The sequence below is a fragment of the Leptospira abararensis genome, assembly GCF_016918735.1.
Lineage (GTDB): Bacteria > Spirochaetota > Leptospiria > Leptospirales > Leptospiraceae > Leptospira_A > Leptospira_A abararensis.
The window spans coordinates 1-230,686 of the sequence record NZ_JAFFPR010000007.1; the positions used below are offsets into that span (position 1 = coordinate 1).

General features: G+C 40.2%; 217 protein-coding genes, 6 tRNA genes and 2 pseudogenes (1 of these 225 cut by a window edge). 75 read left to right on the forward strand and 150 right to left on the reverse strand.

All coding sequences use genetic code 11. The annotated features are described in order from the left end of the window. Positions 1–204: 204 nt before the first annotated feature. From JWG40_RS01235 to JWG40_RS01250, 4 genes are all read right to left on the reverse strand, one after another. Positions 205–1,506 carry an NHL repeat-containing protein gene (locus JWG40_RS01235; protein ID WP_332470256.1) on the reverse strand — a complete coding sequence of 434 codons (1,302 nt, stop codon included), beginning with the start codon at positions 1,504–1,506 and terminating at the stop codon, positions 205–207. A 461-nt stretch (positions 1,507–1,967) separates the two neighbouring features. Then, a complete protein-coding gene (locus JWG40_RS01240; RefSeq protein ID WP_205284075.1) occupies positions 1,968–2,990 on the reverse strand; it encodes a hypothetical protein in 1,023 nt (340 codons plus the stop codon). 328 nt (positions 2,991–3,318) lie between these two features. Further along, entirely contained in the window at positions 3,319–3,810 is a 492-nt protein-coding gene (locus JWG40_RS01245; protein WP_205284076.1) for an SRPBCC domain-containing protein, read from the reverse strand. Continuing rightward, positions 3,797–4,126: an ArsR/SmtB family transcription factor gene (locus tag JWG40_RS01250; RefSeq protein WP_205284294.1), complete on the reverse strand. Its 330-nt coding sequence runs from the start codon at positions 4,124–4,126 to the stop codon at positions 3,797–3,799. Before JWG40_RS01250 ends, JWG40_RS01245 begins: the two co-directional genes overlap by 14 nt. Before the next feature lie 170 nt (positions 4,127–4,296). Here JWG40_RS01250 and JWG40_RS20000 point away from each other — a divergent pair, with 170 nt between their 5' ends. After that, positions 4,297–4,425, forward strand: coding sequence for a hypothetical protein (locus tag JWG40_RS20000; protein ID WP_269751575.1), 129 nt, complete (start codon positions 4,297–4,299; stop codon positions 4,423–4,425). Between the two features lie 419 nt (positions 4,426–4,844). Further along, positions 4,845–6,311, forward strand: a complete 1,467-nt coding sequence (locus JWG40_RS01255) for a flavin-containing monooxygenase (protein WP_205284077.1) — start codon at positions 4,845–4,847, stop codon at positions 6,309–6,311. A 67-nt stretch (positions 6,312–6,378) separates the two neighbouring features. Here JWG40_RS01255 and JWG40_RS01260 read toward each other — a convergent pair whose 3' ends face one another. The 3 genes from JWG40_RS01260 to JWG40_RS01270 all read right to left on the reverse strand — a co-directional run bounded on the left by JWG40_RS01260 (position 6,379) and on the right by JWG40_RS01270 (position 7,923). After that, positions 6,379–6,975 (reverse strand): LBF_2127 family putative lipoprotein, encoded by a 597-nt coding sequence (locus tag JWG40_RS01260; protein ID WP_205284078.1) that lies wholly within the window; start codon positions 6,973–6,975, stop codon positions 6,379–6,381. Positions 6,976–7,091: 116 nt separating this feature from the next. After that, a complete protein-coding gene (locus JWG40_RS01265; protein ID WP_205284079.1) occupies positions 7,092–7,670 on the reverse strand; it encodes a L,D-transpeptidase family protein in 579 nt (192 codons plus the stop codon). A 180-nt stretch (positions 7,671–7,850) separates the two neighbouring features. After that, positions 7,851–7,923 (reverse strand) — tRNA-Asn (locus JWG40_RS01270). Between the two features lie 220 nt (positions 7,924–8,143). Between JWG40_RS01270 and JWG40_RS01275 the strand changes: the two genes are divergently transcribed. Then, positions 8,144–11,764 carry a vitamin B12-dependent ribonucleotide reductase gene (locus JWG40_RS01275; protein ID WP_205284080.1) on the forward strand — a complete coding sequence of 1,207 codons (3,621 nt, stop codon included), beginning with the start codon at positions 8,144–8,146 and terminating at the stop codon, positions 11,762–11,764. A gap of 296 nt (positions 11,765–12,060) precedes the next feature. On the opposite strand, the gene gspN is transcribed toward JWG40_RS01275, so the two are convergent. Genes gspN through JWG40_RS01345 form a run of 14 tightly spaced genes read right to left on the reverse strand, consistent with a single transcriptional unit; the run spans position 12,061 to position 25,504 of the window. Further along, the gene (gene gspN / locus JWG40_RS01280; RefSeq protein ID WP_205284081.1) at positions 12,061–13,023 is read right to left on the reverse strand and encodes a type II secretion system protein GspN; all 963 of its coding nucleotides are present in this window, start codon (positions 13,021–13,023) and stop codon (positions 12,061–12,063) included. 1 nt (position 13,024) lies between these two features. Continuing rightward, positions 13,025–13,549: a hypothetical protein gene (locus tag JWG40_RS01285; RefSeq protein WP_100720138.1), complete on the reverse strand. Its 525-nt coding sequence runs from the start codon at positions 13,547–13,549 to the stop codon at positions 13,025–13,027. Continuing rightward, a complete protein-coding gene (gene pilM, locus JWG40_RS01290; protein WP_205284082.1) occupies positions 13,549–15,171 on the reverse strand; it encodes a cell division protein FtsA in 1,623 nt (540 codons plus the stop codon). Before pilM ends, JWG40_RS01285 begins: the two co-directional genes overlap by 1 nt. A 2-nt stretch (positions 15,172–15,173) precedes the next feature. Continuing rightward, the gene (locus tag JWG40_RS01295) at positions 15,174–16,274 is read right to left on the reverse strand and encodes a type II secretion system minor pseudopilin (protein ID WP_232369096.1); all 1,101 of its coding nucleotides are present in this window, start codon (positions 16,272–16,274) and stop codon (positions 15,174–15,176) included. Further along, a complete protein-coding gene (locus JWG40_RS01300; RefSeq protein WP_205284084.1) occupies positions 16,237–16,881 on the reverse strand; it encodes a type II secretion system protein GspJ in 645 nt (214 codons plus the stop codon). The genes JWG40_RS01295 and JWG40_RS01300 overlap by 38 nt, the downstream gene beginning before the upstream one ends. Then, positions 16,881–17,408, reverse strand: a complete 528-nt coding sequence (locus JWG40_RS01305) for a prepilin-type cleavage/methylation domain-containing protein (protein ID WP_205284085.1) — start codon at positions 17,406–17,408, stop codon at positions 16,881–16,883. Before JWG40_RS01305 ends, JWG40_RS01300 begins: the two co-directional genes overlap by 1 nt. Further along, on the reverse strand, positions 17,386–18,018 hold the full coding sequence (locus JWG40_RS01310) for a type II secretion system protein (RefSeq protein WP_205284086.1): 633 nt from the start codon (positions 18,016–18,018) through the stop codon (positions 17,386–17,388). Before JWG40_RS01310 ends, JWG40_RS01305 begins: the two co-directional genes overlap by 23 nt. Then, entirely contained in the window at positions 17,993–18,454 is a 462-nt protein-coding gene (locus JWG40_RS01315; RefSeq protein ID WP_205284087.1) for a type II secretion system protein GspG, read from the reverse strand. Before JWG40_RS01315 ends, JWG40_RS01310 begins: the two co-directional genes overlap by 26 nt. 5 nt (positions 18,455–18,459) lie before the next feature. After that, positions 18,460–19,686, reverse strand: a complete 1,227-nt coding sequence (locus tag JWG40_RS01320) for a type II secretion system F family protein (protein WP_205284088.1) — start codon at positions 19,684–19,686, stop codon at positions 18,460–18,462. Positions 19,687–19,691: 5 nt separating this feature from the next. Next, positions 19,692–21,368 carry a type II secretion system ATPase GspE gene (gspE, locus tag JWG40_RS01325; protein ID WP_205284089.1) on the reverse strand — a complete coding sequence of 559 codons (1,677 nt, stop codon included), beginning with the start codon at positions 21,366–21,368 and terminating at the stop codon, positions 19,692–19,694. After that, a complete protein-coding gene (gspD, locus tag JWG40_RS01330; protein WP_205284090.1) occupies positions 21,365–23,128 on the reverse strand; it encodes a type II secretion system secretin GspD in 1,764 nt (587 codons plus the stop codon). The genes gspE and gspD overlap by 4 nt, the downstream gene beginning before the upstream one ends. 1 nt (position 23,129) lies before the next feature. Then, positions 23,130–24,041, reverse strand: coding sequence for a general secretion pathway protein GspC (locus JWG40_RS01335; RefSeq protein WP_205284091.1), 912 nt, complete (start codon positions 24,039–24,041; stop codon positions 23,130–23,132). Between the two features lie 29 nt (positions 24,042–24,070). Further along, positions 24,071–25,069 (reverse strand): peptidoglycan DD-metalloendopeptidase family protein, encoded by a 999-nt coding sequence (locus JWG40_RS01340; protein ID WP_205284092.1) that lies wholly within the window; start codon positions 25,067–25,069, stop codon positions 24,071–24,073. 9 nt (positions 25,070–25,078) lie between these two features. After that, complete coding sequence (locus JWG40_RS01345; protein WP_232369098.1) at positions 25,079–25,504, reverse strand: type II secretion system-associated lipoprotein; 426 nt, start codon at positions 25,502–25,504, stop codon at positions 25,079–25,081. Between the two features lie 60 nt (positions 25,505–25,564). On the opposite strand from JWG40_RS01345, the gene JWG40_RS01350 reads away from it, so the two are divergent. After that, entirely contained in the window at positions 25,565–27,010 is a 1,446-nt protein-coding gene (locus tag JWG40_RS01350; RefSeq protein ID WP_205284093.1) for an ATP-binding protein, read from the forward strand. Here the strand turns inward: JWG40_RS01350 and JWG40_RS01355 are convergent, their stop codons facing one another. The 28 genes from JWG40_RS01355 to rfaE1 all read right to left on the reverse strand — a co-directional run bounded on the left by JWG40_RS01355 (position 27,011) and on the right by rfaE1 (position 50,575). Beyond that, on the reverse strand, positions 27,011–27,211 hold the full coding sequence (locus JWG40_RS01355; protein ID WP_039937918.1) for a hypothetical protein: 201 nt from the start codon (positions 27,209–27,211) through the stop codon (positions 27,011–27,013). Positions 27,212–27,314: 103 nt separating this feature from the next. Next, complete coding sequence (locus tag JWG40_RS01360; protein ID WP_205284296.1) at positions 27,315–27,662, reverse strand: YraN family protein; 348 nt, start codon at positions 27,660–27,662, stop codon at positions 27,315–27,317. A 42-nt stretch (positions 27,663–27,704) separates the two neighbouring features. Next, positions 27,705–28,892 (reverse strand): HD-GYP domain-containing protein, encoded by a 1,188-nt coding sequence (locus JWG40_RS01365; protein ID WP_205284094.1) that lies wholly within the window; start codon positions 28,890–28,892, stop codon positions 27,705–27,707. Between the two features lie 34 nt (positions 28,893–28,926). Then, positions 28,927–29,187, reverse strand: coding sequence for an EscU/YscU/HrcU family type III secretion system export apparatus switch protein (locus JWG40_RS01370; RefSeq protein ID WP_205284095.1), 261 nt, complete (start codon positions 29,185–29,187; stop codon positions 28,927–28,929). Then, the gene (locus JWG40_RS01375) at positions 29,184–29,630 is read right to left on the reverse strand and encodes a hypothetical protein (protein ID WP_232369100.1); all 447 of its coding nucleotides are present in this window, start codon (positions 29,628–29,630) and stop codon (positions 29,184–29,186) included. The genes JWG40_RS01370 and JWG40_RS01375 overlap by 4 nt, the downstream gene beginning before the upstream one ends. A 181-nt stretch (positions 29,631–29,811) precedes the next feature. Beyond that, the gene (locus JWG40_RS01380; protein WP_332470262.1) at positions 29,812–30,495 is read right to left on the reverse strand and encodes a ribonuclease HII; all 684 of its coding nucleotides are present in this window, start codon (positions 30,493–30,495) and stop codon (positions 29,812–29,814) included. Next, entirely contained in the window at positions 30,492–30,929 is a 438-nt protein-coding gene (rplS, locus tag JWG40_RS01385) for a 50S ribosomal protein L19 (RefSeq protein ID WP_205284298.1), read from the reverse strand. The genes JWG40_RS01380 and rplS overlap by 4 nt, the downstream gene beginning before the upstream one ends. Positions 30,930–30,937: 8 nt before the next feature. Further along, a complete protein-coding gene (gene trmD, locus JWG40_RS01390; RefSeq protein WP_205284097.1) occupies positions 30,938–31,591 on the reverse strand; it encodes a tRNA (guanosine(37)-N1)-methyltransferase TrmD in 654 nt (217 codons plus the stop codon). Continuing rightward, entirely contained in the window at positions 31,581–32,117 is a 537-nt protein-coding gene (gene rimM, locus JWG40_RS01395; protein WP_232369101.1) for a ribosome maturation factor RimM, read from the reverse strand. The genes trmD and rimM overlap by 11 nt, the downstream gene beginning before the upstream one ends. Next, complete coding sequence (locus tag JWG40_RS01400; RefSeq protein ID WP_002974362.1) at positions 32,107–32,337, reverse strand: KH domain-containing protein; 231 nt, start codon at positions 32,335–32,337, stop codon at positions 32,107–32,109. Before JWG40_RS01400 ends, rimM begins: the two co-directional genes overlap by 11 nt. 7 nt (positions 32,338–32,344) lie before the next feature. Next, entirely contained in the window at positions 32,345–32,602 is a 258-nt protein-coding gene (gene rpsP, locus JWG40_RS01405; protein WP_002987273.1) for a 30S ribosomal protein S16, read from the reverse strand. Between the two features lie 47 nt (positions 32,603–32,649). Continuing rightward, positions 32,650–33,312, reverse strand: coding sequence for a ribulose-phosphate 3-epimerase (gene rpe / locus JWG40_RS01410; protein ID WP_205284098.1), 663 nt, complete (start codon positions 33,310–33,312; stop codon positions 32,650–32,652). Position 33,313: 1 nt separating this feature from the next. Then, positions 33,314–34,333 carry a PASTA domain-containing protein gene (locus JWG40_RS01415; protein ID WP_205284099.1) on the reverse strand — a complete coding sequence of 340 codons (1,020 nt, stop codon included), beginning with the start codon at positions 34,331–34,333 and terminating at the stop codon, positions 33,314–33,316. Beyond that, positions 34,330–35,298, reverse strand: coding sequence for a methionyl-tRNA formyltransferase (gene fmt / locus JWG40_RS01420; protein ID WP_205284100.1), 969 nt, complete (start codon positions 35,296–35,298; stop codon positions 34,330–34,332). The genes JWG40_RS01415 and fmt overlap by 4 nt, the downstream gene beginning before the upstream one ends. A 12-nt stretch (positions 35,299–35,310) precedes the next feature. Beyond that, positions 35,311–37,263: a replication restart helicase PriA gene (priA, locus tag JWG40_RS01425; RefSeq protein WP_205284101.1), complete on the reverse strand. Its 1,953-nt coding sequence runs from the start codon at positions 37,261–37,263 to the stop codon at positions 35,311–35,313. A 1-nt stretch (position 37,264) separates the two neighbouring features. Next, complete coding sequence (locus JWG40_RS01430) at positions 37,265–38,083, reverse strand: hypothetical protein (RefSeq protein WP_205284102.1); 819 nt, start codon at positions 38,081–38,083, stop codon at positions 37,265–37,267. Between the two features lies 1 nt (position 38,084). Further along, positions 38,085–39,437, reverse strand: coding sequence for a sigma-54-dependent transcriptional regulator (locus JWG40_RS01435; protein ID WP_205284103.1), 1,353 nt, complete (start codon positions 39,435–39,437; stop codon positions 38,085–38,087). Continuing rightward, on the reverse strand, positions 39,437–41,260 hold the full coding sequence (locus JWG40_RS01440; RefSeq protein ID WP_205284104.1) for an LIC_11548 family sensor histidine kinase: 1,824 nt from the start codon (positions 41,258–41,260) through the stop codon (positions 39,437–39,439). The genes JWG40_RS01435 and JWG40_RS01440 overlap by 1 nt, the downstream gene beginning before the upstream one ends. Continuing rightward, positions 41,250–41,525: an HPr family phosphocarrier protein gene (locus JWG40_RS01445; protein ID WP_205284105.1), complete on the reverse strand. Its 276-nt coding sequence runs from the start codon at positions 41,523–41,525 to the stop codon at positions 41,250–41,252. Before JWG40_RS01445 ends, JWG40_RS01440 begins: the two co-directional genes overlap by 11 nt. After that, positions 41,500–42,468, reverse strand: coding sequence for an HPr(Ser) kinase/phosphatase (gene hprK, locus JWG40_RS01450; protein WP_205284106.1), 969 nt, complete (start codon positions 42,466–42,468; stop codon positions 41,500–41,502). Before hprK ends, JWG40_RS01445 begins: the two co-directional genes overlap by 26 nt. A 4-nt stretch (positions 42,469–42,472) precedes the next feature. Next, positions 42,473–43,894: an RNA polymerase factor sigma-54 gene (rpoN, locus tag JWG40_RS01455; protein ID WP_205284107.1), complete on the reverse strand. Its 1,422-nt coding sequence runs from the start codon at positions 43,892–43,894 to the stop codon at positions 42,473–42,475. Beyond that, positions 43,895–44,602: an LPS export ABC transporter ATP-binding protein gene (lptB, locus tag JWG40_RS01460; protein ID WP_205284300.1), complete on the reverse strand. Its 708-nt coding sequence runs from the start codon at positions 44,600–44,602 to the stop codon at positions 43,895–43,897. A gap of 49 nt (positions 44,603–44,651) precedes the next feature. Then, on the reverse strand, positions 44,652–45,989 hold the full coding sequence (locus tag JWG40_RS01465; protein WP_205284108.1) for an LptA/OstA family protein: 1,338 nt from the start codon (positions 45,987–45,989) through the stop codon (positions 44,652–44,654). Then, positions 45,986–46,531, reverse strand: coding sequence for an LPS export ABC transporter periplasmic protein LptC (lptC, locus tag JWG40_RS01470; RefSeq protein ID WP_205284109.1), 546 nt, complete (start codon positions 46,529–46,531; stop codon positions 45,986–45,988). Before lptC ends, JWG40_RS01465 begins: the two co-directional genes overlap by 4 nt. Before the next feature lie 9 nt (positions 46,532–46,540). Further along, positions 46,541–47,386: a 3-deoxy-8-phosphooctulonate synthase gene (gene kdsA, locus JWG40_RS01475; protein ID WP_135580382.1), complete on the reverse strand. Its 846-nt coding sequence runs from the start codon at positions 47,384–47,386 to the stop codon at positions 46,541–46,543. A gap of 1 nt (position 47,387) precedes the next feature. After that, positions 47,388–49,010, reverse strand: a complete 1,623-nt coding sequence (locus JWG40_RS01480) for a CTP synthase (protein ID WP_205284110.1) — start codon at positions 49,008–49,010, stop codon at positions 47,388–47,390. 63 nt (positions 49,011–49,073) lie between these two features. Next, complete coding sequence (gene rfaE2, locus JWG40_RS01485; protein WP_205284111.1) at positions 49,074–49,562, reverse strand: D-glycero-beta-D-manno-heptose 1-phosphate adenylyltransferase; 489 nt, start codon at positions 49,560–49,562, stop codon at positions 49,074–49,076. Continuing rightward, complete coding sequence (rfaE1, locus tag JWG40_RS01490; protein WP_205284112.1) at positions 49,559–50,575, reverse strand: D-glycero-beta-D-manno-heptose-7-phosphate kinase; 1,017 nt, start codon at positions 50,573–50,575, stop codon at positions 49,559–49,561. The genes rfaE2 and rfaE1 overlap by 4 nt, the downstream gene beginning before the upstream one ends. Positions 50,576–50,689: 114 nt before the next feature. Between rfaE1 and JWG40_RS01495 the strand changes: the two genes are divergently transcribed. Further along, complete coding sequence (locus JWG40_RS01495) at positions 50,690–51,241, forward strand: LON peptidase substrate-binding domain-containing protein (protein WP_232369114.1); 552 nt, start codon at positions 50,690–50,692, stop codon at positions 51,239–51,241. Here the strand turns inward: JWG40_RS01495 and JWG40_RS01500 are convergent. From JWG40_RS01500 to JWG40_RS01510, 3 genes are all read right to left on the reverse strand, one after another. Then, positions 51,225–51,896, reverse strand: a complete 672-nt coding sequence (locus JWG40_RS01500) for an LIC11631 family protein (RefSeq protein ID WP_205284114.1) — start codon at positions 51,894–51,896, stop codon at positions 51,225–51,227. The genes JWG40_RS01495 and JWG40_RS01500 overlap by 17 nt on opposite strands. Positions 51,897–51,978: 82 nt before the next feature. Further along, entirely contained in the window at positions 51,979–53,913 is a 1,935-nt protein-coding gene (locus JWG40_RS01505; protein ID WP_205284115.1) for an AMP-dependent synthetase/ligase, read from the reverse strand. A 136-nt stretch (positions 53,914–54,049) separates the two neighbouring features. Continuing rightward, entirely contained in the window at positions 54,050–54,571 is a 522-nt protein-coding gene (locus JWG40_RS01510; RefSeq protein ID WP_205284116.1) for a TlpA family protein disulfide reductase, read from the reverse strand. A gap of 2 nt (positions 54,572–54,573) precedes the next feature. Here JWG40_RS01510 and JWG40_RS01515 point away from each other — a divergent pair, with 2 nt between their 5' ends. Beyond that, positions 54,574–54,969: a hypothetical protein gene (locus JWG40_RS01515; protein WP_232369102.1), complete on the forward strand. Its 396-nt coding sequence runs from the start codon at positions 54,574–54,576 to the stop codon at positions 54,967–54,969. On the opposite strand, the gene JWG40_RS01520 is transcribed toward JWG40_RS01515, so the two are convergent. From JWG40_RS01520 to recN, 8 genes are all read right to left on the reverse strand, one after another. Beyond that, positions 54,952–56,091 (reverse strand): glycosyltransferase family 4 protein, encoded by a 1,140-nt coding sequence (locus JWG40_RS01520; protein WP_205284117.1) that lies wholly within the window; start codon positions 56,089–56,091, stop codon positions 54,952–54,954. The genes JWG40_RS01515 and JWG40_RS01520 overlap by 18 nt on opposite strands. Then, positions 56,085–56,954: a 3'(2'),5'-bisphosphate nucleotidase CysQ gene (locus JWG40_RS01525; protein WP_205284118.1), complete on the reverse strand. Its 870-nt coding sequence runs from the start codon at positions 56,952–56,954 to the stop codon at positions 56,085–56,087. The genes JWG40_RS01520 and JWG40_RS01525 overlap by 7 nt, the downstream gene beginning before the upstream one ends. Positions 56,955–56,973: 19 nt before the next feature. Further along, positions 56,974–57,402, reverse strand: coding sequence for an LIC11625 family surface-exposed protein (locus JWG40_RS01530; RefSeq protein ID WP_205284119.1), 429 nt, complete (start codon positions 57,400–57,402; stop codon positions 56,974–56,976). A gap of 18 nt (positions 57,403–57,420) precedes the next feature. Further along, a complete protein-coding gene (locus JWG40_RS01535) occupies positions 57,421–59,604 on the reverse strand; it encodes an ATP-dependent helicase (RefSeq protein WP_205284120.1) in 2,184 nt (727 codons plus the stop codon). Next, positions 59,605–62,481: a BamA/OMP85 family outer membrane protein gene (locus JWG40_RS01540; protein ID WP_205284121.1), complete on the reverse strand. Its 2,877-nt coding sequence runs from the start codon at positions 62,479–62,481 to the stop codon at positions 59,605–59,607. 4 nt (positions 62,482–62,485) lie between these two features. Then, positions 62,486–62,917: an ExbD/TolR family protein gene (locus tag JWG40_RS01545; protein ID WP_205284122.1), complete on the reverse strand. Its 432-nt coding sequence runs from the start codon at positions 62,915–62,917 to the stop codon at positions 62,486–62,488. Between the two features lie 9 nt (positions 62,918–62,926). Further along, a complete protein-coding gene (locus tag JWG40_RS01550) occupies positions 62,927–63,541 on the reverse strand; it encodes a MotA/TolQ/ExbB proton channel family protein (protein ID WP_205284123.1) in 615 nt (204 codons plus the stop codon). Between the two features lie 75 nt (positions 63,542–63,616). Then, the gene (recN, locus tag JWG40_RS01555; protein WP_205284124.1) at positions 63,617–65,326 is read right to left on the reverse strand and encodes a DNA repair protein RecN; all 1,710 of its coding nucleotides are present in this window, start codon (positions 65,324–65,326) and stop codon (positions 63,617–63,619) included. Between the two features lie 129 nt (positions 65,327–65,455). Between recN and JWG40_RS01560 the strand changes: the two genes are divergently transcribed. Continuing rightward, positions 65,456–67,162, forward strand: a complete 1,707-nt coding sequence (locus tag JWG40_RS01560; protein WP_205284125.1) for a cyclic nucleotide-binding and patatin-like phospholipase domain-containing protein — start codon at positions 65,456–65,458, stop codon at positions 67,160–67,162. Here the strand turns inward: JWG40_RS01560 and JWG40_RS01565 are convergent. From JWG40_RS01565 to JWG40_RS01610, 10 genes are all read right to left on the reverse strand, one after another. Then, entirely contained in the window at positions 67,159–68,160 is a 1,002-nt protein-coding gene (locus JWG40_RS01565) for a PLP-dependent cysteine synthase family protein (RefSeq protein WP_205284126.1), read from the reverse strand. The genes JWG40_RS01560 and JWG40_RS01565 overlap by 4 nt on opposite strands. After that, positions 68,160–68,537 (reverse strand): FKBP-type peptidyl-prolyl cis-trans isomerase, encoded by a 378-nt coding sequence (locus JWG40_RS01570; RefSeq protein WP_205284127.1) that lies wholly within the window; start codon positions 68,535–68,537, stop codon positions 68,160–68,162. Before JWG40_RS01570 ends, JWG40_RS01565 begins: the two co-directional genes overlap by 1 nt. A 7-nt stretch (positions 68,538–68,544) precedes the next feature. Continuing rightward, positions 68,545–69,171: a 3-isopropylmalate dehydratase small subunit gene (gene leuD / locus JWG40_RS01575; RefSeq protein WP_205284128.1), complete on the reverse strand. Its 627-nt coding sequence runs from the start codon at positions 69,169–69,171 to the stop codon at positions 68,545–68,547. Position 69,172: 1 nt separating this feature from the next. Next, positions 69,173–70,567: a 3-isopropylmalate dehydratase large subunit gene (gene leuC / locus JWG40_RS01580; protein WP_205284129.1), complete on the reverse strand. Its 1,395-nt coding sequence runs from the start codon at positions 70,565–70,567 to the stop codon at positions 69,173–69,175. Positions 70,568–70,644: 77 nt separating this feature from the next. Continuing rightward, positions 70,645–71,466, reverse strand: coding sequence for a hypothetical protein (locus JWG40_RS01585; RefSeq protein ID WP_205284130.1), 822 nt, complete (start codon positions 71,464–71,466; stop codon positions 70,645–70,647). A 4-nt stretch (positions 71,467–71,470) separates the two neighbouring features. Further along, the gene (locus JWG40_RS01590; protein ID WP_205284131.1) at positions 71,471–72,931 is read right to left on the reverse strand and encodes an FHA domain-containing protein; all 1,461 of its coding nucleotides are present in this window, start codon (positions 72,929–72,931) and stop codon (positions 71,471–71,473) included. After that, positions 72,891–73,646 carry an ATP-binding cassette domain-containing protein gene (locus tag JWG40_RS01595; protein WP_205284132.1) on the reverse strand — a complete coding sequence of 252 codons (756 nt, stop codon included), beginning with the start codon at positions 73,644–73,646 and terminating at the stop codon, positions 72,891–72,893. The genes JWG40_RS01590 and JWG40_RS01595 overlap by 41 nt, the downstream gene beginning before the upstream one ends. Further along, complete coding sequence (locus JWG40_RS01600) at positions 73,633–74,220, reverse strand: D-sedoheptulose 7-phosphate isomerase (protein WP_205284133.1); 588 nt, start codon at positions 74,218–74,220, stop codon at positions 73,633–73,635. The genes JWG40_RS01595 and JWG40_RS01600 overlap by 14 nt, the downstream gene beginning before the upstream one ends. Then, positions 74,210–74,983, reverse strand: a complete 774-nt coding sequence (locus tag JWG40_RS01605) for an LBBP_01157 family protein (RefSeq protein WP_205284134.1) — start codon at positions 74,981–74,983, stop codon at positions 74,210–74,212. Before JWG40_RS01605 ends, JWG40_RS01600 begins: the two co-directional genes overlap by 11 nt. After that, entirely contained in the window at positions 74,967–75,791 is an 825-nt protein-coding gene (locus tag JWG40_RS01610; protein WP_205284135.1) for a glycosyltransferase family 2 protein, read from the reverse strand. The genes JWG40_RS01605 and JWG40_RS01610 overlap by 17 nt, the downstream gene beginning before the upstream one ends. 30 nt (positions 75,792–75,821) lie before the next feature. On the opposite strand from JWG40_RS01610, the gene JWG40_RS01615 reads away from it, so the two are divergent. Then, positions 75,822–77,705 (forward strand): O-antigen ligase family protein, encoded by a 1,884-nt coding sequence (locus JWG40_RS01615; RefSeq protein WP_205284136.1) that lies wholly within the window; start codon positions 75,822–75,824, stop codon positions 77,703–77,705. Positions 77,706–78,270: 565 nt separating this feature from the next. Here the strand turns inward: JWG40_RS01615 and JWG40_RS01620 are convergent. Both JWG40_RS01620 and JWG40_RS01625 read right to left on the reverse strand, forming a co-directional pair. Then, positions 78,271–78,354, reverse strand: a tRNA-Leu gene (locus JWG40_RS01620). 15 nt (positions 78,355–78,369) lie between these two features. Then, positions 78,370–78,440 (reverse strand) — tRNA-Cys (locus JWG40_RS01625). Positions 78,441–78,572: 132 nt separating this feature from the next. On the opposite strand from JWG40_RS01625, the gene JWG40_RS01630 reads away from it, so the two are divergent. Beyond that, positions 78,573–78,932: an LIMLP_04285 family protein gene (locus JWG40_RS01630; protein ID WP_205284137.1), complete on the forward strand. Its 360-nt coding sequence runs from the start codon at positions 78,573–78,575 to the stop codon at positions 78,930–78,932. Between the two features lie 28 nt (positions 78,933–78,960). Here the strand turns inward: JWG40_RS01630 and guaA are convergent, their stop codons facing one another. Beyond that, on the reverse strand, positions 78,961–80,760 hold the full coding sequence (guaA, locus tag JWG40_RS01635) for a glutamine-hydrolyzing GMP synthase (protein WP_205284138.1): 1,800 nt from the start codon (positions 80,758–80,760) through the stop codon (positions 78,961–78,963). Positions 80,761–80,802: 42 nt separating this feature from the next. On the opposite strand from guaA, the gene queF reads away from it, so the two are divergent. The 3 genes from queF to JWG40_RS01650 are packed head-to-tail and all read left to right on the forward strand — an operon-like array spanning position 80,803 to position 81,677. Next, complete coding sequence (queF, locus tag JWG40_RS01640) at positions 80,803–81,204, forward strand: preQ(1) synthase (protein ID WP_205284139.1); 402 nt, start codon at positions 80,803–80,805, stop codon at positions 81,202–81,204. Then, positions 81,205–81,462, forward strand: coding sequence for a SemiSWEET transporter (locus JWG40_RS01645; protein ID WP_205284140.1), 258 nt, complete (start codon positions 81,205–81,207; stop codon positions 81,460–81,462). After that, complete coding sequence (locus JWG40_RS01650; protein ID WP_205284141.1) at positions 81,459–81,677, forward strand: ferredoxin; 219 nt, start codon at positions 81,459–81,461, stop codon at positions 81,675–81,677. Before JWG40_RS01645 ends, JWG40_RS01650 begins: the two co-directional genes overlap by 4 nt. Before the next feature lie 7 nt (positions 81,678–81,684). Here JWG40_RS01650 and JWG40_RS01655 read toward each other — a convergent pair whose 3' ends face one another. Further along, on the reverse strand, positions 81,685–82,563 hold the full coding sequence (locus JWG40_RS01655; protein WP_205284142.1) for a LysR family transcriptional regulator: 879 nt from the start codon (positions 82,561–82,563) through the stop codon (positions 81,685–81,687). Positions 82,564–82,691: 128 nt separating this feature from the next. Between JWG40_RS01655 and JWG40_RS01660 the strand changes: the two genes are divergently transcribed. Next, complete coding sequence (locus JWG40_RS01660) at positions 82,692–83,360, forward strand: type 1 glutamine amidotransferase domain-containing protein (protein ID WP_205284143.1); 669 nt, start codon at positions 82,692–82,694, stop codon at positions 83,358–83,360. Positions 83,361–83,396: 36 nt separating this feature from the next. Here the strand turns inward: JWG40_RS01660 and JWG40_RS01665 are convergent, their stop codons facing one another. From JWG40_RS01665 to JWG40_RS01695, 7 genes are all read right to left on the reverse strand, one after another. After that, on the reverse strand, positions 83,397–84,737 hold the full coding sequence (locus JWG40_RS01665; protein ID WP_205284302.1) for an alkaline phosphatase family protein: 1,341 nt from the start codon (positions 84,735–84,737) through the stop codon (positions 83,397–83,399). A gap of 261 nt (positions 84,738–84,998) precedes the next feature. Next, a complete protein-coding gene (gene fliM / locus JWG40_RS01670) occupies positions 84,999–86,024 on the reverse strand; it encodes a flagellar motor switch protein FliM (protein ID WP_002974265.1) in 1,026 nt (341 codons plus the stop codon). Then, entirely contained in the window at positions 86,021–87,007 is a 987-nt protein-coding gene (locus JWG40_RS01675) for a hypothetical protein (RefSeq protein ID WP_205284144.1), read from the reverse strand. The genes fliM and JWG40_RS01675 overlap by 4 nt, the downstream gene beginning before the upstream one ends. Positions 87,008–87,067: 60 nt before the next feature. After that, entirely contained in the window at positions 87,068–87,667 is a 600-nt protein-coding gene (locus JWG40_RS01680) for a hypothetical protein (RefSeq protein ID WP_205284145.1), read from the reverse strand. Next, the gene (locus JWG40_RS01685; protein ID WP_205284146.1) at positions 87,664–88,545 is read right to left on the reverse strand and encodes a peptidylprolyl isomerase; all 882 of its coding nucleotides are present in this window, start codon (positions 88,543–88,545) and stop codon (positions 87,664–87,666) included. Before JWG40_RS01685 ends, JWG40_RS01680 begins: the two co-directional genes overlap by 4 nt. Positions 88,546–88,547: 2 nt before the next feature. Further along, the gene (gene argH, locus JWG40_RS01690) at positions 88,548–89,978 is read right to left on the reverse strand and encodes an argininosuccinate lyase (protein WP_205284147.1); all 1,431 of its coding nucleotides are present in this window, start codon (positions 89,976–89,978) and stop codon (positions 88,548–88,550) included. After that, the gene (locus JWG40_RS01695) at positions 89,975–90,403 is read right to left on the reverse strand and encodes a heme-binding domain-containing protein (RefSeq protein ID WP_205284148.1); all 429 of its coding nucleotides are present in this window, start codon (positions 90,401–90,403) and stop codon (positions 89,975–89,977) included. The genes argH and JWG40_RS01695 overlap by 4 nt, the downstream gene beginning before the upstream one ends. Positions 90,404–90,496: 93 nt before the next feature. On the opposite strand from JWG40_RS01695, the gene JWG40_RS01700 reads away from it, so the two are divergent. The 3 genes from JWG40_RS01700 (at position 90,497) to JWG40_RS01710 (ending at position 92,887) form a co-directional block, all read left to right on the forward strand. After that, positions 90,497–90,952 (forward strand): NfeD family protein, encoded by a 456-nt coding sequence (locus tag JWG40_RS01700; protein WP_205284149.1) that lies wholly within the window; start codon positions 90,497–90,499, stop codon positions 90,950–90,952. A gap of 92 nt (positions 90,953–91,044) precedes the next feature. After that, complete coding sequence (locus JWG40_RS01705) at positions 91,045–91,965, forward strand: SPFH domain-containing protein (protein ID WP_205284150.1); 921 nt, start codon at positions 91,045–91,047, stop codon at positions 91,963–91,965. Between the two features lies 1 nt (position 91,966). After that, positions 91,967–92,887, forward strand: coding sequence for an SPFH domain-containing protein (locus JWG40_RS01710; RefSeq protein ID WP_205284151.1), 921 nt, complete (start codon positions 91,967–91,969; stop codon positions 92,885–92,887). A gap of 6 nt (positions 92,888–92,893) precedes the next feature. Here JWG40_RS01710 and JWG40_RS01715 read toward each other — a convergent pair whose 3' ends face one another. The 3 genes from JWG40_RS01715 to fliN form a co-directional block, all read right to left on the reverse strand. Then, a complete protein-coding gene (locus JWG40_RS01715) occupies positions 92,894–93,361 on the reverse strand; it encodes an RNHCP domain-containing protein (protein WP_205284152.1) in 468 nt (155 codons plus the stop codon). Between the two features lie 201 nt (positions 93,362–93,562). Next, positions 93,563–94,006: a GNAT family N-acetyltransferase gene (locus JWG40_RS01720; RefSeq protein WP_205284153.1), complete on the reverse strand. Its 444-nt coding sequence runs from the start codon at positions 94,004–94,006 to the stop codon at positions 93,563–93,565. 32 nt (positions 94,007–94,038) lie between these two features. After that, positions 94,039–94,557, reverse strand: a complete 519-nt coding sequence (gene fliN / locus JWG40_RS01725) for a flagellar motor switch protein FliN (protein ID WP_205284303.1) — start codon at positions 94,555–94,557, stop codon at positions 94,039–94,041. An 87-nt stretch (positions 94,558–94,644) separates the two neighbouring features. Here fliN and JWG40_RS01730 point away from each other — a divergent pair, with 87 nt between their 5' ends. From JWG40_RS01730 to JWG40_RS01745, 4 genes are all read left to right on the forward strand, one after another. Then, positions 94,645–95,895, forward strand: coding sequence for an AAA family ATPase (locus JWG40_RS01730; RefSeq protein ID WP_205284304.1), 1,251 nt, complete (start codon positions 94,645–94,647; stop codon positions 95,893–95,895). A 121-nt stretch (positions 95,896–96,016) separates the two neighbouring features. Continuing rightward, a complete protein-coding gene (gene fcpB / locus JWG40_RS01735; RefSeq protein ID WP_205284154.1) occupies positions 96,017–96,850 on the forward strand; it encodes a flagellar-coiling protein FcpB in 834 nt (277 codons plus the stop codon). 52 nt (positions 96,851–96,902) lie between these two features. Continuing rightward, complete coding sequence (locus JWG40_RS01740; RefSeq protein ID WP_205284155.1) at positions 96,903–97,331, forward strand: hypothetical protein; 429 nt, start codon at positions 96,903–96,905, stop codon at positions 97,329–97,331. Positions 97,332–97,334: 3 nt separating this feature from the next. Next, the gene (locus JWG40_RS01745) at positions 97,335–98,051 is read left to right on the forward strand and encodes an RsmE family RNA methyltransferase (protein WP_205284156.1); all 717 of its coding nucleotides are present in this window, start codon (positions 97,335–97,337) and stop codon (positions 98,049–98,051) included. Here the strand turns inward: JWG40_RS01745 and JWG40_RS01750 are convergent. After that, positions 98,041–99,639 (reverse strand): hypothetical protein, encoded by a 1,599-nt coding sequence (locus JWG40_RS01750; RefSeq protein ID WP_205284157.1) that lies wholly within the window; start codon positions 99,637–99,639, stop codon positions 98,041–98,043. The two genes, JWG40_RS01745 and JWG40_RS01750, sit on opposite strands and share 11 nt — an antisense overlap. Before the next feature lie 153 nt (positions 99,640–99,792). Between JWG40_RS01750 and JWG40_RS01755 the strand changes: the two genes are divergently transcribed. Genes JWG40_RS01755 through metW form a run of 3 tightly spaced genes read left to right on the forward strand, consistent with a single transcriptional unit; the run spans position 99,793 to position 102,856 of the window. Beyond that, a complete protein-coding gene (locus JWG40_RS01755) occupies positions 99,793–101,097 on the forward strand; it encodes an O-acetylhomoserine aminocarboxypropyltransferase/cysteine synthase family protein (RefSeq protein ID WP_205284158.1) in 1,305 nt (434 codons plus the stop codon). An 8-nt stretch (positions 101,098–101,105) separates the two neighbouring features. Continuing rightward, positions 101,106–102,242, forward strand: a complete 1,137-nt coding sequence (gene metX, locus JWG40_RS01760; protein ID WP_205284159.1) for a homoserine O-acetyltransferase MetX — start codon at positions 101,106–101,108, stop codon at positions 102,240–102,242. Then, entirely contained in the window at positions 102,239–102,856 is a 618-nt protein-coding gene (gene metW, locus JWG40_RS01765) for a methionine biosynthesis protein MetW (RefSeq protein ID WP_205284160.1), read from the forward strand. Before metX ends, metW begins: the two co-directional genes overlap by 4 nt. Before the next feature lie 78 nt (positions 102,857–102,934). On the opposite strand, the gene JWG40_RS01770 is transcribed toward metW, so the two are convergent. The 3 genes from JWG40_RS01770 to JWG40_RS01780 all read right to left on the reverse strand — a co-directional run bounded on the left by JWG40_RS01770 (position 102,935) and on the right by JWG40_RS01780 (position 106,563). Continuing rightward, positions 102,935–103,912 carry an Lcl C-terminal domain-containing protein gene (locus JWG40_RS01770; protein ID WP_205284161.1) on the reverse strand — a complete coding sequence of 326 codons (978 nt, stop codon included), beginning with the start codon at positions 103,910–103,912 and terminating at the stop codon, positions 102,935–102,937. Positions 103,913–104,382: 470 nt separating this feature from the next. Continuing rightward, positions 104,383–105,615, reverse strand: a complete 1,233-nt coding sequence (ilvA, locus tag JWG40_RS01775; RefSeq protein ID WP_205284162.1) for a threonine ammonia-lyase IlvA — start codon at positions 105,613–105,615, stop codon at positions 104,383–104,385. 99 nt (positions 105,616–105,714) lie between these two features. After that, positions 105,715–106,563, reverse strand: coding sequence for a flagellin N-terminal helical domain-containing protein (locus JWG40_RS01780; RefSeq protein WP_002974229.1), 849 nt, complete (start codon positions 106,561–106,563; stop codon positions 105,715–105,717). 237 nt (positions 106,564–106,800) lie between these two features. On the opposite strand from JWG40_RS01780, the gene ispH reads away from it, so the two are divergent. The 11 genes and pseudogenes from ispH (at position 106,801) to JWG40_RS01830 (ending at position 118,421) form a co-directional block, all read left to right on the forward strand. Next, positions 106,801–107,748, forward strand: a complete 948-nt coding sequence (gene ispH, locus JWG40_RS01785) for a 4-hydroxy-3-methylbut-2-enyl diphosphate reductase (RefSeq protein ID WP_205284163.1) — start codon at positions 106,801–106,803, stop codon at positions 107,746–107,748. A 1-nt stretch (position 107,749) separates the two neighbouring features. Next, positions 107,750–109,372, forward strand: a complete 1,623-nt coding sequence (locus JWG40_RS01790; RefSeq protein ID WP_205284164.1) for a sensor histidine kinase — start codon at positions 107,750–107,752, stop codon at positions 109,370–109,372. Positions 109,373–109,420: 48 nt separating this feature from the next. Further along, the gene (locus JWG40_RS01795) at positions 109,421–110,728 is read left to right on the forward strand and encodes an ATP-binding response regulator (protein WP_205284165.1); all 1,308 of its coding nucleotides are present in this window, start codon (positions 109,421–109,423) and stop codon (positions 110,726–110,728) included. Beyond that, positions 110,721–111,086, forward strand: a complete 366-nt coding sequence (locus JWG40_RS01800; protein ID WP_205284166.1) for a response regulator — start codon at positions 110,721–110,723, stop codon at positions 111,084–111,086. Before JWG40_RS01795 ends, JWG40_RS01800 begins: the two co-directional genes overlap by 8 nt. Before the next feature lie 2 nt (positions 111,087–111,088). Continuing rightward, on the forward strand, positions 111,089–111,460 hold the full coding sequence (locus tag JWG40_RS01805) for an STAS domain-containing protein (RefSeq protein WP_205284167.1): 372 nt from the start codon (positions 111,089–111,091) through the stop codon (positions 111,458–111,460). Next, positions 111,460–113,661 (forward strand): chemotaxis protein CheA, encoded by a 2,202-nt coding sequence (locus JWG40_RS01810; protein WP_205284168.1) that lies wholly within the window; start codon positions 111,460–111,462, stop codon positions 113,659–113,661. The genes JWG40_RS01805 and JWG40_RS01810 overlap by 1 nt, the downstream gene beginning before the upstream one ends. 1,051 nt (positions 113,662–114,712) lie before the next feature. Beyond that, a pseudogene (locus tag JWG40_RS20125) lies at positions 114,713–115,321 on the forward strand (PAS domain-containing protein); the annotation flags it as partial. A 27-nt stretch (positions 115,322–115,348) separates the two neighbouring features. Then, a pseudogene (locus JWG40_RS20130) lies at positions 115,349–116,386 on the forward strand (methyl-accepting chemotaxis protein); the annotation flags it as partial. Positions 116,387–116,399: 13 nt separating this feature from the next. After that, entirely contained in the window at positions 116,400–116,876 is a 477-nt protein-coding gene (locus tag JWG40_RS01820; protein ID WP_205284170.1) for a chemotaxis protein CheW, read from the forward strand. Continuing rightward, entirely contained in the window at positions 116,876–117,364 is a 489-nt protein-coding gene (locus JWG40_RS01825) for a chemotaxis protein CheD (RefSeq protein ID WP_205284171.1), read from the forward strand. Before JWG40_RS01820 ends, JWG40_RS01825 begins: the two co-directional genes overlap by 1 nt. Before the next feature lie 4 nt (positions 117,365–117,368). Then, positions 117,369–118,421, forward strand: a complete 1,053-nt coding sequence (locus tag JWG40_RS01830) for a protein-glutamate methylesterase/protein-glutamine glutaminase (RefSeq protein ID WP_205284172.1) — start codon at positions 117,369–117,371, stop codon at positions 118,419–118,421. Here JWG40_RS01830 and JWG40_RS01835 read toward each other — a convergent pair whose 3' ends face one another. Genes JWG40_RS01835 through JWG40_RS01855 form a run of 5 tightly spaced genes read right to left on the reverse strand, consistent with a single transcriptional unit; the run spans position 118,422 to position 126,276 of the window. After that, positions 118,422–121,175: an ATP-binding protein gene (locus tag JWG40_RS01835; protein WP_205284173.1), complete on the reverse strand. Its 2,754-nt coding sequence runs from the start codon at positions 121,173–121,175 to the stop codon at positions 118,422–118,424. Positions 121,176–121,180: 5 nt separating this feature from the next. Continuing rightward, positions 121,181–122,827, reverse strand: a complete 1,647-nt coding sequence (locus JWG40_RS01840) for an acyl-CoA carboxylase subunit beta (RefSeq protein ID WP_205284174.1) — start codon at positions 122,825–122,827, stop codon at positions 121,181–121,183. Positions 122,828–122,874: 47 nt separating this feature from the next. After that, on the reverse strand, positions 122,875–123,216 hold the full coding sequence (locus JWG40_RS01845) for an STAS domain-containing protein (protein WP_205284175.1): 342 nt from the start codon (positions 123,214–123,216) through the stop codon (positions 122,875–122,877). Beyond that, a complete protein-coding gene (locus tag JWG40_RS01850; protein WP_205284176.1) occupies positions 123,213–125,960 on the reverse strand; it encodes a SpoIIE family protein phosphatase in 2,748 nt (915 codons plus the stop codon). The genes JWG40_RS01845 and JWG40_RS01850 overlap by 4 nt, the downstream gene beginning before the upstream one ends. Positions 125,961–125,964: 4 nt before the next feature. After that, complete coding sequence (locus JWG40_RS01855) at positions 125,965–126,276, reverse strand: hypothetical protein (protein WP_135658528.1); 312 nt, start codon at positions 126,274–126,276, stop codon at positions 125,965–125,967. Positions 126,277–126,351: 75 nt separating this feature from the next. On the opposite strand from JWG40_RS01855, the gene JWG40_RS01860 reads away from it, so the two are divergent. From JWG40_RS01860 to JWG40_RS01870, 3 genes are all read left to right on the forward strand, one after another. Beyond that, a tRNA-Ala gene (locus JWG40_RS01860) sits at positions 126,352–126,424 on the forward strand. Positions 126,425–126,538: 114 nt separating this feature from the next. After that, positions 126,539–127,078, forward strand: coding sequence for a peptide deformylase (gene def, locus JWG40_RS01865; RefSeq protein WP_205284177.1), 540 nt, complete (start codon positions 126,539–126,541; stop codon positions 127,076–127,078). A 26-nt stretch (positions 127,079–127,104) separates the two neighbouring features. Beyond that, positions 127,105–130,359: an efflux RND transporter permease subunit gene (locus JWG40_RS01870; RefSeq protein WP_205284178.1), complete on the forward strand. Its 3,255-nt coding sequence runs from the start codon at positions 127,105–127,107 to the stop codon at positions 130,357–130,359. 151 nt (positions 130,360–130,510) lie between these two features. Here JWG40_RS01870 and JWG40_RS01875 read toward each other — a convergent pair whose 3' ends face one another. Both JWG40_RS01875 and tyrS read right to left on the reverse strand, forming a co-directional pair. Then, a complete protein-coding gene (locus JWG40_RS01875) occupies positions 130,511–131,701 on the reverse strand; it encodes a polysaccharide deacetylase family protein (protein ID WP_205284179.1) in 1,191 nt (396 codons plus the stop codon). A 71-nt stretch (positions 131,702–131,772) separates the two neighbouring features. After that, on the reverse strand, positions 131,773–132,999 hold the full coding sequence (tyrS, locus tag JWG40_RS01880; protein WP_205284180.1) for a tyrosine--tRNA ligase: 1,227 nt from the start codon (positions 132,997–132,999) through the stop codon (positions 131,773–131,775). A 97-nt stretch (positions 133,000–133,096) separates the two neighbouring features. Here tyrS and JWG40_RS01885 point away from each other — a divergent pair, with 97 nt between their 5' ends. After that, on the forward strand, positions 133,097–134,704 hold the full coding sequence (locus JWG40_RS01885) for a glycerol-3-phosphate dehydrogenase/oxidase (RefSeq protein ID WP_205284181.1): 1,608 nt from the start codon (positions 133,097–133,099) through the stop codon (positions 134,702–134,704). A 23-nt stretch (positions 134,705–134,727) separates the two neighbouring features. Here the strand turns inward: JWG40_RS01885 and JWG40_RS01890 are convergent, their stop codons facing one another. The 6 genes from JWG40_RS01890 to JWG40_RS01915 form a co-directional block, all read right to left on the reverse strand. Continuing rightward, positions 134,728–135,837, reverse strand: coding sequence for an NADase-type glycan-binding domain-containing protein (locus tag JWG40_RS01890; protein ID WP_205284182.1), 1,110 nt, complete (start codon positions 135,835–135,837; stop codon positions 134,728–134,730). A 56-nt stretch (positions 135,838–135,893) separates the two neighbouring features. Beyond that, positions 135,894–137,666, reverse strand: a complete 1,773-nt coding sequence (gene rpoD, locus JWG40_RS01895) for an RNA polymerase sigma factor RpoD (protein ID WP_002973883.1) — start codon at positions 137,664–137,666, stop codon at positions 135,894–135,896. A gap of 16 nt (positions 137,667–137,682) precedes the next feature. Beyond that, on the reverse strand, positions 137,683–139,494 hold the full coding sequence (gene dnaG / locus JWG40_RS01900) for a DNA primase (RefSeq protein ID WP_205284183.1): 1,812 nt from the start codon (positions 139,492–139,494) through the stop codon (positions 137,683–137,685). A 12-nt stretch (positions 139,495–139,506) separates the two neighbouring features. Next, the gene (locus tag JWG40_RS01905; RefSeq protein WP_002987263.1) at positions 139,507–139,962 is read right to left on the reverse strand and encodes a GatB/YqeY domain-containing protein; all 456 of its coding nucleotides are present in this window, start codon (positions 139,960–139,962) and stop codon (positions 139,507–139,509) included. A 19-nt stretch (positions 139,963–139,981) separates the two neighbouring features. Beyond that, positions 139,982–140,200 carry a 30S ribosomal protein S21 gene (gene rpsU / locus JWG40_RS01910; protein ID WP_002973784.1) on the reverse strand — a complete coding sequence of 73 codons (219 nt, stop codon included), beginning with the start codon at positions 140,198–140,200 and terminating at the stop codon, positions 139,982–139,984. Between the two features lie 87 nt (positions 140,201–140,287). Further along, complete coding sequence (locus JWG40_RS01915; RefSeq protein WP_232369104.1) at positions 140,288–141,112, reverse strand: hypothetical protein; 825 nt, start codon at positions 141,110–141,112, stop codon at positions 140,288–140,290. A 105-nt stretch (positions 141,113–141,217) separates the two neighbouring features. Here JWG40_RS01915 and fbp point away from each other — a divergent pair, with 105 nt between their 5' ends. Both fbp and JWG40_RS01925 read left to right on the forward strand, forming a co-directional pair. Beyond that, complete coding sequence (gene fbp / locus JWG40_RS01920; protein ID WP_205284184.1) at positions 141,218–142,252, forward strand: class 1 fructose-bisphosphatase; 1,035 nt, start codon at positions 141,218–141,220, stop codon at positions 142,250–142,252. 53 nt (positions 142,253–142,305) lie between these two features. Then, positions 142,306–142,590 (forward strand): hypothetical protein, encoded by a 285-nt coding sequence (locus JWG40_RS01925; protein ID WP_232369105.1) that lies wholly within the window; start codon positions 142,306–142,308, stop codon positions 142,588–142,590. A gap of 126 nt (positions 142,591–142,716) precedes the next feature. Here the strand turns inward: JWG40_RS01925 and JWG40_RS01930 are convergent, their stop codons facing one another. Further along, the gene (locus JWG40_RS01930; RefSeq protein ID WP_205284185.1) at positions 142,717–144,000 is read right to left on the reverse strand and encodes a hypothetical protein; all 1,284 of its coding nucleotides are present in this window, start codon (positions 143,998–144,000) and stop codon (positions 142,717–142,719) included. Between the two features lie 105 nt (positions 144,001–144,105). On the opposite strand from JWG40_RS01930, the gene pdhA reads away from it, so the two are divergent. Genes pdhA through JWG40_RS01945 form a run of 3 tightly spaced genes read left to right on the forward strand, consistent with a single transcriptional unit; the run spans position 144,106 to position 147,439 of the window. Next, positions 144,106–145,092: a pyruvate dehydrogenase (acetyl-transferring) E1 component subunit alpha gene (gene pdhA / locus JWG40_RS01935; RefSeq protein WP_205284186.1), complete on the forward strand. Its 987-nt coding sequence runs from the start codon at positions 144,106–144,108 to the stop codon at positions 145,090–145,092. Then, positions 145,093–146,067: a pyruvate dehydrogenase complex E1 component subunit beta gene (locus JWG40_RS01940; protein ID WP_205284187.1), complete on the forward strand. Its 975-nt coding sequence runs from the start codon at positions 145,093–145,095 to the stop codon at positions 146,065–146,067. It abuts the gene before it with no gap. A 10-nt stretch (positions 146,068–146,077) separates the two neighbouring features. After that, complete coding sequence (locus JWG40_RS01945) at positions 146,078–147,439, forward strand: pyruvate dehydrogenase complex dihydrolipoamide acetyltransferase (protein WP_205284188.1); 1,362 nt, start codon at positions 146,078–146,080, stop codon at positions 147,437–147,439. A gap of 18 nt (positions 147,440–147,457) precedes the next feature. Here JWG40_RS01945 and JWG40_RS01950 read toward each other — a convergent pair whose 3' ends face one another. Beyond that, positions 147,458–147,667 carry a hypothetical protein gene (locus JWG40_RS01950; protein WP_205284189.1) on the reverse strand — a complete coding sequence of 70 codons (210 nt, stop codon included), beginning with the start codon at positions 147,665–147,667 and terminating at the stop codon, positions 147,458–147,460. 129 nt (positions 147,668–147,796) lie between these two features. On the opposite strand from JWG40_RS01950, the gene fliG reads away from it, so the two are divergent. Beyond that, positions 147,797–148,816, forward strand: a complete 1,020-nt coding sequence (gene fliG / locus JWG40_RS01955; protein WP_205284190.1) for a flagellar motor switch protein FliG — start codon at positions 147,797–147,799, stop codon at positions 148,814–148,816. A 14-nt stretch (positions 148,817–148,830) separates the two neighbouring features. Here the strand turns inward: fliG and JWG40_RS01960 are convergent. Then, a tRNA-Asp gene (locus tag JWG40_RS01960) sits at positions 148,831–148,907 on the reverse strand. Positions 148,908–149,010: 103 nt separating this feature from the next. Between JWG40_RS01960 and JWG40_RS01965 the strand changes: the two genes are divergently transcribed. Next, a complete protein-coding gene (locus JWG40_RS01965) occupies positions 149,011–149,685 on the forward strand; it encodes a CDP-alcohol phosphatidyltransferase family protein (RefSeq protein ID WP_205284191.1) in 675 nt (224 codons plus the stop codon). Positions 149,686–149,990: 305 nt separating this feature from the next. On the opposite strand, the gene JWG40_RS01970 is transcribed toward JWG40_RS01965, so the two are convergent. Beyond that, positions 149,991–150,635 carry a TetR/AcrR family transcriptional regulator gene (locus JWG40_RS01970; protein ID WP_205284192.1) on the reverse strand — a complete coding sequence of 215 codons (645 nt, stop codon included), beginning with the start codon at positions 150,633–150,635 and terminating at the stop codon, positions 149,991–149,993. A gap of 136 nt (positions 150,636–150,771) precedes the next feature. Here JWG40_RS01970 and JWG40_RS01975 point away from each other — a divergent pair, with 136 nt between their 5' ends. Then, positions 150,772–152,160, forward strand: a complete 1,389-nt coding sequence (locus JWG40_RS01975; RefSeq protein WP_205284193.1) for a flavin-containing monooxygenase — start codon at positions 150,772–150,774, stop codon at positions 152,158–152,160. 88 nt (positions 152,161–152,248) lie between these two features. Here JWG40_RS01975 and JWG40_RS01980 read toward each other — a convergent pair whose 3' ends face one another. The 3 genes from JWG40_RS01980 to JWG40_RS01990 form a co-directional block, all read right to left on the reverse strand. After that, positions 152,249–152,554 carry a hypothetical protein gene (locus JWG40_RS01980; RefSeq protein ID WP_205284194.1) on the reverse strand — a complete coding sequence of 102 codons (306 nt, stop codon included), beginning with the start codon at positions 152,552–152,554 and terminating at the stop codon, positions 152,249–152,251. 237 nt (positions 152,555–152,791) lie between these two features. Beyond that, entirely contained in the window at positions 152,792–154,654 is a 1,863-nt protein-coding gene (locus JWG40_RS01985; RefSeq protein WP_205284195.1) for a PP2C family protein-serine/threonine phosphatase, read from the reverse strand. 174 nt (positions 154,655–154,828) lie between these two features. After that, complete coding sequence (locus tag JWG40_RS01990) at positions 154,829–155,461, reverse strand: TetR/AcrR family transcriptional regulator (protein WP_408611479.1); 633 nt, start codon at positions 155,459–155,461, stop codon at positions 154,829–154,831. 187 nt (positions 155,462–155,648) lie between these two features. Here JWG40_RS01990 and JWG40_RS01995 point away from each other — a divergent pair, with 187 nt between their 5' ends. Both JWG40_RS01995 and JWG40_RS02000 read left to right on the forward strand, forming a co-directional pair. Then, positions 155,649–156,299, forward strand: coding sequence for a class II aldolase/adducin family protein (locus tag JWG40_RS01995; protein WP_205284196.1), 651 nt, complete (start codon positions 155,649–155,651; stop codon positions 156,297–156,299). Between the two features lie 64 nt (positions 156,300–156,363). Next, a complete protein-coding gene (locus JWG40_RS02000; RefSeq protein WP_205284197.1) occupies positions 156,364–157,095 on the forward strand; it encodes a class II aldolase/adducin family protein in 732 nt (243 codons plus the stop codon). A gap of 37 nt (positions 157,096–157,132) precedes the next feature. On the opposite strand, the gene JWG40_RS02005 is transcribed toward JWG40_RS02000, so the two are convergent. The 6 genes from JWG40_RS02005 to JWG40_RS02030 all read right to left on the reverse strand — a co-directional run bounded on the left by JWG40_RS02005 (position 157,133) and on the right by JWG40_RS02030 (position 164,793). Next, on the reverse strand, positions 157,133–157,621 hold the full coding sequence (locus tag JWG40_RS02005; RefSeq protein WP_205284198.1) for a GyrI-like domain-containing protein: 489 nt from the start codon (positions 157,619–157,621) through the stop codon (positions 157,133–157,135). A gap of 138 nt (positions 157,622–157,759) precedes the next feature. Continuing rightward, complete coding sequence (locus tag JWG40_RS02010; RefSeq protein ID WP_205284199.1) at positions 157,760–158,620, reverse strand: AraC family transcriptional regulator; 861 nt, start codon at positions 158,618–158,620, stop codon at positions 157,760–157,762. Between the two features lie 39 nt (positions 158,621–158,659). Beyond that, positions 158,660–159,658 (reverse strand): HD domain-containing phosphohydrolase, encoded by a 999-nt coding sequence (locus tag JWG40_RS02015; RefSeq protein WP_205284200.1) that lies wholly within the window; start codon positions 159,656–159,658, stop codon positions 158,660–158,662. Continuing rightward, the gene (locus JWG40_RS02020; protein WP_205284201.1) at positions 159,648–162,995 is read right to left on the reverse strand and encodes an MHYT domain-containing protein; all 3,348 of its coding nucleotides are present in this window, start codon (positions 162,993–162,995) and stop codon (positions 159,648–159,650) included. Before JWG40_RS02020 ends, JWG40_RS02015 begins: the two co-directional genes overlap by 11 nt. Positions 162,996–163,179: 184 nt before the next feature. After that, positions 163,180–164,112 carry a formylglycine-generating enzyme family protein gene (locus JWG40_RS02025; RefSeq protein WP_205284307.1) on the reverse strand — a complete coding sequence of 311 codons (933 nt, stop codon included), beginning with the start codon at positions 164,110–164,112 and terminating at the stop codon, positions 163,180–163,182. Between the two features lie 6 nt (positions 164,113–164,118). Continuing rightward, entirely contained in the window at positions 164,119–164,793 is a 675-nt protein-coding gene (locus JWG40_RS02030; RefSeq protein ID WP_205284202.1) for an SH3 domain-containing protein, read from the reverse strand. A 270-nt stretch (positions 164,794–165,063) separates the two neighbouring features. Between JWG40_RS02030 and JWG40_RS02035 the strand changes: the two genes are divergently transcribed. Continuing rightward, the gene (locus tag JWG40_RS02035; protein WP_205284203.1) at positions 165,064–165,816 is read left to right on the forward strand and encodes an SDR family NAD(P)-dependent oxidoreductase; all 753 of its coding nucleotides are present in this window, start codon (positions 165,064–165,066) and stop codon (positions 165,814–165,816) included. Between the two features lie 351 nt (positions 165,817–166,167). Here JWG40_RS02035 and JWG40_RS02040 read toward each other — a convergent pair whose 3' ends face one another. Then, positions 166,168–167,028: a flagellar hook-basal body protein gene (locus JWG40_RS02040; protein WP_002987198.1), complete on the reverse strand. Its 861-nt coding sequence runs from the start codon at positions 167,026–167,028 to the stop codon at positions 166,168–166,170. A gap of 112 nt (positions 167,029–167,140) precedes the next feature. Here JWG40_RS02040 and JWG40_RS02045 point away from each other — a divergent pair, with 112 nt between their 5' ends. The 5 genes from JWG40_RS02045 to JWG40_RS02065 are packed head-to-tail and all read left to right on the forward strand — an operon-like array spanning position 167,141 to position 172,560. Continuing rightward, positions 167,141–167,509, forward strand: coding sequence for an RNA recognition motif domain-containing protein (locus JWG40_RS02045; RefSeq protein ID WP_205284204.1), 369 nt, complete (start codon positions 167,141–167,143; stop codon positions 167,507–167,509). Then, on the forward strand, positions 167,510–168,712 hold the full coding sequence (locus JWG40_RS02050; RefSeq protein WP_205284205.1) for an ATP-grasp domain-containing protein: 1,203 nt from the start codon (positions 167,510–167,512) through the stop codon (positions 168,710–168,712). Next, complete coding sequence (locus JWG40_RS02055) at positions 168,709–169,317, forward strand: class I SAM-dependent methyltransferase (protein ID WP_205284206.1); 609 nt, start codon at positions 168,709–168,711, stop codon at positions 169,315–169,317. The genes JWG40_RS02050 and JWG40_RS02055 overlap by 4 nt, the downstream gene beginning before the upstream one ends. Further along, the gene (locus JWG40_RS02060; protein WP_205284207.1) at positions 169,317–170,198 is read left to right on the forward strand and encodes a class I SAM-dependent methyltransferase; all 882 of its coding nucleotides are present in this window, start codon (positions 169,317–169,319) and stop codon (positions 170,196–170,198) included. Before JWG40_RS02055 ends, JWG40_RS02060 begins: the two co-directional genes overlap by 1 nt. A gap of 10 nt (positions 170,199–170,208) precedes the next feature. After that, positions 170,209–172,560, forward strand: coding sequence for a YhjD/YihY/BrkB family envelope integrity protein (locus JWG40_RS02065; protein WP_205284208.1), 2,352 nt, complete (start codon positions 170,209–170,211; stop codon positions 172,558–172,560). A 108-nt stretch (positions 172,561–172,668) separates the two neighbouring features. Here the strand turns inward: JWG40_RS02065 and JWG40_RS02070 are convergent, their stop codons facing one another. From JWG40_RS02070 to rimP, 14 genes are all read right to left on the reverse strand, one after another. Continuing rightward, a complete protein-coding gene (locus tag JWG40_RS02070) occupies positions 172,669–173,151 on the reverse strand; it encodes a rod-binding protein (RefSeq protein WP_205284209.1) in 483 nt (160 codons plus the stop codon). A gap of 35 nt (positions 173,152–173,186) precedes the next feature. Then, the gene (locus JWG40_RS02075; RefSeq protein ID WP_205284210.1) at positions 173,187–174,344 is read right to left on the reverse strand and encodes a flagellar basal body P-ring protein FlgI; all 1,158 of its coding nucleotides are present in this window, start codon (positions 174,342–174,344) and stop codon (positions 173,187–173,189) included. Between the two features lie 4 nt (positions 174,345–174,348). Continuing rightward, positions 174,349–175,149: a flagellar basal body L-ring protein FlgH gene (locus JWG40_RS02080; protein WP_205284211.1), complete on the reverse strand. Its 801-nt coding sequence runs from the start codon at positions 175,147–175,149 to the stop codon at positions 174,349–174,351. Positions 175,150–175,156: 7 nt separating this feature from the next. After that, complete coding sequence (gene flgA, locus JWG40_RS02085) at positions 175,157–176,098, reverse strand: flagellar basal body P-ring formation chaperone FlgA (protein WP_205284212.1); 942 nt, start codon at positions 176,096–176,098, stop codon at positions 175,157–175,159. Beyond that, positions 176,098–176,895, reverse strand: coding sequence for a flagellar basal-body rod protein FlgG (gene flgG / locus JWG40_RS02090; protein ID WP_002974360.1), 798 nt, complete (start codon positions 176,893–176,895; stop codon positions 176,098–176,100). Before flgG ends, flgA begins: the two co-directional genes overlap by 1 nt. Before the next feature lie 73 nt (positions 176,896–176,968). After that, positions 176,969–177,412, reverse strand: a complete 444-nt coding sequence (gene dut / locus JWG40_RS02095; RefSeq protein WP_205284213.1) for a dUTP diphosphatase — start codon at positions 177,410–177,412, stop codon at positions 176,969–176,971. A gap of 84 nt (positions 177,413–177,496) precedes the next feature. Beyond that, positions 177,497–178,783, reverse strand: coding sequence for a M16 family metallopeptidase (locus tag JWG40_RS02100; protein WP_205284214.1), 1,287 nt, complete (start codon positions 178,781–178,783; stop codon positions 177,497–177,499). 36 nt (positions 178,784–178,819) lie between these two features. Then, positions 178,820–180,910: a polyribonucleotide nucleotidyltransferase gene (pnp, locus tag JWG40_RS02105; RefSeq protein ID WP_205284215.1), complete on the reverse strand. Its 2,091-nt coding sequence runs from the start codon at positions 180,908–180,910 to the stop codon at positions 178,820–178,822. A 5-nt stretch (positions 180,911–180,915) separates the two neighbouring features. Next, on the reverse strand, positions 180,916–181,182 hold the full coding sequence (gene rpsO / locus JWG40_RS02110) for a 30S ribosomal protein S15 (protein ID WP_002973902.1): 267 nt from the start codon (positions 181,180–181,182) through the stop codon (positions 180,916–180,918). 26 nt (positions 181,183–181,208) lie between these two features. Beyond that, positions 181,209–182,138, reverse strand: a complete 930-nt coding sequence (gene truB, locus JWG40_RS02115) for a tRNA pseudouridine(55) synthase TruB (RefSeq protein WP_205284216.1) — start codon at positions 182,136–182,138, stop codon at positions 181,209–181,211. Positions 182,139–182,174: 36 nt separating this feature from the next. Beyond that, positions 182,175–182,717 carry a 30S ribosome-binding factor RbfA gene (rbfA, locus tag JWG40_RS02120; protein ID WP_205284217.1) on the reverse strand — a complete coding sequence of 181 codons (543 nt, stop codon included), beginning with the start codon at positions 182,715–182,717 and terminating at the stop codon, positions 182,175–182,177. A gap of 10 nt (positions 182,718–182,727) precedes the next feature. Continuing rightward, on the reverse strand, positions 182,728–185,475 hold the full coding sequence (infB, locus tag JWG40_RS02125; RefSeq protein ID WP_205284218.1) for a translation initiation factor IF-2: 2,748 nt from the start codon (positions 185,473–185,475) through the stop codon (positions 182,728–182,730). Between the two features lie 15 nt (positions 185,476–185,490). Further along, a complete protein-coding gene (gene nusA / locus JWG40_RS02130) occupies positions 185,491–186,888 on the reverse strand; it encodes a transcription termination factor NusA (RefSeq protein WP_205284219.1) in 1,398 nt (465 codons plus the stop codon). Between the two features lie 4 nt (positions 186,889–186,892). Next, positions 186,893–187,381: a ribosome maturation factor RimP gene (rimP, locus tag JWG40_RS02135; RefSeq protein WP_232225873.1), complete on the reverse strand. Its 489-nt coding sequence runs from the start codon at positions 187,379–187,381 to the stop codon at positions 186,893–186,895. 132 nt (positions 187,382–187,513) lie between these two features. Here rimP and JWG40_RS02140 point away from each other — a divergent pair, with 132 nt between their 5' ends. The 5 genes from JWG40_RS02140 to vapC all read left to right on the forward strand — a co-directional run bounded on the left by JWG40_RS02140 (position 187,514) and on the right by vapC (position 191,482). Then, complete coding sequence (locus JWG40_RS02140; RefSeq protein WP_205284220.1) at positions 187,514–188,620, forward strand: LIC_12708 family protein; 1,107 nt, start codon at positions 187,514–187,516, stop codon at positions 188,618–188,620. Further along, a complete protein-coding gene (locus JWG40_RS02145) occupies positions 188,621–190,114 on the forward strand; it encodes an NAD(P)H-hydrate epimerase (RefSeq protein WP_205284221.1) in 1,494 nt (497 codons plus the stop codon). Then, positions 190,115–190,726, forward strand: a complete 612-nt coding sequence (locus tag JWG40_RS02150; protein ID WP_205284222.1) for a hypothetical protein — start codon at positions 190,115–190,117, stop codon at positions 190,724–190,726. A 130-nt stretch (positions 190,727–190,856) separates the two neighbouring features. Then, the gene (locus JWG40_RS02155) at positions 190,857–191,087 is read left to right on the forward strand and encodes a ribbon-helix-helix domain-containing protein (protein ID WP_002987196.1); all 231 of its coding nucleotides are present in this window, start codon (positions 190,857–190,859) and stop codon (positions 191,085–191,087) included. Continuing rightward, positions 191,084–191,482, forward strand: a complete 399-nt coding sequence (vapC, locus tag JWG40_RS02160; protein ID WP_205284308.1) for a type II toxin-antitoxin system tRNA(fMet)-specific endonuclease VapC — start codon at positions 191,084–191,086, stop codon at positions 191,480–191,482. The genes JWG40_RS02155 and vapC overlap by 4 nt, the downstream gene beginning before the upstream one ends. Positions 191,483–191,543: 61 nt before the next feature. On the opposite strand, the gene JWG40_RS02165 is transcribed toward vapC, so the two are convergent. The 3 genes from JWG40_RS02165 to JWG40_RS02175 are packed head-to-tail and all read right to left on the reverse strand — an operon-like array spanning position 191,544 to position 192,900. Next, positions 191,544–191,978, reverse strand: coding sequence for a hypothetical protein (locus JWG40_RS02165; protein ID WP_205284223.1), 435 nt, complete (start codon positions 191,976–191,978; stop codon positions 191,544–191,546). Between the two features lie 20 nt (positions 191,979–191,998). Continuing rightward, complete coding sequence (locus JWG40_RS02170; protein ID WP_205284224.1) at positions 191,999–192,418, reverse strand: DUF1398 domain-containing protein; 420 nt, start codon at positions 192,416–192,418, stop codon at positions 191,999–192,001. 11 nt (positions 192,419–192,429) lie between these two features. Then, a complete protein-coding gene (locus tag JWG40_RS02175; RefSeq protein WP_205284225.1) occupies positions 192,430–192,900 on the reverse strand; it encodes a MarR family winged helix-turn-helix transcriptional regulator in 471 nt (156 codons plus the stop codon). A 315-nt stretch (positions 192,901–193,215) separates the two neighbouring features. Between JWG40_RS02175 and JWG40_RS02180 the strand changes: the two genes are divergently transcribed. Then, the gene (locus tag JWG40_RS02180; RefSeq protein ID WP_205284226.1) at positions 193,216–193,650 is read left to right on the forward strand and encodes a hypothetical protein; all 435 of its coding nucleotides are present in this window, start codon (positions 193,216–193,218) and stop codon (positions 193,648–193,650) included. Positions 193,651–193,656: 6 nt separating this feature from the next. Here the strand turns inward: JWG40_RS02180 and JWG40_RS02185 are convergent, their stop codons facing one another. The 4 genes from JWG40_RS02185 to JWG40_RS02200 all read right to left on the reverse strand — a co-directional run bounded on the left by JWG40_RS02185 (position 193,657) and on the right by JWG40_RS02200 (position 195,604). After that, the gene (locus JWG40_RS02185) at positions 193,657–193,929 is read right to left on the reverse strand and encodes an antitoxin (RefSeq protein ID WP_205284227.1); all 273 of its coding nucleotides are present in this window, start codon (positions 193,927–193,929) and stop codon (positions 193,657–193,659) included. Beyond that, entirely contained in the window at positions 193,930–194,253 is a 324-nt protein-coding gene (locus JWG40_RS02190; RefSeq protein WP_232369106.1) for a toxin, read from the reverse strand. Between the two features lie 415 nt (positions 194,254–194,668). Next, positions 194,669–194,743: transfer RNA gene (locus tag JWG40_RS02195), tRNA-Arg, on the reverse strand. Positions 194,744–194,761: 18 nt separating this feature from the next. Next, the gene (locus JWG40_RS02200; protein WP_205284228.1) at positions 194,762–195,604 is read right to left on the reverse strand and encodes a hypothetical protein; all 843 of its coding nucleotides are present in this window, start codon (positions 195,602–195,604) and stop codon (positions 194,762–194,764) included. A 32-nt stretch (positions 195,605–195,636) separates the two neighbouring features. Between JWG40_RS02200 and JWG40_RS02205 the strand changes: the two genes are divergently transcribed. The 3 genes from JWG40_RS02205 to JWG40_RS02215 are packed head-to-tail and all read left to right on the forward strand — an operon-like array spanning position 195,637 to position 197,544. Beyond that, positions 195,637–195,993 carry an HIT family protein gene (locus JWG40_RS02205; RefSeq protein WP_205284229.1) on the forward strand — a complete coding sequence of 119 codons (357 nt, stop codon included), beginning with the start codon at positions 195,637–195,639 and terminating at the stop codon, positions 195,991–195,993. 58 nt (positions 195,994–196,051) lie between these two features. Beyond that, positions 196,052–196,807, forward strand: coding sequence for a polyphosphate kinase 2 family protein (locus JWG40_RS02210; RefSeq protein WP_205284230.1), 756 nt, complete (start codon positions 196,052–196,054; stop codon positions 196,805–196,807). After that, the gene (locus JWG40_RS02215; protein ID WP_205284231.1) at positions 196,804–197,544 is read left to right on the forward strand and encodes a UDP-galactose-lipid carrier transferase; all 741 of its coding nucleotides are present in this window, start codon (positions 196,804–196,806) and stop codon (positions 197,542–197,544) included. The genes JWG40_RS02210 and JWG40_RS02215 overlap by 4 nt, the downstream gene beginning before the upstream one ends. Before the next feature lie 792 nt (positions 197,545–198,336). Here JWG40_RS02215 and JWG40_RS02220 read toward each other — a convergent pair. Next, entirely contained in the window at positions 198,337–198,993 is a 657-nt protein-coding gene (locus JWG40_RS02220; RefSeq protein WP_205284232.1) for a hypothetical protein, read from the reverse strand. 95 nt (positions 198,994–199,088) lie between these two features. On the opposite strand from JWG40_RS02220, the gene JWG40_RS02225 reads away from it, so the two are divergent. Together JWG40_RS02225 and JWG40_RS02230 are read left to right on the forward strand one after the other, a co-directional pair. Next, a complete protein-coding gene (locus JWG40_RS02225; protein ID WP_205284233.1) occupies positions 199,089–200,078 on the forward strand; it encodes a PAS domain S-box protein in 990 nt (329 codons plus the stop codon). A gap of 138 nt (positions 200,079–200,216) precedes the next feature. After that, positions 200,217–201,026 carry a PhzF family phenazine biosynthesis protein gene (locus JWG40_RS02230; protein WP_205284234.1) on the forward strand — a complete coding sequence of 270 codons (810 nt, stop codon included), beginning with the start codon at positions 200,217–200,219 and terminating at the stop codon, positions 201,024–201,026. Between the two features lie 101 nt (positions 201,027–201,127). Here JWG40_RS02230 and JWG40_RS02235 read toward each other — a convergent pair whose 3' ends face one another. The 3 genes from JWG40_RS02235 to JWG40_RS02245 all read right to left on the reverse strand — a co-directional run bounded on the left by JWG40_RS02235 (position 201,128) and on the right by JWG40_RS02245 (position 206,388). Next, on the reverse strand, positions 201,128–202,930 hold the full coding sequence (locus tag JWG40_RS02235) for a methyl-accepting chemotaxis protein (protein WP_205284235.1): 1,803 nt from the start codon (positions 202,928–202,930) through the stop codon (positions 201,128–201,130). Positions 202,931–202,999: 69 nt separating this feature from the next. Further along, a complete protein-coding gene (locus JWG40_RS02240; protein WP_205284236.1) occupies positions 203,000–205,168 on the reverse strand; it encodes a CHASE2 domain-containing protein in 2,169 nt (722 codons plus the stop codon). Next, positions 205,165–206,388 carry a M48 family metalloprotease gene (locus JWG40_RS02245; RefSeq protein WP_205284237.1) on the reverse strand — a complete coding sequence of 408 codons (1,224 nt, stop codon included), beginning with the start codon at positions 206,386–206,388 and terminating at the stop codon, positions 205,165–205,167. Before JWG40_RS02245 ends, JWG40_RS02240 begins: the two co-directional genes overlap by 4 nt. A 99-nt stretch (positions 206,389–206,487) precedes the next feature. Between JWG40_RS02245 and JWG40_RS02250 the strand changes: the two genes are divergently transcribed. From JWG40_RS02250 to JWG40_RS02260, 3 genes are all read left to right on the forward strand, one after another. After that, entirely contained in the window at positions 206,488–208,023 is a 1,536-nt protein-coding gene (locus tag JWG40_RS02250; protein WP_205284238.1) for a hypothetical protein, read from the forward strand. 12 nt (positions 208,024–208,035) lie between these two features. After that, positions 208,036–209,499, forward strand: coding sequence for an OmpP1/FadL family transporter (locus JWG40_RS02255; protein ID WP_205284239.1), 1,464 nt, complete (start codon positions 208,036–208,038; stop codon positions 209,497–209,499). A gap of 76 nt (positions 209,500–209,575) precedes the next feature. Continuing rightward, positions 209,576–212,158 (forward strand): PAS domain-containing sensor histidine kinase, encoded by a 2,583-nt coding sequence (locus tag JWG40_RS02260; protein ID WP_232369107.1) that lies wholly within the window; start codon positions 209,576–209,578, stop codon positions 212,156–212,158. Here the strand turns inward: JWG40_RS02260 and JWG40_RS02265 are convergent. From JWG40_RS02265 to JWG40_RS02275, 3 genes are read right to left on the reverse strand one after another with little or no spacing between them, the layout of a single operon-like run. Then, positions 212,150–213,049, reverse strand: a complete 900-nt coding sequence (locus tag JWG40_RS02265; protein ID WP_205284241.1) for a patatin-like phospholipase family protein — start codon at positions 213,047–213,049, stop codon at positions 212,150–212,152. The genes JWG40_RS02260 and JWG40_RS02265 overlap by 9 nt on opposite strands. A gap of 1 nt (position 213,050) precedes the next feature. Continuing rightward, the gene (locus JWG40_RS02270; RefSeq protein WP_205284242.1) at positions 213,051–214,283 is read right to left on the reverse strand and encodes a C40 family peptidase; all 1,233 of its coding nucleotides are present in this window, start codon (positions 214,281–214,283) and stop codon (positions 213,051–213,053) included. A 39-nt stretch (positions 214,284–214,322) separates the two neighbouring features. After that, positions 214,323–216,197, reverse strand: coding sequence for a patatin-like phospholipase family protein (locus JWG40_RS02275; protein ID WP_332470258.1), 1,875 nt, complete (start codon positions 216,195–216,197; stop codon positions 214,323–214,325). Positions 216,198–216,353: 156 nt separating this feature from the next. Here JWG40_RS02275 and ruvA point away from each other — a divergent pair, with 156 nt between their 5' ends. Further along, positions 216,354–216,953, forward strand: coding sequence for a Holliday junction branch migration protein RuvA (gene ruvA, locus JWG40_RS02280; RefSeq protein WP_205284243.1), 600 nt, complete (start codon positions 216,354–216,356; stop codon positions 216,951–216,953). 1 nt (position 216,954) lies between these two features. On the opposite strand, the gene JWG40_RS02285 is transcribed toward ruvA, so the two are convergent. Together JWG40_RS02285 and JWG40_RS02290 are read right to left on the reverse strand one after the other, a co-directional pair. After that, positions 216,955–217,560, reverse strand: coding sequence for a hypothetical protein (locus tag JWG40_RS02285; protein ID WP_205284244.1), 606 nt, complete (start codon positions 217,558–217,560; stop codon positions 216,955–216,957). Next, positions 217,560–219,104: a restriction endonuclease gene (locus tag JWG40_RS02290; RefSeq protein WP_205284245.1), complete on the reverse strand. Its 1,545-nt coding sequence runs from the start codon at positions 219,102–219,104 to the stop codon at positions 217,560–217,562. Before JWG40_RS02290 ends, JWG40_RS02285 begins: the two co-directional genes overlap by 1 nt. On the opposite strand from JWG40_RS02290, the gene JWG40_RS02295 reads away from it, so the two are divergent. The 5 genes from JWG40_RS02295 to JWG40_RS02315 are packed head-to-tail and all read left to right on the forward strand — an operon-like array spanning position 219,098 to position 222,582. Further along, positions 219,098–219,706, forward strand: coding sequence for an ABC transporter permease (locus JWG40_RS02295; protein ID WP_205284246.1), 609 nt, complete (start codon positions 219,098–219,100; stop codon positions 219,704–219,706). The genes JWG40_RS02290 and JWG40_RS02295 overlap by 7 nt on opposite strands. Beyond that, the gene (locus JWG40_RS02300; RefSeq protein ID WP_205284247.1) at positions 219,706–220,377 is read left to right on the forward strand and encodes an ABC transporter ATP-binding protein; all 672 of its coding nucleotides are present in this window, start codon (positions 219,706–219,708) and stop codon (positions 220,375–220,377) included. The genes JWG40_RS02295 and JWG40_RS02300 overlap by 1 nt, the downstream gene beginning before the upstream one ends. A 2-nt stretch (positions 220,378–220,379) precedes the next feature. After that, complete coding sequence (locus tag JWG40_RS02305) at positions 220,380–221,276, forward strand: ROK family protein (protein ID WP_205284311.1); 897 nt, start codon at positions 220,380–220,382, stop codon at positions 221,274–221,276. Between the two features lies 1 nt (position 221,277). After that, positions 221,278–221,622 (forward strand): histidine triad nucleotide-binding protein, encoded by a 345-nt coding sequence (locus JWG40_RS02310; protein WP_205284248.1) that lies wholly within the window; start codon positions 221,278–221,280, stop codon positions 221,620–221,622. A 9-nt stretch (positions 221,623–221,631) separates the two neighbouring features. Continuing rightward, positions 221,632–222,582: a lysylphosphatidylglycerol synthase transmembrane domain-containing protein gene (locus JWG40_RS02315; RefSeq protein WP_205284249.1), complete on the forward strand. Its 951-nt coding sequence runs from the start codon at positions 221,632–221,634 to the stop codon at positions 222,580–222,582. 122 nt (positions 222,583–222,704) lie between these two features. Here JWG40_RS02315 and JWG40_RS02320 read toward each other — a convergent pair whose 3' ends face one another. Further along, positions 222,705–223,166: a VOC family protein gene (locus JWG40_RS02320; RefSeq protein WP_205284250.1), complete on the reverse strand. Its 462-nt coding sequence runs from the start codon at positions 223,164–223,166 to the stop codon at positions 222,705–222,707. Positions 223,167–223,426: 260 nt separating this feature from the next. Further along, positions 223,427–224,866 carry an adenylate/guanylate cyclase domain-containing protein gene (locus JWG40_RS02325; protein ID WP_205284251.1) on the reverse strand — a complete coding sequence of 480 codons (1,440 nt, stop codon included), beginning with the start codon at positions 224,864–224,866 and terminating at the stop codon, positions 223,427–223,429. A gap of 84 nt (positions 224,867–224,950) precedes the next feature. Between JWG40_RS02325 and JWG40_RS02330 the strand changes: the two genes are divergently transcribed. Beyond that, positions 224,951–225,277, forward strand: a complete 327-nt coding sequence (locus JWG40_RS02330; RefSeq protein ID WP_205284252.1) for a YkvA family protein — start codon at positions 224,951–224,953, stop codon at positions 225,275–225,277. On the opposite strand, the gene JWG40_RS02335 is transcribed toward JWG40_RS02330, so the two are convergent. From JWG40_RS02335 to JWG40_RS02345, 3 genes are all read right to left on the reverse strand, one after another. After that, positions 225,261–226,721, reverse strand: coding sequence for an ArnT family glycosyltransferase (locus tag JWG40_RS02335; protein ID WP_205284253.1), 1,461 nt, complete (start codon positions 226,719–226,721; stop codon positions 225,261–225,263). The two genes, JWG40_RS02330 and JWG40_RS02335, sit on opposite strands and share 17 nt — an antisense overlap. 160 nt (positions 226,722–226,881) lie before the next feature. After that, positions 226,882–230,043 carry an efflux RND transporter permease subunit gene (locus JWG40_RS02340; protein WP_205284254.1) on the reverse strand — a complete coding sequence of 1,054 codons (3,162 nt, stop codon included), beginning with the start codon at positions 230,041–230,043 and terminating at the stop codon, positions 226,882–226,884. A gap of 283 nt (positions 230,044–230,326) precedes the next feature. Then, positions 230,327–230,686 carry the 3' end of a PAS domain S-box protein gene (locus JWG40_RS02345; protein WP_205284255.1) on the reverse strand. It continues 2,358 nt past the right edge of the window, so the window shows 360 of its 2,718 coding nt (coding positions 2,359–2,718); the start codon falls outside the window, past its right edge; its stop codon occupies positions 230,327–230,329.

The window sequence follows — 230,686 nt, forward strand, 5'->3', positions numbered from 1 at the left end:
TTCAATACGAGTGCCATATTGCCTCATAATTAATAGTATTCCAAATCAAAATAATGCTTCAAAAGTAAAAGTATTCGAAGTAACATTCTACCTCTCTTCAGGTTTTTTGAAGAGCTTTTCCCAAAGCTGCGAATCCTATAGAAATAGCTTCTCGAGTTTGGCTTTCCCGAAAAATACGGAGAGAAATGACTTTGAAAATAGAATTTATTTTCCCTTGAATATGAGAATACGGTTATTATCAAAATCACTTACAAACAATAGTTTGCCGACCATATAGACTCCAAATGGATTTGAAAGGGTTCTTGCTGTTGGGTTAACTCCTGCAACTCCGGTCTGCCCGTCGTCGTTTGCGGAATTGTTCGTAAAATTATTTTGACCCAAAACTTTGTCTGCAGCCTGTCCGTTTCCAGTAGGAATTGAATCCCAGATTAAAACCCGATGGTTGTATGCGTCACCTATGACCAACTGCACTCCGTTAGAATAAACATTATAAACACCACCTACCTGGAAACCACCACCCGTTGTGGTGGAGACCGCACTCTCCATAGAGGACTGGCCCAAAACCAGATCCGCAGGTTGGCCGTTAGTCGTAGGAATCGTATTCCAGACCAACACTCTTCCGTTAAATGAATCCGCAACAAATAATCTGGTACCATCTGACCAAACCCCACCGGGAGTTGAAAGAGAGCTTGCGGTTGGTGTAGGTCCTCCTCGGTTGGGACTGCAGGAAGTGAAATCAGCCTGGCCAAGTACAACGTCGGCCGGAGAATGATTAGAAGTGGGTATTGTATTCCAAATCAAAACGCGATGATGTCCTTCATCAGCGACAAATAATTTACCATTGGCTGTGGAAACTCCCTCACTTCCTAACAAATCTGTGTTCGAACAGGTTCCACCGCCGATCGTTGTAAAATCAGGAACACCTAACGCAACATCAGCGGCTACGTTTGCGGTTGGTAACGAGTTATAGATCAAATGACGGTTATTAGTAGTGTCAGCGACAAATAACTTGTCATTGGAGGACGCAACGTTCCAAAGGTATCTAAAAGATGTAGCCGATGGAGGAATTGCAACAAGGGTAGAAATAAAATCCGTTTGGCCGATCACAAAATCTGCTGTAGCGCCATTCAAACTAGGAATCTGATGATAACCCAAAATACGATGGTTTCTGGAATCGGATATATACAATTTATTACCACTAACTGTAACTGGTCCCGGTTGGTTCAAACTTGCTCCCGACAAAATAGAGTTTTTAGTCTCAAAATCGGGCTGGCCAATGACAATGTCAGCACTCTGGAAATTAGTGAATATAACAGCAGTTTTAGCGGATACACCTACGCAATGCGGCGTAATGTCTCGTAGAGTTTCTTTTAAAAATAAGGTTTCCCAATATGTATTGTTTGCGGGATCACAAGGATTTCCCCATTCGAAAGTAGAGCAATCGTACAAACTGAGGAAAATCAGCAAAGCACTTAGAGATAAGCTAGTCTTAGATTTCAGAAACACTTTTAGTTTATGATTCTCCATTGGTGCCAAAAGCAGTGAGAGAGTATTGGGAAAATCTCAGAACCTTTCCCTTTTAGGCTTTTCCCTAGTGTTTTCGACATTTTTGGTAGTACTAAACACTAACCAACTATTGTCGATCAAATATATTTCCAAGAATGGAAAAATAACCAAAATCTTTTTTTCGAAGTTTGCGGAAATCACCTCCATGCAAAATTTCCAATGCTTGAGTAAGTGCAAATTGTATTCATTAGGGGAAAGGTGGGAAAAGACAAAGAGAGGATAATCCTCCCCTATCCTCGGTGCGAAAAATCATCCTAGCTGTTGTACTCAACTTTCAGTGACACCATACTTTTGATTCCATCCTTCCTGCTCTGTTTTCCTTGAGATTGGGTTTACCAATGATTTGGAAAAACGAAGGCTGCTTTAGATACATTTTTTAATTTAGGTCGAGTGCTTCATCCTCAATTGCAATTGGAAGTGATAATATTCCCAGGCGCCACAGCAACAAAAAGACCATTTCCATAGGCCACCTGACTCCATGAAAGCGATCCTCCCGTGTTTCTAGCCGTCCAGGTTATACCATCCGTTGAGGTCATGATTTGTTGACTCGTACCATCTAATGATACCGCTACAAAAAGCCCATCACCATAAGTTACATTAAGCCAAGTATATGCATGTGTGGCGGAACGTCCCGTCCAGTTGATACCGTTAGTTGAAGTCATGACTTGATTTGTGCCATCACCCGCTACTGCTACAAATAAACCATTCCCATATGTTACGGAATACCAACTGTTCTGTTCAGAGGCAGATCGCGCCGTCCAAGTAATCCCGTTTGTTGAAGTCATGACCCTATCTGAGCCAGTACTCGCTACAGCCACAAATAAACCATTCCCGTACGTTACGGAATACCAATTGTTAGCTGGTGCGCCCGTACGCTCTGTCCAGGTGATCCCATCTGGTGAGGTCATGACACGATTCGTATCGGAAGTGGATGTAGCCACAAAAAGGCCATTTCCATAGGTCACTCCTTTCCAACTATACGTTGGTACACCAGTTCGCGCGGTCCATGTTACCCCATCCGGTGAAGTCATAACTCGATTTGAACCATTTGAAGATACAGCTACAAAAAGACCATTTCCATAGGTTACCGAACTCCAATCGTTCGCAGCAGCTCCGTTTCGTGCAGTCCAGGTAATCCCATCGGAAGAGGTCATAACTCGATTCGTACCACGGCTTACAGCAACAAATAGTCCATTTCCATAGGTTATGGTATTCCAATTGCTCGCTTCTACTGCAGAACGCGTCGTCCAGGTAGTGCCATCATCGGCGCAGTTATAAGTTCTAGTGGTAGTTGCTGTCGTTCCTGCGGAATTAGTGGCAAGAAAGGCTAATATTGCGGAGAAATCGTTATCTTTTTCTGGAGAACAGGAGAAGATAAAAAGGACTAGCATAAGAAGGGTATTTTGTCGGGTCGAATTCATCATGATTGAATATTTTTCTCACTCTTTTTGCAAAAAACAGCGGACCAACCTAGTAGTATCCCCAGAACCAGAGTTCTGCTCTCTAGGGTTTTCCCTGTCTTTTGCACATTTTTGGCATTTCAGAACGTTGGTCAACCAATGTCGACTAATAAATATTTCACTGAATATAAATAAAAAGACAGAATCCTCTAACTAAGAAATTACCTCGGTTCATCAGAGAGCAGGTTTAGGGAAACAAATATGGTTTAAAAAATTTCAGGAATCTTTTCTCCTATTTCCTAGGAAAGATTGTTACCAAGTATAAGAAACAAAATCCTACTTTTTTACAGATTCAGTTTGTTTTGGAAATTCTTTCTAAGTACTTAGCCAAGTTTCCGATATGTTCTTTCCCACCTTCAATAGCTCCGTATTTCGCATTCACTCGTTCCAGCTCTGCCTTACTAGAGAAAATCTGTTCCATGATGAGATTAGTTCCTTCCCCTGCTCCTTCAAATACGATTCGCGATTGGAAGTCCACATCCTCGTCGCCCTCTCCATCTCCAATATGTTTATAGGTAATGGAAAAAGGTTTTTTGATCTCTATAAATTGAATTTTGTTTTTGTAGTTATGCCCATCGGGACCATGCATTACAAAATCCCAAATACCACCGTTTGAAAAATCCAAACTATTGATGGTTAATGTAAAGCCATCGGGACCCCACCATTCCGTAAGGTGTTCTCCTTGCGACCAGACTTCAAAAAGTAAATCAGCTGATACGTCAAAATATCTTTTATAAGTCACCTTATTGTTCTCTATGATTGTCTCTGTATTATTTTTTATCATGGGATCTCTCCATTTTTAGTTTCATTACATATCGATCCAATTTGTCTAAACGTTTGGTCCATAGATTCCTGATTTCAATCATCCAATCTTCCATCTCTTTCATTCCCGATTGATTCAGACTATAAATACGTTTCTGCGCATCCTTTTTCATCTGAAGGATATTTGCTGCTTTTAGCACTTTCAGGTGTTGCGAAATTGCGGGAGGACTCATTTGAAAATTTTGGCTGATTTCTGTGGAGGTCAGTTCCCCGTTTTTTGCCACAAGTCTTACAATATCCCTTCTCGTATCATCTGCTAAAGCAGCAAAAGCATTCATGAAATTCATTATATATAGTTTACTTAATTAAGTCAATGCTTAAATAATTCAATTACCTGAGTCCCAATTTGCTAACATTTAATTTTCTCTATGTAGAGTATTGACAAATTCGGATCAAACATATATACTCATGTATAGTTAGCATAATTTAAGTGAAGAGGTGATTTGATATGGGATTAAAACCAGGTCCAAAACCAATTGCAAAATCCACTGGGAAACCAGACCAAAGACGACGCGATAACAAAGACACACAAGGGAATACTCCAGGCTTAAAACCGTCAAAGAATTCCAAAAAGTGAAATGCCAATCTATGAAAATGATATGTAGATATTCACTATAATACTTACATATCATTGAGTGTAGAATTGAATATTAAACTGGAAAAAACCAAGTTTTAGATAATTTGGAAGTCATTAAATATTATATTCTCTGAGATTATAAAAAACCAAAATATCTTCATTTTGAATTAAGTTTTCTAAAACCAACCACATAACACACTAAAGCCGGCCCATATCTGAACAAAATCGCACCCTGTTCAACGAATCAAATTTTAGAATCACTATGATTCTAATTTAAAAATTCAAATTTCCTTTTTTATCACACATATGTTTTTTTTATTGCAAACAAATCCCAAACCTATGTCATTCTCTGTCAGTGGCGAATTACGGAACAATGTTCTCATAACAAAGTTCGGAAAAAATACTAAACGAGGAAACAGATGACAACATCACTTCTTAGAAATCCTTCTGTTGTGGTCATAGGTGCTGGGATGACTGGCATCCTACTTGCGATTGAATTAGAAAAAGCAGGTATCACGGACATTACCATTTTAGAGAAAAAAAGTGACTTAGGCGGAACTTGGAGAGAAAACACCTATCCCGGGGTTGCTTGCGACATTCCTGCCCATATGTATACTTATAGTTTTGAGCCAAATCCAGAGTGGAGCCACCGTTTTGCCCATGGGGATGAAATCCAAGCCTACTTCAAAAGAGTAAGCGATAAATACAAAGTCACTCCGAAAATTCATTTCAATGAAGCGGTTACGGAAGCATCGTATAACAATGGAAAGTGGACGACTAAAACCAATCAAGGGGAAACCTATAACTCCGATTTTTTGATTTCGGCAACAGGAATTTTACACCACCCTGCCAGGCCAGAAATCCAGGGATTAAATTCCTTCCAAGGCAAATGTTTTCATACAGCCGAATGGGATCATTCAGTAGATTTAAAAGGAAAACGAATCGGGGTCATTGGAACCGGGTCTACAGCAGCACAAGTGATTCCTGAAATGATCAAAGTAGGGAAAAAAGTTTCAGTGTTTCAGAGAACCCCCCAATGGATTGTAAAAGTTCCCGATACCAACTATACCGAAGAAGACAAAAAAAAATGGAGAAAGGAACCTAATATTTTAAAACGATTCCACAAATGGTATACCTTTGCCGTAGAACAGACTTTTTCGAAGGCAGTAATCGGTAAAAAAATCCCACATATGCTGATGAGCTTTCTTTGCAAAAGAAATCTCCGAATTTCTGTTAAAGATCCATTACTTCGCGCAAAGCTAACACCTAACTACCGAGTGGGTTGTAAACGAGTCATCGTGAACTCAACTTTCTACGAGGCCATCCAAAAACCCAATGCAGATTTAGTGACAGAAGGGATTGAAAAAATTACAGAAAAGGGAGTTCTTACTAAAGATGGAACACTTCACGAACTAGATGTTTTAATTCTTGCGACTGGGTTCCATCCCTTTAACTTTATGAGGCCAATGAATCTAACAGGGAAAGATGGAATTAGCATTGAATCCGTTTGGAAAAAGAAAGTTCAGGCCTATCGTTCCCTATTCATTCCCCACTTTCCGAACTTTATTCTCATGCTCGGGCCAAATACACCTATCGGAAACTTTTCTGTCATTGCTATGAGTGAAGTGCAAACTAAGTATGTAATGAAAATTATCCAAGATTGGAGAAAAAAGAAATTTGATGAAATTGAAACCACAGAAGAGGCATTAAAACAATTTGCAGCTTATCTCAAGGCAGGAATGGGAAATACGGTTTGGCTCGGTGGTTGCCAAAGTTGGTATTTAGACCCAGACGGAGATCCGGCTATGTGGCCTTATACATGGAGTCGTTGGGAAAAAGAGATGAAAACCCCTGATTATAAGGACTTTGCGATAAAATCCTTGTGATTCGAATTTACAGCCCATACAACATCACTTCGGTCTCTATTTATAGAGACCGTTTTTTTATCTGATATTATTTCTGTGAATTCTGTAATTTAGATTCAATGTCTTTTAAGGTTTTGTCTAGAACCAGTAAGTTAGTGGTTTCAATCATCTTCTCAATATTCGCAGTCCGATAAAAACCATAAATCTCCACTGTCATTTCTGCCTCTTCGGCGATTGTATTGGAAGCATACACTTGTGTACCTTTATACAAACTATATTCGATTTGAACCTTATAATTGGTTTCTCTGATTTGGATTGGCCAATAACCAACTAACGGATATATTGCAGGCCAAGTCCACCAATAGTTATAACTATCAGAGTATTTCGGAAGAATGGTCACATCCAAAATAAAATCGTCCGTTGCCATTTTAGTAGATTCATTAGGGGCAGATACTTTACTAAATAATCGAGTGGATTTGAGATAATCTATAAATACAGATTTCCAACCAGCAACAAAGGACAATCGATCCGGGGTGATGATATCAAATTTTCCTATAAAAACTTGATTTGGAAATTTCGAAATGAGAATTTGAGAATCTTGTTTTGCAGGAGGAATTTGTTTTATATCTACTTGGCAAGACAGAAAACTAGCGAAAAGGCACAGAACCAATATTAGGGAACGCATTTGTAGATTAAAACGAAAAGACCTAACAGTTGTCAAGTGTATCATGACGTATTTAAGACATATTTTGATTAGAAAAATTAAAGATCTCAGTCATTTTTAATTCAAGAAAAACTGAATTAATCGAGAAATTCCAAGATAATCATTGGTTTTTTACCACCATCTAACAAAGAAACAATTTTTTCCAATATCTCCTTTGATACCCCAACACAACCAGAGGTAGATTTGTCTTCGTTCCAAGGATGAATAAAAATCATACTTCCTAAACCTGGGAAAGACGGTTTAGTATTGTGTTCGATCACTATGAATAAGTCATAAATATAGGGACTCCACAGGGAAACGGCTCCTTTTTCGAAACGGTTGATCAGTTGATTGTAATTTTTAGAAATAGGCGAGTCACTCCAGTGGTGGTTTTTTCTAATTTGAGTATATTCTAAGTTTCGAATTTCCCTTTTTTGTTTGCCTACGATTCTTTTTATAGGAAAAACACCTGCGGGAGTATGTCCATCCCCTTCTCTTTTTTCATTACTGAGGATCAGGCCATTTCGCCCCAAACGAACAGGGATTTTTTCGAGAACAGGAGTCCAATCCCCTTGGTGAACTGTATAAAAATCCAAATAACCGAGATTTTCTTTGGAAGAAGCAGTAATGAAAAGAATTTGTTCTGAATTCCAATGGGGGTTCAGTGCTTCCTTCATGTCCTCACTTCGCAAAGGAAAAAATGAAATAAGGAAGAAAAAACAAGTCAGAACGGGAAAAAAGTGAGTAGAGAGCGCGGGAAATAACTTGAATTTAAGGGAGAATCCTAAAAAACTGAGAGAAAGTGTGGAGATTTTTGTAGAGTTCAGGTGTTTCAAAACTCATTGAGTCAAGACCTGCTCCCCCTGCTGGGCTCGAACCAGCGACCCAATGATTAACAGTCATTTGCTCTACCGACTGAGCTAAAGGGGAATCTCGAATCTGTGACCATGCTACGTAGGAAGGTCGCTAGGTCAACGAAAAAAAACATTCAGAGCCTACAGAAATATTGAAAAAATTCTAATAAATCAGGGAAGGTAAGCTGAAAAAATAGATGTTTCCAACTAAAGATTCCCTCATTGTGACATAATCCTCTCCGCTCCTGGTAGGGGAAAAAATAGAAATTGTATATGTTGTTGTAGATGGGGTCTGCATGAAAATTGAGAGGCATTTTACCAAAGGGAATAAGGGTTTATACCCGAATTTAACTTGGGTCCGTAAGGATTCTAAAATTACGAATACGGACGGATCCGTTGTATTTGAGGCTAACGGAGTCGAAGTTCCGGATTTTTGGTCGCAAGTAGCAACAGATATCCTCGCGCAGAAATACTTTCGCAGGAAAGGTGTTCCCAAATATCTTAAGAAAGTTGCTGAAAAAGGAATTCCTGAATGGTTACAACGTTCCGTTCCCGATGAGGAAAAGCTCTCCGCTCTCAATCCAGAAGACCGATTTGTGGGAGAATCTGATTCTAAACAAGTTTTCCACCGCCTTGCGGGATGTTGGACTTATTGGGGTTATAAACACGGTTATTTTACCGATGAAGACAGTGCTCGTGTCTTCTATGAAGAAGTTATTTTTATGCTCGCAAGCCAAATGGCTGCGCCCAATTCCCCGCAGTGGTTCAATACAGGACTCCACTGGGCTTACGGAATTGATGGAAAGTCACAAGGACATTATTATGTGGATCCAAAATCGGGAAAACTAGTAAGATCTGCCTCTTCTTACGAACACCCGCAACCTCATGCCTGTTTCATCCAATCCGTGGATGACGATTTAGTGAATGAAGGAGGAATCATGGACCTTTGGGTTCGGGAAGCTCGCCTTTTCAAATACGGATCGGGAACAGGAACCAATTTCTCGAATTTACGTTCTGCCAATGAACCTCTCTCTGGCGGTGGTAAAAGTTCTGGTCTTATGTCTTTCTTAAAGATCGGTGATAGAGCGGCAGGTGCGATTAAATCAGGGGGAACCACTCGTCGTGCAGCGAAGATGGTTTGTCTTGACATGGACCATCCAGACATCGAAGAGTTCATCGATTGGAAAGTCCAAGAAGAGAAAAAAGTGGCATCCCTTGTTACGGGATCTATCCTTAACAACCGCCTCTTAAACGATATTATGACGGCCTGTTCTTCCGCCAAACAAACTCTTGGTGAAGAAGCATACGACCCTACTGCCAATGTGGACCTTAAAAAAGCGATCCAAAAAGCTAGGAAAGCATTTGTTCCAGACAACTACATCAAACGAGTGATTGACCTTTCTAGACAAGGTTACAAAGACCTACTTTTTGAAGAGTTGACAACCGATTGGCAATCGGAAGCTTACAATACGGTTTCTGGACAAAATTCAAATAACTCTGTGCGAATCACCAATGAGTTTATGGAAGCAGTCGAAAAAGATCTTCCTTTTAACCTCTATTTCCGAACAGAAAAAGAGAGAGCTCGTGCTGCGGGTCGTGAAGCAAAACCTTCTAAAACTTTACGTGCCCGTGACCTTTGGGAAAAAATTGCGAATGCTGCTTGGAATTCTGCAGATCCAGGAACGCAGTATCATAGCACGATCAATGAATGGCATACTTGCCCTGAAGACGGTGCCATCAATGCTTCGAACCCATGTTCCGAGTATATGTTCCTCGACAACACGGCTTGTAACTTAGCATCCGCGAACCTTGTTAAATTCTTAAAAGAAGATGGAAGTTTTGATGTAGAAGGATACCGCTACTTAAACAAAGTTTGGACCATTATCTTAGAAGTTTCTGTGCTTATGGCTCAGTTCCCTTCCAAAGAAATTGCGGAACTATCTTATAAGTTCCGAACTTTAGGACTCGGTTATGCTAACCTTGGTTCCCTTCTTATGATCATGGGAATTCCTTATGATTCACAAGAAGCTATGGCTGTCACTGGTGCGATCTCTTCCATCATGCATATGTCCTCGTATGCAACTTCTGCTGAAATGGCAAAGGAACTTGGACCATTCGCGGGATACGAAAAAAACAAGGACCATATGCTCCGAGTGATTCGTAACCATAGACGTGCTGCTTACAATGCACCGAAAGAAGAATACGAAGGCCTTACCATCACTCCAGTAGGAATCAATCCATCGTTTCTTCCATCTTACTTACTCGAAGCAGCAAAAGAAGATTCTGACAGAGCTTTAGAGCTTGGTGAATTGTATGGATACCGCAACGCTCAAGTAACAGTGATTGCACCTACGGGAACCATTGGCCTTGTTATGGACTGCGATACAACAGGAATTGAACCGGACTTTGCTCTTGTGAAATACAAAAAATTGGCTGGTGGTGGTTATTTCAAAATCATCAACCAATCAGTGCCTGCTGCATTGAAAAAACTTGGTTATAGCCAAGCTGAACAAGATGCAATAGTCAACTACTGTAAAGGCCATGCTACTTTCAACGGCGCACCAGGTGTGAATACGGCTCGTTTGAAAGAAAAAGGTTTTACAGAAGATGTATTGGAAAAACTCGAAAAACAACTTCCGTTTGTTTTCGATATCCAATTCGCATTCAATAAATTCACGCTAGGTGAAGATTTCCTTTCAAAAACATTAGGAATTGAATCAAATGTTTACAACTCCATGAGTTTTAATCTTTTGGAAACATTGGGATTTTCGGCAGATGAAATCGCTCAGGCAAACGATTATGTTTGCGGAACGATGACTATCGAAAATGCACCTTTTATTAAAGAGAAAGACTTAGCAGTTTTTGATTGTGCAAACAAATGTGGAAAATACGGAAAACGATTTTTATCCTATCAATCACATATCCGAATTATGGCTGCGGCTCAGCCATTCATTTCGGGTGCTATCTCCAAAACGATCAACCTTCCTGAGGAGGCAACCATCGAGGATGTGAAAAACGCATACCTCATGTCTTGGAAAGTGATGATCAAAGCAAACGCTCTTTACCGCGATGGATCTAAACTTTCACAACCACTTAACTCAGTATTCCAGTTGTTAAGTGCTGTGGGTGAAGAAGAGGAAGAACTCCAAACTTCTTCTGCTCCAAAAACGGTGACTGAAGTGGCAGAAAAACTTGTGTATAAATACATTTCGGAAAGGAGAAAACTCCCACACCGTCGTGCGGGTTATACACAAAAAGCTATGGTTGGGGGACACAAAGTATACCTTCGCACGGGTGAATACGAAGATGGCCAACTTGGTGAGATCTTTATCGATATGCATAAAGAAGGAGCGGCTTTCCGTTCTTTAATGAACGCATTTGCGATAGCAGTTTCTCTTGGCCTACAACACGGAGTTCCCCTAGAAGAATTTGTAGAAGCGTTTACATTCTTCAAATTTGAACCAAACGGAATGGTTTCTGGCAACCCTCATATTAAGATGTCAACCTCTGTGATCGATTACATCTTTAGAGAACTTGCCATCACTTACCTTGGTAGATACGACTTGGCGCAAGTATCTCCCGAAGACCTAAGAACGGATGAAGTAGGAAGAAAAGCAGAACCGGCAAAGGATCTGGTGGGAAAGCAGGAAAGTAGCGGGCTTCGTGCTCCGCTACAAGTTGCCCCTATTTCTATGAAGTCTGTATTGGAAGAAAAACCGGAACCGGTGGCAGTGGCTAGTGGAACAACACAACCAACGGCTGCACAGTCTGCTGCGGCAACTCTCAAAATCATTGCCGAAGCAAGGACCAAAGGTTATACGGGAGATTCCTGTACAGAATGTGGATCCTTCCAAATGGTACGTAACGGAGCTTGCCTCAAGTGTATCTCTTGTGGATCCACAACTGGTTGTTCCTAAAACCAAAAACAATTATCGCCAAACTCTGATTTTACATTAGGGGTTTGGCTCTTGGAAATTGAAAAGAGATCTCATGTTGAGGTCTCTTTTTTTGTCTAAAGTATATCTAACGAATTGGATAATCAAGAAACATTAACTTACTAAAACGCGTTAAAAACTGAACTATAAAATATTGGTTGATGTTTTATTCATCATTAGGTTAAAAGCTACCCAATAATCGAGAAAGCAAAAACAAAGAGGGTTATCTCCCTTCTTCTATTATGCATTCACTTATAAAAATAGAAATTTAGGGAGTTTTAAGGCACAGGAGCAGGTTCAATCGATGTTTCTTCTGATTTAGCTGGTGCACCACCTAATTGGTTTAAGTTGGGTAGGTCCACTTTAGGAGAAGAAAAAGTTCCTCGAATCGGGATACAAGTTTTTCCCCCTTCTTGCGGAAGGAGGGCGACCATTCCTACTAAATCTTGGCGTTCCTGAGCAAACTTTTCAGTAAGAGAAAAACAAACCTTTAAGTCCAATTGTGAATAAGCCAATGTATCTGAAAGACGAACCACTCCCTGGAATTGGAATTTGGCAAGAGACGACTCCAAACTTCCTCGTTCCAAAAGTAGTTTCCCGGATCGAATTTTAAAAAGAATATTCGCCTTACGAATGTCAGTTCCTTTCAAACTTCCTAAAAAAGGAATCTCTGGCGATTCTTTGATTTTTCCACCGGATAAGTCAATCTCCCCTTCCCCATTCCATTTAGTGATTTTATCATCCAATGGTGAAAGGCGGAGTGGAATGTCTAAAGTTTGGATACTTGCAGCCCATTCACTACCTTCGAAACTAAAATACCCAATATTTGCATCCCCGTCCAAACGGGACTGAAGAAGTCCAAAGAGAGAAACACCTAAACTAATTTCTTCTGCTTTAATCGAAGTACCGGATGGAAAACTAGCAACAAAACTATCAAAAGATTTTCTTCCAATCATCGGGAACCGGATTTCCTTTGCATCCATAAAGATCCCTGTTTCTTTACCCGTTTTTATAAGAACAGAACGAACAATTTCATTAAGCGGAAATATAAATAAAGTAAATACTAAAAAAGAAACAAAGGCAATGGTCACAAGAGTAATAACTTCTTTACGGTTTACCTTTGTATGTTCCTCGTCACCATCTTCATCATACAAATTACCATCATCGTCCAAAAGACTTTCTTGGACCGCTTGGTCTTCTTCATTAAGGAAATCCTCTTCCAATTCACTTTCTTTTGGCATATTATTTCCCTTTGGACAAACGACTATAGGATGAAACTTTTAAGTTTACATCATATATTTCTTTTTCGGCAAATGGCTTTCTAAAACTGAGTAAGTCTACCTTTGCTTGAATTTGTTTATTCTTCTCTATATCATAGACAAGTTTGATGATGTCTTGCAAAAGAACGGAACGAAAAGACACATCAATAGTAATTTTATTATAGTCCTTTTGGATGACATTACTCGTATCCTTCATGGTTTGGACTTTGTCTTTTAAGTTATATCTAACTAGAATCTGATCCAGTTTCGAATACATGACACTGACATCTTCTTCACTTCCACCAGACTGCAAACCGCGCAGATAGTTATACTCACGGATCACTCGATCAAGTTCCGTTGCCTGAGATCTAGTTTCAAAAATTTCTTCTGTTAAGCTATTTCTCAAATCAGAAAATAAAGTGATAATGGTATAAATCCCAAGAAGAGCCACAAAACTAATGAGTCCAGTGACTAAGACACGTTCTCTATCATTTAGCCTGTCAAACATTATGGTTCATCCTTAGGAGTCACAACATCCATTTTGATTTTAAAACTGACTTTGAATTTGTTTACTCCAGTGATCAGTCTTTTGTTTTGAATTTGTATATTGGTAAATTTTTCAGATTTCTCTAAAGCAGATTGGATAGTCCCAATTTCTCCAAATTCATTGACCCTACCATAAATCTGGATTTCTTTTTCTTCAAAATTAAACTGGTCCAAAATAAATGGCAATACTTCGGGGGAAGGAAATTGTTCGGTAGCTTCATTCAAAACATCCAAAACACTTTCTTGGGAAAGAAACAAACGGTAAATTTCTGTTTTCTTTCGTTCTGCTTTTAGTTTTTTATTGGCCTCAGTGAGTGGATCTTCCTCTTCACCGAGTTCTCCACCAATCCCATTTTTATATTTTTCTAATAATACTTGTTTATTTGCATTAATTTTGCGTTTATCCAAAATGATTCCAATTAAGAAGACACCAAACAAAAGTATAAGTGAAATACTTACTAGAATTAGGTGCGGCTTAAAAGCAGATAACTTAAACCGATTGGTATGGATTTTTTTTGCAAATCCTGTTTCTAAAAAATTTACTCGATTACGAGATTCAAAATGAGTTCCCGTAGCTACTGCGGTAACAAAACTGGGATCATTAATTCCTAAAAATTCATAACGCCCGGTTTTGATTCCTAACTTATCTTCTAAATAAGCAGTAAGTCCTGGGTACAAACTCGCCCCACCGGACAAAAGAATCAGACTTGGCCTTTCTGTTTCAGGAAGTGAGAAGATACTATTTTCTACTTCGTGGATGAGTTGGTCTATTTTTGCCAAAATAAACTTTCGTATAGATTTCCACTGAGTGGCTGTTATGTGATACTTGGAAAAGAAACTTGTTTCTTCTGACTTTTCTATAGTTTCAAAAAGGAAACCTACAGGAAGGGATTCCTTCAAAGCCCGGGCCTCTTCCAATTCAATTTTTAGTAAGTTGGCAATCTCCAAACTTACATCTTCCCCTCCGATATAAATTTGGCGGGTATGACGAAGTTTTCCTTCAAAAAGAACATTTAGAATGCTATATTTACCACCAAGATCCAATTGAAGAATGGATTGTTCTGCAAGTAACAACGGGTAGTTTTTGGTTACCAAAGAAGAAAGTGCAAAAGAATCCAGAGACAAACAAGATAAAGAAAGATCTCCCTTCGCAAAAGGTTTTAAAGCCCGAAGGAGTTCCGAATGGTGGACATTGAAGGATATAACTTCTGAGTTTTCTTTATTCGATCTCCAAGTTTTGCCAATGACTTCCAGTTCCTCCATCGGATAAGGGACTAAATTTTCTACTTCAAAGGGTAACACTTCTTGGATGGCTTTTTCAGAAACCAATGGTACCGTTAGATCCCGAACAAAAAGATTATGAATTCCTAAATTAAGAAGAAAACGATTTTCTTCGGGGAAAAAACTTTGTATGAAGCGGATGATATTGTATTCAAAGGGATCTCCTTCGGATTCATCCAGTTCCACTACGGGAAGACTTTCTGTGCGAAGGATCACTACTTTCCCGAGTACCTTTTTAAAAAGGACTCCCTTTAGAAATGTTGATCCATAATCGATAGCTAGGTATTGGTCAAATGATAACATAATTAATCTTCAGTATAATATAACATTTGGTTGTTGGTAAGGTCAAAAAGACCCGAAACCTTTCGAACCACTTTATCCTTTATAATCCCAACCCCTGTGATTTTATAAACTTCGCCTTTGGTTTTGATTCGCCCACCAGAGACATCTGTTCCTTCTCCCGCCAATTCCTTATACAGAGTGAGATCCCCTGTCGTTTTCACTTGGAATTCTGGTTCGGTCTCCAGATCTTTCAATTCTTTAATATAGCCTCCTTTCTGCAACTTGAGTTTCAAAATTTTCATAGCGGCTTGTTTGGTCATAAAATCAGATAGGGATATTAGGACAAAATAAGGTGCCGTATTGATATTGATTCTATCATCATAGGAATCCCCGGCCGGTAAGTAGGCCGTGATATTATTGGAGAGCACATAGTCTTTATCGGAACGAAGGGCCCTTTCCTCCTCTGTCATAAAGTCCTTGGAGTTATTTTTATCATAATCCTTTGGCTTCAAACTTTCATAAACTGTGGCCCGATCAAATCCTTTGACACTCAAGAGCTCTGAAAGCGAATAGAGTGGGGCATTTTTGATTTTTCGCGGCGGCGAAAGTCTGTTGTAAAAGTACTGTTCGGCACCACCACCAGTCTCTTGATGATTTTCATCAATCCAATCCAAAATGGGGAAAATCATCTCTCGTTTTAATCCAAATTGGTAGAAGAGACGAGTCACCATCTCAATGGTTCTTTGGTTCGGTTGGTCGTCGTAAATTTTCACCAGAGAGTTGATATTGATCTTTCCATCTTCCGGACTCATCGTGTAATAAATGACTCCACCTCCGAGAGGGATCGGAGGTGGGTCCATGGCAAGACCTGATTGGTATAAAACCTCTTCAGGGATTTTTTTCAAAGCTCCCACTGCTCCCATAAATCCTGCCTTTGCCAACATATGAGCTCGAAATCCATCGGCCTGGGAACGGGCCACTCGGTATTCCGTAGCGGCATCTTCAAAGAATTTGGAAGCCGTAAACATAGAAGCGGTACCAATGGCCATCACAAGAAGATAGACCATAAACCCCTTTTTTGTCTTCTTATTTATAGAGGATAACCGGATGCGCAAGCGATTCATATTTAACAAAGGCATTCCCCACTAATGATATAATTTCAAACCGAATCAGTCTTGGAATTTTTTTGGTAGTTCGGGAATTCCAATCATCTACCCATTTGTCTCCACGTTCGGAAAATTTCATTTGAAAACTCTTAACGTTCTCGAGTAAGACGTGTTCGACGCCACCTTGCGTAGGAAAGGTGTCAATCATTTCATCTTCCCGTCGAATCAGATAGGACAAACCGTCCATTTTGGGATTCGGCATCTTTCGTAAATAAAAGGAAACTTCTCGAACAGACGCCTGGCCCTCTTCTTCTGAATTGGGATTGGCGGTGGCAAAAACGATCCGATCATTTCTTCCGCCTGTCACACCTTCTTGTTTGCCTACAAACAAAATTCTCTTTTGGTTATCTATATAATAAGTACGAGCGAGAGTTCCCCTGATATTCTCCATCGCATACAGGATGTCCTTTCTGTTGGCACCCTTATTTGAAGCACCTTTTTTAGAAATTTTATTCGCTGTATAAAAAACAGAAAAAATTCCAGTAAAGATCACAGCCATTATCATGACGACGATAGAGATTTCCACAAGGGTAAATCCACGTTTATGCCTAGGCACAACAAACATTAGTATTTCGTACTCCGAAACGTTTCTACACTATAGGTTTCTTTTTTGTTCCCATCCGTATAAAAAATAGAGACCTTAACTCGAAATACTTTAAGAACACCGCCTGTTTCAAAACTTTTTTTCTGACCTCTTTTTTTCATAAGGTCACTAAAACCCACATCTTTATCGCCTAACATGTCCTTTGGTGCTTTTTTTCGGAGCGCTTCAGCATTGGGCCCTCCGGCAAGTTTCAATAAATCCATTTCTTCTTCTTTGATTTCTGTTTCAAAGGTATATCCAGGGAAGGCATCAATTGAACCACGCGAGGTGTCTGTCTGCATGGTGGTAGATGAATCCACTTGTGCCATTTTGATTTTTGCTAAATGAACGGCATTGGCAAGTAAAACCGCTTTCTTCTGATATGAAATCCCTTCCGCAATTAAGGAATAAGTGTATGTCATAACCATAGCCGCCATAGCCATAGCAATGGTGACTTCAAAAAGGGTAAAAGCCGAACGAAATTTGTTACTTAGGTTGGGTTTTTGCATTAGAGTCCACCTGTTCATCTCTTTCATCCAGTCCATAAGATATCTTTTGAATGGAATTTGTCTCAGGTTCTGGAAAGTATTCTGTTTTGTGAATTTTGATTTTTCCACCGTAGCGGTAGATTTGAATGGTTCGTTTGATCTCTGTATCTGAACCTACATATAAAAATAAATCTGTAGTGGTTCCTTGCGGAGTAAAAACAATTCGGATTTTTCCTTCAGAACGAGGTTTTCCACCTAAGTCCCGTACGCTGACGATTTTTGAATAAAAAGGAAGGGTGACTTTCTTCAAAATAGCTTCTTCTTCCAATCCCCCTTCCTCTCTTTTTAAAAGAAAAAACTGGTAATCCCTCTTTTCAAAATCATACTGAAAGAGTACGGCTTGGTTAGTTAATTGCGCTTTGTTGTATCCGAATTTAAAGGATTCCTGCAATTTTACAGCAATGTCTTCGGTAGAAGGAATGATCAGGTTACGGAGAGTTCCTCCAACGATCACCATGATAAGCCCAAGGATGGAGATCACAACGACGATCTCAATTAACGTGAGACCATCGCGTAATTTCCGTTTGGTTTTCAGAAGCGGTATTTTATCGGAAAGCGGCTGGGTAATCATCCGGTGAAAGGATATTAAAGTCTTTCGCTTTTCCTTCTCCACCTTCTTTTTTATCATCACCTAAGGTAACAATTTGAGGGACAGCTCCTTCAAATTTCAACACATATGGTGTTTTCCACGGATCTTTAAGAACTGCCTTTTCACGAATGATAGGTTCGTAATCGTCACCGATTTTATCATCGTCCGGTTTTTCGATTAACGCTTGTAAACCTTGTTCTTCCGAAGGATATTTATCATAAACTTCTAAATATCTTTCTAATGCAGTTTTTAACACGGCACTATCGTTTTTCAGTTTCAGTTTTTTTTCGCCTTCACCCCGGTTTCCGATACTGGAGTAAAGAATCGCCATAAGTGAACCTAAAATGAGCATTACCACTGTAATCTCGATTAGTGTGAGTCCCTCACGAATCTTTCTGTGTTTCCCTTTAGTTTTCATAAACTCTACATCCCCTGGATTTCTTGAGTTAGTTTGTACATAGGCGTCATAATTGCCGCCATAATGGTAAAAATAATTCCACCCATTACAATGATCATCATTGGTTCTAATGATTGGGTCAAAGATTTTATTGCCGTGTCGACCTCGGATTCATAGATTTCCGAGAGTTTATTCATCATTTCGGGAACTTTATCGGAGGCTTCCCCGGCACTGAGCATCCCAAGAACCATCTGGGGAAGGACTTGCGATCCTTGCAGGGAATCAGAAAGTTTCCCCCCTTCTTTGATTTTGATGATAGCACTTTCAATTTCTTCTTTAAAAACGGTGTGCCCCACCACATCAGAAACGATATTCAAAGAGACAATGAGCGGAACCCGGTTCATCAGAAGAATGGATAGATTTCTTGCAAAATTGGAAACTAAAATTTTACGAAGTAAGGTTCCAATCACAGGCAATCGCAAAAGGAATTTATCCCAAGTTTTTTTCCCTTCCCCAGAACTTTTCCATTTCATAAATCCGAGAAGTCCACCAGCAATCGCACCTAAAATAAAAAACCAATAGTTAGTAAGAACATAAGACAAAAATATGACTCCACGAGTGAGGAGCGGAAGTTTGGCATCAAAGGAAGCAAACAGCTGTTCAATTTGAGGAATGACCACAACTAGTAAAAAAATCGAAACACCTAGGGAAAGTAAACCCATAATCATGGGATAAATCATTGCCACTTGGACTTTTGATTTTAATTCAGAGGATTTTTCTTCCAACTCCGCTAGCCGGTGCAAGGTGTTTTCATAATTCCCTGTAGATTCGCCCACAGAAATCAAACTAGGATACTGGTCAGGGAAAACAGTTTTGTGTTTTTTCATGGACTCAGAAAGGCTCATTCCTTCTGTGATATCCGCTCGCATCTCAATCAAAACTTTTTTAAAATATATATTTTCCACTTGGTCAATAATGGAAAGTAGACATTTATCTAACGGAATTCCCGCACCAATGAGGGTTCCCAACTGTTTACAAAAAAGTCCCACATCCTTTCTAGGGATTCTGTATAATAATTTAGATAAAAATGGAAAAAGTTCTCTTTCCTCTTTTTCACGGTCTTCCTGTATGGAACGAACGTAAAGCCCCTTCGCCTTAAGTTTGTTACGCGCCGCCTGCAGATTGGGCGCATCGATGATGTTTTTTTCTTCTTTGCCTTTTCTGTTGAACGCAACGTAAGTAAAAAGTGGCATAAAATTTAAGATACCCGAAGGACTTCTTCTGGAGTGGTCACACCTTCAATCACTTTGAATTTACCATACTCCTGGAGTGTGGAGAGACCATTTTTAATCGCAAGTTCTTTGATCCGATTGGAATCAGCACCTTGCAAAATTGCCCTTTTGATTTCGTCATTCATTATGAGAAGTTCATACAAACCAGTTCGTCCCTTGTATCCTGAGTTTAGACAGGATACACAACCTTTTCCACGATAGAGAACCCCGTTTTTTAACTCTTTTCTGGATATCCCAAGGCCAGCCAAATCTTTGTCTGTTGGTTTATAACTTGTTTTGCAATCTTTACAAATGACCCGGACAAGTCTTTGGGCCATAAACCCAAGGACCGAACTTGTAATTAAATAAGGTTCAATTCCCATATCTACAAGTCGTGTGACAGCAGCGGAGGCATCATTGGTATGCAGAGTGGAAAAAACTAAGTGACCGGTAAGGGATGCTTGGATGGCAATCCTTGCTGTTTCCTCATCTCGGATCTCCCCTACCATCACCACATCCGGATCTTGGCGAAGGATAGAACGTAGCCCTGCAGCAAAGGTTAGTCCAATTTTATCATTCATCTGCATTTGAGAAATTCCATCCATTTGGTATTCCACCGGATCTTCGCAAGTGATGATGTTTCTCTCTTCTGTATTGATCTCAGAAAGTGCAGAATAAAGGGTTGTCGATTTACCAGAACCCGTTGGCCCTGTAACTAATATAATTCCATAAGGTTTGTAGATGAGTTCTTTAAAATCTTTTAAGATTTCCTTATTAAAACCCATCGTATCGATCGAATACTTTTGATCGGTTTTATTCAAAATACGCATTACAATTCGTTCCCCAAATTGACAAGGAATGATGGAAACCCGAACATCAACATCTTTCCCAGCTAACCTAAGTTTAATCCTTCCATCTTGAGGCAACCGGTTTTCTGCAATATTCAAATTGGACATGATTTTGATACGGGTCGAGATTCCCGCCAAATAAGACTTAGGTGGATTTAAAACCTTTTGTAAAACTCCATCCACACGGTAACGAACAACAACTGATTTTTCAAAAGGTTCCACGTGAATATCCGAAGCTCTTTCCGAAACCGCTTGGGATAAAATAACATTCACCATCTTGATGATAGGAGCTTCGTTAGAAAGATCTAAGGCATCCGATTCAAAAGCATCAGAAAGATCACCAAAACTTCCATCCATCTCATCCATCATCTCTTTGGCTTCGGCAGTGGTTTTGTCGAACTGAGAGTGGACAATCCTCATGATTTCGTTTTCTGTAGCGAGAACGAATTGGATTTCGTATCCTTTTAAGAAGGAACGCATATCATCCATGGGATGAAGGTCTGTCGGGTCAGACGTGGCAACGATTACTTTTTTGCCTTTCACAGAAACAGGAACAATTTTGGAACGTTGGACGAGTTTTAAAGGAATTTTCCCAAATACTTCTTCATTTGCAACAAACTCAAGTTTGTCGATAAAATCCATACGATGGAGTTTTGATAGGGCTTTTAGAATGTCAGTTTCAGAAGCGAGACCTTTTTTCTGAATGATATGAGTGATCGGAAGATTGGTTTTTTCCTGTTGTTTGGAAATATCCTCGAGATCCTTAAGAGTCAGGATCCCGTCTTCTAATAAAATTTGACCTAAACTCTTTCTCATCGCAGTTTCTTTTCTCGTTCGTCGACCATCCTTTCTTGTTCATTTTTCTTCTGGATGGTCATACGATCCGATTTGTCTCGGTCGTCTAGAATGTGCGGTGTTAAAAACACCATCAAATTAGTTTTACGATTTTGATTGGTAGTCCTGCGGAATAGTGTCCCAAGAAGTGGAATCTCCCCTAAAATCGGGATCTTTTGTACTTTCTTTTGTTTGTCATTAGAGAGAAGTCCTCCAATGACAATCGTTTGGATATTGTCCACAACGATGGTTGTTTTGATATCCCGTTTGTTAAACGTTGGGTTTCCCCCCGTTGCTTCCGAAGAAATTCCAGCTACGTTTTTAATTTCTTGGTAAAGATCGAGAGTAATACGATTGTTTTTATTGATATGAGGAGTGAACTTTAATTTAATCCCTGTTGGTCGGTATTCGAAGTTGGCAACAGTAACCGCGTTGTCCCCACCAAGACCGGCGTTACGGTTTTGGGTCCTGACCGGAACATCTTGCCCCACATTGATTTCCGCTTCTTGGTTGTCCAAGGTCAGAATCTGAGGAGCAGACAATACATTGAAATTTTCATTTGTTGAATTCGCATTCAAAATACCAATGATTTGTTGTCCCCCACGGCGAATGAAACCAAGGGAAAAACCAGATAGAGTGTTTACGTTTGTAGGTCTTCCATTTTTATCAATCACTCCCCCTTGGGCAGCAAGACCTGTGTTAAACTGTCCATAAGCTAATTCTTGATAACGCCAATCGATACCAAAGTCATTTAGGTCAGTAGAACTAAGTTCCACGATAAGAACTTCGAGTAACACCTGTTTTCTTGGGGTGTCTAAGATCTTGATGATTTTTTTAATTTCTTCCCATTCTTGGGGAGTTGCTGTCACAATGAGTGAATTCGACTCTTTGTGAGCTACGGCTTTGATTTTATCTTGTTTGCCAGGAACCTTTGTTTGTTGAGCGGCCACCGGTTGTGGTGGCTGTGCTGGTTTGCCATCAGCACCCGGTTCACCAGGAGGACCTTGAGTGGGAGCTACAGGTGCATCCGGCATATCTAATTTCACTAAAATGGCAGCCAATTTTTCCGCTTCATTGTATTCTAAAGTGTAGATATGAATATCTCCCGCAGAGGAGATGGAACCGGGACCATCAGCACGAACATCCAAGTTATCAACTAACTTAAGTAATTTGTTGATGTCCGATGTGGATCCAGAAAAAATCAAAGTGTTTTGGTTTTTTGGAATAATGATGTCTGTATCGGGAGATGTGACTCGTTTAAGGATGGGTTCTAGTTCCACCGCATTCGAAAATTCTAAAGGAACAATTTGAGTGATGGTTTTATTTAAAGCTACATCTGATTCCGATACAGGGTCCTTTCCAATCCGAACGATCGGGGACTTGGCTAGAGCATCTTTGATCTTTACTACTTTGATGAGATCATTTTCTTCAATGAGGCCAAACCCTTGTGTCTCTAAAACGGATTTCATAAATCCGTAAGCGTCTTCAATTTTCACTCGTTTTTGTGAAATGATAGTGATCTTCTTTCCTTTCACAGAATCATCAATAAGTATGTTTCGTTTGATGATGGCACTCATTCCCATTAGGAAATCTTTGAGTTCTGTGTCCCTCCAATCTGCCGTAAAACTGGCAGGTTCTGGGGAGGATTTTGTCTTTGGTTTTCCTTTCTCTTGGGAAAAACTCGGAGTGACAATTAGATAAAGGCAAATACTAAGTACAACTAAAGGAAGACGATTTCTCATTTTAATTCCGAATGATAAATTCATATGTGATTATTTTGCCTTGTCTCTCTAAATCCACTGTAATTTTCGGAGCTTGTTTGATCGAACCCCAAATTTCCAACATTTTCTCTGTTTCGTTGAGTGGCATTCCATTGACTCGTTTGATAATATCCCCACCGCGTGCACCGAGGGAATAAAACACATGGTCTTTTGCCACCTGATAGATCTTGTAACCCTCGATCTTTCCGTCTACCAAATGAGGGCCAAACCTCGCATTTTTATAGATAGTGTTCGGGTCTTTCAGTTTGCGATTCACATCCTCACGGGAAAGAACTTTTTGCACTGTCTGGCTGGAAGGCCCTAAATTGGATACTGCAGCCGCGTCTTTCGGACGAATTCTTTCTTTGGCCTGTGCAGGGGTTTCGCCAATATTCACCCTAAGACTAAGCCCCCCTTTCTTTAATACCACATAGTGTTGTTCGATGGTCTGGACTTTATAGCCACCTACCATCTCACCAGTTCCATACTCTTCAGAATCATTATTTTGTTTTTCTCGGACTGTCACCCGAGCAAAGGACCAATGTCCGGAAAGGGTTCCCGTAATCAACATTTGGTCGTCGTCCCCATTGTCCTGAGCGATTTCTGGATCTAGAGGCGATCCATCTGCCCCTCGTTTGGTGGCATCATTGGGATCAAATACCTGGCCACGAATGAGATTGCCCGTAACTATATCTTCGTACGTACTCACCGCCAAAATCACTTCTTGGCGCATTTGTTTGGGTCGGGCGCCTGCTACGCTAATCCCAGTTTCTGTAGAAAACAAAAGTAAGAGGACCAGTTTCAGCAAATAAGCAAGAGAAAAGGAAAAAAGTAAAACTGCCGGAATCAATGTCAAAAATTGACTCGACTGGATTCTTTGAAGGATTGAATTCATGCTCCCCACAAATCGGAGAAAGGCTCCGATTACATTCCGGCTACTTCAGATTTAGGGAGTCGTGTGACTTGTTTTTCCGTGATACTTAACGCCGATTCGGGGTTCATGATCTTCCCGTTTCGAAACACTTCAAAATGCAGATGTGCCCCTGTTGCCGTTCCTGTCCTTCCGACAAGAGCAACCACACGACCCATCTTCACCGTTTCCCCAACCTCAACTAAAATCTGGGAACAATGGGCGTAAACTGTTTTATAACCATTTTTGTGCTGGATAGTGACTGAATTTCCGTACCCACCGTTGCGACCAGTAAAAACCACTTCTCCATCAGCAGCAGAAAGCACTGGAGCTCCCACCTTAGCGGCAAGATCAAGGCCGGTGTGATACACGCGGTTGTATTTATTGAACGGATCGACTCTCCTTCCATACCGAGAAGTCACTCGGCTTTGCGGAACGGGCATAATAAAGATTTTTTTTAAGACCACTCGAGAAGAAGAAGCATTCTTCACTTGCACAGGAACTTCTAAAACCTGACCAATCTTAAGTTGGTCACTGGTGAGTCCGTTATGTTTTTTTAGTTTAGCAAGTTCGATAGAAAAGGACCGGGCAATCTTTGAGAGATTGTCCTTCTTTTGGACTGCATATTTTTTTAAGATGATGCCAGACTCGTGAACGACTGTATTACTCACAACAGGAGATACATCAATGTATTTGGGTAAATCAAGAGAAGCGAGTTCTACTTCTTCCTCTTCCCCCGAGGCATTGACACCAACCGAAAAGAGTTTATGAACTTCGGCTTCTTGTGATTGTGAGCCAAATAGGCGAAACATTGCAGATTCACTACCGGGAATTGTCTCATTGATTTCGGAATGTATTTTTTGAAATGGATTGGCTATGACTTGAGTTCCAGAAAGAACCAAAAGGGAAATGATTGCCAACCGAAGAACCTTCACCCTTTCAATATCGGGACTTGGGGGCAAGAATCTTGAACACGAAACAAAGAAAGAATCAAAACGAACCAATTGCGACAACCCTAACCATTATTTCTTTTTTTTGACACTGGGTTCAACTAGAGTGAATTTTTTACCAACCCACTCGTCGACATCTTCCAAGTCATACTGCTTTTTCTTCACATCATCATTGATGATGTAGGCTGCCAATTTTCCCACAGAAGACTCTCTAGACTCTGCAATGGGATAAACCTTCAATTTCAAAAGAGAAGGAGTGGATTCGATATAGATCTTAACAAGAGTTCCTTTTTTCCAAACTTCGGTTTGGGAAAATTTGATCTCTTCTTGTAAGGCATACGTCTTTCCATCATAGTATTCATTGATTTCCCTTAATCTTTCTTTTTTGATCAACCGTTGGGAACAATGACTGAACGCAAGGAGAAGAACGAGGGGAATTACACGAATGATACTACAATCCAAAGTAAACTCTGAGGAAAAGTCACCATGATGCCTCATTTATGAAAAGTCTTTTTTATTTTTTGGCCCAAAAGAGAGGATTGATGACCCTATCCACATGTGATCCCCAAACGAGCAGAAGTCAGAAGCCTGTTATACGAATGGAATGGAACCAAAGAAATCCAAGTGGAAGTAGGAATCAGAAGAGGACTCCCCCAATTCCAAATTTTAGGTTCAGCAACTCTATCCACAAAGGAGTCAAGAGACCGCATCCGTTTGGCTCTGGAGGCTTCTGGTTATCAATTCCCACTAGAAACCATCATCATCAACTTAAAACCCGCTCATATCCCTAAACGGATGGTCTGTTTGGATTTAGCGATTGCTGTGGGAATCTTAATAGCAACGGACCAAATCCAAATTCCCAAAGCTCAGATACTCTTTCTAGGAGGGATTGGATTGGATGGGTCAGTTCTTGGGGGTCAGGAGCTTTTGCCTTACCTTTGGCAAAACCGAGAGTCTACGGAGGTTTTCCTTTGTCTTCCCAAGACCATGCAGAAAGAAAACCTACCAGTGGGCCAGTATTACTTTCTCGACCACCTGGAAGGTCTTCGGAATCTTAAAAATACTTCACCAGATACCCGAGAAGCCCTCACTCCTCCTCCTGATTCCCTAACTTGGGACCAGGTATTTCTTGACCCCTACCAAATGAAGACCTTCCAGGGACTCTTATATTCACTACTTGGCAAACACCATAGTTTATTATTAGGAAGTCCAGGTTCGGGAAAGACAATGCTTCATAGAATGTTGGAATCCTTACTCCCTCCCAAAGAATCAAGAGATCCGAACGACCAAGGAATATGGACTTGGGGTGGAGAATTCGAAATCCCTACCAACAAACGCCCTTTTCGTTCCCCCCACCACTCAGCGACAGAAGTAGGACTTGTGGGTGGAGGTCTTCCCTTCCAACCAGGTGAAATTTCCAAAGCCTATGGAGGAATTCTCTATTTGGATGAAGCATTAGAATTTAAGGATCGCATTTTGGAAAGTTTAAGGATGCCCATGGAAGATTCGTATTTAGAAATTGTTCGGATGAATGAAAAAACAAAACTAAAAACTGACTTCACTTTAATGTTATCTGCAAACCCCTGCCCTTGCGGGAACTATCACAGCAAACAAATTTGCCATTGTTCCTTACAAAAGATTCGGTTGTATTTACAGAAAATTAGTGGTGCGTTTTTAGATAGGATCACCATCTTTCAAACGTTATTCGAAATATCGAATGAAAGATGTATCAAATTAGAAGAATCTAGGATGAAAAAAATTCTTTGGGAACGGTTTGCTTTTCGAAACACAAGAACCGTTCCAGAGGATGAAGAGAAGAAAATTCAGAAAATTTTAGACACAGAATCTCAAACCAAACAATTATCCTTGCGAAAGAAAAAACAAATTATCTCTCTTACAAGAACCATTGCCGATTGGGATCTTTCCTCCCGAACAAAGGAAGTACACATCTGGGAGGCAGTGGAGTATTCTATCGGTTACCAGTGGATTTATAGCCTAGGGTAATTACTTTGAAATAAAATGTGAGATTTCCATCGCAATTTTATTGATCGCATAATCCATATAAGCTGGATCATCTATCTTTTTTTTGTAATTCTCAAATTTCTTCTGAATGGTAGAAGCCATCCCCCGTTTCCGGAGTAATACTGGATCTGGACCAAATTCGTCGGTTTCTGCCAAATTTCCAAAAATACTAAATTGTTTCATGCGGTTACTTCCTTGTAACAATCAAACTCTCATCCTTGAGAGCGTTTTCCCTTATGGGATACATCATCAATCGGCCCGGTACAAAATTCCCTTGATGAAGTATTTAAAAGATTGAAGAATAAAAACGAACTTCCTTTTTTTCAGTGATATGGATCAAATTAAACGAAGGTGTTAGGTGATGGAAAGCGGGAATTTCCTTAAGTAAATAGTAATATACCTTCCGCATTCTCATACGTTTTGTCTCATGAAAGCATTCCAAAGGATGAAATCCGCTACTTTCGGTCCAGGCTTTCACTTCTGAACAATGAAGAAAACCGTCCAGAAAACTGATTATGTCTAATTCACCAAAAGCCTTCCGGTAGTTATGAAAAAGAATGATGTGCCCGGCAGATTCCAAATAAACCTTGGCCAACTCTTCACCGAGGCGACCTCGGTTTATTTTTTCTCGCATCATATCAGATACCAAACCAAAAGGTTGCTTGACCCAATGGCTTTAATAGATTTGTGAAAAGGGAATGGCTTGTTGGATATAGAGATTGAGGTCTTTCATAAGGTCAACGAACTCTAAATGTTTGAGGCGTTTGCCTTCTGGATCTTTTGTCACTCGTACTACGGGACGAAGGGGTTTGTCTTTATTGGATTCAATCACCATACCCATTCTTAGGTCAGAAAGAACCACACCGGATCCTACAGGGAACATAGAAAGTTTATTTAAAAACAGTCTTACCATTTTTAAATCAAATCGGTTCACGTTTTCGCTTATCATAATCTTCATGGCTTCATAGGGAAGAATGGCTTGCCTGTAAGGCCTTGGATGGATCATAGCGGCAAATTGGTCTGCGATCATAAATACTTTTGTCAGCTCTTCTATTTGGTTGGCAAGTATCCTTTGCGGATACCCTGAACCATCCACAGCTTCGTGGTGTTGTAAGGCAACAATCGCAAGAGAGTTTTTTAACTTCAACCGTTGGGTGAGGATTTGGTATCCTGTCACGGGGTGGCGTTTTATGGTTTTAAGATCTAGTTCCGAAAGAGCTCCTTTTTTTTCTGAAACTTCTTCGGGAACAGTCACCATTCCGATATCGGCAAAAAGGGAAGCAAGAGCCAAATCAATGAGTTTGGGTCTTGAAAACTCTAAAAAGTTTCCAAGCATCACGGAGAAAAATGTCGCATAACAGATATGAGTGTATAGATAATAACCGGAATGAGAATGGGATAAAAGTAAAATTGGAATTTGAGCGTTGGCTTTGGTATGATCAGCGATCCGTTCTGCAATTTCCCTAAATTCTCGAATTTCCGTATAACGGCCCTCAGATGCTGATCGATACGTTTTTTGAACCAAGTCAAAACAATCTTTAAAAACTGAGTTAAACTCTACCTTAGTAGTATTTGCTTTTTCTAATAGATACTTAAACCGTGTGGAATTTTCATCATCCTGATAAAAAGGAAGGTTGGTATCGAAGTATCCAGGACCTGTTCCTGTGGAGGATTTGTCCTGCCCGTCCGCGATCACCTTCTCACCATCTGTCAGAACAAAGGTAATCCCAAATTGCACCAAACGGTCTAAGTCTTGTTGGGTGATTGGTTGGTCGGCACCTACAAAAACAGTGTCTTTGTCCAAGTAGATTGACTTAGTAAACTTCGAGCCAGGCTCTAAGTCACGTATGGAGATTTTCCGCATAATTGCGTAAATCTTAGTAAGAAGCTTAGAAACTTCAATTGTTTTTCTTTTGTCTCTCTAAAACGAGGATTCGAAACACTGATGCCACGACTTCATACAATTCTCTTGGAATTTCTTTCCCATTAGGGAGATGATCTAAGGTTTGCACCATCACTTCATCACGAATGACAAGGACGCCTGACTCTTTGGCTACTCGGATCAAAGTTTCTGCAAACATTCCTTCTGCTTTTGCCACCAGTTTTGGTGCGGAGTGAATGTTGGGATCATAAGCAAGGGCAGCCATTTTTCGTTTCATCTATATTCTCCGTTAAAAGATTCTTCCAACCAAGTTTCGATTTGAACCGATCGAATTTGAGGGAAGTCCCGAACAAGACCCACCAGTTGTTTGGAGAATCCTTCTCTTTGTATCGATTGTTCCGTTGTAATCTCAACAAGTATCGGTTTGTCTTTTTCTGGATCATAATGGAATTGGATTCCCATCGCCCCGGTTTCTTTCGATTCCCAAAATACATAAAGAACCAAACCTTTGTTCTTCGGTTCCACAACCATTTGTAAGGACTCTTTTTTATCAGGATGGATGTAGGAAAGAAGATCAGAAAATCCAGATTCTCCGAGTAGATAATTCCAGATGGGTTTTAGATCCGCTATCTCTATGGTGCGAGAATCCGATTGTTTTGCCAACCATTGGGACCAACGAGAAGGATCTTTGGCTTTATGATATCCTTGACCCTCCTTCAAATCCTCTTGCCTTAACAAAAGCAAACGGGAGTTTCTATTTGAATTTTCTGTTTTGGATAACCTTGGATTTTGGAACTCCAGTCCTCTTGAGGTTACCTCAAAGAGGTGATGATTGGAATTTCCAGGACTTATATGCCGTGTCGGTCTTACCAGAGATAAGGGGAGAGAAAGTGGAACAAGTTTAGAAAAGAGAGGGCTCACTCCCTTCTCGTCGGAGAAATTTACAAAAACTCAACCTGTGGATGGGAGAAATTCCAAATTTCAAAAGAGCATTCCTGTGTTCTTCGGTTCCATATCCCTTATGTTTAGCAAACCCATAACCAGGGTATTTTAAATCCATTCGTTCCATATACTCATCGCGGTAGGTTTTGGCAAGGATGGAGGCGGCAGAGATAGAAGGAATCAAATCATCTCCTTTGGGAAGCGAAAGATAACCTTCGATGGGTTTTGTGATTTTGAGTTTATAATTTCCATCGGCAAGAAGATAGAGTTTTTTTTCACCGAGCTCATGGGAACCAGTCGGCAAAGACCGATTCATTCCATAAAAGATTGCTTGGTTGATATTAAATCGATCGATAAAAGCGGCACTGACAAAGCTCACACGAGCATACGATGCGTGGATTAGAATTTCTTTTCGTAGTTCAAGTCGTTTGGGTTCTGGTATTTTTTTGGAATCGCGGAGTCCTTTTAGGATTTCTCCATTTCGGATTTTTTCTAAGGTAGTAAGCGTAAATGAAACACAACCAATGGAGACGGGGCCAGCCAGTGTACCACGACCTGCTTCATCGAGAGAATAACAGGTCAGGTTTGGAATTTGAAATTCAGGAAAGAACGGCCGCTTAACGACCGTTTCAAGAGAGATTATGCGCTAGGTGCTTCGGCAGCTTTTGCTTGTGCAAGAGCGGCTTTAGAAGCCTCGTCCTGTCTCTTTTTATCTTTGGCAACGATCGCTTGACCGCCTTTTCTTTCTTTGATACGTCCTGCTTTTCCTTTTTTATCACGGAGATAGAAAAGTTTTGCACGACGAACGGCTCCTTTACGAACAAGTTCAATCTTCGCAATGCGTGGGCTATGAAGTGGGAAAATTCTTTCCACTCCGATATCATAAGATACACGTCTTACAGTAAACGTTTTGCTTTGTGATTTGTTAGCAATAGAGATCACAACACCTTCGTAAACCTGAACCCGCTCTTTACCAGATTCAACGATTTTGTAGTGAACTTTTACAGTATCACCGATTTCGAAATTAAGTTCGTTTCTTGCTTCGCCTGCGAGTGCTGTTTCTAGAATCTGATTCATGGCTTCCTCTAAGAATGATTTCTTGTTTTGCGGTTTTTTAGCCGCCATTTCCGGATCTCTTCATGATGGCCACCTATGAGCACATCAGGAACAGTCCAACCCATAAAATCATAGGGTTTTGTATACTGGGGGTATTCTAATTCTTCTGTTTCGTTGTGCGACTCTTCGAGAAGGCTTTCTTCTTTTCCTAAAAACCCCGGAACAAACCGAGAAAGGCAATCCGCAACAACGAGAGCAGCTAAATCCCCCGATGAAATAACATAGTTTCCAATGGCCACTTCCCTGTCAATTAAATGCTCTGTGACACGATGGTCGACCCCTTCATAATACCCGGAAATAAAGGTCAAAGTCTCTGAAGACTCATAAATCTCTCGAGCGAGAGTTTGGTTGAAAAGTTCCCCCGATGGACTGAGGAGAATCACCTTTCCTTTGTTTTCTCCAAGGGATTCTAAAGCCCTGTAGATGGGTCCTACTTGCAAAAGCATACCTGGACCACCACCGTAGATGGTGTCGTCTACCTTTTGGTGTTTGTTGTCGGCAAATTCTCGCAAATGTACTGTATTGATTTCTACAACCCCTTGTTTGACCGCTTTGCCCGGAATTCCAGTTTCAAAATAGGATGTGATTTTTTCTGGGAAAAGGGTAATGAAATTAAACTTCAAACCACTGCTCCCAGTGAATGATTTCTAAAGTTTTGGAATCTAAATTCCAATCTCCGACAAATCGGTTGAGAAAAGGGATAAGAACCGTTTCGCCCTCACCCGATTCGGGTTTTAATTCCAAAATGGGATGGGCCGGATTGTCGATCACTTGCGTGATAATGTAATTTAGAGAAGTATTTGTTTCTTTGGAGATGGCAAGAAGTCCCACCAAGTCCTCAGTATAGATTTCGCCATCGTTGGCCTTAGGGAGTTCTTCCCTTTTCCATAACAAAGAAAACCCTCGGTATTTGACGACTGCCTCGGGCGTGTCATACCCTTTTAGTTTCAAAAGGAAATGATTTCCGTTCTGTTTGATTTCTTCGATTTGAATGGTAGACTGGTTTCCGCGAGGATCTTCCACGGTGCAGGTGAGCGGAGCTTTGACGGAAAGTAAGGTGTCACCTTCTGTGAACAGTTTGATGAGCCCTTTGATTCCATGTGAGGATCCGATGACCCCCACTTTCACTAAACTTGGTTTAGTCGACAATTTCTAAAGTATAGTTTTTACCTTGTTTGGTTCCGGCTGCTTGTAAAACAGTACGCAAAGATTTTGCAATCCTTCCGTTCTTTCCGATCACCTTCCCGAGGTCTTTTGCGGCTACCCGAAGTTCGATCACTGTTTCTTCCTCTCCGGGCACTTGGTTGACTGCCACTTGTTCAGGTTGGTCAACGAGAGATGTAACGATATAACGAACTAAGGATTCCATGTATCAATTAACCTTTGAATTTTGCCCAAACGTCGTCTTTTTTCAAAAGAGCAAGAACTGTATCAGTAGGTTGCGCGCCTTTTTTTAACCAAGAAATAGTTTTTTCTTCATTGAAAGTCGCTTTTTTCACAGATGAAGTCGATGGGTGGAAATGCCCAATCGCTTCAATGAACTTTCCGTCACGTGGAGCACGGATGTCAGCTGCAACGATGCGATAGTGCGGGTCTGCTTTTGTTCCCGTTCTTTGTAATCTTAATTTAACCAAGGAAAAATACCCCTTTTATAGCGAGTTTTTTGAATCGGGACGATCTGTCAAGAGCGAGTTCTAGCACTTGCAGCGAGTTCCTTTAATTTTTTGCCCTGTGCATTCGGATCTCCTGTTTTATAGAGACCAGAACCCACAACCGTGATGTCCACACCGAGTTTTGCTAGTTCTTCCATATTGGATTCATTCACTCCCCCATCTACTTCCAATTCAATATTGTAAGGTTTGGTGAGTTTACGAACTGCGGCAATTTTCTCAAATCCTGATTTTACAAAGGATTGTCCATAAAAACCGGGATCAACAGTCATGAGTAAAACGAGATCCAGATAAGGAAGGATTTGCGAAATAGACTCTGGTGGAGTTTGGGGATTAAGAGAAACTCCTACCTTGATTCCTGCCTTTCGGATCTCTTCTGCGAGTCTCACCGAGAAGTTCGTGGTTTCAATATGGAAGGTAATACAATAGGGATTTAGGTCAAAGTATTTAGGAACATGGAGTTCTGGATTACTGACCATGAGATGCACATCGAGTGGGATTTGGGTATGGGACTTCACTTCTTTGGTAAAGGCCTCCCCAAAAGAAATTTGTGGCACAAAGTTTCCGTCCATCACATCGATATGGATCAGATCAATATTTTCCTGTTTATAAGTGGGTAACTCCGATGAGAGTCCCGTAAGTTTTGCCGCGAGGATTGAAGCTGAGATTTTCATCTTAATAAGTTCCTTTGAGTTTCCAAACTTTTGCTACGCCAGTTTCCTTTCCGATTAGTGTCACCTTAACGTTTCCTGCTCGGTGGATGAGAAAACGAACTGGTTCGTCTTCTTTCAAACTTTGGTTTGTTAGGATTTCTTTTTCCACTTCTGTATCTTCCCCCGGTTTTGTATAACTAACTTTCGCTGAGTAAAGATCATCATCATCCACTTCATAGGTAAGAAATTCATAATCTTGGACGAGAGACTCGGATGGTTTTAAAAAAAATGCTCCCACTTCGGCCCCTGTAGGTTTTAATTCAAAAGAAGAAACAAGACCATGAGATTCGCGAAACTCTGGTTTGGTGGCTTCTTTCAAAAGGTATGGAATCTTTTTTCTCTGTAAATAATCGATTACAAAAGGAACTGGAGTGCCGACAAACTTTGTCGAATCATTCGGTTCATTGGCCGATTGGTTGGATTTTTTTTCAGGATTTGCTTCAGTAACGAGTAGATAGATTTTTTCGCCGGAATGAGTTTCTTTTCCTGGAGCAGGAATTTGGTCAATGACAGTGTCTGCAGGTTCATCCCCCACAGCAGGAACATAAGTGATCCCACCAACTTGCAGGGGAACATACACTTCCCCAGAAAGTACTTTTTCTAAAATGCCTCGGGCACGTTTTAGATCCTGACCTTTCACATCGGGGATTGTGACTCGATCAAATCCAATATTGACAGTGAGATAAAGTTTAGATCCCGCTTCCACTTCCTTACCAGGATCGATGGATTGAGAAAGAATGATCCCATCTGTTTTTTCAGGAATGCGTTGGGTTTCCAACCGAACTTTGAGTTGGAGTCTTTGGAGTTCATTATGAACCTCAATGTAGTTTTTTCCTATCACATAAGGCATCATTACCTTTTGTTCTTCTTTGGTTCGAACCACTACCACAAGAAAGGCTGCCACAAAAAAAACAAGGAGCCCTAAACCAACAAATAGAACATAACCACTGTAAGGTAGAATTTTCAGAAACTTTTCTTTCACGTAAATGATTCTCCGGCTAAAACCCGCGCCCCATTGAAAAACTCAAATCCTTTCATGGGTTTTTTACCTTCGGGTTGTAAGGTATCTATACCAAGCAGGTTTCCGTCTCCACAGAGGCAGAAAAGCCTTTTTTTCTGGTATAGGAAAAAGGAACCGTAGGTTAGCCCTTCCGGAATGGGTATGGGTTCTGGTTCGGAATCCGGCAAAAATGAGGAAACAAGGATGAGTTTTTTCCCTCGAAACTCTGTCACAGCCAATGGATCAGGATAGAGGGCACGGATTCGGTTGTGGATTTTCCTCGCAGGTTCTGTCCATAAAACGGGCCTGTCCGCCCCCGTGATCTTTTTGCAATGGGTGGCTTGCATTCCATCTTGCGGCTGGGATTTCCACCCGGTTTCTGTGGATTCCAATTGCTTTAGAAGGCGGATGAGTTCTGTAGCCCCTTCTTTAGTAATCAATGCCAATAGAGAAGCTGTGGTTTCCAATGGACCCACCTGCCACGATTTCTGCGAGATGATATCTCCTGAATCCACTTCCTTGGCTAAAAACTGAATCGTAAATCCGGAACTTTCCTCTCCACTTAAGAGAAAACTTTGAACAGGAGAGGCTCCACGGTATTTGGGTAGGAGACTTCCATGAAGATTGATGCTACCAAATTTTGGGTCTTGGAATACCACTTCAGGAACTATGGAACCATAGGCATAAACAATGTGAACGGGAGATCCAAAAGCTAAAATTTGTTTCTGAGCCTCTTCATCGGTTCTTAGTTTTTGGGATTGGATGACAGGAATTCCTTTGGCCAGAGCCAATTCCTTTACGGGTGTGGGTGTGATGGTTTGTTTTCGACCCACAGGTTTGTCGATGTTGGTGACAACAAAATCAACTTGGATTCCCGCATCGATTAAAAGAGATAACAATTCTTTTGAGTGTTCGGGGGATCCAAAATATCCGATCGAAAGTTTCATTGTTTTTTCCTATTATACTAATTCCAGAGGATCCAAATCATATTCAATATAACATTTGGAATCGACTTTAAATTTTGATTTGGTATCTCGCAAAAGATTTCGTAAGGTAGCGATTGATTTTGATTTTAACAAAATATGATACCTAAAGTTATTATCAATTTTGTAAAAGGGACATTGACTTGGTCCAAGAAGAATTACTGATTCATCGATCCCTTCTTTTAAGTTTTCCGCATACAAAACAGATTGTTTGTTGGCAATATCTTCATATTTGGATCGAAAAACTAGTCTCGCCAAACGAGAGAAAGGTGGATAAAACAAATCTCTTCTAAAAGTTAGTTCCCATTCAAAAAAAGCAGGATAGTTCTGTTCCATTGCCATCTTTAGGACAGGGTGTTCTGGATCATTGGATTGGATGAGAACCTCTCCCCGTTTCTCTCCTCTTCCTGCCCTTCCCGCCACTTGAGAAATAAGAGAATATGTCCTTTCACTGCTACGAAAGTCAGGAACCCCAAGTCCATGGTTGGCGTTCAGAATTCCCACAAGAGTGACGTTTGCATAATCCAAACCTTTGGCGATCATCTGGGTTCCGGTGAGAATATCCAAATTACCTTCGCCTAACTTCTCCAAAACGTTCCGAGTTACCTCTTTGTTTTTGGAACTATCCTGATCCAACCTTTCAATCCGAGCTTTTGGAAAATGAGAGAGCAAATACTCTTCTAACTTTTGTGTTCCCGCACCAAAAAGATCCAAGTCTTCTCCATGAAGGGCTTTTAGACTTTGTAAGGTGGATTTATAACCACAGAGATGGCACCTAACGGTCTTATCAGAATGATAACAAAGAGTAGCTGTACATTTAGGACAATGGATGAATTCTTTTGTGGTAGTGGAATAAATGAAGGGATTGTAACCGCGCCTGTTCAAGAGAATGATGGTCTGTTCTTCTTTTTTCAATCGGTCTGCAATTTTAAACTGTAAGTCCCCCGAAAGAAGGTCTGAGTCTTCTTTTTTATCGGTAATTTCCACAGAAGGAAGGGAGGCTTGCGGATTGGCTCTTTCTTTCAGTTCCGAATACCCAATTTGACCTGCTTTGGCAAGGTAATAGATCTCTACACTTGGAGTCGCAGAACCTAACAATAGTTTTCCGCCAGTTTTTCCAATTCGTTGTAAGGCAACCTGGCGGACATGATACCGAGGAGAGCCATGTTCTTTGTAAGAAGCGTCATGTTCTTCATCTAAAATGATAAGAGAAATATTGGACAAAGGTGCAAAAACGGCAGAACGAGTTCCGATACAAATCCGTTTTTTTCCGTCCTTCAAATCCAAGTAGTTTTGGAACTTTTCTGAGGTACGTAAATGCGAATGAAGGACTGCCACTTGTCCGGGGAAAATTTTTTCTATCCTTGCGATAGTGGGATAGGTTAAAGAAATCTCCGGTACAAGAAAAATCACAGATCCTTTGGGTTTACTTAAAACCTCCGCCATAAGATGCATATAGACTTCGGTTTTCCCGCTGCCTGTAATTCCATACAGTAAATGGGTTTGCGATTTCGTATTAGCTTTGATTTCTTCTAGGGCTTTTGCCTGGGATCTGTTTAAGGGATGTAATAATTCAGAATGAATTTGGATTGGAGTTGGGTTTTGTTTTTTTCTTTTTTTCCCTTTGGGAACCATAAGAAACAAAGCCTCACCGAGCGAAGATAAATAAGTATCAGCCATCCACTGAGCCAAGTCCAATTGGTCTTCTGTAAGCACTGGTTCGGAATCAACGGCCTTGAGTATAGATAGGGTTTCGTAATTAGGTTCATTCGAATGGATTTCGGTCACGACTCCTTCCCATTCCTTTCCATTGAGAAGCACAATTACGCGGATTCCTCGATCTAGACTTCCTATCCCTTGCGGGATTTCATAGGTCAGTGTTTTACTTTCCCAAGAAAGGTTTAAAGCAACTTCCGCGTATTGGATCATACTAGATATAAGGTTTGAGTAGAGTTAGATGGGAGATAAAACTTTCTTCCAATTCTTGTTTTTCTTTTCCATATTGAAAGAGATTGGATTCCGAATCAGTCTTTTTAGCCTTTTCTCCTAGAAAAACAAGGGCTTCGGGAGATCTTGTGGTGACAATAGGAATGGAAAGTCCTGATAAATCCCAGTTGATCTGTTTGCCGAGAAGTTCTTTTGCCTTTTCAGCTCCAAACAAAAGTTTTGCGGAAGATCCTAGGACCACAATCATTTTGATTCCGTATTCCTCTACTGTGTCCTTAACATGGAATTTACAATTTTCCACTCTTGATGTCCAATCTGTATCTTTAGAATCAATATGGGAAAATGTACATGCAGGATATTCTTGGTAAAAAAACTCTTCAAAAGAAAATCCAAACACTTTCTTAACTAGTTCTCCCCAACTATTTTCGGTTAGTTTGTCCTTAAAAATTTGATTCGGTTTTGTTTTGGTAAATGGTTTTTCTTTTGGATTTGTGGCGCCAGTATAATGGAGGATTAGGATCGGTTTTCGGCCTTTGTGTAGAAACTGACGCACTCCACTGAGTTTCCCTTGGCAAAACGTACAAGAAAAATTCACCAGATCCTTATTCTTTCTTTGGTTTTCCTTTTGTTGCTTTTTCTGAATTTCAATCGATTCGGGAATTTTTGACTTCCACAGAAAGACAAAATCGTTCGGATCCTGTTCCTCTTGAAATTGATAAACAGAAACAGCCTTGTTTTGAAGTAAAAATTTAGCTTCTGTTAGAATGTCTGTAAATCGTGTTAAGATTGATTTTTGATCCATACTAACCTTCGTTCAATTGTTCCACGGAAATATTTAAGGAACGTAATTTTCGATATAAATGTGTGCGTTCAATACCTAAGGCTTTGGAAGTTCTAGTCACATTCCCTTCGCAAATTTGTAATGTTTTAATGATGTATTGGCGTTCAAATTCTTCTTTCGCATGTTTTAAATCCCCTCGGGCCACCATTTCATTGGCCTTTTTGAATCCATGCAAAGCCTCCTTTACATCCTTTGCCCGGATCGTGTCCCCTGGAACTAGAATACTCAACCTTTCTAAAATATTTCCAAGTTCCCTTACGTTTCCCGGCCAAAAATGAGTGGTGAGAGCATCAAGTCCTTCCCGATCAATGGTTTTGGGTGGAAGTTTGTTTTCGGCAATGGACTTCTTTAAATAGTGTTCAGCAAGCAAGGGGATGTCTTGGTTTCTTTCTCGAAGGGGAGGCAGTTCCATGGGAATCACACTTAATGCATAATACAAATCTTCTCGAAACCTACCTTCCCGGATAGCTTCTTCCACATTGGAATTCGTGGCAGCAATGATCCGAACATCCACTGCGATAGATTCCTTCCCACCAACACGGTCTACCCTCTGTTCGATGATTGCCTTTAAAACTTTGGATTGTACAGCAGGAGTTAAATCACAAATTTCATCTAAAAATAACGTTCCATTCTGTGCTTCCTCCCATCTTCCAATTTTAATTTCATTGGGATCACCTCCACCAGAACTCTCCGAGCCAAATAACTCTTGTTCTAAGATTTCTTCTGAATATTCTGCACAATTAAATTCAATATAAGGTTCATTTTTTCGTTTGGAGTTTTGATGGATTGCCCTTGCGGTTAATTCCTTTCCAGTCCCGTTTTCACCAAAAATAAAGACACGAGCATTGGTTTGTGCGGCTTGGAAAATGGCAAACTTTACCCTTTGTATAGAAGAAGATTCGCCTAAAATTTCATCCACTTCCAACTTAAATTCAGGAATTTCGGTATCTTTTGTTTTTTCCAAAGCAGCTTCAATCGTTTGGATCACTTTCTCAATAGAAAGTGGTTTTTCTAGAAAATCAACAGCACCTTTTTTTGTGGCATTCACGGCAAGTTCTATGGTTCCGTGACCAGAAATCATTACGATTGGTAATCCTGGATACAGTTTTTTACATTCACCTAAAATGGTAAGCCCATCTTCTTTTCCCACCCATACGTCTAATAACACAAGGGATGGTCTATCTTTTGCTAAAGCTTTTAGTAAAGCTTTCCCATTGGCAAAATCTTCCACCGAATAGTCTTCATCCTCTAAAATCACACGTAAGGACTTACGAATTTCGGTTTCGTCATCTAAAATATATATTAACTTTTGCATCAGTGACTATCCAAAGGAAGTTCAATCCTAAATTTACAACCACCTAACTTAGAATTCTCTACGGAAATATGACCATGATGGTCAATGATTGTTTTTTGAACAATGGCAAGCCCAATTCCTGATCCATGTTTTTCTTTAGTAGAAAAATAAGGTTCAAATATTTTTTCCGTCCATTCTTGTTTGAGTCCAGGCCCCGAGTCGTCAATTTCGATTACAATCGATTTGCGAAGAGCTTTCTTTTGTAATTTGGACATGATTCTGATTTTTTTTCGTTTGAGACTTAGGATATCCATTTCCTCTTTAGAGTTTTCTGTTGATTGAATCGCCTCAACAGCATTTTTGATTAAGTTATTAATCACACCCAAAAACAGTCGTTTATCCAAAAAAACTTCAGGTAGATTTTCTGAAAGTTTCAACTCAAACTCAATATCAGTTGTATCTTTAAAAAGAGCTACAGCCTCTTCCAAAATTGGATTTAAGTTTTGGTTGATGAGAACAGGAACTGGCATCCGAGCAAATTCACTAAATTCTTTTACTAGATGTTCCAAGACACGAACCTGCCCTATGATGGTTTCAGTCGCATCAAAGATAACCGATTCCAAATTTTCTGATTTGGGGTTTTGAAATTTACGTTGGATTCTCTGAGCGGACAACTGAATCGGCGTTAGAGGGTTTTTGATTTCATGAGCCATACGTTGTGCCACTTCTTTCCAAGCGGCAATTCTTTGCGTATGCATAAGCTCTTCTGACTTAGCGTCTAAATCACTAACCATTTGATTAAAACTATCGATAAGAATTCCCATTTCTCCTTCTTCTGTTTTTTCTAAACGAATGTCAGATTCCCCCAGAGAAACTTTTTTGGTTGCATTTGCCAAATTGATAATGGGGCGAGAAATTCTACGGGCAAATAAAAAAGAAAATAATATCGCGATAAGAAACATTGCAAAAGAAAAAGAAGCAATGGTTATGCGAACACTGAAAGGAATTTTTTCTTTCCATAAACTTACTTTTTCATAAGTGGAAGTGGCATTTATAATATTTTGAACATCACTTTCCAGACCCTGGTGAATTCTTTGGCCCACATAAACTTCTGTCCCATGTTCTAAAGGAAACCTACAAAGGATATAAGATCTGTCATTTAAATACAATCGACTGACAAAAATTCCAGGCCGTTTCGATTCTAAAAACTCTAAGCCTTCTATATTTCGAAACAAACCTCTCGATTCAAAACTTAGTTTTCCTGATTCCGCAAAACCTAAATAGTATTCATTCTTTTCAAAGAGCCCATTTTCGACTCCCTTCTGAAAAACGGTGTACCCATCAGTTTTCTGTCCCTGTAATCTCGATCGCAAAAAAATTACTTTTTCAATAAACTCAGCCTCTATTTCATTCTCTTCATTTTGAATGATTAAATTTGCGGAACGCAGAGCATTGGAAATATCGACACGGTAAAAACCTTCAATCAGCCTTCCTGTAAGATTAGAGGAAAGAATAAAAATAGGTAGCGAAGGCACAAGGGCCACAAATAAAAAAGCAAGTGTTAGTCGATAACGAATAGAACTACGAATTTTACCTGTTTCTCTGTTTCGTCTATTACGATAAACATAACTTAAGATTAAAGAAAGGATAAAGAAAGGAATGAGGATAAATACATAAGTATCTAATTTAGAGAAAAAGGAAATGTCTTCTTCTTGCCGAAAAAAAACTAATTCTGAAAACCCAACAGAAACTCCTAAGGTAAGAAAAAAGATAAAAATATCGCGTAAATAATATCTGTTTTCATCAGACAACCTAGGGAGGATCTTAAAGATTCTAAGTGGCATTGGTTTCAAAATTTCGACCAACCAAATCTTCTAAAGCAAGAAGTGCCTCCTCTTCTCGTTTTCCATCAGCTTTTACCGAAAAAACGCTTCCAGGTCCCAAGGCTAACATCATAAGTCCCATAATGGATTTTCCATTCACCTCAATGTCATCTTTGACTACGAATATTTCACAGGGGAAACTTGCTGCCACCTTAACGAATAATGAGGCAGGTCTTGCGTGAAGTCCACTACTGTCTTCTCTAATCTTTAATTGGATTTGTTTCAATGGAACTCTGTTGGATATAGGTATTTAGTTTATTCGAAAATTCTTTTGCGCTATTTTTTCCCATTTTTCGCAAACGTTGGTTCATTGCCGCTGTTTCTACAATGATGGGAATATTCCTTCCGGGTTTGACAGGAATTTCGATATAAGGAACAGAGACACCAAGGATTTCTTCCATACTTTGTTCGATTCCTGTCCTTTCATATTCTCCAGAGGTTTGTTCTTCCCATTCCTTTAAATTAATTATAAGTTCAATGAGTTTATGATCGCGCACAGAGCCTACACCAAACAAATCTTTGATATTTAAAATCCCAAGCCCTCGAATTTCCATATGATGACGAAGTAAATCAGAACAAGAGCCAATCAAATAACTTTCACTAAGTCGTCGTATCTCAACCATATCGTCAGCCACAAGCCTATGTCCTCGTTCAATGAGTTCGAGTGCTGTTTCACTTTTACCAACACCGGAGCGACCGGTGAGTAAAGTTCCAATCCCAAAAACTTCAATGAGAACTCCGTGGCGCATGGTTCGAGGTGCCAGAGCTCTATCTAAAATTTGAGAGATAAGAGTGATAAAACGATGAGTTGCAATCTCTGTTTTAAAAAGCGGGATCCCTTTGGATTTTGCTCTTTCTACAAAAGGAATTTGTGGTTCATTGCCATGCGTATAAATAATACAATTTAAATGGAATTCGAAGAATTTATCTGTAATTTCCTGAAGTTTATCTTCAGAGAGAGAATTGAGATAGGCCCATTCTCCCTTCCCCAAAATTTGGATGCGGTCATTCGCAAAAAAATCAAAAAAACCCGTAAGGGAAAGTCCGGGACGATTGATTTCTGCATTATTGATGCGATTAGAAAGACCGGCTTCCCCGGTGACCAAAACTAATTGTAGATCTTCATGATCTCGTAAAATCGTGTCAACAGTGATCCCAGGAACTGGCATTGGTTTACCCCTTTAGAGAACTAATCCGTTTTCTTTCGTTAGAAGGAAGGATTCTTAAAACCTTTCTATACTTTGCAACCGTCCGACGGGCAATTTCAATTCCTTTTTTCTCCATAAGCTCAACGATGTCTTGGTCTGACAAAGGATTGTTTTCATCTTCGTCTTTGACCAGATTACGAATGATTTCATGGATTTTTTTTGAGCTCTCTTTTCCACCCTCGGAGGATTTAACCCCTGAAGAAAAAAACCACTTCAACTCAAATATACCCCAAGTGGTTTGAATGTATTTATTTGTTGTTATGCGAGAAATTGTAGATTCATGTAAATTCAACTTTTCGGCCACTTCTTTTAAAGTGAGAGGTTTGATAAACCCAATCCCTCCCCGAAAAAAATCCACCTGAAAATCAATGATACAACTTACAACACGTTGTAAAGTTTGTCTTCTTTGTTGGATGGAACGAATAAGCCACTGAGCCGAACTGTATTTGGTTTGAAAATATTCTTTCTCTTTTGGGGGCAGTTTATGATTGAGTAGCTCGCGGTATTCTTCTTGGATCGATAATTTTGGTAACCATTCATCGTTAATAAAAATGTTAAATTCACTACCCACTTCTTTCACAACGACGTCCGCCACTACATAATCCACCTTCCTTCCTTGGTAAGTAGTCGCGGGATAGGGCTCTAATTTCTTAATGAGTCTTGCTAAAGTTAAAATTTCTTCTTCTGTGATTTTGAGATTTTTTGCGATTTTTTTATAATCTACTTTTTCTAAGTCTGACAAAAATTCGCCGATCAGTTGGTGTAAAAGTGTATTGTCCGGAAAAAGGATTTTCCCTTGGATGAGAAGTGTTTCCTGCATATCCTTCGCACCAATCCCAATGGGATCTAGTTCATTCACCACTTGCAAAACTCGTCTTACTTTGGCTTCGGGATACCCCATTTCCTTAGAAACGATGGCCAAATCATCGGTAATAAATCCTTTATCGTCAATCATACTGATAAGGACTTCTCCGATTTCAAACTCCAACTTGGTGAGTTTGATGAGTCGAAGTTGATTTAACAAATGTTCTTCTAAAGTTTCGCCGCGCGTAGACGACTCAATGTATTTTTGGTTTCTGTCACTGGCTTCGGTATCATAAGACCTTGGTCCTTCTAAAGAATAGGAATCTTGCCAATTGACATCGGTACTTTTTTCGTGATTTAATTTCTCTAACCGTTTTACTTCATCGATAGAGAAAAGTTCTGGCATTTTGGTTTTTTCATCCACACCCACTTCATCTAAAAGTGGATTTTCTAAAAGTTCATTTTGAATTTTATCAGAAAGTTCTAATGTAGATAAAGACAAGAGTTCAATGGACTGGCGTAAGTCCTGGGTCATCACTAATTTTTGCGTTTGGCGTTGTGAAAGTGAAGCCCCGAGTTTCATTTATAGTTTAAAATCCTCACCCAAGTAAATTCGTCTTGTTTCTGGATCGTTAATTAAATCATCGGCAGTTCCTGAAATCAGAATCCGGCCACTATACATGATATAAGCTCTGTCAGTAATCTTTAATGTTTCTCGCACATTGTGGTCAGTGATCAAAATGCCAAGCCCTCTATCCTTTAAAGATTGGATTACATTTTGAATGTCCTTAACCGCAATGGGATCCACACCAGCAAAAGGTTCATCCAAAAGAATAAAATCTGGATTGGTCACAAGGGCTCTTGCAATTTCACAGCGCCTTCTTTCTCCCCCAGAAAGTGTATATCCCTTTTGGTTGGCCACTCGCATAATTTGTAACTCCATAAGGAGTTCATCCCGACGACGAATGATTTCATCTCCAGGAAGATTCATCGTTTCCAAAATGGCTTCTAAGTTTTCAGCAACAGTAAGTTTACGAAAGATACTTGCTTCTTGAGCTAAATACCCAACACCCATCCTGGCTCGAATGTGCATGGGAGCTTTGGTAAGGTCTTCGTTATCAATAAAAACATGACCTTCGTCCGGTGTCACAAAACCCACACTCATATAAAAGCTAGTTGTTTTTCCAGCGCCATTGGGACCAAGAAGACCTACAATTTCGCCTTTTTGAATATAAAAACTTACACCATCCACAACCTTACGTTTGTTATAGACTTTAACTAAGTTTTCCATCCGGAATGTTTTTACATTTGGATCTATTTCTCGTTTTAAAGTTTGAGTTTTACTTTTTTTCGTCATTCGGTATAACCTTAAGCCCATCAGTTAAATAGGCTCTGTCCGATTTGGGAAAGAGTATGATCTTTCCTGCTGAAACTTTGGTGTTGTTTTTAACAAGAGTCGGATTCCCTTCTAAAACCAATTCATCTCGCTTTTCGTAATAAGTTGCATATTCACCGGTAGCGGTAGCAGTTTGGGTTTCTACTTGAACATCCCCTCGGGCTACGGTTTCAAAACGTTCATCAAATCGTTCCAAAAAAACCGAAGTCAGTTGTCCTCTTTCCTTTAATTCCTTTTTATCCAAAAAGACAATCCGAGGATTTTCTGTTAGATAAGAGTAACCTTTTTCTTTATCATAGGAAAGTAACCCACCTTCCATTCGATAAGCATTTTCACGATCCAAATAACTAACATTTCCAGTGGCTTTGATGTCTTTATTATTGCGACGACTCTCTAATAGATCCGCTTTAAACTCTGAACTTTTTCTGTACATAAAAGCATCCCCATTCATAGAGGTAATCGTCTCTTTTCCTTTATTCTGATGAGTCAAAGTTTTCCCTGTAAATAAGGTCACTACACGTTCTTTGGTTGTGGTATCTTTTTCTTTATCTTTTTTGTTTTCGTAAGATACTTGGTAGATGGTAGCATCCCCATCCAATTGGATACTTCCTTCTTTGACAAAGTAGGAAAGTGTTTTACCAATCAAAAATCGATTTTCAGAAAACAAAAATGGTTCTCCTACCAGGTCAATTCGATCTTCTTTTTCTGAAAAAACCGCATCCTCACCAAACACCTGAAACTCGTCGGATGTCACAACCACCTTACCTGCTAAAGTTGTTTTTGCTTCTTCCAGATACCGAACAATGGATTGGCATTGGATTTTAACTACCTTACCATCTTTTTTTTGTGTAAGGATCGGGTTGTTGTCCAAACTGACCGTCCCTGCCATTTTATTATAAATTCCTTTAGTCGCAGTTAAAGTAACTCCATTTTGAAAGTCTTCAACGATTACCTGACCTTTTAGATTTCCGATTAAAGCATCCTCACCAATGATTTCAATTTCTCTGGCACTGAGTTTGATGGTTTTATGCATAATATAAGCACCGCCACCTAAAATAAAAACCTTCATAGGAATTCCATTGATGGTTCGTTCTTCTTGAGTAAGAGAACTTCCTCCCCAAAGGACTGGAATTTTATCCTTATTCTCTTTTTTTTTGTTCTCTGTAAAGGTCGGATTTTCTTTCTTTAATAGATCTTCTGATCCATATAACACTGGTATAGGTGATGGATTTGCGTGTAGGAAAGAAACAATAAAAAACAGAATTAGAATTTGTTTTTTCATTGTTTATCCTTTAGAGGGTTACTACCGCCCACGGTCACTGCTTTCGGTTGGATGATGGTAAATTTATTCAAACTTTTATCAGCACGAAGTCCTTTCCCGCGGATTGTAGTTCCATCAGAGTATACGAGCACGTCCTCTTCGGAAGAAAGTGTTTTTTCATCCAAATTATAGGTTAAGGATTCGGATTCGATGAATTTTCCATCGTTGGTCTTTAATCTTACTTTTCCACTCAGAACGACAGTTTTCGTAGAGTGATTGATCTCTCCTCGGTCTCCCGTCATGGCAGAAGTTACGTTTCCCTTTTCATATTGTTTGAATTCAAAACCGTAAACAATGGTTTTGTTGTCTTTAGGAAATATATACGATTCGTCCCCTTTCAATTTCCACTCCAATTCCCCAAATTCTTTGTAAGACGATCGGGAGAAATTACGCATGGAAACCATAGAGCCTGATTCTTTTTCCACTTCAATGCGAAGGTATTCCTTATCTTTGCAATGGATCATTGCCAAAACAAAGAATAAAATCAGTACCCTTCGCATCATATAAGTATCTTAGTCCTCTAAAAATTTGGTTTTTACCAAACGATCCAATTCCAAAAGTTGAGTTAAAAGGCCTCTGGCTTTTGCCAAAGGAAATTGTGTGGTAGCATCTGAAAGTGCCTTTTCTGGATCTGGATGGACTTCCATAAAGAGTCCTTCGACACCAACTGAAACGGCCCCACGTACCATATGAGGAATGAATTCACGAACTCCACCAGTGATGTTTCCCGCAGCTCCTGGAAGTTGTGCAGAATGAGTTGCGTCAAACACAATGGGAATTCCATGTTTGTGCATCATCGGAATTCCGCGAAGGTCAAATACAAGATTGCCGTATCCGAAGCTTGCACCTCTTTCCGTTACCATATATTTTTCCGATCCTGACTCTTGGATTTTTGTTTTGATATGACGGGTGTCATCCGGGGCCATAAACTGACCCTTTTTTACATTCACCCATTTACCCGTTTCTGCTGCCTTTGCAATAAGGTCTGTTTGGCGACTTAAGAAAGCAGGGATTTGAAAGATATCTACTGTATCCTTCAATGGATCCACTTGAATGGTTTCATGGATGTCCGTGAGAACAGGAACATTATACTTGTTTTTGATAAAATCGAGAAGTTTTCTTCCTTCTTCTAAACCAGGGCCTCGGTAAGAATTGATTGAAGAACGATTGGCCTTATCAAAAGAAGATTTGAAAATATATACAATTCCTAAATCATCACAGATGGCTTTCATCTCTCCACAAACCCTGTCGAGTAGGTCTTTGTTTTCCATCACACAAGGTCCGGAAATGAGAAAAAAAGGATTACGCCCCCCGATTTTTTTACCGAAAAATTCTCTTTCTTCAATTAAATCGTACATCTTAATCCTCCGTTTTCTTCGCTAATTTGGATGCTGCTTTAATAAAACCTGCAAAAAGTGGATGCGGGTCCGTAGGTTTGGATTGAAATTCGGGATGAAACTGAACTCCAACAAACCAAGGATGGGTTGCCACTTCCACAATTTCCGCCAAACTTCCATCAGGTGAAAATCCAGTAAGATTCATTCCTTTCTTTTCAAAATCATCTTTGTAACGTAGAGTGAATTCGAACCGATGTCTATGTCGTTCGGATATCCTTTCTGATTTGTATTCCGAATAAGCAAGACTTCCTTTTTTGACTACACAAGGATAAGCACCCAGTCTCATCGTTCCGCCCATACGTTCGATTTCCTTTTGTTCTTCGATCATGGAAATCACAGGATAATTTACATTCGGTTTAAATTCGGTAGAATTTGCATCCTTGAACCCAAGAACGTTCCTTGCAAATTCAATCACAGCGCACTGCATTCCAAGACAAATTCCAAAGAAAGGAATTTGTTTGGTTCTTGCATACTGGATCGCTGCAATTTTTCCTTCGATCCCACGTTCTCCAAATCCACCAGGAACCAAAATTCCATGAACGCCCTTTAGGTGTTCTTTAACATTTTTAGGATCAATATCTTCTGGATTTATTTTGATTACGCTCACTTCTACATCGTTAGCAATTCCACCATGAGCCAAAGACTCATATACAGAACGATAGGCATCTTGAAGTGAAATATATTTTCCAATTAACGCTACTTTTACGGTCTTTTTCGTGTTACGAATTTTTTTGACCATATTCTCCCACTGGGAAAAATTAAGTTTGCGAAGGTCCATTCCTAAAGCATTCAAAACTACTTCATCTAATTTATCTTCCCGATACATCAGAGGAATTTCATAGATGGAGGTCGTAATATCCACAGCAGAAATTACATTTTGTTCTTTTACGTTACAAAAGAGGGAAATTTTATTTTTCATCTCTTTGGACATAGGTTTATTGATACGGCAAATTAAAATATCTGGCTGGATTCCAAGTGCCAAAAGTTCTTTTACTGAATGTTGTGTGGGTTTCGTTTTAGCTTCCCCAGCTGCAGTGATCGTTGGGACAAGTGTTAGGTGCAAGAACAAAACCTGACTAGCACCATGTTCATACCGCATTTGGCGGATGGCTTCTAAAAAGGGAACAGACTCGATGTCACCTACAGTTCCGCCAATTTCAACAATGACAAAGTCAGTTTCTTGATCGCGCGTTAGGTTATAAATTCGGCTTCGAATTTCATTGGTGATATGCGGTACAACCTGTACGGTTCTTCCTAAATAATCACCCTTTCTTTCTCTTTCAATTACAGCGTGATAGATTTGGCCAGTGGATACCGAATTTTTACGCGAAAATTTAGACTTCGTAAATCGTTCGTAGTATCCTAAATCAAGATCGGTTTCGGCACCGTCTTCAGTCACATACACTTCCCCGTGTTGGTACGGACTCATAGTCCCTGGGTCTATGTTGATGTAAGGATCCATTTTTTGTAAAGAGACGGTATAACCTCTAGCTTCTAACAAACAGCCGAGAGCTGCCACGGTAACGCCTTTTCCTAAGGAAGAGGATACGCCACCGGTAATAAAAATATATCTGGTCTTGGACAAAATGGACCTCAAAAAAGAATGTTTTTTACAGACTGGTGGGATTTGGGTCCAAAATCAATACGTTTAGGAAGGAGATTTGGCTTTTTCTAAAATCTTGGTTGTGGATTTTCCTAGAACGAAAGGTAAAATTTGAATATCCGCTCCCATCTCTTTTAAAATCTGGTATTCCGGCAGGGTTTCCACTTGGTAGTCTCCTCCTTTGGAATGAACGGATGGTTTTACTTTTTTAATGATTTCTAAGGGTGTATCTTCGGCAAAGGAAGATACGAAATCTACTGCAGAAAGGGCAGCAAGCACTAACATCCTGTCTTCACAAGAATTGATGGGTCTCGATTCCCCTTTCAATCGCCTAACACTGGCATCAGAATTAACACCAATCCATAAAAAATCCCCCAAATCTCTTGCTTGAGAAAGGTAAGTCACGTGCCCTGGATGTAAAATATCAAAACAGCCATTGGTAAATACAATGCGTTTGCCTTCTAAATCCTTTCTTTTGGATTCAATCTGGTCAAATGAGATGATTTTAGAATGAAGATTCGAATAAAAACTCATGATTCCACTTCCAAATAACCTAAAACCTGGAGTGCTTCTTCAATTTCATTTTGAGTGACAGTTGCAGCACCTAACTTACCTACAACGATACCCGCACTGACGTTGGAAATAAGGGCGGCATCGGCAATCTGCATTCCCGTAGCAACAAAAGCAGTGTAAGTAGTAATGACGGTATCCCCTGCCCCCGTCACATCAAATACTTCTTTGGCAACGGTAGGAATATGATAAAAGGAATTTGTTTTCCTTTCGTAAATGGACATTCCTTTTTCGCCCCTAGTGATCATCATCGCATCGGGTGTGAGTTTTTCCGAGATTTCCCGACAAGCGGTTTCAATTTCAAGATCACTCGTGAGTTTTCGTCCCAGAGCTTTTCCTGCTTCGTGGTGGTTTGGAGTCATGATATGGATATTTTTGTATAAGAAAAAATGGCTTACTTGCGGATCCACTGTCACAATTTTATTTTCCCTGTTACAAAGGGCGATGACAGATTGAATGAGTGAAGGTGTTAAATACCCTTTGTCGTAATCGGAAAGAATGACTGCCGCACATTCCTTTAGTTTAATTTCAAATTGTAGGAGGATGGATTTTTCTTCTTCAGCGGTGAGGGCCACAACTTCTTCTCGGTCCACCCGACAAATCTGTTGGTGAGAGGCAATGATTCTTGTTTTTAGAATGGTTGGTAAAGTTTTGGATTTTAATAACACTAAATCTTGCGTTGCAACCGAATTTGCGAGTAAATGTCCTTCCAGAGAATCACCAGCTTTGTCCAAACCAATCCTTCCAAAAACCACACCAGAAACACCGATGGAAGAAAGGTTCTGAACCACATTCCCCGATCCACCTAAGGATTGTTTTTCGTTTCGAACCCAGACCACAGGAACTGGAGCTTCCGGAGAAATCCTTTCCACAGAGCCTATCAAATACTCATCTAAAATCAAATCTCCGATCACAAGCACTTTGATTTTGCCTAAATCTTCAAAAGATTTACGAAGTGAAGTTTTCTTTATTTTCAACAAAGCCAGATCCTTGAATTGGTTTACAACTAAACAGAGAATCTAAAACCTTTCTCTGTGTCAACCTTCCCCTTACCTCTATTTCCCCTCCCAGATGTATTTCTGTTCCCGGGAATGTTTTTGCCACTGCATATATTCGAACCAAGGTATCGGATGATGCTCGATTTTTGTATGGAAAACGGAGGGGAACTAGGCATGGCACCCTATCCAAAAAATTGGATTGGCTCAGGCCTTCCTCCCATCCCAGAAGTTGTAGGTTATGGGCATATCATCCAAAAAGAATCTCTTCCCGATGGAAGGTCCAATATCATTTTAGAAGGAATTGGAACCGCCGAGATCATCAGTTTAGATTCTACGGATCCCTTTTATATTGCCCAAATGGTTCGCCGGGAACACGAACGAAATAAAAATGTATCGGAAAGTTTGAAAGAAAAAATTGAAGAGTTACTTGTTCTCACCAAACGAATCTTACTTGCGGAAGGGGCAGAAGAAGATCTTATCTTAAAAATGAACCAGATCTTAGTTCATCCCTATCCTGTTGATTTTATTGCATCTCTCATCTACTTCGATTTTAAAACCAAACAAACCATTTTAGAAACCACTCATTTAGAAACCAAAGCAGACCTTTTAAAGACGGTTCTCCTTGGTCTTAATTTGAGTGAGTAGATGGTTTTGTTTTTAACTCAGCCACCAAAAACAAAAATTCAGGTAAGTCTGTTGGATTTTCGCGAAAGAAAACTCTTGGATTTGCCTCTTTCGAATTCAAATATAGATAACTGGAATTTTCTTTCCTGATATAAGCCCTTTCCAAATAATGATTGGTTTGCGAATAATGTAAAAAATCCTTCATCAGATCACTAATGGCAACATCACCATCACTTTGTTTGTCGGTGGCAGCAAAAAAAACAGAAGTAGATTCTTTATCTTGTTTTTCCCAATGGAACTCGGTTGCCCAGTGGCCTTTGCCACCAAACTCCGTCAATGGTAAGGTCACATCAGAAACCAGGTTAGGAATAAAATCCTTGGATTCCCAAGGAACTCCTTTCCCTAAAAAATTCACTTTTGCGAGGTAGGTCTTCCAATGTTTGGATAAACCTTGTACTTGGAGTTTAGGTAAGGATAAAGATTCCCGTAGAAAACCACGTAAGGTCAAAAATCCAAGGAAACCTAAATGCACCTGCGAAACTGATTGGAAGTCCCAGACTTCTTCCTGTTTCAAGTGAGATAAAAACAAGGAATCCATCGCATAAAAGTCCTGGTGTTGGTAGGGGTAAAAAACGCCTGTAGATGGGGAAACTAAAGATCCGTCCGATCGATTCACAATAAGAGTATCGACTGGAGGAGAAAAACAGAAGAGTAAAAACCGCCCGCAAAGTGCGGGCGATCTAGAAATTTAAACTCTCTTAATCAGCAGCATACAAAGTTGTGATTTTATCTTTGTATTTTTCTGTGATCAGGTGGCGTTTCATTTTGAACAGGTTTGTCAATTCATCACCCACTTCAAACGGTTTGGTAATGAGGATAAACGGAGTTACTTGTTCAAAAGACTTAAATCCAGTTTTGGTATTATTAAGGGCTTTGATTTCCTTTTTGTAGAAATCAAGAACCTTCGGGTGGTCAATGAGTTTCTGTTTGTCCGTCTCAGAAATCCCATTTTCTTTTGCCCACTCGGTCAACTTGTCAAAATCAGGCACCACAAGGGCTCCCAAATTCTTTTGGTCTTGTCCAATGACCATACACTGGGCAATGAAGGGAGATTCGGTGAGTTTGTCTTCGATCGGAACCGGTTCGACGTTTTCTCCACCAAGAAGCACCACGGTATCTTTGGCACGACCAGTAATGGTTAGGGTCTTTTTGAAATTGAACATTCCAATATCTCCCGTATCCATCCAACCGTCCTTTAGAACTTTCGCTGTGGTTTCCGGATTTTTGTAATATCCTTTCATCACTTGTGGTCCACGAATGTGAATCACACCACGAGCACCGTATTTACCAGAGATTAACTTTTGGTTGGCGTCCACATGAGTGAGAACCTTTCCCAAATCATCCCGAATTTGTACGGATGTTTCTGGAGTGATGAGACCCACCGATCCTTGGACTAACTTTTTAAAAGTTCTTACAGAAATGACCGGAGAAGTTTCCGTCATTCCATAACCTTCTAGTACGTTGATTCCAATATCATTGAAGAATGCATCTACGTGTCTTTGTAATGCACCACCACCGGAAACAGAAGCTTTGAGCTCCCCACCAGTAGCTTCTCTAATTTTAGAAAGCACCACCAAATCAAGTAGGAAGTAAGGAACTGCTAAAACAATGGCTAAAACCAAATAGTAAAACCCTTTGAAGAGAGAAACGATTGGGTTTCTTCCTACATAGTCGACTTGGTTTCCTTTTAAAAACCTTGTGGCAGCATTGAAATGTTTAGAGAAAAAATAAGCCAAATTGAATAGACCACGACGGATCGCCGGAGTTTGTTTTGGATCATTGATTCTCGTATAAATTCCGTTATAGATACTTTCCCAAAGTCTTGGAGCAGATGCCATAAACGTAGGTTTTGACTTTTTCATGTCATCACGAAGGTCTCGGACATTGGTATAATATGTAGCACAACCAGCAGCAATGGCTAAGTATTCAAATACTCTTTCGAATACGTGCCAAACAGGAAGGATGGACAACATCCTTTCATCTTCTTTGATTTCAATCATATTACCGAGAATGACAGAAGTTTGGTGGATCATGTTGCTATGTTTCAACATCACACCTTTTGGCATCCCAGTGGTTCCAGAAGTATAAATGATCGTAAATAGGTCATCAGGAGCAATGGCTTTCATTCGCTCTTCTGCTTTTTTAGAACCCTTTGCACGAAGTTCCTTTCCTTTTTCAATCAGGTCATAGAGTTTTAGAACACCCGTAGCCGTGGATTTTTTATCCATAACGATGAGGGTCTTTGCAAATTCCAATTGCGAGCGGTTCTTTTGGAATTTCTCGAGCATTTTGTCATTCTCAAGAAACACAACTTTTGCTTCACAATGGTTTAGAATATAAGCGATTTCTGAATCGGTAATATCCGTTCCTCTCGGAACATCTGCTGCACCGGCCATAAGAATTCCATAATCGGAAACAATCCATTCCAATCGGTTATCGGCAAGCAAGGCAACATTCTCTTTCGAAGAAACACCCAAATCAATGAGAGCTTCAGCTAAGTTGATACCAAGATCATATACTTCTTTAAAAGTGACGGGTTTATAGGACTTAGATTCGTCTTTACTAACGAACGCGGGGCGGTTCCCAAATTTTTCAGCACTCTGCTGGAAGAGTTCGGGCAAATTGGCTGGCATTATTCTGACTCCTTTCTCAAAAGAAAACGTAAAAAGGTATCTTTAAAGGGACTTTTTTAACGAACATGAGTCAAGACATTTTCAATCTTGTCATCGAATTCAATAGAAAATCAAAATGTTGTTTCGCATTGCACAATTATGGCAGTTCCGACGCAGCCCATACATGGGAGCGAATGACAAGGCCAGAGAGGTCCGATTCAACAAGTCCATACTGCCTATACACGATTTTACCTGACCTGTCAAAGACCAGCAGGCATGGAATTCCCTCTACTTGATAAAAATCTGTCATTTTCCAGTCTTTATCAAGTAAGGTGGGGTAATTCATTTTCAATCGTTCCCTATCTTTTTTGATTCTTTCTATCGGTTCTGTGGTATCCGTGTTGATTCCTCGAAACACAAAATCTTTATCCGACACAGAGGCCTTCCACTTGTTGATGGTGGGAACTGCCTTTGCACAAGGTTCGCACCAAGTTGCCCAAAAATCGAGGACAACTACTTTGCCTTTAAAAGAATCCAATTGTTCTTTCCCTCCTTCGAGAGTGGCAAGAGGTTCTGGATAAAAATCACTGCCTGTCCCTTCTGGTTTACAAAAAAGAAGAGAAAGGATAAAGATCAGATAAAAGCTGGATCTAAGGTTGAAAAAAGCCTGGGTCATCATATTTGAATTCACTGATTTATAATTACTTTTCCAATTTTGACGAATGGAATGATTACGTAAAGGGAAACTGGAGTGGAAAAGGAATTTCTATGATTCCGTCCACAATACAACCTTATGAAACAGGTGATGAAACAACCGTTACCTGGAAAGCAAACCCCAAGGAAATCAAATCTCATTTCAAACGGGGTAAGTTAGAATTTTCTCTGATTTGGTTACTCGAATCAGAAGTTCTCTGCGATAGAATCAAACTCGTCGCAAAAAATGCGGATTGGGAATGTGAAATCCAAGCCATGACAAAAGACCGGTTTCATCTGCATGTACTCCCCAAATCAGATAAATCTAAAATTCTCTATTCTGGGGTTGTCACCAAAAAAAAAGGACTATTCTCCTTCCTCTAAAACTTTACGAAAGACCTCTTCGGTAATCTTTGCCGCATTCTCCCAAGTAAATTCCTCAATCGATACCGCCGGTAGTGTTGGATGTTCAAAGAATTTTTTAATGGTTTCTGCCCAAAGTTTTGCATCTTCTTTGGTTTGGTAAGGAAGATAAGTGACACCTTCTTTTCCAATTTCATGGAAGGTAGGAATGTCAGAAACAACACAATTTAATCCATGAAAGATAGCCTCCACCATTGGAATTCCAAACCCTTCATATTTGCTCGCAAAAGCAAATAAACCAGCTCTTTTGTAGAGATGTTGGAGTTCGGAATCGGAAACAGAATCTAAAATATAAATGTCGTTGTACAAAGCACGTTCTTGTAATAATTCTTCGATAAACTCAGGCGATTCCCAACCAATTTTCCCAACAATCACCCAAGGTCGGTAGTGGTGCGGGTCTTTTTTTCGATACTCCCGAAAGACATTTAGTAAAAAGGGATAGTTCTTTCTTGGTTCAATCGTGGAAACAGATAAGAGAAAATCGGTACCTAAATCCTTCACTCGGCTAGAAAGTTTTGTTTCCAAAAGTTTTGTCATCTCCTTTGGATTCACACCAGGGTATGACACTCCCGTTTGGTCCACGGGGTATCCAAACTTACGACACATATCATCACTTGTTTGTTTGGAGATCGAAAGAACAAAACTCGATCGCCTAACAGAATAACTTTGAAAAAGTCTCTGTTGCACTTTTGCAATCCAACGCATTGTCTCTGGATATAAGTATAAAACCAAATCACAATAGGTAAGAACAGCCAGTAAACGTCGGGGCAAAAACGGAGGCAATACTTGTTGGGATCCCCAAAATAGATCCAATCTGTTTTTTAGTAAATAAAATGGAATGTAGAGGTTGTAATACAACCCTCCTTTCCATTTCAAAAAACCTCCACCAGAAACCCAGGTTACATTGGGAAGGTCTAAAACCGTCTTATGGTCTTCATGAATCGGCAAATGAGAAAATAAAAAGAAATCATACTCGTCTTTATGTGGGAATGCTTTTAAGGTTTCGGCAATGAGTCTTCCCACGCCTGATACCCTTGTGGACAAGGGTCTTGCATCTAAACCAATTCGTTTGGTTTTTACCATCGTTCCTTTACCTTAAGGGATAATTGGTGAAAATCAATTTTGGATTCCAAATAATTGACTGCGCTTTTTTTTCCAGCAACCAAACCAAAAGATAGAGTTTGTGCTTGGTTGAATTGATATCCTTTTTCCTTCAAAGGGAAACAAGTGAAGTTCTCCTCGTCCAATAAAGCAATCCCACCACAAATATCCCATTCGTTCTTTGGCTTTAAAGAAACAATGAGATCTATAAAACCAGCCGATAGTAGCCCCAGTTTATAGGCGATACTCCCCATGGAACGAATTTCAAAATCTTCATGCCAAAAAGAATCAGAAAATAATCCTTCTTTCATTTCAGATAAGGATACAAGTAGGATCGGTTTACTGGCAACAGGTTTCGATTCCTCTAACGGGTGCAATACGGAACCGCTTTCAACAACTAAAATTCGAAAGTTTTCTTCCGTGGCAAAGGGGGCTTGTAACTTCGCAAAAAATGTATTTCGATTTTTGGAAAAAAACTCACCTGTTGCTGGATTGAAGATCACTCCCCAAATGGCTTCGCCGTTTCGAACAAGACCCAAACTAAGAGCAAACTGATCGTTTTTTTTAACAAACTCACGAGTTCCATCAATGGGATCTAAAATCCAAACCCATTCCTTGTCCAAACGCCTGTTTGTATCAGTTTTTTCTTCTGATAAAAAACCATGACTTGGAAAACGTGCAGAAATTTTTTCGAAAAGGAACTCACTCGCAAACAAATCCGCTTCTGTAACAGGATCATTGCCACCTTTATCACGAATCTGAAAGTCCGTTTTATAAATAGAAAGGATTGAGTCTCCAACCGATAATACCCACCGCCAAACTTCCCTAAAATCTCTTTCTTCCATTCCGTCCTTATCGAGAAAACTAATTCTTTTTTTCTTCTTTATGAGCGTTCGAACCTAGGTCCAAACCGTCCGGTTTTTCTAAGACAATTTCTTCTGAAGGAGAAGTTACGTATGTCTCAGGGTCTACAGGAAACTGATATTGAAAAAAATAGTGCTTATACTTTACAAAAAAGGTATTGGTCCCTTCCGGACGTTCTGTTTGTAAATCCTGGAATTTTAAGTCTTTTAAATCTTTTTTTGGATTTGTTAGACGTTTTGAAAGTGTACTGCGAACAGAACTTACCATATTGGTTTCAAAATTCTTTTTTTTCTGTTCCTCGGTAAGTTTTGGATTTCTAAGGTAGTCTTCTAGTTTCGTAAACTCTTCCGCCAAACCAGAGTTTTGTTGTGCATAAACAAAATTCACCGGCAATAATACTAAAATACTTAAAATCCAAACTCGTTTCATTGTCATTCCTCTTCTAGTTCATGAAATTATCTCTAATGGTGTGTATGCCAATAAGAATTTTTTATCCAAATGAGAACCAAAGCGCACTTCTACCTTCCGGTTATCTCCTGATCCTGAAATGGTTAGGATTCGGCCCTCTCCGTAAACTTTGTGACGCACCTTAGTTCCCACTTGGAAGTTCCCATCCCCTGTTTTTGCAAGTACGGTTTCAAACTTTTCTTCTGATTTTTGAAACCTTTCGGCTCTTGGTGTAAATTCAGGCCTTCTTACACCATAACGGTTTTCAGTAAACTCACCTTCTACAAATTCGCTAGGAAGTTCCTCTAAAAACTGAGAAGGAAGTCGGGCTTCGATTTCTCCAAATTTACGGGTAAAACGTGAAAAACTAATCTCTAAATTCTTTCTGGCCCGAGTGATGGCAACATAGGCTAGTCTTCGTTCTTCTTCCAGTCCATCCGCTGAATCAATCGAAAGAAAATGGGGGAATGTGCCTTCTTCCATTCCTGCCATAAATACATGATGGAATTCTAATCCCTTTGCGTTATGGACAGTCATAAGGATGACATAGTCTGGTAAGTCTTTTGTATTGTCTTCACTTGTAATCAGAGAGATGTTACCTAAATATTCTTCGAGTGTGGCCTCGGGATTATTTTCTTCGAATTCTTTGAGGGCATTTACAAATTCATTTAAGTTGGAAAGTCTGGAAAAAGAATCTTCAGTTCCTTCATTTTCTAAAAACTCTCTATATCCGGAATGCTCTAAAACATCATAAGCAATTTCCGATGGAGTTTTTTTCCCAAGGTCTTCCATTGCCGATTCAAACATTCGATACAAAGAAGATAATTTTTGAGAGGTCCCTTTTTTTATCTCAGGAACGGCCTTACCTAAACATTCGAATAAAGAAAGACCTTCGTTTACAGAATGAGATAACAATCGGCTAACAGTGGTATCTCCAATTCCCCTTGGCGGTGAATTAATGATACGCAATAGAGAAGTAGAATCTACGGGGTTTACAACAACCGAAAGATACGCAATTAAGTCCTTCACCTCTTTTCTATCAAAGAACCGAAACCCACCAAAGATCTTATAAGGAATGGCTTTTTTTCGCAATGCTTCCTCAAAGTATCGGGACTGCGAATTCGTTCTATAAAATACAGCAAAATTCGAATATTTCTGTCCCCTTCTCACTCCCGATTGGATTTTTTGAACAATCCCTTCGGCTTCTTCCAATTCATTTTGGTAAGAAGTGAGTTTGATTTTATCCCCCATCGGGTTTTCTGTACGCAGAGTTTTATTGGTTCTTTGTTTGTTATTTGCAATCAGAGCAGCCGCAGTTTCAATAATCGTTTTTGTAGAACGATAATTCTCTTCCAGTTTGACAACCACTGCATCGGGATAGTCTTTTTTGAAATTTAGAATATTCGAAATATCGGCTCCGCGCCAGGAATAAATGGACTGATCATCATCTCCCACTACACAAAGGTTTTTGTGAAATGAAGATAAAGATTGAACAAGGTGGTATTGGATTTTATTTGTATCTTGGTATTCATCTACCATTATGTATTTCCAAAGCCTTTGGTATTTTTCCAAAATCACCGGAAAATCACGAAACAAAATCACCGTTTTTAAAATTAGATCTCCAAAATCTAAAGCATTTCTTAAATCTTTTCGTTTTTCATATTCTAAGAAAACTGATGCAATGGTTTTTGTATAAGAATCATCTGCCTTTTTTTTAGCATATTCCTCGGCAGTCATAAAGGAATCTTTTGCGCCCGAAAATGTATTAGCTAAACTTGAGGGTCGAAATTCTTTTGTATCCATATCTTTGGATTTCAAAATTTCTTTGATGAGTGACTCTTGCATATCACTGTCATAAACAGTAAAATTGTTCCCAAGGCCCAAAACTTTCCCTTCTCTGCGTAACAAATACAAACAAAGGGAGTGAAAGGTGCGAACAAAAGGTTCGCTGTTTCCTTCTGGCAACAAACTCCTGCAACGAATTCGCATTTCTTCTGCGGCTTTGTTGGTAAAAGTAACCGCAAGTATTTGGTTGGGATAAACTTTATGATTTAAGATAAGGTTGGCGATTCGGTAGGTAATGACTCGAGTTTTACCGGAACCTGCTCCTGCCAAAATCAGAAGTGGCCCGTCAACTGATTCTACAGCACGTTTCTGCTCGGAATTGAGTCCAACTAACTCCACTTAGAATCGCATATCCCCAATACCAAAAACAAATTGGAAGCTATTATTATCTGGATACAGACCAAACGGACGATCTTCTACCCCTGTATACCGGATCCTTTGTGCAAAATACAAACGAAGTGGCAAAACAGGAATTTGAATTCTAAGTCCAAAACCCCAAGAAAATCGGAAGTTCGACATAGATAGGTTTTTACTAGAAAGGACCAAGTTCCCTGGATCATTGACAATCAGAGGTGATTCGGGAAGTTTTTGACCATAGGAATTATAGTTTTCATAAAGATAGGTTTCCACCGGATCGGACGCTCTTTGTGCTTGCACCAAAGAATCATAGTTCTTAAAAAACTCCCTTCTTTCCCCAACGGCTCGGTTGATCTGTTCATACATAGCACCTGCATCAAAGAAAATAACAAACCAGAGTAACGATGGTTCGATGGGGAAACGCATTTCGGAAGTAAATAAAACCCTACTCGAGGCACCATCTTTCCATTCATCAGGGTAGTATTTATCATCAAAAAACCAACCACGAAGAGATTCATATCCCCCGAGGAACAACCGGTCTTGCACTTGGATGTAAGGAATTCTTTCCTTATCTTGATTTTTATACTTAGGAGTCCTCTCAAATGTAAAAACAGATGAGGTTCGGAATTGTTGGACCACGCGCCACCGCCTAAGAGCATTTTTGCGGATGAGTCCAAAAAATGTATAATCGAACCAAGTATGATAGTATTCCAAAATAGGACTAAATTGGTCAAAGTGGGACTCGCCCCCGAGAAACTGGCCCACATTGTCTACAGAGAATATTAAATTAAAACCTTGAGTCGAATTGAATACGTTATCTCTACTATCGTAAGCAATTCCATTGGTAAGTTGGGAACGAAATTGCCATCCACGATCTACCTCAGCTAATACTTGGTCAGATACAAGTGAAGTGGGTCTAGTCGATGCAAAAAATGAAGGAGAATAACGATGGAAGTGTGTCCAGTTAATGAGAAACCGATGTCCAAGCCCCGCGCTCACACCGACCCCTGAACGTTCATAGGAAGCTACTTCTTTAATCCCTTGGTTGTTGTTCTCCGTGATGGAAGTGGCTCCCACAAACAAAGTTCTGGAAGAATAAAAAGCAGAAAGAGTCAGTGACCAAGGTTTATCCATAAACCATGGTTCAGTCCAGGATATTTGCAAATAACGTCGAATAGGTCCAAACTCCACACGACCCGTAATTTGTTGCCCCGAACCATTCAAGTTATTTTCACCTAACTGAGTAAAGATGGAAAAACCGGTAATGGTTCCGTATCCTCCCCCCATGGAGACCGTTCCAGTAGGTTGCTCCACAAGTTCAATGATCAGGTTCATTTTGGTTTCGTCAGAACCCGGTCTCATATTAAAGTTTACTTCTTTAAAATAACCTAAGTTAAAAATACGTTCCCGTGAACGGTTCACAAGAGTTGAGTTAAAAAGATCGCCCGGTTTAAAAAGAAGTTCTCTTCGAACCACCCTATCTTGCGTTTTTTTATTTCCCTTGATGATAATATTTTCAATAAATGCTAAGTTATTTTCACGAATTGTAAAATCCACGTGAATGAATTTTTTTCCTCTTAACTTCGGTTCATCGTCATAAATTTTTCTTAACTTAGCGACATTTAGCCGGTTGTATTCCTCACTACAGTCGGAAACTGCATCCGCACTTCCTCGTTTATCACAATTTTCATAACGTGATAGTGAGGCATCACTTAACTCTATGACTTTCCTACGAGGAATCACCTGCGCAAATAAATAACCTTTCGCAGAATAGGCTTCGTTGATAGAGGCCCTATCTTTCTGGAATTTGGTTTCATCAAAAACTTCGCCAATATCTGCCGGAGCAAACTCAAATTGGTCCTCTAAATATTTGATCGGATAAACCGGGGACCATTCTTCTTTTGGAGTTCCGATCGGATTGTTTTCTTTGTTTAAAAACTGAGGCATCCCATTAGGAGCAATCGTCATATCATGGTTAGCCGTATATCCGTTATAAAAATACTGTTCTCCTTCACTAATCTTGAAGTTAACAACAACAACACGTTTGTCTTTTTTCTGCGGATTTTCCCAGCGAATTTCCCAATTGGTTCCTTCGTTACTGAGTTCGGCATCGACATATCCTCTGGATTTTAGGTAAGCAGCAATTTTTTGTTTATCAGACTCAAACGCAGATTCCTTAAACACACCCGATTCAATAATCCCACTTTCCTTTAAATCCATAATACCTTGGATATCATAGGTATCGATTTCACTATTGCCGAAGATATTGATTTTACTAACCGGGATTTCTTCGCCTTCATCGATGATGAATTTCACTTTAACCGTGTTCGTATCTGGATTTACTGGCTCTGTTTCAAACCGAACATAAGCGAGAAAAAAACCTTCATCCCGATATTTCTTTAAAATCACTTCTTTCGAAAGAGTTACTTTCTTCGGAGTGATAACTTCATTTTCTTTTAAAGGAATCTTATCTCGTAAGTCAGAAGGAAAAACTTCATCGGCCCCAATAAAATCAATGTCCTTCACCCGAGGTCTTTCTTTAACCACAACCAGGATTTTTACGCCATCTCCATCTGCTTCCCCTTGGATATCAATATGGTAAAAGAATCCAGAAACAAAAAGAGCGCGCATATCCGCGTTCAAAAGGCCTTGAGAAAGCTGCATTCCTGGACGCATGTCCATTAAATCCAAAATATCATCAGAAGAGGTATTGATATTCCCCTTAAATTCAACTTTGGTGATTACTTTATCTAAATATACAGAGCGGTTCGACCAAAGGGATACCCACTCTGCCGAAACTAGTAAAAGGAGAGATAAAACAAATAGGCTTAAGAATTTTATTTTTTTTCGAATATTCAAAAAATCACTTAGTTGTGCCCTTTACCATTGCTAAGTTAAAGCGACTAACACCCGCAGCATTGACTGCATCGATTACCTTAACCACAACTTGGTAGGACGCACCACCATCTCCACGAATAATGACTTTGTTTTTTTTAGGATCTCTTTCTTTTTCAGGGCCGAGAAACCCATTAATTTTTTCAGTAAGGCCTTCTAACGGAACTGGCTCCGAACTTTGATCCAAATAAATTTTTCCTTGTTTATCAACAGTGATGACTAACTCATCCTTTTGTTTTTCTTTAGCTACGCTTGAAGAACGGGGTAACTCTACCTTAAGAGCAGTATTTTTTTCCAATGTAGCATTCATCAAAAAGTAAATCACGATAAAGGAAATCACATCGATGAGAGGGGCAAGTTCGATGTTATTAAATGATTTTTGCGCTTTGCGAAATTTCATTTCGTTTGTTTATTTGTTTAGGTGTGGTAACACCAAATCAGTTACGTTTTCCATTTCCGTAATTCTTTCCTCTTTCATTCGAGAAAAAAGATTATAAAAAACGTAAGCAGGAATGGCGATGGCAAGACCCATGGCAGTGGTAATCAATGCCTCTGAAATCCCAACTTCCGCACCTTGGGTTCCTGCCCCTTCTGCAAAGGAACGAACAATCCCGATGACGGTTCCAAGAACTCCGAGTAATGGACCAATCGTTGCAATGGTTCCGAGACCAGTTAGGTAACGTTCCATCAAATAAATTTGCCTGAATCCTTCTTGGCGGATGTCTTCTTCCCAAAACTGAATTCCCCGACGTTTGAGATCAAATGCCATGCGAAGGAGAACCGCTGCAGGAGACTGTACATCTTGACCGAGTACATCTTTTGCCTCATCCCATTTTTGTTCACGAGCGAGTTCTCTAACACGACGGAAATGGTCTTGTGGGATCGCTTTTAGTCTCCAGTAATAAACAAGTCGTTCCACGATGATGGTAAAACCAACGATGGATACAAAGATGATTAAGATGGGAATGGTTTGCGGAGGAACCGAGGAAATGATTGAATCTGATTTGGCGAAAGGAAAAAACATGAATGGGACCCCATTGAAGGATTACGAATAGAGTTTTCAGTCTTCCCTTTTTCGCCAAATACTATTTTTACAGAGCTACCCTGCTTTTTTCATGAGTAGATCTGTGGCTGCTTTTAGCACCGCAGAGGTCAGCTGTTTGCCACCAATCATTCGAGCAAGCTCCCTTTTCCTTTCCTCAAAGTCGAGAATCGATGCAAAGGACACAGTCCTTCCACTTTCTTGCCGTTTTTCGATCTTAATTTGGTGATCTCCTGCTGCAGCCACCTGCTGAGTATGTGTAATCAACAGAATTTGCGAGTTTCGTGCTAGTTTTTTAAGCTTTGTTGCCATTGCTTCTGCCGCTTCACCCCCGAGTCCAGTATCCACCTCATCCAAAACCAACATTTGGGGAGAGGGAGCTTGTTTTCCGAGAACACTTCGAAGGGCAAGCATCACCCGAGATAATTCTCCACCGGAAGCCACCTTACGAAGGGGACGAGGTTTTTCTCCTGGATTGGCACTAAAATAGAATTCAATTTGGTCAAGGCCAGATTCAGAGAGAAAATAGGATTTGGATCCTTCTTCCACTTCCCCTTCTGGATTCTCTTCCCAACGAAGAACCACTTGGAGTTTTCCGCCCTCTAGGCCCAGATCAGCCATTTCCTTTTGGATATCTTCTTCAAATTGCGAGATTACATTGCGGCGTAACTTGGATAGTTGGAATCCGAGTTCTTTCATTTCTGTTAGGCATTGGTCTTTTTTGATTCGTAAAAAATCTTCGTCCCCTGCTTGTTCATTCCAACGTTCGAGTTCGGATTTTTTTTCTTCGAGTAGAAGATTGATCTCGGCTAGACTGACATTGTACTTTTTCTTTAACTTTTTAATCTCTTGGAGTCTGGACTGTACCATATCCAATCTCTCCGGACTAAAGAAGAGTTCCTCTTCTTCTTCCCTGATGACAGATTTGAGAGATTTTAATCTGTCATAGACTTCTTCCCATTCTTCTAACATTTCCTTTTTTTCCGGGATCAAAATGGAGACCTTCTGGATGGCATGGATAAGAGTCGGAAACACTTTTAAAATGGAATTTTCCTTCTCAGTCAATTCTTCTAAAACCAAACGGTAGTTCTCTGCTAGTTTTTCTCCATTGGCCAAAAGAGATTCTTCTGTAGAAAGAGTCTCATCTTCTCCTTCTTTGGGAGAAATGGATTCAATCTCTTCAATTTCATATTCGAGGATTTCTTTTCTTTTGAGCATGGTACGTCTTGTTTCTTCAAAATCGGAAAGCTTTTGTTTCCAATGCCGATATTGTTGTAATGCCAATTTGAATTTGTATTTTAAGGACTCCAAATTGCCGTAACGGTCTAAAAATTCCAATTGGTTGGATTTTTCGAGTAAGAAGAGTTGTTCGTTTTGGCAATGGATCTCAGCCATTGTTTTTCCAAGTTCTCTTAAATGTGTGGTAGAGGCTAAACTTTCCCCAATTTTCACTCTAGCCTTCCCATCTTTCATCAGTTCTTTAGTAATAAGAATTTCATCTCCCGTATAACGAAAACCTTGTTCCATCAAATAATCTTTGGCCAAATTTTGACCAGTAAGAGATAGGACTGCCTGTAAAGAATACCTCTCTTTTCCTTGCCGGATATTGGCCGTAGAACAGCGCCCTCCAAACAGAGAGGCCAAGGCATCGAAAATTAAGGATTTTCCAGCACCGGATTCGCCAGTAAAGACGGTTAAGCCATCCGAAAGGGAAAGTTCAAGGGATTCGAAGAGTGCAAAATCTTTAATTTTCAAATGTGTGATCATATAGACTCCTGTTTGCTATACATACAATTACTACTTAACAAAAAAGTAGTCAATGAAATTTTTTAGAAATAAACAAAAAACGAAATTTCTCTCTCTTTTGGTTTTGAAACTCTGGTGGAAGAGGCCCCCATGAAAGATTTAGAAGGAAAAATTCACCTTGTCTCGAGCCTTCCCCTATTCCGAAGTCTCTCCAAAAAAGAAAAAGTTTGGGTGGCCGAATCGGTTCATATTGTCGAATCCGAACGCGAGGAAGTATTATTCACTGCGGGGGATAGCGACCGCAGTTTATTTTTAATTCTATCTGGTGGGATCAAATTGTTCCTTCCCAAAAAAGGGGAAGGAAAACGCGAAGAGGAAGTTCAATATCTAAAAAAAGGAGAATACTTCGGAATCCAATCCTTACTTACAGGTGAAAAACATAACCATACGGCTGTTACTGTTACCGAATCTAGATTTCTTGTATTGTCTCAAGCAGGCTTCCAAAAATTAATCCAGAAAATTCCTTATCTTTCCATCACCTTTTCCAAAATGCTCACCAAATCTCTTAGGAGTGAACTCCTCGGGGGACGAGAATACTTTCGCAATTCCGTAGTTTGCCTTGTCCATTCTGACCCAGTTGCCAAGGATCGTTTGGCCGAAGATTTAGTTCGGTCCATCGAAGAAGAGTCTGGGAAAAAATCAGTTGTCCTTCATTTTGCACAAAATGGACAAACGGAAAATCCTTACCTTAAATCTTATAAATTCAAAGATTCTGACCGAATCAAAGAAACTTTGGGTAAACACTATGCGAGCCATTCCTTTATTTTTTTAGAAGTGTTTCCCGACACAGAGGAAGAACTCAAACGTCTGTTAATTGATGAATCTGATCATATCGAGAACTATCTTTCCCCCGATAAAAAAATCAATCTTTGTGATTCCATTACCAATGAATCCAAGGAAAATGAAATTCTCTACCACGAAACCAATATCAGGGATTTGATCGACCACGGAAAATGGGAAATCCATATCAGAAGGAAAGCAAGAGAACTTTCGGGAGTGCAAATCGGAGTGGCTCTAGGTGGTGGTGCTGCTCTCGGTCTTGCCCAAGTGGGAATCATGAAGGTTATGGAAGAAGAAGGCCTTGTTCCCGATATGATTGCCGGAACCAGTATCGGAGCTGTGATCGGTGCTTTTTGGGCCAGCGGACTCGGATACAAAGGTATCTTACCTCTGCTCGCGGAAATTGATAGTATCTTCAAAATGTTCAAACTTGTGGACTTGTCTTTTCCCGGCCAAGGACTTTTGCACGGAAAACATGTAAGATCCCTACTCGAAAAGTATTTGGGAGATTTGTATTTTGAAGACCTTCCCATTAAACTAAGGCTCATTAGCTGCGATATTTCCACAAGACAAGAGATCGTTCTCTCAGAAGGAAAAGTACTCGATGCCGTAATGGCAAGTATCTCTATCCCAGGTGTTTTTGTCCCACAACCCCAAGAAAACGGAAAAACTTATGTGGATGGAGGAATTGTAAATCCTCTTCCAGTATCCGCCCTTACTCATGAAGGTGTACAGAAGATCATCGCCATCAATTCTATGCCGAGCTCCAAAGATGAAATGAAAACAAACAAACTACTCAATTTGAATGTTTTGGATATCATTGTGAATAGTCTGTATTCCCTCCAATACCGGATTGGAAAGTACAGTGCTCAGGAAGCCGATGTTTATTTGAATCCAATTCTTCCCAATTCCAATTGGTTTGAGTTTTGGAGGAGTGCCGAGTTCATCCAACTAGGGGAAACTGTAGCGAAAAGTTCAATGGAGGAACTCAAACAACTGTTTAGCGAAAAAATTTAATCTCTGTCTGGGGAAAGAATCACAATATTAAATGGATTTCTTTCGTTTCTTTCTGACTCGGGGATAGATTCAGAAAAACGAAGAGCTCCTGTGATTACCGTGCCTGTTGTGAGTCCCGCAAAGATTCCTTCTTTTTCATAAAGGTCAGCTTGCAAGTGTAAGGCTTCGTCTTTTGTGACATGGAAGTAATGGTCTATGAGTTTGGGATCATAAACCGCGGGGAGTTGGATTCTTTCCCTTTCTTTCGGGTTGTCCGTTTTTCCATACTCCATAAAAGGTGAGTTTTGTTTTCCCGCAATGATGACTTTGACTCTGCGGTCTTGGGACTTTAAAAAACGACCAATTCCCGTAATGGCCCCACCTGATCCAGGAGCAGAAATGACAGCCCCCACTTTTCCTTGCAGGTCTCGCCAAATCTCAGGCCCAGTGGTTTTGAAATGAAAATTAGGATTTGCAGGATTGGAAGCCTCGTCGGGAATCCATCCACCTAACTTTTTGGCCTTTTCTTCGGCAAGCTCAGTCAGCCTACCGAACTCCGATTCATTGGTCACAGTGACTTCGGCCCCATAACTTCGGAGGAGTTGAATTCTTTCTGGAGCCGTCTGAAGAGGAACCAGACAAAAGACGGGATAACCTTTTACCTTACCAATCCAAGTAAAACTAACGGAAGAAGAACCAGCTCCCACAAGGACCACAGACATTCCCTTCTTTAGTTTTCCTCTCCTTTCCGCATCCAAATACATAGCAATGGCAGTTCGATCTTTAGCAGAACCTGTAGGATTTAAAAATTCGGCCTTCAGATAAAACTGCACCCCCGTATATTCAGAGCCAATTCGATTCAATCGAATCAGCGGGGTATTTCCAATCAATTGAAGGATATTGTCGTGAATGGGTTTGGCAACGGAAAGTTCCTTTCCAAAGATACCTTGTACATTGTTTAAAGCCTGCAACAGACTGTTGCCAAGGTCATCGATGCCTTTGGAAATTGGATCTATCATTATTTTACTTTTATCAGTTCCACATCAAAGATCAGTGTTGAGTTGGCAGGAATGGGACCAATCGCACGGGCACCATAACCGTACTGGGGAGGAATGGTTAGTTTTCTTTTTCCACCTTCTTTCATTCCCACAATTCCTCGTTCCCATCCTTGGATCACTTGCCCTTGGCCTAATTGGAAACTAAAGGGTTCTCCACGATCCACAGAAGAATCAAATACCTTACCATTGGTCAACTTACCTGTGTAATGAACCACCACTGTAGTTCCGCGAATTGCTTCTCTTCCTAACCCTTGTTTGGTGTCCTGAATGAGTAGCTCATCTGCGAAAAGTCCTGTGGATAAAAACAAAAATCCGAGCGCCAGAGAAAACAGTTTCATAGATCGATTATACAGACTTTGCATACAACCAGGGAACTTCTTTTTGGTTCTTTTCTTCAAATTTTTGAATAAAATCGGCTTTTTGGAGAGTGAGTCCGATGTCATCCAAACCATTAAGAAGACAATGTTTACGAAATGCATCCACTTCAAATGGATATTTTTTTCCCTCTTCCGTGATCACCACTTGGTTTTCTAAATCAATTTCCAAGTTTGCCCCAGGCTTTTTATCTATGGTTTGAAAGATTTCTTCTATCTGTGCTTCCGGTAGGACGATGGGTAACATTCCATTTTTAAAACAGTTATTATAAAAAATATCTGCATAAGAAGGAGAAAGAATGGAACGAAATCCATAGTCTTCCAATGCCCAGGGAGCATGTTCTCTGGAAGATCCGCAACCAAAGTTGTCCCGAGTGACAAGGATATTTGCCCCTTGGTATCTCGGTGCATTGAGAACAAATTCAGGATTTGGTTTTTTTCCGGCATCATCTAGGAATCGCCAGTCATGGAAGAGGTGTTGACCAAACCCAGACCTTTCAATTTTACGGAGGAATTGTTTCGGAATGATTTGGTCCGTGTCTACGTTTGCCTTATCAAGAAGGGCTGCGATTCCTTTCAATTTCGTAAATGCTTTCATCTTATTTCCACTCCCGAATGTCTACAAAATGTCCTTCTACTGCCACAGCCGCTGCCATGGCAGGCCCTACTAAATGAGTGCGTCCACCTTTCCCTTGTCTTCCTTCAAAGTTCCTGTTAGAAGTCGAAGCACAGCGATCTCCAGGAGAGAGAACATCATCGTTCATCGCAAGGCACATAGAGCATCCTGGGTTTCTCCATTGGAAACCAGCTTCCAAAAAGATTTTATCTAGTCCTTCTTGTTCGGCTTGTCGTTTCACACGGCCAGAACCTGGAACAATGATCGCTTCCACTTCTTTACTTACTTTCTTACCCTTAACAGTGTCTGCCACTACCCGAAGGTCTTCGATGCGGGAGTTGGTACATGATCCGATAAATACTTTATTTACTTTCACATCGGAAAGTTTTTGGCCTGGTTTTAAATCCATATAAGCCAAAGCGGACTCAGCTGATTTTTTCTGAATCGGATCAGCAAAATCAGATGGGCTTGGTACTGTTTGCGTTACAGGAATCACTTGGCCAGGAGAAGTTCCCCAAGAAACCATGGGAGCTATTTCATTTGCATTGAGAGTCACTGTTTTATCAAAGGTAGCACCGGCATCTGTTGCATACGCTTTCCACTTAGCAGCCGCTACTTCAAAAGCTTCTCCTTTCGGAGCAAAGTCTCTTCCTTTGATATAATTGATTGTTGTGTCATCTGGTGAAATCAGACCAGCACGAGCTCCCGCTTCAATGGCCATATTACAAATGGTCATACGACCTTCCATACTGAGAGAACGAATTGCCTCCCCTGTGAACTCAATTACAAAACCTGTCGCCCCATCAGTTCCAATTTTTCCAATGATCGCAAGGACGATGTCTTTTGCGGAAACCAGTGGCGATAGTTTTCCATCCACTCGGATTTCTAAAGTTTTTGGTTTCTTTTGGACAAGGGTTTGTGTGGCAAGGACATGTTCTACTTCCGAAGTTCCGATTCCAAAAGCAAGGGCACCAAAAGCACCATGAGTGGCCGTATGGGAATCACCACAAACGATTGTCATACCAGGATGTGTGAGTCCAAGTTCTGGTGCCACCACGTGAACAATTCCATTGTCCGGATGATTGATATCAAATAATGTAATTCCGTTTTCTTTACAATTGTCCATTAGCGTTTGCATTTGAAGGACAGAGATGGGATCCACAGATTTCCAATCACGAGTCCTTGTAGAAACGTTGTGGTCCATAGTAGCAAATGTAGCATCCGGTCGACGCACTTTTCTATTGGTTAATTTTAAGCTTTCAAAGGCCTGCGGGCTTGTTACCTCATGGACAAGGTGTCTGTCAATATAGATGAGGCAGGTCCCATCATCCTCGTGGACCAAATGGTCATTCCAAATCTTCTCAAACATGGTTTTCATAACTAGACTCCCCCACTTCCAGTCATAACTCGGACATGGGGTGGTATGTCCAGGGAATTTGAAAAAATAGAGCAGTTCTAAGGAGTTTGCACAGTGGAACCGTCCACATAGGTTCCGGAGATTCCTGAACAATGCACAGCAGCAGTTCCGGCACCCCCTGTCATAGGTGCTGTGTATACACTGATGATATAACCAACACTGGCCTGAGTCACTTTGCAGGAACCTACAACGCTGGTCTCTGTGCACTTAGAGGTTTGTTTGGTTCCTGATAGGCAACTCGTTAGGTAACCATAATAATTTTGACAGACCCCAGAACCGAGTTCACAGGCAAATTTAAAGGTCTTCGTTGACCCGCCATTCAGAAGGTCAGAAAGATCCGAATCGGATACAGTTTGTACAGGTGTTCCATCTGTCAGAACCGTAAGGGGGTTTACTACCGCGCTTTCCTTTTGGTAGAGGTAGATCAGATAACTTCCGGCTTTGGAAAAAGTGATCACCGTTGCAGGAGAATCTACTTTGGAATATTCCGTGCCATCTTTTGCCAATACAGCAGAAGATAGATCTAAAGGACAACTGGTCGAAACATAAAGGGAAACTTTCGCATAACGAGAGAGTACGACGCGGGTCCCAATTTGCGCTCCGGCAATTTGCATGACCGCATAATAAGTATCACCAGCTAAAGAAAAAGAAACTGATTTGGAGGTAGTTGTGATTCCGGTGTAACCAGCTTTAATTTGAGTTCCGAGTCCTGCTACCGTACAACCGTCAGCACCCGATTCTTTGGCGAGTAAAAGGGAAGTAGTTGCATCATTCTTAGAAGTTTCTCCAGAACAATGAACGGAAAATAAAAATATAAGGGCTAAAAAAATACCGAAAGTTATTTGTATTTTCCGAACCATAACACTACCTTCCTCGAAACGACAGAATTGTTTTTCCAATTTGAATTTCGTCCAAATTATGGAGAACCTTGGGGCGAAGTAATTTTTTGCCATTTAAGTATACACCTGATTTTGAAACACAATCAAACAATATATACTTCCCCTTTCTATTTTTTATCTTCGCATGCAGGCCTGCCACAGTGGGATCATCCAGGACAAGATGGTTTGATTCCCAACTACCGATAGTTACTTCATCAAACTGTAGTTGGAACTGGTCCGAATTGTGATTTCCATCTCTCCGCATTAAGACCGCGTATGAATAGGAAGTTCCAGGAAGTGTTACTTTTTCGGCGATGGCAAGGGCTATCTCGCGATCTCGAGCAGCCCTTTCCATTGTTTCCCCGTACATTCGGTCATACACTTGGAGTTCTTCTTTGCGTTCCGAAAATTCAGGTTCACTATTCGCTAGGGAAGTTAAATTTTGACTGGTTTCTTCATACCCACGTAAATAATACAAAGCTGCTAAACATAGAAAGATAAGAAACAAACTGACAGGAAAAAAGAATAAGGGATCTGAAAATTGTAAATATAAGGATCGAAAAAAAGATAGTTCGTATCTGAATTCAAATCGAATGCCCTGGTCTATGGAAATCAAACTTCCCGAAATAAGATTCGTTTTCCACCGGGATAGTTTCCAAGGCGAAAAATAAATTAATTCAAAATCGGGAAGACCTAGGGTGCGCAAATAAGAAAACAAATCACCATAACTATCAGATTTGGAAATATTATAATGCCTACCATTCGCATAACTTGCAAGTTTAGTAGCTTCTAAGGAGCTCGGTGCTAGTACCACCAATTGCAGGTTTTTCTCGCGGATTCGTTTTGCCAGTTCCGGAATTTCAAAACGATCCTGCCATTCAGGAGCAAAACTTACAAAAACAAGGATATGATCTTCTGTGGATTGGTTTTTAGGAATTCCCTCTAGGAAATTTTCCCAATTCCGAATGGGATAGGTTGGTGCTGGTTCTTTCGGGAAAGGAAAGGATATGTCGAGTGTTTGGGAACGAATTCTTTCAAAGGAATGTTTTTTGTCATCTGACTGGATTTGTAATTTAGAACTCCCTCCAGTTTGTTCTGAAATCTTCACCAATTGGTTTGCCAATTGGATGATCCATCGTCTGTCTTCAGCATTCGTATAACTAGGAATAGAGATATATAAGTGGACTGGATTTTTTGCTTCCGTTTGTTCAAAGCGAAAAGATTCGGTAAGTCTAACATTCGAATCCAGCTGTTCTGAAAGTACAAACCCTTTGGGATCGATGGTTGCGTTTGAATGAAATCGAATCTTAACTTCGGGATAAGAACTTGTGTCGACTGACCGGAGTTGGAATCCTGGGTCAGCCGAGAGGACCATAGGAAGCAAAATAAGGAAGAGGAAAGTTCCTTTATTGAAAGAGAAGAGAAGCTTCCTTAAGTTGTTTTCCATATTTTGTTTTTGGCTCCAGGTTGTGGTTTAGAACCGGAATGGTTTCTACGACTTCCCCTTCTTTCATTATCGTAACTAAAGAGGCCAGACTTTCGACGATCCGAAGCTCATGTGTAATAAAAACAACTGACATCCCCATTTTTGCAAGGTTTTGGACGGTTTCCAAGACAATTTTTTCAGAAAAGGCATCGAGTCCTGTAGTGGGTTCATCCAGGACCAAAATTTCAGGGGCTCGTAAAAAAGCCAAAGAAAGAAGGATTCTTTGTTTCTCGCCACCCGACAATGTCCTTGCATATTCCTTCCAATGGGTCCTGGGAATGGACAACTGGTCCCAAATCAAAAACAAAGACTCGTAAGATACTTTCCCAAGTTCTGATAATGTAAAAAAATCTTTGGTTTGTGCTTCTATCGTTCGGAAAGGATGAAAAGCTGCATTAGGATTTTGTGGGACCATAAATAACTTCGGATTTAAACGTTTTGAAAGAACATCTTCCCCGAGGACAGTGAACGTAGTATAAGATAAATTACAATCTTTGGGAACCATTCCAAACAAAGAAAATCCCAAGGTAGATTTTCCGGATCCAGATTCACCGATAATACCGTGAACAATCCCTTTTTTAATTTCTAAAGAGATACCCTTCCAAATCTTTTGCCCACCTTTAGTTTCAATGGTGGCATCTTTGATTTGGACAACATTTAAATCAATCGAGGCCAAATAAATCCTTCTCTATAATGCTACAAAGGATATGACCAATGAGAATATGGCATTCCTGGATCCTTGCGGTCACTTTAGAAGGAACGATGATTTCTACGTCTGCTTTACCTTTTAATTTTCCACCATCACCACCTAAAAAAAGCACCACCTTCATACCAATTTTCCGAGCTTCTTCTACCGCCAAAACGATGTTTTGCGAATTGCCGGAAGTAGTAAGGCCAACAAAAACATCTGTTGGTTTTCCAAATGCTTGGACTTGCCTCTGAAATACATATTCATAACCATAATCATTGGAACAAGCGGTAAGAACTGCCTGGTCACTATTAAGAGCAAGAGCAGGAATGGCCTTTCTTTCATTTCCAGACTTATAACGAACTACAAGTTCTGCCGCAATATGAGAAGCATCACAACTGGATCCACCGTTACCACAAAAGTATAATAACCCATTTTGTTTTAAGGAATCTACAAGTAGTCTTCCTGCAGATTCAATGGAAGGCAAAAGAGCAGGAAATAACTGTTGTTTTACAGCAATAGAATCTTCGATTTGTTTTTGAATGAGCGATTTATGATCCATGGATTTCTTCCCTTTCCCGTCTTTCTTTTATGAGATTGATTTTATTTCCGAATTCAGTAAGAGCGGAACCGAACCCGAAAAAATTTTTGGCTTTGGAATAGGGATTGTTTTGGTCTGTTGTCCCCAAATTCAAATAAAAGAGTTCATCCCTTACCAAACGAATTTGTCTTTCTGTCGCTACCGATTCAAAAAACATTCGACATTCCTCCCCAATCGCAAGCATCACTAGAGCCATGGAATTAGGTTTCATTTGTAAAACTAATTGTTCTTTCCAAAATCTTTCCCATGAGAGAACGATTCGCCAATCCTCTTTGGGACTATCCGCTTCTAAAAACAAATCTGTTTTCGGAATAGAAAGAGAAGTGAGTAGTCCGTCAACACCCGAAAGGTCTTTGGTCAGATTTTTGTTTAAATCTCCTTCATCCACAAATAGGACTCCAGACCATTTACCATCTTTGTTTTTATACAAGTGGTTACCTGTAACTAAAATAATGGAGTAGTTTTCTCCTTCGACCCGAAAGAGTTTATCGTTTGTTTTTGTTAAGCGAAACTTAGGAGTTTCTAGAACCACTCCCGAATCCACTTGTTTAGTTCGAAGTTTCTTTTTCCAATTCTCGATCGCAAAAGCCCATTCTATGGAAAAGGATTTGGGTTCTTTTTTTGATTTTCCCAAATCTTCCTCTTTGGGCTTCCCGTTGGCTCCAAAAAAAAATAAGATACGTCGAAACCAACTTTTTCTGGATTTTTTATTCGTTTTTGCCATACTCTTTTCTTACATTGGAAGGACGTTCGATCTGTCTGCGATCCAGTTCATAAAGTTTTGCATATTTAAGGAAGGTAGAAAATGCAGAGGCAATCGCAATCCAAAGCCCAGGGATTCCATCCAAAAACCCAAATTTAAAAAGATAGATTTCTAAAAACTTACCCAGGGGTTTGAATATTGTTTTGGTTAAGGAAAAACGTTCACCTTTCGCATAACGAGTATATGCGACAATACTGGAGAACTGGTTAATAGTCGTAATTTGGTGGCTAAAATCAGTGAAACTATAATGAAGGATATCTCCTTTCATCACTTTTCCAATAGAACCTGGTTTTAACTCGATGTAATCGTGAGGATTTTCTCCCACCCAAGTAGCAGCATTTTTTTGAAACAACCGAAATCTGCAGAGGGGATACCATCCACTGTGACGAATCCACCGACCCAAATGATAAGTTAGTCTTGCAATTTTATATCCATCGGCAGTGATCATTTCTGATTCTAAAAAAGCTTCAATCGAATGAACCAGGGTTTTATCTGCACGTTCATCAGCATCAAGAGAAAGAATCCAATCATTCGAACAAAAACCAATCGCCTTGTTCTTTTGTTCTACGTGACCTGGAAATGGAGATTCATAAAACTTTACTTTGGAAAAGGAGGTCGCTATTTCTTTTGTACGATCTGTACTCAGAGAATCTAAAACAATGATTTCGTCTGCTACGGATTCGATGGACCGGACACAATCCCCGATATTTTTTTCTTCATTGAAGGTAATGATGGCCACCGACAATTTTCTTTTTCTCTTGCCTTCCATAGGAGTTAAAACCTATTCTAAGAAACAAATATGATTGGGAAAGAAACATTTCATAAGATTTCCGTTGTTTTTCTATACCTTTTCTTTGTTCTTTCACCATTTTCCATTAGCCTTTGCCAAATTTTTGCCGGTGCTTCGCTTTTCTTTTTATTTTTAGATTCTGCCTGCCAAAAAAAAATTCCTCAATGGGAGCCTAGTTTCCTATTTTGGATCCTTCTCTATTTAAGTTTCTTAATCACCCCTGTTTTGCAGTATGAAGTTACTGACTGGAAACGAACTCTATTGAAATCCGAATTTGGTGATGTTTGGATGGCTTTTTTACTACTGCAGCATTCTCGCCTGAACTGGACTCAGAAAAAAAGGTTAAAACGAGCGGTGGAAATAGGAGCGATCTTTCTTATTTTGTCCGGCCTTCTTTCCCTCCTTTCCCCCTACCGATTGGCCCCGTTTGTTATGGATGGATTTCAGTATTTAGAAGGTAGACGCCTTCCCCACCAATTAGCAAACCTTATGGGAAAACTTCCTTTGTATTTACCCATCGGATTCCAAAGTACCCACTTAACTTATGGTGGGTTACTTTCCCTTTATTTGCCTTCACTCTTTGTTAGAACTCTAAGGACTTTTCAAATCAATAGAAAAAAATCCAAATTTAGGATTTCCTTAAGTCTCCTTTTGGGACTTTCTCTTTTGGGACTTGTTTTACTTTTCCTCAACCAAAGCCGATCGATTTGGTTTGGACTGTTATTTGGAATGGTTCTTTTGTCCCTCCACAAAAGGTTCTCCCTAAAGAAATACCTTCCAGGTTTAGGATTGGCCCTTTTCCTACTCATTATCATTTCCTATTTTTTCTACCAAAATAATTGGTTATTCCAAAGAGCCATCGATGATTTATTCGCTAAACGTTCGTTAGAGAACCAGAGGGTATGGATTCACAAAATGAATTTTGCAATTCTAAAGGATTCCTTTCTTTTAGGGATAGGATCAGGCAATTATCCTTCGGAATTTGTGGCAAAGGCTGTTTCTTTAGTACGGGACTTTCCAGAATTGTATTATGATTTATCGATCACCCCTAAATCACATGCACATTTTGACTTTTTACATTTTTGGCTACTGGGTGGAATCATTGGTGGATTCAGTTATCTTAGTTTTTTATTTTTAAAAACAAAAAGTATCCTTCAAGTAAGAAAACAGAGTTTTTTCTTTTTGGGTTTTTTTGCTATTTCTTTTGCTGGAAGCTTTCAATGTTTTTTGTTAGATGATGAAGTTCTCCTGCCTTTGCTCGGAATGTTATGCCTATTGCCCCTCTCTCATCTAAAAAGAAAGTCCAATGGCAATGCATATGGTTATGAAAATAAAAACAAAGTTTATGGTCTGATTCTTTTTTGGATTACCGTTTCTTGTTTGGGAGCTCTTTACCTATCAAGAACTCCTGTAAAAGAACTTTTCCTACACAGAGCTCGCACAGAAAACAATTTCCCAGACAAAATCGCACAGTCCTCTATCAATGCAGAAACGCCAGTCGCACTGCCACTTGGAACTAAGGAAATGTATTTCAAACTCTCAGGTTGTTTGGACCACGATGTCAATTTTGATAGCAAAGCCCAAGTCCGAGTCGCACCCATTCAGTTACAAATTGATTGGAAAGAAATTCCGTTCGGTGAGCTCCCCACCGCACTAGTTTTGGAAACCCGCAAACGAGAAAGTTTTGACCAAGACAAAGATTACCGAGTACAAGCGGAACGAATTGTGAAAACGGAAATTTTCTTAAATCCAACAAAGTTATTACTAGTTCAAGTGAATCCCAAGGATCATATAAATGCCGAAATAGAATTCATCGATTTTGGATTTAGATATTTTTGGAAGGGAGAAAGACCATTTCTTCCCATGATTGCAATTTCTGGAAATTGTAATTGAGTCGGATCGCTTCGGCCTTCCTGGCCTATCGATCTAAAGCCCGTCTTGCTCGTCACCGAAAGGACCCCTGCCTTCGGAAAAAACATTTACGCTCCATCCACCCTTGACCCTTTAGGCCAACTTCGCCTCCGGCTTTTATAAAGCCTACGCGGGGTCGCTACGTTTTTAAGAGATGTTGATTTTAGTTCTGTGTGATTTTGAAGGTCCGCGGGAATCGCTTCGAACTTCGGCCATCCTGGCCTTTCGTTCTCAGCCCGTCTTGCTCGTCACCTCAGGCATCCTGCCTTCGGAAAAAACATGTACGCTCCATCCACCCTTGGCCCTTTAGGCCAACTTCGCCTCCGGCTTTTATAAAGCCTACGCGGGGTTGCTACGTTTTTAAGAGATGTTGATTTTAGTTCTGTGTGATTTTGAAGGTCCGCGGGAATCGCTTCGAACTTCGGCCATCCTGGCCTTTCGTTCTCAGCCCGTCTTGCTCGTCACCTCAGGCATCCTGCCTTCGGAAAAAACGTATACGCTCCCTACGGGTCGCTACGTTTTTTTTGACTCGCAATCGTTCGATTCTTACCTGGAGCGGGAATCGAACCCGCACGGGATTACTCCCACAGGATTTTAAGTCCTGTGTGTCTACCAATTCCACCATCCAGGCGAATGTACCGTGATTAGGCGTCGGCCGGATTCGAACCGGCGGTCAAGCTTTTGCAGAGCCATGCCTTACCACTTGGCCACGACGCCAATCGTGACTTTGGATAGGCTAAAATAGGAAGGTCTGGTGTCAAATGGAAACTGTTTTCACTTTTCATGAGATTGTAACATTTCAGAGAAAAATCAAATTGCGTAACCTTTCCCAGAGGATGCGCTGTAAATATGAACGTAAAGACCATCCTATCCTTATCCATTCTATCGATTGTATCTCAAGTTTCTTATGCGGACACAGTAACTGTGAAAGCAACAAAAGAGGTTTTGGAAAACGTAAAAACATCCTCCCCTACTGCCAATTATGTTTTAGTAGAATCTAAGGATGGCACCAAACAAGCGTTTAAAAAGAATGCAGTGGAAGTAGTTTCTCTTCCTGTAGTTTGGGAAGCTTCTAAAGAAGAAACAAAAACGGAGGTTGCAAAATCAGATGAACCAAAAGAAAACCCGGAAAATCAAGGTTTCTTTTCTAGACGCCTTCCGGAACTCGCAATTGGCGGGATGGCACTCCTTTGGTTTCTGCTTCCGTAATACTTTTCTAAAAAGTGCCTAACCCATGCTACTCCCATTCTATCGTTCCCGGTGGTTTGTGAGTGAGGTCATACAAAACCAAAGAAATCAACGGAAGAGCTAACAATTCTTTGGTGATCCGATCTAAAATCTTTCGGTCCATTTGGTAAAAATTGGCAGTCATTGCCTCTGTGGATTCCACTGGCCGAAGCACCACCCCATAAGTTTTTTCCCGCAGCCCGACAGGAACTAAAACCACTGGCATTTGCCAAATATGATTGTGAATGTCTTCTTCATAAAGGATTCGATTCACGATCGCATCGGCCTCACGTAAAACATCAGAATGTTCTTTGTCCAAACTCAGTTTGGTATAATGGAAAGAACTTGAAAAATGGTCAATCCCTGGGGCAAATACCACCCGATTGATTTGTTTTTTGAAATTTGTGATACCAACGGCGCATTCGTCTAACTCATCCCAATGAGTCGTAAAATCATTCAAAACGGCGCAGTGAGCATAGCTCCTTTGGTCACCTTGCACTCCTACAGAAAGAATCGGTAAAATTTTTACTTCAGCTTTTTTTGCACTAAAACCCAAATCAGAAAAATCGAGTTCCGGGGGATGAGTTTCAGGACTCGCAATCATACGTACAACAAGTCCCGGCCCAGGAAAAGGATGTCTTTCGATCCAACGTTCTGGGAGTCCGAGTAACCTTCCGAGTTCCCTTACTTCATCTTTGTATAAATCTGCGATTGGCTCGATGATTTTTCCTTCTTGGATGAGTTTTTCTATTTGAGGGACGCGGTTGTGGTGCGTTTTGATTTTATGAGAATGTTTTGTGCCACCCGATTCAATGGTATCAGGATAAATGGTTCCCTGCCCGAGTAGCCAATGTTCGGAATCCAATCCAAGAGAATCGGTAGCCTTACTTTGTGCTTCTAAAAACAGATCTCCGACAATGCGGCGTTTTTTTTCGGGATCAAATTCGTTTTGTAAGTGTTGGTAAAAGATGTCACTTTCATCCCAAATGGTGAGATCAAAGCCTACATGGTGTAAGTTATCCATTAAGTCTTTTACTTCGTTTTTACGCATAAAGCCTGTATCAACAAGGAGGCCTTTGACACGATCTTTTCCCAGGGCTTTCGCTAAAAGTAAATAAGCTACGGAAGAATCCACACCGCCAGAAACTAATAAAAAAACATTTTTTCCAACAGGTACTTTCTTTTGTAACTCGGAGATTTGTTTTTCTAAAAACTGTGAGATACTCCAACTAGACCCAGCCCCACAAAGAGATACAAAGTTTTTCAGTAAAATTTCACCTTCGTCGGAGTGAGTGACTTCTGGATGGAATTGAATTCCAAATTGTTTTTTAGACTCATTTGAAACAAACGCATAACGACAATTATCTGAGGAAGCAACAATTTTAAATCCCTCTGGCATTCGAACTACTTCGTCCCCATGGCTCATCCAAACTTTGGTTTTAGAAGAAAGAGATTTTGAAAGTAAAGAATTGGGGTTTTGAATTTCTAAAATGGCAGGACCGTATTCTTTAGAGTTAGAAGATACCACCTCCCCACCGAGAGCTTTCATCAACAGTTGATGGCCATAACAGATTCCTAAAATGGGAACTGATGTTTTAAAAAAACCGTCTGGTAGGAGCGGTGCCCCTTTTTCATACACGCTGCTCGGACCTCCTGATAGAATGATTCCAGCATAGGATTCATAAACAGACAATGGTTCTTCATTGGAAAGGATTTCCGTATAGGCTCCAAGCCTTCGAATTCGGGAAGCGATGAGGTGAGCGTATTGACCGCCGAAATCGACGACTGCAATTTTTTTATCACTTTTCATGGGATGATTCCAAAATAATTTTGCAATTGTCGGGGTAAACAAATGTCGGAAAAAAAATCAGAATCTTCTTATGAGGACAAACAAGACCATATCCCTTCCTGGAAAACCCCTGAAATTGAATGGTTCGCCAATGTTTACGCCGGAAAAGAATACAATATAGAATTTACGATTCCGGAATTCACCGCCGTTTGCCCCAAAACCGGCCTTCCTGATTTCGGCTCTATTTTCATTGAATACATTCCCAGAGACCGCTGTGTAGAGCTGAAATCGCTCAAAGAATACATGATGTCCTACCGAAATATAGGGATTTTCCATGAAAATGTAGTAAACAAAATCCTTGAAGACTTTGTTGCCGCAGTAGACCCAATTTACGTGAAAGTGGTTGGAGATTATAATGTCCGTGGTGGTGTGAAAACAATTGTAAAGCGAGAGTATAAGGTCTAAATGGAAAACCTAATCGGCTATATTGCCGCTTTTTTAACTACAGTTTCCTTTCTTCCCCAAGTTCTAAGAGTCGTAATGACTAAACAAACCCGCGACATCAGTCGGAATATGTACATTATGTTTTTTGTTGGTGTTTTATTATGGTTTGTTTACGGAATTCTGAAATCTGACTTTCCGATCATTCTTGCCAACATTGTTACCATTTTCTTCGTATCCATTATTTTATTTTATAAACTCAAAGAAGAGGACCAGACATGAGAAAAGCTTATGTAGATAAAGACAATTGTACTTCTTGTAACCAATGTGCCGACAATATGCCAAAGTATTTTATGATGGATGAAGATGATTTATCCCAAACCCATATTTCTGGTAACTCTATCAACGATGCTGCTATCCCCGATGAAGACGAAAAAAAAGTCCAAAAGGAAATGGACGAATGCCCAGGGGAATGTATCCACTGGAAAAAACATTAAATATGCTTTATATCCAACTAATCAGTCTTTGGATATGATCCTCCAAAGAGAATCGTTCCCCAACTCGATAAGTTAAGTAGAGTTGGTTTTCAAAAGTTTTACAATCCTTTTCATTTGTATACAAAGATGACTTTTTACCGAGTAAATAATTAGGTAATACAGAAACACCTTGCCCCATTTCCATAGCTCTTTTAATATCATGCAGGTTGGGAAGAACCGAATATTTTTTTAGTTTGGGACGGGATTCAAAGTTGACTTTCCAAAATCTTCTCACAATGGCAAAGTCTTCGCTATAAACAAACCAATGTTGTTCTTCCATCCATTGTTTCAGAAGTTCTGGCTTTGGTTTTGATTCCATCCGAAAGGGAAAATTTAGATCTAAACTTAAATTTTTAGAAGCTACAAATACAAAGTTTTCTGCATATAATTCTTCAAAACTGATCCCCGGAACGTTTAACTTTTGATTGGCGATTGCAAGATCAATCTCCTTCTTGGACAAAGCTTCGAGAAGGTCGACGGGATGTCCGAACTTCACGTGAAAACTCTCTCCAAATTTGGATAATTTAGGTAAAATTTTTTCCTGAAACCATTCTCTGGCAGAACCAATCCTTAGATATTTAGATTTCTCTTTGGGGTGGATTTGTCCTTCCATTCTTTCCAATTCTTCGATGGGACCGGCTACCTGAACATACAAACGTTTTGCAGCCTCTGTCGGAACTAAATCTCTTGATGTCCGAAGGAAGAGAATTTCTTTCCGATGCTGCTCCAAAGACTGCAAATGCAAACTGAGTGCCGGCTGTGATAAACCAAGAATTTTGCCTGCTTTTGTTAAATTCCTTTCTCTATAAATACAATAGAAACTTTGATAGAGTTCGATGGGATTCATTCTGATATAAATTTTCTAATACCTATCAATCAGCACCATCATTATTCTAATAATAAATTTCCCTTGTCTAAAAATTTGATCAGAAGGAAAGTTCCCTGATAAAAGATTCAAAACAACGAGAGGACAAAATGAAAAAAGTATTATTTGTGCTAACAAGCCATGGGGAAAAAGGAAATCGGGGTTCCACCGGATACCATTTGGGAGAGGTTTCTCACCCTTGGAAAGTGTTCCATGATGCCGGAGTTGAGATGGACTTCATCAGTCCGAAAGGTGGTGAGCCACCTGTCGATGGGTTTGATTTGGAAGATCCGACGAACCTGGAATTTTGGAACCATCCTGTTTACAAAGAAAAACGTATCCATACAAAAAAACCGAAAGATATAATTCCAAGCGACTACTCCGCGATTTACTTTGCGGGAGGGCATGGGACCATGTGGGACTTTCCAGACAATACAGAGTTACAAGAACTTACCAAAACGATCTACGAATCCGGTGGAATTGTGGGAGCAGTCTGCCATGGCCCTTCAGCTCTCGTGAATGTGAAATTATCGAATGGATCGAAACTCATTGCAGGGAAACGAGTGAACGGATTTTCCAATGAAGAAGAAGCGATTGTGAAACTAGAAGGAGTGGTTCCCTTTCTATTAGAAAACCAATTGATTGCTGCGGGTGGGAAGTATTCCAAATCAGCACCTTGGAATACTCATGTAGAAGTGGACGAAAGGCTTGTGACCGGCCAAAATCCGCAGTCAGCCAGAGCCGTGGGAGAATCCATTCTTAGTTTATTAAAAAAATAAAGGGCACCGTTTCATCCGAATCGGTTCTATTCTGAATCAGGGTTTTGTGGAAACACGAGGCCCTTTGGATTTTTTCTCTTTAAGCCCTAACATTTCTTTGACGATCCCAAATACATCTTTTACAGATTGGAACTGGTGTTTTTTTCCTGTTGGGTCATACACAAAGCCAATGGTTTTCATTTCAGGGTTTGAGTTCCAATACCCATGCCCGTGAATCTTTGTTTGCGACTTGGAAAACACTTCGCCTTTTCTTGTTCCACTAAAAAACATCGACTGCTTGGTCCGAAAAAGTCCCAAAGCATTGGGATGGATTTTTTTTTGCAGATAGTGATTCTCTTCGTCTTTTGTCGTTATACTATAACCTTCGACTGATGCGCCGCTCGTCGCTGGAATCCACTCAGCTCCAGGACAGGCCACTAGAATTTCTGAAACAAGGGATTGGATTTCTGCGTCCGCTAGTTTTGTATCGACTCCCGGCAAAAGGATGGCGGTGCCACCGGAACTTTTGAACGTAAGTTGGTAGGTTCCTGTCTCGTCATTGATATACCCTTTTTGTTTTAAAACCACATTCGGGGCACAAACAAAATCGGCAGAAAAAAAACCATGATCAGAAACAATCACAAGACCTGGACCCTTGGGTGTAAATGCTCCAACGGACTTTAAAAATTCAAAAATGGCTTTGTCCAGTTCCGCCAATCGGAATAAGGCTTTTTCCGAACCAGGTCCAAAACCGTGGTGGTTTGTATCCAAATCCGTGGTGTATACAAAAAACAAATCAGGTTTTTTCTTTTGAAAGAGCCATGTGGCCGTCTTTAATTTGATTTCATCTCTTGCCACATCGTTTAACGGAGAACCAACGGCAAGTTCTGCTTCTTTATGTAAGTCTTTTGTGGAAAGAACTCGAAGGAGTTTGTCATCTTCTGGATTTTTTTTTCTCCAATATTGGGGAAGATTCCAATTTATGTCGGCCCCCACAGTGACAGGCCAAAACACATTAGCAGTAGTTTTGTGATTCTCTTTTGCCAAATCCCAAAGACTAGGAACTAAGATGTCTTCTGCATACCACATCCATCCCCCATCATTCTTTTCAAAAGGATCGGAAAGCGTATTGTTATAGATTCCATGTTCTGCCGGGTCAACACCCGTCACCATCGAGGTATGTGCCGGATAGGTTACCGAAGGATTGACCGTTGTAATTTCAGAAACCCCATACTTTTGAAAGATTGTTATCAGATGGGGAAAGTATGGATGGTATTGGGGATCCGAAATGTAGTAAGCCGGGAATCCATCAATCGACAAAACTATGGTTTGGCGAACTTTCGAAGATTTCCTTTCAGATAGATTTAAAGTTTTTTTAGGTTTAGCATCAATCGTCATACTAAAGAGGAAGAATACCAGAATTCCAATTCGATAGAAGAGACAAGTCAATTGACCCAAAGAAAAAATATTTGTTTTGCGAATTTTCATAAAGGAAGAATGGAAAAATCGAAACATTACCAAATTATCAAATTTATCGAAACCAAACTTACATAACATGTCTTAAAGAAAATAGGATTTTCATAAACATTTGTACCTATCTTGGAAGAAATTACTTTGAAAGTTTCCGATTTTCGCATAAACTCTGTTTAGCGAATCTATTTAATATTCTTGTTCCGAACGTGTGGAGCCAAGGAGTTCGTCTGGAATGTCTTCGATGCTGTCTCCAATTTGGATGGCAAGACGGTTTCCCACTCTTCCCGGTGTGGCTTTAAACTTACTGCGATCCCCCACCTTTACCATTAGGTCGGTTTTAATCGGAGTGTTTTCCAATTTGATCACATCGCCTACATGTAGGTTCATGAGATCATTGAGTGAGATGTCCACACTTCCCACTTCAGAAATCAAAGGGATTTTGACCTGGTCGAGTCGCTCTTGGATAACAGCGCGGTTTTCATCCACTTCCCCTTTACGAATCGAGGAATACCAGTACTGAGCAGACAGTTTATTAATGATTGGTTCAATGGTGATATAGGGAATACAAAGATTCGTCATCCCTTCCACTTCACCCACTTTGGTTTCTAAGGTAATTAATACCACCATGTCATTCGGAGGAACGACTTGCGCGAATTGTGGGTTTGTTTCGATGTTTCCTAGCCTCGGACGTAAGTCAATCACCGTCGACCAAGACTCTCGTAAGTTTCCAAGAATTCTTACAATGATACCTTCCATTACCGATAACTCGATATCGGAAAGTTCTCGGTTTACCTTGGAAGATTCACCCTTACCACCAAACAAACGATCGATGATGGTAAAGGAAATAGAAGGGTCAATTTCTAAAATGGCAGATCCGCGAAGGGGATCCATATTGATCACGGCAAGGGTTGTGGGATTGGGAATGGAACGAATGAATTCTTCATAGGTCAACTGATCCACCGACGCCACGTGCACCACTACAAGGGCGCGAAGCTGTGCTGATAGCCCCGTGGTTGCCAAACGGGCAAAGGTCTCGTGCATCATCTGCAAAGTACGAATCTGGTCTTTTGAAAATTTATCCGGACGTTTGAAATCGTAAATTTTGACTTTTTTTTGTTCCCCAACCGATGAATATTCATCCTCTGAGACTTCCCCAGAGGAGATGGCGTTTAACAGGGCATCAATTTCGTCTTGGGAAAGAATTTCTGTCATTTTTTTACCTTTACGAGTAAGTTTTTAATCTGCCAAAATCCAACTCGGCTTCCTTCTTCTTGTCGCAAGGTGTATATATATTCGTACCTTGTTTTGAACCGACCCATCATTCTTTCTACATAGACCTGAACTCGAGCATCCCGTTTGGAGGGATAGTCTACATTCATGACCTTAAAGTATTTTAATACTCCGGAGGGTGTCTCCGTCAAATACTCTTTAAAATCTTCGATGATGGTTTCCCGCTCACCCAAACCAGCCTCGGTATAGGCGCTACTGTAACGATCATAAGCTAGAATATATTCCGAAAAATCGATCCACTTAAAATGGTATTCCCAGTGTTTTTTCATCTCAGCACCAAGGAAAAGGAAGATGGTCTCTTCGGGAGAGAGCCCACCGTTTTCTGTGATTTGGCGAGTGATTGTTTCCTTTCTCTCGGCCTTGGGATTCTGAAATATAAATCCGACTGTATTCTGGGAACGAAGGAAGGCTGATTTATCTTCCGTATAATTAGGGTAAAAATATCCGGTCACATAGAACTTTTGGTCCGGTAAAAAGCTATAATGTTCATCCAAATAGATGGTTTTAGAAAAGGACTCATTGCGGTGGAGACTCACTTCTTTGTTCTCATCCCCCACTAAATTCACAATCGTGGTTCTTCGTTTGAGGATAGGATCTGGAAATTCCGGATCTTCGATGGGAGTGAGGATGCGGTCATTTTCATCTTTTACAATGATTTGGAAGGAATAACGAAAGTCAAAGGAAGGAAAGATACGCACCACTTCTTTCCCGGTATTGGTGATGGTAAACGTCAAGGGGACTCTTTCTCCCGACTGGTAACTTCGTTTTGTCAAAGAGAGGCTGATTTTTGACTGGAGAGAGACAAAATTATCAATCCTTTCCCCACGGGCATCCCGATCAGGAAAGGCCCCAAGAGAACTGACTAAGAGAATTCCTAAAACGATACATGTTCGCAGAAACCGCATACACTTAAAGATTTCGGCAGGACTTGCGATTTCCGAAAGAATTTTTAGGACATAAAGCGTTTAACTGGCACCCATTTTGGCTTCCGCCAGGATGTAATCGGCGATGCGAATGAGCCTAGTCATCACAGCGCCTAGTTTTTTGTATTGGTAGTAGTTTTCCCTTTGTTTGTCCAAATGGGGTTCCACAAGGGCTACCGTTTTTGAAGAAACTTTTAGGTTTTTGATCTCGTTATCCGTGACCCCATAAAGATTGGCTTCGGAGACAAACCGGTTCAATTCCTTCACCAAACTCTCGTCGGTGAGATCCTGGATTTCAAACACCTTTTCGATTTTCAAAATAAAGTCAGTTAACGTTCGTTTGATTTTTGATTCTTCTTCTGTAGGTCGTCTTTTGGCAGTGACTTGATTTAGCGATTCATACTTTTCTAGAGCCGTTTCATAAAGTTGGCCCATTTTAGTTTTTTGGCCGAGGATGAAACTAATAAAACTAAGAAGTCCCACAAAGGTATCAGGATAACGATTGATCCCCCCTACCTCATCCAAGGCATTCGCGAAGGCTTCTTCATTATGGGGTATAGTCATAATGAATTTTAACACCGGTTCTACGGACGAGCCCGATGTGTATTTTTGGATGACTTCGATGCCTTCTAAGTAGTTCATTGTCGTTTGTCTATAATGACAACCTTTCGGATTGTCGTTTGAAGGTTCCCTTTTTCTATGATTCGGTCAAGTACATCATACCCAGAAACCAAAAATCCAAAGACTGTATGGAGACCATCTAAATGAGGAGTGTCAACCTGGTTGATAAAAAACTGCGACCCATTGGTATTAGGACCTGCATTGGCCATAGCTAAAGATCCGCGGACTGCTTTTTTACTAGGAAGCGCTTCATTGTAACGATAACCCACTCGGTGGAGAACTTCTAAAGCAGGCAATTCCATTGCTTCTTGGTAGGCCTTTTCCACTTCAGTACGTTTTTCTTCAAATTCCGCACGGGACTGGATTTTGAATTCTGCAAGAACAGCCCTTTGTAATTGGGCTTGGTATTGCGGGGCATCTTTGATTTTGATTTTGTCTAATCCTAAAGCTTTTGCATTGATTTCATCTTCTGTTTGGTATCCAGGTCCGCCCGTTCCGTCTCCTCTTGGACATCCTCCCTGTGCCATAAAGTTTTCGATGACTCGGTGGAATTTGAGGCCATCGTAAAACGGTCGTCTTTCGGAACCTTTGTCGGTTCGAAATTCCTTTTCCCCTTGTGCCAAATCGATAAAGTTCTGCACGGTTTTTGGTGCGGCATCATCATAAAGTTCCAATACCAAATCTCCTGCCGTCGTGGTAAACACTGCATAGATCGCTGGTTTCTCTGGAAGTTTGACGGCGGTTTGATCAGCACGTTTGACTATCACCTTGGACGGAGAATAAGAAACGGGTTCGTAAGTAATTTTTTTGAATCTTTGGTCACTGCAGAATATGGTTTGCGTTGCAACTAAAAAGAGTAATGCGAAGAAGGAAAATTTATTTAAAACATTTATTTTCATATTTATTTTTTACCTTTGGATTCTATTGATTTTAACTTTTTGGTCAATTCGTTTACCTTCGCCTTGGCTCGTTTGATCTGTTCTTTTTGACGAGGAAACGAAGTTCCTCCCATCACATCTTTTTTGTCACAAGAGGTTTCGAGAGAAATGGCGGCTTCATACCCAGGATCAGTGAGGACGGCATGAATTTGTCCCCTTTCTCCACTTGGAATATTAAACAGATCATATCCTTTTGACGAACAATGTTTTACCAGTTCCCCGACAATCTCATGGGCCGAACGGAAAGGGATACCTTTCGCACTGACAAGCCAATCTGCAAGATCGGTTGCTGTCGAAAATCCCAAACGCAAACTACGGAGAGCATTTTCAGGAAATACCTGGATTCCAAGCACCATGTCCCGAACCCCTTCGATACTTAACTTGATTTGTCTGACTGTGTCAAATAACGGGAGTTTGTCTTCCTGGAAATCTCTGTTATAAGAAAGTGGAGTTCCTTTCACCATCACGAGTAGATGAGTCAAACTTCCAATCACCCGGCCGGATTTTCCGCGAATGAGTTCTGCCACATCAGGATTTTTCTTTTGAGGCATAATCGAAGATCCGGTAGTGAGATGGTCAGGGAGTTTGAAATAACTGAATTCTTGGGATGTGTAAAGAATAATCTCTTCACAAAAACGTGATACATGGATCATAAACTGAGAGGCCGCAAAAAGGAATTTAAAGATATGGTCTCTTTGGCTTACCGCATCAATGGAGTTTTCAGAAATTCGAGATAGTGACAAATCCTTTTTCAAAAATTCCCGGTCCGTTGCATAGTTGACACCAGCAAGAGCACCGGAACCTAACACTAGCTCATCGGCTCTTTCATACGCATCAAGAAAGTCTTCAAAGTCACGGACATTGGCCCAAAAATGGGATAAAAAATAATGAGAGGCTCTTATGGGTTGGGCAATCTGGAGGTGAGTGTATCCAGGAATGATAGTTTTGGTATGGGCCTCTGCCTTTCCAATCCAAGCGGAAAGTAAATCTAGAAGTAAAACCAAAATGGCTTCTACTTCTGATTTGATGTACAAACGCACGTCTTGGGAAACTTGGTCGTTGCGACTGCGTCCCGTGTGGAGTTTTTTTCCTAAATCTCCAAGAAGTTCCGTTAGGCGAGATTCAATAGACATATGGATGTCTTCGTTTTCGATCTTAAATTCAAATTTTCCGGAATCAATTTCCTTTTTGATCTGAATGAGTCCGGTTTCGATTTTTCTTTGCTCTGATTCTGATAAAATTCCAATTCGTTTTAACATTCGCGAATGCGAAATGGAACCTTCAATATCATGGGTATAAAGTTCTTTATCAAAACTAATGGATTCGCCAATCCGAATCATAAGAGAAGATGGTGGTGCGTCAAATCGGCCACCCCATAATTTTTTTTCTTTCATTCTGATTCCTTGTTATACAAATCCGCCCACGCTTTCAAAATCTCTTTGTCCTTCTCGGATAACTTAGCACTAGGATGCAATAAAAGATAGTCTTTCGGAGGCATCTCCCCTTCCTCGACTTGCTCCCAGATTTCGTATATTTTTTTGTTTTGTTTTCTTTCGGCAAGAATTCCAAATTCGGAAAAATTCAATTCTTCTCTTCCTTCTTCCACATGGTGGGAAATGAGTAGGGATGCTGGAAATAGATAAGAGTATATGGGCCAAACTGTTTCATTCGAATGGCAGTCATAACAGCTGCGTTTCAGGACTTCTTTGATTTCGGGACTGGTCTGAATCTCAGCAGTAACCGGAGGATTCGTTCTAACAATTGGGAAAAACTGGAGTATGAGAAAAACTCCCAGTAAGATCAGGAAAATTCGTTTCACACAAGACAGGTTCTTAGCCTTCCTTCGAATTCAAAGTATTATTTTTCTTGCCTTACATTAGAATCCGATGTTCCTATTCTTTAGAGGTTCCCTTTGGATTTTATTTTTGCAAACTCACCCTATGTATGGATTTTCCTTGGAATCACATTACTATTTTCCGAATTCCTTCTGCCAGGAACCTTTGTGATGTTTTTGGGAATTGGGGCCATATTTACGGGAATTTTGACTCGTTTGGTAGCTATCGAATTTTATACCCAAGTAGTGGTTTGGGTGGTATCGAGTCTTGTTTCCATCGTCGTGGGTGGAACTGCCGTAAAACGTTTTTTTAAATCCGAATCTTCGGTAGATCCCTTTATCCAGGATGATTTCCTGAACCAAATTGTTCCTGTAGAAACAGATATCTTAGTCCAAAGGCATGGGGGAAAAATCAAGTTCCAAGGAACACTTTGGGATGCGGTCTCTACTGATTCTAAAATCCCTAAAGGAAACTTTGTTCGGATCCTCTCCCGGGAAAATCTTACCTTTACTGTGGAACGAGTGGATTCTTAACCAAAGAATTTCATTTTTTTTAAACACAAATAAAAAAACCCTTTTCTCTTTTTCCTCTTCTTCCTATGGTCAATCGTCACAGAGGAGAAACTATGGGCGCAACCGTCATTGTTGTATTTTTAGTCATTGTCTATATCATTAAAAAGACAATCATCATTGTTCCAGAACAAAGTGTTTATGTTAAAGAAAGATTAGGTGTGTTGAATGGGGTTTTAAAATCGGGATTTTATTTTATGATCCCATTTGTAGACCAAATTCGATATCGCCAAAATTTAAAAGAACAAACCATTGATATCGATCCCCAAGTATGTATTACAAAAGACAACGTATCCGTTGAAGTGGATGGAGTTTTGTATTTAAAAGTTGTGGATGGAGAAAAGGCATCATACGGAATCGATAACTTTATGTTAGCGACCACTCAACTCGCGCAAACCACTCTTCGTTCCGAAATTGGAAAATTGATTTTTGATAATCTCCTTTCAGAAAGAGATGAAATCAATGGTCGAGTGGTCTCCAATATTGACCGTGCTACCGATCCTTGGGGAATCAAAGTCACAAGATACGAAATCCGTAATATCACTCCTCCTAAACAAATTTTATTAGAGATGGAAAACCAAATGAAATCCGAAAGGGAAAGGCGCGCAGAGATAACCATCTCCCAAGGAGAAAAGGAATCTCGAGTGAACCACTCAATTGGAGAAAGACAAGAATCGATCAACATTTCCGAAGGGGAAAAAATTCGATTGGTCAACGAAGCAGAAGGGCGAGCTTTAGAGATCACTGTGATTTCCAATGCCACGGCCAAAGGTTTGCAACTCATCTCGGAAGCCATTAGCAAAAAAGGCGGGAAAGAAGCGGTGAGTTTACAAATCACTCAAGAATATATGGATGCTCTTGGCCAAATTTTTAAAATCTCCAAAACCACAGTGGTACCCGAAGCTCTAGCAAACATCGGCGGTGTTTTTGAAGGCCTTTCCAAAATCACAACAAAAATCCCTCAGGTAGGAGAATAGTATGGAATTTGTATACTTAGCATTTTGGGCCATTGTTGCCATTTACTTAATTTATAATATCTTTCGCTGCATTCGGATCATCCCCGCACAAGATGTTCTCATTGTAGAACGACTGGGAAAATACTCTCGTAGTTTGCGGGCAGGATTTCATATCCTTATCCCCTTCATTGACCGTGATGCTTATTACCACACTCTCAAAGAACAATCCATCGATGTACAACCGCAGATTTGTATCACACATGACAACGTGCAGGTGAAAGTGGATGGAGTGATTTATTTAAAAATCATTGATCCTGTGCGGGCCTCTTATGGAATCGAGGACTTTCAATTTGCCGCCATCCAACTGGCGCAGACCACAATGCGTTCTGTGATCGGAACAATGGAACTCGATAAAACCATTGGGGAAAAAGATTTAATCAATTCTACCATTGTGGCCGCCATTGACCAAGCATCCGAACCTTGGGGAATCAAAGTAAATCGGTACGAGATTCTCAATATTGTTCCACCGAAGTCTGTTCTTGACGCCATGGAAAAAGAGAAAAAAGCGCAGATCGCCAAACGTTCGCAGGTGCTTCTCTCCGAAGGAGAAAGGGATTCTAGAATCAACCGTTCCCTTGGATTTAAAGAAGAGGCTGTAAACAAATCGGAAGGGGAAAAACAAAGAAGAATTAACTCTGCGGAAGGAAAAGCTACAGAAATTGAAGCCCTTGCCGTGGCAACTGCCAAAGGGATTGAAGCCATTGCCGGTGCCATCTCTGACCAAGGCGGAGCTTCTGCGATCAAACTACAAATTACAAAGGCTTTCATCCAAAACTTCCTGCATGTCGCTAAAGAAAATACGGAAATTCTTGTTCCTGCAGATGTAATGAATTTACCAAATCTCATTGCCAACTTAACAGAACCGAGAAAACCCAAAGCGTAACAAACCTTAATCCGGCGGAACCTCCGCCGGATTTTCTTCAAACAACCGAAAGCTTGGTTTGGCCATAGCTTGGGCCGCAAGTGAAAGTAACAAAGCCTCGTTATCATCTGGACCAATGCGATTGGCATGGATCACTCCACATCCCTTACAGCGATGTATAATCACCCACTCGCCTTTTCTGACCCAAATGGAGATTGCTTCCATTTTACTTCCGCAATCGGCTGACCTGTCACCTGGAGCAGAGTCTATATGCAAACTCGTCAGACAGTTCGGGCAATGGTTGCGTTGGCCCGTTCCATATCCTGGAGGAAAGACCATTTGTTTGCATTCCACACAACGAAATTCCCCTGTATCCGAACGAAATCGATAGGATTTAGTTTTGGAACTTGAAAAAGAGATTTCCTCGCCTTCATCATCAAAACGTTTTTTCTTAGAAATCTTTTGAAATTTAGATAAATCGGATTCACGTGACATATCCAGTTTTTGCGGCAAAACAAAAAGAGGAGACCAAAACAGTGGATGAGAGGGAATAGACCGCCTGTGCGAAGATAGCCGCCTCCTAATTGAATTTAGGCGGGGGAATCCAAAACAAGTTCACCGTTTTGGCGGTCTACACAATGGCCAGGTTTAACATAAAATACAGATTCGAAACAAAGGGAAAAGTTGTCAAGAGAGTTAGGTTTCTAATTTTTTACAAAGGAAGTAGCAGTTCTGGCCTTCTGGATAGTTAGGAATTTTTCCCACTTCCTCGTAACCAAGTTTTGTATAGAATTTGGGAGCTTGGAAACCAAAGGAATAACCAAAAACAAGGGTGGCACCGAGTCGGAGAGCTTCCGTTTCAATTTGTTTTAGTAATTTTGTTCCTAGGTCCATCCCCCGTTTTTCTTCTGCCACCCAAAGGAGTTGTAAATTCAGTCCTTTAAAAAATAAATAACAGAGGGAGGCTGCGATGAGTGTCTCACCGTCTTTGATCAGTATGGCAAAAAACTCTTTTTTCTCCAAATTCGAGTCACCTAACTTAGATACACTGAACTCATGGAGAAGATTCCAGAGTTCCGTTTGTAAATCTTCCGAAGGATTTTCGATCCGTTCCAGTGTATAAGGAGATTCAAATTCCATAATTTGCAGATTCGTTCGCAAAAACCCAAAACCTATAAAAAGGCAGGGCCACCAAGTCTTTCCATCGGATCTACGATTTGAGTGATTTGAACCCCATAATAATCATCTAAGATGATGAGTTTTCCCCGACCCACAAGTTTTCCATTCGCAAGGATATCGAGTTCTTCTCCAATGTTTTTATCCAGTTCTACGACCGTACCTTCTGTGAGTTGAAGTACGTCTTTGATAAACATTGTGGTACGACCCAGTTCGATGGTTAATTGGAGAGTGACATCTAAAAGTAAATTGAGATTAGCAGTATTATTTCCAGAACTTGCCTGCGACTTGGAACCTGACCTTGTGGGAGAGGGAGTCGCGCTAGGTCCTAGGGCTGCGGCTATATCGGCAAAGGAAGGACCATTATCGTCACCACCACCGCCACCGACGAGGGCGTCCAAATCGTCCAGACCCCCACCGCCTCCGGAACCACCACCCGCAGGAGCATTCCCTCCGCCACTAAATCCGCCGAGTAGCGCGTCTATGTCTTCTTGTGATAGTGAACCTTCACCCATTTTTAGTACAACCTCTCCAATGTATTCGTCGGAGGAAATCAAAATCCTTCCTTGAAAAAAAAGGGAAAGTTCCTCATTTTGTTCCTTATGTCCAATTCTGTTCCCCACCCGGATTACTTCAAAGCGAAGGAACTCTTTGCTTCTGAACTAAAAGATGCCCATTACCAGTTTGTTCAGGAAAAAGAAGAGACCATATTTCGATTCCGAACAGAAAACACAGGCAAAGACCGAATTTTGGACTGTCTGGGAATTGTGCGAAATTATATCGAAAACTTTCGCATCTATAATTTTGAAGAAGGTTACTTAAGCCTCCAAGCCCTAAATGAAAATCTTTTTGACCCACAAAAGAACCTAGCGGGCAAGTTTCGCATCCGATTTTCCTTCAAATCCGATTTGAAAGTGGAGTGTTCCAAACACGGAGATTTTTCCACCAAAGAAATCCAAACCATCTTAAGCCTCTTTCAGTTTTTAAAAACGGAAGGCCAAGGGGCAAAAGACCCTCGGGTTCTCCTCCACCAATTGGGAGCGGAAGTCTATGATCCGCATTTGGAAAAAGCAAAAGGAAATGATTTAGGTTTTGATTCTGTTTTTGGTTACGACCAAGTGAAAGCCCAGATTTTAGAAAGTTTGGTTTTCCCACTCCTAAAACCGGAACCTTTCTTTGAAATTACCAAACTCACCCGCAGGAAACCAAGTCCAAACCTTCCTCGGGCCGTTCTCTTTGAAGGAGAACCTGGGGTAGGAAAAACCAGTATGGCCAAAATTGTCTCCCATCTCTGTGGAGTTCCTATGGTTTATGTTCCGATCGAATCGATTTTAAGTAAATATTACGGGGAGTCTTCCCAAAATCTAGCAATGGTCTTTGATGCCGCTGCCCTTTTTCCTCAATGTATGTTATTCTTGGATGAAATCGATTCTCTTGCCACTTCAAGGGAAGATGGACTTTTTGAGGCCACAAGAAACTTACTCAGTGTCCTACTCCGAAAGTTGGACGGCTTTGCGGAAAGGAGCGGAACGATCACCATTGGAGCTACCAATCGGAAACATGATCTAGATTCCGCACTTTTATCACGTTTTGACAGAAAGATTTATTTTCCTTTGCCAAACAAGGAAGAACGTGCCAAAATTTTGGAAGGGTATGCCAAACAATTAAGTGAAAACGACCGTAAACAACTCGCAGAAATCTTAGAAGGAGCCTCGGGCAGAAATCTAAAAGACTACTGCGACTATGTAGAACGTCGTTGGATCACAAAAAACTGGGAAAAGACGGAAATTTTGCAAGCACCCGGGATTTCCTTTTATTTGGAATCCTTCCCAGATTTTGGATGGAAACGCTAAAAAGTAAGAGTTTCGGCTTCAATCTTCTAGGAGATTTACCGATAATTTTTACAGGATAGTTGTTTACGACCATCGGTCGTTCTTTGGTATCCTCAAATTAACCTTTTAGGAAGATTCGGACATGAAAATAAAATTAATTCTCCCCATCCTTTTGCTCAACTTTGGGGTTTTCGCTCAAACTGGTAGCTCGGAAACAGGCTCAACTTCAGCAGGCATTGATTCCACTCAATCCGGTAAGTCCATCACTGAGACGGAAAAAGAACTAGATGAAAATATCTCTGACGTGAACAAACGCCTCCGTTTGCATACAGTTCTATTTAAAATGAGAGTGAGAACTCTTCCACATCGCACTGTTCTTTACAAAGGAAAACCAAGTGCTGATGGCGAAAGATGTGAAGCCACTGACAAACAGGAAGCGCAAGATAACACTTGTTTGCATTTAGAAGTATTTGACTTTGTTGGAAGTGAAGATGGACGTTCAGGAAAAAACCTGGGTGCCAAATTCAAAAAAATGGAACTTTTTTTTGAAGGTGCCAATAATGCAGATCCAGATCCAAGAAAAGAACAGCCGAGAAACCTAACTAAAATTAGAACTTACATTTACCAAAACAACTTTTTGTTAGAAGACAAAGTTATCTCTGTAATTGCTGACGTTGCGCCGAATGGGGCTCCAGCACATAATGATAAAATCGAATTGTTCTACCAACATGATGACTATCCTGTTTGGGGAACTCCAGAAACTCCTTCTGAAAAAGGTGTTGGTAAATACATTCTCGCAAACGTAGAGAACACAAAAACAAACCCGATTAGAAATAATTTCAAAAAACAATTCTACTTCAAAAACTTGGACTACTTCGACAAACTGTTTACAAAACTTTTCGATTATAACGATCGAGATTCGAATAAACATTATAAGAAAAACGTAGAAGCATTGAAGAGTTCTTTAAAATACTAAGAACGCAGGTTCTTAATTGAATCTCGTTAGACAATGTCCGAATTGTTCCACGATGTTACGGTTCCCTGCTACACAGGGAACCATTTTGGTTCAATGTCCCGTTTGTTCTCACAGATTTACATTTATTCCTGATTTGGAGTCGTCGGAAGATTCACAACATCCTTCCGAACCAATTCCATCCTTTCACTTTCAACCTTCTTTTCAAAGTTACAAAGAACTATTTCTAGATTTACTCTACGCACCCATTGATTATTTAAAATCAAAACAAGGGCCAAAGAAGCGAGAGTTTCGTTTGATTCCTATCATCCTCTTTACTATTCTATTTTTGTATTTTTGGAAATGGTCCTTACCTGAGACAGAAAAACCAGTGTTAAATGAGAATCAAATCCAAAGTCCCATTGAGGAAGAGCAAAACAAAGAATCCGAATCTGAACCAGAAGAAGAATTGCTTCCTCCATCCAAACCGACCTACGAGATCTAACAATTGAATTGGCTTGTTGTATACGAGGTAGAGCTAAACCAAAATGGTTTGGTCCAAATTTATGGAGAAAGACATACTCACATCAAAACCGTTTTAAAAAAGGAAGTGGGCGATGCCATTCAGGTGGTGATTCCGAACTTTGGAAATTTCCTTTTTAAAATCGAATCCACAAAAGAAACCTCGACTAGCTTACAAAAAGAAAAATCCCTACCCGACATTCTAAATCCCTTAGGGATCCAAACCTTCTTTTCACTTCCGAGACCACAAACGGGAAAAAAACTATTACATTTGGCCGGAGCTTATGGAGTAGATACTCTTTATTTTTATTCCACAGAATCTAAGAATAAAGAATATTGGACCTCACCTGTTTATAATAAAGATACAAATTCTTATCTAGAGACTGGAGTTAGCCAAACAGGGAATAGCCGGCTCCCTTCCGTGGTTCAGGAAAGAACAACATCCTGGAAACAATTTTTGAAATTGCAGGAAAGAAAAATTTACATTCTAGACAGAGAAGGTGAAAAATCGATTCAAACTCTTCCAAATCCTGAGGAAGTTGCAAAAGAAATTCTATTTGTATTTGGACCTGAATCGGGGTGGAAACCGGATGATATTTTATTCTTTCAGAAGAATGGATTTCCAATGATGAGTTTGGGGAAAATTAATTTAAGAACGGAGTTTGCCTACTCTGCTTTATTACACCAGTTATTTAGAAGCTAATTCCACCAGAAACTAAAAATCGAATTTCATCGATACTCACAAAAGACTTTTCGCTACTATCTAAATAGTATTTACGATAGTTTTGTAATCTAAGAACAATGGGACCAAAAGATTTTGAAATTTCAGCAGCAGCCTGAGTGTTGTTATCCAATTCGAAAGCTTTCCCTTGTGATTCATGACCTTTTTTTGTATAATAAAAAGACATTAAAAAAGAGGAGCCTAGCGGAATATAGGCGGCAGCAAACACACGTTTATTTCCTTTGAGACCGTAATCCTCAACTGCAAATTCAAAACCTAAATGATAAAAATTGATATAAACCGTATGGTAGTAACCGGTTACTTTGGCATTGGACTGATTTTCTAAATAATCGTATTTGGGACGAAGGGGAGCAGAAACTGGAAACTTTTGAAATCGTTCCACTTCATAAAAACTATCAAAATACATCGGAGCATAATTGGCTGTCATTTGACGGAACTCAGGTTTTAAAATGATATTTAAATCCTTGGTTCCTAAACGAAAGATACTTCCGTAATGAGTTCCTTGGGCACCATCGAGTCCCTTGATTTTATTAAAGTCTAAGTAGGGAGTGAACTCTACAAAAGGGAGATTCAAAAGTCTATATTCAATATCCATCCCTTCTACAGAGGCACGGGTGACTTGGGTGGTCTTTGGATTGTCTAAATTCTTTTCCGTTACTGGCGATCCATTCGTATTATAAGACATTTGAACAGGGGCTGCTCTGTCCCATGCTCTTGTATAACCTATCGTTAAACGGTTATACCATGGATCGTTATCGACAAGTTCCATTCGAGAATCTTTGTTAATGGGCCGAATATCTTTTTTTCGTGCCTCTTCTGTTTTTTTATTTTTGGATTCTTCGCTACCCGCTTCTTCCTCTACACTCAAACGACCCGATTCATCCAGGACATTACCCCTTAGATTCATTAGGTAAGCCACATCAGAAGATTTATCAAATAAAGAAAATAATGATTTTCCAATTGCCAACGGTTTGATATAAACTCTAGCTGCGTTTACTTCGAAATTCACAACAGAATTGGCAAAATACTGAACACCAATGTAATCAGTGTTTAAGTCTGCCATGACGCCCGGATTGTAAGAATCAAACCGAGAAGAACTTTGGTATTTGTTCACAATGGTTCCGTGACCAATATACCCATCGACCATCTTACCTGTGTAAGCAGAGAAAGTCACTTTCCCTGGAACTTGGTTGTTATAAGTTCCGTAAGAAATATAATTCAGTACTCTTGAATAATCATTTTTACTGTTGTAATCCATTTCCCGAATTTTTCCAGCTTTACTATCCAATTGGAGAGGATCCTTATCGACAGCAAGTGCGTTGATGGGAAGAGAAAAGGAGTACCCGAAATTACTTCCATGATTATAAGTGAAATTGGGTGATACATATCCGTAGTAGTCTTTCTGGAAGCTAGATCCACCGGCATCAAACTGTAAAGCAGAAGCTCGTCTGGATTCAGTTCCTGTAGGAACCCATACTTGTGCTTCCAATGTAAGTAAGGGTAAGAGGAATAGAAGTCCTAGGATTTGAATCAGACTGTATTTCTTCACGATACGAACATTATCGTATGATTTTGCCTTGAAAATAAGAAATAATCTCCTCTGCCCATATCCAATAAAACAGAACAATATTCTATTTTATTGGATATTCTGTTGACAAATAAGATGGATGCGGCATAAATGGTTAGACCATCGGGGGAAAATATGCCACGTAATTTTAAACAAGAAACCATCGCACTCCACGGAGGACAAGAGCCGGATCCGACTACAACATCGAGAGCTGTACCTTTGTACCAAACCACATCTTATGTATTTAAGGATACAGACCATGCAGCACGCCTCTTTGGTCTTCAAGAATTTGGAAATATCTACACACGCCTTATGAATCCAACCACTGACGTTTTAGAGAAACGGGTGGCAGCATTAGAAGGTGGTGTAGCGGCACTCGCAACCGCATCTGGTCAGAGTGCAGAGTTGTTAGCACTTTTGAATATCGTTGAAACCGGACAAGAAATTGTGGCTTCCTCATCCCTATATGGTGGGACTTATAACCTACTCCACTATACTTTTCCAAAACTCGGAATTAAAGTACACTTCGTAGACCAATCAGATCCAGAAAACTTCCGAAAAGCATCCAATGATAAAACAAGAGCTTTTTATGCCGAAACTTTAGGAAATCCAAAACTAGACACACTAGACATTGCCGCAGTCAGTAAAGTTGCTAAAGAAGTGGGAGTTCCGCTAGTGATTGATAACACCATGCCATCTCCTTATTTAGTGAACCCATTGAAACATGGAGCTGATATCGTGGTTCACTCTCTCACTAAATTTTTAGGGGGGCATGGAACCTCTATTGGCGGGATCATCGTTGATGGTGGTAGTTTCAATTGGGGAAATGGAAAATTCAAAAATTTTACAGAACCAGATCCATCTTACCACGGTTTGAAATTTTGGGAAGTATTTGGTAAGTTCGAACCTTTTGGTGGAGTGAACATTGCTTTTATTTTAAAGGCGAGAGTGCAAGGCCTAAGAGATCTTGGTCCTGCCATTTCTCCATTCAATGCTTGGCAAATCATTCAAGGTGTGGAAACACTTCCTCTTCGTATGGAACGTCATTCGGCAAATGCATTGAAAGTTGCAGAATTTTTATCCAAACATCCAAAAGTAGAATGGGTTAATTATCCTGGCCTTACTACGGATAAAAACTATGCAATTGCCAAAAAGTACCATGAACGTGGACTCTTTGGGGCAATCGTAGGATTTGAGATCAAAGGTGGCGTGGAAAAGGCTAAAAAATTCATCGATGGGCTCGAACTTTTCAGTCTCCTAGCTAACATTGGTGATGCGAAGTCCCTAGCCATCCACCCGGCTTCCACAACCCACCAACAGTTGACAGGAGATGAACAAATTTCTGCGGGAGTGACTCCTGGATTTGTTCGTTTGAGCGTAGGACTTGAAAACATTGATGACATTCTGGTAGACTTGGAAGAGGCATTAAAAAAAATCTGATTAAGACTATGCCTACCTCCGAACAGAACGAGTTTTCCCACGGATCCGTAGGTATCGTACAGACTCAAGTTGCCAAATTTGAATCTTTTACCTTAGAGGGGGGTGAGACCATCACTCCTCTCGAAATTGCCTATGAAACCTACGGCACTCTCAACGAAAAAAAAGACAATGCCATTCTAGTTTGTCACGCCCTTTCGGGAGATGCACACGCTGCAGGTTTTCATGAGGGTGACAAACGCCCTGGATACTGGGACTATTATATAGGGCCCGGTAAAGCATTCGATACCAATCGTTACTTTATCATTTCTTCTAATGTGATAGGAGGCTGCAAAGGATCAAGTGGCCCCCTTACCATTAACGGGAAAAATGGCAAACCCTTTCAATCTACATTTCCCTTTGTTTCGATTGGGGATATGGTAGGCGCTCAAGAAAAATTAATCAGTTTTTTTGGAATTCATAAATTATTTGCTGTTGCTGGTGGTTCGATGGGAGGTATGCAAGCCTTACAATGGTCAGTCGCTTATCCTGATCGATTGAAAAATTGTATCGTCATGGCCTCCTCTTCCGAACATTCTGCACAACAAATTGCTTTTAATGAAGTAGGAAGACAGGCAATCTTATCTGATCCTAACTGGAATCAGGGTTTGTACACTCAAGAAAATAGACCCTCTAAGGGACTCGCACTTGCTCGGATGATGGGACATATCACTTATTTAAGTGATGAAATGATGCGAGAAAAATTTGGTCGTAAACCACCCAAGGGAAATATCCAATCTACGGACTTTGCAGTTGGAAGTTATCTGATCTATCAAGGGGAATCTTTTGTGGACCGCTTCGATGCCAATTCTTATATTTATGTAACCAAAGCTTTAGATCATTTTAGTTTGGGAACAGGAAAAGAACTGACCAAAGTTCTATCGAAAGTTAGGTGCCGATTCTTAGTAGTCGCTTACACTTCGGATTGGTTGTATCCTCCTTACCAATCGGAAGAAATTGTGAAGTCATTGGAAGTCAATGCAGTTCCTGTTAGTTTCGTAGAACTCAACAATCCCGCCGGACATGATAGTTTTTTATTACCAAGTGAACAACAAGATTCTATCCTAAGAGATTTTTTGAGCTCTACAGACGAAGGAGTTTTCCTATGAATATTCATACGAATGAAGCCCTCGGTTTAGATCTAAAAAATCGCCCCGATATCTCTTATATTGCGAATTTAATCAAACCAGGAGAAAGAGTTTTAGATTTGGGTTGTGGTTACGGCGAACTGATGTTAATCCTAAAGAATAAAGGGGTTCGTGTTCAGGGAATCGAAAAAGACGACAAATGTATCATCCAATGTGTAAAAAAAAGTTTATATGTTCACCATGGCGATATCGATGACGGACTAAAACACCATTTGGATCATAGCTTTGATTTTGTCATTCTCAACCAAACCATACAACAGACCTTAAACCCTGGTGAGATCATCAAAGAATGTCTGCGGATTGGAAAACAAGTCCTCATCGTATTTCCCAATTTTTCCCATTGGCAAATTCGTTCTTCTATTCTCCTTAGTGGAAAAACGCCAGTGACAGAGCTTATGCCTTTTCACTGGTATGACACGCCGAACTTACATTACTTGTCAGGTCAGGACTTCGAGGATTTCTGCGAATTCGAAAGAATCAAAGTTTTACATAGAGCGTTTTTTAATCGGACAAGACAGATCAAATTATTTCCAAATTTATTTGCTACGTTGGCATTATTTGTAATTCGGGCTTAAAAGCAGAGCGCACGCAACACTTAAAGTTGAATATTTTTATACAATCAAACTCCGACTTAAATTGGTATTTGGGATGGATCAATTCTCGGAAACACATCGGGCAAATCCAGTGGCATCCTTAAATTCATAAGACTGATTCCCTATATTAAAATCGACCATATAGGCCTGTTCATCACCTAATGCCTGAAAGGTTTGCGAGCTCCAATACCTGGAAGCTTGTGCATTGGGAAATAGAATGGGGTCTGCAGTAGCACCAGCATACTTTGTCATATCCCCAACTGTGCTACAACCATCTTCTCCAGTAATAATACCTGTATTGGTCGCACTACAACGAATCACAGAAAACATTTCAGCAAAGAAGGGAAGCCGCCAATTGTTTCGACCATAAGCGTTGGTGGAATATCGATTCAAACAAGATTGAAAGACAGGGCCAATATTTGCTAACTGAGTATTTACGCCACCATTGCAAGCATTGGGATTGGTTGTAGAATTATACCCTTCAGAGGCAGTACAAAAGCGAAGAGCTTGAGCAGCACCGATAGAACAATCGCCCTTCCCTACACCAATGCTTGTTCCATCAGGATTCCATGACGACCCGTAAGTACATCGATCCCAAAGAAGAGTTTTACCACTAACAACTGTGCGGACAAAGGGACATGTAATCTTTGTATTGATAAATCCATCGCCAGTCCAGATACCCCGATCCCAGACCACGCAGTGCACATCAATAGGTTGTGTCGGGAAATTGAGTTGGATGTATTTGGGAGAGGCAAAAACGGCCATTTCAAAATAACCATTTGAAGATACTGTCATATAACTTCCATCAGATGGAGAAAGGATCGTGAGATTTGAATTGTTAAGACCTGTGACCGTTCCCCGGATGGTAAAGGGACGTGGGTGAGCAACGATCCATTCTTCCGTAAGCCGAGTCTCCCAAAACTCCCCAGTATTGGGATCTCCCGCATTTTTTTTCCAGTCAGGCTTACAAGAAACCGCGAGAACGAAAATACCTAATATGAGAACTCGATAAATGGGAAGTGTCAGAAAGTTTAACAATGTGAAGATTCTCTATCGAAGCCAATGCTTTCAAAGAATCGTTTGAATTCAATGATAGTTTTCTGTTTTGGATAAAGGAATCTGTGGTGGGATATGGGACATACAACGGTATACTTTCCCCGCCCTAATCGAACTGGGTGGGGTTATCCACCCGCCACCCAATAACGCCTGTTTACCACGAAAGCTGTAAAAAGGAAAACCCTTTGCGAAGTGTATGGATTTTTATTCTTAAAAGTTCATATTTTGTAAAAAAGCCCGGCAATCACTCCGGGCTTTTTAGCTGTACGGCGATTCTTCAATCATTAAATGTATCGAACAAATTCGAGAATTCTTTAGGGATTTACTGAAAATATGTTCTAATAATGAATGAGTGGATTTCGAAATCAAGGTCAATCATTGGCTTTAGAATTTCAGGCACAAAAATGGAATCAACATCGGCTAACAATAAATATATGAAATGTGTTATTCGACTAAACTAAATATTCGAAAAGATTTTCATCCTGATTGACCAAGGTATAGTTGAGATGAAACGCATCCATCCTTTGTATTAGAGTTTGGAAATCGTTCTTAGTTTTTAACTCGATTCCAATGAGGGCTGGTCCCGATTCTTTATTATTCTTTTGAATGAATTCAAATCTGACGATATCATCATTTGGTCCCAAAATCTCATTGACAAATTGTTTGAGAGCTCCGGGTCTCTGTGCAAATCTTACAATGAAATAATGTTTCAACCCTTCATACAAGAGCGATCGTTCTTTGATTTCTTGCATCCGATCGATGTCGTTATTTCCACCACTTAAGATACATACCACCTTTTTACCACGAATTTGATCCGCATATTGGTCAAGGGCTGAAATACTAAGAGCTCCTGCAGGTTCAGCAACGATTGCATCTTCATTATATAATTTTAGTAATGTGGAACTAACCTTCCCTTCAGGAACGAGTAACATATCGGTTAGAACCTCTTTACAAATGGGGAAAGTTAGATCTCCCACTTTTTTTACGGAAGCTCCATCCACAAATTTTTGAATCTTCTCTAAAGTAACTGGATTTCCTTGTTTGAGAGCTTCTGTCATGGAGGGTGCTCCCGTTGGCTCCACGCCGATGATTTTTGTATTTGGAGAATGTTCTTTGAAATAACTCCCGAGTCCTGCAGAGAGTCCTCCCCCACCTACTGGAACAAATACATAATCTATATTAGACTCTTCTTCTAAAATTTCTTTAGCTACAGTACCTTGCCCCTCCATAATTTTGATATGATCAAAAGGCGGAATGAATACTTTTTTACTGGCTTCGGCAAATTCAAGAGCAACGAATTGGCATTCGTCAAAGGTATCTCCCACAAGTACAATTTCAATCCAATCTCCACCAAACATTTTGACTTGGTTGATCTTCTGTTTAGGAGTGATAGCCGGCATATAAATCACACCATGGATATGCAAAAGTTTACACGAGAAAGCAACACCTTGTGCATGGTTTCCAGCACTCGCGCAAACCACTCCTCGTTTCCTTTCTTCTTGATTTAAACTTTGAATTAAATTGTAAGCACCTCGAATTTTATAAGATCGAACTACTTGTAAGTCTTCCCGTTTGATATATATTTTTGCACTGAAAGTTGCAGATAATTTCGAATGGAATTGAAGCGGAGTTTTGAATACAATCGATTGGAGTACTTTGTAGGCTGAATCGATATCTAATTTCATGTAGTTTTGGATTTATAATTTTGTGAAGGAAAAAAGAAAATCGAGAAACCAAAGACGGGCCCCAACCACCCTGCCCAACCTTTGGTCTCTCTTATCCTATTACTGGAGCAATCTCATCACTGACTGAGACTTCATGTTCGCTTGCGCGAGCATTGAAGTTGCAGCCTGAGTTAAGATTTGGTATCTCGTGAAACTGGTCATTTGTTCAGCCATGTCAGTATCACGGATACGAGACTCAGAAGCTTGTGTGTTTTCATAAGCATTCATAAGTCCTTTCGCAGCATGCTCCATACGGTTGTAATAAGCACCAAGGTCAGCTCTTTGTTTAGAGATCACTCTTAGGGCATCATCACAAAGTCCGATCACGGAGTTTGCTTTACCTGCAGTCGAAAGAGAGATGAAAGTAAGAACCGTAGGGTTTCTTAATCCCAATGCCGCAGTGTTCATTGTTTCAATGTACACGCGCTCTCTTTGGTGCATGTTAGCTCCAATATGGAACCACATACTAGCAGTTGGGTTGAGTCGAGCAAAAGCTCCTGTAAGCAGTTTCATTTTATTGAATTCTGCTTGAGAAGCAATACGATCGATCTCGTCCACTAGCTGTGAAACCTCGACTTGGATCTGTTGTCTATCTTCTTCCGAGTAGATACCGTTCGCAGCTTGCACCGCGAGTACACGAACGCGTTGAACGATTTCGTGTGTTTCTTGAAGATATCCTTCCGCCGTTTGAATGAGGGACATACCATCTTCAGTATTCTGTTCTGCACGTCGAAGACCAGCAATCTGAGTTCTCATTTTCTCAGACACTGCAAGTCCAGATGCGTCATCTCCTGCTTTGTTAATACGCATACCAGAAGACAACTTTTCGATATCTTTGCTCAGGTTCGCGTCGTTAGACTTCAAAGTTCTGTGTGCAAAGATCGCACTTACGTTGTGGTTGATAATCATCCGGGTTCCTCCTTGAATCCGTTCTCTCGCCACCCGAAAACCAATCGAGTCCGAGAAATTGATGAATTTTCGAAGAGGCCATCCTTGGCCCTTTCAAGATAAGGATCGGTCATTCCGGTAGGGAGGATAATAGGGAAAAAGAAATAAAATTTGAATAAAAATAGAACTTCCCCTTTTCTAAAATATGTCCTAGTAAATCTATGGAAGTGGATTTCTAAAAAAAGGCAGGCTTTTTACGTGTTAAAGACCATTTATCTAGCAAACCCCCGTGGATTTTGTGCAGGAGTGAAGTATGCCATATCCTATGTGGAAACAGCATTCCAAGAAAACCCAGCCGAACCCCTCTATGTTCGTAAAGAAATCGTTCACAACCAACGTGTTGTCGAGGAAATGAAGAAAAAAGGAATTCAGTTCATCGATGAACTGAAAGAAGTTCCAGATGGGGCGACAGTTGTGTTTTCGGCCCACGGGGTTTCTCCCGAGGTGGTAAAAGAAGCCACCCAGCGAAAAATGAAAATTGGGGATGCCACCTGCCCACTTGTCACCAGGGTCCACAAAAAAGCCCGTAACCTAAAAGACACACACCAAATCATCTACATTGGTCACAGAGGTCATGACGAAGCCATCGGAACCATGGGAGAAGCCCATATGTTTCTTGTAGAATCACCAGAAGATGTGGAAAACATAAAAGAAAAAGTTACCAAAGAAAAACCACTCACTTATTTAATGCAGACAACCCTTTCTGTAGCAGATACAAAAAATATTGTAAAAAAAATTGAAGAAGTTTTCCCATATGTGGAACATCCACAAAAAGATGATATTTGTTATGCGACAACAGAACGACAAGAAGCAGTACAATCTATGTTAGAATCTGTAGATGCCATGTTGGTCATTGGAGCAGAAAATTCTTCAAACTCCGTACGCCTTTGCCAATTAGCAAAAAAAACAAGACCGGCAAGTTTCCAGATATCTCGAAAAGAAGACGTAGACCCCGATCATATTAAAAATGCAGGAATCCAAATACTGGGAATTACTGCGGGAGCTTCCAGTCCCCAAATCCTTGTGGATGAAATTGTGGGAGAAATCTTAAAACACTTCCCTGAGGCCAAAGTATCTTTATATCCGGAAAGCCGGGAAGATACTATGAGTTTTAAACTTCCTAAAGAACTACTCAAACAATATTAATATGGATTTGGATCCTTGGTCATTACTAAAAGCTTCTTTAGAAGGTGATGACTCGGGAACCAGTATTTTATCAATCGATCGCTCATCGAAAAAGTTTGAAATCATTATTAAAAATCAGGCTTTTTTATCTTTAGAATCTGGATTTGACTTAGATGGATTTCTTTGCCAAAAGATAGATAAGTCAGACTATTCAACAGAACTTATCTATAAGACCAATGGGACCATTCTTGAAACATCTTTTGGAAAATTTCAATTTCCGGATGGAAAAAAGAATAAAGAATATACGAAATTTTTCATCAAAGATATAACCACCAAACAAAGACAAGAAGAGGAAATTGCTTGGAGGTTACGATTTGAATTAGGTGTTGCTTCCTCCATCCAAATTTTAATCCAACAACCTTCCATCAGAGAAGGCTTACCACATGCTCTTTATCAGTTATTATACTTCACAGAAATGGATTCTATTTTTTTCTTAAAATACGAATTTATTGATCAAAAGGATCGACTTCAAATTTGGGTCAATGAGCGAAAAACCACCAAATACCCGTTATTACCCCAAGAACTTCAAAACGAAGATTGGTATGATTTAGGTCTCGGACGTTGGATCCATAAACTAAAAAGGGGCAAAACAATCTATTTGACTCAAGGCAAAGCAATGTCCCGAGAAAAGTGGTTCTTTGACCAAACCAAAGCAGAAACTCTCCTACTCATTCCCGTTCTCTTTGAGAATCAGTTTTTAGGAGTAATGGGTTTTTTAAAATACAAACAAAACTCTCCGATCCAACATGAAAACCTTTTGATCTATCAAACTGTAAGTCGCTGGATGGGACTTTTTGTTCAAAGAGATTTGGATCTTGCGGAACTCAATCACTACAAATCCACTTTAGAATCTTTGATTTTAGAACGAACTGTTGCTCTCACCAAAACCAAAGAAGAATTGGAGCGTGCCTACCGAGCCAAAACAGAATTTTTAGCCCATATGAGCCACGAATTGAGGACTCCTTTAAATTCGATCATTGGATTTTCAAAACTCATTCAATTACCGGACGCCGATGCAACCGGGAAAGAGTATTTAAATTATATTTATACAGGGGGAACTCGGCTTCTGAGTATGATCAACGAAATCCTAAGTCTAATGAAAATTGAGTCAGGTCAAATTAAGATCCAGTTAACAACGTTTAAACCAGAAGATCTATGTCGCCAAACATTGGATTTAGTCCAACCGCAGGCAAATGCCAAAGGGATGGAGATTCGATTCCGCCCCCCCTTACAATCAAAAACGATAACCTCTGACTCAGGCAAAATCCAACAAATCCTATTAAATCTGATTTCCAATGCGATTAAATATGCAAACCATCCTTACATTGAGTTGGATTGTGAATGGGCCGGTGACCTACTTGGAATTTCAGTCCGAGATTTTGGGCCAGGAATCTCAGAAGAAGATCAAAATCGAGTTTTTCATACCTTCACTCGGTTAAACGACGATGGAAATATTGAAGGGACAGGTCTTGGCCTCTCCATTTCCCAAGGGCTTGCAATTCGGCTTGGGGGTAGCATCGAACTCACTTCTCAATTAGGACAAGGATCCAATTTTAAACTCAAGTTACCTGAAATAATAAAATAAAGGAATTGAACCCTGTAGAATTCTCCCGTAGGATTTCCGATAATCTATATGGTGGAATCGAACGTAAACCAAAGTCAGTCCTCGCAAGAAAAGAGAAAGGAACACCTTCGGCGTCCCAAAGAACCGATCCTTATCATCGAGGATAAAAAGGAAAACCAAGTCCTTTTAGAAGCGATTTGCAAACGCATTGGAATGGAGTCGGAGATTGCTGAAGATGGCAAAGTCGCTCTTGAAATGGCAGCAAAACGTCCATATAGCCTGTATTTGGTGGATTTGATGATGCCTGTTTTGGATGGAAAAACCTTCATCCAAGAGAGAAAAAAACTAGAACCTTCCGCTGTATTTATGATCCAAACAGCCATAGACCAAATCGATGAAATCATCGAAATTATGAAAATGGGCGTCTATGATTATCTTTTAAAACCCCTACATATAGAAATTGTTGCCGATCGTTTGGAAAAGGCATTAGAATACGTCTACTTAAAGCGAATGGAATCGCTTCTCATTGATGAGGAATCAAAAGAATTAAAAAGCCAATTGGAATGGCTGAATTACAAGGAATCACATCGTAAAACCAATGAAATCAATTCCGAGCTTCATTCGATTCTAAACTTAAAAACCACTTTAATGCAGGGCTCCGGCCTTGGAGCGATGTCTACAATCATCGACTCCATCCAACAAATGAAAGTGGACCAAGGCAAAGACTACTCAATCAATAAAGAATTTTGGGACTTGTTATTTGAAAACCATGAACATAACATCTCTATGATGAAGGGTTTAGACCTTGCAGTAGATATTATTCAAAACGATACGAATTTAATTAGAACCAAAAGCGAAGACTTACTAGGCCTCTTACCTACTCTCATTGAGACATTTAGAGACGAAATTGCGGAAAAAGAATTAAAAGTAAATCTACCGGTTGTAAAACAATCAGTCTTCCTTGATCTCGATATAGAATCAATGAAGGTAGCTATGCATGAAATTATAACGAATGGACTGAAATATTCCAAAAGAAAATCGCATTTTGATGTATTTGTAACCTTTGTGGATGGCTATTTTTGTTTATCTGCAAAAAACAATATCATTGAAGATGAGTATGCCAAACAACTCACTAAGTCAGAAAAAAAACTGGTGGAACCATTCTACCGCATTCATCCACCCGTTGAAAGTTTCTATTCTAAAGAAAAATTCAGCTTAGGACTTGGACTAACCATGGTAGATTTTATCCTCCACAGACACAACGGAATGTTCTTTATAAGAAACGCAATCGACCACACAACAGAAGTGAAAGCCGACTGCATTATAGCAGAAATATTTTTACCAATCCAAAACGATAAGGGAACAAACCATGAATAGAAAAATATTGATTATTGATGACTCTGCCGTATTCAGAAAGATCATCTCAGTCCATCTAAAAAATGCAAACTATGATTTGATAGAGGCAGGAGATGGTTTGGAAGGTTTAAAACAATTGGAATCGAATGAAGTCGATTTGATCGTTTCTGATATGAATATGCCGAATATGGATGGAATCAGTTTTATAAAGAAAGTTAAAGAAAATCCTAAGTATAAATTCACTCCTATCATCATGCTCACAACAGAATCCCAACCGGAAAAAAAACAACAAGGTATGGACGCTGGTGCAAAAGCATGGCTTACCAAACCTTTCTCTCCTGAAGAGTTGTTGGATACCATTTCTAAACTGCTACCATAATCATGGAACCAGTCCAGAACCTTCGGAAAACAAATTCAGGTTTAGAAATCTCTTGGGAGGGGTATTTAACCGTACCTTTTGTAAAAGAATGGAAAAAACTAACTGAAATTTGGGCAATTTCCAAAGGAACCGCCATCCAACTAGATCTAAACGGAATCCAGCGAATCGATTCCGCGGGAATTCAGTTTTTGATGTATCTGAAAACATTAAGTCAAAAAAAACATTTTTCGATCCATCTTTCGAACCACTCCCTTCCCGTTTTGAAAGTTTTAGATCTACTAGGTCTTGTTAGTTTTTTTGGTGACCGAGTTAAGGTAAAAAAAGAACATTCCGCTGAAGTAGAATTTCGTTACGGCACAAGGAAAATCGACTAATGGATTTAACAGAGGTTATAGATGCCTATTTAGTTGAATCCGAAGAGTTCCTTCGTGATATGGAAGCAATCCTACTACGTACGGAGATTTCCGTCCCTACGGATGACGATCTCAATGCGATATTTCGCGCTGTCCATACAATCAAAGGAACAGCGGGAATGTTTGGTTTTGAATCGACTGTAAAATTTACACATGTTGTTGAAAATCTTTTGGACCAATTACGATCCCATGAAATTCCCTTCCAACAAGAACTAACAGAAATTTTACTAAAAGCAAAAGACCATCTCTCTTATTTAGTAGCCGAAGAAACAAAAGGGAAAATACCTGAGTCAAAGATCGTCCACGGGAACTCTATCTTAGATTTAATGAAGCCCTTCCAAAAACTGGAAGATGAGAATCCAACAAAGAACCAAATCGAAAAAGATCCCGTATCACAAAAAGAAAACCTAAGTTTCAGTAACTCTAGTCTACTAGAAAATTCTGAATCAAAACAAAAATCAGATTCTTCCATTCCAGGTTACTTAATTTCTTTTCGACCGAACCGAAACGTATTTTCCCAAGGACTCGACCCCATCTCGTTTATCGGATACTTAAAAAAAATTGGTAAAATCCAGGCCTTAAAAACAATTTCAGATCCGATTCAAAACTCTGAAGAATTTGATCCAGAATCCTGTTATTTAGGTTTCGAAATCCACTTGGTTTGTGATTCCGATTTGGAAACAGTTCGCAAAGTATTTAACTTTATTGAAGGTGATTCTTTTCTACATATCCTCCCCCCAGGTGCCAGTATAGAAGACCTGGCCGATCTTTCTGGGCAATTACCAGAAGAAGAAATTTTACTCGGGAACATTTGGAAAGAAATCCAAATTCTAACAGATGCTAATTTAATTAATTACTTTGAGGAGTTGAAAATCCGTAAGACAGGTATTTCCCCTTCCCAAATCAAAAGCCAAACACCAACTTCTTTGCCGGAAAGAATCCAAGAACCAGAAGATTCAAAAATTCCAGCAAATGCTCTTAAAGATCAGAATAAATCATCAACGATTAAAGTAGATTCTAAACGAATTGATAATTTAATCAATCGTGTGGGAGAACTAGTAGTGGCCTCTGCCAATATGAACCAACTCATCGGTTCTATGGAAGATTCTAATCTCCAAGAATCTTCCATGCTTGCGATGCGACTACTCAACGAAGTGAGAGAAATTTCGCTAAAATTGAGAATGGTTCCTATTGGAGATACTTTTCAAAAGTATACAAGAACCGTTCGAGATTTAGGCAAAGATCTTGGTAAAGAAATCAAACTGATCACTGAAGGAAATGAAACAGAACTCGATCGAAACATAGTAGATAAGTTAGGTGATCCTTTAACCCACTTAGTCAGAAATGCTTGTGACCACGGATTGGAACCAACAGAAGAACGAATCAAAAAGGGAAAACCAAAACAAGGAACAATCAAACTCAACGCCTTCCATGAAGCTGGAAGTGTAGTCATTGAAATCACCGATGACGGAAATGGGATTCAAAAAGAAAAAGTTTGGCAAAAAGGAATTGATAAAGGACTTGTCTCTGGACCTCAACCAGATTCAGACGAAGATGTCTTTAAACTTCTGTTTCATCCCGGACTTTCGACTGCTTCGAAAGTAACCAATGTTTCCGGTAGAGGTGTGGGCCTTGATGTTGTTTTACAAAACATTGAATCCTTACGTGGAACTATTGCTGTCAAATCAACTCAGAACCAAGGAAGTTGTTTCACTATTCGTCTACCATTAACCCTTGCAATCATTGATGGATTTTTAGTAGAAGTGGGAAAAAACCAATTCATCATTCCTATGGATATGGTTTTGGAATGCCTCCACTTTACAGAGGAAAACAAAATGGATTCCAACAACTTCTTTCCATTGCGAGGGAATTTAATTCCATTCCTTCGTCTCAAAGACTATTATCCAACGGAATCTACAAATGAAAATTCCCGCGAAAATATTGTAATTGTTCGGAATGGAGAAAAAAAAGCAGGAATCGTTGTCGAGCGACTTCTTGGGGAATACCAAACAGTAATCAAACCTATGGGATCGGTATTCCGTCATGTAAAGGGTGTAAGTGGTTCGAGTATTTTAGGAGATGGAAATGTGGCCCTGATTATTGACATTCCCTCCCTCTTCGAAAGAACCATAGCTGTTGAAAACGAAAGATTATATAAATGAAGAGGATGATATGAAAAATATAAAGATAAGTACAAAGCTGATAGGTTTTTTCCTTACGGGTCTACTATTTGTTATTTGGACTGCGTTTTATTCCTGGGGGACACTCACTAATTCGGGTATCGCGGAAGAAAAAACAAAAATTCAAATCCAAAAATCTGAAAACCTAACATCGGTTTGGAATTTAAGTCAATCGATACAGTCCGATCTCTTCACAGTCGTCCAATCGCAGGAAATAGATAAAACCTCAGTTGCCAAAATCAAATATGATTTAGAAAAACTGAATTCTGCTTGGGAAGAAATCTCCAAGTTCCCTACCTCCACCGAAGAATCGGTCATCCTAAAATCAGCTCAAATCCAGAAAGAAGAATATATAACTTTGATTAAGGCGTTTTTAAACGACCCGGAAGATCTCACAAAAAAAGACCTTCTAAAATCGAGCTTAACTGAACTTTGGAAACCCTATTCTATTTCCATTTCCAAATGGAACTCTCAGATACAAAAAGACAGTCTATCTGAAATTTCCAGAGAAGAAACAAAACCTTTAGAAAAACTTTTTCCCTTATTCATTTCCGGTGCCCTTTTTCTAACGATCACAGCACTTCTAATGTTTCTTTTACTGAGACAAGTAGGAAAACCGCTCAAAGACGCCATCCAAATCAAAACGGCATTGGACAGCGTTTCTACAAACGTAATGATTTCCGATTTGGATTTGAATGTGGTGTATATGAACAAAGCCATTAATACCATGTTTGCCAAATCAGAATCTGATATAAAAACCCAAATTCGTAACTTCTCTCTAAAAGATTTGATGGGGAGTAACATTGACGGTTATCATAAAGACCCGAGCCACCAACGTAGGCTTCTTGGCAGCTTCACTTCAGAACACAAAACAAGTATTAAAATTGGAAACAGAGAGTTTAGTCTGATTGCAAATCCCATCATTACTCCGAGTGGCGAAAGATTGGGTAGTGTTGTGGAGTGGGCAGATGTGACCGAGGCCAATGCAAATGCAAGAGCCATCGAAAGATCACAAGCAACTGTAGATTTCAATATGGACGGAACAGTCTCTCATGCAAATGAGAATTTCTTAAATCTAATGGGTTATACTTTGAATGAAGTCAAAGGCCAACACCATAGAATTTTCCTCGAATCCCAGGAAGCAAATTCAGAGGGTTATCGTCAATTTTGGTCAGCTCTCAACAGAGGCGAGTTCCAAACAGCCGAATACAAACGAATTGGTAAAAATGGAAAAGAGGTCTGGCTCCAAGCCACTTACACGCCAATCCTTGATGCCAACGGCAAACCATACAAAGTAATCAAATTTGCAACAGACATCACTGAAAATAAAAAACAAGTCAGAGAATTTGTTGGCCAAATTGAAGCCATCAACAAAGCACAAGCGACCATCGAGTTTAATATGGATGGAACCATCATCACTGCCAACGATATCTTTCAAAAAACAATGGGATACAGCTTACAAGAGATTGTAGGAAAACATCACAGAATGTTTGTAGAACCATCCATGGTCAACTCAGAAGATTATCGTCAATTTTGGGCAACACTCAACAGAGGAGAATACCAAACCGCAGAATACAGAAGGATCGGCAAGGGAGGAAAAGGAGTTTGGCTCCAAGCAACTTACAACCCCATCCTTGATCTCAACGGAAAACCTTATAAAGTCATCAAATTTGCAACAGATATTACGGAACAAAAAAATATCGCCATTGAAACAGCTCGTATTGTAGACGATCTAGTGATTGGACTGGCTGCTTTAGAGAACGGCGACTTAACGCAACTCATTACCAATGATTACGATGGTGGGTTTGCAAAACTTAGAGATTCCTTTAACAATACATCCAAAAAACTTGTGGATATCATAAACGATGTAAAAACCAATACAGACGCTTTGGTGAATGCCGCCGATGAAGTGGCATCCACTGCCAGTACACTTTCACAAGGTGCCAGCGAACAAGCTGCATCTGTCGAAGAAACTTCCGCTTCCTTAGAGGAAATGGGTGCCTCCATTGATCAAAATGCAGAAAATGCAAAACAGACGGATACTATTGCAACAAAATCTGCAAAAGATGCAAAACAAGGTGGCGAAGCCGTAAGAAATACAGTATCAGCGATGAAAGAAATTGCAGATAAAATATCTATCATTGAAGATATCGCTTACCAAACCAACTTACTTGCGTTAAATGCTGCAATTGAAGCAGCAAGAGCTGGTGAACACGGAAAAGGATTTGCTGTGGTTGCATCCGAAGTTAGAAAACTTGCAGAACGTTCTCAAAAATCAGCGAATGAAATTGGAAGTTTGGCTGGAAATTCCGTTCAGATAGCAGAATCTGCAGGAAAACTCATTGAGGAAATTGTTCCTGCCATCAATAAAACTGCCGACCTTGTGCAAGAGATTACGGCAGCGAGCCAAGAACAATCTTCTGGTGTCAATGAGGTCAACAAAGCCATGGGACAACTAGACCAAGTATCCCAACAATCAGCAAGTGCCTCAGAAGAACTAGCAGCCATTGCGGAAGAGTTACAAGCACAAGCGGAAAAACTTCTCTCTTCTATTAGTTTCTTCAAACTAGGAAAACAAGCGACCTTTCAATCTGTTGTAGAATCCAAACATTCAAAACCGGTAGCAAAACCAGCGGGACGTCTACAAACACCGAATGCCAGAAAAGCGGATCCGTCCGATGACAATGGCAAATTTCAGAAGTATTAAGTAGGATACCTATATGCAGGAACTCCAATACTTAACTTTTTTAATTTCGGAAGAACTTTTCGGCCTAGGAATTTTGTATATCAAAGAGATCATAGAATTTGAGTCAGTGACTCACGTTCCGATGATGCCAGATTACATACCAGGTGTGATTAACTTGAGAGGTAATGTAGTACCCGTCATTGACCTCAATATGAGATTTTACAAAAAGAAAACAGAAACAAATAGAAAAACCTGTATCATCATTACAGAAATCAAGATGGATAATGAAATCATAGATGTAGGTCTCCTAGTCGACGCGGTCAATGAAGTGGTAGACATCACTCCCGATTCCGTTGAGGAGCCACCCAGTTTTGGTTCCAAAATCCGATTGGATTTTATCCAAGGTCTCGGGAAATTAGAAAATAAATTTGTGATTATTCTGAAAGTGAACCAAATTCTGGAACTTTCTGAGTTACAATCCATCCAAGAAACCTCGTCAAATGTGATGTGATGGATTCGCCAATTGAAGTGATTGATCGTTTTCTTAACCCCGGAGAAATATTCTTCGGCGGGCCAGAATTTAGGGTCAGAACATTACTTGGATCTTGTGTATCTATTGTTTTATGGCATCCGAATCGCCAATTAGGGGGGTTGTGTCATTACCTCCTTCCTACCCCTGCCGATCTCCACTCTGAAAAAACCCACAAATATGGAATCGATGCGGTTTCCTTTTTTTTCACCGAAATGAAAAAACATAGGTCGTCACCAAGCGAGTATTACGCGAAAATATTTGGCGGATCCAACATGTTTCTCCACGAAGAAAGAGAAATTTTAAAAGACAACTCCACTTCTCACGTCGGAAAAAGAAATGCAGAATTCGCCAAAAAAATCCTGGGAGATAATGGAATCAAAATCCTCTCTGAAGACATTGGTGGAACTTTATCGAGAAAGATATATTTTACCGTATGGGACGGTGAAGTATGGGTAGAAAAAAAATAGGTTTATGAAAAAAATCAAGGTATTTGTCATTGATGATTCTGCTGTCGTAAGACAAGTGTTAACTGAAATATTCAAATCGGACTCTAACTTTGAATTTTTAGGAAGTGCTTCTGATCCACTTTTTGCACTGGATAAAATGACTAACAATTGGCCCGATGTGATTGTTTTGGACATTGAAATGCCAAGAATGGACGGGTTATCTTTTTTAAAAAAGATCATGTCAGAAAGACCAACTCCCGTGGTCATATGTTCTACTTTAACTACGGAAGGTTCCGATACGGCAATGCTTGCGATGAGCCTTGGTGCCTGTGATATAATCACAAAACCAAAAATTGGATTAAAAGATTTTTTAAATGAAAGCACCATTGAACTCACCGATGCTGTAATGGCGGCTGCCTCTGTTTCATTAAAATCTCTTCCTGCACTTACCAACCAAAAACAATTCACGATCAAACTAGACAAAAAACAAGATATCTCCCAACTTCAAGCCACAGAAAAAATTGTGGCGATTGGAACTTCTACGGGAGGGACTATTGCCTTAGAAGAAGTTCTTACGAAACTTCCAAGAGATAAAACTCCCGGGATTGTCATTGTCCAACATATGCCAGAAAAATTTACTGAAACCTTTGCCAAACGTTTGGATTCCATCTGCGAAATCAGTGTAAGGGAAGCAAAGGATGGAGACCGGGTCGTTCGAGGCCTAGCCCTCATTGCACCAGGAAACCGTCATATGACTGTAAAGCGCTCTGGTGCCCAATACTATGTAGAAGTTACTGATGGTCCCCTCGTCAATCGTCACAAACCATCTGTAGATGTGCTTTTTCGTTCTGTAGCAAGGCATGCAGGAAAAAATGCGAAAGGTATCATTATGACGGGGATGGGAGATGATGGTGCCGCAGGACTGCATGAAATGAAAGAGGCAGGAGCAGATACTATTGCCCAAAATGAAGAAACTTCTGTTGTGTTTGGAATGCCAAAGGAAGCAATCAAGAGAGGAAGTGCAAACCACATCCTCCCTTTGACTGAAATTTACAAAACAATCGTGGGTTACGGTTGATTAACCGAGACCCAACTCTTTCGTTACTTTTACTTTTCTAGCTCGAATGTCTTCCGGAGACTCTTCTTTTAGAATTTCATCTGGTTTGATTTTGAATATGGGTTGTGCTTTCGAAACAATCTTTCCATCGGAATCTACCATTAGATTTTTAACAACGGTTCCACTCACTGGAGCTAGAATTTTGTTAAACATCTTCATTACCTCAATGATAAAGAGTGGTTGTCCTGCTTGGAAATGATCCCCCTCATTGATAAGTTGTGGTAGGTTCGGAGCTTCCTTAGAGTAAAACATTCCACCCATAGGTGCCACAATTTCATCCCCAGACATTTTTGGCGGTGGGTTCAAAGTTTTGATCAAAGCATCTCTAGTATCTTTGTTTTTGAATTCGTCAGGTACCACTCCGTCCAAATCTGCATTCACATCCAAACCAAAGAAATTGGATTTGATACCGATTTTGGGAAGTAACAATAATGTTTCAAGACCTGCTTGGAATCCATTATGGCTTGCAACAGAAGCAGTCCAGAGTTCCTCAGAAAGAGTTTTCGAAGGATTTTTACCTTTGGCCAATGCTTCAGAGAGTTCTTTCCAAGAACTAAGTCCAGTTCTTACCGAAAGTTCGGAATAGAATGCTTTTGCTTCTGTGAGTAGGTTTGCATCATGATCCCAAATCTTTTCTGAACTTGCTTTCTCTTCTGTTGTATCTAAATTCAAGTAGTAATACAAAGAATCCAAAAATTGGATGGGGTTTTCTGCGAAGGTTATATTGTTTCCAGTTCGTGTCCAAAGTTTGCCATCGAAGTATCCAAGAAATCCACCAAGTAGGTGCGGGTTAGCAAGAAGACGTTCCAAAGGACGAACAACAAGGGTCATCTTTTTGTTTAAGATTTTTTTCAGTTCTGGATCTGCAGCCTTAGTTTTTTCAGACCAAAGATACTCTAAATCCAAATCATTGATAATGGATTGTAAAGCACCGATCCCTGCTAAATAAGAAATCATAAAAGCAGTGGATGGTTTGAACATCGCATCCTTACCCAAAATCCATTGGATAAGACCGTAGTGAACAAGTAAGTTTGTTTCGAGGTTTTGCCCCCGAAGCTCTGTTTTGCGAAGAATGTTTCCTAAAATTTCTAAGTTTTCTGTTCTCGAATTCCCATAGGAAACGATAAGAGCTACGTTAGAATCATACGCACCTGCTAGATTGTAGTGAACAAAGGCACCTGTATCAGGGTTACGAGTACAAATACCTTGGTCATCTCGAATTTCTTCAGGAAGTGCATTGGACCAGTTTTGGATGATCCCACCTGCATGTGGTTGCAGAGCACGGTTTGTGGCATTGATTCGCACTTCCGCTCCGGATACATTTCTTACGATTCTTTCCGGTTTAGGAACTCTTGGTCCATGGATGGAAAGAACAGCCATTGCTTCCACAAGGGAATCAATATAAAAGAAATCATTTGGATCACTTGGATTGGTGAACTTCATTTTGTACACCATCTCGGTAACACGATGTTCTACTTGAATCCTTGTGTTTACTTCCATAAAGAAGAAACTATTCCCTTCTACAATACATTCAAAAGTAGAAACTGAATTCAAACGAATTGCTTTTCCAAACACTTCTGCTTGGTTTTCCATATCTTTTAAAGTTTGTGTGTCTTTATCTAAGATTGCGGCTTTTTTAGGATTTGTAGAACGAACGAGATCTGCTTCTTTTTGGAGTAACTCTACCGTTTGAGAAATTTCTAAAAGTTTTTGTTCGTGCATTTGTAAGGAACAATCACGACCCCCAAGTGACAAAGACCATTCTCCGTTTCCAATCAACTGGATTTCGTTATGGCGAGTGTTTTCAATATTTAACTCGATAAGGAAGTTTCTATTGGATCCAACGGCAGTGACTTTCGATTCCGCAAGGATTTCCATGACTGCTGCATCAATTTCAGATTTTTCGCTGATGACACGTTGTCCCTTTCCCCCACCACCACCGATGTATTTGAATCGAACTCGTTTTCCTGGGTACTTTTTCCAAATATCTTCACAAAGAATGGCAGACTCTTTTTGTAAATCAGGGATAGAGGTAATGTCTATGGTTTTTTCATAAGATAGTTGGAGTAAATCTTCCGCATTGTCTTCGAGAGACCTTGCATCATTAAAAGAAAAGCTTAAGTTATTTTCTTTAGCTACTTTTAGAAGTCCGTCTTTGGAATTTCCAGTTTTACGGAGTAAAGCAAGAGCGGTAATATTATCCACACCAGGGGTTACCGATACATTGAGACTTCTAGCAAGTTTTTTTGCCTCATCTTTAGCACCTGCACCTTTCGCTACATGGGAACTTGGCCCCATAAAGATGATTCCCGCTTTTTCAATAGCTTCAATAAATTCGGCATCTTCTGCCATAAATCCGTAACCAGCAAAGATATGAGTGTATCCATTGCTTTTAGCAATACCAATGATTTGGTGGATCCGCTGTTCTTTCTCTTCTTTCCCTGCTCCCATATAATCTGGAACACGATGGATATTTTCCGCAAAACGGAAGTTACGTAGTTCTGGTGCCAAAGCCTTTGGATAGACAATAGAATCTTTTTCTGAAAGTAAAATTCCGTATTCTTTCACACCAATGGAATCAAAAACATCCATGGTTTCTTTACGAACAGGGCCACGACAAACAATGAGGCACTTGATCGATTCTACACTAAAGGACCGAATCCATGCGGAATCGGATTCTTGGAACTGAATGCGTTTTAAATTCTTATCTAACATGGAAATTATTCAAACTCCCTTTGAGGACCGGACATTTCCGCCGGTTTGTATTTGGACATCAGGAAACTCAAGTTTTTAGATAACACATTTCTTGTGTATCCTGGTAAAATGATGGAAGAAACAGAACCAAGAGAGAGTGCTTCTTTTGGATTCATCAGTTCTTTTTCGTATCTTTGGCCTATTTCGAAAAGTTTGGCATCGCGAACGGAAGCGGCTTCTTTTTCACTCATACCTTTTTTGACATTAGCCAAAAATTCTTTTTGAATTCCTGTGATTTCATCCTTGTAAACATACTCTTTTCCAGCAGGACCCATTACCGCAATCCTTGCCGTAGGAAGAGCAAAAACCATAGAGGCTCCCGTAAAATACGAGTTAAATGTTGCATAAGCTCCACCAAACGCGTTACGGATGATCAGAGTGAGCCTAGGAGTTCGAAGATCAATGATGGAATCGAGGAGTTTTCTACCTTCGAGAACAATTCCATTGTGTTCTTGGTCACGGCCTGGTAAAAAACCCGTTGTATCTTCAATGAAAACCATCGGGATATTGTATAAGTTACAAAATCTTACGAAACGAGTTCCCTTACGAGAAGCACCGATATCAATCTGACCAGAAGAAACAGCAGAGTTATTGGCAAGAAAACCAACAACATGTCCACCAATCCGACCAAAAGCTGTGACAATGTTTCTTGCTCTTTGTGGTTGTAATTCAAAGAATTCCCCATGGTCACAGATTTGTTGTAAATACAAAGTGATATCAAATGGAGTGTTCATTCCTGTTGGGGAATTGAAGGTTTTTCGAAAAAGAATGTCTTCTTCGTAAATGAATCTGTCTACAGGATCTGAAGTAGGATAAAACGGCGCAAAACTATGGTTATTGTCTGGTAAGTAGGAAAGAAGGCGAATGGCAGTTCTAAGAGATCCGAGTTCATCACCTGTGACAAGGTCAACCACACCTGATTGCCCATGAACTTTGGGTCCACCTAAATCCTCGGCAGAAATATCTTCCCCAAGAACGGACTTCACAACTCCAGGTCCCGTGAGTCCAAAGAAGGTTCCATCACATTGGATCATAAAGGAACCTTGGCGCGGTAAGTATGCCCCACCACCAGCGTTAAACCCAAACATGAGCATTACGGAAGGAACCACTCCACTAATCTTACGAAGTGCGGTGAATGCTTCGGAATATCCGTCAAGTCCACCCACTCCCGCAGGAACATAGGCGCCCGCAGAGTCGTTCATCCCTATGAGCGGGATCCCATGAGTTCCAGCCATTTGGATAAGACGAGCGAGTTTACTTCCGTTCGTTGCGTCCATGGAACCCGCACGCAGTGTAAAGTCATGTCCGTAGACTGCAACATCACGGCCTTTGATATTTAAAATTCCAGTGACAATGGAAGCCCCGTCTAAATTGGGTCCCCAGTTTTGGTAGGTGATATTAGGTTCTTCATCAGTAAGGACTTTGATTCTCTCCCAAACCGTCATACGGCTTTTGGAGTGTTGGACGCGGATTCTATCTTCCCCGCCTCCAAGGATTGGTTTCTCAATGAGTTCCTTTCCTAGCTTGAGAGCATCATCATAAATTCCGGTTTGCGTTTCCGGAGCCTTGGTTTCTTTGAACGGGTTGTTTAGGGAATACTGCTTGGTTTCCATAAGTTTTTTTCCAATGTTTTGTTTAGGATCACTTAGAAAAGTGATTTTTACTTCAGAGCAGAGCTCAAATCAGGATAAATTGTAAATAGCTGCTGCATTCCTATGATATCGAATACTTTCTCAACTGCCGGTTGGAGACCACAAATCGAAATACTTATCTTTTGTTCTTGGCAAAGACGCAGCGTTGTTACGAGCAATCGAAGTCCTGCAGAAGAAATAAAGGGAACATCACTTAAATTGAAAATGACTGGTTTGCCTGCGGCACCGACAAGGGCCATCAAATCCTTTTCTATTTTATGTGTGTTGTGAACATCCAAATTGCCTTGGACATGTACAACCAGCTTGTCTCCAACGGCTTCCGAATGGATTCCAATTTTATCATCGTTCATACAATAGTTTTCTCCAAATAGGTTATGTTTTGTTTCCCGTTGAAGTCGTAGGACACTTTGTCCATCAGAGTCTCCATAAGATAAACGCCAAATCCTCCCTTCCGCTCACCCTTTAAATTGGCTTCTACGGAAGGTTTAGGAACTTTTTTTCTGTCAAAGGGTTTTCCCTCGTCAATGAGTACAACTTTAAGATTGTCTCCAATCAATTCCAATCTACATTCAAAACTTGGATGGCTTAGTTCTGTATCCTTGTAGCTGTGCATGACTATATTGGTCGCTGCTTCATCCAAAGATATAAGAACATCATCAAAGGCAAAGGGTTTTGTGAATTTGCCTTCTAAATGTTCAGAAATAAATTCGCGAAGTTCGGGAATTGCATCGGGATGAGCAGGAAATACTTTCGAAATTTCAAAACTCGTTACTTCTGCAAATTTTAGGATCATGACGGTAAAGTCATCGTATTGTTCTTCGGAACGAGAAAACTTACGGATATCATCGTAAACTGCTTCCACGATTTTTTGAGAAGAATCAAGCCTTCTTTCAATAATGAATTCTATAAAACGATCAAGACCATACTCTTCTTCATCGGGATTTTTTTCTTCAATGGCTCCGTCGGTATAAAAGACCAAAATGTCTCCCGGTTCAATTTGAATCTCTCCCCCTTGGTAGTTGGTATGCGGAACCACACCCAGTGGTGCGCCCTTCCCTTTGAGAAGTTCAAAACTTCCATCTTTACGAATCCAAATTTGGTCGTTGTGGCCAGCCGAGGCAAACTTCAAAGTCCTGGTTCTTCTTTGGTAATTTACAAGGAAAAGAGTTACAAACATTCCTGACTGAGAATCCTCGTAGATAAGTTGGTTCGCACGAAAAAGAAGTTCGGAAGGAGAAAGATCAGTGGTTCTAGATAAAGTGCGAATGATAGAACTAGACATTGCCATAAAAATGGCAGCAGGCAAACTTTTTCCAGACACATCCGCCACTAAAAAAGAAAACTGGTCCTCACCAAAAGAATGGAAATCATAAAAATCACCGGACACTTCTTTGGCGGCTACAGACATCACACCCAAATCAAATAACGGAGACTGGATGAGTGAGTTCGGAAGAATATTGTTCTGGATTTTTCTTGTAATTTCGATTTCTTTTTCAATCGATTTTTTTGTGATGATCTCTTGGTTGAGTTTTAAGTTTTCGTAAGCCTTTGCAAGCGGAGAAGACAAAGTCTTTAACATCCGAAGGTCTGTTTCATTAAAGGAATGTGCCGATTGTTTTCCACTCACATAGAGTGCGGCTCTTAAACTCCCTCCCCGAGGAGCGATAGGCAAAATGAGAAAATTTTTCCTTAAAGTATATGCTTCTAACTCCAAAAAAGAATCTTCCAATTGTGGAGAAACAACTGCCATCCTCGGATTCCCCGATTCCATAAGACTTAGGAAAAGACGACTCTCCTGCATCGGAAAAAATGACTCCCGAACAATTCCGAGTTGTCTTGCATAAACTTGGATGCGGTTTTTGTTTTTTTCCTCAATGATGACCATTCCCGCATCTTCGCATGACAATTCTTTGGTGAGAATACTCAAAGTTTTGGACATCAGACCCAGTTCATCATGAGATTCGAGGACAGCTTGGCCTAAATCAAAAATAGATTCCAAAGTACTTAATTTTTGTTTGAGTTCTAAGTTGGTTTCATTAAGGTTTTCGAGTAACCGCGTTTTTTGAATGGCTACGGCACAAGCGCTCGAAAAAGACAAAAAGGTATCGATATCGTCTTGGCTAAAATTGTTTCTGTCAATGGTGTTGATGGCTTCAATCACACCGATGACCTCGTCTCCCACAATGAGGGGGCTTGCGAGAATATTTCTTGTAATGAAATTGGATGCTTTGTCTACATCTCGAAAGACCCGATTGTCATTTTGAGCATCGTTAATAATCATGGGTTGTTTGGTAACAGCAACCGTTCCCGCAATCCCTTGGCCCACAGGAACCTTAATTTTAGCCACTTCTTCGCGTTTTTCGCCAGTCACTGTATGGAAAATCAGATACTCCTTTTTATCATCTAACAGAAGTAGCGAACTTGCTTCTGTGCGGAACACTGATTTTGCCGATTCCATCACCATTACAAGAACACGTTCTAAATCAACACTGGTATTGATTAGAACCGCAACTCGAATGATTTCCTCTAAAAAATACTGAAGTCTGTTATTATTATTATGAATGTTGGCATTGTCGATGAGGAGTAAAATGGAAGTGGTAAGGGAATTAAAAAATTGCGGTTCTGCCTCTGAAAGGACTGTGTCTTTCAATAACGCGTTTAAGTTGGCACTAAAATAATTAATTAAGTCTAAATCCTGTTCGGAAAAATTTTGAAAATGTTTGATACCCTCTAGGACCAAAACACCTAAAGCTAAGTCCCCTATTTCGTCACCCACATAACATGCAATATATGATTCAGCTACAGGACCATCCGAATCCTTTAAATGAGAGCCTTTTTTGATGAGGATACTTTTGCGAGTTTTGAAAACATGTTTGGCTACCAAACCCGCACTGGCTTTGTCGCCGACTAAACCAAAACGACTAAGGTTCCCTCTTTCATTTCTAAAATAGAAAGCTGCTGATTTTGCTGAGACAAGTCGTTTGGCTTGACCAAGAATAAAATGGTACAAGTCATCCAATTCGGAAGAAGATGAAAGGTAAAATCCGCCTTCGTCGTTTTTTCGAATGATTGGCGGAAGAGAGCTGGGTTTCAATGGTTTAATCGTTGTTAAATTTTAGTGATTCTTCTCTTAATTTTCGATTTGCATCTTCCAATGATTTTATTTTGTCGAAGGCAGACATAAGTTCGTCCCGGCTTAGATTGGATACCATGGAACTTGCCTGTACAGTTTCTTTGGCTTCTCTCAGCTCCACTCGCGAATAATCGATAATTTGTTCATACATCCGAATGATCTCATCGGCGTTTGCTAATTCTTGTTCGTTTAGTCTAAGAACTTTTTCATAGCCTTTGATGATATCCGATTGGATTTTCAGTTTTTTAGTCAGTTCTTCTACTGTATCTTGTCCCATAACATCTCTGGTTCCTTAGCCATTTTAGGATTCTGTTGACAGACAAACGCGGTCACTCACCTTGGATTAGCACAAGGGGACGTAGCTCAGTTGGGAGAGCGTTTGAATGGCATTCAAAAGGTCGGGGGTTCGATTCCCCTCGTCTCCAAAATCCCTCCCGAGATTTCAGCGTTCGAACCCTTCCCTGTCAAATTCTTTTTCATTTGGAGTGGAGATCACTTGATCAATCAGTGACCTTTTCCAATCTATTCCATATTAGATTATGGCTGTTAGAAAAATCCTCAAGATTGGCAATCCCTTACTCCGTCAAACGAGCGAAGATGTAACCGAATCCGAAATCCAAACCAAGGAATTCAAAAAACTGATTCGAGATATGTTTGAAACCATGAGACACGCGGACGGTGTAGGCCTTGCCGCACCCCAAATTGGTGTGCTCAAAAAACTAGTTGTTGTTGGCCAAGACGATGACAACGAAAGATACCCTGGAACCCCAGAAGTTCCGAACCAAATCATCCTGAATCCGGAGATTACTCCCCTTTCACCGCCTGGTGATGGATTTTGGGAAGGTTGTCTTTCGGTTCCAGGTATGCGTGGTTACGTGGAAAGGCCCGATAAAATCCGAATGAAATGGCGAGATGAAAATTTCGAAGAACATGAAGAAATCATTACCGGTTATCGTGCTATTGTTTTACAACATGAGTGCGACCACCTCTTCGGAGTTCTCTATGTAGACAGACTCAAAAGTACAAAGTTATTCGGTTATAACGAAGACATTGATACTGCTGGTAAATTGTTAGATTAATTAGTTTTTTCTCCTATAGGAGTTATATGGGCTCATCCATCGTTCAATATTTTCTTTCAAAGAGTTTATTCGTAAACCTTCTGACTTTTCTTATCCTTCTTGTGGGTGGTTTTACAGCCGCCACAATGAACCGAGAAGCTTTCCCCAATATCAATTTTGATATTGTGAGTGTGACTACTGTATACCCAGGGGCTGCCCCTGCCGATGTGGAAAAACTAGTTACCAAACCTTTGGAAGATGCGATCAAAGAAGTGGATGGAATCAAAGAATTTCGTTCTGCTTCATTGGAAAACCGATCAGGGATTATCGTTACCATTGATCCCAATACAAAAAATACTCAAAAAGTAGTCGATGATTTGAAATCTGCCATCGACCGGATTCAGGATCTCCCAGAAGATGTGGATGATCCAATCGTCACAGAAATCACAACAGCAAGACAACCCGTGATTGAAATCCATTTATCTTCAGTAACCAAAGACAATAAACCTTTGTTAAATGCAAAAGAATTGCGAGACAAAGCCAAAATTTTGGAAGAAAAACTAAAAGATTTACCTACCGTAGCAAGGATTACAAAACGCGGATGGCGAGAACGGGAAATGAAAGTCGACTTAGATCCCGACAAATTAAGAAGCCTTTCTCTATCTTCTACCCAGGTGATCAATGCCCTTCGTCTTAGAAACATCAATTTTCCTGGCGGGAATATCAATGAAAAAACAAGAGAAATCATCGTCCGCACCGTTGGTGAATTTGATACTGCCGAAGAAATAGAAAATGTTTTTGTTCGTTCCAATGATGCAGGACGTTCTGTACGAATTCGTGATGTCGCTCGAGTCACTGAAGGCTTTGAAGACTCGGATTATTTGGACAAATCCAATGGGGATATTGCCATTGCCCTAACAGTCATTAAACGAGAAAAGGCTGATGCCATCACTGTTGTGGATGATTCCAAACTTGTAGTAGAAGAGTTTATTAAGTCTTCTGGAGGAACAGTCAAACATGCCTTTGTGAATGACTTATCAAAATACATTCGTCGTCGCTTAGGAGTTTTAACTTCCAATGCCGTATCGGGACTATTTCTCGTAACCGCCTCGCTATTTGTCTTTCTTGGCTGGCGTATGGCACTGATGACTGCACTCGGAATTCCTATCTCCATTGCGATGACTTTTGTTGCCATGAACTATATGGGTCTCACTTTAAATTTGATTTCCATGATGGGTCTTATCATTGTGGTGGGGATTTTAGTAGATGATGCCATTATTATTTGCGAAAACGTATACCGCCATTTAGAAATGGGCGAAGAACCATTTGAAGCTGCCATGCGAGGGACAAGTGAAGTACTCGCACCCGTCACCGCCACAGTCACAACCACCATTGCTGCCTTTGGTCCGATGTTATTTATGACAGGGATCTTTGGAAAGTTCATCCATTCCATTCCGCTTGTTGTGATTTTATCTTTATGTAGCTCCCTATTTGAAGCCTTCTTTATGTTACCTTCTCACTTGTATGATGTGAGTAAAGCCACAGACATGAAAGGTGAAGTAAAAGAAGAATCTCATTGGTTTGTGAAGTTTAAAGAGCGGACCTACCTTCCCCTTCTTAGTTTTGCACTAAGGAACCGATGGAAAATGGTGGGCCTACTTATGGGTCTTTTTGTTTTTTCTCTCGCCATCCAAATCAAGTTCGGGAAATTCAAACTCTTTCCTGGTGCCATAGAGACCTTCCAAGTGCGAGTCACCGCAGAAACTGGTTTAAAATTAGAAGAAACCGATCGTTTCGTTCAGGCCATAGAACATGCCGTTAGTAAACTTCCCCAAGGGGAAGTGGAAAACTATATTTCCCGAGTGGGTATCATCCAAAAAGATCCGAATGATCCATTCACCAAACGTGGGAAAAACTATGCGCAAGTGATGGTTTATTTAACTCCTGATGACAATAGAGAAAGGTCCACAGAAAAAATCATCGAAGTGGTTCGCCAGAACACCAAATTCATGTTAAATGAAAAGGCCCTCCTTCTTTTGGAAGAAAAACTAGCCAAAGAAAACTTAGGGAATGAAGAAGAGACAGCTCATCCCATAGCCGAAACTCCCAAAGAATTCCTTCCTTTGAAAGGGAAGTTAGTCAATCTCGAATTTGAAAAATTGGCAGGTGGGCCCCCAGTGGGGAAACCGGTTGCTATTGAAATCAAAGGAGATGATTTTACTACCTTACTTAAAATTGGCGCAGAATTCAAGGCCGCACTCGCAAAAATCAATGGGGTCACAGACATCGGTGACGACTTCAATGAAGGAAAAGATGAAATCCGAGTTTCTGTGGATGAAACTCTGGCTTCTTTTGCTGGAGTGAGTGTTCAATCGGTATCTCTTGCTATCAACACCGCACTTCAAGGAACGGTTTCCACAAAAATCAAACGGGCCGATGAGGAAGTGGATGTAAGGGTTCGGTTTCCAGAAGAATATAGATCTTCCCTCACTCACCTCAATAAAGTTTACGTAAACAACCTAACAGGAAACCTAATCCCCGTTTCACGACTCACCAGTCACGACAGAAAGCCTGGACGAGCTTCCATTAACCATTTGGATGGCAAACGTTTACTTACAGTCACTTCCAATATTGATGAAACACTTTCTTCCTCAAGACAAGTCAACTTGGAAGCAAAAAAACTCACCGAAGGAATCATCGCCAAATACCCTGGGTATTCTGTTCGTTTCTCCGGAGAAAATAAAGATACAGAAGAGTCGATGGCATCTCTTGGACGAGCATTCTTAGTCGGTCTCATTATCATTTATATGATCCTCGCCTCCTTATTCCGTTCTTTGGCACAACCTCTCATTGTGATGAGTGCCATTCCCTTTGCCGTGATTGGTGTGATCTTTGCATTTTTACTGCATGGCCAACCCTTCTCTTTCCTAGCTTTCCTTGGAATCATCGGGCTTGCGGGGGTGGTTGTCAACGACTCCATTGTTCTTGTGGATTGTGCCAACCAACTCAGGATTGAAGATCCGAGTAAATCCACTTTTGAACTCCTGGTAGAAGCGGGAAGCATTCGCCTAAGGGCCGTAATGCTAACTACAGTGACGACAGTGCTTGGACTCCTTCCAACAGCTTATGGAATTGGAGGAAAAGATCCATTCCTTGTTCCCATGGCTTTGGCCTTCGGTTGGGGACTCGCTTTTGCGACCTTTATCACCCTAATCATGGTGCCTGTATTTTACCTGAACTTGTATTCGTTTAAAGACTGGATGGTCGCTAAATACCATACAAGAAAGAAGAGATTGGTATAAGAAGAATGAATTGAATCCCAATAACGGTTTCTAACAAAACTAGAAACTGTGATTCGGTAGGTTTTGAACGAATTCAGAAATGGATTCATTCAAATTTCTTGGTGAGTATGAAAACCTGTGATTGGGGAATCGAAACATAACAAAAAAGGATTTAATCCTTTTTATCATTTAACACTTCAGTTAGTGTTACAAATTTATACCCTTTCTCTTTCATTCGTTCAATGAATGTGGGAAGGATATAAATCAATTTATCAAATTTTCTTGGACCACCTAAGTGCATGAGAATGATGGCGCCGTTCATTCCGTTCGCATCTGCCTTTTCCCAATTTTCCAAAAAAGAAAGAGTTTCCTCACCCGTTTTGTAATGAGGATTACGAACCACTTCCTTTTTGCCTTTGGATGTTTTTTTATAAAGGAATTGTTTGCTGATGTAATCCGGTAAATCGAGTGATCCTTTTGAATTATTTGACCACATAATGTGGTCTGTATATCCCAAACTAGCATGGGCATCCAGAATCAATTGGCTGAGTGCTCCGTATGGCAGACGGTAATATTTCTTTAATTCTTGTTTGGTGAGAGAATGAAAAGTATCTTCCACACGTTTTAACTCTTCTGCCATTCGAGGGAGGTCAAGAACCGAATTGGAAAGGTAATCGAGTACCATTCGCTTTTTTAAGGAAGTTTCTGTCACCGATCTTTGGTAGTTAAAATGGGACCAAGTATGGTTTCCAAATTCCACCGATCCTGTTTTTGCCATTTTTTTAATATAATCTAAATTTTGACGGATAAAGAAGGAACCATTGATATCCGAAGGCCTTTCGTTTGATAGAAAGAGAGTCACTTTGATTTTATGTTCTTTGATATAATTGTATAATACAGGAAGCTCTTCCCCTGTCGCCAAATCAAAGGTAAGCGCAATTTCTTTCTGAGTTTCATTTCCCCGAAGGACATTGCGCCCTTTTGTATTTTGGCTCACTTCTTTTAAGAACTGAACATTCTCTTCCACTTGTTTGGCAAGTTCCGTATCGGGTTCGCTGTCTCCCGGTAAAGCTTTTTCCTCGCGAAGTTGCTCTTGGTACATAAGAGAAAAAAGGGATTGTTCGAGTTCCCGAAGATTTTTTTCTTTTTCTTTTACTTCTGACTCGAGTTTGGTGACACTCAAACTAAGATAGAGTAAATACCCGCAAAGGACAAGAACCGTAATCCCAACAAAAGAGAGGGCAGAAACAAGAGCAAACTTACGAAGTTTTTTTGCGAACAACCGGTCCTTTTCGATGTCCTGGGAAAGTTCATGAACGATATCCTGAATTTCCTTTTCTTCGTTTGTCGGGTCGAGGGACATGCGGGTATGGGTTTCCTTACTACCTAATATCGGATTTGGATCAGTCGTTCTAAAACGACCTACCATCTCCCTTAAGTCTTTATCTTTAAAAATTTTCCCTTCTTTCCTTGGCGGATCAGATATTCTTTTCCCAGCTCCAAAGAGAGTCCCGGATCAGTAATTTTTTCTTCATCCAAATACAAACCACCGGCCTGGATGAGTCTACGCCCTTCCGAAACGCTCGGAATGAATTTCAATTGGGACAAAATATAAACTAGTAGAGGTGGTTTTTCTGAAAAATAAGTCGAATCAAGTGTTTCGGTAGGAATTTCATCTGGTAGTGCTCGGTTTTTGGTATTGTGGATGGCTGTCCACTCTTCCACTGCCTTTCTGTTTTCCTCTTCTGGATGGAGTTGGTCCATCACAAGGAGGGCCAGTTCCGTTTTGACTTCTTTCGGATGAAGGGTTTTAGAAGTGATCCCAGCCTTTCTGTTTTCCATTTCCGACCGAGGAAGGTCTGTCAAAAGTTCAAAGTAATTCCACATCAAATCATCTGAGATAGACATGATTTTTCCGTACATATCAATGGGTTTTTCTGTCACACCCACATAGTTGCCAAGAGACTTGGACATCTTTTTCACACCATCTAAACCGACGAGGAGCGGAAGCGTAATGACCGATTGTGGTTTTTGACCGTATTCTCTTTGTAAGTCGCGACCCACTAACATATTAAACTTTTGGTCAGTTCCCCCCAGTTCCACATCCGCTTTCATCGCAACAGAATCATACCCTTGTACGAGTGGGTATAAAAACTCAATCATGGAGATAGGAGTTCCCGCTTTATGGCGTTTGGTAAAGTCGTCTCTTTCTAACATGCGTGACACAGTATATTTCGATGTTAAAATCAAAACATCTTCGAACTTCATCTCCGAACACCAATGAGAGTTGTAGAGGATTTTTGTTTTGTTCGGATCTAGAATTTTAAAAACTTGGTTTTGGTAAGTTTTGGAATTCTCCAATACCTCTTCTTTCGAAAGACGTTTTCTTGTTTCTGATTTTCCCGTGGGGTCACCAATCATTGCCGTAAAATCACCAAGCATAAAACAAACTTCATGACCCAAGTCTTGGAAGTGTTTCAGTTTTCTAAGTAAAACAAAATGTCCTAAATGCAAATCGGGGGCTGTGGGATCAAAACCTGCCTTGATGGTAAGGCTAGGTTTGGATTTGATCTTTTCTAAAAGTTCTGCCTCGCTAATGATCTCGACAGTGCCTCGGCGGATGGTATCTAATTCTTGGTTCAATTCTCTTTCAGTTTTCATAACAAATTCAAAAATTTTCGATGGTCGAAATGGTGACTTTTGACAATACTAACCTTAGAATCTCTATAGGCAACCACCAAAGTACGTAAAAACCCTTATGAATCATTTAGATGAAAGAAAACAAACACTAAAACAATTAGAATCAACTGACTACGATGTCTTAGTACTGGGCGGTGGAGCCACTGGATCTGGTACGGCATTGGATGCATCTCTTCGCGGATACAAAGTAGCCCTCCTCGAAAAACAAGATTTCTCGGCAGGAACTAGTTCCAGGTCTACAAAACTCATTCATGGAGGGGTTCGATACCTCACCCAGTTCCATTTCAAACTAATCTACGAAGCCTTATCGGAAAGGAAACGTCTCCTCATCAATGCTCCTCACCTAGTAAAACCGCTACAGTTTGTTTTACCAACTTATGTTTGGTGGGAAAAACCTTTTTACTCCATTGGACTTACAATGTATGACATCCTTGCTGGTAGATCCATTGTTCCGGGACATGAAAGAATTTCCAAAGCAACAGCCTTGGATTATTTTGCCTCTTTAAAAAAAGAAAAACTAAAAGGCGGAATCGCCTACTACGATGCACAGTTCAATGACTCTCGTTTAAATATAACAACCGTCCGCGCAGCCAAAGAAAATGGAGCCGATGTTTTATCCCGAATCGAAGTGACCTCCTTTTTAAAAGATTCAAAGGGAAAAATCATTGGGGTCACAGCCAAAGATTTACTCACTAAAAAGAAAATCAGTATCAAAGCGAAGGTGGTTGCAAACACCACGGGAGTTTGGATTGATTCTCTCCGCAAACTAGACGATCCCAAGGCAGAAAACGTCCTTGCTCCAAGCCAAGGAATCCATCTTGTCTTCGACAAACAAAAGTTACCTTGTCGCACAGCCATGATCATCCCAAAAACTGCCGATGGACGAGTGGTATTTGTCATCCCTTGGGAAGGTAAAGTGCTTCTCGGAACCACCGACACAGCCATCAAAAAAATTGATGAGGAACCTCTACCTCTCCAATCCGAAGTAGAATTTTTACTCAAAACCGGAAATGATTATTTGGATACCAAGTTAACCAAAGAGGATATTGAATCCGTTTTTTCTGGACTCAGGCCTCTGATCTCTACGGGTGATAAAAAAGATACAAAGTCGATCTCGAGAGAGGAGGCTATCCTTGTTTCCGAATCAGGCCTTGTCACCATGTCTGGAGGAAAGTGGTCTACCTTTCGTAAAATGGCAGAAGACCTTACTGACAAACTTATTTCCGTAGGTAACTTACCACCTAAGATGAATTGTGTGACAGCTAGTTTTGCTTTCCCCGGAGCCGATGGGTATTCCAAACATTTAGTCGCTAAGGTCCAAACTCTGTATGATCTCTCTTATGATACTTCGGTTCGTTTGGTGGATGCTTATGGCGGTGAAGTTTCCTTCATTCTGGGAAAAAAACCAAAAGAACTTAAAAAAGGGTCCGGTTACTTTCTAGAAGAAATCAAACATTTTGTGAAAAAGGAATTTGCACTTTCTGTTACTGATGTTCTTTCCAGAAGGTGGAGAGTTGTGTTTTTGGATTTGAAACTGGCAGAATCTTTGGCAGTTCCTGTTGCCAATGCCCTCGGCAAAGAACTGGGCTGGAAGGAAACGGAAAAAAAATCTTCTTTAAACGAACTCCTTAATCATATCAAAGATTTAAAGAAAACGATCACATAATGACCATTAAATCTTAGATATTTCTATTTCGGTTTGGCCAGTTCGTAATGATAAAAGGTCCTTCCAGATTCTTTTTCTTTTAACACCAGTAAGTAGTGGGTTTTGGGATTGAAAACTTCGGAAAACTGAGTTCCTAGTTTAGTTTTGAAGTTTTCATAGTCTTCATCACCCACTTCGGCTCGTTTAAAAATCCAGGAAATATTCCGTTCGATCCCACCATTATCATAATAACTTAAATTGAGCTCCAGTCCCTCTTCTGAGGATTGGAGGATGCTATAAGTTCCCACAATCGAAGGTAAAAATCCCAAAGGATCTCCCTCTCCATACATTTCCGAAAAACTAAAAGTCTGGTCGGATTTAAAAAACACAGGCAGGATGGTTCCTTGGTCATAAAAGGAAATGGTTCCCTTTTCATTGGCCAAAACCAGTTGTTTGAATCCAGAAAAGTGGCGTTCCGCTTTGCCAAATTGAATGATGGTATTTTTAATTTTATCAAAGGAAACCCAAGGGTAAGATACAAAGTTATCTTTTTTTATTTCCCCAAATGAAACTTCGGAAATACAAACTCGTCCCGTGGAACCAAGACCATGGGTCTCTAAAATTTCGAATCGAATGACATTACCTTGGAACTTAGAATCTAAATCCAATACTTGAAATCCCGATTTGCCAAACTTGGGTTTCGTCAGTTCTAAATCGATTGTGGAACCGATATTCAATTTCGATTTTAAATCTTCTGTTTCCATAGTAAATGTTGTAATGCGAAGTTTTTTCACCGCATCATTCGATTTTAAATCCAGAGCAGACTTATGGAATCCGTTGAATATCTGTAAGGCGGAAAACTCCGAATAGGATTTTAAATACAATGTAAATCCAGAACCCACCTCCTTGGAATTGGCACAAAAGGAAGTGGAGAGTTTGTTATCTAAAGAAAATTCTGGGCTGAACCGCCACGGTTCTTCGGGACTGACTTGGCCTACACTTTGGGTTCGCAAATAATCAAATTGTTTTTCGGAACCCTTACATTGGAAGCCTGCAAAAACGGATAGGAAAATTACGAGGTAAAGAGAAACGGTTGGATAGGAATTTCTAAAAGAAGGAAGAATTGTAGAAAAAGTAGATTGGTTCAGACCCATGGACTGTCAAACCATGACTCTGAACGAAAGGACGATCAAGCGAAAAACAATTTCTCTTAATCTATATAGTCTTTGAGTTTTTTGGAACGACTAGGGTGACGAAGCCTTCGAAGTGCTTTGGCTTCAATCTGGCGAATCCGCTCCCGAGTCACTTTAAACTGATACCCCACCTCTTCCAATGTCTGGGCATACCCATCATCCAGACCAAATCGCATCCGAATGACCTTTTGTTCCCGAGCCGGAAGGGTTTGTAAAACCTGACGGATTTGTTCGGACAAAATAGAAGATGCCGCTGAGTTCAATGGCGAGATCACTTCCTTGTCTTCGATAAAATCTCCGAGTTCCGAATCCTCTTCCGAACCCACTGGGATCTCGAGAGAAATTGGCTCTCGGGCTACGTTTTTCACAGCCTTTACTTTTTGCACCGGCCAGCCGAGACGTTCGGCAATTTCATCATTGGACGGGTCACGGCCAAACTCTTGGACAAAAAGACGAGTTTCGCGAATCACTTTGTTCACTTGTTCGATCATGTGAACAGGCACTCGGATGGTTCGTGCCTGGTCAGAAATCGCACGAGTGATGGCTTGTCTAATCCACCAAGTGGCATAGGTAGAAAATTTATAACCTTTTTTGTATTCGAACTTATCTACTGCTCGGATGAGACCAATGTTTCCTTCTTGGATGAGATCAAAAAAATGCATCCCCCGGTTGGCGTAACGTTTCGCAATGGAGACCACCAAACGAAGGTTTGCTCGCACAAGTTCTCGTTTTGCTTGGGCAATTTCTCTTTCGCCTTTGATGATTTTTTCACCCCAGTCTTTGATTTCGCCAACAGGAGAGCCCGCTTCCTGTTCCATACGACGGAGTTTTCTTTCGTTGTTGCGAATGTCTTTGATGACTTCTCGAACTTCATCAATATCACAACCCATCATCTTCTCAATTTCATCTAAGTTCTCATTTTTTTCGATGAAACGGTTGAGGGCTTTGATTTCACGAACATCATGTCCGTATTTGGCTTTGATTTTAAGGAAATGTTTTTCAATTTCCTTAACACGGAAAACCATCGATTTGATCTTTTGAGAGATCTTTTGGATTTCTTTTTGAGAAACACCAATTTTACGAATGGCTTCATCAATTTTACCAGTCGATAAATCAATTTTTTCTTTGAGTTCTTTGAACTTCTTAGAGTTCTCAGAATACTTACGAATCCGGTTAGTGGATTCGTTTAAAACTTTTTCATCCTGCTGGATGAGTTCCATATTTTCAAAGAATACTTTTTCCAATTTGTCCGCTTGCTCTTGGTTGAGTGCGTACATTTTGTCCACTTTTACAAGGTCATAAACTTTTATTTTTTTGGACTTAATCTTAGGAATGAGTTTGGCAAAGTTTTGGCGTAGGATGGAAGAACTAAGGATCGTTTCTTCAATGATCTTTTCACCCTTTTCGATCCGTTTGGCAAGAAACACTTCTGTTTCTCCAGAGATCAGAGATACTTTACCAATTTCTTTTAAATATAGGCGGATGGGATCTTCAGAACTTGAAGAAACACTGGACTCTCTTTTTTTACGTGCAGGTTTCTCTTTTGTTTCTTTGTTTGTCTCTTCTTTAGTCGTTGTCAGGGAACTAGATTCTTCCAAAGATTTTTTGGAATACTCTTCTACAATTTCAATCCCCATCTCGTGCAACAAAGTAAAGACATCATCGATCTTTTCGGAATTTAAGATTTTATCCGGAAGTATTTCATTAATTTCATCATAAGATACCTCTCGATTTGCTTTACCGATCGAGATGATCTTTTGTACTTCTGGTAGGCTTGCTAGATTTTCCATTCTACCTCTATCCTCTTTAAACTTCTAACGTTTGGATCGTTCTGAGATACACTGATCTCTTATTTTTTTCACTTTTTAAGAGTGAAAGTTCTGACAAAAGATTGTTCTTTTCTTCAATCGTTAAGTCAGGTTTGGCCATCTCTTTGACAAGTTCTTCCATCCTTGCGTCATCCAACAAATCCGCATGGTAAAGAAACATCCCTTTAAACAGTCCTGGGCTCGTCGAATCATCGGCCGTAAAATGTTCGGCAATCATTCCCAGGTATTCCGAAGGAATCTCTTCCCTCGAAAGAATTTCTGCAGCTGTTAGGTTCTCATTCTGCAAATACTTAGTATATAAATAGTCCCAAAGAAAGGCCGATACCTCATCCCGAAACTCGAGGCCAAGTAAATCATCAGCGAAACTAAAAAGTTCCAAATTCTGAATGAGCATGGCGATCATCTTTCGTTCACAAACCAAAATGGGGGAAGGTTTTCCCAGTTTGGCCAGCGTTCTTTCTTTCTTAGTATCGACCACGGAGGGGGTCGAAGTTACCCCTGGTTTGCCACGAAAGTCCTGAAAAAGTGAAGAAAAAGAAAGGCCGAGTTGGCGTGCTCCCTCTTCTAAATAGACCTGTTTGTCTGTTTCTTTTTCCATTGGCCTAAGGAATTCGAAGAGTTTTTTGACACTGGCTTGTTTTTCTTCGGCAAGGGATGTAGGCCCTGCTCCCCCGAGAACTTCCCGGATCATAAACTGGGAGGCAGGAGCCGCCGCTTCGAGTAAATCACGGATTTCTTGTTTGTTATGATGGAGGGAATAATCAAAAGGATCTTTTCCTTCTGGGATATGACAGACCTTTACGCTCACTCCCTCTTTCGAAAGGAGATTCACTGCCCGAAAGGCACCTTTGGTTCCGGCTTTATCGGAATCCATCATCAAATACACTTTGTCCGCCAGATTCTTCAATATACGAACATGTCCTTCCGTAAATCCAGTTCCGAGAGGAGCGACAACAAATTCGATTCCTTTACGAAACAGTCCAATGGCATCAAACACACCTTCGACGATCACTGCTTCTCTCGTTTTACGAATGCTATCTTGGCTCAAATTTAAATTATAAAAAGTACGGCTTTTGTCATAAATAAGAGAGTTGGGACTATTGATGTATTTGGCTTCTTCCGATTCACCGAGGATCCGCCCAGAAAAGGCTATCACTCTTCCTTTCGTATCAATCACAGGAAACATAATGCGACTGCGAAAAAAATCATAAGGATCTCTATTTTGGTCTTGGCGTTTGAGAAGACCCAACTGTTCCCCTAACTTCACTTCCGTGTCCGTTTTAAACAAATCTTGGCGTAAATTACCAAATCCTGGAAGACCAAATCCAATTTTAAAAACTTTTAAATCTTCTGAGTACATCCCGCGAGATTCTAAATATTTCAGTGCCACTTCGCCGGCTTGGGTATTTAAATTCTTTTGAAAGTATTCCAGTGCTTTTTGCGAGATTTGGTAAAGAGACTCTTTTTTACGATCGGACTCTTCTTCTTCTTTGGTCCTCTCGACAAGTGGAATGCCAGAATAATCAGAAAGGATTTCTAAGGATTTGAGAAAGTCTACCTTTTGGTAGTCCATCACAAAACGAAACAAATCACCGGAGGCTTTGCAGCCAAAACAATGGTAGAACCCACCTTCTGAGTTTACATTGAATGAAGGAGTTTTTTCATTATGGAATGGGCAGATGCCCACAAGATTTCTTCCCATACGGCGTAAGGGAACAAATCGGTTGATGTATGAGTCAATGGAGACTTCTCTGCGAACTCTTTCTTTAAAACTTTGGTAAGGATTCACAGTATTTTGGTATTAACGGGCGCTAAGTGCTTGTTTTGCGAGGGAGGATACCTTGGAGCCGTCTATATTTTGTCCTTTAAATTTTGCCATAACTTTACCCATCACCTTTCCCATATCCTGGGCTCCGCTAGCATTCAATTCCCCAATGGCCTCTGCGACTGCCTTGGAGATTTCTTCATCGGAGACTTCTTCCGGAATATAACGAGAGATGACTTCGGCTTCCTGAATTTCTTTGCTCGAAAGATCGGGACGATTGGCTTTGTCATATTCGACAGCCGTGTCCTTTCTGCGTTTGAAATTGGATTTGAGGATCTGCATCACAGCAGTATCCGTCAGTTCGGAAGCACCGGTTTTGGTTAATTCATATTGAATTTCCGCTTTCAAAAGACGCAAAGTTCCCAGGACGGTTTCATCCTTGGCCTTTAACGCCGTCTTTAGATCGGTATTGATCGTCTCTTGAAGGGTCATTCTAAAACCGACTTAAAGATTAAAGTTTATCTTTTTTAGCGAATAGTCTTTTCTTTTTGTCTCGTTTGCGTTTCGCAGCTTCAACAGCTTTCTTTTTCACAACGCTTGGTTTTTCAAAGTATTCTCTACGTTTGATTTCGCTCATAATACCAGCGTTTGCACAATCTCTTTTGAATCTTCGAAGCGCCGCCTCGATTGATTCCCCTTCTTTTAAATAAATCCCTACTTGTGGGGTCATAGACAAACAACTGTCCTTTTGTAAAAATGGTCTAGTTTTGACGGTATCGGAAACTGCCCTGATTTGTCAATTCAGCCGAAAACCAAATCAGAAATTTTCGATAAAAATGGAAGAAAATCGAGAATCATCAGCCAAAATCTCCCGATCGATGGGAAAAATCTTCAGCTTGTAGTCCAAAATCAAATGTTTAGACGGAAAGTAAAGAGATCCAAACCTTTGGTTGGCGCCATCAAGAGTTTCTCCTGGGCAGAATAGAAAGTAGGAACGGGGATTCAATTGGAAATTGAACTCGTTTTCCTTAGTTTCTTTGTGTAGGGTGGCTGTGACTTCCCTGAGAATTTCTTGGCTTTTGACCACACCGAGGGGTTTGAAAAAGGGGGAAAGGTCTTGGAGATGGAAAAAAGCAATCACTCCCGAATGGACATCCCCAGAAAAGGATTTCTCCATTTTCTTTCGGATCGGATCTGTGATGGTTTGGAAATCCAGAAGGTTCTTTTCTCGTAAGGAAATCCCTGTAGCACAAAAGGTCAACACTTGGTTAGAAAGGTCTTCCCAGTTTCGCTTGGAAAGTTCCGGCTCCACTTCTTGGACCACGAGAACAAAAACGGGAACCTCTCCCTCCGGAAGGCGCATGATATTGATTTTAAATTCTTTTCCCTTTTCCGAAAAAGTTCCTAAGGCTTTGGGATCCATATAGCCTAAGTTCCGAACCAGATCCGAAATTTGAGCCGAAACAAGACCGCGCAGCCATTCTTCTTTTTCGGTTTGGCCAAACTCATAGACAATCTCACCCGCAAGATACACCCAACCCAAATGAGCCCCCACACTGGCAAAACTGATCCCCAAACGTCTGGAATGGTAGTCTGTCATCTGCATGGAAGGGGAAGGACTTACGTGAGTTGGTTCTATCATCGGAATCTAGTTTTAGTATCGGTTGGGACTTCGCCAATCAAAAGGAGAAAGGATTGCTCCTGACGTTATGCCCCCAAAATGGTGTAAAAACTACTCGGGGAACCTGTGAACGCAACACCGAAACAAAAAAAACTCATCTCTCTATCGCAATTCATTCTAGAAGAGCAACTCAAAATCCCTCATGCCTCCGGAGAATTTTCCGCCCTACTCAGCCACCTCGTCTATGCTGCCAAAATTGTGGGACGTGAGGTCCGAAAAGCGGGACTTTTGGATGATATCCTGGGTGCCACAGAAGACACCAATGTCCAGGGCGAAACCCAAATGAAACTGGACCAATACGCGGACAACGCCTTCAACCAGTCCCTAAAGATTTGTGGCCATCTTTGTGTCCTTGCCAGTGAAGAACACGAAAACATCATCCCTATCCCTGGGGGATACAATATTGGCAAGTATACCATGGCGATCGATCCACTGGACGGATCTTCCAATATCGATACCAATGTTTCTATCGGAACCATCTTTTCCATCCACCAACGTTTAGAACCTAACTCCAAAGAACCGGGGACGGAAAAAGACCTCCTCCAACAAGGCCATTTGCAACGTTGTGCTGGGTATATCATCTATGGTTCTTCTACTATGCTCGTTCTTTCCACAGGAAAGGGAGTCTCTGGTTTTACCTTAGATCCCAGTGTGGGCGAGTTTCTACTCTCCCACCCAAATATGAAAATGCCAGAATCAGGGGACATCTACTCTGCCAATGAAGGGAATGCTTCTTATTGGTCTCCCGAAGTCCAAACCTACCTCCAAAAAATCAAATCCATCGAGGGCGGAAAAAAACCAAAAACGGCCCGTTATATTGGCTCGCTTGTTGCGGATTTCCATAGGAACCTACTCAAAGGAGGGATTTTCCTCTATCCTAACGATACGAAATCATCTAAATACCCAAATGGCAAACTTCGGTTGTTGTATGAAGCGGCCCCCATGGCATTTATTGCAGAACAAGCCGGCGGAATGGCGGTAACAGTGAAAGGAGAACGAATTCTAGACCTAAATCCAAAAGACCTCCACGAAAGAACAACGCTCATTATTGGAAGTAAAAAGGAAGTAGAAGAATTCCTTACCTTCATTCCGAAGATATAATTTTCCAAACAAATACAGAAATTTCTTTCAAAGGAAATCATTATTGGGTAGTTTTGGCAGAATTAAAAGATTTTAGGAGAAAACTTTCAATGAATAAAAAACTACTCGTTTTAATTCTTGGTGTCACTATGGCTTCTGGACTTGCTTTCTGCAAAAAAGAAGAACCAGTTGTTGAAGAAAAAATGGAAACTGTTGAAGATGCAGCTAAAAAAGTAACTACAGAAGTAGAGAAAAAAGTGGATGCAGCTGTAAAAACTGCTGAAGCAGAAGCTAAAAAAGCAGCAACAGGCGCGATCAAAGACGCAACTAAAGACATTAAAAAACCAGCTGGTTTCTAATCATCTTTTTCTGTAAAAGAAAACCAACCGAGTTTCGGTTGGTTTTTATTTTTAAACTAAAAAAACCCTATTTTCCAATCCCTACTCTTTTTAACTACCACCGACAAGTTTAAAAACGAATCCAACTTAAGAGTCAGTGTATTTGATTTTTGCATGGAGTTCTTCTTCTAAGGCACATTTAGGATAAGTTCCTACATCTAGGGAAGTTCCGATATGCCCAAAAGGATCTTGCGGGGAAATGATTCGTAAATCCCAGCCATTCACAATCCAAGGACATTGGTAATTTTTATCCTTACATAGGATCTGTGCTGCCTTTGGTTTTGGGTAGGCCCAAGCAGAAGTAGGAAACTTACATTTATTTTCAATCTCGGCAATCGTTCGAATTCGTTTGATGGCTTGATCGAATTCTTTGAAACGATCAATCATTGGATCAGCTAAATCTTTTCGGAAAAGTCCCTTCTCTGCGTTGTATGTAAACATCACTAGGAGTTTTTCAGAGATATGTTCTTTATCTGTGGTGGTCTTTAAATTTTCCATGATATAACGAGCAATCTTTAAGGCATCCAAGGTGACCGCTGCGGTATCATCTGCATACTCACCTGCGTCTTCTTCGTCATCGCTAGCATCATCTTCCATTCCACTTCCCGCGAGTAGATCTTGGTTCAGTTGGTGTTTGCGTAAGTCTTCTACATTGACCGTGGCCGGAACAACTCCAGGAATTTCAAAACCACTGGAACCATGGTTATTGATAGCGCTAATGACTTCTTCTGGAAGATTAAGTTTTCTTGCAATTTCCAAAGAAAGATTCACAGCAGAGGATAGAGAAGATCCAAAAAAACTTTGTTTGTATAAACCATCCTTGGATACTGAGATATCAGCACAAAGACCTGCAAGGAAACTGAAGCGGTTTACCATCTTAAAGCCGTATTGTTTTTGAATCACAGATCCTAAACTTAAAAGTCCAAAGTCAGCTAAGTGGTTAAAGAATTCCTTATGGCTGAGTAAAATTCTAAAAAAAGACAGGGCGAGTGATTTTGAATAAAAAGAATTCTGGATGATTCCTTTCAGGCTTGCCATCCTTTCCGCGTTTTGTTCATATAAGTGAAAAATAAATTCATTGGATCTATCTTCGATTCGGCTAAGAATGGCTTTCGAAAGAACCATTCGAAGCATTCTCATCAAATCCTTTGACATTGCCAACTTAAAGGAAGGAATGTAATTCCCTTCCATCCCTTCCAGTTTCTTTAAAATGTTTTCTTTTATGGCAACTTTTTCTTTGATTAAGATACTACCGTTTTTATCTACAACAGGTTCACTGAGAGATACAGAACCTAACAAATCATAATCAACAGCAAAATTTTTAAATTCATTGAATTCTAAGAATTCGATTCCAGCATTCGTAATTTTCATAAAGGTCCTAAGGAAACTGTCTGTTACGATCCTTCTGAGAGCAAGATTTTTGCTTTCCTTATGCGTCTAAATGGTGTAGTTTTTTACTGGTTTTGGAGGTTCTAGTTGGTTTCTTCTGTCCCAAAAGACTCACAATCTGTGAGCGAGTTGAAAGAGTTCTACAGACAAATGGTACTTATACGAAAGTTTGAGGAAGCCGCTGCCAAAGCCTATAGTGTAGGAAAGATTGGTGGGTTTTTACATTTGTACATCGGTCAAGAAGCTGTTGGGGTTGGTTCGATAGCCGCCCTGACCCCCAAAGACTATATTGTCTCTACTTATAGAGACCACGGTCATGCATTGGCGAGGGGTTTGAATCCAAAACCTCTGATGGCAGAGTTATTTGGTAAAGCTACGGGAATCTCAAAAGGTAACGGTGGTTCCATGCACTTCTTTGATCGTAACGCTCACTTTATGGGAGGACACGGAATTGTGGGAGGACATATCTCTCTTGCTGCCGGCATTGCCTTTGCTTCCAAATACAAAAAAGAAGATTCCGTTACGATCTGTTTTTTTGGAGAAGGAGCAGCGAACATCGGTTCCTTTCATGAAGGTTTAAACCTAGCTGCCATTTGGAAACTCCCAGTAGTTTTTATTTGCGAAAACAACCATTATGCGATGGGAACACCGGAATACCGAGCTTTGGCAGTCAAAGATGTTTCTGTCAGAGCTTATGCTTATGATATGGCTCGTGATCATATCGAAGGGGATGAAGTGAGAAAGGTAAAAGACCATGTGCAAGTCGCCGTGGAACGAGCTCGTCGCGGCGAAGGCCCCACTCTCATTGAAGTTTCTACTTATCGTTTCCGGGGCCATTCCATGTCTGACCCGGCCAAATACAGAACCAAAGAAGAATTGGACGCCTATAAAAAGAAAGACCCCCTCATGCGTGCTCGCCACGAACTAGAGTTAGGAGGGATAAAGACAGAAGAATTAGATAAAATGGATTTAGAAATCCAAACCCAAATCGATGAGGCCTATGAGTATGCAGAAACCTCTCCCGAACCTCCTCTCTCTCAACTACACAAGTATGTGTATGCGGAGGACAAATAAATGGCCATACTTACTTATAGAGAAGCATTGAACCGTGCTATGGTTGAGGAAATGGAAAAAGATCCCCTGATTTATTTAATGGGAGAAGAAGTCGGTCATTACCAAGGTGCTTATAAAGTTTCCCAAGGAATGCTAACTAAATTCGGAGAGGAACGTGTCATCGACACCCCTATTTCTGAAAATGGATTTGCGGGAATTGGAGTGGGTTCTGCCATGGTGGGCCTTCGTCCCATCATTGAATTTATGACTTGGAATTTTTCTCTTGTTGCCATTGACCAAATCATCAACTCCGCAGCGAAAATCAATTATATGAGTGGGGGCCAATTTCCTATGCCGATTGTCTTTCGAGGCGCCGGTGGTGTCGGGGGAAGGCTCGGTGCCCAACACTCACAAGCCTTTGAATCTTGGTATGCGCATTGTCCGGGCCTCAAAGTGGTTTGTCCTGCCACACCAAAAGATGCCTATGGCCTACTCAAATCCTCCATCCGAGACAATAACCCAACGATTTTTATCGAATCGGAGGTGTTATACGGTTCTAAAGGAGAAGTCCCCGAACAAGAATACACCATTCCTTTGGGACTTGGGGAGATCAAACGGAAAGGCACAGACATTACGCTTGTGACTTGGTCAAGAGCCCTCGTTTTTGCAGAGGAAGCTGCGGCCCTATTAGAAAAAGAAGGAATCTCAGTGGAAATTGTAGATCTTCGCAGTTTACGTCCGTTAGATGAAAATCTTATTTTTGAATCGGTCAAAAAAACAAACCGTGCGGTGGTTGTGGAGGAAGGTTGGCCTGTGGCAGGATTTGGGGCACAAATTGCTTACCTCATCCAAAAAAATGCCTTCGCTTATTTGGACCACCCCGTCGAACGAGTGACACAAATCGATGTACCTATGTCTTACGCTGCCAACTTAGAACGAATGAGTTTGCCCAATGCAACAAGAGTTGCCGATACCATCCGCGAGATGTTACAGTAGGAGAACCGTAATGGCAAAGATCCAAGAAATGACCCAACTTTCCCCCACGATGGAGGAAGGAACCATTGTCAAATGGTTGAAACAAGAAGGAGATTCCGTCTCTCCCGGTGACATCATAGCGGAAGTAGAAACAGACAAAGCGGTGATGGAAATGGAAGCCTTTGAAACCGGAGTGATTTTAAAAATCCTACATACTGAAGGCGCCAAACTCAAAGTCGGTGAAGCACTTGCTGTGATCGGAAAACCAGGCGAAGACATTAACTCACTGTTAGCTGGAATTCCGCAAAGAACTACTGCAGCACCAACAACCCCAAAAGCGGCGAAACCTAAGGAAGATACAAAGCCTTCGCCGAAAAACCAAACACCAGAATCAAATGCAGATTCGGTGGCAGTTTCTCCAGTAAAAGAAACAAACACAGTTACTTCCCAACCAAAACTTCAAACGCCAAATCCAAAAGAAAACGGCGCGAGTGCCACTGTTTCCGCGAACCGTGGGACTTTACGAGTTCTCGCTTCCCCTTTGGCAAAGTCCATTGCCATTGAACATGGAATCGACCTACATACAGTGATTGGAACCGGTCCCGAAGGTCGAATCACAAAAAATGATGTACTCGATACATTGAACAAAGGAACCAGTTCCAGTCATTCTTCAGTTAAACCCAACCGGACGGATGAAGTGGTGACTCTGAATGGAATGCGCAAAACCATTGCCAAACGCCTCACGGAATCCAAACAAAACCTCCCCCATTTTTATTTGAATGTGGATGTAAATGCCAAAGCCATGGAATCCTTCCGAGCCGATCTTTTGGAATTCCAAAAACAGTTAGATCCTGAATTGCAAGTGAAGGTGAGCCTAAACGATATCATAGTCAAAGCCACTGCGGCGGCTCTGAGACTCCATCCCAAAGTAAACGCCAGTTTCCAAGGAGATTCCATTTTACAATTTGGGCGCGTGGATGTAGGGATTGCCGTCTCGCTCGATGGAGGGCTTTTAACACCTGTCATACGAAATGCGGATGGGAAATCCATTCTTCAGATCTCCAAAGAAGTAAAGGAACTCGCCAAAAAAGCAAGGGAAAGGAAACTGAAACCGGAAGAATTTTCGAACGGAACCTTTACCATATCCAATTTGGGAATGTATGGGATCAGTCGGTTTACTGCCATCATCAACGAACCGGAGAGCGCCATCCTTGCGGTGGGTTCTGTGGAAGAAAAACCGGTGGTGGAAAATGGAGCCGTGGTCGCGGGTAGAGTTTTGTCTCTGACCCTTTCTTGCGACCACCGAGTGATCGATGGTGCCGTCGGGGCCGAATTCCTAAAAACCCTAAAGACTCTTCTGGAACGTCCGAGTCTGATTGCGGGTATTGTTTGAACTTATGAGATTTTGGATTTAAGCGGCGAAAAAATCGGCACTTTGGATGTCAGCGACGGGAATGCGGACCACACCATTGGCTAAGTTCCCGATCACTACATCGTCAGTCATTTGGCGATTTTTATCGAGTTCAATGCTTTGTCCGTCTTTTAGGTGGAGAACGATATCGATTCCCCGGTAGTGGATGTATCTTTCGAGAGTGCTTTTGAATTTGTGTGCTTTGTCCATCTGGTTTTGTTTTCCTTATCTTTCTAACTTACAAAGGGTATCGTACGTTTTTATGAGACCTTTAGAAAATTTTGTCTCATTAGATAAGTTTTTTTTGACAGTATCAGGAAACCGGGAGAATTATGTCACATGAAGCCTGAGAACCCCACATCCGCCACTCCTGGCGTACGGAAAGCCGCCCTACTCCTTTTATCCCTGGGCAAAGAGAGGGCCGCCGATGTTCTCAAACACTTAGATGATGCCATGCTAGAAGCTGTGATTTTGGAAATGTCCAAAATTAGGTCAATATCCAAGGAAGAAAGAGAAGTGATTCTAAAAGAATTTCACAATACCATTGAAGATTTGAATGAAACCACATCCGGTGGACTGTCTACTGCCAAATCCCTTTTGGAACATACGGTAGGGGCTGAAAAAGCCAATGTGATTCTAAAGAAGATCCATAAAGAAGAAACAAAGAATGATTTTGAATTTTTAAACCAAGTGGAGCCGGGTGTTTTGCAAGGGATGCTTGGGACGGAATCCCCACAAATCATTGCCGTGACCTTGTCACATCTAGATCCCAAAAAAGCCGCCGATGTTTTGAAACTCTTTCCGAAACCAGAACAGGCCAAGATTGCTGTGCGGCTCGCCACCACATCCAAAACCCATCCGGACGTGATCCAAAACATCGCTCGGATTTTGAAGAAACGGTACGAAGAAAGGGACAAACAGGAATACTCCGAAGCCGGTGGCGCTCATGTCCTTGCAAACATTTTGAACTTTATGGAAAAAGGGGCCGAGGAAACCATCCTCTCCGAATTGGAAGAAACCTCCCCCGATGTGGCAGACCTTGTCCGTGAAAAACTTTATACTTTTGAAGACATCCTTTCTCTTGATAACAAGGAAATGCGAATCCTGATCAACAGGCTTGCAGATGATAGTTCGATCTCCCTTGCCATTCGTGGAGCTGGGGATGAAATACGAAAAAAATTCCTTAACAATATGAGCCAAAACCGTGCTGAAGATATATTAGACATTCTTGATATGAAACCACGGGTCACCTTACGAGAAATAAACGAGGCACGAAGTAAGATTGTGCAAGTAGCACGTGTCTTAGAAGATGAAAATCAGATTTTATTTAAGAAAGAAAAAGAAGAGTATATTGAGTGAAGGGAAAAAACCGATGGCGGAGTTGACGGGGCTCGAACCCGCGACATCCTGCGTGACAGGCAGGCACTCTGACCAACTGAGCTACAACTCCATCGGAATAAAAACCAAGGTATAGAATCGACTTCGAGAGTCAACACGGTTTTCATTTGTTTTCTTGCCTTTCGTTAGAATTTTTAGAATCTGGCATTGGTTCTATGCAAATCGAAGAAAAAAAAGCCAAAGACCTTTTCCAGGATCGAATCTTTACTCTATCCAATTTTCTATCTATATTTCGAGTATTGTTACTCCCTTTTTTCTTCCAAAGTACTTTTGACTATGCCCACGACCCGGCAAACCTTCGAGCTTTTTTTGCGTCCATTTTCTACGCATCGGCCGCAGTCTTCAGCGATTATTTGGATGGACTCTTTGCTCGTCTCCTACACCAAGAAACAACCCTCGGTCGCTACCTAGATCCGGTTTGCGACAAACTGGTAACTCTCGGAGGACTCTTTGTTGTCACCATTCATTTTGATTTCCCCAGTTGGATCCTCATTGTCTATTTTATCCGCGAAGTTCTAGGAGTTTGGCTTGGTGGGTATTTGTATTTAAAACGAGGATTACAAGGACGACCGAATTGGTGGGGAAAATTTGGAGTGGGAATTGTTGCGGTTTCCGTAGTTTGGTATATGTCATTGCCATATTTTTTACAGTTTGGCGCACCTTATGAATTTTTAATGTATCCTGTGATCTCCGCTTATGTTTTGCTTTTTGTTCTCACCGCTGGCGTGATTGCCTATGTGGTTCGGTATTGGAATATTGTTTTCCATCCAGAATCGATAGAACTAGATCCTGAAAATAAAAAACAAGCTAGGAAATACCAAAAGATATAATTGTGATTTGATTTCTAATTTTGAATCAGATTACCTAGACTTTTTTGGTCCAAGAAAAAAAACAAAAGTAGAAATCATATATACTTAAACTTGGGAAAATATACTTTTTACTCTAACTTTCCTTAAATTTTATTATTTCAAAGTTAAGGCGGAATAGTTTTTGGGTTTCATACACACCTTTAACAATATCCATAGACATCTCTGTCACCAACAACTGCCACACTGTGTTTGTATTTGTTTAGAATTTTTCTATCCTTTGCTTTGGCTTTGCCATCTGTAATTTCTAGATTTCTTTTCGGGACAAGTTAGGATCTTTTTTTCATTCGGGCTCTCTGTTTCGAAATTTTTTCAAAATCGCGAAGCCTTAATCTTAATATTTCCAATGATTCTTTAATTACCGCCTTACCGTGGTCAGTATCGATTTCTTTTGCGAATCGAAGAATCATTCCTGTTGTATGACTGAAATAGAGAGCAAAAGGCCGGACCTCCGATTCTTTTAGCACAGGAAGGCAACGTAGTGTTGTTTTAATGATTAAATCAGCATTTCGATAGGTGTCATGATTGTCTTCTACGACCAATTCGGGAATGGCGCGAGCTCCTGACCAAAGATTTGCCAAAGCCGGATCCTTCTGAAAAAAATCGATGAAATGTTTGAAGGCTTTTTCCGCTGCCACTTCCAATTCTTTAATTGTCCGAACAGGATCCAGAATTCGTTTGGTTTCCTGATAAAGTGAATCATAATATTGATTCATGATGGATAACAATAAGGCGCTTTTTCCGGGAAAATATTGGTATAAGGAACCAATTTGAATTCCTGCCGTCTGCGCAATCTCTCGCATACTAACAGAATCAATTCCCTTTTCTCCAATTAACTCCCGAGCTGTTTTTAGAATGAGTTCCACCCGATCACGACTTCTGGTTTGAACAGGTATTTTTGACTCAAGACTCATAAGAAAAGGAGATTTCCCAGGGCAATATTTGCACTTCTTTTTTTGATCTAACCCCAATTTTGTATTTGACTCATTCTAAAAAAAGAGCATTGATCATATTTTTATGAGCATTGATCATGTTAAATCGAGGCAAACAATGGAACTAAAAAACAATCAAAATATAGATTCAGAAGGAATCATTGAGAAATCTGATACAATCTGCATCGTTGGTGCTGGGCCCGCAGGCCTTGCGATGGCAAGATCCCTTCTCTCCAAGGGAATTCCATTTCAAGTATTTGAGAGGCATAGTGATGTCGGTGGCATTTGGGATATAAAAAATCCTGGTTCCCCGATGTATGAAAGTGCTCACTTTATTTCTTCCAAGTATCTTTCTAATTATTTTGACTTTCCAATGCCAGATGAGTATCCCGATTATCCTTCGAACAAACAAATACTTAACTATCATAGAGAATTTGCAAAGGTTTACAATCTTTATCCAAATATACAATTCAATACAGAGATCAAACAAATCAAAAGAGTAGACAAACATTGGTTTGTCGAAACTGGTTCTGGCGAGAAGTATCTATTTGGCGGAATTGTCTGCGCAAGTGGAATTACTTGGTCGCCTAATATTCCAACGATTGAGGGACAGTCCAGTTTTACTGGCAAAATTCTACATAGCGTAAACTATAAATCTTCCCATTTGTTTCAAGGAAAACGAGTTCTTGTGGTAGGTGCAGGGAACTCAGGATGTGATATAACCTGTGACGCAGGTGCGAATGCGGAACAAGCTTATATTAGTGTTAGACGAGGGTACCATTTCATTCCAAAACATATACTTGGAAAACCTGCCGATGTTTTTGGTGACGGTGCCCATTGGATTCCCAATTGGCTCTCACAATTTGTTCTCGGGAAATTGTTGAATCTGCTGGTTGGTGATTTAACTAAGCTTGGTTTACCTGCACCCGATCATAAAATTTTCGAAACACATCCAATCATCAATGATCAACTATTACATAATTTACGACATGGTGATGTGATTGCAAAACCTGATATACAAAGACTGGAAGGTGATTTGGTGATCTTTAAAGACGGATCAAAGGTAAAGATCGATCTCATCATTATGGCAACAGGTTACAACTGGTCGATTCCCTATATGGAGGAAAGTTACTTTCAGTGGAAACAAGGAAGACCGGAACTTTACCTAACTTTGTTCAACAGAAATTACGAAAATTTATATGCGCTTGGTTATATGGAAACAGACGGCGGTGCTTATAAAATGTTCGATGAAATGGCAAATTTGATCGCTTCGTATATTGATGCAAATCGAAAGGGAAATCCTTCGGCAAAACGGTTTGCCCAATTGATTCAAAATGATCGCCCATTGCTGAATGGGAACATCCAATATCTAAATACAGGTCGCCACTCAGTCTATGTCAATCAGGTAGCTTACAAACAATATAGATCCAAAATTCAAAAGAAAATGGGATGGCCAGAACTAAAACCAGGACAATTCCAACATTTATTATCGCCGCAATTGTTTTAGGGTAAAATAATGATTTTGGGATAATAGAACGGGCTCTACCTGAAAGGATTCTCCAGGGGAGAAACTGAAGCTACTATCCCAAACGTCGTTAACGTCTTTTTTTCTTTCTTGCGACTTTCTTTTTCGCTGCTTTTTTCTTAGCAGTTTTCTTTTTCGCAGGTCTCTTTTTAGAAACAGCTTTCTTAACTTTTTTCTTAGCCGCTTTCTTTTTCTTAGCTATTTTTTTCTTTGCCGCTTTCTTCTTTTTAGGAGCCGCTTTTTTAGCTTTTTTCTTCGCTGCTTTCTTTTTTGCCGCTTTTTTCTTCTTAGGAGCTGCTTTTTTAACCACTACTGCTACTTCGGGAGCAGGTTCTTCTTGAATCTGTGGAATTTCTATTGTTTCGTTTTCTTCCATACATGTAACCTTATGAAGATAGTATCAAATCTTCCTTCTTGGTACGATAACAAAGCGTGGATTATTAAAAGTAAATTCATTTTTGTTTTGATTGCAATAAGATGAGTAATTTCTCGAAAAATGAATCTATTTTTATGAATTTATATACCAAGAAGGGAATCATTTCAATAAACAATACAGGAAAATTCACCTAACCCATAAGATACGATTTCAAACAACGGGCCTTCCGGCCTCACTTTAAGATTCATTCGATCCATTTTGCAAACGATGGATTTCTTTTTGGTATTCTTCGGCTCTGTCGGGTCGTTTAGACTTTTTATAAAGACGGACAAGGATTTTGATCACAGGAATTACGTCGGGCTTACGACTATAAATCCGTTCTGCCATATCGATAGCTTCTTCAATCAAACTTGCTTTTGCATATTGAATGGCACCATCTAGGATCATTTGGAGTCCCGATGGATGAGTATTGGAAAAATTCTCTGCCGCCCGACCAGCCTCTGCAGGTTTCTCCAATTTACGATACACTCGGTACAATAATTTCCATACGGCGGGGTCAAAAGCATATAGATCAGCATAGGTTGTGAGAAGGGTCAGAGCTTCGAAATCATTGTTCTTTTTCAGGAGCCGGATTGGTTCTTCCAAATTCATCTCTCTTGTTTTTGAATCCAGTTGTGTTTGCGGTTGGAATCGTATGCTGAGTAAGGAGAGATCATCCGTTAGTTCCCCAATCTTTTGGAGGCGAAGTCCCAATCTTTCTATATCACCTTCACTTGCTTCCACCTGCTTTAGGATGGAAGTGTGGTCCATATTGATCACGCGGTTCGCTGTAGAATCCATTCCCATACCCAAGTCATCCCTACCATCAGAGCCAATGATGATTGTGTCTCCAGGCCGAATCCAACAGGTTTCAATCCGAGCTTTGTCTTTTTGCATCCCTAATTTAAAGTTCGTTGCCTCTTCCGATAAAAAATTGGCATGCCCATCACGAAACCGAATGGGAAAAGGATGTTCTGCATTGATATAGTATAAAAAACCATTTTCTTCGTCTACCAACCCCAAAAGAAGAGACATGGACATGGAACCATCAAAACCTTCGAATACATCATTCAGATCATTGAGTGCAGTATGTAACCATCTTTCAGGAAAGTATCCCGATAGAATTCCTTCCCTATGGGTCCGTTCAATCAGCGCACGAAAAGCAGTTCCAAAAACAAGAACTCCCCCTGCTCCTTGCATGGATTTTCCCATGGCATCGCCGTTGGCAAATACACAATAACTGCGGCCGCGCAAAACAATTTGATCGGCTACACAAATATCACCACCGAGTTCATACTCTTTGTTTTTGAATTGGAATGCTTTTTTCTGTTTGATATAGGATTGGAATTGCACTGTTTGGGATCGAATCCGAATTCCAGAAAGAGGACGAGTGAGTAGTGAGGTTAAATAATAATCTCCGTCTTGTTGGTATTTCAAACGACTCACTTCTCCAATCGCGTCTTCGTAAGAACGATTGAGTGTGCGTAACATAAGTCCGAGTAAAAATAAAATCGATATCCCTGTAATGAGGAAGTCTTCACTTCTTGCTTTCTCAGAGGAATAATCAAAAAACCATTCGGGATGAATTCCTTGGGTATAATTCACACAAAAAAGAGCACCGACAAAAAATACAATGGCTAACCAATCATATTTATTTCCGAGGATGAGCATATTCAAAACAAGGATGGGAGCAAGTAACATCACATTGGCACTTACAATCCCACCACTGTATTGAATTTGTAAGAATGATGTTAAGGAACTGATGATAAAGGTAGGAAGGATGAGGATTTGAAACTGGTGTTGGAACCGTGCAAGATAATAAAAAATACAAGCAAACCCAAAGGCTACCCATAAGGCAATCAGTCCTCCGATTTCAAAACCTTCTCGAAAGAATTCTGAAGTAAGCCCGACACCCATAGCCACAATTCCCGCAAGGAGGGTTCCATTCAAAATCCTATGCCTCATCACAAAACCTTCGGTGGGACCTAGAACAAAGGAGACAAACAGAGCTAAAACCTTTTTGAACTTTCTAAAGAAAATACCAAAGTTTGTTACTAACATGATTTATCTCCCTTTTCGCAAATGGCAAGAAGTGATAAAACCCCACTTGGCCTCTTTTAGAAATCAAAAGGCAGCGAAGGCATCACTTCTGGCGTAAGGGGTAATTTGACAAAAAACCGACAAATGTCGATTATTTTTTACTGGGGTCTTTTCTTTTCTGCGAAGGTCAGAAATCTATTTTCTGTATTTTAAAAATTCAGGCAGATAAGATCGCAGGTAAGCCACGGCGGCTCTTCCGGCTTCACTTACCATCTCTTCTGTGATCTCACCTTGTTCCCGAAACGAGTAGCGAAAAACTGAATCAATGAGTGAAACAGCAATCCCCACCTTACGAGCCATATCTGGTAAGTCTGGAAGTAAAAATCGGTCTTCGACTTGGGACAAAGCCAATTTCGCTATGGTAGAATCCAGTGCCTTTCCCACATCTTTGGTCTCTTCATTGCGAACTCCATACACCACTCGTATAAGAGCTAGGTCCTCCCTGACAACAGAAGCTGCTTCTCTCGCGAGAAAATATACATAGTCTTGCCAGGTTTGAAATTCTGAAGTATCTACCTTGGCCAATCTTTTAGAAACTAATTCAGAATGAACCAAACGAAGGCCAAGATACAGGGCGCCCATATTTGGAAAAAAATGATACGCAGAGGCTCTGGGAATTTTAGCCCGTTCGCAAACTTTAGCAAAGGTAATTAAGGAAGGATCTTCCTCTCGTAGAAGTTCGCGAAGGGATTGGACAAGGAGAATCCGTCGATTATGATCTTTCCCCCTATCCTCATCCATTTTTGCAGCAGAGGTTTTGGTATCCATCCCCGGTCTTTGCTTCGGCTTAGAACTTAGCATCAAACTCGACAAAAGCCGAGTTTCTAGAGAATTTCAAGCAAAAACTAGCCGTAAATAGAAAATATAGTCGACAAATGCCCAATCATTTCTAATTTATAATCGACAAATGTCGGGTTTTTGTTAAAATCAAATCCTGGGGAAAAGGGAGAAAGTCATGAAAGATGCAAAAATAGATACAGTAAAGAAGTCCATGCTTGCCGCCTGTATCAAGTTAGCTGACCTGGGATTTTTAGCGGGAGTCGGCGGAAATTTAGCGGTTCGTATTGATTCCGAACTAATGGCAGTCACTCCTTCTGCCACTGATTATTATACAATGAAACCAGAAGACCTTTGTATCTTACAAATCAAAGATTTAAAAATGGTAGAAGGTATCAAACAACCGACTACCGAAAGTGGCCTTCATGCTTCGTTTTTTAAATTGAGACCAGAGATTGAAGTCAGTTTACACACCCACCAACCACTCGCCAGTGCTGTCTCCTTACTTGGCTTGGATATCGATATCGCATCTAGTGAAGGCAAAAAAAACATCGGACCTTTTATACGAATTGTATCTTATGCTCCTTCGGGAACTCCCTTTCTTGTCAGGGCATTTCGCAACAGAATCATCAAAGAAACAAATGGTTACCTACTCAGAAACCATGGACTTGTTTGTGGTGCTTTCACACTCGAACAAGCAATCGCCAATGTAAAGTTAGTGGAAAAAGAAGCGGCACGTTTTTTACGAAACAGAATCGAAAAAAATACCAATTTAGTTTATATGCCAAACGCAGTGAAAGAACAACTGCTCTCGGCTTTATCACATTAGATCCAAATAGATAAGAATCCACCGGTTACAAAAACCTATCCGAAAAAGGAAAACGAGAATCATAATGAAAGCTAGCACCCTTAAAAAAAGAAGTCCAAAAGTCGAAACCTCATCCGATAGAACCGAGTTAAATCATTTATGGCACCGCCTTGATTCCAAAGGCCTTTTACAAAAATACAAAGCGGACCTTTCCTTTCGTCTTCCAGGAAAAGGTAGTTTTCTATTAATGCACCGAACTGAGGGCAAACAATCAAAACTTGAGACTGAAGAATTTTCCATAGAAAATCCTACTGCCTTTCTGAAATTGAATTCGAAATCGGAGGAAAGATTGGCTGTGATCCGTTTCCATGCCAGTTTTTATTCCTTACGATCGGATGTAGGCGCTATCGTTTGTTTCCAACCAGTTTGGAGTTCCTTACTGAATACTCTCGATCACCCACTACCCTTGGTTTTTGATGAGCAGTGCCGCCAACTCGGAGCACCGGTGGAAAAGATTCCGAAACGAATCGATGGATCCGTTGAAGAGGGGCCCATTGTCCTTTCGGGAGCCAATGCCTTTCTTCAGGACCAAGGAGTGGTGATCACAAGTGTGACTCGCGACAAAGCCATTTACAATTGTGAGTTGATCGAAAAATGTTCTAAAGCCTATCTATTAGCACACTCCACAGGAAGTCCGATCAGAAGGATTCCTTGGTGGGTTCGTTTGATTGCCAAAAGTCGACTCATAAAAGACGAAAGAAAAGCCAGTGCCGCCTATTCTCGAGGTGAAACACCGACTGGATTTAAGGCGTATTAGGTGACTTCGATTCGGCCACTCTACCAACTATAAGTCTCTACAGAATCCCGAGATAAATATCAAACTGTGAATGGTTCGGATCCTTAGCATTCGCACCATAAACTTCTAAATCGGCTTTGTAGGAACGATTTTTTTTAAATTTTTCTTCAGACCAAATGGTCTTCCAAGTTGCAATTCCAATCTCTGCAATAGGACCCCAAGGAGTGGGAACTTGGATGTAATCGGATCCAGGAATTGTGACAGAAGTTAGGTGAGGTGGAAGGACACCCACGACATCGACACAAGCTCCAATCAGGATAGTGTATTCCCCATTTTCATCCGATTCAAAATCCGTATAAGTTACCATAAACTCGGAAAGGTTGGTTCTACTTTGAATCTGCGAAAGAATTCCTTCTTCCCAAAATCTTTGCCATAGGCCTGGAATTTTCCCATTTCCCGACATCTCCTCTCGATTGGAGGTTCGGGCTTTGATCCCCACAAGGGTCATGGGTTTTAAATGAATTTTGTTCTGAGTTGTGTTTTCCATAGAAAGAACATACAATATTTGGAATTTCTCTTCTTGACAATTTGTGCTTTTTTAAGGGGAAATTCTGCCAACCAAGTATAAGAAAAAAACTACATTCTGAAATTTCAAAAAAAAGATCACTAGGATAAGAAACCAAAACTATTTGATCGGAATATAGATTTCTGATTCCGGGTTGGTATCTGATTGGAACCGGTCATCAAATAAATCAAAATCATCGCTAAACTCTCGTTCATAACCAGTGTTTGGCATCCAAGTTCCATAAATATACTTCCAACCATTTAGGATATCTTGGTTTTGATTTCCTGGAATGGTAAAGACCATATATTTGGCGGGTTTCATTCGATGAGTGACAAATCCATCCGGAACGAAGCTATCCGAAACCACCTGTGATCCAATGATCACATCAAAATTTTCCGCATAATCCCAGTTTGTATAAATTCCCAAAAGAGAATCTCCGATCCGATTCGGAATGGAATTGTTAGAACCGCTCGATATAAATTCTCCCCAAAACTTGGGAATATCGATCTCATTTTGGCATCTTTGCATTGTGGTCCGATGTAATTTTCCCATCAGAACAAATTCATTTTTGGTCACAACTTGTGTTTTAATTCCAGATCCATCAATTCGAATTCCATCACGTAAAGATTCAATTTCCAATTTGGGAAAATTTCTATGTTCCGGTTGTTTTCTGTAATCTGACGGGTTCAGTCCAAATTCGGAACGAAAGGCACGAAGGAAAGACTCGGGAGTTGTGTAATGGTATTTTAGAGCAATATCGATGATTTTTTCTTTTCCAAGGATTAGATCATTACCCGCTTCGGTAAGCCTTCGTTTCTTCAAATAAGTATAAACAGAGTAACCCGTAACATAACGAAATATCCTTTGGAAATGCCAACGGGATTGAAATGCATTTTTAGAGACATCTTCCACTGAAATCTCTTCTCTCAAATGTTTTTCAATAAAATTGACTGCCAGTTTGATATGATCGTAGTAGTCCATGGAATTAATTTTTGTTTGTAAGAAGAACTTTGTCTAAACTTAAGATTCTATTTCTTCTGGCCACTGATTTTTGATTTCAAGAATCTTTGGTAAAACAAAAATGAATTTTTCTACCAATTTAGGATCAAAATGTGTTCCCGATTCCTTTTTTAAAAAATCAATTGCCGCATCCACTTCCCAAGCTTTTTTGTATGGCCTTACCGTAGTTAATGCATCGAATACATCGGCAATGGCAATGATTCTACCTTCCAAAGGGATATCCTCTCCTTTCAATTGGAATGGATAACCGGTTCCATCGTATTTTTCGTGATGAGTGATGGCAATAGACTTTGCCAATCTTAATAAACTGGATTTGTGATCTCCAATGATTTCAGCACCAATCTGAGGATGCCGTTTCATTACCTCCCATTCCTCAGAAGTCAGTTTTCCTGGTTTTTGGATGATATGGTCGGGAATTCCAATTTTTCCTACATCATGCATAGGTGCTGCATTCAAAATTTCTTCCGCCGCTTCCGATGAATGTCCGATAGCCAAGGCGAGAGTTTGCGAATAATGACTCATACGAATCACATGCATGCCAGTTTCGTTGTCTTTATACTCGGAAGCCATACCTAGACGTTGCACAATCTGTAATCTGGTGGCCTTCACTTCATTTACATTCACTAAAGATAAATGGTTTTTAATTCTAGCCTTTACAATCGGAGGGCTTACGGGTTTGGTAATATAGTCAACAGCCCCAAGATGAAACCCTTTTTCTTCATCGATTACATCTGTTAGGGCGGTTACAAAGATCACTGGAATGTATTTTGTTTTTTCATCGGATTTGAGAACTGTGCAAACTTCATGACCGGTCATTTCTGGCATCATTACATCGAGTAATATTAGTTCCGGTTCTTGTGATTTGGCTAGTTCAATTCCTTTCTGGCCATCTTTCGCGAAAAGAAGTGTATAATCATTTTGCAAAATTTCATTTAATATCTGTAAGTTGGTCGGTTCATCATCAATCACCAAAATGGTAGGTTTTGCGTTAATTTCCACTAGATTCTCCTGAAATTTGAGTTTTAAGTTGATTTAACTGTTTCATTGTTTTTTCAAATTCAAATTGAAGGATTGAGGATTCAATTTCAGAAAGAATCTGATGAAACTCGCTTCCCTCCAAAACTTCATATAATTTTTTCCATTCCTTTTGGTCGAGAGCCCCTTTCGCAAAGGACTCATTCAAGGCCGTAATGGAAGTTAGAACAACTTCTTTGTTTGCCCCTAAAACTGGTTTCGTTTGTATTTCTGTTTTTTTGGCTTTTGCAATTTCACTTCTAAACTCCTCTAAAAAATGAAGGTGAGAAAGAGTAAAAGCGTCTATCAAACTTTCAAAATCCGTTTTTTCTAGTTTTGATTTTTGTAATTTAGTTTCTAAACGAAGAGTTACTTCTGCAATCGGAGAGATGCCGAGGTTAGACGATACACCTTTTATCTTATGTAAAAAAGCTTGTTCTTCCGCCAATTTTCCGAGGTGGGATTGACTTTCCTCGATTTCAGTTTTGAAATCCTTGAAGAATCCTTCCAACATAGAAACATATTTTTCTAATGATCCAAAAAGAGAAATCCCTCTCTTCGATTGGAAAATTTCTTCACTTTCCAAAAAGGGATTTTTTTCTAAGGTTTGGCTCGAAGCACTGCCCAAAAGTTTTTTAATTTCAAAAAACAAATCTTGGATGTCAATTGGTTTAGAAACAAACCCATCCATCCCAGCATCCTTCGCGGATTGTTTATCTTCTTCAAATACACTAGCCGAAAGGGCTATGATTGGTGTTTTACGGAAATTCTCTTTTTCGTAAATTCGTATTTGGCGTGTTGCTTCCAAACCATCCATTTCGGGCATTTGGATGTCCATTAAAACTAAATCAAAAGACTGAGATTTAAAGATCTCCAATGCTTCTTTTCCATTTTTGGCAATTTCCACCTTATGACCATTAGATGTCATTAAGAGTTGGATGAGTTCCACGTTTTGTTTTACATCATCAACAATGAGAATCTTCAAACTTGGTAAATCAAATTGTATTTTTTCATTGATTTCTAAAATAGGAGCTCCCTTCTCCAAAGGCAGAGATACATAAAAATGGGAACCAACTCCTAACTCACTTTTGGCCCAAATCTTTCCTTTCATGAGTTCCACTAACTGTTTGGAGATGGTCGTACCAAGACCAGTCCCCCCAAATTTGCGACTCATAGAAACATCGGCTTGTGTAAAAGGTTCGAAGATTTTTTCAATTCTGTCAGGGGCAATTCCTATCCCAGTATCCTGAATATGAAACTGAACTTCCGCTTCTTTTACGGTGATATTCAATTGAATGAAACCTTCTTTCGTAAACTTAATGGCGTTTCCAAGTAAGTTCGTCAAAATTTGGCGGATGCGAAGGCTATCCCCTTTATAATAATCTTCTAGGTTTTCGGAAAGGGTATAGTGAAATTCTAATCCCTTTCTTTTTGCTTCCATTCCCAAAGTAGAACAAACCTGATCAACCAGGGAAATGAGTGAAAAATCGATGATTTCCAGTTCGACTGCGCCGCGGTCGAGTTTTGCCGAGTTCAACACATCATTTAGTAAACGTAACAAAGATTTGGCGGAATTTTTTATGGTTTCTAGATGGCTTTTTTGATTTCCGAATAACTCGCCGGTTAACAATACTTCTGTAAACCCAATGATTGCATTCATCGGCGTTCTAATTTCATGGCTCATATTTGCCAAAAACGTTGTTTTTGTAATGGCTGCCATCTCTGCCTTTTCTTTGGATTCTATAAGTGCCTCTTCAATCATCCGTCGATCTGTGTTGTCTAAAATCACTCCATCTAGAAATTTTACGTTTTTCTCTTCATCTAAAACAAGTCCACCGTATTCCAAAACCCAACGGATGTTCCCAGATTTTTGAATGATACGATAGTTCAAAACAAATGTATCAGAAGTATCAATGGCATTTTGAATGATATTGGAAACGTGAACCCGATCATCTGGATGTATGATCTCCGAATATGTATGTTTGCGGTTAGGTTCCAAAAAATCCACAGCCGGATATCCAGAGAGACTAAGGATCGAATCACTCATAAAAACAGTAGTCCAGAATTCATCGACAAGACACCTATAAACAACCCCTGGGATATTTTGAATGAAGGATTGCATTTGTTCTTCATTGGACTTAAGAGCATTTTCAATTTTGATTCTTTCCGATATATCACTGATAAAACCAACAAAAATATCATCTTGTGGAAGTTTGGTATGCCCAATGGCCAAACGAATTGGAAAAACGGTGCCATCTTTTTTGATCGCTTCTGTTTCCCTACCAATCCCAATGATTTTTGCATGGCCTGTTTTTAAATAATTGGATAGATATTGGTCATGTTCCCTCTGGTAAGGATTTTGCATTAAGATCTTTATATTTTGACCAATGATTTCTTGTGCTTTCCAGCCAAACATTTGTTCTGCTGTGATGTTAAACTCCTGAACAAATCCTTTTGTATCAATCATGACGATTGCATCTGGTGCCGTCTCAATGATCGCACGAAGCCTGGATTCACTTTTTTGAAGATTTTGGAAAAGGTCTTTATAACTAATAAATGCAATGGTTGCAACAGCAGACCCAATCACAAAAAAACTTCCGATTCCAACTAAGGAGGCTAAAAACAATTGGTCGGGATTGGAAGTTTCCGGAATTTGATTTCCGAAATTGACAAAACGAGCCGCAGCCATACCCGTATAATGCATTCCAGAAATGGCACTCCCCATCACTATCCCACTAATTAGTGTTAAATAAGAAGTTCGAATTTTTAAATTGGAATTTTTTAATCGAAACTGAATGAATATGGAGGTGATCGCCAAAGAAATTGCCACTATAAGTGAGACGGCAAACAGATACGGATCATACATCAACCTAGGCCGCATTTCCATTGCCGCCATTCCCATATAATGCATAAAACCAATTCCTGCACCAACAAGGACACCGACGGAAATCAATTCTTGCCTTGTGATCTTTTTTTTACTTAATGTTTGTAATGCGAAAAAAGAAGCAAAGAAACTAGGAAGAATAGAAAGTATGGTGATTAATTTATTGTAAGTGACTTTTGTACATAATTCAAAAGACATCATTCCAATAAAGTGCATAGACCAAACAGCACCACCCATAGACAAACTGGATGTAAACAAAATAGCTAACCGCGAATACTTACTCTCCACTTTGGAGAACCGGTTCAACATATATAAGGAAATCCAGGAAGCAAAGATGGAGATAAAAATAGAAAGAGAAACCAACCAATAGTTATATGTTCCTTCTAGGTAAGAGATCTCAGTTGTTTGGAGGATAAAAAAATGATGCAGTAATTCCATCGAATGTTCTTTATAAAAAACTAAATTTATACTCCAATCTTTGACTTTGGAAGTAAAGGGAAAGGAAGTATTTAGAAGAATTCAAAAATGATCGCCTTTAATACGTACTATTCCTTAAATCCAGGTTCATCGGATGCGAATATTAATAAAACGTAATGATAAATGCTATAAACACAAACAGAGTTTAATAGGATCCAACGAGATCTTTGACACAACGAAATCCGTTGTTGTTAAATGGTGATGACGGATTTATTTTGCCACGGTAATACAAACCGTGACCTTTACAGGTTCTTTCGGAACACCACCAAGAGCCTCCACGAGAAACAATTTTACGGCCATTAGAAGGTCCTTTGGGATTAGTGATAGCAGATCCAGTTTCCTTTTCCCATTGGTAAGCTTGCAAATAGGTTTGCGAATCGTAATAATCGTTAGTGAACTGCCAGACATTGCCGACAGGATCGTAGATTCCCCACTTGTTTGGAGGAAATGATTTTACTTGCGATAAATATTTGTGTCCATCTTGGGATTTTGCATCTAAGTGGGAATCCCCTTGCCAAAAATTGGAAAAAAATTTACCTTTTAAATTTTCGCTCTCTCCCCATGGATATCTACCTTTGCCACTAGCCCGAGCCGCATATTCCCACTCCGCTTCCGTAGGAAGTCTCATTTGATAAAACTCACAATAAGACTTGGCATCCATATACGAAACACAAACGACAGGATGATCTTCTAATATGGAAATTTTGGAATCTAGTCCGAAAGGAAATTGGTAGTTGGCTTCCTTCTTTTTTTCCCATTCCCAATCCTTCATGCCTTCGTAAGAAATCAAACAATATCCTTTTTTTTCTGCAGAAGTTTTATAGTGGGAAGCGAGTATAAATTCTGAAAACTGCCTTTGAGTCACTAACGTTTCTTGGTAATAAAAATCTCCCACTTGAACTCTATGTTTCGGAGATTCGTCCGGCCGATCTGTAATATTTCGTCCACGAACAAATGTTCCTCCTTTGATTAAAACAAGTGGATTCTCAGATGATCCTTTACATAAGAGTAGAAAATCAAACAGGAATAGAATTAAAATAAAATTGAAATTAATGATGTGAAAGACCTGTAAATCAATCTACCATCAATCTTTAAATGCCTGATATAAATTTAATTTCAGACCTGAGCAGTCCCCAGAATACTGACTTCTTGCATCAAGGCAGTATTTGTCATTGTAGGCCACAAATATTTCATCATCAGGTACTACATTCGAATTTCCATTTTTTCTAGCAAGGTCTGCGATTTCTTTTAATTTGTAAGGTTTACAGCCTCGATCAATATTAGCAGATTCTGATGTTTGTAAATTGCAACCGCAAGAAGAACAATTCTGGTATTCGGGATCTGCAGCCATTGCTTTTTCTTCTTCTCTTTCACACTTATCTACATCTCGTTTGTACTTAGAGGCGATTTTTGCGATTTCTTTTTCTGATAACAATTCCGGTGGATGGGAACTTGTGAAACCTAAAAACACCCAACCCTTGATCCCTTTCAGTGAAACCCTAGCCCAGTTCGCAGTGATTCCTTCTACAGTGGTTTGGTCTCCCCCTTCTTCCAAAACTACAAAACTATCTCCCTTTTCCAACTTACCAATGGTATCTGCGGTTAAATTTGGTTCTTTTCTGACTTTCAAAACGGGAACTGTCACATAAATTCTCTCTTGTTTTTTAACGATTTCTTTGGCATGAACCTTAGAATCAGGAAAAAAGGAGAAGATCAATAGACTTGAAATAAGTAATATAACAGTGAAGGAAAATTTCATAAAGATCACCAAGCTTCGGTTTCATTTTTGATAACTATTTTTACTATTCAAACTAGTGAATTGATAAAATAAATTTCAAAAATCTAAATGGACATACAGACTTAGTCAATGCAAAAAATCAATGAATTGATTTGAAAAACCAAGTTTCAGAAAACTATTCTAAAATGGAAAACATCATAAAATAAACCAATTGGTCTACTTTATCATAAACCATCTAACATTGATTTAGATTTCACTTGCAAATTCGATTGGTTCTTTTAAGTTCTGACAATGGATTTGATTTTAAAAGATAAAAATGCAATCGTTACCGGTGGTGCCCTAGGGATTGGCAAAGAAACTTGTCTACTATTAGCAAAAAAAGGGGCTCATGTCATTGTATCTGATATTAACGAAACAGAAGGCAATCGGGTGGTCACAGAAATCAAAAACTTCGGAGGTTCTTCCGAATTTATCAAATGTGATGTGACTATAGAAGAAGAAATTATCTCTCTTACAGATGGATTAAAAACAAAAGGCAAACGTTTGGACATTATGGTAAACAATGCCGGTATCGCTAACAAACCCAGCTTTATGCATAAAGTAACCACGGAAGTTTGGAACCGATTGATTCTTATGGACCTAACCAGTGTCTTCTGGTGCCAAAAATATGCCACCAAACTCATGCTTAGCGATAGAAAAGGTGGTTCGATCATCAATGTAGCTTCCATTGCAGGACTTGGTGCCTCTCCTTCCCTTGGGCCCTACTGTGTTGCGAAAGCAGGAGTGGTGGAGCTCACAACCACCGGTGCACTCGAGGTTGCCAGGTTCGGTGTTCGGATCAATGCCGTTTGCCCTGGTTGGACGGAAACAGCCATCCTTGATGTGGCCGGCGAACGAGGAAAGGATGCGATGGAAAAAAATATTCCCATGGGAAGACTTGGCAAACCGGCGGAAGTAGCAAACCTAATCGCTTTTTTAGCTTCGGATGAATCCAGTTTTATCACAGGTTCGGTGTATCGTGTGGACGGGGGGACAAGAAGTTAGGTGATGGAAATTAGATAAGAAGATGGCAAGGGAAAGGTAAATTTAAGAATTTCTTCCTTCTAAATTTTTTACTAATAACAATTCCCCCGAGAAAGGGATGGGAAGGGCTTGGTCGGCCGTAGGCAGACGGGAGCGATTAGCGCACCCCGAACGAGCCCGGTCCCCGAAAGCTGAGAAAACATTTAGATTGTAAACTCTAGGATTAGAATCGAATCAAAATTTCTTTCGGGGATTCTCCCCCAAAGAAAATAGCGACTAACACCATCAATCCACCAATTTTCAAGGAAATGATGAATTGATTGACTTTCCTTTTACAGTTCATTCTTTGGTAGCTATGAATTTAAATCAAAATCAGCGCATAACTTCGAACAAACGACCGAGTAAACTATCTTGGGTTTGCATGGTTTTGGAGTTCGCTTCGTAGGCGCGGTTCACTTCAATCATATCCACCATCTCAGTCACAACAGAAACATTCGATGCTTCTAAGTATCCTTGCATGACTTGTGGGGCAAGGAGAGTGGGAAACTTTGTGGGTTCTCCCGATTCGGGAGTGTCTGAATAAAACGAGTCCCCTTCTTTGTCTAGGTGGCGAGGATTTTCTACAGTTCGGATTTTGAGGGTATCTAGAAGGACAGGATCTTCAAATCGATTTTCGCTAAAGTTGGTTCCGTCTTTGGGAGCCGTTCCGAGTTTGGCATTGATATAAATTTCGCCGTTTTCTTTCACAAGGAAATTTCCTTGGTTCACTTGGATCGGACCTTTTTCGCCGAGTAAGGGAAATCCTTGCGGAGTCACAACAAATCCATTCTTATCTAAAACAAAACTGCCACTGCGAGTGAGGCGCTCGCCTCTATTGGTAAGTACAGAAAAGAAAGCCGGTTTTTCCATACCGGGCTGGTCTTGAATCATTAAATCAAAGATGTTATCCGTTTTTTTTACAGAACCTTGGTCAAAGCGAGTGTAGACTTCATTCACTTCGGCACCAAACCCTAGTTTGCCGACAACAGGAGAAGTATCAAAGGACCCCATTGGTGTTTTTCCAATTCCATCTTCGGAATAACGATGGAGTAACATTTCCGGAAAGGTTTTGAAAACTGTGGTGTCTTTTTTGAATGCAGTTTTATCCACATTGGCCAAATTGTTGGCGATCACATCCATTCTCACTTGTTGGGAAATCATCCCGTTAGCGCCTGTATACAGTCCTCGTAACATACCTTTCCTACCTATAGTTTCTTTCGGTCAGATCCCGAGATTCCCTGAGAGAAAATGCGACATAGTCAAAAAAGAGTTGAAGTTTTCGTGTAAATTACTAAAAAAGAAGGACATGAAGTTATCCATCGGAAACCTCCCCCAGTCGCTTACTGACGAAGCCCTTGAGAAACTTCTTTCCGCTCACGGGAAAGTCGAACACCTCCAAATCAAACGTGACAAAATCACGAAGGTATCTTTGGGATACGGAACGGCGGAAATGGCGGATGCAGATGCTACCAAAGCCATTGCTGCCCTAAACGGAAAAGAAGTGGATGGGAAAAAAATCGTTCTTGTAAACCAAGAAGAACTCACCAAACAACAAAATGATGCCGCAAAGAAAAAAGGAAGCCCTGCCGTTTCCAAACCTACCTTTGGTCGTAACCAAACGAGTGGTGGTGGAAATACAGGGGTCCAAAGGAGAGGCGGTTCTCGCGGTTCATAAATGAAACCCTTGACCGGCAGTTACCTCTCCATTGGAGCCGGAGAGAACCAAATCCCCCTGATCCGGGCAGCTAAAGCCAGAGGACTGAAAGTCATCTCGGTGGACACAAATCCCCTGGCTCCTGGGCTTGTGGAATCAGACATTCGTATATTAGAATCTACTCACGAATACCGGAAAATTCTCCATTCCATGAGTAAAGTCCCCCTTCCCTTCAAACTCATGGGGATTGGGTCTCGCTCCTATGGCAAAGCGGTATACACAGTCTCGTATTTAGCGGAAAAATTAAAACTTCGAGGAAATCCTCGCGATACGGTGAATCTCTTTCTCGACAAAGAAAGATTTAAAAACTCGGTTCAAAAATATGGAATTCCTATCCCGAGTTCTCTCCAGTCCCACTTACAGACTAAGACCAAAGAGAAAAAAATAGAACTCAATTTTCCACTCATCGCCAAACCCAAAGAAGGTTCTGGAAAAAAAGGGATTTTGGTTTTGGAAACGGAGGTCGAGTTCAAAAAATTCAGCCGCTTGAAAACCAGCGAAAGTTTCTTACTGGAGCCGTTTATTACGGGAGATGAGGTAACAGTCCTTGGTTTTGTGATCGCCAGAAGATTTTATTTGATCTCCCTTACTGACAAAATTACGACAGGAAAACCAAACTTTATAGAAGTAGCCCATGTAGCACCTTCTAAACATATCCCTATGGCGGGGGAATTAAAAATGATCTGCCAAGCAATCGTCACTGCCACCAAATTAAAAACAGGTCCCTTTGTAGCTGAATTCAAAATTACAAAAAATAAAGAATGTTTACTAATTGAATCCGCTCCGGAAGTGGGGGGGGAATTTTTAGCCGATGTACTAATCCCAGAACATTATGGGTATCAGTATTTTAACGACCTACTCTCCGTTACCATTGGAGAAAAAACAAGACCTGGATTTTTGAAAAAAGCAAAAGACGGGATCACTAAATCAGCGTTAGTGTTTACACTTCCGGGTGAGCGCCAAAAAAAAATGGGGGAACCCATTGGTTTTCAAACGAATGCGGGCGAATCTTTATTTTTTCAAAAACAATTGGTTCCGACAGGTGCCTCTCTTGAAAAGTTGGAAGGGAATCATAAAAGAACCCAAGTGTTTGGAATCACAACCAAACTATCCATCTCCACCAAAGATTGGTTAGATTCTATTTTTACAAGAATTCAATCATGAAAAATGTCTGGGATGAACACTACGAAAGGCCAAAATCAAAATTAGCCTTTCCCGATGAAAATCTAGTACGCCTACTTTCGCGGATCAAACCCACCAATCGAAATGCTCTAGACTTTGGATGTGGTTCCGGTAGGCATTCTTATCTTTTACAAAATGAAGGTTTTCAAGTTACCGGATGTGATACAGCCAAAACTACGATTGACCAATTGCAAAAAGAATCTTCGTCGATTCGTTTCCTCCATACACCAGATACAAATCTGCCGTTTTTACCCAATGAATTTGGACTGATTGTGAGTTGGGGTGTGTTTCATTACAACAAACGAGAAGAGGCAAAAAAACTACTCTCGTCTTTATACAATTTCCTGGATACCGGCGGATTTCTTTTAGGTTCCATTCGTGCGGAAGGTGACACCCATTTAGGTTTAACGAAAGGAAAAATGAACTTACAAGACCTTAGCGGTGGTTATGCGGAAACTTATTCGATCGAGGCCTTAAAGGAATTTTTATCTATTTTTTCGAATGTATCCATTGGGTATTCGGAACGAACTCCCCTCGGTAAATTGGAAGAACGTATTTGCCACTGGTTTTTCCTTGCAGGAAAGTAATGAACCCAGACGTTTCTTTGTTGGAAGAATGCCCACTCGACCAAGTTTGTGATTGGCAACCTTTATATAAGACCACAGGAAAATATTCCGGGTTGTCAATTGTAGAATGCAAACATTGCAAACTGCAAGCCCTCTACCCACGCCCCAACCAAAAAGAATTATATTCTAAAGACTACTACCAAGGCAAAGCCGACTATACTTATATTGATGAAAGAGATAACAAAAAATTCGCAATGTATGTTTGGAAGGCCAGGATTCGCAATATCAAGAAGTTTGTTCCTTTAGGAAAGTTTTTAGATATAGGTTCTTCCTTCGGTGGATTTTTGGAATCAGCAAGAGAGGCAGGTTTCCAAGTCCAAGGTGTGGAGATTTCCGAGTATGCGTCTCGTTATGCGAATGAAAATGGAATTCCAACTTTTAATGGAAGTTTGATGGAAGCCAAATTCCCAAACGACCACTTTAATGTGATCACCATGGTAGAAGTGATTGAACATATCGAAAACCCAAGTCACTTCTTCAAAGAACTGACGCGAATCCTAAAACCGGGTGGCCTTCTCCTCCTCCAAACTGCCAATTTTGATGGGCTGCAGGCCAAAACGGAAGGTTCCAGCTATCACTATTATATGCCTGGACATGTGTATTATTACTCCGATACCATACTAAAAAAAATATTGACGAACCTTGGTTTTAATCGTTTCGTATCGTACTTCGGAGTGGATTTTCCATTGTTTGCGAAACTACAAAAATCACGAGGATCTTTCGAAAATTGGAAAGACTACCTCCAGTGGTTTCGCATTTCGTATTACCATTTTAAATCAAAATGGAAATCAAACGGAACCCCCATCACCTCAAGTTACGTTTTGTACGCTTTTAAAAAATAGGTAGACCAGAATGATTGATGCAACCAAACCTCCTTTACTTGTCCGACTCACCGCGATTCCAGAAAAGAAAGGTTGGAAAAGAAAACTCATCATTAGCCTTCGCGTTTTATTAGTCTCTGTTCATAGGTTTATGAAAGATGATTGCCTCATCATTGGTTCGAGCCTTGCTTACACAACCATTGTCACTCTGATCCCTACCTTAACTGTGGCTCTTGCTTTAATCACAGTGGCCTCAGGAATCCAAGCTAGGCAAGGCGAAATGGTGGATGATATAAATTCCTACCTACTCCGAAACAACATCCAATTTGATATCACTCCGTATTTAGATACACTAACCGACATTATCTCCACTGCTTCACAAATTGGGGCCGTCGGATTTGTGGTTTTTATTTTTTCGGCAACCGCTGTTTTGCGATCCCTAGAAAAAGCCTTTCATATCATTTGGAAAATTGACCTACATAGAAATTTTATTAATAAATTTGTATTTTATTTTTTTCTGATCTCCTTTGGTCCCCTTCTCTTTGTTGTCGGTAAAAACATCACGGATAAATTTTCGGATTTGGTTCGACCTCCCCATCTAAAGTCCATTGTTTCCACAAAACATGGGGAACTTTGGGTTGCGGGGGAAAAGGGAAATATTGGAACCATAAAAGAACTCAATAAATCCGTATCCTTTATCCCAAGTTCCAGTATTGATTTTGAAAATATGCTCTGCGTCGATTTTGAAACGGTAGAAACGGGAACTTGTAAAAAACCAGACATTTCCAAAGAAAATTTTTTCCGTATCCGAAGTATTGGCGATGACCTTTTTACCATTTCGGAAGAAGGGACCTTTCTCTATTCGAATGACTTAGGTAAGTCTTGGAAACTCCATTCCCTAAAAGGAATCGCTGTCGCCGACTTTGGTGCGATTGATTTTGATACCTTGTTTATCCTAACCAAGGACACTCGCACACTGCGTTACGAAATTGGAAAAACACTGAAAGAAATCAAACGATTCACTGATCCCGCCATCACTCCCATTCGCGTTCGATTCTTTTCTGATAAAGATGGATTTATCTTAGACCGGGAAGGCCGGCTTTGGAAAACAAGCGATGGAGGCACTACATTTTTCCCACAAGAGATTTCCCAAAAACCTCTGAACGATATTGCCTTTCTCAATCGAAACGTTGGATTTTTAGTAGGAGATAGCGGAGCCATCTTCAAAACAACTGACGGTGGTTATACTTGGACTGACTTAAGCCACAGAAAGTATTCTTATGAAAGAGTTTGGGTTTTTACTTCACCAAAAAAACAAGACTTTGATATTTTTATTCTAACTGCCCTCGGTGACATTCTTTTATCGGAAGATGAAGGAGAAAACTGGTCTACTGCCTACAAAGGTAAAGCCGGGATGATCCTTGATATGATCCTTATCTCTAAAAAATCTTTAGAGGCAGATGTTCTTACCGATGGAACCACAATTCCTGCAGATGATACAATTGAAATCGAAACCCAATCAGAGGGTGAATCAACAAATGAAGGTATGCTTGGAATTGTAGGTGTGGGTGAGTTTAATAAAATCATCCGCGTCGAAGAAGATAGCAAAGGACAAACCATTTGGAAAAAATACCAGGGAGGTAAACGATTTTTTTCCCTTTATTCCATCTTTCAAATCCTCCTTCCCCTCCTTGCCCTATGGTTGTTCTTTTTGCTTATTTTTAATATCATTCCGAATACCAAAGTTCCCATCAAAGCCTCTTCGATTGGAGCTGCTGTCACTGGGATCATCCTTATTATTTTCTTTTGGGGATTTATCAATATCTATCTCACCTCCTTTACCGAAAAAACAATGTTAGTGTATAAGGCACTTGCAGCGATCCCAATTGCTCTCCTTGCCATCTATTCGATTTCACTCATCATTCTATATGGTGCCGAAGTGACAGCTACCTTACAATTCCCTGACCGCTACCTACTTCCCAAACATCCGTTTGATGATATTGATAGCACCTTGTCTTATGAGTTTTACAAAACCATCCAAGTATTGGCTCTGACTTACGACCACCAATCCAAAAATGGGGAACTGATCAAACTATCTGTTTTGCGAAAAAACCTTCTTATGCCAGAGAAAGACTTAAGTGATATCTTAGAGAAACTCAGCGATGCTAAACTTGTGGAAACCACAAAGGACAAACGAATCGCTCCCGTAAAACTTAAAGAACAAATTGATTTGATATCATTATATGAAAGAACTTCTAGTTTCAAACTAGGAGCACCAAAGGAGCTAACAAGTGTCACTCCTAAATTGAATGAAAGTTTGCTTTTGGTGGAAACCAAACTCAAAGAGGAACTGAGTAAAATTAGTTTTAAGGATTTGATTTAAGATAGTATAGCTTACGTTAAGTGATTGATTCAATTTGATCATTCAAGCTGGTTTGAAACTGGGGACAAAAGATATTACTTTTGATCCCAGCCAAATGATGTTTAAAATCTATAGATAAGGGTTCTTTTTTACAGGTGGGAGAGAGGCAGACATCTGTTTGTAAATCTCTTCTGCAAGACCCATGGATTCGTTTTGGGAAATCTTTTTGGCGTACTCATCATAGAGCATATCTTCGAAAATTTCTTCCGCATACCCACCATCGATCATTTTTTCTTTATGAACCGAGTTTTTCATTTCTTTTAACATCATCTTCACAAAAACAGATTCAAATTCTACGGAGGCATCATAGAGTTTTTTACGATACGGGTCTTCTTTGATTTCTTCACGAATGTTTTGTGGCACTCGAATCGAAGAAGAACTAACCTTCCCCATCAGTTCTTCATGAGTTTCCAGTAAGTTTTGGAAATCATTCAGTCCCTGTTTTTTCGGTTTTTCTAAATCATCAGAATAAGATTTCATCCGGTTGAGGATGGATTCATCTTGGGATCGGCTAAGTCTTCCCGAATAGTCTTGGATTTTCTGAATGTCCATATTATGTCTTTTAAATCTATCGGCAGTTTTCCCAATTACTGTATCACAAGTTCTGCTTTTAGGGCCCCTTGTTTTTTTAAGGCTTCCAGAATGGAAATGATGTCCTTAGTAGAGGCACCTACTTTATTTAAGGCTGCCACCACATCCGAGACTTGGGTGGTTTCTTTTAAAACAAAAACCGATTCCCCTTTTCCCTCGTCTTGGATGGGAAAAAAATACCGAGCCTTGTCCCGGTTGGCAATCTGGATGGTAAGACCTTGTTGGGAGATCGCCACTTCATCAATCGCGATATTGGCTCCCATCACGATCGTTCCCGTTCGTTCATTGATGACTACTCGGGCCACAGGTGAGGAATTGACGGTTAAGTTTTCTAATTTTGCAAGGAAGGCCAAATCCAATTTGGGTTCTCCGGCCACAAGCTCTCCGGCTGCATTTTGGCTAGAGGGTTTGAGAGGCAGCGGAACCAGAACCTCAGTAGGAGATACCACTTCTGGAACAATCGAAAGTTCATTCGTGATCGCATCCACGATCGCTCCCATGGTGGTATAGTCCTTCTCAAGTAAGGTCAATTTCACAGATTTGGTTACAGGGGCATTGGGAACAGATTTTTCTAGAATCGCACCCATAGGAACCAGGGCAGTATTGGATCCAGATTTTTTATCGGCTCCACCTCGTTTTTTATCTTTTCCACCAAACACGAGTACGCCGGAGGCAACTGCGATGGTTTCGCCATTTCCCGCTTTTAGCGGAGACTGTAAAAGCACTCCGCCTTCCAGGGAACGTGCATCACCCAGTGAAGAAACAAGGATATCAATTTTATCGCCTTCTTTGAGGTTCACAGGAACATTTGCTGTGATCAGAACCGAAGCTGTGTTTTTCGCATCCCTTAGATTCTTCTTGGTATTTACACCAAGGCCTGCAAGATAGTTTTGTAAGGCCTCTTCTGTCAGGGGATTTTTTGTATCTCCCGTTCCGTTCAGGCCTACCACAAGACCAAACCCAGTCAGTTGGTTTTCACGAACGGCATCAATTCGCACTAAATCTTTTAAGCGAGTTTCCACGGCCAAGAGAGGGAGAGAAAAAGAAGTAATTAGAACCGATGATACAAAATAAAAAGACCGGAAAACGTTAAAAGTCTTTGGGATCCAATTTAAAATACTTAAGTTCATTTGGCCAATATTCCTAGTATCCATTGGATCACTCACTTTCCCCTAATAGTCGTTTGATATTCTTTAAAATAATTTCTTGTTTTTCAGGTTCAGAAAGTTCGGCTTTTTCTGTTACCGTTCCATCAGGATTTGTGATTCGTTTCATTTGGATATTGGGATTGGTTAATTCTTTTGGATTTAAAGTTCCTTGGTATTCCACTCGCAAGTTGGCAATTAAGTCGCTTGAGATAAACCGATTTTTATCTAGGTCTTCCGGGGATATCGTTCCCGACAAACGAAGGTTAATTCTTTCTTCCGATAAGTTAAATACCTTACTTCCCTCAAGCTCCAAATTTCCTGTCCCTGGATCAATCCCTGTGACAAGAACCGCCATCACACCCACTACTTTGCCTTGGGATTTAGATTTTCCCACTTTGGAACGCATATATGTGGAATTGGAATTATAGGCCGGAAGGTCAGGGACTAATTTTTTATCGGGAACGGTTTTGATATCATTATCAAAGGTAGCTTTGTATTCCGATTCATATTCTACTCGAAGTCCATTTTTTAAAACTACTTTGACAACGGTTCCTGGTTGGATGGTTTTAGGATACGAATAAGGATCTTTGTCCTTCCACAAGGAATCCGCAGATAAAAAAGAAAGACAAGTGAAAGTCAAAAAACTAATGGCTGCAAGTTCAGAAATCGAAATGACAAATTTTCTTCCCAGTGAAGTTCTTTCGAAGGAAACCCTTTTTGTGATAACAATCTGATTATGATTCGCATTAAATTGATCATTTAAACCTGGATTTAAATTAGATTTTGAATCTAAATGTATATTTGATTTCATAAGATCTTTATAACTCTTCCAGAAGGCAGATCCCTTCATTTTGCACACGGGCTTTGATGATTTTTTGCGATGCTAAGTTGAGAACCTGAATTTCATCCCCACGGTTCCCAGAACCAAGGGCCCTAGTTTTGATCTTTAATAATAAATTTCCGGAAGTATATACCAGTTGGACTTCTTGTCCTCTTTCGATGGTATGTAAGGTTCTCACTTGTTTTTTTTCAATGGCAGTGTCTGTTGTAAGAACTCCGAGAGCTGTTTTTCCCACAGGACTTTCGTCCATATACTCTCTATTATGGTCTGCGGTAAAAAATTCTTTTAGAGCCACGTCGGCATCCGATAATACTGCTTTGGAAGGGATTTCTCTTGTAGTGAAGTAAGCTTTTTTCTTTTCTTCTATGAGAAAGGGAATGGATTCGGAGTGCACCATCTTTCCTTCAAAATAATAGTCCAAAGGAAAAAGGCGTTTTCCTGCATGGAGGGTGCGACCCGTATTACGCCAAACCAGTTTGGTTCCGGAGATAATTTGGATGGAATCCTTTTCAGAACTTAAACGAACCGATTGGCCTTCTTCACCGAGAGATCCGTCCACATTTTCTTCTAGTTCTTTCCATAAAGATCTTTCTAATTCTTTTCTACCAACCACAGAAGTTTTAGGAAGAAGGATTCCTTCTTTCCCCATCACTTCGATAGAGAGGTCTTCTCCCGTTTCTTTTTTATAACGTGTGTTTAGCGAATCCTTTAAATTTTCCGGTTCCAAAACGAGTGGGGATTGCAAATTTTGAAAAAGGATAGGGTTCCAGTTTCCTTTCCAGTTGGTAAAATCAGACAAACGAATCTCACTATTCCCCACAACTGTTTTGGGTTTTAAGTAGAGACGATTCTCCTTTTCCTTTGCCAAGAGAGACAAAGAAAAAACCAAACTAAAAAAGAGGAGGAACCAAGTTTTCATTAACGTTTCAAACCAATGGCCGTAGAAAGCATGTTATCCGAGGTTTGGATGGTTTTGGAATTGGATTCGTAGGCTCTTTGTGCCACAATCATATTCACCATCTCTTCTACGATTTTTACGTTACTCATTTCCAAAAAGCCTTGTAAGACACTTCCGTATCCTTCTTGGGATGGCATTCCTGGAATTTCTGCACCAGAAGCCACAGTTTCTCGAAACAAGTTTTTACCCACAGCTTGGAGACCTGCAGGGTTTACAAATCGGTAGAGTTCTAATTGACCAATGGTTGTAGGACGAATGTCGTTCCCAATTTTCACTGTGACTTCCCCCTCTTCGGAAACCATAAGAGTATTGAGGATTGCGTTTTCAGGTAGGATGATAGGTGGCTCGAGTAAATATCCGTTTGAGGTGACCACTTGTTGGTTGGAATCAATCTTAAATGATCCATCCCTCGAATAGGAAAAAGTTCCGTCAGGCATTTGGATTTTAAAGAATGCCATCTCCCCCGTCAGGGCAAGGTCGAGTTTGTTTCCAGTGGCTTGGAAAGAACCGATTTCGAATAACTTCTGTGTGGCGGCGACTTTCACCCCATGACCCACATTCACACCAGTAGGAATTTCGGAAACAGAGGTGGCTGGAGTTCCCGCAAGGACTTGGTGTTGGTAAACTAAATCTTCAAAGTCCACACGGTTCTTTTTAAAACCAGTTGTGTTTACGTTGGCCAAGTTGTTGGCAACGGTATCAATATGAAATTGTTGGGCAATCATCCCGGTAGCGCCGGTCCAAAGGGATCGCATCATAAAAAGGCACCTCTACAGCTTTCTATCGGTAGAGTTTACAAAAAGCTAAGTGTCTTTTTTCTCTAGTTATGTCTTATTTTCCTGTGCTTCCAAATCCGCCGGATCCCCTTTCTGTGGCCGAAAGCTCTGTCACGACTTGCAAAGTAAGCTGGCCGACGGCCTGAAACACAATCTGGGCTACCCGAGTTCCCGGTTCGAGGACAAAGTCCGCACCACTCAAATTGAGAAGTGGGATAAGGATTTCTCCCCGGTAATCAGAATCAATGGTCCCGGGGCTATTCGGCATAAGGATTCTATTTTTAGTTGAGAATCCACTTCTTGGTCGGATCTGACCTTCATACCCGTCGGGGATGGCCATGGCTAGGCCCGTCGGAACGAAAACCACTTCGTCTGCGGTGAGGATTAAATTCTCCGTTAGGCAGGCAGAAAGGTCCATTCCGGCGGAACCGGACGTTTTGTATTCGGGAACGACAGCCCCGGGTTTTAAAATTTGGAGAGAAACAATGGGAGGCTTCATTAATTTTAATTTCTTCTTTGGTTTATATTTCGGAGAATAGAGATTTGATTCAGGTCAAGACAATTCACTACGTATTGTTTTTTACTACCCACCAAATTGCACGGGGATTTTGGAGAATTGACTTTCTGACATATCTCCCACACAAGACAAATGCACTTTTTTCAAATCAAACAACTGTTTTGCGGTCTCGTTGATTTCCTCTAAGGTGACCGATTTAATTGATTTCATTCGGTCTTCCAATGAGAAGTATTTTCCATAATAGATTTCTTGGAGGCCAATATTGTTCATTCGGTTTTCAGGGAGTTCATACCCGATAGCGATAGAACCCATTTGGTTGGATTTTGCATCTGCCAGTTCCGATTTGGAAAAACCATTTTTCGAAATACTTTCTAATTCTTTTAGGATGAGTTCCACACAGCGTGCCGCCTTCTCTTTGGAAGTGGCCGAGGAAATGGAAAATAGTCCCGTTGTTTTGTAATAAGAAGGAAAACTATAAATGCTATAACAAAGCCCTTCTTTTTCCCGGATGTTTTGAAAAAGCCTCGAGGCCATTCCCCCACCAAGAATGGTAGAGATCAGTTGGGTGACAGTCACCGTTCGGTAGTCCCTCTTGTTTCCATTCACACCAAGCATAATATGAAACTGTTCGATTTTACGGCGTTCCAAATGCTTCGTATAACTTTTTTTAGGTGCCGGGATGATAAATTCAGTGTGATCTTTTCCTCTTGGGTTTTCAAAAGAAAAATATTTATTGGTAAGATCTAAAATTTTTTCCCAAGAAAAGTTTCCAGAAACGGAGATCACCATATTTTTGGGAAAATAATGTTTCTCGAAAAAACTGCGGATGGATTTTTCACTCACCCCAGTAACAGATTTTTTCGTTCCAATGATATCACGCCCATAAGGTGACTTTCCAAATATATTGCGAAAGTAATAATCATACACAAAATCATCCGGTGCATCTTCATAGGAACGCATCTCTTCCATAATGACACCCTTCTCTGTTTTGATGTCTTCTTTGCGAAAAAGAGGACGAAATAACATATCAGAAAGGATTTCAAAAGCAAGCTCCGCTTGGTCTTTGATAGCAACTACATAGTACTGAGTGTATTCACGACCCGTAGATCCATTCAAAATTCCACCGACACGTTCAATGGATTCGGCAATTTCTTTACTGGTACGAGTTTCCGTGTCTTTAAAAAGCATATGCTCTAAAAAGTGGAAGTATCCGTGTTCGGAATTGGTTTCGGCAAGACTGCCCTGTTTCAAAAAAACACCCACCCCCATAGAGGATGCGTGTTTCATAGGTTGGAAGAGAACCGTTAACCCATTGGGTAAAACGGTTCGTTTGCATTCGATAACGGATGCCATTTGGTTACTCCCCCCAAACAATTGTTTGGGGACTGTTTAGTTGTCTAGAAGAACATCCTTTCTGGAAAGGTCGATTTTTCCCATTTTATCAACGGAAATCACCTTTACTTGGATCTTGTCCCCTTCGGTAACAATGTCACGAACCGATTGCACTCGTTTCACATCTAGTTTAGAGATGTGGCAGAGGCCTTCTTTTCCTGGCAAAATTTCCACAAAGGCACCAAAGTCGGCGATTCGTTTGATGACACCATCATAGATCCTTCCTACTTCGATTTCTTCAAAGATTCCATCAATCATGGCAATGGCTTTTTCTTTCGCTTCTTCACTTGGAGAGGCAATGGTTACCTTTCCTGTGTCATCGACAGAAATCTCAGATCCCGATTGTTCGATGATCGCACGGATCATTTTACCACCAGGACCAATGAGCTCGCCAATACGATCTTTAGGAATTTGTTTTAGAGTAATCCGTGGTGCATTTAAACTCAAATTGCCTTTAACTGAAGAAATTGCTTTGTTCATTTCCCCAAGGATATGATCGCGACCCACTTCTGCTTGTTCGATGGCTTTTTGTAACACTTCCAAACCAAGTCCATTGACTTTAAGGTCCATTTGGAATGCAGTGATCCCTTTTTTGGTTCCTGCGAGTTTGAAATCCATGTCCCCGAAGTGGTCTTCGATTCCGGCGATATCAGAAAGAACGGCAAATCGACCTTTTTCATCACTAAAAAGTCCCATCGCAATTCCAGATACGGCACCAGAAATCGGAACTCCCCCAGCCATAAGAGCCAAGGTTCCCGAACAAACGGAAGCCATAGAAGAAGAACCATTCGATTCTAAAATTTCAGAAACAATGCGAATCACATAAGGAAAATCTACTTGCGTCGGAAGTACTTTTTTAATCGCACGTTCCGCTAGGTTTCCGTGACCAATTTCACGACGGCCAGGACCTGAGTTACGGCGAACTTCCCCAACAGAGAATGCAGGGAAATTGTAATGCAACATAAAGTTCTTTTCTTTCGAACCTTCCAAAGTTTCGTATCTTTGGTTGTCAGAAGTAGTTCCTAGAGTCACAACCCCAAGGGATTGAGTTTGTCCACGAGTGAATACTGCCGAACCATGAGGTCCAGGGAGGACATCAATCTCACAAGAAATTTGACGAATTTCGTTGGTTTTACGACCGTCAAAACGAATTCCTTCGTTTAGCACGAGTTCGCGGACCACTTCGTATTCCAATTCATGTAAGTAATGTTTGATATCTTTTGATTTGTCTTCTGGAGCCAGTAGAGTTTTAAAATGTTCTACTGTTTCTTTGTTGATGGCTTTGATGTCATCATTACGTTTTGCTTTGTCAGAATTTTTGTTTGCAGCCGCCAAACGGTCGTAGGCGAACTCACGAACTTTTTTAAGAAGTTCTTTATCGGGAGTTTTTAGAACGACTTCTTTTTTCACCGTTCCATTTTTTGCCGCTAAAGTCTCTTGCATCTCTACTGCAATTTTGAGTTGTTCTTGGGCAAAACGGAGAGCTGCCATCATATCTTCTTTAGAGATTTCGCTTGCTTCCCCTTCGATCATGACAATGGCATCTTTTGTCCCAGCAACTACCAAATCCAAATCAGATCTTGTGATCTCTTCGTTTGTGGGGTTAAGAATGAATTCACCAGCGATTCTTCCAATACGAGCACCCGCAATCGGGCCTGCAAAAGGAATGGAAGAAACAGAAAGTGCCGCCGAAGCTGCGTTAATCGCATGTCCTTGGACAGAAACTTGTTTGTCTGCGGATAAAACTTGTACTAGAAGCTGTACTTCAGAGAAGTATCCTTCTGGAAACATAGGGCGAATGGGACGATCTAAAATTCGGGAAAGTAATACTTCGTGTTCTGCAGGTTTTGCTTCACGTTTGAAGTATCCACCAGGAAAACGTCCTACGGAATAGGCTTTCTCAGTGTATTCGCAAGTGAGTGGGAAAAAGTCTTGTCCTTCTTTTGGTTCTTCTGCCGCACAAACTGTGGCAAGTAGAACTAAATTTCCGGTTTTGTATACAACCGACCCGTGAGCTTGTTTCGCCCACTTGCCGGTCTCAATGGTGATAGAGTCTCTACCCCAAGTACCAGTCAACTCTGTAGCCATAGGATTTATTTCCTAAGGCCGAGTTTTTCAATCAGCTTTTTATAACTTTCGAGGTTGGAACGTTTTAGGTATTCCAACAAACTCTTTCTCTGGTTCACCATAGCGATTAGTCCGCGGCGAGAGTGGAAGTCCTTCTTATTAGCTTTGAAGTGTTCAGTAAGGTCTTTAATTCGAGAGTCGAGAAGAGCGATTTGTACTTCTGCAGAACCTGAGTCGTTTGGTTTGCTACCGAAAGTAGCAATGATCTGCTGTTTTTGTTCTTTTGTGATCATAACAGTATCCAGATTTTAAGAAGGACTCATTTAGAAAACATAATTTTTAAGGAAGGGTCAAAAAATACTTTTCTGTATCGGTAGGGAATGTGATCCGGTTTCCCGTCGTAGGAACACCAGGCAAGGATGGTGGTTTCGTCAAAGTCTAGGATATAAAACCCATTTTCATCCGCCTTAGGGAGTTTGTCCCAAATGTAACCCCCGTGGATCACGGCCTTTTTTTCCGCCTCGTCGGCAATGCGGAGGGGAAGCGGGAATACTTCCTTCCAGGTGCGAAGGTCCAAATGCGTAATTTCCTCTAAAGGTTTGACCCCGTTCAAATCGTATTCGCCTATGGATTCGCGTACAAGTCGTCCGAGAGACAGGGGAATCCCCCACTTGTCCGATAAATCCAAGACAATTTTACGAATGTAAGTTCCAGAACTCACATGGATCCGAAAGGAAAATCCGGCCTCTGTCCTTTGGATCTCGGATACTTCGTAGATTGAAATGGGTCTTTCTTTTTCTTCCACAATGGCCCCTTCTCGAACGAGATCCGACTGGCGTTTGCCACCGACTTTGAGGGCAGAAATTTTGGGCGCTTTTTGAGATTTGAGTTTGGTAAGCCCTTTGAGCTCCTCTTCCAATCGTTCGATGGGATACTCAGACTCGAAATGTGAGTTGGAGGTTTCTCTTTCATCCACTTCCACAATTCCCTCAGGATCTCCAGAATCAGTGCGGAGCCCGACGACCACTTCCGCAAAATAGGTTTTGTCTTTTCCAAGAAAGACTTGGGAGAAAGCAGTGTAGTCACCACAGGGCAAAATGAGAAGGCCCTCGGCAAACCGGTCAAGAGTTCCCGTATGGCCGACAGACTTTTGTTTGAGAAGGCGTTTGGTTTTTAAAACTAAATCGGAACTTGTAATTCCAGGTGGTTTGTAGACAAATAAAAATCCGGATTGGTAGATTTTAGACATAGGACAAATCACCTAACAATGATTACAGAAATATAACTATGTGGTTTTAGAATTTGAATTTGAGTTGGAGTTGGAATCGGTATCGTTTTCCGAATCCTTAGTGGATGTTTCCAAATCTTCATCAGCATTCGATTCGCCAGAATTCGAATCCAAACGATCTTCGTTTTCGTCCGCATCCGCAGCCTCTTCTGATTCCGAATCATCTTCATTTGCATGTAATTCTTCAAACAAAGTTTTGGGGGCAGATTCATCGATGAGACGGATCACATCCAAACTTTTGATGTAGTTATTGTCCCAGACAAAACTAAACTTGGGATTGGTATGAAGATGGAGGATCTTTCCTACAAAAGAAGAAAGGAAACCCGCACAAGAAACAAGTCCCTGTGTGAGTTTTTTTCTTTCGTTGTTATTACAAAGAGCAGTGAAATAAATTTTTGCATATTTCAGATCTTCGCTGATCTCAATCCGATGGAAACTCGGCAAAAAGACCCGAGGGTCTTTTACCTTGCCTGCTAAAATTGCTGTGGAGATTTGGCGAATGATCTCCGATTCGAGTTTTTTCATTCGAATGGGATTCATTTAGACCGCCTTAAAGTTTACGAGCAATCTCTCGGATCTCGTAAGCTTCTATCTCATCACCCACAACAAAGTCATTGAATCCATCGAGTAAGATACCACACTCAAAACCAGTCAGAACATCTGGAACGTCATCTTTCATACGTTTCAAGTTTTTGATCTTACCTTCCCAAGTGATTTCACCAGTTTCGCTCGAGATGACTCGAACGTGCGCTTGTTTGGTGACCTTACCGGATTTGACCATACAACCTGCAATGTTACCCACTTTTGAAATTTTAAATACATCACGAATCTCAACCTTACCAATGATGTTTTCTACTTTTTCAGGTTCGAGCATTCCTTCCATGGAAGCTTTCACTTCGTTCACTACATCGTAAATGATACTGTAGTATTTGATTTCGACTTTTTCTTTCTCTGCAAGAGAAACTGTTTTTGGATTCGCACGTGTATGAAAACCAATCACAATCGCGTTGGATGCAGATGCCAGAATGATATCGGAATCTACAATCGCACCGGTTCCTGCATGGATTACGTTTAGGCGAACATCTGCCGTAGAAAGTTTTTCTAGGGCTTCTTTTACCGCTTCTGTAGATCCGCGAACGTCCGCTTTGATGATTACTTTGAGTTCTTTCAAAGCCCCTTGTTTGATGATCTCGCTCATGTTGTCGAGTGTGACACGAGTAGCCGCATTTTTCGATTGGCCTAGTCTTTCATACTCTTGACGGCTATGAGAAATGGTCCGGGCTTCTTTGTCATCGATCACCACATCAAATGGTGCTCCTGCATCCGGCACTCCATCAAGACCAGTCACAAGTGCTGGAAAGGATGGACCTGCTTCTTTAATCGAACGACCAAGATCGTCATACATCGCTCTTACGCGACCTGCATGAACTCCGGCAACAAAGGCATCACCGACACGGAGGGTTCCGTTTTGGATGAGGACAGTTGCCACAGCACCACGACCTGGATCGAGTTTTGCTTCGACGATGGTTCCTTTGGCTTTTCGTTTTGGATTGGACTTGTGGTCGAGAAGTTCTGCTTGGATGAGAAGCATCTCGAGGAGTTTATCAATTCCTATATTATTTTTAGCAGAGATATCACAGAAGATGGTAGTTCCCCCCCATTCTTCCGGTTGTAATCCGTAGTTGGAAAGTTCTTGTCTTACCTTCTCCGGGTTTGCTGCTGGTAAATCAATTTTGTTTACCGCAACAATGATTGGCACTTCTGCTTCTTTGGCGTGATTGATGGCTTCGATGGTTTGAGGCATAACCCCATCATCTGCGGCAACAACAAGCACTACAATGTCAGTGACCGAGGCACCACGTGCTCTCATGGAAGTAAAGGCTTCGTGACCAGGAGTATCGAGGAAAGCTACCCTTCCGCGATTGGTTTCTACTTGGTAGGCACCAATGTGCTGAGTGATCCCACCCGATTCCCCTTCTGCCACTCGAGACGATCGAATGGTGTCCAAAAGTTTGGTTTTACCATGGTCAACGTGACCCATGATGGTAACCACTGGAGGACGAGTGATATAGTCTTCTGGTGCATCTTTTTCTTCTTCGATGACAGTTTCATCGTAGAGGGAAACAATCTTCACCTTACAGCCGTAATCGTCCGCAAGGATGGAAGCAGTTTCGGCATCGATCACATTATTGATGGTGACCATCATCCCCATTTTCATGAGTTTACTGATGACTTCGCCAGGTTTTAAATTCAGTTTTTTAGCGATCTCTCCCACTTGGATGTTTTCCAAAATGGAGATTTCTTTTGGTACAGCAGCAAGAGCCGCAGCCTGAGCTTTTTGTTTACGAAAGGATTGTTTGAAAAACTTAGTGTTTTCGTTTTCTTCCCTTCCGCCTTTTTCTTTATCAAAGACTCTTTTTTTAGCACCACCAGGGCCACCGGCACCTGGAGGTCCACCCGGAGCACCAAAGGGAGCATCACCAGGAGGTCTTCCTGTACCCGGACCACCTTGACCAATGGGTCTTGCGCCGCGATTTCCTTGGTATCCACCAGGACCACCTTGTCCGGGTCCACGATTTCCTTGGTATCCACCAGGGCCACCTTGTCCGGGTCCACGATTTCCTTGGTATCCGCCAGGGCCACCTTGTCCAGGTCCACGATTTCCTTGGTATCCGCCAGGGCCACCTTGTCCAGGTCCACGATTTCCTTGGTATCCACCAGGGCCACCTTGTCCAGGGCCACGATTTCCTTGGTATCCGCCGCCCTGTCCTGGCCCGCGGTTTCCTTGGTATCCAGTCCCTTGTCCTTCCGGTCTAGGGGGACGAGGAGTGGTTGGTCTTGATACAATCGGGTTACGATCTTCTTTTCTAAAATAACCTGGGTTTCCCCCACCTTGGCCTTGTTGGCCAGGACCACCGCCTTGGCGGTAGTTAGGAGAAGAGGTATCCCCGGAGAGAATGGATTCGGGTTTGCGATCCATGGGAGGTCTCTCTCGTTCTGGTTGTGGTTCCGGTTTTCTATCCGGACGAGACACAATGGGGGATGCTTGGGAAGGAGCTTGCGGACCGGAACCGAGTCCCTGTCTTTTGGCTTCCTCACGAATGAGTTCATTCAAATCCTTTTTTTTGTCCGAAGAAGAGGAAGAAGTTTTAATTGCTTCCGCTGCTTGTGAACCAGAATTGGATTCTTTTTTCTCATCTGCAGGTGCCGCTTTCTTTTTGATGACAAGTTTTTTCTTGGTTTTGTCACCACTGGCTCCCTGCTGGAGGGTTTCTTTAATCGATTTTTGCTCTTCCATATTATGCCTTAAAACTTAACCCTCTTCTACCCATTCGATAGATTCACGAAGCAGACGTAAAATTTGTTCCGCTGTCGTTTTCCCGATTCCGGAAATTTTCGAAAGTTCCTCTTGGCTGAACTCGAGAAGGGTTTCCACGTTTTTGATCCCGCCGGCTTCGAGAAGGCCAACGATCCTTGGGGTGAGACCTGGAACTTCGGAAAGTGGAGTGAATCCAGAATCCTCTTCTTCCTCGTCTCCGCTTTCGTTATATTGGTCTTCTGATTCTTCCATTGCCTCTTGTTGGGCATTGAAGAGTCGATCCAGTTTTTCGCGAGCTTCCGGCGAAGCCAGTTCCTGGTTGTATTGGGATACTGTTTTGATGTCGATTTTGAAACCGGAAAGTTGGGATACCAGTTTTACGTTGGATCCGTTGATTCCGATGGCAAGAGAAAGAGATTCATCAGGAACAATGACTAGGGCATCTCCCCTCTTTCTGTCCACATGCACTTCCACTGGTTTGGCAGGGGAAATGGCATTGGCGATAAAAATACTTGGTTCGTCTGAATGTAAAACTATGTCGATTCTTTCGTTTCCGAGTTCTCTTACGATGGCTTGGATCCGAACCCCCTTCATTCCCACACAAGCTCCCACAGGATCCACATCAGACTTACTTGTGGTCACAACCACCTTAGTTCTGTAAGACGGGATACGAGCTACATCGCGAATTTCTACAATTCCATCATACACTTCGGGAATTTCCATCTCGAAGAGTTTTTTCACAAAGTCACCCGAGGCACGAGAGAGTGTGATGACAGGCATTGGTTCACGGGGGCGAAGTTCTACTCGAGAAATGATGGCTTTCATTCGATCGCCTTGGCGGTATTTTTCGCCAGGGTTTTGATCTTTTTTTAACATGATCCCTTCGACCTTACCGAGGTCGATAGACATGATGTCTTTTTTCCAACGTTGGAAGTACCCGTGAGTGAGTTCTCCCTCTTTGGATTTATACTCTTGGTAGAGTAATTCCTTTTCCATATCGCGGAGGCGCTGGAAAACCATTTGTTTCGCTTGGCTGGAAAGGACCCGAGAGAGGTCTTGCGGTTTTTCAAACACACGCATTTGGGTTCCCACTTGTGCGGCAGGATCCAATTTACTTGCTTCTTCTAGAGAGATCTCTAGAGGGTTTGTTGTTTTATCTTCTACCACGTCACGAAGGACAGAGATGATGATTTCGTTTTTGTTATCGGAACCGAAGTCTACTTGGCAACGGTCATCTGTCTCCGCTTCTAAACCGACTTTTTTGCGATAGGCGGCAAGGAGTGAGTCTCGGATGACACCGAGTACGAGTTCTCTATCAAGAGATTTGTCCTGACAGAATTGTTGGATGGCTTCGAATAGCCCAGTTTCTTTCGTTGCTTGTTTTGTCGCCATAGTCTTAAATTTCTAAATACAAATTTCCCTTTCGTATTTCTGCGATGGGCATAGATACCGATTTTTGGTTCTTTTTGTGTCGAGTTTTACGATCGTAAAGCGTAAGCTCAACTGAATCCCCCGAAACCGGTCCCAAACGATACAATCGTTTGTCCCATTTTCCTGCTTCCAGCGGTACTTCTAGTTTGACTAAAAGTCCTTGGAAACGACTTAAATCCTCCGGCAGACGCAAAACACGTTCTGCTCCCGCGGAGGAGACTTGGAGAGTGAAATCAAATTCCTCTCCCCATAAATCCAGTTCCTCTTTGAGTCTCCTAGAAACATTCTCACAGTCTTCCAAACTAGCCGAGCCAGTTTTGTCTGTGAGATGATCAAGTTCAATCTCAATGAGGGCGTGGTTTTTCCGATTCTGTACTTGGAGCGAAAAAAGCGCTAGAGGTGGAGCGAGAACGCGTAAAATAAGTTCTCTGATGTTTTCCTCGGTATATACCAAACCATTTCCAAAAGATTCCAATAGGAATCTGTATAAGAGACCCAGCTCATGCTAAAATTTAACATGTCTACTGTCAAGCTAGGAAAAGCGAGTTGTCCTGTAAATAAAAAATTAGGGAATGGATGTTGCACCATGCGAACCCTTATTCTTTTCCTCACCCTCTTCGTTTCCGTATCCTGCCTACGTTTCCGTGTGGAAAACTTAAAAGAAGAAATTCTCTTCCGCATTCCTCTCGGTGGGACCAATGAGAGTTTTGAAGGCGTTGTGGTGAACCAAGTACTCACCAATGTCCCACTCACCATTCCCAATTCTTCTAATATTAGTGCACTTGCGGACAATAAACAAGCAGTAATCAAACTTTTTGATAGAAACGGAAGGCTTGATGCCACTCTTGGCAACCCGGATTTTAAATCCATTTCCGGAATTCCCCACTACCCGTTTCGATTTGGTGGGATTGGGATTGTTGCCATGAACGAAGACGGAGACCTCATCGTACAAAACAGAATTTCCACCAAGGGAATGGAACTTCCCCCCGGCCAAGAAAATTTATACAAAACCTACAGTGGTGCTTTTTCCACCCAAGGAGCGACAGTCCTTCCCTCGTTTCTTGTACAAATCTCCCAAAAAGGAGTCGTGAAGTTTATGTTAGGGGCTTCTGGGAAAAACTCGGAACCATTCCGTTACATTGAGTTTATTTTGCCTGGGGAAGGAGAAAAGTTATTTGTTTACCACCGCATTGCAGAGGAAATGCGACTTTCTTATTTTGAAGAAGGAGAACTGAAAGGAAATCTAAAAGAGTCGGGCCTCGATGTATTTGCTAGTAATGATGCCAAAGAATATGACATCACTCTCGACAAACTCCTACCTCATCCAGAAGGAGAGTATGTTCTCGGATCTTTTAGTTATTATTCAAAAAAAGACAAACGTTTTAAATTCCGTAGGATTTTTCGTTTTGTTTTTGATTCCAAATCTTCAGAATTTTTAAAAGAGATCCAAGACCCTTCTGAGATATTATTTTCCATTCGAAACAATGGGGAGTTTTATATTTGGGAAACCGAAGACGGTGGAAATGCGGCAAGACTCCAAGTCCATGATAAAGAAGGAAACCATATCAATAACAAACGGATTCCTTTTTCTACCCCACGTGGCCAGTGGAGAGAAACCTATACAGATGCTTTTGATAATATTTATTCCGTTCGGATTCGTGCCGGTGCCCTTGAAGTGTATCGTTGGATCTAAATGAAACAAAAACCCTTATTCACAAACAAAGAATCGAAAGCAATAGATTCTCTTACAACCAAGGAATTGGGGTTTAATGAAGAGACCCTAATGGGAATGGCTGCCCTTTCCGTTTTTCATGCGAATGAAGACCTTTGGAAAACGGCAGAATCCATTTGGATTCTCTGTGGCACAGGGGGAAATGGTGGAGATGGGTATGCCCTAGCCCATACTCTCTTCCAAGAAGGGTACGACGTTCGTTGTTTTGCCACCTCCCCTAACAAATCAGAAGCGGGAAAATTTTACGAGGGCCTTGCAAAAAAAACAATCGGAGCCATTGGAAGCATCGTAGATTTTTATAAAGAATGGGAAGAGGCAGAAGAAGACTCTGTTTTACTTGTGGATGCCCTACTCGGAACCGGATTCCAAAATCCTCTTTCAGAAGAACTAAAAGAACTAATTGATACCATCAATGAAAGTGAGGTGTTTTTTTACCGCTTGTCCCTGGATACAGCGAGTGGTTGGAATCCTTATGCACTCGGAGAAAAGGGATCGGGGAAACATAGTTTTGTTTTTGCCGACTCTATTGAGGAACTGGGAACTAGGAAATGGGAAAACATTGGATTTATTTATGAAAAAGACTCCATCATTCCTAGATACTATGAAGCGATTGGATTTCCGGTTCGTACCCATCTAAACAAGGATACATTTTCAAATCGGTATTATTTAGAACCCAATCCCGAATCGGCCCTCTCTACCATCAAACGTAAAAACAAAGACCATAAATACAGTGCGGGTTCTGCCTTTTTTTACGGGGGATCGGAGGGAATGGAAGGAGCTATTTTACTTTCCGAACAGGCCTTCTCAAGGCTTGGTGGTGGGATTAGTAAAATTTTTTCCCCCTCTCTCAAAATCAACTCTTTTGTATTCCAAGAAGATCTTTCCAAAATGGTGAAAACTAGTTCCCTTGCGGAAACTCTGGAAGATCCTTTTTTAAAAAAAACTAAGACCATGGTTGTGGGCCCTGGCCTTACCCAGTATCCCAATGATCTCAGTGGATGGAGAGTTCCAGAAGGTCTACGTTTGGTTTTAGATGCCGGTGCCATTCCCACAAAAGGGAATCCACTTCCCAAAGGAAATCAAATCCTTCTCACACCTCACGTGGGAGAACTAAATCGAATGACGGGCCTTACCCACCACTCGGTTCAGGCCGCCTATGATACATTAATCGAATATTGCCCACAAAACAATGTTTATGTGCTACTCAAATCCTTTGTAAGTTTACTGGTTTGTCCCGATGGATCTTCTTATGTTTGGGAATCACCCAATCCGAAATTGGCAACGATGGGAACGGGAGATTTACTTTCAGGAATCCTTGCTCGGTATTTGAGTTTGGATCTTCCCATTCCAGAGGCAGTGCTATTGGCACTTTCCTTACTCGACCATTCCAAACAATTGGAAGAACCTTATCCTTCGGCCCACCAAATCTTAAAATCTCTTGTGGAGATGATTTAGATGGGAAAAGGATACCACTCTCGTTCGCCCGAAGAATTTCGCGAATACCTCAAACAAATCGGTGATAAGAATAAAAAAACCAGATGGAGACAGATTGTCATCCTCATCGATTTGGTTTTAGTGATTCTGATATTTTATATAGGATTTCGTGCCTTAAATCCAGGAAGTTTTCAAAACCTTACCCAGTCCGACAAACAGATCGTAGACGGATACCCAACCTACTTAAGTCTCTCGAGAGAAGAAGATGATTTGTTCCAAGGTTATTTTTTATTTATTGAAAACAATACTAAGAACGAAGTAAAATTTCCAAGTCCCAAATGGACCTCGGAATTTCGCATCCAAACCAAACAAGGTCTATTGTGTTTCCAAGAAACAATCCAATGGGAACCAAGAACGATTCCTTCGCAGGCCAATGGATTTTTATACCATTCGGTTTCCAAAAAAAAATGGAAGGACTTGGTTGTCGATTGCCGCAAAGAAATCTTTGATGAAGAGGCTTCCATCTTCCGATCCAAGTTTCGATCCCTGGATTTAGGATTTTATTCCCAGGTGCTCATCCATTCGGAAGATAGAACCTATACATTTCAAATCAAACAAAAACCGTATAAGTAGATGCATAGATAGTGTTATGTAAACAATTACAAAATGAATCAAAATAAAAGAAATTCCAATGTCTGAAAATAGAATTGACACAAACATACTTGCACATATACTTGCATCAAGCTTTTAATAGGAGACTGAAATGCCGCAGTTATCATTATATTTAGATCAAGATACACTCAAAAAAATTGAATTAGCTGCAAAAAAGGAAAAAGTTTCTATATCGCAATGGGTTAAAGGAAAACTACAAAGTTCCTTTGAGAAAAAATGGCCTGACAATTTTTTTCAATTATATGGTTCTATTGATGATAAATCCTTCAATAAACCTGATCCAATAAGTTTTAAAGATGATAGTAAGAGAGAAGCTTTCTGAACTATTTTTTAGATACAAACATATGTATTTACTTTCTTAAAGGCAAAAATATTAATATTGAAAATAACATTAAAAAACTTAATCCAAATCGAATCAAAATTCCTTCTATAGTAAAAGCAGAACTTTTATTAGGTGCACTAAAAAGTCAAAACCCCAAAAAAAACAGGGATATTGTTTTAGATTTCGTAGATCCTTTTGAAATTATTGGTTTTAATGATACAGAATCCGAAATCTATTCTGAAATTCGTTCCAATTTAGAATTAAAGGGATTATCAATTGGTCCAAACGATCTGATTATAGCTTCAATCGTATTAAATAATAATGGAATACTCGTCACAAATAATCAAAAAGAATTCTCGAGAATTCAATCCCTTAAATTAGAAAATTGGATCTAGTATAAGCAATTACTCTGTATAGCAGTATTATAAAAAAGGAAGTATCATAAATATATAAATCTTAGGTTGTTCTTATAGAACTGGATACAATGATTCCTCCTAGAACAATTAGCATTGTTCCGATGAAAACTTTTAATAAATTCAAGTCTTTCCATTCGGAAAATACAATAGCCCCTAAGATGACCGCAACGATTGCATTGGAATGTGTAAGAGGAGCAATGACTGATACGGGCATCTTCAAGACCGAAATGCCATAACTCATACAATAGATGGCTGTAGACCAGGAAAGGCCCATAAGAAAAGCAAAGAGTCCCCCACTTAAAGTGACTTCTTTCATTCCACTTTGAAAAGCAAAGACAATTCCATAACAAAAAATGGATAACCCCACAAAAACCAAATAAAGGGGCAAACTAATTCCCGCACGAAGACTTAGCTTCATAATGACGGTTCCCATTCCTAGAAGCAGAGCGGGGAAAACCCCGCCGATGAGTATCATTCTAAGTTCCTTTTTTTTTATTATCGGTTTACCGCAACCGCTGGATACTCTTCCAAATAACTATCCCCGTTCACACCATAGTAGACCACCTTACGAAAAGCGAAGTCTACATCATAACCGATGACTCCCGCCTCCCATGCTGCTTTCAGAAATTCCGGGAAAGTGCTTCGGCCTTCTTGGTCCGTGCGAAGTGCTGTGATGAGAGCGTCCCTGTCAAAGTTCGCGATCTCAAAAACACCGGTGACAAGAGGAGTTCCTTGTTGGACTACTGCCCCCTCTTTCATTTGATAGACCGCTTGGCAGGATGGGAGTGACCAGCGGTTACTTTGTACTCCGGCACTCCGAAGGACTTCCGCAAGGACGGGAAAACCTCCTACTTTGGGGCGGATAGACATCGCCAATTTTTGTGCATCGGTAAGCTTTGTTGTTAGACTTGTCATTGAATTTTTCCTCATTCGATTGGGTTTGTTTTCAGTTTATTTAGCTCTGCTAGTTTGATGAGTGTTTTCATAAGAACTTCTCGTTCGGTTTGGGAAAGCTCCGAGAAAAAAGCTGCGTCATTTTCATCGGCGATTTTGGATAGTTTAGGAATGAGTTTGGCCGCTTTGGGTGTGAGCCTGATGTCTTGGTAACGCCTATCCCCCGATGATTCCGCACGTGTCACAAGGCCCTTGTGTAATAGACGATCAATCAGTTTGGAAACGGCACCTCTTGTAAGCCCTGTGATCTCCGCCACGACACCGGGAGATGTGTTTTCTTCATGGGAGTACATTTCCCGAAGGATGACCCATTCGGCTACCGTGACATCGAGAGCTGCCAGTTTCTTCGCAAAAGAATGGGAGACTGCATTGGAGACAATCCGCAATCGATACCCAATATGAGATTTTAGGTGGCTTGGCGAGGGGTATTCCTTTTTTCTCATAAATGAACAATAGTTTCCTAGGAAACTATTGTCAAGGAAATTAATTTAGGAAATGTCTATTAATTAGGAAATACGGAAAAATTTGAATGCAAGGCGTGGAAAATTTCACGGCTGAAGTTAGCGTCTAAAATGGGAATACCAGTTTTTACCTAAGGTCGTTAATGGATTCTGAATGATATTGGTTTAATGTTTCAACTAACAAAAGAAAATTTTTTTTCTATTCAAAAAATTACAGTGATTCATATTACAGATAACTGACAAAACGTATCCATAAAATTAAAAAAGCTGATCGCGATGTCTTATCATAAGAAATCTATGAACCAATCACTGAGTAAAAAACAAACAATTATTTTTTCAATAACCCTGGTGATCTCTATGATTGGTTTTAAGTTTTTATTTGCGCATTTTGGGAAGCATGACAATAGCTTTGAAGATTTACTTCGATCGACGGCAAATGACATCAATGGGAATTGTCCGCAAACTGTCGACAAAGACACCAGACTAGACAACGTAGCTGTTTTTCCAGAAAAACGATTTCAATACAACTATACACTCATCGCCTATTCTGCTTCGGAAATTGATATTCCAGAACTAGAAAAAAACCAATTCCCGGCGATTTTGAGTGCCATTAAGTCAAGTCCCGATATGAAACTTTTCCGCGATAACCAAGTGACACTGGTTTATTCCTATCGAGATCGGATGGGGAAATATATCTTTTCTATGGAATTCAAACCAAGTGACTACCAATGATCAAAACTATTGTTCTTTCAGTTTTCCTGTAACATACTGATGTAAGATACTAGAAACTAAGGTTTGGTAAGGAATCCCAACCTCGAGAGCTTTCGTTTTCAACAAAAGGATATCTTTACCTGCAATACGAATATTCATTCTTTTGTCTTTGGCTAACGTATTTTTGGCAGCAGACTTTAGTTTTTTTAAATAAACGGTCTTACTAGAAATAGATTTCCATTCATTTTTTTTTAATGAAAGTTCTAACTCCTTTTCTTCTTTAGTTAGTTTCAGTTTCATCTAGTCCACCTCTGGAAAATAAATTTTCGAGTATTTTCTGGAAGGATATGCCGTTTTCAGAAAAAAAGAACTTCTGTTTTCGATTGCCGGAACAATCCAAGCATAACCATCGATATTTACGATGATGATTATTTGATTTGGATATTTTTCAAAATTGGAATGTTCCAAAATATCTAGAATTTGCCCAGCTTCTATTTCAATCACGATTCGCTCAAAGGAAATATTTCGCTCTGAATTCAGTAATTTGTTCTTTTGATGATCCCAATCAAAATTCACTTTTCCAATACCACATTCAAGTGTGCCTTTTGTCAATACATAATACATCAAGGTTTCGTTCTATGGAAATAGAATGAGATGTCGGATAAAAGAGACTAAGCGAAAGGGATACGGCGGGCTTGGTCTGACGTATGTCAGACGGAAGCGTGAGCGCACCCCAGAGTAGCCCGGTCCCGATGAACTAAAAAGAATGGATCGCCAAATGGTTGTTATGTTTTTTCAGGAGATGGGTTCGGGATTCGCCCAGGGAAAAATTTCGTACCCAGGAGGGAATCGACCTCGCCGCTGCCAACACTTCCTGTGTTGCCTGCGCTTTGAGGCACGGTTTTGTTCGCCTGACTCCCATCCGGGTCGGCTTGTCCAAACCATTGCTCCCTATGGGTCGCAACGTTTTGGCTCACAAAACTGTTCGATTCTCAACTTTCTTTAGTTAGATGAATTTTGAATTAATTTAGGAAAATTTTGGTGCCCCAGGAGGGAATCGAACCCCCACTGTCGGTTCCGAAGACCGATGTTCTATCCGTTGAACTACCAGGGCATGGTGTTGGATGTAATGTCAGGATAGGTGGGGGCTGTCTTCGGGCAAATGATTTTTTGGAGGGCTTAGGCTCATACGAATGATGTAGAGGGCAAGGAGGATGGTCCAACCGATAAGAAAAAATCGAAGGAGTAGGAAAACGTAATAGATTGGTTTTGCCTCCCCTGGGACGATAAAGATAGTTAAGTCATTGGCCGTGATAATCTGAGAACCTGGGAATTTTTTACGGATCGAATCAAAGGCTTTTCGAAAGTCACCGAGCCTTTCAGAAGGATCTAAATGAAAATCATTGGTGTAGCGCAAAGATCCTTCGTCACCAAAGGCATAAAAACGAGACTCCCATCCCAGAAAACTGAATTCTGCTGGAAAGGAACCGGGGGGATTCTTTAAGAAAAAATAAACGGTTCCCCTATCATAAGGGAAAGAGGGAATTTGGCCTTCGAGTCTTAACTTCTCTTTGCTAAACCCATCTTCGTAAAAATCAGACCAATCTCCCCATTGGTAGACCGTTCCCGTTTCTTCTTTCCATAAAAATCCCCCAAGACTTGGAAGTTCTTCGAGTACATCGGTTAAAGCAGTGAGTTTTTGGTTCTTTGTTTTGACATCGTTTGCTGTGACCAAATGGGAACGAAGAAGATTTTTTAATTGGATACGAAGGTCTCTTACCTCTCCGCTATTGGTTTCTATGATTCTTTTGCGAATCTCAGTTTCTTCTTTCCTAAATGGGTTGGAAAAGACAACTTCAGAAAGGGAATAAATGAATTCAGTAAATGGATCCAAAGAATCGGTTTGGCTTTGCGCAAAACTCCGTTCGGCACCTACCAAAGATAAGAATAGGAGGATTAAAAAATAGATTCTCATCTCTTTATGTATCGGCCAAAATGGGAAGAATGATGAACTGTCCCATCTGTGAAGCCCATAAAAATGAAACCCAAATCCTCTTTCAAAACGAGAACTGGATCCTCCGAAAAGCAGACCAAAACCTGGAAGGGTATCTCTACATGGAACACCGCAATCATGTGGAGTCATGGTTTGGGTTGGGGCTTAGCGAGTTTGAAACTTATGGGCGTGCTTTACATAAAGCAACGGAGATCTTAAAAGAATACAACCCGGAAAAAATGTACATAGTTGCCATTGCAGAGAAAGTTCCTCATCTTCATGTGCATTTGATTCCGCGTTACCAAAACCAGGATAAAGGAATCGATCATATCGCCAAAGCCACAGGTCCCGGTTTTCCGAGGCCCATGTAAAAGAGGAATCGGAAAAAAAGAATAGGTTTTTTTAGATTTTTACTTACAATCTTCGGTTGTGGTTTTAGATAGACATCCGATCAACCAAATTCCCAAACATTCGACAAGTGACCTTACGGATTTACAGGAACGATTCTTTTTGTTACAGAGAGAAAGTTATAAACAAAAGATTGCTCATATTTTTCTAATAGAGGGATTTTCTTCGACTGGAAAAGGATCCATTTTACAATCCTTGACCATTCGTTTGGATCCGCGAAAGTTTAAGGTGTATTCTCCCTATGTCCATCAATCAGAAGATAGAGGATATCCCTTCCTTTGGAATTTCTGGCGAGTGGTTCCTCGTTACGGTGAGTTTTTGTTTTATCTCAATACTTACTATAGTCGCTTGGCATACCTTCGATCTGAGAAAAAAATCAACCTTTCTGAATACGACCACAGGCTACTTTCGATTCTGAACACGGAACGGATTCTTTCCAAAGACAAAATCATCGTTCATAAATTCTTTTTGCATATTTCTAAAAAAGACCAAAAGAAACGCCTGCAAGATTCTAAAAAAAAGAAAAAAGAATGGGAACTTTCTGCTTTTGATAAAGACCAAGGAGAACATTACAACCGTTACTTTGAGATTTTCGATTCTATTTTGAATTCTTCTCGAACCGTTGACTCCCCATGGAAAATCATCACAAGTGAGAAAAAGGAAGATACAAAACTCTTAGTCTTCGAAGCCATTCTCGAACGATTGGAAAAAATCCTGGAATACGACTCTCGCCTCGCACTCCAGTCAATCAATCACGGAATGGAGCTTATCCCATGAAACAGAACCATTCTCAAAATAGAATCTTACATTTAAACCAGTTAGACCAAAAACAAATCTTACCACCTGAAGAATACCAAGCGAAAATGAAGGTATTAAAAAATCGAATCAGGGAACTCACATTCTTATCGAAAGAGAAAGATAGGCCCGTATTGTTTGTTTTTGAAGGTTGGGATGCTGCGGGCAAAGGGGGTGCGATTCGGCGTCTAACCCAAGAGATCGACCCCAGATTATTTGAAGTCCATAATATCTCAGCACCTAATTCAGAAGAGATCCAACACCACTACTTGTGGAGGTTTTGGAACCGAATTCCCCAAAAAGGCCATATCGGAATCTTTGATCGATCTTACTACGGTCGTGTTCTTGTGGAACGAGTGGAAGGCTTTGCTACTGAATCGGAATGGTCAAGGGCTTACGAAGAGATCCTTTTATTTGAGGAACAACTCTTGAGTTTTGGAACCATCGTCATCAAGTTTTGGCTTCATATCACTTCCGAGGAACAATTGTTACGTTTCGAAACAAGAAAAAATGATCCCCTAAAACGTTGGAAACTCACAGAAGAAGACTGGAGGAATCGAGATAAATGGTCTCTTTACGAAGAGGCCGCAAATCAAATGTTTCAAAAAACCGATGCCCCCAAAGCTCCTTGGTTTTTGGTACCGGCCAATGACAAATACTTTGCCAGAACCATGATTTTGGAAGCCGTCTGCAACCGACTTGAGGAAGAACTCAAATGAATGTTGAATCGGACAAGACCGCTTCAATTCCAAGATATGTAATCTTTAACGAGTAATATTAGATGAAAAATAAGGCATATTCATTTTTCCAAGTTAAAAATCTTTCAATTGGCCTTTACCAGTATACTGCTATTTCACGAAAGATCAGAATGTAATAACCAAAAATTTCTATAAGAGGTGCGGAAAATTGCAAATTTGAGCATAACAGGGAATACATTCTTGGAAAATTATTTCATCAGATTTTTCGGGAGCATTGTTTTTTTGAACTAAATAACAATTAAGAAAAGATTCTCCCCGCCTTTCTGTTGTTTTATCTTCTTCTTTTTGATTACGACAGTTAACAAAAATAAATATTACAAAAACAATACATAGATAAAATAGATTTAGTTTCTTCATTAGGCAAATGGACTAAATTTTATTTTTTGATCAATAATTATTTTTAAATCAATTTCGATTAAAGGTTTCAAATTTTGCAGGATAAATTGAAATGAATAGTATCTCTATGCGATTTACTTTGCCAGGTCCTTTTCTCATCTTCGTCTTTACTAGTTTGTTTCCACTTTTACCGAACCCAAAAAAGGCGTTTGATCCGGAAAAAGGAATCCATCCTTATTATTTGAACCAGATGAATGGATATAATCATGACGAATGCGAAGAAAAAAATAAGTGCAGAGCAGAATGTCCTGAAATTGTAAAAAGGTCTTGGTTTAACAAAGGACTCACTCAACTATACCTGAGAAAAGAATGCATTAGGAAATGTGATGAGCTAACTTGCAAACTCAACAATTCACATTAATTCTCATAACTGTAAATTTTCAAATCCACAAAATCAAAATATTCCGAAACGGGACCACAATAAAAAAATACAAACGGAAAAAGGACAGAGGGGCCAACCCAATGAAGAAGGGAATAATGACTTGATCGAATTTTTCCCCTACTGAGTTCTAATTCCAAAACGCCTTTTTTGGATATTTGGAGAGGAGGACAAATGGCTTTGTTTTCATCGATCCATTTACAAGAATCTTTTAGATAGAATTCTAATGGATGAAATGGATCGAAGGGTTCCTTAAATTGAAACCCATGATAAATTTTCAAATCGCTAGATTTACAATTTTGAAAGGAACCTTCTCCGTAACTTACCTGGGAGATTGCATAGTAAGAGCCAGTATTTAATGCAATGGGGAGACTTTGGCGGGAAGGAGTTAGAAAGCCTGATTCCGTGATTAGGTCAGTGGGATGGCAGTCATAATCACTATAACATTTGTTTGGATCTTGAAAAATTTTTGTACGAATGGAAAGATTCCCATCGTATAGGGATGTTTTGAATTTAAAATAACCGTAGTCGGCATTTGTAAGTTCGAATCTAGTGTTTTCTTTCTCAAAAAAACCGATACACCTAACGACCGACAGAAGTGCTACAAATAAGAAAGAATACGAAAATCGAATCACCTAACCATAACACTCCCACAGGGAAACCTATCGCAATACAAAATTAAATTCTTTTTCTGATTTACGCACAAGAAGGTAAGAAAAGCATATACTCAATGATTCTGGATCCATCGGTCAATTATGCACAAATGGTTTTAGACAACTCCACCGATGCCATTGTTCTGATGGGTCTTGATTATTCGGTTCTTGCCTTCAACCAGAATTTAGAAGATACCATCCATACATACTCTGGAAAAGTTCTGAAAATTGGGGATGACTACCGTAACTTTGTTACAGCAACAGACAAAGAAATTTTTTTCGAATTATTTCAAAAAGCTATATCCGGAAAGGGTGTCACCATCGAAAGGCTTGCCAGTCTTAACGAAATATCCATTTGGTTCGAATACAAAATGAATCCAACTTACAACAAGGAAAAGACCTTATTTGGAGTTTGCCTTCGTGCCAAAAACATTGATGTTAGAAAAAAAATGGAAATTGCACTTTCGGAGAGCGAACAAAAATTCAGAAACCTAATTGAATCCGCACCCAATCCCATCCTTATCGTGGATCAAAAAGGAAAAATTGTTCATTGTAACATAGAAACAGAAAATACATTTGGATTTTTGAAGGAAGAACTGATTGGTCAATCAGTAGAACTTCTTGTTCCTATCAAACATAGAGAAGGTCACGATAGGTTGTTAGCTGAATATTTCCAAGCTCCAAGACCCATGCGAATCGGAAAAAATCAAGTTACCTCAGCAATTAAAAAGGATGGAACAGAAATCCAAGTGGAAGTGAGTTTGAATGGCTTTGTAGTTAACCAAACAAACTACGTTTCCGCAATCATTGTGGATATCACAGAAAAACTGTTAGCTGACAATAAAATCAAAAACCAAATCTATGAATTGAAGGAAATTGCGAGAATCCAATCTCATGAGATAAGAAGTCCACTAACTAACATTTTAGGTCTGATTGAACTTTTGGAATCAGGGATGCCCGAAGATACCGCTAGTGAAATTTATTCTTATTTGCGAAAATCGGCAAAAGACTTAGACAGTATGGTTTGTGATATTGTAAAAAGAACAGCCATTAGCCTTTCTAAATAATCTAAATCGCAGATTATCCAATTTATATCACACACCGAAAATTCGGTAGTTTACAAAATCGGGAATATTTCAAACTGTATACTTTCTATTTTTTCAACTGTATACATACAGTTTTTTTTTATCTGCTAGAATGTTTTTATGTTTGAAACCATATATATCGTGGATGCTTTTACAAATTCTTTGTTTTCGGGAAACCCAGCAGCAGTACTGGTCTTACCCAAGTGGCCTAGGGAAGAATGGATGCAAAACATCGCGATGGAAAACAATCTTTCTGAAACTGCTTTTGTTGTAAAAGAAAAAGACGATTATCAAATCCGTTGGTTTACCCCATCTGTGGAGGTGGATCTTTGTGGCCATGCGACACTGGCATCAGCTTTTGTTTTAAAGAATCACTATGGCGAAACAAGAGAATCTTTCAATTTCCATTCAAAATCAGGAATTTTACCTATCTCTATTAAAGGGGATTTGATTTATCTTAACTTCCCCTCTTACCCCGAATTTCGGAAAAGTGAATCAATGAAACCAAAAGAATTGGTTTCTGTTTTAGGAAAGGAACCTAACGAAATTTGGGAAGGAAAGGATACCCTATTTCTTTTTTCCTCTTCCTCAGATTTAGAGGTCTTGGCCCCAAACTTCCATAGATTAAGCCAACTTCCAACAAACAGAGGCTATATTGCTCTTTGGATGAATGAGGGAGTGAACAAAAAAGCAGATTATGAATTTCGATTCTTTGGACCAGGTCTTGGAATTCCCGAAGATCCTGCAACGGGTTCTGCACATTGCAGTTTGGCTCCCTTTGTTTCCCAAAGATTGGGAAAAACGAATTTTAAGAGCCAACAAAAATCAAAACGGGGGGCTGAATTTTCTATCGAATACTTAGGAGGGCGAGTCTCAATCGGCGGAAGTGCTGTCTTGTATTTGAAAGGTGAAATAACCAAATCTTTTTGAAATCTAAACGCCAGCGATTGCAGCGGAAATCCTTTCCCGTAAGGGAAAGATTGGAGCGTAAAGCGCGGTCGCCTCTTGGCGAGGCGCCCAAACAAATACGATCAAATCTGAAAGAAACTAACATCCCGTTTTAGGTTGTTAGCTTGTTCCGAGAGTGCAGAGCAAAGTTTATCAATTTCACCCACAAACTGATTGAGATATTCCGTTCCTTCCGATATGGTTGCGATACTCTGCGAAAGTTCGAAAGAGGTGCGCGCTTGTTCTTCCGTGTTCTGTTCTATCTCAAGTGCAGACCGAGTCAAATTTCCAAACCCTTCTTTTACATCTTTAGCGATAAACATCTGTTTTTTGGTCATCTCCGACGAAGTTTTAATCAAATGAATGGTAGTATCAACAGCACTTCCTATTTGTGAAAAGGTTTTTTCTGTATTAGAGACGGCAATCCTCCCCGACTTGGAGGCTTCATAAGCTTTATCGACGGCTTCTAAAATTCGTTTTGTATTTTGAAGTGTTTGTTCACCCAATTTTGAAATTTCACTGGCGACTACGGCAAAACCTCGACCAGCCTCGCCTGCCCTTGCCGCTTCAATAGAAGCATTCAGAGATAATAATCCAATTTTATCAGAGATATCTCCTATGACTTGGATTACGTCGGCAGTGTGTTCTACACTAGTTTCAATTTCTTCCATAGCTGACAAAGTGGAATGTAAGGCAGCTTGGCCTGAAAGAATCTCTTTTTCCATCCTTTGGGTTTCTGATTCGGTTCTTTCCATTGAAGAATTGACATCAACTAACACAGATTCCATTTCGATAAGAGAATTTAGGGCAGCCCTTGTGATTTCATTTTGTGTTTTTGCTCCCGCTGCGGTGGAACGAATGCTTGCAGACATCTCTTCAATTCCCGCAGACATTTCTTCTGTGGATGAGGCCTGCTCCATCATTGCCTGGGAAAGTCCTTGTGTTTGTGAAGCTATAACCTTGGAATTATTACTCACACTTTCGGATTCTTTGATGACCACCGATGTAATTTTACGAATGCTCTCAATAAAGGAGTTGAGAGATAATGAACCATGACCAAGTTCATCCGTAGAAATTATCGGAACAGTTTCGCGAAGATCCCCGATCGCAAGCCCAGCGTATCTCTTTACCATTTGGTCTGTATTCGATTGTAAGGCGCGAACAAAAAGAGAGGTTAAAACGTAGATAGAAATACAAATGAACAATGCCAACAAACCAATGGTAAGACCCGCATTTTGTAATTGAATGATTCCGGTGACCTGAGATCCGAGTAAATACCCAAGAGTTGTCATGCTCATACTAAAGACAGCAAACATAGTAAGAAAAACACGAGGGAAAATTCCAATTTTGGGAATTTCTTCTAAAGCTAAAGGTAAATTTTTCAGCTCAGGTAAAGATAAAACAGGAGCCAACTTCAATTCGGTAAGAAAAAAATGGGAAACACCTAATACAGGATAGATGATCACAGGAAGCACTATATAAGGAATGAGCTCCACTAAGGTTGGTGTAAAAAAAAGAAAGGTGACTATGGCCGCAAAGGGGATACCTAAAGACCACTGAACCAAAAAATACCCCGAGTTATTTTTAGGAAATTTCAGAAGTTTGATTTTGGTTTCTTGTTTTTCAGTAAGAGATTTTTTTGAAAAAACAGTAGGTCTCGTTTCTAAAATCAGATTTCGTAATCGAAAGAAACGTATTGTGGGAACTATATACGAAATGGTAAGCGAAATGCTAGCTCCAAGAACTACATAAATCGCCTTTTCAAAGTTATATTCACCGCCCGAGACAATAAACAACACTGCGATTGGTACCGCAAGTATGGATGTCAATAATTCTAAACCTAAAGTCAATCTCCAACAAATCGAGTTTGTTTCCTTTTCATCCATCTATATTTTTTCCTTTTCAAATCTTAGTTCTTATCTTTTTTTATTTATATTTTTATTGAGAATACTTTGTTATTTGGAAGTTCTTGTGAAAACACCATCCCAATCCACAGCTGGTGGATTTTTAAATAAAGACTGACAACGATTGATGAGTAGTTTGCTACTTTTGTCCTCGTAACCGTAAATATTGGAAACTTTTTCGAAACATCCAATGGCTTTGTCCCATTCACGATTTAAATAGAATTGAAAACCTTCTTCATACATTTTTTCTGCTTCCAATACTTGAGACGATAAATCGGAAATAAAACATACCAAACTATAAATTTTGACGGGAGCTTCCTTTCCTTTGACTCGAATCCAATCTAAAAATCGAAAATGAAATTCTCCATTGCAGAGAGATTCTATACTTTCAGAAACAAGAATAGAGACTCCATAGTCTTTTGCTGCGGCTTCCAATCTGGCACTTAAATTGACGGTATCTCCCATCATTGTGTAAGAGGCAAGGCTATCTGTTCCCATAAAACCAACCTTAGCTGGTCCACAGTTAAGTCCAATACGGAATGTCATATTTCTTGCGGTTTCCGAATAATCCATTTTTTCTTTCCATACGGACCTTAGAACTTCCAATTCGGTAACCATCTCCAGGGCCGTTTTACAGGCAAGCCTCGGATGTTCATTGTTTTGAATAGGAGCTCCAAAAATACCGACAATGGCATCCCCAATGTATTTATCCAAGGTTCCTGAATTGGATTTGAGGATTTTTGTCATCGCAGATAAATACTCGTTGAGCAACCGTGCAAGGTCACTGGCACTGAGTTCTTCGCTGATACTTGAGAATCCAGCCACATCAGAAAAAAATGCAGTGATCTCCCACTCTCCTCCTTTTTTTAAGGATTCCATATCTTCGAGAGCCTCACTGACGACACCTGGATCGACTAGGTTACGTAGTATACTATTGAACTTTCTTTTTTCTCTTCCTTCCGTATAGGTGAGGTAAGCAAAACCTAATAAATAAGAAATGGGAAAAGCAATCACAAAGGAAGAACTACCTAAAACTAAATCCAATCGATATAAAAAATAAAAAAGACCAACGAACAGGGATACGGCGAGAATCGGATAGATATTTTTCAAAAGATGCCACTGGTTGATAAAAAGTACAAAAACTCCAATGACAAGAACCAAAAGGGTAAAGCCAATTCCAAAAGTCTCAGGAAGTTCTCGTAACATATGACCTTCCAGTAAATTCGAAGCAAAAACTGCCTGCCCAATCACACCGGGAAAAAGTCCATGCGGAGTGACCACATCATCATGGGTGGAAGCAGCAGATGTTCCAATTAAAACAATTTTGTCTTCAAATAAGCTTGGAGGGACAAGAAGTTTCTCTGGATCTTCCACTTCACCCGAATTGATTTGATTTAAGGACTCAATGATTCCAGCAGCAGAATAACGAGGGATATTTCGTAGCTCCGCCTCGGTATAAAAATAGGCACGTACGAGCCCATCTTTTCCCAAAGGCACTTCCCTTTTTACATATTCTTTTTGGATCCATAAATGACCTTCTTTCCATTTCGTCTCGTAAGGTTTTCCAGAGACAAATGCTTGTAAGGCGAGAGTAGGAAAATGTTTGTTTTTCCAACGGATAAAGGGAGTGAATCTACGAAGAATCCCATCACTATCAGGAATGACATTGACCACATGAATCATGGGTGAAGTCTCACCCACCTCACCGATCGGGAAGGACGCATTTTCATACCGAGGGAAAGTAGTGTCTTCCGGTAAAAGAACATCAAACTTTTGGCTTAAATCCTCTTCTCCCTTTCTTGGAAAAACAATCCCTCCGTCTCGAAAATTCGCCGCATGGGAAATTTCGCCTAAATTGATATTGGCTGCCACTAAAGCATCATCATAGTCCGACCTTTCTGTGAACAAGATGTCGATGATTGTGATTTTTGGCGCTGAGATGAGTTTTGTATATCCAATTAACGTTGGATATATGGTCCGTTTCCAAGGCCACTGCCCAAGTTCTGGATGGTCCGCATATTTTGCGATACTCTGTTCGTCAATGTCGATGATTACTATATCTTTTGAAAAAATGTGATGGGAAGGAAGTAAATGAAAAAAAGAGTCCGACAACTTTCGATTTAAAGTATGGGAAAAACCAAATAAAGATAAAAAAGCAATCAGGATCGCAGGTACAATCACCATCAGGAAAAACGGTAAGAAAAACTTTTTTTGTTTCATGGTTTTATTTTGGATTTAAATTCACTCCAACGATCTTTGACTAAGGGCGCATCATTTACAGCAGAGGATTCGTAGAAAACCAATTTGGCAATGCGAATGGTAGTATCGGGATGCGTTTTTTTAAAGGACTCTGTGCCTTCTGATTTGGACAATGTATTTAAATAACTAGAAAGACCAATGGCTGAATATCCAGCTTGGTTTGCGAGAGTCACTGCTGCTTCGTCTGCTTCCAATTCTAATTTCATGTCCCTCCCCGTCTCAAACAATTGTTTTTCCATTTCATCTAAAACAGCGGAAGTAGCAGCATTCACAACTTCTACACCTGGTGGTGACAATAAACTAGAGAGAATATCAATAAACACATTCGACTGCTTGAATTCTCCGTTGTGGAAGAGTACAATGTGTCCCATCTCATGCCCGATGATTCCCGCAAGTTCCGATTCGGATTGAATTTTTTTTAAACTCCCTGTGGTGATTAGTATAAATCCACCAGGACAAGCAAATGCGTTGATTTCTTGGGACTGGATGATTCCCACACGAAAACTCAAATCTTTTCTGGAAGAAACAGAGGCAATTCGCGCCGCCACTCCATTCAGATAACCAGTAAATTCAGCATCTTTTACTAATGGGTATTTTTTTAATAACCTGGCAGCGAGGGAACGTCCAACTTTCACCTCTGCTTGGGTTTCCTTCAAAACTTCCAAATCAGAACCAGTAGATAAGAAATTCAGAATATTCGATTTTTCTACTTTAATAACTTCTTCACTAAAAACTACAGGTATTACATCAGACGGAACCGATTCGAGCCAACGTAAGGATTCAAAATCATACAAATCCCCTTCCCCGCGAACTCTCATTTTCTGTGTTTCGGAAAGTCCTCTGGCTGCCGCTGTTTTTGTAAAATCGGAGGCTCTTTGTCTTGCTACCACTGCCTCTGAGGAATTTGAAGTGACACCCAATTTGATTTGGCTTCCCGGAGGTAGAGGCGATACAAATAATTTGGAAACCCAACCTAAGTTATCCTTTGCTCTCACCTGAACAAATAGCCCCTGTTCTCCGATGGGTGATAGTACTTCTCCCATTGCCAAAGGAAATCCATCGGCGCTGAGCTTTGGTTGGGAAAGAAGTTTTGCTTTTGTGCTTTGTACGTATACATTGCCCTTGGCAACGAGTGATTGTGCTAAAAAAAGAAACAAAACGGTTTGAGATAGTGCTCTCATTCAAGAAATTATGTTTTTAGTGAATGGTTTGGAAACTCTTTTTTTCCTTAAAGACTTTAGAATTGACATTTCCTTTCGCGCTCGTGAAATGAACGCGTGATGAATCATCTATTTCTAATATTCTTTCTTGTTTTCTTTGCGTTGATTGGTTGTAAAAAAGAAAAAGATGAGAGTAATTCCTTAGAAGCATTGGTGACTCGCTTTCTTGTGAGAAACCTTCTAAGCTCCAGTATTAATTCCGAACTTCCCTCTAATTTAAGTGTAGCCGTCCCTCGTTCCATTCGCAAACCATCCTCTGGACTCGGTGCTTCCGTTCGTAAAGTACCCAAATCGATAAGGTCGATCGTAAGCTCCAAAGGAATTGCTCAAGATACATTTGATTATGGATTTACCGGCCAAGCCTTTCTCACCGAAGGAACCTCCATTGTGTCCGAGATCCTTCGCGATTCCAAAAGAGATTTAGTTCTGATTAGTGGTGCTTACGGAAATGCAAAAGCAAGTCCAGGGGTTTGTGTTCCCGGAGGGACATCGACAGTACGAATCACTCAATCGATGGAAGATGAGTTCCTACTTGGCATTCAAAGGCTGGGATTGAGTGCAGACGAAGCTCGCGGAGAACTTGTGAGTTTGCAAAATGAAGGAATCCTTCCTTTCATAGGACAGGCGGTTCCCACTCCAGCCATGGTCTATAAAACCCTATCGAATAACGAATATGATGTGGAAATTGAATATTCTTTTGCAGAATCCATTGGAACACCTCAACCCTGCCCTGCAAATAATCAGTTCCAAAAAAGCATCAAATTCAAATCCGACAAAACAAAGATTTTTAGTTCCATCACTCGCTCCTTAAAAGTTTTCGGAATTTCTTTGAGCGTAGAGGCATCGATCACTTATATCGCCCAAGATGGAAAAAAAGACAAAGCCATTTTAAACATCAAACAAGTCACAACTGGCTCCGGCAGTACAGATAAATCTACAACTCGGTTTACCTTTGAAGAATGTGATAATGATACAAATGCCAATGCAAACAATTGTGTAACCTTAAGCTATAGTAATGTTTACGATACAACTGCGGGAGACAAAATCACGACCACAGTCAAGGGAAAGTCCAATGATTTCGGAGGTTATGTAACTACAGAATACATAGACAATGCGAATCAGGAAGAATATTACTTAGAAGAAACCTATAATGCCAATGGAGACACAGAGTATTTTGCCGTAGATTATTACGATATTGGCAATGCGACCAATGATTATGAAGAACTAGGCTACTTTGACTATGATCTCTATGGCCAGTTTTATGAAACAGGAGCCAATGCTTACCAATTTGAATGGGATGCCTTTGTTGATTTTACCGTCGCACTTCCTAGCGGAAATATTGGTGTTGATGGTGGTTTTACCGAATACGATGCGTATGTGATTATGCCTGGTGGTGTAGATCCCAATATTTACCCTGATGAATACATTGGTTGGGGAGAGTTTTATAATAACGTAAATAGTGGCGGCCCTGTTTATTATGTAGATTTTTACGGAACCGCAGACCAAATTCCTACAGCAGATGTTTATCGATACTTTATCGACACGAATGGTAACGAACAATACACTCTAGTAACCAATACAATTGTACAAATTTAATTGAAAGAAAACATGTTAGAAAAAAAACAAATTCGAATTTCTCATCTCCTTCCCTTTTTATTTCTTATTCCGAATTTCCTTTTTGGATCGGAGCCTTTCCATAATATTCAAGGATTTTATGGAGAAAGAGCGGCAGGACTTGGCGGTGCTTTTACTGCGATTGCTGATGATCCCTCCGGTGCGTATTACAATCCTGCGGGACTTGGTTTTACTCACAATGATGGAATTTCTATCTCTGCTAGTAATTTCAAAGATGTAAAAAGAAGTTACATCAATATCGATACACCAGGACAGGTTTACAATCAAACCCACCAAGGATTTGATCCCAACTTCATTGGTTTGTTAAAAAACTTCGATCGCTGGAAATTTGCATTTTCCATTGTAAATACTTACAACTATTCTTACAACCGAGTGGATCAGGTCAACTATCCTCTCGTATCACCTTCTATCAACTCGACTAGAAACTATACAAAAGAAAGATACAACCAACTCCTTGTGGGACCAAGTGCGGCTTATTCACTTTCCGACAAACTTTCCATTGGTGCTACCTTGTATTATATGAATGATACTAAGGAAGTTTCAAGAACCCAGTTCCAACAATTTTCTGATCTTAGTTATGTTATGCGTTCCTATGTAGACAACCGCAGAACCTCTGGGATCATGCCTGTTCTGGGAATTCAATACCAACCCATCCAAAAAGTATCCCTCGGAATGAGTTACAGGCGAATCTTTGTTATGGGGGGAAATCGACTTTATAACGAAGTGTATGCAGATTCCACAAGAAGGCCAGGAACTTCCGCCATTGATTTTATTGAAGGAACTGGGGATGGTGCCTCAGCCATTGAAGGGGGAGTCCTCACACAAAGGCCTAAACTTACCACTTCAATCCCACAAACGTCAGAGTTACGATTTGGAATAGCCTTCTTTCCTACTTCTCGTTTTTTAGCTTCCTTTGACATGATCCATACCACAGGATATAAATCGCGCAGAAACCAAGACGAAATCAGTTCCTTTGGACGCAGAGTCACTTATACAATTAATGACACAGAAGTACGAGAATTAACTCGGGCATCTACAACAAATTTTGCTGCCGGAATGGAATACTACCTTGCAGACACATTTTCAGTGTTAGCTGGTATTTACACAAACGAACCCAATACTAAACCAATTTCATGGACTGAATCTGCTGTCGATTTATACTTACAAAACACATTCGGGAACCAAGTGCAAATGAACTCTGGAGACGCGAGTGTGATTTACAAAGTAGCACGTTCTGGTACCAATCCAAGAAACGAATATTCGAGAAACAAAGGTTTAAGTTTAGGATTTTCGTGGGCCACCTCAAAATCATCCGTCTCAGTTACTTATATCAGGGAAGTGGGAAATGGAAATTCTCGGATTGATCCGAACTCTTTATCCCAAACTTTTGAATACAGTGCTCACTCAGTTTATATCATGGTTAGCTCTAGAAATTAATTTATATATTTTACTTGTTCTTTAGTATCCATCTCCTATCTTTCTGCAGATGGGACTGGAACTTACAGACCAAACATTGATCCATACAATTTTGGAACAGTCAGTCAATGCCATTGTGATTTCTGATTGGGACGGAAAATTGCAATATGTAAACCCATCCTTTGTCTCCCTTTGGGGATACAATCACACTAATGAAATCGTTGGAAAAAATGCATCCGACTTCCTAGAAGATAAGGAAAAACCAAAGTTCATTCTGTCAGAACTAAAAACCCATTCCCTATGGAATGGTGAATTATCTGCCAAAAGAAAAGATGGATCCACTTTCGAAATTCAAGTGAATGCTTATATTTCAAAAGACAAATTAGGAAATACGACCTACCTACTTGCCAATATTTCAGACCAAACCAAATCCAAAGAAATGGAAGAAAATGCAAAAGAACGAGAAATTTATTTTTCGCAAATTTTAGATTCTATCACCGATTTAGTTTTCTGTAAAAATAAAAATTTCCAAGTAACTTATGTAAACAAGGCTTGTGCCGATTTTTACGGACTTTCCAAACAAGAACTGATAGGAATCCAAGATGTTGCCTATAACGAAGAAGAATACACCAAAGCATACCATGCAGAAGATAGAAAAGTTTTTGAAACGGGAGAAACCAGTTATGTAAGGAAAGAACCCAATCTTGGTTCAGGTGGTGTTACAAGGATTTTAGAAACAGTTAAAAATCCTATCCTTGATGCAAATGGAAAAATCAAAGAAATTGTTGGTGTTTCTCGTGATATTACCGAAACACAGGCCTTAGAAAACCGCTTACAATTGGTAACAGAACTCACCTCTGACTATATCTACACTGCAAAGATTGTGAATGGAGAAATTATTGCAGAATGGAGTTCTAAAGAACTAACGACTACCTCTGGTTATTCCATTGAAGAGATTAAAAAGTTAGGCGGTTGGATCCATGTTCTTCTCAAAGAAGATATCGCCATTATCGCCGAACGAATGGGGAAAATTTTAAAAGGAGAGACGGGTGTGATTGAATACCGCATTCGTACGAAATCTGGGAAAATCAAATGGTTACGCGATTATACAAAACCGATTATGGATGAAAATGGCGTTGTACTTTCCATCATCGGAGCTGCCAAAGACATTACCAACGAAAAAGAATCTGAATTAAAGTTCCAGATCAGTAGCCAAAGATACCAAGCAGCTATGAATTCAGCACTCGAAGCCATTTACTTTTTAGAAACTTCAAAAAACAAAGAGGGTGATATCATTGACTTTATCATTTCCGATGTGAACCAAAAAGCAGAAGAACAACTCGGAATGAAAAAGGACGAATTATTAGGAAAAGGAATCTGCCAACTTTTTCCCGTGAACCGTGAAAACGGTTTTTTCGAAGACTATAAAAAAGTCGTAGAAACAAAAATTCCAATGGAACAAGAATTCCAAATTCCAGGTAATTTTGTAGCTCCTGGTTATTATTTCCACCAAGTCATTCCCACTAACGATGGTCTTGTGATCCAAACCAGAGATATCTCCGATAGAAAGAGGATGGAAGAACTACTCCTTCGAACAAACCGTCTGGCAAAGGTGGGAAGTTTTGATTACGACCTAGTAGAAAAACAAATAACCCTTTCCCAAGTGGCCACTGAAATTCTAGTAAAAACTTCAAAACAAATTGAAAACGTAGATTTGAGTTTTTTTGGAACAAAAGAATTTGGCCCCAACCTCAAAGAAAAAGAAATTCACTGCATCCAAACCAAAGAGACCTTTGATATGGAATGTCTTGTACAAAGCGACTCAGGAAATGAATTCTGGATTCGTATCATTGCGACTCCAAAATTTTTAGACGATATTTGCGTTGGTTTTTATGGAGCCATCCAAAACATCCATGATGAAAAACTCATCCAAGATTCTTTATTTGACAAAGAAACTTTACTGCTCACAAAAAATCGAGAATTAGAATCTCTTTTCCAAGTCACAAACAAACAAAACGAAAGACTAAAAGAATATACCTACATTACCTCCCATAACCTCCGCGCTCCCATAGCCAACCTAATGAGCCTTACCGCTATGTTGAAGGAAAACCCATCCAATACAGAATTACTGAGTCTCATTGAATCCTCCTCCTTCCAACTAGACCAAATCATTCGCAACCTAAACGAATTATTAAATATTGAAAGGGATTCGAAAGAACTTCCAAAATCAAAAATTTCGATTAGAGAAAGTATCGAAGCACAGATTCTTATTTTAAAGAATGGTGCCAATAGAGAAATACAATTCACAAACCATTTGCCAGAAGGAATGAAACTTTTAGGGTTCCAAGCCTACTTTGATAGCATCATAAACAATATTCTTACCAATGCGATCAAATATGCGAGTCCTGACGAACTATGTAAAATCACCATCGATTATATAGAAACAAACGAATTCTTAAAAATTGCCATCCAAGACAATGGATCAGGAATCGACATGACTCGGCACGGTCACAAATTATTCAAAATGAACTTCCGTTTACGCCAAGACATCGAAGGTAAAGGAATGGGTTTATTCCTTGCAAAACACCAAATTGAATCTATGGACGGATCCATTGAAGTCACAAGTGCTCTTGGGAACGGTTCTACTTTTTACTTAACCTTTCCCAAAAACCTAGTTTGACTTTGTTTTGAATGTAAAAGACTGTTTGGCATCTTCATATCCTTGTTTTAAGAGGATTTCTGCCTGGTCTTTTTTAAAATTCAATATACTACCTAAGCCTAACATTTGTTTGGGAGCAATCACAGAGATATTTGCATGATTAAATTGTGTTCGTAGACCCAAGAAAAAATTTTCAATCGGCGTAAGTCCTTTCATGACTGATTTTCTGTATTCCAATCCTTGTTCCACACTTCTGTAAGAACCAAGAAGATACAATTCAAACAATCTTTCTAAGGCTTCGTCTTTGGTTTCTGGGGATTCCATCATAGGGGTTCCACCCACAGGAGAAAGCAGGACCACTACAATTTCTGATGCTTCATGAGTTAGGGCGGGAAGGATAGGAGTATTTGCCATCACTCCCCCGTCCCAATAGGGTTCCCCATCAATGATCTGCCAAGGAAAAACCATAGGGATGGCGGAAGAAGCTAAGATATGTTCGATTTGTATATGGGGATTTTCAAAAAACTTTAACTCTGAGGTTAAGATGTTCACAGCAGAAATAATGACTTTAGTTTTAGATTCATTCAGAGTTGTGAAATCTAAGTTTTCATGAATGAATTTTTTTAAAGGATAGGTTTCCACAAGTGGATAGTATTTTCTTCGAAAAAGTCCCTTTAACATATTCCATATCGAATAACGCATGATATTTTTTTGATTGAGTCTAAGCCATAATTCCGATAGGCGACTGGAATTCATTCCAGAACCAATGGCACAAGCATTGATGGCACCAACCGAAGTTCCACAAATAATATCTGGCTTCCAATGGATCTCTTCTAAATACCGCAAAACACCTGCTTGGTAGGCACCTCTGGCTCCTCCCCCAGATAAAACTAAGGCTCTTTTTTTACCCATCCTATTTTCCTCCTGTAAAAATATCGCGACCCGTCACATACCTTTCCTTCCACCATTTTTCATTTAAGGACTGGATGACAACTCCACGACTTGTCGATGCATGAATAAAATTACCATTTTCTAAAACCATTCCCACATGGGTGATTTTACTTGTGTTTGAGGAAGCTGAAAAAAATACCAAATTTCCTATTTGTTGTTTTTCTCTTGGGACAGATTTACCAATTTGTGCTTGGTCTCTAGCAGACCGAGGAATCATCCTTTCGTTCATTCCAATTTTAGGATCGGTAAGAATGGATTTTGTTAGCCCAGAACAATCCACTCCGCGTCTAGAATACCCCCCATAAAGATAAGGGGTTCCGATCCACTCACGACCCACAGGATCGACTAACTTTCGTTTTTCTTTTTCCCCACTACTAGTAGGCGGAAGACTATTTTGTTCCTCTAAAAAAATTAAGTTAGGATCGAGTTTCGGCCTTTCTTTAGTGACCCACTCCCCTTGTTCGTTCCAGATGATTTCCGTTCGTCTTTCCGATTTTTTAAAAATTTCCTTGGGTATTGTAGGAGCTAACAAAGGAAGAGTATCCGCCTTTACTATCTCCCAATGTTTTTCTTCTATTTTCCCTTTTTCACTGACAAACCAATCATTAAAAAATTTTATTCGTTTTTCTTCCGTTAGGTTTTGGATTTGTTTGGGAAGTATCTGTTCCAATCGTTTTAGAGTCAGATTTGGATTTTCTTCTTTTTTTCTAGAGAGGAGAACCAATCGTCCTGCTACAAAAACAGAGGGACCACTCCATTGTTTGGATTTTGCAATCCTTAGAATTTCGGAAACCCTTTCGTCAGGAAGGTGGGAGGTGGACATTTCCTTAAAGAATTTTCCTAAATATGGAATGTCTTTTTTGTTCGGTTTCGTTGTGATGAAGTAAGGGATTAGTTCTTCGGTTTCTTCCCAAGTGAATCCATAATCGGAAAGAATTACAAACCTTTCGACTTCTTCGGCAAATTCCACCGCTGGCATGGACTCAAAAGCAGCCCATACACGTAGCGATTTTACGATTTCTTTTACAGAGGATTCATTGGCTCGGTCTCCCAAACGTTTTCGAATCTCATTTCGGATCAGAAGTGATTCTTGTTTGTTGTATACTGACTCAACTAACGAATCTAAGTTTTGTGCAGAAAGAGAACATGCAACAAGTAAAAATAGAGAAAAAACTACTAACCGAAAATTTTCCATACGAAAGACAAACATACTTTGTATGATAGTCGATCGTATCTATTGTAAAGTAGGATTTAGAAATTTCTCTCGGCTACGATTGATTTTATCAATAGAGGAAACATAACCCAGTTCAATGAGACGTTCATAAGCAAACCAATCCAAAAGTCCAAAGTTGTTTGTAGGAATTTGTAAAAACAAATCGGATATTTTTTCTGTCTGGCGAATCCTGTCCCTACTCGAGGCAAGGATGGATCTGATAATGATATCGCCAATGGGAGGAAACTTAGGCCGAAGAATTTCATTAAAATTAATTAAGTTGGTAATTTGAGTCAAAGGGTTTGTCATCACCCCTGGATTTGTTTTATCAAAATAGGCACAAAGTTCTTTATCTTGGTCAGGATAAATATCGCCAAACACATCTACGGAAATTACCTTTCCAACTCCTCTCTCTTTTAAAGTAATCCCAGGAACGTTATCTAAAACTCCTCCGTCTACATAAACTACCCCATCATCGATTAAGGGAGGAACAATTCCTGGAATGGAGGTACTTGCTCGAATAGCCTTCCACAAATCCCCTTTGTCATGTACATGAATTTCCGAATGAGACAAGTCCGTGGAAATGGAGTAATAGGGAATCCATAAGTCTTCAATTTGAATGGATCCAAAAAACTGGCGAATGGCTTCTGTATACTTTTTTCCAGTGGTTAAAGAAAGAACAGGAACAGTATATTCATTTAACAGGTCTTTTGTGACCCAAAAGGATTTTGCTTTCTCTTTACTTCCACTACTTGTTTCTCCCATTGCTATAAGAGCCGCAAAGATAGAACCTGCACTGGTTCCTGAAACCATATCAATGGGAATTTGATTTTCTTCTAAGGCAGAAAGGACTCCCAAATGAGCAAAACCTTTGGCTCCTCCTCCCCCAAGAGCAAGACCAATCGACTTACCAAGCAGTCCCCGCCCAAGCCTTTCCCAAGTATCCATTCGATCAAAGTGAACATGGAAGTGGCGGCTGAATTTCCTTTTTTGCAAATGCCGAATAGTGCCTGGAACCACATCCACAGGATTTGGCTGGAGGAGGACCAAAACTTGCGTTCGATTCTTCCATAGTTTTTGATCCAAAAGAGATTCTAAATGGATACAATCTGGTTCATCCTTTGCATCTTTGATCAATAGGATGGTGTCGGACTGACGTAAAGCTCGCTCGGTCCAAGTGGAGATAGATTGACTATCATCCAATAGATAAAAAACAAAATCATACTCGGCTTCCAGTTGGGAAAAAAAACGGATGATCCAAGGTTCTCTTTCCGATTCATCTAACGATTGCAACTCGGTAGTTCTTTCTAAGAATACACTTTCATCTACAACACAAAAGGATCCATAACGAAGGAGAACAAGTCCAATTCGATGAATGATTTCATCTAAAGTTTCTTTTGGAAAAGAACTAAGAATGGAAAAAGTTTTAGAAACAGGAACAAATCCTTTGCTATCTGTTTTGGCATGTGCCAAACGTTCTGCGATGATTTTGGTGATTTGTAAAAGACTTTCGGGGTATTTAAGAAGGATCGAGAGAGCCACATCCCTTGGAACTCGGATGAGTTCCGAGTCTCGAATGGCTTTGACTGTGGCGGAACGTTTTTCACCAGTAAATAAACTTAGTTCGCCAATGATATCGAGTCGTTTGAATTCTCCCGCGTCTCGAACAGTCCCGTCTGTGGCCCGTTTTTCATACCGAAGTTTTCCTGCAGCAAGAATGTATAAATCACTTCCCTCTGAGTTTTCCTCAAACAAAACCTCACCTCCCGCTAAAAATTCTCGCACCGTGTTTTCCTTCATTTCGCGAAGCACTGTATGAGGTAAATTTTTAAAGAGATCGGCCAGAGTCAGATACTGTGCCAGACTTGGATGTTTGGAGATTCGAATTCGTTTCACTCCTTTTGTTTTACTAAATCATATGTAAAAACACAACCTCCTTTTCTTTTTTTCAATTCACATTCACTAAATCAAAGAAACTTCCTTTGTTCTCATACGCAAAAGAGTTGTCGCCAAACGAATAGGATCCTAAATATTGGAAGTGGAACTCTTACCATGATTGCAACTTTACGCGGAAAATTGATTCAACTTGAAATGGACCATCTTGTCCTGGATGTAGCTGGTGTTGGTTACGAAGTCCACATCCCCTTTCCTTTACATTTAGAATGTAAGGAGAAAATGAAAGAAGAGATTTTTTTACATATCTTTCACTCCATCACAGACAGAGGAGAACGCCTATTTGGATTTTCCACTAGAAAAGATAGAGAACTTTTCCAACTCATCAAATCACTCCATGGGATTGGCGAACTCACTGCCCTAAAAATCTTATCTTTTTTCCATGCAGATGATTTGTACAAAATTGCAAAAGAAGACGACCGCAAAACTTTGGAAAAAATTCCCAAGGTCAAAGGCAAAACTTCAGAAAAAATTCTTTTTGAGATCAAACAAAACCTAAAAAAACTAGAAATGTTTTTGAACGATGAATCTACAAAAACAGATTCAGAAGATAGAGAAACAGATTTGGCAACGCTTGCCCTCATCCAATTAGGGTTTGATGAAAAAACTGCCACCAAACAAGTAGCAGATGCTAAAAAATTAAACCCCGGTTATACAGCTTCCGAAATCGTAAAACAAGTAATCACAGGAACCAGATAAATCAAAACATACGGAGGAGATACCAACTCCCCTCCCATTTGATAAAGCTGGGATTGATCAAATACCGCTCTAATTTCTGATTTTCCGCAAACCGAAACCGAACTTCTACCTCTTCGCTAGAGCCTACGTAAAGATCGACCCAAACTTGTTTTGCTGAAAGGAAAACATCGCGAACGGTTAGATTCCCAACACTTCCCTTCTTTCCATCCAACTTTTTGGAATCAAAGTAATAAACTTGAAAGTATCCATTGGGATCGGCGAGGTCTTTTTCTACTTCTGCATAAGTCCAATACCCTTTGGCATCTACATACAGACCTTTTTGGGGATGGATGAGACTCGGCAAATGAGAAAAGGAACCCGCACATAGATCCGCCAGTAATACTTTTAATTCACTCAAAAGAAAAGTTTCATCAAATTTAGAAAGGGCAGTTCCGTAAACAGTTCCAAGCGATAAGGAAATAGGGCAACCCGTTTCTTTAGTATTCGCATAAGAAGGATTGTCAGCTTTAGTGGATTGTGATTTTTCTTTTATGAATTGGCAACTAAAACAAAATAAGAGACAGGACGAAATCAAATAAATACAAAAGGATTTATAAAGAGTGTGCATCACATTGTTTTATTGAGTAAATCCTCAAACAAATCCCCACTGTACATCTCGAGTGCTCCATTACTGGCAGCGATGATTTTTTTCCCACCCTCGGTTACATCAAAATTTCCAATGACATATCCTTTTGTGGCACCTAACTCTTCCATTTGGTTTGTCATCTCCCGAAGAAAAACATCGGATACCTTAGCATCTTTCCATTTACGAACCCGAAATAGTGCTCTTTTATTGACATCTTCTTTGGAGGAAGCAAGTAAGTTCACGCCATCTGCTTCTGGGTTAGACATCTCTTTGGTGACTCGGTAACCCATACTCATCACCATACGTGTAGCTTGGTTTTTAAAATTGGTTCCCGGCATACTAATAAATTTTTCAAATTTATCCAAACCTAACATATCCAATTTGGAAGTTAGTTTTTTCCCACTATCGTCCACCATACCTTTGATATTGAATGGTTTGGAAGAACGCATTCCGCTCAATTCAAAGTATCTAGAGTTAGGAAATAAATTGACAGAAAGTAAATTAAGTTCACGGGAAAGATCATACTCATGGATTAAAGAATCCACAGTTCCCGTTCCCCTTTCCAATCGGTATTTCAAATTGGCGAGGGCCACCACATCGGGATCATCTAACCGTTCTACTTCGGCCTCAATCAAATATTCGGAAGCATCATCCAACCTACCCATATAAACGGTAATCATTGCAAAGTGGATGCTTGTTTCTATGATTTCACTTTGCCAAGCATTGAGCCTAGCCATTTCCAAACAGAGCCTTCCGTATTTCAAAGCCTCTGGAAAGTTTTGCATCAAAATGGCTTCTGTCATTAAAAACTGAAAGAGAGTGAAACGGACAAATTCGTCTTCTATTTGCTCACTGATGGCGACTGCGGTTTTTACGGCATCTTTATGTTTGTTTTCACGAGAAAGAGAGAGTGCGTATAAAAAACCTGAAACGGGAGACTTTTCTAATTTGTAAGCCTTTTCAAAATATTCCTTTTCCTTTCCCCCACCAGTGACACCGGAAATCACTCCCCGAGCAATGAAGTAGGAGGAAAGATTGATTTTTTCTTCTGGGATCCGAGAGAAAAAATGTTCTGCAATTTTAAATTCTTTTTGTCCCAGTGCCATAAATCCCAAACGAAGGCAAGCAATGGGATTGGAACGATCTGCTTGGAGGGTGTCTAGATAATGAAAGAAGGCCTCTTCAAAAAAATCTTTGTTATAATAAATATCTGCAATGCGGTTGGATACAGTCACGGAATCGATTTCTTTCGTATACCGATTGTTCTTTTTGATGATTTCGAGGTGTTTTGCCTCGTTTAATGGATCATTTTCCATGGCGTAGATCTTTGCCATGACATAGTGGCCATAAGGGTTTTGGTGGTCTTCTTCCAGTTTTTCGCGAACGAGGGCCCGGGCATCCAGAAAGTTCCCCAGAGTGGCAAGACTTAAGGCCTTGGCATAACTATCCCGTCTCTGCCCGACAATGAAGGTCAAGAGAAAACCGAGCATAATCACTGCTGCTCCCACAAAGATAAAAAATGCCAAATTCGCTTACTTCCTATTTTCCTATTTTAGTTGGTAAAAAAGAGTCTTACGTCAATTCTGTCCTGGAAGTGATACAGCTCACCTACATTTCGTTTGCTCTACGCCTTCTCTTCCGGGATCGACTCTATTCGGTGGCCTATGGCCTCGTCGGAGCCCTGGTTTTTACATTCTTCTTACTCGCCATAAGGATTCACTTCCATTTGTATTCAGGAGTGTCCCTTACTAGTATCGTTTCCTTTGACCAATCTCCGCAGATTCTTTTTTATTCTACGAGTTTTGCACTGATGGCTCTCTTTTTCTTCCACTGCCTCCAAGGCCTTGGGGACATTGGGGTCATGATGGCCATTGGTGGGAACCGATTGGGCTGCATTTGGCTACATTCCTTGTCCTTATTTTTCTTATTTTTGCCCAGTTTCCTACTGGCTATCATTATCAATTTAGGATACTTAAATCCGCCTCCCGATTTCGGTATCTACAATGAATTAAAATCCATTTTCACCTGTTTGGTTCTTTTCATTGCTTTAGGATTTTTAATCTCTGTTCCCACGATTGGAATTAGTTCTTACATTGATCCTTATAAGTCAATTCGGAGGCAAAAGTAATGTTACTCCGTGTCCACAACCTCACCAAACGATTTGGAAAAGACGAAGCCGTAAGTTCTGTCAGCTTCGATGTAAATCAAGGAGATTATGTTGCGATCATTGGACCTTCGGGATCGGGTAAAACCACTTTGTTATCCATGCTCACAGGAATGCTCTCTCCCACAGAAGGAGACATCCTTTATGACCAAACCAAACTATCACAAATATCAAAACAAGAACTAGCAGAAATTCGTGCACGAGACTTAGGCCTTGTGTTCCAGTTTTCCGAACTTGTCGGCAATCTTACGATCAAAGAAAACATCCTTTTGCCAGCACTGTTTACTCGCAAGTTCCCAAATGATGACTACATTCGTAAATGCGATTATTTGATCGAACATTTAAAGTTAGGTGATATTCAAAATTCGCTTCCCCGAACTTTATCCGGGGGCCAAATCCAAAAAGCGGCCATCGCCCGCTCTCTGATCAACGATCCAGCCATTTTATTTGCGGACGAACCGTCCGGAGATCTAGATCCAGAAAATAGTTATTTAGTCCAACTCCTACTCAACGAATACAACAAACGAAATCATTCCATCATCCTTGTCACACATGATATGAAACTTGCCTTCGATGCCCAAACCGTTTATGAAATGAAAAACGGTAAATTTGACCAAGTCATCAAGGGGGAATGAGTTTGCGAAACGCTATCGGAGTGGATATCGGTGGAGGAAGCATCCGTGCTAGCCTTTTCGATGAAAGTGGAAAAGAACTGCATTCTCAAGTTTCGCCCACTCCCGAACATTTAGATAATCAAAGTTTTTTAAAAATTTTAAAAGATACCATTCGACCCCTCACAAAAGATGGGACGGGAATTGGTGTGGGTTCCCCGGGCCCCTTAGACAATGAACGAGGAGTAATGATTTCCAGTGCTAATATGCAAGGGCTAAAAAACCTTCCGATCAAAGAAGAGTTAAAAAGGGAATTTTCTCTTCCCGTTTGGTATGAAAACGATGCCAACTGTGCGGCCCTCGGCGAAGCCTACTTTGGATATTTTAAAGACACAGAATCTCAACTTACCATCACCCTGGGAACAGGAGTTGGTGGCGGTTTTGTAGACAAAGGAAAATTATATTCAGGATACCTCGGAAATGGAATCGAAATTGGCCATACCACTTCTGTGATCGGTGGGGCCCTTTGCGGATGTGGAGTTCATGGTTGTGTAGAAAGTTATTTTTCCACCAGAGGGTTTCTCGGTCGATACTTTGAAAAATCAAAAAGAAAACTAAAGCATGCTGAAGCATTTTTCCAACTAGTTAGAGATAAGGATCCGTTTGCAACGGAAGTTTTAGATTTTGGAACCTTGGCTTTGGCCCATGCGGTTCGCGGAGCAGTCCACCTACTCAATCCAGAAGCTGTCATCTTTGTGGGTGGGATTACAAAATCATACGACCTCTTTGGAAAAACCCTAGAGGCGGAAATTCGAGGAAGCATATTTCCCGTGTTAAATGATAGATTAAAAATTGGTGCAGGTGGAAGTTTATCGGGTGCCTTAGGTGCCGCCTCTCTTGTTTTTTCTAAGGAGAAAGTATAAAATGGAAAATTGTCTTTTCTGCCGAATTGCGAGTGGAGAAATCCAAAGCAAAAAAGAATATGAGTCTGAAAACATATTAGTTTTTCATGACATCACTCCTCAAGCACCCTTTCATGTTCTCATCATTCCGAAAATCCATATAACGAGCATGAATCAAATTGGGGATCTAGATCCAGAAATCCTAAAAGAAATATTTCAAACCATTCCCAAAATTGCGGAACAAAATGGAATTTCTGAAAAAGGTTACCGGTTGGTCAACAACTGTGGGAACTTTGGCGGACAAACAGTAGGCCACATCCACTTTCATCTGCTAGGTGGACGACATATGCAATGGCCACCGGGTTAAAAGAAAAACATGAGAAAGTTAATATTTGGAATTTTTGTTTCAGGGATTGCGGTTTATTTCCTATCCAAAAACTTTGACATCACCGAATTTGAACGCTTAGAAGGAAAAATCAATTGGTGGATTTTCCCTTTGTTATTCCTATCGAACCTATGGGCCTTTGTTCCCTTTTCCATTCGATGGTACTACCTTCTAGAAAAGAAAATTAGTTTTGCCCAAGCCTTCACCACAGCCATCATCGGTGTGGGTCTGAATATGGTTCTTCCTGCAAGAGGAGGCGATTTGGTTCGTCTCATCATGAACAAACGCGATACAGAGCTTCCCTTAACTCATCTTTTTAGTCGGATTTTTTTAGAGAAGGTAATGGATTTGGGTTCTGTCGTTGTGATTGGTGCCGCTGCCCTTTTTTATATGGGACTTGGACAATCCAAAAACTTAAGCCTCCTTCTTATCTCCACTCTTGTGATTGTTGGAATGATTGCTGGTCTCTCACTGGTTCGATATTTTTTAGATCCTTTACGCACTCTTACTAAAAAACTTTTTGCTATAATCGGTAAACTTGGATTCTACGAAGAACGGTTAGATCACCATTTAGTTGAATTTTCTTCCTTTTTACAAGGAGACAAATTATTAAGGCCCGTCCTTTACTCAGTCCCCACTTGGGTTTTTGGTTATGCGGTGTCCTACTCTCTTGCAGGGATCCTCATCGGAATGCCTCTTACTTTTCCAGAAGCCTTACTTTTTATGTTTCTTGGGGGAATGGGTGTGGCGATTCCTTCGGCACCTTCTGGAATTGGTGTCTTTCATGCGGCCATCATTTCCGGCTTTATCATTTTAGGAAGAGATCCAGGCGAAGGGCTTGTCTATGCAACGGTCGTTCACCTAACACAATTTATCATCACCACAAGTTTAGCTCTCGTGGCTTATTTGTATTGGAGATGGACTCATGGAAAAAAAATCTAAACCTTAAACTTTTCCTCAGGGGAAACCAAATCCTGAGGAAGGTTAAATCTTGATAACCTTTAAAATGCAATATGAAAAACGATCGGAGATTCCACCGACCGTTTCGAATTGTTTCTCTTGAATTAACTTAATGCTTTAATCACATCTTCTGGGGCTTGTACAAGTTCCACAAGCACTCCCTCACTACAAAGAGGGAACTCTTCATTGCCTTTAGGATGAATGAAACAAACGTTATACCCGGCTGCCCCTTTCCGAATTCCACCAGGAGTAAAACGGACTCCTTGTTTGGTTAAATACTCAACACATTCTTCCAATTTATCAATCCATAGTCCGATATGATTTAGTTTCGGATCATGCACTTTAGGACTTTTGTTTGGATCAATGGGTTGCATCAAATCAATTTCCACTTTAAAAGGACCGTTCCCCATGGACAAAATGTCCTCATCCACATTTTCCTTTTCACTTTTATAATCAGAAACTTTGGTAAGCCCCATAACATCTACCCAAAACTTGGATAACTTTTCTTTTGACTCACCACCGATAGCAACTTGTTGGATACCCAAAACTTTGAAGGGACGGGACATGATTCACCTCTAATATTTAATCTGCAAAAATAAAATTTCTACCTGCACCACTTTCTAAATCAGTGTCTCTATAGAAAATTGTTTTTCTAGTCCGTTTGTTGTAATTCTCGGGCGAGTCCCCAAATTCACACTTAAGACAAACCAATCAAACCTTTGCCCTATATTTCTTCAAAAGAGGGACCGGGCTACTCTGGGGTCCGCTTTCGCTTCCGTCCTTGCGGACCTTCGCCCGCCGTATCCCTCTCGCAAAAAATTAAGAACTAGTAATTCGCAAAATTGCCATCCCCGATTTTTTCTGGTGGGTTCTTTAGAAATTCTTTACATCTATCTCGATAGAATTCACTGAGTGGATCCAATTTGATGCGTTCAAACGCAAACATAGCCTTTTCAAAATCTTTTTGTTTATAAAACTCAAGTGCGTTTTCAAAATCAAATTTCCACTTACGTTTCAAAATCTTTTCTTCTTCACTGAAAAAACACATCACTTCATAGATTTTGATACTATTGGTTTTTCCTTTGACAATTACCGTATCCACTTCCCTTGCTAAAATTTCATTTTGAGAAATTTCATGATGTAATTCCGTATAAGTTGTACTCGAAATTAAAATAGGACATTTATAGATTTTGGTTAGACTTTCAATTCGTGAGGAGAGATTGACATTGTCACCAATCACTGTGTAGTCGATCCGTTTTTCAGATCCTATATTTCCGGCAACCACCTCCCCCGTATGAATTCCAATGCCAATTTCGATAGGCTCCTTTAACTCAGAATGATTTTCATTGAAAGATCTCATAGCCTCTTGCATGCTGATTGCGGTTTTTACAGCCCGAATTGCATCATCATTTTTCTGCATGGGAGCTCCAAAAACGGTCATGATGGCATCGCCTATAAATTTATCAATGGTTCCTTGGAATCGAAAAATAATTTCAGTCATCACAGATAAATAGGCATTCAAAATAGAAACCACCGATTTTGCATCCAATCGTTCCGAAATCGTTGTAAAGGACCGAATGTCAGAAAAAAGGATGGTTACCTTACGCATCTCTCCACCAGGTTCCATGTTTACATTTTTTTTATACAATTCATCCACCAGTTGAGGAGGAAGGTATCGTTCCATCATTCTTTTTGTGTTCGCTTCCTCCATCATCTTTCGGCTGGCAGAGGTAATGGAATATCCAATGAGTAACATAAGCACAAGATTCAAATGCATGGGAATTATGTTTTCCGCATCCCCATTGTTATAATAGGTAGTCAGACCGAGAAACAAAGAAATAGAAAGAACCGATGAATAAATGGCACCTGATTTGGAGTAACGTAATAGATTTAACAAAAAAGGAAATATAGAAGCAACATATACCACCCAATAAATCAATTGGCCACCTTTGGGAACAGTCGGTTCAATCACTAACATTACTGCAATGATAGAGTAATCAAATGTGATTGCTAAAAACTTGATGGAATCGTGATAGAATTTATTAATCAGTAAGAAAACAATAGTTCCGGAAACCAAAAACACAAAACAATCCAATAGGACTGTGCGTAAAGCTGGCCTTATTTCGGTATACTCAATATAACCAAAGTATGCCAAAGTATCGATGACCAAATAAAACGAAAAAATGCCTAACCTGACAATCGCGACAGTCCTTTCATTTTTAAAAGCACGTTCCCGCAAAATATTGTCAATGAGTGAGTTTTTCATAAATTATTTTTTGCAGTTCCTTGGATCTCACTCAAGCAAAAAAATGATAGATTTGGATTCGAAAAATCATATAGAATCAAACGTATGAACGAAAACCAAAAACTAAAATTCATCAAAACCAATTTTTGGAAAAAAATCAAAGAAACAGGGAAAAAAATTCCCTTCTTAAAAGATATAATTGCGATGTATTATTGTTTGATGGATGAAAACACATCCCTCACGGCAAAAGCCTCGATTGCCTTGGCATTACTCTATTTTATCTCTCCTGTGGATGCCATCCCCGATGTGATTTTGGCCCTTGGTTTTACCGATGATGCGGGTGTGATTGCCACTACCCTCGTTCTCATCAAGTCACAACTTAAACCTGAACATTATGCCAAGGCAAATGAATCCCTTAACGATAGAATTTAAACAGAAGCAAAGTTTCTTTAAGATTTACCTTACTTTTTTTTAATAGATAGATGGGGATATCTGTTTCCATTGTGTATCGTCTAGAATATTTACCGATTAACTCTTTTTCTTCAAAATAGGATCCCAAAATTTTAACTGTTTCCTCTCCAGTCACCACCAAATGTTTTGGATTTTCTTTGAGGTCACCCAACCAAAGAAAATAATTGTTATGCCCACTCACAACAGGGATTTGTATATGATAATATTCTAAACTTCCAGCCTGTCCATAAAAATTTGCAACGACGGCAGTTTCCTTTAAAATCGACGGATCTATTCCATTGATTGAAATTTGCACTTGTTGATAAAATTTTTCCCAATCCAAACGATCGGCAAACCACTGTGGAAGTAAGGTTCGATTTCCCGCTTCAATTTTTGGGACAACTCCCAAAACATTTACATAAGTAGAGAGAAGTGGTAGAGGAAGGATGGGCATTCCAATCGGAGCCAGAATCAGACCGACAAACAAAGTAAAACCGAGTATTATTTTTTTCCATATATCGGATAACAAAAAAGCACTACCACCGGCAAAGAGTACGGGATAAAAGGAAGCGATCCGGTCTGGACGAGATGATTTGGAATACAAAAACAAAAATAACAAAAATAAGTAAGCAATCCCTAAATAACGGTATTCCTGATTCCGTAGATAAAAATAAACTCCAAGAGTCCACAGAGGTAAGGTAGCAGGATTCATAGAAAGGATTTGATCAAAAATAATTTGGAATAAACTCAAATCTATATTTTTCATCAGATAAGCATTTTTATAAAACTCCAAGGAAGGAAAACCATTTTGGTATTGCCAATAGAGATTAGGCAAAACAAGAAGAATGGCTAGTATCACACCGATATAAAAAAACAAATTCCGGTAAATACTTTTCCATTGAAACCATACATAAGGAGCCATGATGGCAAAAACATAAACTATATAGGTATGTTTGTTCATCACACCAAGGCCAATCACCACACCTACACAGAGCCAATGTATCGGTTTTTCTTTTAGAAATAGACTTAATTGCACAATTAACAAAACAAAAAATACTTCGATGGAGTTCATGGAATAGAATCCAAAAATCACTTGCAAAACCGGGACTGTCATCGTGGCAATTGATGCAAGAACGATAGACCATTTGTTCTCAATGAAATGACTTGTTAGATTTCCAACAAGGAAAACAGAAAGGCCAGCGAGGAGAGAAGGAACCAAACGTAGAAAAAAAATGGAACTCCCATCGATTCCCAAAAACCTTAAAAGGAAAATAGAAAACGGAGGTTGGTCTACATATCCCAAGGCCAAACGTTTGGAACAGGCCAAGTAATAATACTCGTCCACAAAAATACCGTATCCACCGGTTAGATTGATCGCGGCCAGAATAAGAAAGTAAAAAAGTCCGAAAACGGTAGGTAGTGACATCCCACCGATTGAATCGGAAAGTCAAGGGACTGTCACCTCAAAAGCATTCCATTCGAATGCGTCCGAAAAAAAATGACAAATATCGTTTAGAAGTTTCCTCTTTTTTCGAACGTCTGAAATGATTTCTTTTATTATGATACCGGTGGTTTCTTTTTCGATATTACCCTTTTCTCAAAATTTTAGAAAAAGATATCTTCGAAAAGATATGTTTAAAATCCTCTTTGATTCTATACAACACAGGAACAAAGACCAAGGTTACACCGGTCGCAAAAAACAAACCCCAACCAAATGCCAGTGATAGGGGTTGCACAAAAGGATCGAGAGTCGGAATCCCATAAGCACTGGGAACAAGACCAATCACAGTACTAATCGTTGTTAAAAAGATCGGACGCAAACGAATGGCACCGCCGTTGATGATAGCATCTTCAATGGACATCCCTTGCATTCGTAGTTCTTCAATAAAGGTAATGAGTATCAGAGTGTTTGCCACAATGGAACCACTAAGAGCCACAATCGCTAGTGTACTCATAAAACTGAGTGGCATTCCATGTGTCATGAGTGCAAAAAGTACACCCACAATCCCGAAAGGAATGGATCCAATGATCACAGTTGTTGTTCCTACTGAGTTAAAAAACACGATAAAAATTCCAAAGATCACGGCAACCGCCAGTAACATCGAAATTCCTAAATCACGAAAAGACTTTCCTGCATCTTCCTGTTCTCCACCAAAGATCACCGAATAGGCATTCGCTGCATATTTATCTACGTTCACCAAATTCTTTAGTTGTCGATTCACGAATAAAGATGTAGTTTTATCCGTATCCACAGAAGCTTCTAGTCGCACCACACGTTGTAAATCTTGGCGGTTGATCATCGAATAGTCCCGGTCTTTTTGAAAGTAAGCCACTTGATTCAAAGGGATGAGCCTTCGATTTCGGTTCTCTACTTTTACTAAATTCAAACTAGATACGGAATGCCTTTCTGCTTCGGGAAAACGAACCAGGATATTGATTTTGTCTTCCCCTTTACTAATCGTCGACGCCACTTCTCCATTAAAAGCAGTCCGAACCGAACGGGCGATGTCTCTTGCACTCACGTCCGTTCTACCGGCAATTTCATCTTTGACAAAGAATCGGTATTCTTCTTTACCTAACTCCAAATCGATTCGAATGTCTGAAACTCCATCCATCTGTTTTAATTCTTTGATATAAAGATCCGCAATCTCTTGAATGACACCAAAGTCAGCACCGCGAATCTCCAAACTCACAGGTTTTCCTACGGGAGGCCCTTTGATTTTCGCATTCACATCATAAATCATCTCTTTTGGAAAAATTCCAGAAACTTTATTTTCTTCGATGTATTCTCGAATTTTTTTGACAAGAGTCCTTGCATCTTCCCATTCTTTTCTATCTGCTGCTGTCACAAGCTTCATGGTTAGGTGAGACCGATGCACTTCAAGCCCCGGTTTTGGATCTGTAATAGGATTCTCATGAATCCCTATCCTACTGCGTAGGTGCACAAAATCTTTCCCTGCCATTTTAGTGACGACCGGTTCCATTTTTTCAATGATCTCTAAGTTCTTTTGGAGAGTGGTTCCAATGGGCATCCAAACTTTGATTTCAATGTCTTCTTCACTGCCAGAAGGAAACATGACGAATGGCAAAAATCTTCCTGCCAGAAATAAGGTGAAGAAAAAAATAAAAGTAAAAATCGAAAGAACAAACACTCTATGTTTTAAAGCGAAAGTCATGGTTCGTTTGTAACCAGAAATGATATAACCGAACGCTCCTTCTTTTTCTTCGATGGATTCATTCTTTTTGATTTTACCTTGGTATGTTTTTGGTAAAAAATTATTTAACCAGTTAGGCAAAAACACAAGGGCAAACAGAAGAGAACTCGCCAGTGTTACAAGAACAACAGCAGGGATTCCCAAAATGAATTTTCCAATCACCCCACTCATAAACAAAAGTGGGAAAAATGCTGCGGAAATCACAAGAAAGGAAACAAGGAGGGGAACTAAAACATCTTTAAAAGTTTGTAAAATGGCATCTCGCCTATCCATTCCTTCCTGCATCAAACGATAAGTATTTTCAGCTACAACGATAGAGTTATCTACCATCATACCGAGAACCATCACCATTCCGAAAATCGTAATGGTGTTGATCGTAAATCCAAACTGTTTCAGAAAGATAAAGGAGATGAGAAAGATAAAAATAATCGCAACGCTAATCATAATACTAAGTCTCATCCCTAGAATAAAGATAAGAGAAAGTAAAACTAGAACCAGTCCCGTTTCAAAGTTAAGAATTAGGTCACCAAGTTGGCGGCGGACATCTCGACTTTTATCATCATATATTTTAGTGTCCACTTCTGGAAAGTTCCCTTCCATAGAAGATACTAAAGTTTTTACTGTATCAGCTGTAGTAATAATATCTGCTTGGTCTGTTTTCCAAACCCTAAGGATAATGCTATTTTTTCCGTTTAACTTTTCGTAGGTTTTTTCTTCTTCAAAACCATCAACTACCTTAGCAACATCTTTTAAAACGGTAGCAAAACCTAATTCGTTTCCTAACATAGGAACAGAAAGCATATCCTTTGCTTCTTCAAAATCTCCGCGAGTTCGTAAAAGGTATTCTGTTCCGTTGACTTTTAATCTTCCTGAAGGAATGTTGATATTTCTGGAACCAAGGGCATTCAGAACCGTATTGAGTCCCACTTCCTTTGCATTTAGGCTCTTGGGATTCACTTCCACAAGAAATTCGCGGTTTCTATATCCGATTTTTTCAATTTCCGCAATTTCTTTGATTTGAAAGAACCTATCTTCAAACGCTTTGGCAGTGTCACGTAACTTTCTATAGTCGGCAATGGAATCTGTGGAGTCTGCTTTTAAGGAAAGTGCAAGACTGATCACCTCTTGTTTTTCGGTGGTAATCTCTCTTACTTTTGGCTTTTGAGCATTGTCAGGAAGCCGAACAGAATCAACAGCATCCTTGATATCATCCAAAACTTTTTTTGTATTTTTGGTCCCTTCTACAATGAAGACCATGATCACACTGACGTTTTCTAAATTATAACTTCGGATTTTATCAATCTTAGCAACTGCCCTCAATTTTTTCTCAATGGGGATGGCAACGAGCCGTTCAATCTCTTCTGGAGTCGCACCCGGAAGCGGAGCCTCGATGACTATTTTATCGAGAGCCACATTCGGAAATGCCTCCCTATGCATCGAAAGTAGGCGGGAAAGTCCAATCAAAACGAATAGGACTAAAATGAACTGAATGATAAGTGTTTTATCGGTAATGAATTTTGCAATGTTCTGCATTCGCTACTTCCCAAAAAGTGAATCTAAAGACAAAAAAGTTGACTAACTGGTCATTTTTTATTCCAACACAAGAAATACAACAGATTTTGACCAGGAACCAAAATTTTGAGAGAAATTGCGCTTTAATTTGACTTTTTTTCAAGTTCTACTTTGGACTTAAAAATAGGAACTATCAGGCATTTTGTGTAAATCTAATGTTTGTCTTTAAAAAAAGATACCCTATGAGTTCTACTTTTAGTCTAACCCAATCAGATTTTATTATTAAAATCCTAATTTGTACTCGTTAGCGATTCAGCCATTTGAGTAGAGTTTGTTTTAAGTTTTCTTTTTGAACGGGTTTACTAATATAATCATTCATTCCTGCCTCGAAACATTTTTCCTTTTCCCCTGCAATGATTCCTGCAGTCACTGCGATGATGGGCAGGGTTTTTCCTTGGCTTAGTTTTCGAATTTCCTTTGTCGCATCATATCCATTCATCACTGGCATTTGTATATCCATTAGGATAAGTGTTGGTGATTCATCTTGAAAGATTTGAATTGCCTCTTCGCCATTCTGAGCCTCCAAAATTTTTGCCTCAGGAAGGATCCGTTTGATGAAATTTTTCATAAGACCAAGATTGACAGGGTTGTCTTCCACAACTAA

Excerpts from the sequence above, each read along its gene's own strand:
- JWG40_RS01240 (WP_205284075.1), bottom strand. The coding sequence starts at position 2,990 with ATGATGAATTCGACCCGACAAAATACCCTTCTTATGCTAGTCCTTTTT.
- JWG40_RS01245 (WP_205284076.1), bottom strand. The coding sequence starts at position 3,810 with ATGATAAAAAATAATACAGAGACAATCATAGAGAACAATAAGGTGACT.
- JWG40_RS01250 (WP_205284294.1), bottom strand. The coding sequence starts at position 4,126 with ATGAATGCTTTTGCTGCTTTAGCAGATGATACGAGAAGGGATATTGTA.
- JWG40_RS20000 (WP_269751575.1), top strand. The coding sequence starts at position 4,297 with ATGGGATTAAAACCAGGTCCAAAACCAATTGCAAAATCCACTGGGAAA.
- JWG40_RS01255 (WP_205284077.1), top strand. The coding sequence starts at position 4,845 with ATGACAACATCACTTCTTAGAAATCCTTCTGTTGTGGTCATAGGTGCT.
- JWG40_RS01260 (WP_205284078.1), bottom strand. The coding sequence starts at position 6,975 with ATGCGTTCCCTAATATTGGTTCTGTGCCTTTTCGCTAGTTTTCTGTCT.
- JWG40_RS01265 (WP_205284079.1), bottom strand. The coding sequence starts at position 7,670 with ATGAAGGAAGCACTGAACCCCCATTGGAATTCAGAACAAATTCTTTTC.
- JWG40_RS01275 (WP_205284080.1), top strand. The coding sequence starts at position 8,144 with ATGAAAATTGAGAGGCATTTTACCAAAGGGAATAAGGGTTTATACCCG.
- gspN (WP_205284081.1), bottom strand. The coding sequence starts at position 13,023 with ATGCCAAAAGAAAGTGAATTGGAAGAGGATTTCCTTAATGAAGAAGAC.
- JWG40_RS01285 (WP_100720138.1), bottom strand. The coding sequence starts at position 13,549 with ATGTTTGACAGGCTAAATGATAGAGAACGTGTCTTAGTCACTGGACTC.
- pilM (WP_205284082.1), bottom strand. The coding sequence starts at position 15,171 with ATGTTATCATTTGACCAATACCTAGCTATCGATTATGGATCAACATTT.
- JWG40_RS01295 (WP_232369096.1), bottom strand. The coding sequence starts at position 16,274 with ATGAATCGCTTGCGCATCCGGTTATCCTCTATAAATAAGAAGACAAAA.
- JWG40_RS01300 (WP_205284084.1), bottom strand. The coding sequence starts at position 16,881 with ATGTTTGTTGTGCCTAGGCATAAACGTGGATTTACCCTTGTGGAAATC.
- JWG40_RS01305 (WP_205284085.1), bottom strand. The coding sequence starts at position 17,408 with ATGCAAAAACCCAACCTAAGTAACAAATTTCGTTCGGCTTTTACCCTT.
- JWG40_RS01310 (WP_205284086.1), bottom strand. The coding sequence starts at position 18,018 with ATGATTACCCAGCCGCTTTCCGATAAAATACCGCTTCTGAAAACCAAA.
- JWG40_RS01315 (WP_205284087.1), bottom strand. The coding sequence starts at position 18,454 with ATGAAAACTAAAGGGAAACACAGAAAGATTCGTGAGGGACTCACACTA.
- JWG40_RS01320 (WP_205284088.1), bottom strand. The coding sequence starts at position 19,686 with ATGCCACTTTTTACTTACGTTGCGTTCAACAGAAAAGGCAAAGAAGAA.
- gspE (WP_205284089.1), bottom strand. The coding sequence starts at position 21,368 with ATGAGAAAGAGTTTAGGTCAAATTTTATTAGAAGACGGGATCCTGACT.
- gspD (WP_205284090.1), bottom strand. The coding sequence starts at position 23,128 with ATGAGAAATCGTCTTCCTTTAGTTGTACTTAGTATTTGCCTTTATCTA.
- JWG40_RS01335 (WP_205284091.1), bottom strand. The coding sequence starts at position 24,041 with ATGAATTCAATCCTTCAAAGAATCCAGTCGAGTCAATTTTTGACATTG.
- JWG40_RS01345 (WP_232369098.1), bottom strand. The coding sequence starts at position 25,504 with ATGAGGCATCATGGTGACTTTTCCTCAGAGTTTACTTTGGATTGTAGT.
- JWG40_RS01355 (WP_039937918.1), bottom strand. The coding sequence starts at position 27,211 with ATGAAACAATTTAGTATTTTTGGAAATTTGGCAGAAACCGACGAATTT.
- JWG40_RS01360 (WP_205284296.1), bottom strand. The coding sequence starts at position 27,662 with ATGCGAGAAAAAATAAACCGAGGTCGCCTCGGTGAAGAGTTGGCCAAG.
- JWG40_RS01365 (WP_205284094.1), bottom strand. The coding sequence starts at position 28,892 with ATGCGGAAAATCTCCATACGTGACTTAGAGCCTGGCTCGAAGTTTACT.
- JWG40_RS01370 (WP_205284095.1), bottom strand. The coding sequence starts at position 29,187 with ATGAAACGAAAAATGGCTGCCCTTGCTTATGATCCCAACATTCACTCC.
- rplS (WP_205284298.1), bottom strand. The coding sequence starts at position 30,929 with ATGAATCAGATTCTAGAAACAGCACTCGCAGGCGAAGCAAGAAACGAA.
- JWG40_RS01400 (WP_002974362.1), bottom strand. The coding sequence starts at position 32,337 with ATGGAATCCTTAGTTCGTTATATCGTTACATCTCTCGTTGACCAACCT.
- rpe (WP_205284098.1), bottom strand. The coding sequence starts at position 33,312 with ATGAAAATCTCAGCTTCAATCCTCGCGGCAAAACTTACGGGACTCTCA.
- fmt (WP_205284100.1), bottom strand. The coding sequence starts at position 35,298 with ATGAAACTTTCGATCGGATATTTTGGATCCCCCGAACACTCAAAAGAA.
- priA (WP_205284101.1), bottom strand. The coding sequence starts at position 37,263 with ATGATCCAATACGCGGAAGTTGCTTTAAACCTTTCTTGGGAAAGTAAA.
- JWG40_RS01430 (WP_205284102.1), bottom strand. The coding sequence starts at position 38,083 with ATGGATCAAAAATCAATCTTAACACGATTTACAGACATTCTAACAGAA.
- JWG40_RS01435 (WP_205284103.1), bottom strand. The coding sequence starts at position 39,437 with ATGCAAAAGTTAATATATATTTTAGATGACGAAACCGAAATTCGTAAG.
- JWG40_RS01440 (WP_205284104.1), bottom strand. The coding sequence starts at position 41,260 with ATGCCACTTAGAATCTTTAAGATCCTCCCTAGGTTGTCTGATGAAAAC.
- hprK (WP_205284106.1), bottom strand. The coding sequence starts at position 42,468 with ATGCCAGTTCCTGGGATCACTGTTGACACGATTTTACGAGATCATGAA.
- rpoN (WP_205284107.1), bottom strand. The coding sequence starts at position 43,894 with ATGAAACTCGGGGCTTCACTTTCACAACGCCAAACGCAAAAATTAGTG.
- lptB (WP_205284300.1), bottom strand. The coding sequence starts at position 44,602 with ATGGAAAACTTAGTTAAAGTCTATAACAAACGTAAGGTTGTGGATGGT.
- JWG40_RS01465 (WP_205284108.1), bottom strand. The coding sequence starts at position 45,989 with ATGAAAAAACAAATTCTAATTCTGTTTTTTATTGTTTCTTTCCTACAC.
- lptC (WP_205284109.1), bottom strand. The coding sequence starts at position 46,531 with ATGATGCGAAGGGTACTGATTTTATTCTTTGTTTTGGCAATGATCCAT.
- kdsA (WP_135580382.1), bottom strand. The coding sequence starts at position 47,386 with ATGTACGATTTAATTGAAGAAAGAGAATTTTTCGGTAAAAAAATCGGG.
- rfaE2 (WP_205284111.1), bottom strand. The coding sequence starts at position 49,562 with ATGAGTTTTTATTCGAATCTTCATTCTAAAATCATCTCATTTGACCAG.
- JWG40_RS01495 (WP_232369114.1), top strand. The coding sequence starts at position 50,690 with ATGTTTTTGCCACTGCATATATTCGAACCAAGGTATCGGATGATGCTC.
- JWG40_RS01505 (WP_205284115.1), bottom strand. The coding sequence starts at position 53,913 with ATGCCAGCCAATTTGCCCGAACTCTTCCAGCAGAGTGCTGAAAAATTT.
- JWG40_RS01510 (WP_205284116.1), bottom strand. The coding sequence starts at position 54,571 with ATGATGACCCAGGCTTTTTTCAACCTTAGATCCAGCTTTTATCTGATC.
- JWG40_RS01520 (WP_205284117.1), bottom strand. The coding sequence starts at position 56,091 with ATGGTAAAAACCAAACGAATTGGTTTAGATGCAAGACCCTTGTCCACA.
- JWG40_RS01525 (WP_205284118.1), bottom strand. The coding sequence starts at position 56,954 with ATGGAAGAAAGAGATTTTAGGGAAGTTTGGCGGTGGGTATTATCGGTT.
- JWG40_RS01530 (WP_205284119.1), bottom strand. The coding sequence starts at position 57,402 with ATGAAACGAGTTTGGATTTTAAGTATTTTAGTATTATTGCCGGTGAAT.
- JWG40_RS01545 (WP_205284122.1), bottom strand. The coding sequence starts at position 62,917 with ATGAAATTTCGCAAAGCGCAAAAATCATTTAATAACATCGAACTTGCC.
- JWG40_RS01550 (WP_205284123.1), bottom strand. The coding sequence starts at position 63,541 with ATGTTTTTTCCTTTCGCCAAATCAGATTCAATCATTTCCTCGGTTCCT.
- recN (WP_205284124.1), bottom strand. The coding sequence starts at position 65,326 with ATGATCACACATTTGAAAATTAAAGATTTTGCACTCTTCGAATCCCTT.
- JWG40_RS01560 (WP_205284125.1), top strand. The coding sequence starts at position 65,456 with ATGAAAGATTTAGAAGGAAAAATTCACCTTGTCTCGAGCCTTCCCCTA.
- JWG40_RS01565 (WP_205284126.1), bottom strand. The coding sequence starts at position 68,160 with ATGATAGATCCAATTTCCAAAGGCATCGATGACCTTGGCAACAGTCTG.
- JWG40_RS01570 (WP_205284127.1), bottom strand. The coding sequence starts at position 68,537 with ATGAAACTGTTTTCTCTGGCGCTCGGATTTTTGTTTTTATCCACAGGA.
- leuD (WP_205284128.1), bottom strand. The coding sequence starts at position 69,171 with ATGAAAGCATTTACGAAATTGAAAGGAATCGCAGCCCTTCTTGATAAG.
- leuC (WP_205284129.1), bottom strand. The coding sequence starts at position 70,567 with ATGAAAACCATGTTTGAGAAGATTTGGAATGACCATTTGGTCCACGAG.
- JWG40_RS01585 (WP_205284130.1), bottom strand. The coding sequence starts at position 71,466 with ATGGTTCGGAAAATACAAATAACTTTCGGTATTTTTTTAGCCCTTATA.
- JWG40_RS01590 (WP_205284131.1), bottom strand. The coding sequence starts at position 72,931 with ATGGAAAACAACTTAAGGAAGCTTCTCTTCTCTTTCAATAAAGGAACT.
- JWG40_RS01600 (WP_205284133.1), bottom strand. The coding sequence starts at position 74,220 with ATGGATCATAAATCGCTCATTCAAAAACAAATCGAAGATTCTATTGCT.
- JWG40_RS01605 (WP_205284134.1), bottom strand. The coding sequence starts at position 74,983 with ATGGCAAAAACGAATAAAAAATCCAGAAAAAGTTGGTTTCGACGTATC.
- JWG40_RS01610 (WP_205284135.1), bottom strand. The coding sequence starts at position 75,791 with ATGGAAGGCAAGAGAAAAAGAAAATTGTCGGTGGCCATCATTACCTTC.
- JWG40_RS01615 (WP_205284136.1), top strand. The coding sequence starts at position 75,822 with ATGATTGGGAAAGAAACATTTCATAAGATTTCCGTTGTTTTTCTATAC.
- JWG40_RS01630 (WP_205284137.1), top strand. The coding sequence starts at position 78,573 with ATGAACGTAAAGACCATCCTATCCTTATCCATTCTATCGATTGTATCT.
- guaA (WP_205284138.1), bottom strand. The coding sequence starts at position 80,760 with ATGAAAAGTGATAAAAAAATTGCAGTCGTCGATTTCGGCGGTCAATAC.
- queF (WP_205284139.1), top strand. The coding sequence starts at position 80,803 with ATGTCGGAAAAAAAATCAGAATCTTCTTATGAGGACAAACAAGACCAT.
- JWG40_RS01645 (WP_205284140.1), top strand. The coding sequence starts at position 81,205 with ATGGAAAACCTAATCGGCTATATTGCCGCTTTTTTAACTACAGTTTCC.
- JWG40_RS01650 (WP_205284141.1), top strand. The coding sequence starts at position 81,459 with ATGAGAAAAGCTTATGTAGATAAAGACAATTGTACTTCTTGTAACCAA.
- JWG40_RS01655 (WP_205284142.1), bottom strand. The coding sequence starts at position 82,563 with ATGAATCCCATCGAACTCTATCAAAGTTTCTATTGTATTTATAGAGAA.
- JWG40_RS01660 (WP_205284143.1), top strand. The coding sequence starts at position 82,692 with ATGAAAAAAGTATTATTTGTGCTAACAAGCCATGGGGAAAAAGGAAAT.
- JWG40_RS01665 (WP_205284302.1), bottom strand. The coding sequence starts at position 84,737 with ATGACGATTGATGCTAAACCTAAAAAAACTTTAAATCTATCTGAAAGG.
- fliM (WP_002974265.1), bottom strand. The coding sequence starts at position 86,024 with ATGACAGAAATTCTTTCCCAAGACGAAATTGATGCCCTGTTAAACGCC.
- JWG40_RS01675 (WP_205284144.1), bottom strand. The coding sequence starts at position 87,007 with ATGCGGTTTCTGCGAACATGTATCGTTTTAGGAATTCTCTTAGTCAGT.
- JWG40_RS01680 (WP_205284145.1), bottom strand. The coding sequence starts at position 87,667 with ATGAACTACTTAGAAGGCATCGAAGTCATCCAAAAATACACATCGGGC.
- JWG40_RS01685 (WP_205284146.1), bottom strand. The coding sequence starts at position 88,545 with ATGAAAATAAATGTTTTAAATAAATTTTCCTTCTTCGCATTACTCTTT.
- argH (WP_205284147.1), bottom strand. The coding sequence starts at position 89,978 with ATGAAAGAAAAAAAATTATGGGGTGGCCGATTTGACGCACCACCATCT.
- JWG40_RS01705 (WP_205284150.1), top strand. The coding sequence starts at position 91,045 with ATGGGCGCAACCGTCATTGTTGTATTTTTAGTCATTGTCTATATCATT.
- JWG40_RS01710 (WP_205284151.1), top strand. The coding sequence starts at position 91,967 with ATGGAATTTGTATACTTAGCATTTTGGGCCATTGTTGCCATTTACTTA.
- JWG40_RS01715 (WP_205284152.1), bottom strand. The coding sequence starts at position 93,361 with ATGTCACGTGAATCCGATTTATCTAAATTTCAAAAGATTTCTAAGAAA.
- JWG40_RS01720 (WP_205284153.1), bottom strand. The coding sequence starts at position 94,006 with ATGGAATTTGAATCTCCTTATACACTGGAACGGATCGAAAATCCTTCG.
- fliN (WP_205284303.1), bottom strand. The coding sequence starts at position 94,557 with ATGGGTGAAGGTTCACTATCACAAGAAGACATAGACGCGCTACTCGGC.
- JWG40_RS01730 (WP_205284304.1), top strand. The coding sequence starts at position 94,645 with ATGTCCAATTCTGTTCCCCACCCGGATTACTTCAAAGCGAAGGAACTC.
- fcpB (WP_205284154.1), top strand. The coding sequence starts at position 96,017 with ATGAAAATAAAATTAATTCTCCCCATCCTTTTGCTCAACTTTGGGGTT.
- JWG40_RS01740 (WP_205284155.1), top strand. The coding sequence starts at position 96,903 with ATGTTACGGTTCCCTGCTACACAGGGAACCATTTTGGTTCAATGTCCC.
- JWG40_RS01755 (WP_205284158.1), top strand. The coding sequence starts at position 99,793 with ATGCCACGTAATTTTAAACAAGAAACCATCGCACTCCACGGAGGACAA.
- metX (WP_205284159.1), top strand. The coding sequence starts at position 101,106 with ATGCCTACCTCCGAACAGAACGAGTTTTCCCACGGATCCGTAGGTATC.
- metW (WP_205284160.1), top strand. The coding sequence starts at position 102,239 with ATGAATATTCATACGAATGAAGCCCTCGGTTTAGATCTAAAAAATCGC.
- ilvA (WP_205284162.1), bottom strand. The coding sequence starts at position 105,615 with ATGAAATTAGATATCGATTCAGCCTACAAAGTACTCCAATCGATTGTA.
- JWG40_RS01780 (WP_002974229.1), bottom strand. The coding sequence starts at position 106,563 with ATGATTATCAACCACAACGTAAGTGCGATCTTTGCACACAGAACTTTG.
- JWG40_RS01790 (WP_205284164.1), top strand. The coding sequence starts at position 107,750 with ATGGATTTGGATCCTTGGTCATTACTAAAAGCTTCTTTAGAAGGTGAT.
- JWG40_RS01795 (WP_205284165.1), top strand. The coding sequence starts at position 109,421 with ATGGTGGAATCGAACGTAAACCAAAGTCAGTCCTCGCAAGAAAAGAGA.
- JWG40_RS01800 (WP_205284166.1), top strand. The coding sequence starts at position 110,721 with ATGAATAGAAAAATATTGATTATTGATGACTCTGCCGTATTCAGAAAG.
- JWG40_RS01805 (WP_205284167.1), top strand. The coding sequence starts at position 111,089 with ATGGAACCAGTCCAGAACCTTCGGAAAACAAATTCAGGTTTAGAAATC.
- JWG40_RS01810 (WP_205284168.1), top strand. The coding sequence starts at position 111,460 with ATGGATTTAACAGAGGTTATAGATGCCTATTTAGTTGAATCCGAAGAG.
- JWG40_RS01820 (WP_205284170.1), top strand. The coding sequence starts at position 116,400 with ATGCAGGAACTCCAATACTTAACTTTTTTAATTTCGGAAGAACTTTTC.
- JWG40_RS01825 (WP_205284171.1), top strand. The coding sequence starts at position 116,876 with ATGGATTCGCCAATTGAAGTGATTGATCGTTTTCTTAACCCCGGAGAA.
- JWG40_RS01830 (WP_205284172.1), top strand. The coding sequence starts at position 117,369 with ATGAAAAAAATCAAGGTATTTGTCATTGATGATTCTGCTGTCGTAAGA.
- JWG40_RS01835 (WP_205284173.1), bottom strand. The coding sequence starts at position 121,175 with ATGTTAGATAAGAATTTAAAACGCATTCAGTTCCAAGAATCCGATTCC.
- JWG40_RS01840 (WP_205284174.1), bottom strand. The coding sequence starts at position 122,827 with ATGGAAACCAAGCAGTATTCCCTAAACAACCCGTTCAAAGAAACCAAG.
- JWG40_RS01845 (WP_205284175.1), bottom strand. The coding sequence starts at position 123,216 with ATGAACGATGATAAAATTGGAATCCATTCGGAAGCCGTTGGAGACAAG.
- JWG40_RS01855 (WP_135658528.1), bottom strand. The coding sequence starts at position 126,276 with ATGGGACAAGATACAGTAGAAGAACTGACTAAAAAACTGAAAATCCAA.
- def (WP_205284177.1), top strand. The coding sequence starts at position 126,539 with ATGGCTGTTAGAAAAATCCTCAAGATTGGCAATCCCTTACTCCGTCAA.
- JWG40_RS01870 (WP_205284178.1), top strand. The coding sequence starts at position 127,105 with ATGGGCTCATCCATCGTTCAATATTTTCTTTCAAAGAGTTTATTCGTA.
- JWG40_RS01875 (WP_205284179.1), bottom strand. The coding sequence starts at position 131,701 with ATGTCCCTCGACCCGACAAACGAAGAAAAGGAAATTCAGGATATCGTT.
- tyrS (WP_205284180.1), bottom strand. The coding sequence starts at position 132,999 with ATGAAAACTGAAAGAGAATTGAACCAAGAATTAGATACCATCCGCCGA.
- JWG40_RS01885 (WP_205284181.1), top strand. The coding sequence starts at position 133,097 with ATGAATCATTTAGATGAAAGAAAACAAACACTAAAACAATTAGAATCA.
- JWG40_RS01890 (WP_205284182.1), bottom strand. The coding sequence starts at position 135,837 with ATGGGTCTGAACCAATCTACTTTTTCTACAATTCTTCCTTCTTTTAGA.
- rpoD (WP_002973883.1), bottom strand. The coding sequence starts at position 137,666 with ATGGAAAATCTAGCAAGCCTACCAGAAGTACAAAAGATCATCTCGATC.
- JWG40_RS01905 (WP_002987263.1), bottom strand. The coding sequence starts at position 139,962 with ATGACCCTTCAAGAGACGATCAATACCGATCTAAAGACGGCGTTAAAG.
- rpsU (WP_002973784.1), bottom strand. The coding sequence starts at position 140,200 with ATGACCCCACAAGTAGGGATTTATTTAAAAGAAGGGGAATCAATCGAG.
- JWG40_RS01915 (WP_232369104.1), bottom strand. The coding sequence starts at position 141,112 with ATGATAGAACCAACTCACGTAAGTCCTTCCCCTTCCATGCAGATGACA.
- JWG40_RS01930 (WP_205284185.1), bottom strand. The coding sequence starts at position 144,000 with ATGAAAATTACGAATGCTGGAATCGAATTCTTAGAATTCAATGAATTT.
- JWG40_RS01940 (WP_205284187.1), top strand. The coding sequence starts at position 145,093 with ATGGCCATACTTACTTATAGAGAAGCATTGAACCGTGCTATGGTTGAG.
- JWG40_RS01945 (WP_205284188.1), top strand. The coding sequence starts at position 146,078 with ATGGCAAAGATCCAAGAAATGACCCAACTTTCCCCCACGATGGAGGAA.
- JWG40_RS01950 (WP_205284189.1), bottom strand. The coding sequence starts at position 147,667 with ATGGACAAAGCACACAAATTCAAAAGCACTCTCGAAAGATACATCCAC.
- fliG (WP_205284190.1), top strand. The coding sequence starts at position 147,797 with ATGAAGCCTGAGAACCCCACATCCGCCACTCCTGGCGTACGGAAAGCC.
- JWG40_RS01965 (WP_205284191.1), top strand. The coding sequence starts at position 149,011 with ATGCAAATCGAAGAAAAAAAAGCCAAAGACCTTTTCCAGGATCGAATC.
- JWG40_RS01970 (WP_205284192.1), bottom strand. The coding sequence starts at position 150,635 with ATGAGTCTTGAGTCAAAAATACCTGTTCAAACCAGAAGTCGTGATCGG.
- JWG40_RS01975 (WP_205284193.1), top strand. The coding sequence starts at position 150,772 with ATGGAACTAAAAAACAATCAAAATATAGATTCAGAAGGAATCATTGAG.
- JWG40_RS01980 (WP_205284194.1), bottom strand. The coding sequence starts at position 152,554 with ATGGAAGAAAACGAAACAATAGAAATTCCACAGATTCAAGAAGAACCT.
- JWG40_RS01985 (WP_205284195.1), bottom strand. The coding sequence starts at position 154,654 with ATGTTAGTAACAAACTTTGGTATTTTCTTTAGAAAGTTCAAAAAGGTT.
- JWG40_RS01990 (WP_408611479.1), bottom strand. The coding sequence starts at position 155,461 with ATGGATACCAAAACCTCTGCTGCAAAAATGGATGAGGATAGGGGGAAA.
- JWG40_RS01995 (WP_205284196.1), top strand. The coding sequence starts at position 155,649 with ATGAAAGATGCAAAAATAGATACAGTAAAGAAGTCCATGCTTGCCGCC.
- JWG40_RS02000 (WP_205284197.1), top strand. The coding sequence starts at position 156,364 with ATGAAAGCTAGCACCCTTAAAAAAAGAAGTCCAAAAGTCGAAACCTCA.
- JWG40_RS02005 (WP_205284198.1), bottom strand. The coding sequence starts at position 157,621 with ATGGAAAACACAACTCAGAACAAAATTCATTTAAAACCCATGACCCTT.
- JWG40_RS02010 (WP_205284199.1), bottom strand. The coding sequence starts at position 158,620 with ATGGACTACTACGATCATATCAAACTGGCAGTCAATTTTATTGAAAAA.
- JWG40_RS02020 (WP_205284201.1), bottom strand. The coding sequence starts at position 162,995 with ATGGAATTACTGCATCATTTTTTTATCCTCCAAACAACTGAGATCTCT.
- JWG40_RS02030 (WP_205284202.1), bottom strand. The coding sequence starts at position 164,793 with ATGAAATTTTCCTTCACTGTTATATTACTTATTTCAAGTCTATTGATC.
- JWG40_RS02035 (WP_205284203.1), top strand. The coding sequence starts at position 165,064 with ATGGATTTGATTTTAAAAGATAAAAATGCAATCGTTACCGGTGGTGCC.
- JWG40_RS02040 (WP_002987198.1), bottom strand. The coding sequence starts at position 167,028 with ATGTTACGAGGACTGTATACAGGCGCTAACGGGATGATTTCCCAACAA.
- JWG40_RS02045 (WP_205284204.1), top strand. The coding sequence starts at position 167,141 with ATGAAGTTATCCATCGGAAACCTCCCCCAGTCGCTTACTGACGAAGCC.
- JWG40_RS02050 (WP_205284205.1), top strand. The coding sequence starts at position 167,510 with ATGAAACCCTTGACCGGCAGTTACCTCTCCATTGGAGCCGGAGAGAAC.
- JWG40_RS02055 (WP_205284206.1), top strand. The coding sequence starts at position 168,709 with ATGAAAAATGTCTGGGATGAACACTACGAAAGGCCAAAATCAAAATTA.
- JWG40_RS02060 (WP_205284207.1), top strand. The coding sequence starts at position 169,317 with ATGAACCCAGACGTTTCTTTGTTGGAAGAATGCCCACTCGACCAAGTT.
- JWG40_RS02065 (WP_205284208.1), top strand. The coding sequence starts at position 170,209 with ATGATTGATGCAACCAAACCTCCTTTACTTGTCCGACTCACCGCGATT.
- JWG40_RS02070 (WP_205284209.1), bottom strand. The coding sequence starts at position 173,151 with ATGGACATTCAGAAAATCCAAGACTATTCGGGAAGACTTAGCCGATCC.
- JWG40_RS02075 (WP_205284210.1), bottom strand. The coding sequence starts at position 174,344 with ATGGATACTAGGAATATTGGCCAAATGAACTTAAGTATTTTAAATTGG.
- JWG40_RS02080 (WP_205284211.1), bottom strand. The coding sequence starts at position 175,149 with ATGAAATCAAATATACATTTAGATTCAAAATCTAATTTAAATCCAGGT.
- flgA (WP_205284212.1), bottom strand. The coding sequence starts at position 176,098 with ATGAAAACTTGGTTCCTCCTCTTTTTTAGTTTGGTTTTTTCTTTGTCT.
- flgG (WP_002974360.1), bottom strand. The coding sequence starts at position 176,895 with ATGATGCGATCCCTTTGGACCGGCGCTACCGGGATGATTGCCCAACAA.
- dut (WP_205284213.1), bottom strand. The coding sequence starts at position 177,412 with ATGAAGCCTCCCATTGTTTCTCTCCAAATTTTAAAACCCGGGGCTGTC.
- JWG40_RS02100 (WP_205284214.1), bottom strand. The coding sequence starts at position 178,783 with ATGGCATCCGTTATCGAATGCAAACGAACCGTTTTACCCAATGGGTTA.
- pnp (WP_205284215.1), bottom strand. The coding sequence starts at position 180,910 with ATGGCTACAGAGTTGACTGGTACTTGGGGTAGAGACTCTATCACCATT.
- rpsO (WP_002973902.1), bottom strand. The coding sequence starts at position 181,182 with ATGATCACAAAAGAACAAAAACAGCAGATCATTGCTACTTTCGGTAGC.
- truB (WP_205284216.1), bottom strand. The coding sequence starts at position 182,138 with ATGTCTAAAATCTACCAATCCGGATTTTTATTTGTCTACAAACCACCT.
- rbfA (WP_205284217.1), bottom strand. The coding sequence starts at position 182,717 with ATGAATCCCATTCGAATGAAAAAACTCGAATCGGAGATCATTCGCCAA.
- infB (WP_205284218.1), bottom strand. The coding sequence starts at position 185,475 with ATGGAAGAGCAAAAATCGATTAAAGAAACCCTCCAGCAGGGAGCCAGT.
- nusA (WP_205284219.1), bottom strand. The coding sequence starts at position 186,888 with ATGGCGACAAAACAAGCAACGAAAGAAACTGGGCTATTCGAAGCCATC.
- JWG40_RS02140 (WP_205284220.1), top strand. The coding sequence starts at position 187,514 with ATGCGAACCCTTATTCTTTTCCTCACCCTCTTCGTTTCCGTATCCTGC.
- JWG40_RS02145 (WP_205284221.1), top strand. The coding sequence starts at position 188,621 with ATGAAACAAAAACCCTTATTCACAAACAAAGAATCGAAAGCAATAGAT.
- JWG40_RS02150 (WP_205284222.1), top strand. The coding sequence starts at position 190,115 with ATGGGAAAAGGATACCACTCTCGTTCGCCCGAAGAATTTCGCGAATAC.
- JWG40_RS02155 (WP_002987196.1), top strand. The coding sequence starts at position 190,857 with ATGCCGCAGTTATCATTATATTTAGATCAAGATACACTCAAAAAAATT.
- JWG40_RS02165 (WP_205284223.1), bottom strand. The coding sequence starts at position 191,978 with ATGATACTCATCGGCGGGGTTTTCCCCGCTCTGCTTCTAGGAATGGGA.
- JWG40_RS02170 (WP_205284224.1), bottom strand. The coding sequence starts at position 192,418 with ATGACAAGTCTAACAACAAAGCTTACCGATGCACAAAAATTGGCGATG.
- JWG40_RS02175 (WP_205284225.1), bottom strand. The coding sequence starts at position 192,900 with ATGAGAAAAAAGGAATACCCCTCGCCAAGCCACCTAAAATCTCATATT.
- JWG40_RS02180 (WP_205284226.1), top strand. The coding sequence starts at position 193,216 with ATGAACCAATCACTGAGTAAAAAACAAACAATTATTTTTTCAATAACC.
- JWG40_RS02185 (WP_205284227.1), bottom strand. The coding sequence starts at position 193,929 with ATGAAACTGAAACTAACTAAAGAAGAAAAGGAGTTAGAACTTTCATTA.
- JWG40_RS02190 (WP_232369106.1), bottom strand. The coding sequence starts at position 194,253 with ATGTATTATGTATTGACAAAAGGCACACTTGAATGTGGTATTGGAAAA.
- JWG40_RS02200 (WP_205284228.1), bottom strand. The coding sequence starts at position 195,604 with ATGAGAATCTATTTTTTAATCCTCCTATTCTTATCTTTGGTAGGTGCC.
- JWG40_RS02205 (WP_205284229.1), top strand. The coding sequence starts at position 195,637 with ATGAACTGTCCCATCTGTGAAGCCCATAAAAATGAAACCCAAATCCTC.
- JWG40_RS02215 (WP_205284231.1), top strand. The coding sequence starts at position 196,804 with ATGAAACAGAACCATTCTCAAAATAGAATCTTACATTTAAACCAGTTA.
- JWG40_RS02225 (WP_205284233.1), top strand. The coding sequence starts at position 199,089 with ATGATTCTGGATCCATCGGTCAATTATGCACAAATGGTTTTAGACAAC.
- JWG40_RS02230 (WP_205284234.1), top strand. The coding sequence starts at position 200,217 with ATGTTTGAAACCATATATATCGTGGATGCTTTTACAAATTCTTTGTTT.
- JWG40_RS02235 (WP_205284235.1), bottom strand. The coding sequence starts at position 202,930 with ATGGATGAAAAGGAAACAAACTCGATTTGTTGGAGATTGACTTTAGGT.
- JWG40_RS02240 (WP_205284236.1), bottom strand. The coding sequence starts at position 205,168 with ATGAAACAAAAAAAGTTTTTCTTACCGTTTTTCCTGATGGTGATTGTA.
- JWG40_RS02245 (WP_205284237.1), bottom strand. The coding sequence starts at position 206,388 with ATGAGAGCACTATCTCAAACCGTTTTGTTTCTTTTTTTAGCACAATCA.
- JWG40_RS02250 (WP_205284238.1), top strand. The coding sequence starts at position 206,488 with ATGAATCATCTATTTCTAATATTCTTTCTTGTTTTCTTTGCGTTGATT.
- JWG40_RS02255 (WP_205284239.1), top strand. The coding sequence starts at position 208,036 with ATGTTAGAAAAAAAACAAATTCGAATTTCTCATCTCCTTCCCTTTTTA.
- JWG40_RS02265 (WP_205284241.1), bottom strand. The coding sequence starts at position 213,049 with ATGGGTAAAAAAAGAGCCTTAGTTTTATCTGGGGGAGGAGCCAGAGGT.
- JWG40_RS02270 (WP_205284242.1), bottom strand. The coding sequence starts at position 214,283 with ATGGAAAATTTTCGGTTAGTAGTTTTTTCTCTATTTTTACTTGTTGCA.
- ruvA (WP_205284243.1), top strand. The coding sequence starts at position 216,354 with ATGATTGCAACTTTACGCGGAAAATTGATTCAACTTGAAATGGACCAT.
- JWG40_RS02285 (WP_205284244.1), bottom strand. The coding sequence starts at position 217,560 with ATGCACACTCTTTATAAATCCTTTTGTATTTATTTGATTTCGTCCTGT.
- JWG40_RS02295 (WP_205284246.1), top strand. The coding sequence starts at position 219,098 with ATGCCAAATTCGCTTACTTCCTATTTTCCTATTTTAGTTGGTAAAAAA.
- JWG40_RS02300 (WP_205284247.1), top strand. The coding sequence starts at position 219,706 with ATGTTACTCCGTGTCCACAACCTCACCAAACGATTTGGAAAAGACGAA.
- JWG40_RS02310 (WP_205284248.1), top strand. The coding sequence starts at position 221,278 with ATGGAAAATTGTCTTTTCTGCCGAATTGCGAGTGGAGAAATCCAAAGC.
- JWG40_RS02315 (WP_205284249.1), top strand. The coding sequence starts at position 221,632 with ATGAGAAAGTTAATATTTGGAATTTTTGTTTCAGGGATTGCGGTTTAT.
- JWG40_RS02320 (WP_205284250.1), bottom strand. The coding sequence starts at position 223,166 with ATGTCCCGTCCCTTCAAAGTTTTGGGTATCCAACAAGTTGCTATCGGT.
- JWG40_RS02325 (WP_205284251.1), bottom strand. The coding sequence starts at position 224,866 with ATGAAAAACTCACTCATTGACAATATTTTGCGGGAACGTGCTTTTAAA.
- JWG40_RS02330 (WP_205284252.1), top strand. The coding sequence starts at position 224,951 with ATGAACGAAAACCAAAAACTAAAATTCATCAAAACCAATTTTTGGAAA.
- JWG40_RS02335 (WP_205284253.1), bottom strand. The coding sequence starts at position 226,721 with ATGTCACTACCTACCGTTTTCGGACTTTTTTACTTTCTTATTCTGGCC.
- JWG40_RS02340 (WP_205284254.1), bottom strand. The coding sequence starts at position 230,043 with ATGCAGAACATTGCAAAATTCATTACCGATAAAACACTTATCATTCAG.